212 protein-coding genes, 1 tRNA gene and 1 pseudogene (2 of these 214 running past the window's edge) are annotated in these 224,777 nt (G+C 65.8%); 74 read left to right on the top strand and 140 right to left on the bottom strand.

Annotated elements, in window-relative coordinates:
• The 4 genes in view from RZE79_RS06230 to RZE79_RS06215 are tightly spaced (at most 20 nt apart) and all read left to right on the top strand, a layout consistent with a single transcriptional unit that may run on beyond the window.
• Positions 1-765: the 3' portion of a trypsin-like peptidase domain-containing protein gene (locus tag RZE79_RS06230; protein WP_319359458.1), read on the top strand. 240 nt of this gene lie to the left of the window's left edge; 765 of the gene's 1,005 nt are visible here — the last part of the coding sequence; its start codon lies off the left edge, out of view; the stop codon is at positions 763-765.
• A gap of 20 nt (positions 766-785) precedes the next feature.
• The gene (locus tag RZE79_RS06225; protein ID WP_319359457.1) at positions 786-1,811 is read left to right on the top strand and encodes a MoxR family ATPase; all 1,026 of its coding nucleotides are present in this window, start codon (positions 786-788) and stop codon (positions 1,809-1,811) included.
• Positions 1,792-2,787 (top strand): DUF58 domain-containing protein, encoded by a 996-nt coding sequence (locus RZE79_RS06220; protein ID WP_153280343.1) that lies wholly within the window; start codon positions 1,792-1,794, stop codon positions 2,785-2,787. Before RZE79_RS06225 ends, RZE79_RS06220 begins: the two co-directional genes overlap by 20 nt.
• Positions 2,784-3,821 (top strand): VWA domain-containing protein, encoded by a 1,038-nt coding sequence (locus RZE79_RS06215; protein ID WP_153280344.1) that lies wholly within the window; start codon positions 2,784-2,786, stop codon positions 3,819-3,821. The genes RZE79_RS06220 and RZE79_RS06215 overlap by 4 nt, the downstream gene beginning before the upstream one ends.
• Here the strand turns inward: RZE79_RS06215 and RZE79_RS06210 are convergent.
• Positions 3,805-4,398, bottom strand: coding sequence for a TetR/AcrR family transcriptional regulator (locus RZE79_RS06210; protein ID WP_153280345.1), 594 nt, complete (start codon positions 4,396-4,398; stop codon positions 3,805-3,807). The genes RZE79_RS06215 and RZE79_RS06210 overlap by 17 nt on opposite strands.
• 153 nt (positions 4,399-4,551) lie before the next feature.
• Between RZE79_RS06210 and RZE79_RS06205 the strand changes: the two genes are divergently transcribed.
• Entirely contained in the window at positions 4,552-5,355 is an 804-nt protein-coding gene (locus RZE79_RS06205; protein WP_319359456.1) for an SDR family oxidoreductase, read from the top strand.
• Here RZE79_RS06205 and RZE79_RS06200 read toward each other — a convergent pair.
• A complete protein-coding gene (locus tag RZE79_RS06200; protein ID WP_319359455.1) occupies positions 5,337-5,987 on the bottom strand; it encodes a TetR/AcrR family transcriptional regulator in 651 nt (216 codons plus the stop codon). The two genes, RZE79_RS06205 and RZE79_RS06200, sit on opposite strands and share 19 nt — an antisense overlap.
• Positions 5,988-6,058: 71 nt before the next feature.
• Positions 6,059-6,661, bottom strand: coding sequence for a phenylacetic acid degradation protein PaaY (locus tag RZE79_RS06195; RefSeq protein WP_319359454.1), 603 nt, complete (start codon positions 6,659-6,661; stop codon positions 6,059-6,061).
• A gap of 149 nt (positions 6,662-6,810) precedes the next feature.
• Here RZE79_RS06195 and RZE79_RS06190 point away from each other — a divergent pair, with 149 nt between their 5' ends.
• The 15 genes from RZE79_RS06190 (at position 6,811) to RZE79_RS06120 (ending at position 21,788) form a co-directional block, all read left to right on the top strand.
• Positions 6,811-7,614 carry an enoyl-CoA hydratase-related protein gene (locus RZE79_RS06190; RefSeq protein WP_319359453.1) on the top strand — a complete coding sequence of 268 codons (804 nt, stop codon included), beginning with the start codon at positions 6,811-6,813 and terminating at the stop codon, positions 7,612-7,614.
• A gap of 1 nt (position 7,615) precedes the next feature.
• Positions 7,616-8,062: a hydroxyphenylacetyl-CoA thioesterase PaaI gene (gene paaI, locus RZE79_RS06185; protein ID WP_101493130.1), complete on the top strand. Its 447-nt coding sequence runs from the start codon at positions 7,616-7,618 to the stop codon at positions 8,060-8,062.
• A gap of 14 nt (positions 8,063-8,076) precedes the next feature.
• Positions 8,077-9,387: a phenylacetate--CoA ligase PaaK gene (paaK, locus tag RZE79_RS06180; RefSeq protein ID WP_319359452.1), complete on the top strand. Its 1,311-nt coding sequence runs from the start codon at positions 8,077-8,079 to the stop codon at positions 9,385-9,387.
• Positions 9,388-9,429: 42 nt separating this feature from the next.
• Complete coding sequence (gene paaA / locus RZE79_RS06175; RefSeq protein ID WP_139700072.1) at positions 9,430-10,440, top strand: 1,2-phenylacetyl-CoA epoxidase subunit PaaA; 1,011 nt, start codon at positions 9,430-9,432, stop codon at positions 10,438-10,440.
• Positions 10,437-10,733: a 1,2-phenylacetyl-CoA epoxidase subunit PaaB gene (gene paaB / locus RZE79_RS06170; protein ID WP_056578133.1), complete on the top strand. Its 297-nt coding sequence runs from the start codon at positions 10,437-10,439 to the stop codon at positions 10,731-10,733. Before paaA ends, paaB begins: the two co-directional genes overlap by 4 nt.
• A gap of 17 nt (positions 10,734-10,750) precedes the next feature.
• Complete coding sequence (gene paaC, locus RZE79_RS06165) at positions 10,751-11,530, top strand: 1,2-phenylacetyl-CoA epoxidase subunit PaaC (protein ID WP_101493128.1); 780 nt, start codon at positions 10,751-10,753, stop codon at positions 11,528-11,530.
• Positions 11,524-12,054 carry a 1,2-phenylacetyl-CoA epoxidase subunit PaaD gene (gene paaD / locus RZE79_RS06160; RefSeq protein ID WP_373696542.1) on the top strand — a complete coding sequence of 177 codons (531 nt, stop codon included), beginning with the start codon at positions 11,524-11,526 and terminating at the stop codon, positions 12,052-12,054. Before paaC ends, paaD begins: the two co-directional genes overlap by 7 nt.
• A gap of 12 nt (positions 12,055-12,066) precedes the next feature.
• Complete coding sequence (paaE, locus tag RZE79_RS06155) at positions 12,067-13,161, top strand: 1,2-phenylacetyl-CoA epoxidase subunit PaaE (protein ID WP_319359450.1); 1,095 nt, start codon at positions 12,067-12,069, stop codon at positions 13,159-13,161.
• A gap of 52 nt (positions 13,162-13,213) precedes the next feature.
• On the top strand, positions 13,214-14,359 hold the full coding sequence (locus tag RZE79_RS06150) for an ABC transporter substrate-binding protein (RefSeq protein ID WP_319359449.1): 1,146 nt from the start codon (positions 13,214-13,216) through the stop codon (positions 14,357-14,359).
• 227 nt (positions 14,360-14,586) lie between these two features.
• Positions 14,587-15,615: a branched-chain amino acid ABC transporter permease gene (locus RZE79_RS06145; protein ID WP_101493124.1), complete on the top strand. Its 1,029-nt coding sequence runs from the start codon at positions 14,587-14,589 to the stop codon at positions 15,613-15,615.
• Positions 15,612-17,510: a branched-chain amino acid ABC transporter ATP-binding protein/permease gene (locus RZE79_RS06140; RefSeq protein WP_319359448.1), complete on the top strand. Its 1,899-nt coding sequence runs from the start codon at positions 15,612-15,614 to the stop codon at positions 17,508-17,510. The genes RZE79_RS06145 and RZE79_RS06140 overlap by 4 nt, the downstream gene beginning before the upstream one ends.
• Positions 17,507-18,238 (top strand): ABC transporter ATP-binding protein, encoded by a 732-nt coding sequence (locus RZE79_RS06135; protein ID WP_319359447.1) that lies wholly within the window; start codon positions 17,507-17,509, stop codon positions 18,236-18,238. Before RZE79_RS06140 ends, RZE79_RS06135 begins: the two co-directional genes overlap by 4 nt.
• Positions 18,239-18,388: 150 nt before the next feature.
• A complete protein-coding gene (paaZ, locus tag RZE79_RS06130) occupies positions 18,389-20,440 on the top strand; it encodes a phenylacetic acid degradation bifunctional protein PaaZ (RefSeq protein ID WP_319359446.1) in 2,052 nt (683 codons plus the stop codon).
• Positions 20,440-21,198 carry a glucose 1-dehydrogenase gene (locus RZE79_RS06125; RefSeq protein WP_319359445.1) on the top strand — a complete coding sequence of 253 codons (759 nt, stop codon included), beginning with the start codon at positions 20,440-20,442 and terminating at the stop codon, positions 21,196-21,198. The genes paaZ and RZE79_RS06125 overlap by 1 nt, the downstream gene beginning before the upstream one ends.
• Positions 21,199-21,227: 29 nt before the next feature.
• Positions 21,228-21,788, top strand: coding sequence for an isoprenylcysteine carboxylmethyltransferase family protein (locus tag RZE79_RS06120; RefSeq protein ID WP_319359444.1), 561 nt, complete (start codon positions 21,228-21,230; stop codon positions 21,786-21,788).
• On the opposite strand, the gene RZE79_RS06115 is transcribed toward RZE79_RS06120, so the two are convergent.
• From RZE79_RS06115 to RZE79_RS06100, 4 genes are all read right to left on the bottom strand, one after another.
• The gene (locus RZE79_RS06115) at positions 21,769-22,386 is read right to left on the bottom strand and encodes a flavin reductase family protein (protein WP_319359443.1); all 618 of its coding nucleotides are present in this window, start codon (positions 22,384-22,386) and stop codon (positions 21,769-21,771) included. The genes RZE79_RS06120 and RZE79_RS06115 overlap by 20 nt on opposite strands.
• A gap of 107 nt (positions 22,387-22,493) precedes the next feature.
• Positions 22,494-22,970 carry a hypothetical protein gene (locus RZE79_RS06110; RefSeq protein WP_153280360.1) on the bottom strand — a complete coding sequence of 159 codons (477 nt, stop codon included), beginning with the start codon at positions 22,968-22,970 and terminating at the stop codon, positions 22,494-22,496.
• A gap of 47 nt (positions 22,971-23,017) precedes the next feature.
• Positions 23,018-23,743, bottom strand: coding sequence for a hypothetical protein (locus tag RZE79_RS06105; protein ID WP_319359442.1), 726 nt, complete (start codon positions 23,741-23,743; stop codon positions 23,018-23,020).
• A gap of 207 nt (positions 23,744-23,950) precedes the next feature.
• Positions 23,951-24,928 (bottom strand): LysR family transcriptional regulator, encoded by a 978-nt coding sequence (locus tag RZE79_RS06100; RefSeq protein WP_319359441.1) that lies wholly within the window; start codon positions 24,926-24,928, stop codon positions 23,951-23,953.
• Positions 24,929-25,034: 106 nt separating this feature from the next.
• Between RZE79_RS06100 and RZE79_RS06095 the strand changes: the two genes are divergently transcribed.
• Positions 25,035-25,955, top strand: coding sequence for a class I SAM-dependent methyltransferase (locus RZE79_RS06095; RefSeq protein ID WP_319359440.1), 921 nt, complete (start codon positions 25,035-25,037; stop codon positions 25,953-25,955).
• Here the strand turns inward: RZE79_RS06095 and RZE79_RS06090 are convergent.
• The 6 genes from RZE79_RS06090 to RZE79_RS06065 all read right to left on the bottom strand — a co-directional run bounded on the left by RZE79_RS06090 (position 25,927) and on the right by RZE79_RS06065 (position 30,900).
• Positions 25,927-26,109 (bottom strand): helix-turn-helix domain-containing protein, encoded by a 183-nt coding sequence (locus RZE79_RS06090; protein WP_153280364.1) that lies wholly within the window; start codon positions 26,107-26,109, stop codon positions 25,927-25,929. The two genes, RZE79_RS06095 and RZE79_RS06090, sit on opposite strands and share 29 nt — an antisense overlap.
• A 101-nt stretch (positions 26,110-26,210) precedes the next feature.
• Positions 26,211-26,576, bottom strand: a complete 366-nt coding sequence (locus RZE79_RS06085) for a DUF3325 domain-containing protein (RefSeq protein ID WP_319359439.1) — start codon at positions 26,574-26,576, stop codon at positions 26,211-26,213.
• 4 nt (positions 26,577-26,580) lie between these two features.
• Positions 26,581-28,260, bottom strand: coding sequence for a PepSY-associated TM helix domain-containing protein (locus RZE79_RS06080; RefSeq protein ID WP_319359438.1), 1,680 nt, complete (start codon positions 28,258-28,260; stop codon positions 26,581-26,583).
• Between the two features lie 25 nt (positions 28,261-28,285).
• The gene (locus RZE79_RS06075; protein WP_319359437.1) at positions 28,286-28,582 is read right to left on the bottom strand and encodes an iron uptake protein; all 297 of its coding nucleotides are present in this window, start codon (positions 28,580-28,582) and stop codon (positions 28,286-28,288) included.
• A gap of 109 nt (positions 28,583-28,691) precedes the next feature.
• Complete coding sequence (locus RZE79_RS06070) at positions 28,692-29,993, bottom strand: aminotransferase class V-fold PLP-dependent enzyme (protein ID WP_319359436.1); 1,302 nt, start codon at positions 29,991-29,993, stop codon at positions 28,692-28,694.
• 4 nt (positions 29,994-29,997) lie between these two features.
• Positions 29,998-30,900, bottom strand: a complete 903-nt coding sequence (locus tag RZE79_RS06065; RefSeq protein ID WP_319359435.1) for an amino acid ABC transporter substrate-binding protein — start codon at positions 30,898-30,900, stop codon at positions 29,998-30,000.
• Positions 30,901-31,029: 129 nt separating this feature from the next.
• Here RZE79_RS06065 and RZE79_RS06060 point away from each other — a divergent pair, with 129 nt between their 5' ends.
• Positions 31,030-31,950 (top strand): LysR family transcriptional regulator, encoded by a 921-nt coding sequence (locus tag RZE79_RS06060; protein ID WP_319359434.1) that lies wholly within the window; start codon positions 31,030-31,032, stop codon positions 31,948-31,950.
• Between the two features lie 27 nt (positions 31,951-31,977).
• On the opposite strand, the gene RZE79_RS06055 is transcribed toward RZE79_RS06060, so the two are convergent.
• From RZE79_RS06055 to RZE79_RS06015, 9 genes are all read right to left on the bottom strand, one after another.
• A complete protein-coding gene (locus RZE79_RS06055) occupies positions 31,978-33,447 on the bottom strand; it encodes a D-aminoacylase (RefSeq protein ID WP_319359433.1) in 1,470 nt (489 codons plus the stop codon).
• Entirely contained in the window at positions 33,444-34,361 is a 918-nt protein-coding gene (locus tag RZE79_RS06050; RefSeq protein ID WP_319359432.1) for a MurR/RpiR family transcriptional regulator, read from the bottom strand. The genes RZE79_RS06055 and RZE79_RS06050 overlap by 4 nt, the downstream gene beginning before the upstream one ends.
• Positions 34,362-34,373: 12 nt before the next feature.
• Complete coding sequence (locus tag RZE79_RS06045; RefSeq protein ID WP_319359431.1) at positions 34,374-35,681, bottom strand: amino acid deaminase; 1,308 nt, start codon at positions 35,679-35,681, stop codon at positions 34,374-34,376.
• A complete protein-coding gene (locus RZE79_RS06040; RefSeq protein ID WP_319359430.1) occupies positions 35,678-36,664 on the bottom strand; it encodes an ABC transporter ATP-binding protein in 987 nt (328 codons plus the stop codon). The genes RZE79_RS06045 and RZE79_RS06040 overlap by 4 nt, the downstream gene beginning before the upstream one ends.
• Positions 36,665-36,824: 160 nt before the next feature.
• Positions 36,825-37,862 carry an ABC transporter ATP-binding protein gene (locus RZE79_RS06035; RefSeq protein WP_319359429.1) on the bottom strand — a complete coding sequence of 346 codons (1,038 nt, stop codon included), beginning with the start codon at positions 37,860-37,862 and terminating at the stop codon, positions 36,825-36,827.
• Positions 37,862-38,701 (bottom strand): ABC transporter permease, encoded by an 840-nt coding sequence (locus RZE79_RS06030; protein ID WP_319359428.1) that lies wholly within the window; start codon positions 38,699-38,701, stop codon positions 37,862-37,864. Before RZE79_RS06030 ends, RZE79_RS06035 begins: the two co-directional genes overlap by 1 nt.
• Before the next feature lie 3 nt (positions 38,702-38,704).
• The gene (locus RZE79_RS06025) at positions 38,705-39,661 is read right to left on the bottom strand and encodes an ABC transporter permease (protein WP_319359427.1); all 957 of its coding nucleotides are present in this window, start codon (positions 39,659-39,661) and stop codon (positions 38,705-38,707) included.
• Positions 39,658-40,854, bottom strand: coding sequence for a lactonase family protein (locus tag RZE79_RS06020; RefSeq protein ID WP_319359426.1), 1,197 nt, complete (start codon positions 40,852-40,854; stop codon positions 39,658-39,660). The genes RZE79_RS06025 and RZE79_RS06020 overlap by 4 nt, the downstream gene beginning before the upstream one ends.
• Before the next feature lie 95 nt (positions 40,855-40,949).
• Complete coding sequence (locus tag RZE79_RS06015) at positions 40,950-42,527, bottom strand: ABC transporter substrate-binding protein (protein WP_319359425.1); 1,578 nt, start codon at positions 42,525-42,527, stop codon at positions 40,950-40,952.
• A 191-nt stretch (positions 42,528-42,718) separates the two neighbouring features.
• Here RZE79_RS06015 and RZE79_RS06010 point away from each other — a divergent pair, with 191 nt between their 5' ends.
• On the top strand, positions 42,719-43,108 hold the full coding sequence (locus tag RZE79_RS06010; RefSeq protein ID WP_056572483.1) for a RidA family protein: 390 nt from the start codon (positions 42,719-42,721) through the stop codon (positions 43,106-43,108).
• 18 nt (positions 43,109-43,126) lie between these two features.
• Here the strand turns inward: RZE79_RS06010 and RZE79_RS06005 are convergent, their stop codons facing one another.
• The 8 genes from RZE79_RS06005 to RZE79_RS05970 all read right to left on the bottom strand — a co-directional run bounded on the left by RZE79_RS06005 (position 43,127) and on the right by RZE79_RS05970 (position 60,545).
• Positions 43,127-43,747, bottom strand: a complete 621-nt coding sequence (locus RZE79_RS06005; protein WP_153280380.1) for an ATP-dependent Clp protease proteolytic subunit — start codon at positions 43,745-43,747, stop codon at positions 43,127-43,129.
• Between the two features lie 91 nt (positions 43,748-43,838).
• On the bottom strand, positions 43,839-44,471 hold the full coding sequence (locus RZE79_RS06000; protein ID WP_319359424.1) for a sigma-70 family RNA polymerase sigma factor: 633 nt from the start codon (positions 44,469-44,471) through the stop codon (positions 43,839-43,841).
• Between the two features lie 20 nt (positions 44,472-44,491).
• Positions 44,492-55,795, bottom strand: a complete 11,304-nt coding sequence (locus tag RZE79_RS05995; RefSeq protein ID WP_319359423.1) for a filamentous haemagglutinin family protein — start codon at positions 55,793-55,795, stop codon at positions 44,492-44,494.
• A 100-nt stretch (positions 55,796-55,895) separates the two neighbouring features.
• On the bottom strand, positions 55,896-56,915 hold the full coding sequence (locus tag RZE79_RS05990; RefSeq protein ID WP_319361106.1) for a FecR domain-containing protein: 1,020 nt from the start codon (positions 56,913-56,915) through the stop codon (positions 55,896-55,898).
• A gap of 99 nt (positions 56,916-57,014) precedes the next feature.
• Positions 57,015-57,533, bottom strand: coding sequence for a sigma-70 family RNA polymerase sigma factor (locus tag RZE79_RS05985; RefSeq protein ID WP_319359422.1), 519 nt, complete (start codon positions 57,531-57,533; stop codon positions 57,015-57,017).
• A gap of 7 nt (positions 57,534-57,540) precedes the next feature.
• Positions 57,541-58,299, bottom strand: coding sequence for an STN domain-containing protein (locus tag RZE79_RS05980; protein WP_319359421.1), 759 nt, complete (start codon positions 58,297-58,299; stop codon positions 57,541-57,543).
• Between the two features lie 235 nt (positions 58,300-58,534).
• Complete coding sequence (lolD, locus tag RZE79_RS05975; RefSeq protein WP_319359420.1) at positions 58,535-59,296, bottom strand: lipoprotein-releasing ABC transporter ATP-binding protein LolD; 762 nt, start codon at positions 59,294-59,296, stop codon at positions 58,535-58,537.
• Positions 59,289-60,545, bottom strand: coding sequence for a lipoprotein-releasing ABC transporter permease subunit (locus RZE79_RS05970; RefSeq protein WP_319359419.1), 1,257 nt, complete (start codon positions 60,543-60,545; stop codon positions 59,289-59,291). The genes lolD and RZE79_RS05970 overlap by 8 nt, the downstream gene beginning before the upstream one ends.
• A 123-nt stretch (positions 60,546-60,668) precedes the next feature.
• On the opposite strand from RZE79_RS05970, the gene RZE79_RS05965 reads away from it, so the two are divergent.
• The 4 genes from RZE79_RS05965 to RZE79_RS05950 all read left to right on the top strand — a co-directional run bounded on the left by RZE79_RS05965 (position 60,669) and on the right by RZE79_RS05950 (position 65,167).
• On the top strand, positions 60,669-61,637 hold the full coding sequence (locus RZE79_RS05965) for a hypothetical protein (protein ID WP_319359418.1): 969 nt from the start codon (positions 60,669-60,671) through the stop codon (positions 61,635-61,637).
• Positions 61,634-63,355 (top strand): single-stranded-DNA-specific exonuclease RecJ, encoded by a 1,722-nt coding sequence (recJ, locus tag RZE79_RS05960; protein ID WP_319359417.1) that lies wholly within the window; start codon positions 61,634-61,636, stop codon positions 63,353-63,355. The genes RZE79_RS05965 and recJ overlap by 4 nt, the downstream gene beginning before the upstream one ends.
• 49 nt (positions 63,356-63,404) lie before the next feature.
• Positions 63,405-63,998, top strand: coding sequence for a hypothetical protein (locus RZE79_RS05955; protein ID WP_153280390.1), 594 nt, complete (start codon positions 63,405-63,407; stop codon positions 63,996-63,998).
• A 143-nt stretch (positions 63,999-64,141) separates the two neighbouring features.
• Positions 64,142-65,167, top strand: coding sequence for an SDR family oxidoreductase (locus RZE79_RS05950; RefSeq protein ID WP_319359416.1), 1,026 nt, complete (start codon positions 64,142-64,144; stop codon positions 65,165-65,167).
• A 5-nt stretch (positions 65,168-65,172) separates the two neighbouring features.
• On the opposite strand, the gene RZE79_RS05945 is transcribed toward RZE79_RS05950, so the two are convergent.
• Both RZE79_RS05945 and RZE79_RS05940 read right to left on the bottom strand, forming a co-directional pair.
• Complete coding sequence (locus RZE79_RS05945) at positions 65,173-66,519, bottom strand: erythromycin esterase family protein (protein WP_319359415.1); 1,347 nt, start codon at positions 66,517-66,519, stop codon at positions 65,173-65,175.
• A gap of 23 nt (positions 66,520-66,542) precedes the next feature.
• On the bottom strand, positions 66,543-67,205 hold the full coding sequence (locus RZE79_RS05940) for a phosphoribosyltransferase (RefSeq protein ID WP_319359414.1): 663 nt from the start codon (positions 67,203-67,205) through the stop codon (positions 66,543-66,545).
• 248 nt (positions 67,206-67,453) lie between these two features.
• On the opposite strand from RZE79_RS05940, the gene RZE79_RS05935 reads away from it, so the two are divergent.
• Together RZE79_RS05935 and RZE79_RS05930 are read left to right on the top strand one after the other, a co-directional pair.
• Positions 67,454-67,945 (top strand): ferritin-like domain-containing protein, encoded by a 492-nt coding sequence (locus RZE79_RS05935; RefSeq protein ID WP_153280394.1) that lies wholly within the window; start codon positions 67,454-67,456, stop codon positions 67,943-67,945.
• 22 nt (positions 67,946-67,967) lie between these two features.
• Complete coding sequence (locus RZE79_RS05930; protein WP_153280395.1) at positions 67,968-68,243, top strand: hypothetical protein; 276 nt, start codon at positions 67,968-67,970, stop codon at positions 68,241-68,243.
• 78 nt (positions 68,244-68,321) lie between these two features.
• Here the strand turns inward: RZE79_RS05930 and RZE79_RS05925 are convergent, their stop codons facing one another.
• The 4 genes from RZE79_RS05925 to RZE79_RS05910 form a co-directional block, all read right to left on the bottom strand.
• Positions 68,322-68,828 carry a hypothetical protein gene (locus RZE79_RS05925; RefSeq protein ID WP_319359413.1) on the bottom strand — a complete coding sequence of 169 codons (507 nt, stop codon included), beginning with the start codon at positions 68,826-68,828 and terminating at the stop codon, positions 68,322-68,324.
• A gap of 42 nt (positions 68,829-68,870) precedes the next feature.
• Positions 68,871-70,028 carry a zinc-dependent alcohol dehydrogenase gene (locus RZE79_RS05920; RefSeq protein ID WP_319359412.1) on the bottom strand — a complete coding sequence of 386 codons (1,158 nt, stop codon included), beginning with the start codon at positions 70,026-70,028 and terminating at the stop codon, positions 68,871-68,873.
• Between the two features lie 261 nt (positions 70,029-70,289).
• Positions 70,290-70,511 (bottom strand): hypothetical protein, encoded by a 222-nt coding sequence (locus tag RZE79_RS05915; RefSeq protein ID WP_319359411.1) that lies wholly within the window; start codon positions 70,509-70,511, stop codon positions 70,290-70,292.
• Between the two features lie 129 nt (positions 70,512-70,640).
• The gene (locus RZE79_RS05910) at positions 70,641-72,251 is read right to left on the bottom strand and encodes an alpha-amylase family glycosyl hydrolase (RefSeq protein WP_319359410.1); all 1,611 of its coding nucleotides are present in this window, start codon (positions 72,249-72,251) and stop codon (positions 70,641-70,643) included.
• 59 nt (positions 72,252-72,310) lie between these two features.
• On the opposite strand from RZE79_RS05910, the gene RZE79_RS05905 reads away from it, so the two are divergent.
• Positions 72,311-73,975 (top strand): alpha-amylase family protein, encoded by a 1,665-nt coding sequence (locus RZE79_RS05905; RefSeq protein WP_319359409.1) that lies wholly within the window; start codon positions 72,311-72,313, stop codon positions 73,973-73,975.
• Positions 73,976-74,022: 47 nt separating this feature from the next.
• The gene (locus RZE79_RS05900) at positions 74,023-74,508 is read left to right on the top strand and encodes a DUF305 domain-containing protein (protein ID WP_319359408.1); all 486 of its coding nucleotides are present in this window, start codon (positions 74,023-74,025) and stop codon (positions 74,506-74,508) included.
• A 14-nt stretch (positions 74,509-74,522) separates the two neighbouring features.
• Here the strand turns inward: RZE79_RS05900 and RZE79_RS05895 are convergent, their stop codons facing one another.
• Positions 74,523-77,702: an AAA family ATPase gene (locus tag RZE79_RS05895; protein ID WP_319359407.1), complete on the bottom strand. Its 3,180-nt coding sequence runs from the start codon at positions 77,700-77,702 to the stop codon at positions 74,523-74,525.
• 143 nt (positions 77,703-77,845) lie between these two features.
• Here RZE79_RS05895 and RZE79_RS05890 point away from each other — a divergent pair, with 143 nt between their 5' ends.
• Together RZE79_RS05890 and RZE79_RS05885 are read left to right on the top strand one after the other, a co-directional pair.
• Positions 77,846-78,232, top strand: a complete 387-nt coding sequence (locus tag RZE79_RS05890) for a hypothetical protein (RefSeq protein WP_319359406.1) — start codon at positions 77,846-77,848, stop codon at positions 78,230-78,232.
• Positions 78,229-79,044 carry a class I SAM-dependent methyltransferase gene (locus RZE79_RS05885; protein WP_319359405.1) on the top strand — a complete coding sequence of 272 codons (816 nt, stop codon included), beginning with the start codon at positions 78,229-78,231 and terminating at the stop codon, positions 79,042-79,044. The genes RZE79_RS05890 and RZE79_RS05885 overlap by 4 nt, the downstream gene beginning before the upstream one ends.
• A 40-nt stretch (positions 79,045-79,084) precedes the next feature.
• Here the strand turns inward: RZE79_RS05885 and RZE79_RS05880 are convergent, their stop codons facing one another.
• The 5 genes from RZE79_RS05880 to RZE79_RS05860 form a co-directional block, all read right to left on the bottom strand.
• A complete protein-coding gene (locus tag RZE79_RS05880) occupies positions 79,085-79,633 on the bottom strand; it encodes a sigma-70 family RNA polymerase sigma factor (protein ID WP_319359404.1) in 549 nt (182 codons plus the stop codon).
• A 133-nt stretch (positions 79,634-79,766) separates the two neighbouring features.
• The gene (locus tag RZE79_RS05875; RefSeq protein WP_319359403.1) at positions 79,767-91,124 is read right to left on the bottom strand and encodes a filamentous haemagglutinin family protein; all 11,358 of its coding nucleotides are present in this window, start codon (positions 91,122-91,124) and stop codon (positions 79,767-79,769) included.
• 245 nt (positions 91,125-91,369) lie between these two features.
• Complete coding sequence (locus RZE79_RS05870; protein ID WP_319359402.1) at positions 91,370-92,395, bottom strand: FecR domain-containing protein; 1,026 nt, start codon at positions 92,393-92,395, stop codon at positions 91,370-91,372.
• 105 nt (positions 92,396-92,500) lie between these two features.
• Positions 92,501-93,022 carry an RNA polymerase sigma factor gene (locus tag RZE79_RS05865; protein WP_319359401.1) on the bottom strand — a complete coding sequence of 174 codons (522 nt, stop codon included), beginning with the start codon at positions 93,020-93,022 and terminating at the stop codon, positions 92,501-92,503.
• A gap of 2 nt (positions 93,023-93,024) precedes the next feature.
• Positions 93,025-93,627, bottom strand: a complete 603-nt coding sequence (locus RZE79_RS05860; protein WP_319359400.1) for an STN domain-containing protein — start codon at positions 93,625-93,627, stop codon at positions 93,025-93,027.
• A gap of 460 nt (positions 93,628-94,087) precedes the next feature.
• Between RZE79_RS05860 and RZE79_RS05855 the strand changes: the two are divergent.
• The 4 genes and pseudogenes from RZE79_RS05855 to RZE79_RS05840 form a co-directional block, all read left to right on the top strand.
• Positions 94,088-94,423: pseudogene (locus RZE79_RS05855) on the top strand (SDR family oxidoreductase); the annotation flags it as partial.
• A gap of 269 nt (positions 94,424-94,692) precedes the next feature.
• Complete coding sequence (locus tag RZE79_RS05850) at positions 94,693-95,535, top strand: hypothetical protein (protein ID WP_319359399.1); 843 nt, start codon at positions 94,693-94,695, stop codon at positions 95,533-95,535.
• A 378-nt stretch (positions 95,536-95,913) separates the two neighbouring features.
• The gene (locus tag RZE79_RS05845) at positions 95,914-96,258 is read left to right on the top strand and encodes a hypothetical protein (protein ID WP_319359398.1); all 345 of its coding nucleotides are present in this window, start codon (positions 95,914-95,916) and stop codon (positions 96,256-96,258) included.
• A 217-nt stretch (positions 96,259-96,475) separates the two neighbouring features.
• The gene (locus RZE79_RS05840; RefSeq protein WP_319359397.1) at positions 96,476-97,099 is read left to right on the top strand and encodes a hypothetical protein; all 624 of its coding nucleotides are present in this window, start codon (positions 96,476-96,478) and stop codon (positions 97,097-97,099) included.
• A gap of 48 nt (positions 97,100-97,147) precedes the next feature.
• On the opposite strand, the gene RZE79_RS05835 is transcribed toward RZE79_RS05840, so the two are convergent.
• Positions 97,148-98,314 (bottom strand): hypothetical protein, encoded by a 1,167-nt coding sequence (locus tag RZE79_RS05835; protein ID WP_319359396.1) that lies wholly within the window; start codon positions 98,312-98,314, stop codon positions 97,148-97,150.
• Positions 98,315-98,833: 519 nt separating this feature from the next.
• Between RZE79_RS05835 and RZE79_RS05830 the strand changes: the two genes are divergently transcribed.
• Positions 98,834-100,297, top strand: coding sequence for a DUF3987 domain-containing protein (locus RZE79_RS05830; RefSeq protein ID WP_319359395.1), 1,464 nt, complete (start codon positions 98,834-98,836; stop codon positions 100,295-100,297).
• 154 nt (positions 100,298-100,451) lie between these two features.
• On the opposite strand, the gene RZE79_RS05825 is transcribed toward RZE79_RS05830, so the two are convergent.
• From RZE79_RS05825 to RZE79_RS05815, 3 genes are all read right to left on the bottom strand, one after another.
• Positions 100,452-101,390 (bottom strand): hypothetical protein, encoded by a 939-nt coding sequence (locus tag RZE79_RS05825; RefSeq protein WP_319359394.1) that lies wholly within the window; start codon positions 101,388-101,390, stop codon positions 100,452-100,454.
• A 57-nt stretch (positions 101,391-101,447) separates the two neighbouring features.
• A complete protein-coding gene (locus tag RZE79_RS05820) occupies positions 101,448-101,855 on the bottom strand; it encodes a hypothetical protein (RefSeq protein ID WP_319359393.1) in 408 nt (135 codons plus the stop codon).
• A 69-nt stretch (positions 101,856-101,924) separates the two neighbouring features.
• Positions 101,925-102,299 carry a hypothetical protein gene (locus RZE79_RS05815; RefSeq protein WP_319359392.1) on the bottom strand — a complete coding sequence of 125 codons (375 nt, stop codon included), beginning with the start codon at positions 102,297-102,299 and terminating at the stop codon, positions 101,925-101,927.
• 216 nt (positions 102,300-102,515) lie between these two features.
• Between RZE79_RS05815 and RZE79_RS05810 the strand changes: the two genes are divergently transcribed.
• On the top strand, positions 102,516-102,905 hold the full coding sequence (locus tag RZE79_RS05810) for a helix-turn-helix transcriptional regulator (RefSeq protein WP_319359391.1): 390 nt from the start codon (positions 102,516-102,518) through the stop codon (positions 102,903-102,905).
• Here the strand turns inward: RZE79_RS05810 and RZE79_RS05805 are convergent.
• From RZE79_RS05805 to RZE79_RS05750, 12 genes are all read right to left on the bottom strand, one after another.
• Entirely contained in the window at positions 102,902-103,558 is a 657-nt protein-coding gene (locus RZE79_RS05805) for a hypothetical protein (protein ID WP_319359390.1), read from the bottom strand. The two genes, RZE79_RS05810 and RZE79_RS05805, sit on opposite strands and share 4 nt — an antisense overlap.
• Positions 103,559-103,812: 254 nt before the next feature.
• The gene (locus RZE79_RS05800; RefSeq protein ID WP_319359389.1) at positions 103,813-103,947 is read right to left on the bottom strand and encodes a hypothetical protein; all 135 of its coding nucleotides are present in this window, start codon (positions 103,945-103,947) and stop codon (positions 103,813-103,815) included.
• A gap of 147 nt (positions 103,948-104,094) precedes the next feature.
• Positions 104,095-104,319, bottom strand: coding sequence for a hypothetical protein (locus tag RZE79_RS05795; protein ID WP_319359388.1), 225 nt, complete (start codon positions 104,317-104,319; stop codon positions 104,095-104,097).
• On the bottom strand, positions 104,316-105,101 hold the full coding sequence (locus tag RZE79_RS05790) for a hypothetical protein (RefSeq protein ID WP_319359387.1): 786 nt from the start codon (positions 105,099-105,101) through the stop codon (positions 104,316-104,318). Before RZE79_RS05790 ends, RZE79_RS05795 begins: the two co-directional genes overlap by 4 nt.
• 230 nt (positions 105,102-105,331) lie before the next feature.
• Positions 105,332-105,592 (bottom strand): hypothetical protein, encoded by a 261-nt coding sequence (locus RZE79_RS05785; protein WP_319359386.1) that lies wholly within the window; start codon positions 105,590-105,592, stop codon positions 105,332-105,334.
• Positions 105,573-105,851: a hypothetical protein gene (locus RZE79_RS05780; RefSeq protein ID WP_319359385.1), complete on the bottom strand. Its 279-nt coding sequence runs from the start codon at positions 105,849-105,851 to the stop codon at positions 105,573-105,575. The genes RZE79_RS05785 and RZE79_RS05780 overlap by 20 nt, the downstream gene beginning before the upstream one ends.
• On the bottom strand, positions 105,848-106,159 hold the full coding sequence (locus RZE79_RS05775; RefSeq protein ID WP_319359384.1) for a hypothetical protein: 312 nt from the start codon (positions 106,157-106,159) through the stop codon (positions 105,848-105,850). Before RZE79_RS05775 ends, RZE79_RS05780 begins: the two co-directional genes overlap by 4 nt.
• On the bottom strand, positions 106,156-106,695 hold the full coding sequence (locus tag RZE79_RS05770; RefSeq protein WP_319359383.1) for a hypothetical protein: 540 nt from the start codon (positions 106,693-106,695) through the stop codon (positions 106,156-106,158). The genes RZE79_RS05775 and RZE79_RS05770 overlap by 4 nt, the downstream gene beginning before the upstream one ends.
• A 1-nt stretch (position 106,696) precedes the next feature.
• On the bottom strand, positions 106,697-107,404 hold the full coding sequence (locus tag RZE79_RS05765; protein ID WP_319359382.1) for a YqaJ viral recombinase family protein: 708 nt from the start codon (positions 107,402-107,404) through the stop codon (positions 106,697-106,699).
• A gap of 138 nt (positions 107,405-107,542) precedes the next feature.
• Positions 107,543-108,532: a DUF932 domain-containing protein gene (locus RZE79_RS05760; RefSeq protein ID WP_319359381.1), complete on the bottom strand. Its 990-nt coding sequence runs from the start codon at positions 108,530-108,532 to the stop codon at positions 107,543-107,545.
• Between the two features lie 148 nt (positions 108,533-108,680).
• A complete protein-coding gene (locus RZE79_RS05755) occupies positions 108,681-109,133 on the bottom strand; it encodes a hypothetical protein (RefSeq protein ID WP_319359380.1) in 453 nt (150 codons plus the stop codon).
• A gap of 439 nt (positions 109,134-109,572) precedes the next feature.
• The gene (locus tag RZE79_RS05750; protein WP_101490954.1) at positions 109,573-110,628 is read right to left on the bottom strand and encodes a LacI family DNA-binding transcriptional regulator; all 1,056 of its coding nucleotides are present in this window, start codon (positions 110,626-110,628) and stop codon (positions 109,573-109,575) included.
• 125 nt (positions 110,629-110,753) lie between these two features.
• Between RZE79_RS05750 and RZE79_RS05745 the strand changes: the two genes are divergently transcribed.
• The 5 genes from RZE79_RS05745 to RZE79_RS05725 are packed head-to-tail and all read left to right on the top strand — an operon-like array spanning position 110,754 to position 116,848.
• Positions 110,754-111,773 (top strand): TRAP transporter substrate-binding protein, encoded by a 1,020-nt coding sequence (locus tag RZE79_RS05745; RefSeq protein WP_319359379.1) that lies wholly within the window; start codon positions 110,754-110,756, stop codon positions 111,771-111,773.
• Between the two features lie 6 nt (positions 111,774-111,779).
• Positions 111,780-113,675 carry a TRAP transporter large permease subunit gene (locus RZE79_RS05740; protein WP_319359378.1) on the top strand — a complete coding sequence of 632 codons (1,896 nt, stop codon included), beginning with the start codon at positions 111,780-111,782 and terminating at the stop codon, positions 113,673-113,675.
• Between the two features lie 37 nt (positions 113,676-113,712).
• Positions 113,713-114,252 (top strand): VOC family protein, encoded by a 540-nt coding sequence (locus tag RZE79_RS05735; RefSeq protein WP_319359377.1) that lies wholly within the window; start codon positions 113,713-113,715, stop codon positions 114,250-114,252.
• 2 nt (positions 114,253-114,254) lie between these two features.
• Positions 114,255-115,523, top strand: a complete 1,269-nt coding sequence (locus RZE79_RS05730; RefSeq protein WP_319359376.1) for a ribulose-bisphosphate carboxylase large subunit family protein — start codon at positions 114,255-114,257, stop codon at positions 115,521-115,523.
• Positions 115,520-116,848: a four-carbon acid sugar kinase family protein gene (locus tag RZE79_RS05725; protein ID WP_319359375.1), complete on the top strand. Its 1,329-nt coding sequence runs from the start codon at positions 115,520-115,522 to the stop codon at positions 116,846-116,848. Before RZE79_RS05730 ends, RZE79_RS05725 begins: the two co-directional genes overlap by 4 nt.
• Positions 116,849-116,918: 70 nt before the next feature.
• On the opposite strand, the gene RZE79_RS05720 is transcribed toward RZE79_RS05725, so the two are convergent.
• The 7 genes from RZE79_RS05720 to RZE79_RS05690 form a co-directional block, all read right to left on the bottom strand.
• Positions 116,919-116,994, bottom strand: a tRNA-Thr gene (locus RZE79_RS05720).
• 56 nt (positions 116,995-117,050) lie between these two features.
• Entirely contained in the window at positions 117,051-117,629 is a 579-nt protein-coding gene (locus RZE79_RS05715; RefSeq protein WP_319359374.1) for a ClpXP protease specificity-enhancing factor, read from the bottom strand.
• 41 nt (positions 117,630-117,670) lie between these two features.
• Positions 117,671-118,282 (bottom strand): glutathione S-transferase N-terminal domain-containing protein, encoded by a 612-nt coding sequence (locus RZE79_RS05710; protein ID WP_056572661.1) that lies wholly within the window; start codon positions 118,280-118,282, stop codon positions 117,671-117,673.
• Positions 118,283-118,377: 95 nt separating this feature from the next.
• Positions 118,378-119,154, bottom strand: coding sequence for a cytochrome c1 (locus RZE79_RS05705; RefSeq protein WP_159278399.1), 777 nt, complete (start codon positions 119,152-119,154; stop codon positions 118,378-118,380).
• 36 nt (positions 119,155-119,190) lie between these two features.
• The gene (locus RZE79_RS05700; RefSeq protein WP_101490964.1) at positions 119,191-120,627 is read right to left on the bottom strand and encodes a cytochrome bc complex cytochrome b subunit; all 1,437 of its coding nucleotides are present in this window, start codon (positions 120,625-120,627) and stop codon (positions 119,191-119,193) included.
• A 14-nt stretch (positions 120,628-120,641) separates the two neighbouring features.
• Positions 120,642-121,259: a ubiquinol-cytochrome c reductase iron-sulfur subunit gene (gene petA / locus RZE79_RS05695; protein ID WP_153280416.1), complete on the bottom strand. Its 618-nt coding sequence runs from the start codon at positions 121,257-121,259 to the stop codon at positions 120,642-120,644.
• A 160-nt stretch (positions 121,260-121,419) separates the two neighbouring features.
• On the bottom strand, positions 121,420-122,181 hold the full coding sequence (locus RZE79_RS05690; RefSeq protein ID WP_319359373.1) for a response regulator transcription factor: 762 nt from the start codon (positions 122,179-122,181) through the stop codon (positions 121,420-121,422).
• 480 nt (positions 122,182-122,661) lie between these two features.
• Between RZE79_RS05690 and RZE79_RS05685 the strand changes: the two genes are divergently transcribed.
• The 3 genes from RZE79_RS05685 (at position 122,662) to RZE79_RS05675 (ending at position 126,775) form a co-directional block, all read left to right on the top strand.
• Entirely contained in the window at positions 122,662-122,970 is a 309-nt protein-coding gene (locus RZE79_RS05685; protein ID WP_319359372.1) for a hypothetical protein, read from the top strand.
• Positions 122,971-123,104: 134 nt separating this feature from the next.
• Positions 123,105-123,722 (top strand): YjbF family lipoprotein, encoded by a 618-nt coding sequence (locus RZE79_RS05680; RefSeq protein WP_319359371.1) that lies wholly within the window; start codon positions 123,105-123,107, stop codon positions 123,720-123,722.
• Positions 123,719-126,775, top strand: a complete 3,057-nt coding sequence (locus tag RZE79_RS05675; protein WP_319359370.1) for a YjbH domain-containing protein — start codon at positions 123,719-123,721, stop codon at positions 126,773-126,775. The genes RZE79_RS05680 and RZE79_RS05675 overlap by 4 nt, the downstream gene beginning before the upstream one ends.
• Before the next feature lie 103 nt (positions 126,776-126,878).
• Here RZE79_RS05675 and RZE79_RS05670 read toward each other — a convergent pair whose 3' ends face one another.
• Positions 126,879-128,882, bottom strand: coding sequence for a nucleoside-diphosphate sugar epimerase/dehydratase (locus RZE79_RS05670; RefSeq protein ID WP_319359369.1), 2,004 nt, complete (start codon positions 128,880-128,882; stop codon positions 126,879-126,881).
• Positions 128,883-129,332: 450 nt separating this feature from the next.
• On the opposite strand from RZE79_RS05670, the gene RZE79_RS05665 reads away from it, so the two are divergent.
• Complete coding sequence (locus RZE79_RS05665; protein ID WP_319359368.1) at positions 129,333-129,767, top strand: low molecular weight protein-tyrosine-phosphatase; 435 nt, start codon at positions 129,333-129,335, stop codon at positions 129,765-129,767.
• Positions 129,764-132,025, top strand: a complete 2,262-nt coding sequence (locus RZE79_RS05660; RefSeq protein WP_319359367.1) for a polysaccharide biosynthesis tyrosine autokinase — start codon at positions 129,764-129,766, stop codon at positions 132,023-132,025. Before RZE79_RS05665 ends, RZE79_RS05660 begins: the two co-directional genes overlap by 4 nt.
• A gap of 69 nt (positions 132,026-132,094) precedes the next feature.
• Here the strand turns inward: RZE79_RS05660 and RZE79_RS05655 are convergent, their stop codons facing one another.
• The 15 genes from RZE79_RS05655 to RZE79_RS05585 form a co-directional block, all read right to left on the bottom strand.
• Entirely contained in the window at positions 132,095-132,454 is a 360-nt protein-coding gene (locus RZE79_RS05655) for a VanZ family protein (RefSeq protein ID WP_319359366.1), read from the bottom strand.
• 41 nt (positions 132,455-132,495) lie between these two features.
• Positions 132,496-133,074 carry an acetyltransferase gene (locus tag RZE79_RS05650; RefSeq protein WP_319359365.1) on the bottom strand — a complete coding sequence of 193 codons (579 nt, stop codon included), beginning with the start codon at positions 133,072-133,074 and terminating at the stop codon, positions 132,496-132,498.
• A 14-nt stretch (positions 133,075-133,088) separates the two neighbouring features.
• The gene (locus RZE79_RS05645) at positions 133,089-133,649 is read right to left on the bottom strand and encodes a sugar transferase (RefSeq protein WP_319359364.1); all 561 of its coding nucleotides are present in this window, start codon (positions 133,647-133,649) and stop codon (positions 133,089-133,091) included.
• Entirely contained in the window at positions 133,633-134,583 is a 951-nt protein-coding gene (locus RZE79_RS05640; protein WP_319359363.1) for an SDR family oxidoreductase, read from the bottom strand. The genes RZE79_RS05645 and RZE79_RS05640 overlap by 17 nt, the downstream gene beginning before the upstream one ends.
• Positions 134,584-134,597: 14 nt before the next feature.
• Positions 134,598-135,839, bottom strand: coding sequence for a glycosyltransferase family 4 protein (locus tag RZE79_RS05635; protein WP_319359362.1), 1,242 nt, complete (start codon positions 135,837-135,839; stop codon positions 134,598-134,600).
• Positions 135,836-136,900, bottom strand: coding sequence for a non-hydrolyzing UDP-N-acetylglucosamine 2-epimerase (gene wecB, locus RZE79_RS05630; RefSeq protein WP_319359361.1), 1,065 nt, complete (start codon positions 136,898-136,900; stop codon positions 135,836-135,838). The genes RZE79_RS05635 and wecB overlap by 4 nt, the downstream gene beginning before the upstream one ends.
• A gap of 67 nt (positions 136,901-136,967) precedes the next feature.
• Positions 136,968-138,050 (bottom strand): glycosyltransferase, encoded by a 1,083-nt coding sequence (locus RZE79_RS05625; protein WP_319359360.1) that lies wholly within the window; start codon positions 138,048-138,050, stop codon positions 136,968-136,970.
• Between the two features lie 10 nt (positions 138,051-138,060).
• Entirely contained in the window at positions 138,061-139,197 is a 1,137-nt protein-coding gene (locus tag RZE79_RS05620; RefSeq protein WP_319359359.1) for an O-antigen ligase family protein, read from the bottom strand.
• 15 nt (positions 139,198-139,212) lie between these two features.
• A complete protein-coding gene (locus tag RZE79_RS05615) occupies positions 139,213-139,746 on the bottom strand; it encodes a DapH/DapD/GlmU-related protein (protein ID WP_319359358.1) in 534 nt (177 codons plus the stop codon).
• Positions 139,743-140,957 carry a hypothetical protein gene (locus tag RZE79_RS05610; RefSeq protein ID WP_319359357.1) on the bottom strand — a complete coding sequence of 405 codons (1,215 nt, stop codon included), beginning with the start codon at positions 140,955-140,957 and terminating at the stop codon, positions 139,743-139,745. Before RZE79_RS05610 ends, RZE79_RS05615 begins: the two co-directional genes overlap by 4 nt.
• Before the next feature lie 37 nt (positions 140,958-140,994).
• Positions 140,995-142,083 carry a DegT/DnrJ/EryC1/StrS family aminotransferase gene (locus RZE79_RS05605; protein WP_319359356.1) on the bottom strand — a complete coding sequence of 363 codons (1,089 nt, stop codon included), beginning with the start codon at positions 142,081-142,083 and terminating at the stop codon, positions 140,995-140,997.
• The gene (locus RZE79_RS05600; protein ID WP_319359355.1) at positions 142,080-142,670 is read right to left on the bottom strand and encodes an acyltransferase; all 591 of its coding nucleotides are present in this window, start codon (positions 142,668-142,670) and stop codon (positions 142,080-142,082) included. Before RZE79_RS05600 ends, RZE79_RS05605 begins: the two co-directional genes overlap by 4 nt.
• A 17-nt stretch (positions 142,671-142,687) precedes the next feature.
• Positions 142,688-143,635, bottom strand: a complete 948-nt coding sequence (locus RZE79_RS05595; protein ID WP_319359354.1) for a Gfo/Idh/MocA family oxidoreductase — start codon at positions 143,633-143,635, stop codon at positions 142,688-142,690.
• 24 nt (positions 143,636-143,659) lie between these two features.
• Positions 143,660-144,961 carry a Vi polysaccharide biosynthesis UDP-N-acetylglucosamine C-6 dehydrogenase TviB gene (gene tviB, locus RZE79_RS05590; protein ID WP_319359353.1) on the bottom strand — a complete coding sequence of 434 codons (1,302 nt, stop codon included), beginning with the start codon at positions 144,959-144,961 and terminating at the stop codon, positions 143,660-143,662.
• Positions 144,962-145,101: 140 nt separating this feature from the next.
• Positions 145,102-146,175, bottom strand: a complete 1,074-nt coding sequence (locus RZE79_RS05585) for a polysaccharide biosynthesis/export family protein (RefSeq protein WP_319361104.1) — start codon at positions 146,173-146,175, stop codon at positions 145,102-145,104.
• A gap of 758 nt (positions 146,176-146,933) precedes the next feature.
• Here RZE79_RS05585 and mscL point away from each other — a divergent pair.
• Positions 146,934-147,368 carry a large conductance mechanosensitive channel protein MscL gene (mscL, locus tag RZE79_RS05580; protein ID WP_319359352.1) on the top strand — a complete coding sequence of 145 codons (435 nt, stop codon included), beginning with the start codon at positions 146,934-146,936 and terminating at the stop codon, positions 147,366-147,368.
• A gap of 18 nt (positions 147,369-147,386) precedes the next feature.
• Here the strand turns inward: mscL and pdxA are convergent, their stop codons facing one another.
• From pdxA to RZE79_RS05565, 3 genes are read right to left on the bottom strand one after another with little or no spacing between them, the layout of a single operon-like run.
• Entirely contained in the window at positions 147,387-148,427 is a 1,041-nt protein-coding gene (gene pdxA / locus RZE79_RS05575; protein WP_319359351.1) for a 4-hydroxythreonine-4-phosphate dehydrogenase PdxA, read from the bottom strand.
• Entirely contained in the window at positions 148,424-149,197 is a 774-nt protein-coding gene (locus RZE79_RS05570; protein WP_319359350.1) for a Nif3-like dinuclear metal center hexameric protein, read from the bottom strand. Before RZE79_RS05570 ends, pdxA begins: the two co-directional genes overlap by 4 nt.
• On the bottom strand, positions 149,194-150,555 hold the full coding sequence (locus tag RZE79_RS05565; protein ID WP_319359349.1) for an MFS transporter: 1,362 nt from the start codon (positions 150,553-150,555) through the stop codon (positions 149,194-149,196). Before RZE79_RS05565 ends, RZE79_RS05570 begins: the two co-directional genes overlap by 4 nt.
• Positions 150,556-150,847: 292 nt before the next feature.
• Between RZE79_RS05565 and RZE79_RS05560 the strand changes: the two genes are divergently transcribed.
• Positions 150,848-152,008: a trypsin-like peptidase domain-containing protein gene (locus RZE79_RS05560; RefSeq protein WP_319359348.1), complete on the top strand. Its 1,161-nt coding sequence runs from the start codon at positions 150,848-150,850 to the stop codon at positions 152,006-152,008.
• A 116-nt stretch (positions 152,009-152,124) separates the two neighbouring features.
• Here RZE79_RS05560 and tatC read toward each other — a convergent pair whose 3' ends face one another.
• From tatC to RZE79_RS05515, 9 genes are all read right to left on the bottom strand, one after another.
• Positions 152,125-152,940: a twin-arginine translocase subunit TatC gene (tatC, locus tag RZE79_RS05555; protein WP_319359347.1), complete on the bottom strand. Its 816-nt coding sequence runs from the start codon at positions 152,938-152,940 to the stop codon at positions 152,125-152,127.
• Between the two features lie 73 nt (positions 152,941-153,013).
• Positions 153,014-153,475, bottom strand: coding sequence for a Sec-independent protein translocase protein TatB (tatB, locus tag RZE79_RS05550; protein ID WP_319359346.1), 462 nt, complete (start codon positions 153,473-153,475; stop codon positions 153,014-153,016).
• Between the two features lie 19 nt (positions 153,476-153,494).
• Positions 153,495-153,746 (bottom strand): Sec-independent protein translocase subunit TatA, encoded by a 252-nt coding sequence (gene tatA / locus RZE79_RS05545; RefSeq protein WP_319359345.1) that lies wholly within the window; start codon positions 153,744-153,746, stop codon positions 153,495-153,497.
• A gap of 65 nt (positions 153,747-153,811) precedes the next feature.
• On the bottom strand, positions 153,812-154,171 hold the full coding sequence (locus tag RZE79_RS05540; RefSeq protein ID WP_056572723.1) for a histidine triad nucleotide-binding protein: 360 nt from the start codon (positions 154,169-154,171) through the stop codon (positions 153,812-153,814).
• Positions 154,161-154,550: a hypothetical protein gene (locus RZE79_RS05535; RefSeq protein WP_319359344.1), complete on the bottom strand. Its 390-nt coding sequence runs from the start codon at positions 154,548-154,550 to the stop codon at positions 154,161-154,163. Before RZE79_RS05535 ends, RZE79_RS05540 begins: the two co-directional genes overlap by 11 nt.
• 25 nt (positions 154,551-154,575) lie before the next feature.
• Positions 154,576-154,968, bottom strand: a complete 393-nt coding sequence (locus tag RZE79_RS05530; protein ID WP_307584234.1) for a phosphoribosyl-ATP diphosphatase — start codon at positions 154,966-154,968, stop codon at positions 154,576-154,578.
• On the bottom strand, positions 154,965-155,363 hold the full coding sequence (gene hisI, locus RZE79_RS05525) for a phosphoribosyl-AMP cyclohydrolase (RefSeq protein ID WP_319361102.1): 399 nt from the start codon (positions 155,361-155,363) through the stop codon (positions 154,965-154,967). The genes RZE79_RS05530 and hisI overlap by 4 nt, the downstream gene beginning before the upstream one ends.
• A gap of 37 nt (positions 155,364-155,400) precedes the next feature.
• Positions 155,401-156,183, bottom strand: coding sequence for an imidazole glycerol phosphate synthase subunit HisF (hisF, locus tag RZE79_RS05520; RefSeq protein WP_319359343.1), 783 nt, complete (start codon positions 156,181-156,183; stop codon positions 155,401-155,403).
• A gap of 22 nt (positions 156,184-156,205) precedes the next feature.
• Positions 156,206-157,039 (bottom strand): D-hexose-6-phosphate mutarotase, encoded by an 834-nt coding sequence (locus RZE79_RS05515; RefSeq protein WP_319359342.1) that lies wholly within the window; start codon positions 157,037-157,039, stop codon positions 156,206-156,208.
• A gap of 133 nt (positions 157,040-157,172) precedes the next feature.
• On the opposite strand from RZE79_RS05515, the gene RZE79_RS05510 reads away from it, so the two are divergent.
• Both RZE79_RS05510 and RZE79_RS05505 read left to right on the top strand, forming a co-directional pair.
• Positions 157,173-158,480 (top strand): dicarboxylate/amino acid:cation symporter, encoded by a 1,308-nt coding sequence (locus tag RZE79_RS05510; protein ID WP_153280441.1) that lies wholly within the window; start codon positions 157,173-157,175, stop codon positions 158,478-158,480.
• 11 nt (positions 158,481-158,491) lie between these two features.
• A complete protein-coding gene (locus tag RZE79_RS05505; protein ID WP_319359341.1) occupies positions 158,492-159,394 on the top strand; it encodes an amino acid ABC transporter substrate-binding protein in 903 nt (300 codons plus the stop codon).
• Between the two features lie 38 nt (positions 159,395-159,432).
• On the opposite strand, the gene RZE79_RS05500 is transcribed toward RZE79_RS05505, so the two are convergent.
• Positions 159,433-160,371: a LysR family transcriptional regulator gene (locus tag RZE79_RS05500; protein ID WP_319359340.1), complete on the bottom strand. Its 939-nt coding sequence runs from the start codon at positions 160,369-160,371 to the stop codon at positions 159,433-159,435.
• A gap of 112 nt (positions 160,372-160,483) precedes the next feature.
• On the opposite strand from RZE79_RS05500, the gene RZE79_RS05495 reads away from it, so the two are divergent.
• Entirely contained in the window at positions 160,484-161,701 is a 1,218-nt protein-coding gene (locus RZE79_RS05495) for an MFS transporter (RefSeq protein ID WP_319359339.1), read from the top strand.
• A gap of 71 nt (positions 161,702-161,772) precedes the next feature.
• Here RZE79_RS05495 and hisA read toward each other — a convergent pair whose 3' ends face one another.
• The 32 genes from hisA to RZE79_RS05335 all read right to left on the bottom strand — a co-directional run bounded on the left by hisA (position 161,773) and on the right by RZE79_RS05335 (position 193,564).
• On the bottom strand, positions 161,773-162,516 hold the full coding sequence (hisA, locus tag RZE79_RS05490; protein ID WP_319359338.1) for a 1-(5-phosphoribosyl)-5-[(5-phosphoribosylamino)methylideneamino]imidazole-4-carboxamide isomerase: 744 nt from the start codon (positions 162,514-162,516) through the stop codon (positions 161,773-161,775).
• 63 nt (positions 162,517-162,579) lie between these two features.
• Positions 162,580-163,239: an imidazole glycerol phosphate synthase subunit HisH gene (gene hisH / locus RZE79_RS05485; RefSeq protein ID WP_319359337.1), complete on the bottom strand. Its 660-nt coding sequence runs from the start codon at positions 163,237-163,239 to the stop codon at positions 162,580-162,582.
• 19 nt (positions 163,240-163,258) lie between these two features.
• On the bottom strand, positions 163,259-163,876 hold the full coding sequence (hisB, locus tag RZE79_RS05480; RefSeq protein WP_056572744.1) for an imidazoleglycerol-phosphate dehydratase HisB: 618 nt from the start codon (positions 163,874-163,876) through the stop codon (positions 163,259-163,261).
• Positions 163,873-164,988, bottom strand: a complete 1,116-nt coding sequence (gene hisC, locus RZE79_RS05475; RefSeq protein ID WP_319359336.1) for a histidinol-phosphate transaminase — start codon at positions 164,986-164,988, stop codon at positions 163,873-163,875. Before hisC ends, hisB begins: the two co-directional genes overlap by 4 nt.
• Positions 164,985-165,356, bottom strand: coding sequence for a hypothetical protein (locus RZE79_RS05470; RefSeq protein WP_101491001.1), 372 nt, complete (start codon positions 165,354-165,356; stop codon positions 164,985-164,987). Before RZE79_RS05470 ends, hisC begins: the two co-directional genes overlap by 4 nt.
• An 11-nt stretch (positions 165,357-165,367) precedes the next feature.
• A complete protein-coding gene (locus RZE79_RS05465; RefSeq protein ID WP_319359335.1) occupies positions 165,368-166,195 on the bottom strand; it encodes a hypothetical protein in 828 nt (275 codons plus the stop codon).
• Positions 166,196-166,232: 37 nt separating this feature from the next.
• Entirely contained in the window at positions 166,233-167,555 is a 1,323-nt protein-coding gene (hisD, locus tag RZE79_RS05460; RefSeq protein WP_319359334.1) for a histidinol dehydrogenase, read from the bottom strand.
• 11 nt (positions 167,556-167,566) lie between these two features.
• Positions 167,567-168,208 (bottom strand): ATP phosphoribosyltransferase, encoded by a 642-nt coding sequence (gene hisG, locus RZE79_RS05455; RefSeq protein ID WP_099795302.1) that lies wholly within the window; start codon positions 168,206-168,208, stop codon positions 167,567-167,569.
• Entirely contained in the window at positions 168,205-169,494 is a 1,290-nt protein-coding gene (murA, locus tag RZE79_RS05450) for a UDP-N-acetylglucosamine 1-carboxyvinyltransferase (protein ID WP_319359333.1), read from the bottom strand. Before murA ends, hisG begins: the two co-directional genes overlap by 4 nt.
• Positions 169,495-169,536: 42 nt before the next feature.
• On the bottom strand, positions 169,537-169,779 hold the full coding sequence (locus RZE79_RS05445) for a BolA family protein (RefSeq protein ID WP_056572757.1): 243 nt from the start codon (positions 169,777-169,779) through the stop codon (positions 169,537-169,539).
• A 19-nt stretch (positions 169,780-169,798) separates the two neighbouring features.
• Positions 169,799-170,563 carry an ABC transporter permease gene (locus tag RZE79_RS05440; RefSeq protein WP_319359332.1) on the bottom strand — a complete coding sequence of 255 codons (765 nt, stop codon included), beginning with the start codon at positions 170,561-170,563 and terminating at the stop codon, positions 169,799-169,801.
• 82 nt (positions 170,564-170,645) lie between these two features.
• Entirely contained in the window at positions 170,646-171,593 is a 948-nt protein-coding gene (locus RZE79_RS05435; RefSeq protein ID WP_056572761.1) for an ABC transporter ATP-binding protein, read from the bottom strand.
• A 33-nt stretch (positions 171,594-171,626) separates the two neighbouring features.
• Entirely contained in the window at positions 171,627-171,902 is a 276-nt protein-coding gene (locus RZE79_RS05430; RefSeq protein WP_099795298.1) for a lipid asymmetry maintenance protein MlaB, read from the bottom strand.
• A 12-nt stretch (positions 171,903-171,914) separates the two neighbouring features.
• Complete coding sequence (locus RZE79_RS05425; protein ID WP_319359331.1) at positions 171,915-172,577, bottom strand: ABC transporter substrate-binding protein; 663 nt, start codon at positions 172,575-172,577, stop codon at positions 171,915-171,917.
• Positions 172,578-172,739: 162 nt separating this feature from the next.
• Positions 172,740-173,489 (bottom strand): VacJ family lipoprotein, encoded by a 750-nt coding sequence (locus tag RZE79_RS05420; RefSeq protein WP_319359330.1) that lies wholly within the window; start codon positions 173,487-173,489, stop codon positions 172,740-172,742.
• Entirely contained in the window at positions 173,486-173,974 is a 489-nt protein-coding gene (gene mlaD, locus RZE79_RS05415) for an outer membrane lipid asymmetry maintenance protein MlaD (protein ID WP_153280456.1), read from the bottom strand. The genes RZE79_RS05420 and mlaD overlap by 4 nt, the downstream gene beginning before the upstream one ends.
• Before the next feature lie 41 nt (positions 173,975-174,015).
• Positions 174,016-174,798, bottom strand: a complete 783-nt coding sequence (gene mlaE / locus RZE79_RS05410) for a lipid asymmetry maintenance ABC transporter permease subunit MlaE (RefSeq protein ID WP_101491009.1) — start codon at positions 174,796-174,798, stop codon at positions 174,016-174,018.
• Positions 174,795-175,658, bottom strand: coding sequence for an ABC transporter ATP-binding protein (locus RZE79_RS05405; RefSeq protein ID WP_319359329.1), 864 nt, complete (start codon positions 175,656-175,658; stop codon positions 174,795-174,797). The genes mlaE and RZE79_RS05405 overlap by 4 nt, the downstream gene beginning before the upstream one ends.
• A gap of 65 nt (positions 175,659-175,723) precedes the next feature.
• Positions 175,724-177,202: a glutamate synthase subunit beta gene (locus RZE79_RS05400; protein ID WP_319359328.1), complete on the bottom strand. Its 1,479-nt coding sequence runs from the start codon at positions 177,200-177,202 to the stop codon at positions 175,724-175,726.
• 35 nt (positions 177,203-177,237) lie between these two features.
• Entirely contained in the window at positions 177,238-181,983 is a 4,746-nt protein-coding gene (locus RZE79_RS05395; RefSeq protein WP_319359327.1) for a glutamate synthase-related protein, read from the bottom strand.
• Positions 181,984-182,161: 178 nt separating this feature from the next.
• Positions 182,162-182,863, bottom strand: coding sequence for a transposase (locus RZE79_RS05390; protein WP_319359326.1), 702 nt, complete (start codon positions 182,861-182,863; stop codon positions 182,162-182,164).
• 29 nt (positions 182,864-182,892) lie between these two features.
• Positions 182,893-183,774, bottom strand: coding sequence for an SAM-dependent methyltransferase (locus tag RZE79_RS05385; protein ID WP_319361100.1), 882 nt, complete (start codon positions 183,772-183,774; stop codon positions 182,893-182,895).
• A gap of 14 nt (positions 183,775-183,788) precedes the next feature.
• On the bottom strand, positions 183,789-184,364 hold the full coding sequence (locus RZE79_RS05380; protein WP_319359325.1) for a DUF1415 domain-containing protein: 576 nt from the start codon (positions 184,362-184,364) through the stop codon (positions 183,789-183,791).
• Positions 184,361-185,638: an MFS transporter gene (locus tag RZE79_RS05375; RefSeq protein ID WP_319359324.1), complete on the bottom strand. Its 1,278-nt coding sequence runs from the start codon at positions 185,636-185,638 to the stop codon at positions 184,361-184,363. Before RZE79_RS05375 ends, RZE79_RS05380 begins: the two co-directional genes overlap by 4 nt.
• Positions 185,635-186,771 carry a deoxyguanosinetriphosphate triphosphohydrolase gene (locus RZE79_RS05370; protein ID WP_319359323.1) on the bottom strand — a complete coding sequence of 379 codons (1,137 nt, stop codon included), beginning with the start codon at positions 186,769-186,771 and terminating at the stop codon, positions 185,635-185,637. Before RZE79_RS05370 ends, RZE79_RS05375 begins: the two co-directional genes overlap by 4 nt.
• Positions 186,768-187,892: a 3-dehydroquinate synthase gene (gene aroB, locus RZE79_RS05365; protein ID WP_319359322.1), complete on the bottom strand. Its 1,125-nt coding sequence runs from the start codon at positions 187,890-187,892 to the stop codon at positions 186,768-186,770. Before aroB ends, RZE79_RS05370 begins: the two co-directional genes overlap by 4 nt.
• Positions 187,893-187,925: 33 nt before the next feature.
• The gene (locus tag RZE79_RS05360; protein WP_319359321.1) at positions 187,926-188,474 is read right to left on the bottom strand and encodes a shikimate kinase; all 549 of its coding nucleotides are present in this window, start codon (positions 188,472-188,474) and stop codon (positions 187,926-187,928) included.
• Positions 188,475-188,497: 23 nt separating this feature from the next.
• Positions 188,498-190,645, bottom strand: coding sequence for a type IV pilus secretin PilQ (pilQ, locus tag RZE79_RS05355; protein ID WP_319359320.1), 2,148 nt, complete (start codon positions 190,643-190,645; stop codon positions 188,498-188,500).
• Positions 190,642-191,184, bottom strand: coding sequence for a pilus assembly protein PilP (locus tag RZE79_RS05350; protein ID WP_319359319.1), 543 nt, complete (start codon positions 191,182-191,184; stop codon positions 190,642-190,644). Before RZE79_RS05350 ends, pilQ begins: the two co-directional genes overlap by 4 nt.
• A complete protein-coding gene (locus RZE79_RS05345) occupies positions 191,181-191,861 on the bottom strand; it encodes a type 4a pilus biogenesis protein PilO (RefSeq protein ID WP_153280469.1) in 681 nt (226 codons plus the stop codon). Before RZE79_RS05345 ends, RZE79_RS05350 begins: the two co-directional genes overlap by 4 nt.
• Before the next feature lie 6 nt (positions 191,862-191,867).
• A complete protein-coding gene (locus tag RZE79_RS05340; RefSeq protein ID WP_153280470.1) occupies positions 191,868-192,488 on the bottom strand; it encodes a PilN domain-containing protein in 621 nt (206 codons plus the stop codon).
• Positions 192,485-193,564 carry a pilus assembly protein PilM gene (locus RZE79_RS05335; protein ID WP_153280471.1) on the bottom strand — a complete coding sequence of 360 codons (1,080 nt, stop codon included), beginning with the start codon at positions 193,562-193,564 and terminating at the stop codon, positions 192,485-192,487. Before RZE79_RS05335 ends, RZE79_RS05340 begins: the two co-directional genes overlap by 4 nt.
• A gap of 251 nt (positions 193,565-193,815) precedes the next feature.
• Between RZE79_RS05335 and RZE79_RS05330 the strand changes: the two genes are divergently transcribed.
• Positions 193,816-196,227 carry a penicillin-binding protein 1A gene (locus RZE79_RS05330; protein ID WP_319359318.1) on the top strand — a complete coding sequence of 804 codons (2,412 nt, stop codon included), beginning with the start codon at positions 193,816-193,818 and terminating at the stop codon, positions 196,225-196,227.
• Between the two features lie 24 nt (positions 196,228-196,251).
• Here the strand turns inward: RZE79_RS05330 and cyaY are convergent, their stop codons facing one another.
• The gene (cyaY, locus tag RZE79_RS05325) at positions 196,252-196,584 is read right to left on the bottom strand and encodes an iron donor protein CyaY (protein WP_319359317.1); all 333 of its coding nucleotides are present in this window, start codon (positions 196,582-196,584) and stop codon (positions 196,252-196,254) included.
• The gene (locus RZE79_RS05320; RefSeq protein WP_099795281.1) at positions 196,584-196,868 is read right to left on the bottom strand and encodes a helix-turn-helix domain-containing protein; all 285 of its coding nucleotides are present in this window, start codon (positions 196,866-196,868) and stop codon (positions 196,584-196,586) included. The genes cyaY and RZE79_RS05320 overlap by 1 nt, the downstream gene beginning before the upstream one ends.
• A gap of 84 nt (positions 196,869-196,952) precedes the next feature.
• On the opposite strand from RZE79_RS05320, the gene RZE79_RS05315 reads away from it, so the two are divergent.
• The 12 genes from RZE79_RS05315 (at position 196,953) to RZE79_RS05260 (ending at position 204,361) form a co-directional block, all read left to right on the top strand.
• Positions 196,953-197,306 (top strand): hypothetical protein, encoded by a 354-nt coding sequence (locus RZE79_RS05315; RefSeq protein ID WP_319359316.1) that lies wholly within the window; start codon positions 196,953-196,955, stop codon positions 197,304-197,306.
• Positions 197,303-197,554, top strand: a complete 252-nt coding sequence (locus RZE79_RS05310) for a hypothetical protein (RefSeq protein ID WP_099795279.1) — start codon at positions 197,303-197,305, stop codon at positions 197,552-197,554. Before RZE79_RS05315 ends, RZE79_RS05310 begins: the two co-directional genes overlap by 4 nt.
• The gene (locus tag RZE79_RS05305; protein WP_319359315.1) at positions 197,551-197,703 is read left to right on the top strand and encodes a hypothetical protein; all 153 of its coding nucleotides are present in this window, start codon (positions 197,551-197,553) and stop codon (positions 197,701-197,703) included. Before RZE79_RS05310 ends, RZE79_RS05305 begins: the two co-directional genes overlap by 4 nt.
• Positions 197,700-197,912, top strand: a complete 213-nt coding sequence (locus RZE79_RS05300; RefSeq protein ID WP_319359314.1) for a hypothetical protein — start codon at positions 197,700-197,702, stop codon at positions 197,910-197,912. The genes RZE79_RS05305 and RZE79_RS05300 overlap by 4 nt, the downstream gene beginning before the upstream one ends.
• A gap of 450 nt (positions 197,913-198,362) precedes the next feature.
• Positions 198,363-199,514 (top strand): replication initiation factor domain-containing protein, encoded by a 1,152-nt coding sequence (locus RZE79_RS05295; protein WP_319359313.1) that lies wholly within the window; start codon positions 198,363-198,365, stop codon positions 199,512-199,514.
• A 24-nt stretch (positions 199,515-199,538) separates the two neighbouring features.
• The gene (locus RZE79_RS05290) at positions 199,539-199,847 is read left to right on the top strand and encodes a hypothetical protein (protein ID WP_099795275.1); all 309 of its coding nucleotides are present in this window, start codon (positions 199,539-199,541) and stop codon (positions 199,845-199,847) included.
• Between the two features lie 53 nt (positions 199,848-199,900).
• Positions 199,901-200,101 (top strand): hypothetical protein, encoded by a 201-nt coding sequence (locus RZE79_RS05285; RefSeq protein WP_143606025.1) that lies wholly within the window; start codon positions 199,901-199,903, stop codon positions 200,099-200,101.
• A 506-nt stretch (positions 200,102-200,607) separates the two neighbouring features.
• The gene (locus RZE79_RS05280; protein ID WP_319359312.1) at positions 200,608-200,820 is read left to right on the top strand and encodes a hypothetical protein; all 213 of its coding nucleotides are present in this window, start codon (positions 200,608-200,610) and stop codon (positions 200,818-200,820) included.
• Between the two features lie 98 nt (positions 200,821-200,918).
• The gene (locus RZE79_RS05275; RefSeq protein WP_319359311.1) at positions 200,919-201,155 is read left to right on the top strand and encodes a hypothetical protein; all 237 of its coding nucleotides are present in this window, start codon (positions 200,919-200,921) and stop codon (positions 201,153-201,155) included.
• 107 nt (positions 201,156-201,262) lie between these two features.
• Complete coding sequence (locus RZE79_RS05270) at positions 201,263-202,645, top strand: hypothetical protein (protein WP_319359310.1); 1,383 nt, start codon at positions 201,263-201,265, stop codon at positions 202,643-202,645.
• 1 nt (position 202,646) lies between these two features.
• Positions 202,647-202,982, top strand: a complete 336-nt coding sequence (locus RZE79_RS05265) for a DUF2523 family protein (protein ID WP_319359309.1) — start codon at positions 202,647-202,649, stop codon at positions 202,980-202,982.
• Positions 202,979-204,361 carry a zonular occludens toxin domain-containing protein gene (locus RZE79_RS05260; RefSeq protein ID WP_319359308.1) on the top strand — a complete coding sequence of 461 codons (1,383 nt, stop codon included), beginning with the start codon at positions 202,979-202,981 and terminating at the stop codon, positions 204,359-204,361. Before RZE79_RS05265 ends, RZE79_RS05260 begins: the two co-directional genes overlap by 4 nt.
• Positions 204,362-204,423: 62 nt before the next feature.
• Here the strand turns inward: RZE79_RS05260 and RZE79_RS05255 are convergent, their stop codons facing one another.
• A complete protein-coding gene (locus tag RZE79_RS05255) occupies positions 204,424-204,660 on the bottom strand; it encodes a hypothetical protein (protein ID WP_319359307.1) in 237 nt (78 codons plus the stop codon).
• Between the two features lie 66 nt (positions 204,661-204,726).
• On the opposite strand from RZE79_RS05255, the gene RZE79_RS05250 reads away from it, so the two are divergent.
• From RZE79_RS05250 to lysA, 3 genes are all read left to right on the top strand, one after another.
• A complete protein-coding gene (locus RZE79_RS05250) occupies positions 204,727-205,302 on the top strand; it encodes a recombinase family protein (protein WP_319359306.1) in 576 nt (191 codons plus the stop codon).
• Positions 205,303-205,384: 82 nt separating this feature from the next.
• Positions 205,385-205,639, top strand: a complete 255-nt coding sequence (locus RZE79_RS05245; protein WP_319359305.1) for a lipoprotein — start codon at positions 205,385-205,387, stop codon at positions 205,637-205,639.
• Positions 205,636-206,913, top strand: coding sequence for a diaminopimelate decarboxylase (gene lysA / locus RZE79_RS05240; protein WP_319359304.1), 1,278 nt, complete (start codon positions 205,636-205,638; stop codon positions 206,911-206,913). The genes RZE79_RS05245 and lysA overlap by 4 nt, the downstream gene beginning before the upstream one ends.
• Positions 206,914-206,920: 7 nt before the next feature.
• Here lysA and RZE79_RS05235 read toward each other — a convergent pair whose 3' ends face one another.
• The 5 genes from RZE79_RS05235 to RZE79_RS05215 form a co-directional block, all read right to left on the bottom strand.
• The gene (locus RZE79_RS05235; protein ID WP_319361099.1) at positions 206,921-207,574 is read right to left on the bottom strand and encodes a protein-methionine-sulfoxide reductase heme-binding subunit MsrQ; all 654 of its coding nucleotides are present in this window, start codon (positions 207,572-207,574) and stop codon (positions 206,921-206,923) included.
• Positions 207,575-207,605: 31 nt separating this feature from the next.
• Positions 207,606-208,619 carry a protein-methionine-sulfoxide reductase catalytic subunit MsrP gene (gene msrP, locus RZE79_RS05230; protein WP_319359303.1) on the bottom strand — a complete coding sequence of 338 codons (1,014 nt, stop codon included), beginning with the start codon at positions 208,617-208,619 and terminating at the stop codon, positions 207,606-207,608.
• Between the two features lie 116 nt (positions 208,620-208,735).
• Positions 208,736-210,052 carry a c-type cytochrome biogenesis protein CcsB gene (gene ccsB, locus RZE79_RS05225; protein WP_319359302.1) on the bottom strand — a complete coding sequence of 439 codons (1,317 nt, stop codon included), beginning with the start codon at positions 210,050-210,052 and terminating at the stop codon, positions 208,736-208,738.
• Positions 210,049-212,238 (bottom strand): cytochrome c biogenesis protein ResB, encoded by a 2,190-nt coding sequence (locus tag RZE79_RS05220; protein WP_319359301.1) that lies wholly within the window; start codon positions 212,236-212,238, stop codon positions 210,049-210,051. The genes ccsB and RZE79_RS05220 overlap by 4 nt, the downstream gene beginning before the upstream one ends.
• Positions 212,239-212,358: 120 nt before the next feature.
• The gene (locus RZE79_RS05215; RefSeq protein ID WP_153280476.1) at positions 212,359-213,030 is read right to left on the bottom strand and encodes a cytochrome c; all 672 of its coding nucleotides are present in this window, start codon (positions 213,028-213,030) and stop codon (positions 212,359-212,361) included.
• A gap of 70 nt (positions 213,031-213,100) precedes the next feature.
• Between RZE79_RS05215 and yihA the strand changes: the two genes are divergently transcribed.
• On the top strand, positions 213,101-213,856 hold the full coding sequence (gene yihA, locus RZE79_RS05210) for a ribosome biogenesis GTP-binding protein YihA/YsxC (protein ID WP_319359300.1): 756 nt from the start codon (positions 213,101-213,103) through the stop codon (positions 213,854-213,856).
• Positions 213,857-213,946: 90 nt separating this feature from the next.
• On the top strand, positions 213,947-214,861 hold the full coding sequence (locus tag RZE79_RS05205) for an alpha/beta hydrolase (protein ID WP_319359299.1): 915 nt from the start codon (positions 213,947-213,949) through the stop codon (positions 214,859-214,861).
• Here the strand turns inward: RZE79_RS05205 and RZE79_RS05200 are convergent.
• The gene (locus RZE79_RS05200; RefSeq protein WP_319359298.1) at positions 214,855-215,739 is read right to left on the bottom strand and encodes a lipid A biosynthesis acyltransferase; all 885 of its coding nucleotides are present in this window, start codon (positions 215,737-215,739) and stop codon (positions 214,855-214,857) included. The two genes, RZE79_RS05205 and RZE79_RS05200, sit on opposite strands and share 7 nt — an antisense overlap.
• Positions 215,736-216,632 carry a lysophospholipid acyltransferase family protein gene (locus tag RZE79_RS05195; protein WP_319359297.1) on the bottom strand — a complete coding sequence of 299 codons (897 nt, stop codon included), beginning with the start codon at positions 216,630-216,632 and terminating at the stop codon, positions 215,736-215,738. The genes RZE79_RS05200 and RZE79_RS05195 overlap by 4 nt, the downstream gene beginning before the upstream one ends.
• A gap of 233 nt (positions 216,633-216,865) precedes the next feature.
• On the opposite strand from RZE79_RS05195, the gene metK reads away from it, so the two are divergent.
• On the top strand, positions 216,866-218,050 hold the full coding sequence (gene metK, locus RZE79_RS05190; protein ID WP_153280481.1) for a methionine adenosyltransferase: 1,185 nt from the start codon (positions 216,866-216,868) through the stop codon (positions 218,048-218,050).
• A gap of 75 nt (positions 218,051-218,125) precedes the next feature.
• On the opposite strand, the gene RZE79_RS05185 is transcribed toward metK, so the two are convergent.
• The 4 genes from RZE79_RS05185 to RZE79_RS05170 are packed head-to-tail and all read right to left on the bottom strand — an operon-like array spanning position 218,126 to position 223,836.
• Entirely contained in the window at positions 218,126-220,252 is a 2,127-nt protein-coding gene (locus RZE79_RS05185; protein WP_319359296.1) for a TonB-dependent receptor, read from the bottom strand.
• 37 nt (positions 220,253-220,289) lie between these two features.
• Positions 220,290-220,502 carry a hypothetical protein gene (locus RZE79_RS05180; RefSeq protein ID WP_319359295.1) on the bottom strand — a complete coding sequence of 71 codons (213 nt, stop codon included), beginning with the start codon at positions 220,500-220,502 and terminating at the stop codon, positions 220,290-220,292.
• Positions 220,499-221,701, bottom strand: a complete 1,203-nt coding sequence (locus RZE79_RS05175) for a PepSY domain-containing protein (RefSeq protein WP_319359294.1) — start codon at positions 221,699-221,701, stop codon at positions 220,499-220,501. The genes RZE79_RS05180 and RZE79_RS05175 overlap by 4 nt, the downstream gene beginning before the upstream one ends.
• 32 nt (positions 221,702-221,733) lie before the next feature.
• Positions 221,734-223,836, bottom strand: coding sequence for a TonB-dependent siderophore receptor (locus RZE79_RS05170; RefSeq protein WP_319359293.1), 2,103 nt, complete (start codon positions 223,834-223,836; stop codon positions 221,734-221,736).
• A gap of 172 nt (positions 223,837-224,008) precedes the next feature.
• On the opposite strand from RZE79_RS05170, the gene RZE79_RS05165 reads away from it, so the two are divergent.
• Positions 224,009-224,777, top strand: partial view of a phospholipase D family protein gene (locus RZE79_RS05165; RefSeq protein ID WP_319359292.1) — the 5' end (the start) only. The gene runs 824 nt beyond the window's last position; only the first 769 of its 1,593 coding nucleotides appear in the window; the start codon lies at positions 224,009-224,011; the stop codon falls past the right edge of the window.

Below are 224,777 nucleotides of genomic sequence, written 5' to 3'. Positions count from 1 at the left end.
CTCACGCAAAAAGACATCGACGCCGCCGTGCTGCGCACGCTGCAGACCAACACCCTCCCCTCGCCCGCCGCCAAGGCCGCCGACATCGTGCGGCCCTCCGTGGTGCGCGTGGTCGGCTACGGCCCCGAAAAGGCCACGCCCGAAGCCAAGACCCAGAAGCGCGGCCGCAACATGGCCAAGGGCAAGCCGCCCGAGGCGCCGCTCGACGGTGCCGCGCCCGGCGAAGTCGAGCGCGGCGTGGGCACGGGCGTGGTGATCGTCGACAAGGGCGTGATCCTCACCAACCTGCACGTGGTCGCCGGCGCCGAGAAGATCAAGGTCACCTTCGCCGACGGCCTCGAAGCCACCGCCGTCATCACCGGCGTTCAGCCCGAGAACGACCTCGCGGTGCTGCAGGCGCAGAAGATTCCCGACGACCTGATTCCCGCCGTGATGCGTTCCACCGCCGACCTGCGCTCCGGCGACCAGGTGGCCGCCGTGGGCTTTCCGTTCGGCATCGGGCCTTCGGTGTCGGCCGGCGTGGTGTCGGGCCTGAAGCGCTCCTTCCGTTCGCCCGAGGGCAAGCAGGAGCTGGGCAACCTGATCCAGTTCGACGCCGCCGCCAACCCCGGCAACTCGGGCGGGCCGCTCATCAACATGGACGGCGAGGTGCTCGGCATCGTCACCGCCATCCTCAACCCGACGCAGCAGCGCACCTTCATCGGCATCGGCTTCGCGGTGCCGATCGAGAACGCCGCCTCCGCGGCCGGTTCGCCGCCTTTCTGATTTCTTCGAAAGCCCTTCGCATGAGCACAGAAAACCCGAGCTCCGCCACATTCACCACGGCCCCCGCCACCGCCGAGCTGATGGAGCAGATCCTCTACGAGGTGAAGCGCGTGGTCGTGGGGCAGGACCGCTTTCTCGAGCGCGTGATGGTCGCGATGCTCGCCGGCGGCCACCTGCTGGTCGAGGGCGTGCCGGGGCTAGCCAAGACGCTCACCATCAAGACGCTGGCCGACACCGTGCGCGGCCAGTTCAAGCGCATCCAGTTCACGCCCGACCTCGTGCCGGCCGACCTCGTGGGCACGCGCATCTACAACCAGAAGACGGGCGAGTTCAGCACCTCGCTGGGCCCGGTGTTCGCGAACCTGCTGCTGGCCGACGAAATCAACCGCGCGCCGGCCAAGGTGCAGAGCGCGCTGCTCGAAGTGATGCAGGAGCGCCAGGTCACCATCGCCGGCGAGACGCACAAGGTGCCGCGCCCCTTCCTCGTGATGGCCACGCAGAACCCCATCGAAACCGAGGGCACCTACCCGCTGCCCGAGGCGCAGGTCGACCGCTTCATGATGAAGGTGATGGTTGACTACCCGAGCGACGAGGAAGAGTTCGTGATCGTGCAGCGCGTGATCGGCCCGCCCGTCTCGGCCACGCCGGTCGCCACCACCGAGCAGCTGGCCGAGCTGCAGGCCGAGGCGCGGCGCGTGTACATCGACCCCTCGCTGATCCAGTACGCCGTGAAGCTGGTGTCGGCCACGCGCACGCCCGAAAAACATGGCCTGAAAGACCTGCGCCGCTTCATCACCTTCGGCGCCAGCCCCCGCGCGAGCATCAGCCTGACCGAAGGCGCGCGCGCCCTGGCGCTGCTGCGCGGCCGCAGCTACGCGCTGCCCGAAGACATGAGCGCGCTGGTGCCCGACGTGCTGCGCCACCGCGTGACGCTGTCCTACGAAGGCCTGTCCGAAGGGCTCACGCCCGACGGGCTGATCGAGAAGATCATGAAGGCCGTCCCCGCTCCCCCTAAGCCCCTCGAACATGAAAAGCTGGTGGCGTAAGGCCCCCGAGGCCGCGAACGACGAACGGCTTGCACTCGAAGCCGGGGGGGCCGAACGCGCACTGCGCCGGCTCGAATGGACCGTGATCCGCCGCCTTGACGGCCTGCTGCAGGGCGACTACCGCACGCTGATGCGCGGCAGCGGCCTCGACCTGGCCGACCTGCGCGAGTACCAGCACCACGACGACGTGCGCCACATCGACTGGAACGTCACCGCCCGGCTGCAGACGCCGCACGTGCGCGTGTTCACCGAAGACCGCGAGATGTCCGCCTGGTTCGTGCTCGACCTGAGCCGCTCGGTTGATTTCGGCTCGGGCCTGAAGGCCAAGCGCGAAATTTCGGCCGGCTTTGTCGGCGTGCTCGCGCGCTTGCTCACGCGGCATGGCAACCGGGTCGGCGCGCTGGTCTACGGCCGCGACCTCGAGGCCGTGATTCCGCCGCGCACCGGCCGCCGCCATGTGCTGCACCTGCTGCACGCGATGGAAAAACGCGCGAACCAGGCCGAGGCCGCGCCCACGCAAAAAGGCATGACGCGCCTGTCGGACCTGCTGACCTCCGCCGCCTCGCTCATGCCGCGCCGCTCCACGGTGTTCGTGGTGTCCGACTTTCTCAGCGAGCCCGGCTGGGAGCGCCCGCTGGGCCAGCTGGTGCAGCGGCATGAAGTGATTGCCGTGCGCCTGTTCGATCCGCTCGAACTCGAGCTGCCCGACCTCGGCCTGGTGCCGCTGCGCGATGCCGAAACCGGCGAGCAGCTGTGGGTCGACACCCATGACGCGGGGTTCCGCAAGCGCTTTGCGCGGCTGGCCGCCGAGCGCGAAACCACGCTGCGCGAGACGCTGGCCCGGGCCGGCGTCGACGCCCTCGAACTCTCGACCAGCGACGACCTGGTCGAAGCCATCGTGCGATTCGCGGACCTGCGCAAGCGCCGGGTCCGCGGGGTTGCGGCGGGTGGCGGGAAGGCGATGGTGGCGGCATGACATTCCTCTGGCCTCAATTCCTCTGGCTGCTGGCGGCGTTGCCGCTGCTGGTGCTGCTGTATGTCTGGCTGATCCGCCGCAAGAAGAAGATGGCGGTGCGCTACGCGAGCCTGTCGATCGTGCGCGAGGCCATGGGTCCGGGCCAGAGCCTGCGGCGCCACATTCCGCCGCTGCTGTTCCTCGTGGCGATGGCCGCGATGCTCGTGGCGGCCGCCCGGCCGATGGCCGTGGTGGTGCTGCCATCGAACCAGCAGACCATCATCCTGGCGATGGACGTGTCGGGCAGCATGCGCGCGGCCGACGTGCTGCCCAACCGGCTGGTGGCGGCGCAGGAGGCGGCCAAGAGCTTCATCAAGGACCTGCCGCGCCACGTGAAGGTGGGCATCGTCGCCTTCGCGGGCAGCGCGCAGGTGGCGCAGCTGCCCACCACCAACCACGACGACCTCGTGACGGCCATCGACAGCTTCCAGCTGCAGCGCGCCACGGCCACCGGCAACGCCATCGTGGTGTCGCTGGCCACCCTGTTCCCCGACGCGGGCATCGACATCTCGCAGTTCAGTGCGCCGAGCCGCCAGCGCGGCATCGCGATCGACCAGAACGAGAAGCAGCTCAAGGAGTTCACGCCCGTGGCGCCCGGCTCGTTCACGTCGGCCGCCGTCATCATGCTGACCGACGGCCAGCGCACCACCGGTGTCGATCCGCTCGATGCCGCCAAGGCCGCGGCCGACCGGGGCGTGCGCATCTACACGGTGGGCGTGGGCACGGTCGACGGCGAAACCATCGGCTTCGAAGGCTGGTCGATGCGCGTGCGGCTCGACGAAGACACGCTCAAGGCCATCGCCAACAAGACCAGCGCCGAGTACTTCTACGCCGGCACCGCGAGCGACCTGAAGAAGGTCTACGAAACGCTGAGCTCCAAGCTCACTGTCGAGAAGAAGGAGACCGAGGTGTCGGCGCTGTTTGCGCTGGCCGCCGCGGTGCTCACGCTGCTGTCGGCGGGGCTGTCGCTGCTCTGGTTCAACCGGATTCTCTAGCGCGCGGAGCGCGAGGTTTTGGCGCGGCCTCAAGGCCGGCCAGCACCTCGCGCAGGATTTCTTCCGACAGGGCCTCGTCATCCACCGCGCGGGCCATCACCACGCCGCCGTACATCGATGCCAGCGTGCGGATCGCATCGCCCCGTGCGTTCTTTTTCGAACGCCACGGAAAGCGGCGCGTGAAGCGGTCGATGACCAACCGCAGGTACGCCGTCAACGACGCATTCACGCCTTCGCCGTTGCCCGCCTGGCCGGCGAACGCCGCCATCAGGCAGCCCTCGGCACGCGCGTCGCGGTGCTCGTGGCTCAGGTAGCGCTGCACGTAGGCGCGCATGCCCTCGGGCGTTTCGCCGGCCGTGTCGAGGTCGGCGAGCGCGGACCCCGCGGAGTGCGTGATGCACTCGGCCATCAGCGCCTCTTTCGAGTCGAAGTGGTTGTAGAAGGGCCCGTGCGTGAGGCCCGTGGCTTTCATGATCTCGCTCACGCTCACGCCGAAGCCGCGCTCCTTGAACAGGCGCGACGCTTCCTCGAGGATCTTCTGGTGCTTTTCGGCGGTTTCTGCTGCGGGGTATCGCATCTGACCTCTTTCTGTTCCGGGGTAATCCGATCCCCCGTTTGACGCTATTCATGATAGTCGTCATGCTTCGACACCTCAAACATGATGGTCATCATGTTTGAAGCGACAACGGCTTTTCCGGCCTGCCCCTTATCTTTTTTGAACGGATTCGAAATGAGCGATCAAGCAACTCCCGGCACCGCCGTCGTCACCGGCGCTTCGGCCGGCCTCGGCAAGATCTATGCGGACCGCCTGGCCCGCCGCGGCCACGACCTGCTGCTGGTGGCACGCCGCGCCGAACTGCTGGAAGAAGTCGCCGCCGACCTGCGCGCCAGCTACGGCGTGAAGGTGCAGACGCTGGCCGCCGATCTGGCGGCCCCCGACGACCTCGAACGCGTGGCCCAGGCCGTGGCTGCCGACCCGTCGATCACGCTGCTGGTCAACAACGCCGGCCTTTCCACGCTCGCGCCCGTTGCGCAGACCACGGCCGCGCAGCTGCAGAGCATGCTGGACGTGAACATCAACGCGCTCGCACACCTGAGCCGCGCCGCACTCACCGCTTTCAAGTCGCGCGACCGCGGCACGCTGGTGAACATCGGCTCGGTGCTGGGCTTCCACACGCTGCCGATCAGCAGCATCTACAGCGGCACCAAAGCCTTCGTGGTCGCCTTCACGCGTGGGCTGCAGGACGAAGTGGCGGGCACGGGCGTGAAGGTGCAGCTGGTGCTGCCGGCGGCCACGGCCACCGACATCTGGGAGCTGTCGGGCGTGCCGGTGTCGGCACTGGCCGAAGGCACGGTCATGGCCGCCGAAGACTGCGTGGATGCCGCGCTGGCCGGGCTCGATCTGGGAGAGGCGATCACCCTGCCCTCGGTGAACGAGGCGAAGCTGCTCTCGGCGTTCACCGACGCGGGCGCCGCGCTGTTCGGCGCGTCGCAGACCGGCCAGCCGGCAACGCGCTACCTGGCAACGGCCTGATCGGCCGCGGCGACGGGAGTTGTTGCCGCGGTGTCCGGCAGCTTCACCGCCCCCACCCCGCCCAAAAACAGGTCGGCCACGATCGGCGCGATGGCCGCGTGGTCGAGCCGGCCGCCGGGCTTCATCCAGGTGAACATCCAGTTGATCATGCCGAACAGCAGCATGGTCAGCGGCTTGGCGAGTTCGTCGCTCGGCGCGCCGGGGCGCAGCGCCGACACGGCGCGCGCAAAGCCCGCGACCACGGCGCGCTCCTGGTCGAGCACGCGCTCGCGGTCTTCGGCTTCGAGAAAGCGCACGTCGTCGGTGAGCACGCGGTGCGCGTCCTGCGCGCCGGCGTACTCCTCGACGATGCGGTAGATGAAGCGGCGCAGCCGCTCTTCATCGGTATGCGGGTTGGCCTCTTCCTCGGCCACCAGCGCCGCCAGCTTCGAGACGTGCGTCTCGGCGATGCTGATGAGCAGGCTGCTCTTGTCCTTGTAGTAGTGATAGAGCGTGGCCTTCGAGAGATTGCAGGCCTCGGCGACCTGGTTCATCGAGGTCGCGGGGTAGCCACGGCGGGCGAACAGCTGGGCGGCCTGCGCAAGGATCAGTTCGCGCTGGTCGTCGTAAGTGGCGGATCTTCCACGCGGCATCGGGTCTTCTTCCTGGGTTGTCTGTCGGTTGCTGACATGCAGCAGGCTCGATCTTGCATGAAGCCGCAGGGCTACCCGCGGCGGGTGGCGATCAACGATTTCACGTCGGTGACGGGCAGGCGCGGCCGGTCTTTTTCGACCTCGGCGAGCGGCGCCACCTCGTGCAGGCTGGCCAGGCTGCGCACCGTCAGCGCCTGGTAGGTGTGCGTGCCTTCGAGCTTCCAGGCGATCTCTTCGTCGCTGAGCTCGCGCCGCACCTTGGCCGGAATGCCCGCCGCGAGCGAGCGCGCGGGCACCTTCATGCCGGCGGGCACGAAGGCGCAGGCCGCAACGATGGCCTGCTCGCCCACCTCGGCCTCGTCCATCACCACCGCGTTCATGCCGACCAGCGCGTCGCGCCGCACGATGCAGCTGTGCAGGATCGCGCCGTGGCCGATGTGGCCGTTGACCTCCACCACCGTGTCGTTGTCGGGAAAGCCGTGGATGCAGCAGTGGTCCTGCACGTTGGAGCCCTCCTGCAACACGATGCGGCCGAAGTCGCCGCGCAGGCTGGCGCAGGGACCCACATAACAGTGCGGTCCGACGATCACGTCGCCGATCAGCACGGCCGTGGGATGCACGTAGGCGCTCGGGTCGACGACGGGGATCACGCCGTCGATGGAATAGCTGGGCATTCGGTCTCCTTGTTTTTTGCGAGTCTCAGGGTTTGCCCTGAAGGCACCCCGCTTGTGCCGGAATCGAGGTCGATCCTAAAATCAACCGAACGGTCGGTCAATAGTGTTTGCCTGCCGATCCGGCCCCACAAAGGATGAAAGAGACACGCATGACTGAGCCTTTGGTACTCATCCGCGACAGCGGCGCCGTCCGCACGCTGAGCCTGAACCGCCCCGCGGCACTCAACAGCTTCACGACCGGGTTGCACGCCGAACTGCTGGCCGCGCTCGAAGCCGCTGCCGCCGACAGCAGCGTGCGCTGCGTGGTGCTCACCGGCGCCGGCCGCGCCTTCTGCGCCGGGCAGGACCTGGCCGACCCGTCGGTCGCGCCCGACCCCACGCCGGGCGCCGCGCCCAAGGACCTGGGCCACGTCATCTCCACCTACTACGGCCCGCTGGTCGCGCGCCTGCGCTCGATGCCGGTGCCGGTGGTGGCCGCCGTCAACGGCGTGGCGGCCGGCGCGGGCGCCAACCTCGCGCTGTGCTGCGACCTCGTCGTGGCCGGCCGCTCGGCCAGCTTCATCCAGGCCTTCACCAAGATCGGCCTCGTGCCCGACACCGGCGGCACCTGGCTGCTGCCGCGCCTCGTGGGCCCGGCGCGCGCGCTGGGCATCGCGATGCTCGGCGACAAGCTGCCCGCCGAAGAAGCCGCACGCATCGGCCTGATCTGGCAGTGCGTGGACGACGCAGCCCTGGCCGACACCGCCGCCGCGCTGGCCTCGCGCCTGGCCGGCATGCCGACGCGTGCGCTGGTCGCCACCCGCGAGGCGATGGCCGCCGCGCAGAACCTCGACCTCGGCGCGGCACTTGCCGAAGAAGCGCGCATCCAACGTGAGATGGGCAACGCCGACGACTACCGCGAAGGTGTCGAGGCTTTCCGCGCCAAGCGCGCCCCGGTGTTCAAGGACCGCTGAGATGACCGACGCTTCCTCCCGCACCCCGCAACAGACCGCCGAGTTCGTGCGCGACGGCATGTTCGCGAACGACAACGCCAGCAAGGGCCTGGGCATGCGCATCGTCGAGGTCGGCCCCGGCCAGGCCACGCTCGAAATGCGCGTGCGCCCCGACATGCTCAACGGCCACGCCATCTGCCACGGCGGCTTCATGGCCACGCTGGCCGATTCCACCTTCGCCTTCGCGTGCAACTCGTACAACGAGCTGACCGTGGCCTCGGGCTTCGCCATCGACTTCCTTGCGCCGGCGCGCGAGGGCGACGTGCTCACCGCGCGCTGCTTCGAAGTGTCGAAGGCCGGCCGCACCGGCGTGTACGACACCGAAATCACCAACCAGCGCGGCGAGCGCATCGCGATGTTCCGCGGCCGCTCGTACACCGCCAAGGGCCGCCCGGCAGTCCCGGCTTGAGGAGACAAGACACCATGACCGTGAAACGCCCCGCCCCCGGTGACCTCGACCCGATCGAAACCGCCAGCCGCGACGAAATCGCCGCGCTGCAACTCACGCGCCTGCGCGCCACGCTGCGCAACGCCTATGACAAAGTGCCGCACTACCGCAAAGCCTTCGATGCGAAGGGCGTGCATCCCGACGACCTGAAGTCGCTGGCCGACCTGTCGAAGTTCCCGTTCACGGTGAAGACCGACCTGCGCGACAACTACCCCTTCGGCATGTTCGCCGTGCCGCGCACGCAGGTGGCGCGCATCCACGCGTCGTCGGGCACCACCGGCAAGCCGACCGTGGTGGGCTACACCAAGAACGACATCGACACCTGGGCCGACCTCGTGGCGCGCTCGATCCGCGCAGCAGGCGGACGGCCGGGCGACATGATCCACGTCGCCTACGGCTACGGCCTCTTCACCGGCGGCCTCGGTGCGCACTACGGCGCCGAGCGCGCGGGCTGCACCGTCATCCCGATGTCGGGCGGCCAGACCGAGAAGCAGGTGCAGCTGATCCAGGACTTCAAGCCCGACATCATCATGGTCACGCCCAGCTACATGCAGGTGATCATCGAGCAGTTCGAGCGCCAGGGCCTCGATGCCAAAGACAGCTCGCTCAAGATCGGCATCTTCGGCGCCGAGCCGTGGACCGAGGCCATGCGCCGCGACATCGAGACCAAGGCCGGCATCGACGCAGTCGACATCTACGGCCTCTCCGAAGTGATGGGCCCGGGCGTCGCGAGCGAATGCGTCGAGAGCAAGGACGGACCGGTCATCTGGGAAGACCACTTCTACCCCGAGATCATCGACCCCGAAACGGGCGAGCTGAAGGCCGACGGCGAAGAAGGCGAACTCGTCTTCACCTCGCTGAGCAAAGAGGCCATGCCCATCGTGCGCTACCGCACGCGCGACCTCACGCGCCTGCTGCCGCCCACCTCGCGCGCGTTCCGCCGCATGGGCAAGATCGTCGGGCGCAGCGACGACATGATGATCATCCGCGGCGTGAACGTCTTCCCCACGCAGGTGGAAGAGATCGTGCTCGCGCACAGCGCGCTCACCGGCCTGTACCAGGTGCGCGTGAGCCGCGAAGGCCTGCTCGACCAGGTCGAGGTGCACTGCGAACTCACGCCGCACGAAGCCGCCGCGGCCGACCGCACCGCCATCTCCGACTGGGTGCAGCACCGCGTGAAAACGCTCATCGGCATCTCCACCCGCGTGGTCGTGCACGGCCCCGACGAAATGGAACGCACGCAGACCGGCAAGGCCCGCCGCGTGATCGACACGCGCCCGCGCTGAGCCGCCCGCGCGCCCCCCACACCGCACCGAAAGGACACGCACATGTACACCCAGGCCATGGACACGATGGGCAAGGACGCAGGCGACGGCAAGCAGAAGGCCGTGCGCTCCGCCGACGAGCTGCGTCTCGAGGAACGCTTCGACGCCCGCATCGACGCCGGCGACTTCATCGAGGCGAAAGACTGGATGCCCGAGCACTACCGCAAGACGCTGGTGCGCCAGATCAGCCAGCACGCGCACTCCGAAATCGTCGGCATGCTGCCCGAAGGCAACTGGATCAGCCGCGCGCCCACGCTCAAGCGCAAGGCCATCCTGCTGGCCAAGGTGCAGGACGAAGGCGGTCACGGCCTGTACCTGTACGCCGCAGCAGAAACGCTGGGCACCTCGCGCGACCAGATGTTCGACGCGCTGCACACGGGCAAGGCCAAGTACAGCTCGATCTTCAACTACCCCACGCTCAGCTGGGCCGACATGGGCACCATCGGCTGGCTGGTCGACGGCGCGGCGATCATGAACCAGGTGCCGATCTGCCGCTGCTCGTACGCCCCGTATGCGCGCGCCATGATCCGCATTTGCCGCGAAGAGAGCTTTCACCAGCGCCAGGGCTACGAAGCACTGCTGACGATGATGAAGCAGGGCACCGAGGCGCAGAAGGCGATGGTGCAGGACGCGGTCAACCGCTGGTGGTGGCCCTCGATCATGATGTTCGGCCCGCCCGACGACCAGTCGCCCAACTCGGCGCAGTCGATGCGCTGGGGCATCAAGCGCTTCAGCAACGACGAGCTGCGCCAGAAGTTCATCGACGCCACCGTCGAGCAGGCCGCGATCCTCGGCGTGACCCTGCCCGACCCCGACCTCAAGTGGAACGAAGAGCGCCAGTCGCACGACTTCGGCGTCATCGACTGGAGCGAATTCTGGCGCGTGATCGCCGGCGACGGCCCCTGCAACCGCGAACGCCTGCAGGCCCGCGTCGATGCATGGGACGACGGCGCCTGGGTGCGCGAAGCCGCCCTCGCCCACGCCAACAAACAACCTTTGAAGGAAGCAGCATGAGCACCGAAGTGAAGCAAGAGTGGCCCCTGTGGGAAGTGTTCGTGCGCAGCAAGGCCGGCCTGGACCACAAGCACTGCGGCAGCCTGCACGCGGTCGATCCGAAGATGGCGATCCAGATGGCGCGCGACGTCTACACGCGCCGCCAGGAAGGCAGCAGCATCTGGGTGGTGCGCTCCGACCAGATCGTGGCCAGCGACCCGGGCGACAAGGACATGTTCTTCGACCCGGCCGAGGACAAGGTCTACCGCCATCCCACCTTCTACGCACTGCCCAAGTCCGTGGACCACATGTGAGCCCAGGACGGCACGCCATGCAAGCCTCGATCGAACTGAACCGCACGCCCGCCGTGCACTACCTGCTGCGCATCGGAGACACCTGCCTCGTGCTCGCGCAGCGTCTGGGCGAATGGTGCGGCCACGCACCGGTGCTCGAAGAAGACATCGCGATGGCCAACATCGCGCTCGACCTCGTCGGCCAGGCCCGCGCGGTGCTCACGCACGCCGGCAAGCTCGAAGGCGCTGACCGCGCGCACGACGAAGACCAGCTCGCCTACCTGCGCGACGAGCGCGACTACTTCAACCTCACGCTGGTCGAGCTGCCGCGCGGCGACTTCGCCTTTGCCGTGCTGCGCAACACCATGGTCGCCACGCTGCTCAAGCTGCTGTGGCAACGCCTCGCCGCATCGAGCGACGCCGAGGTGGCCGCCATCGCCGGCAAGGCGCTGAAGGAAGCGCGCTACCACCAGCAGCACTCGGCCGACTGGGTCGTGCGCCTGGGCGACGGCACCGACGAATCGCGCCGCCGCACCGAGAAGGCGCTCAAGCAGCTGTGGCTCTACGTGCCCGAGCTGTTCGAAAGCGACGACGTCGACGCGCAAGCCAGCGCCAGCGGCCTCGGCCCCGCATGGAGCGAACTGCGCGAGCCCTGGCTTGCCGACATGCAGCAGGTGCTCGACGCCGCCGGCCTCGCCATGCCCAAGGAAGCCGCCTTCCGCAGCACCGGCAAGCACGGCGTGCACAGTGAGCACATGGGCTACATCCTGGCCGAGATGCAGCACCTGCAGCGCAGCTTCCCTGGAGGCGTGTGGTGACGAACGCGCTGGCGTCGCGCATTGATGCGGCATGGGCCGTGCTGCACACCGTGCCTGATCCCGAAGTGCCGGCCGTGTCGGTCTGCGACCTGGGCATCGTGCGCGAGGTGATCGAACACGACGACGGCCTCGAGGTTGTGCTCACGCCGACCTACTCCGGCTGCCCCGCCACCGAAGCCATCGAGCACGACGTGCTGGCCGCCATCGAACAGGCCGGCCTGGGCCGCGCGCGCGCCACCTTGCGCCGCGCACCCGCCTGGACCAGCGACTGGATCAGCGACGAAGGCCGCGACAAGCTCAAGGCCTACGGCATCGCGCCGCCCGCGCACCTCACGCCCGAGCAGGCCTCCACCACCGCCGTGCCGATCAGGCTCTTCGGCCGCATGGCCGGTGAGCGCATCGCCTGCCCCCGCTGCGCGAGCGAGCGCACCGAGCGGCTCTCGGCCTTCGGCTCCACGGCGTGCAAGGCGCTGTACCGCTGCATGGCCTGCCGCGAACCCTTCGAACACTTCAAGCCTATTTGAGGCACGCCCACGATGAGCACCCTCTTCCACCCCCTGCGCGTGAAGGCCATCGAGCCCGACACGCACGAGGCCGTCATCGTCTCGTTCGAGGTGCCGGCCGACCTGCAGCAAGTCTTCGGCTTCACGCAGGGCCAGTACCTCACGCTGCGCCATGACATCGACGGCCAGGACCTGCGCCGCTCCTACTCGATCTGCGCCGGCATCGACGACGGCGAGCTGCGCGTCGGCGTGCGCAAGGTGCGCGGCGGCGTGTTCTCCAACTGGATCAACGCGCACCTGCAACCCGGCGACAGCCTGCAGGTGATGGCGCCGCAAGGCCGCTTCTTCGTGCCCATCGAACCCGAGGCCGCGCGGCATCACGTGGGCATTGCGGGCGGCAGCGGCATCACGCCGATCCTGTCGATCATGAAGACCGTGCTGGCGCGCGAGCCGAAGAGCCGCTTCACGCTGATCTACGGCAACCGCCAGCTGCAGTCCACGATGTTCAAGGAAGAGATCGAGGACCTGAAGAACCGCTACATGACGCGCCTCGTGCTGCAGCATGTGTTCTCCGACGAGCACACCGATTCGCCGCTGGGCTTCGGCGTGATGAACCGCGAGAAGATCGGCGAGTTCCTGACCTCGGTGGTGCCCGCCGCGCAGATCGACCAGGTGTACGTGTGCGGCCCGTTCCAGATGAACGACGAGGCCGAGGCCGCCTTGCTCGCCGCGGGCGTGCCCGAAGACCGCATCCACATCGAGCGCTTCGGCGTCGCGCTGCCCTCGGCCACGTCGGCCGCCCAGGTCGGCGCGGTGGTGCACGAGGCGCAGCCGGGCGATGCCAAGCAGGCGCGCGTGACCATCGTGCGCGACGGCCTGCAGCGCGAGATCACCTACACCGAGGGCCAGCCCAGCATCCTCGATGCGGCGTCGGCGGCCGGGCTCGAAGTGCCGTTCTCGTGCACCTCGGGCGTGTGCGGCACCTGCCGCGCGAAGTGCGTGGACGGGGAAGTCCGCATGGAAAGAAACTTTGCGCTCGACAAGAATGAAGTGGCCGCGGGATTCGTGCTGACCTGCCAGGCCCACCCCCTGACCGAGCGCGTCACGCTGTCTTTCGACGAGCGCTGAACGCCCGCTTTTCCCTCGGCCTTTCCCATTTCAACCCGGAGACAAACCAACCATGACCTTCTTCAAGCCCCTGCTGATCGCCGCCCTGTGCGCCACGGCCCTCTCGGCCTGGGCCGACGTCAACGTCGGCGTGACCATCTCGGCCACCGGGCCGGCGGCGTCGCTCGGCATCCCCGAGAAGAACACCATCTCGCTGATGCCCAAGACCATCGGCGGGCAGAAGATCAACTACATCGTGCTGGACGATGCCTCCGACACCACGGCCGCTGTGAACAACACGCGCAAGCTGATCGCCGAGAACAAGGTCGACGTGATCCTGGGCTCGACCACCACGCCGGCGTCGCTCGCGATGATCGACGTGGCCAGCGAAGCGCAGACGCCGATGATCTCGGTGGCCGCCTCGGCCCGCATCATCGAGCCGATGGACGCCAAGAAGAAGTGGGTTTTCAAGACGCCGCAGAACGACATCATGATGTCGCTGGCCATCGCCGAGCACATGGCCGCCAACGGCGTGAAGACGGTCGGCTTCATCGGCTTCTCCGACGCGTACGGCGAAGGCTGGTCGCAGGAGTTCGCCAAGGCCGCCGAGCTGAAGAAGATCAAGATCGTGGCCAACGAGCGCTATGCGCGCTCCGACACCTCGGTCACCGGCCAGGCGCTGAAGCTCATGTCGGCCAAGCCCGACGCGGTGCTGGTCGCCGGCTCCGGCACGCCGGCCGCGCTGCCGCAGAAGACGCTCAAGGAGCGCGGCTACACCGGCAAGATGTACCAGACGCACGGCGTGGCCAATGCCGACTTCCTGCGCGTGGGCGGCAAGGACGTGGACGGCACCTTCCTGCCGGCCGGCCCGGTGCTTGTGGCCGACCAGCTGCCCGCCAGCAACCCGGTGAAGAAGTCTGCGCTCGCCTACGTCGCCGCGTATGAAGCCGCCTACGGCAAGGGCACGGTCTCGACCTTCGGCGCGCACGCCTGGGACGCGGGCCTGTTGATGAGTTCGGCCGTGCCGGTCGCGCTGAAGAAGGCTCAGCCGGGCACGCCCGAGTTCCGCGCCGCGCTGCGCGATGCGCTCGAGCAGACCAAGGACGTGTCGGGCGCGCATGGCGTGTTCAACATGACCGAGAAGGACCACCTGGGCCTGGACCAGCGCGCGCGTGTGATGGTGAAGATCGAAAACGGCGCCTGGAAATACCAGCCCTGAGCGTTCTCTGACTTGCTCCCTCCCCCGCTGGGGGAGGGCGGGGGTGGGGGCACGACGACTTTGAATGCCGCGCAGCCTTGAACGCAGTGGCTGCCCCCATCCCAACCTTCCCCCAGAGGGGGAAGGAGCAATACAGACGCAGACAGACAGACGGACAGCAGCGCGCGACCGACAGCGCTAGCAACAGACACTGACTCGACACACGGGCCCCGCCCGAAGGTTTTCATATGGACTTGCAGATTGCCCTGTTGCTCGGGCAGGACGGCATCGTGAACGGCGCGGTCTACGGACTGATGGCGCTCGCGCTGGTGCTGGTGTTTTCGGTCACGCGCGTGATCTTCATTCCGCAGGGCGAGTTCGTTGCCTTCGGTGCGCTCTCGATGGCCGCGCTGCAGGGCGGGCGCACGCCGGCCACGCTGTGGCTGCTGGTGGCGCTGGGCGCCATGGCGCTCGTCGTGGAGGTGTGGCGCTGGAAGCGCGGCGCGACGATCGACTGGCGCTCGGCCTTCACGTGGTGTGTCGCCTTCCCGGCCGTCGCCGCGGTGCTGGTGCTGGGCGTCAAGCCCACCTCGATGACCCTGCAGGCGGTCACCACGCTGGTGCTGATCGCGCCGCTGGGCCCGCTGCTCTATCGCCTGGCGTACCGTCCGCTGGCCGACGCCACGGTGCTGATGCTGCTGATCGTCTCGGTCGCGCTGCATGGCGTGCTGGTCGGCCTGGGCCTGTTCTTCTTCGGTGCCGAAGGTTCGCGCACCACGCCGTTCTCCGACGTGCGCTTCGACATCGGCGGCATCCCCGTGAGCGGCCAGTCGATCGTGGTGGTCGGCGTCACGCTGCTGCTGGTGATTGCGATGTTCTGGTTCTTCGGCCGCTCCATGGTCGGCAAGGCGCTGCGCGCCACTGCCATCAACCGCGTGGGCGCACGGCTCTCGGGCATTCCCACCGAGCTGTCGGGCGACCTGAGCTTTGCGCTCGCGGCGCTCATCGGCGCGGTGTCGGGCCTGCTGATCGCACCGATCACCACGGTCTACTACGACACCGGTTTTCTCATCGGCCTGAAGGGCTTCGTGGCCGCCATCGTCGGCGGGCTCGCGAGCTACCCGCTGGCGCTCGCGGGCGCGCTGCTGGTCGGCCTGCTGGAAGCTTTCTCTTCGTTCTGGGCCAGCGCCTACAAGGAGGTGCTGGTGTTCACGTTGATCATTCCGGTGCTGTGGTGGCGTTCGCTGCGCAGCCACCACGTGGAGGACGAGGAATGAGCGCGTCGCCCACCACCTCTTCCACCACGGCCCACGCGGGCCGTCCGCTGGTCACGCCGCGCACGCTCACGCTGGCGTGCATCGTCGCGCTCGCGCTGGCCTGGGGCTGGCTGCCCGACTTCACGGTCGCGGTGCTCAGCAACATCGGCCTGTACGCGCTGGTGGCCGCCGGGCTGGTCATGCTGACCGGCGTCGGCGGCATGACCTCCTTCGGCCAGGCCGCGTTCGTCGGCATGGGCGCCTATGCCACCGCGTGGATCTGCACCTCGCCCACCGCCGCGGGCTGGCTCGGCGGCCTCGCGGGCTCGGCGCTGGTGCCGTGGCTCGGCCTGCTGCTCGGGCTGGTGCTGACCTTCGCGCTGGCCTGGGCGCTCGGCGCGGTCACGCTCAAGCTGTCGGGCCACTACCTGCCGCTGTGCACCATCGCCTGGGGCCTGAGCCTGTACTTCCTGCTCGGCAACATGGAGTTCCTGGGCGGCCAGACCGGCATCACGGGCGTGCCGCCGCTGGTGGTCGCGGGCATCTCGCTGGCCTCGCCGCGCGCACTCGGCGTGGTGATCTGGGCCGTGCTGCTGCTGGCGCTGTGGGCGCTGCACAACCTGCTCGACTCGCGCGAAGGCCGCGCCATCCGCGCGCTCAAGGGCGGCCGGCTCATGGCCGAGTCGATGGGCGTCGACACGGCGCGCCACCGCATCAAGCTGTTCGTGCTGGCCGCACTGCTGGCGGCCGTGTCGGGCTGGCTCTACGCGCACATGCAGCGCTTCGTGAACCCCACGCCCTTCAACCTCAACATCGGCATCGAGATGCTGTTCATGGCGGTGGTCGGCGGCGCGGGCCACCTGTGGGGCGCGGTGCTCGGCGCCACGCTGATCACGCTGCTGAAAGAGAAGCTGCAGGACGTCCTGCCTGCGCTGCTGGGCACCAGCGGCAACTTCGAGGTGGTGGTGTTCGGCCTGCTGATGCTGTTCGTGCTGCAGCGCTTTGCCGACGGCCTGTGGCCCACGCTGGCGCGGCTGGTGAGCCGCTGGGTGCGGCCGGTGGCCAAGGCCCCCGCAGCCGGTTCGGCGACGGCCCCGGCGGCGCAGCTCGCACAGCGCGTGCTGCCGGCGGCAGGCACGATGCTGCTGCAGGCCGACGCGGTCAGCAAGCGCTTCGGCGGCCTCATTGCCAACAACGACATCTCGATGACGCTGAAGGCCGGCGAGATCCATGCGCTGATCGGCCCGAACGGCGCGGGCAAGAGCACCTTCTTCAACATGATCTCGGGCGTGGACGACCCCAGCTCGGGCCAGGTGCGGCTCGAAGGCGACGCCATGTCGGGCCGACCCTCACGTGCTTTCGCGGCACGCGGCCTGGGCCGCACCTTCCAGCACGTGCGCCTGCTGGGCCAGCGCAGCGTGGTCGAGAACGTGGCGCTCGGTGCGCACCTGCGCGCCAGGCGCGGCTGGCTCGCGGCGATGCTGCGGCTGGACCGCGCCGAAGAAGCCGCGCTGATGGCCGAAGCCCGCAAGCAGATCGAGCGCTGCGGCCTCGGCGCGCACGCCGACACGCCGGCCGCGTCGCTCTCGCTGGGGCAGCAGCGCGTGGTCGAGATCGCCCGCGCGCTCGCCGGCCAGCCCTCGGTGCTGCTGCTCGACGAACCCGCCGCCGGCCTGCGCCATCTTGAAAAGCGCGCGCTCTCCGAGCTGCTGGGCCAGCTGCGCGCCGAAGGCCTGGGCATCCTCGTGGTGGAGCACGACATGGAGTTCGTGATGAACCTCGCCGACCGCATCACCGTGCTCGAGTTCGGCACCGTGATCGCCACCGGCACGCCGGCCGAAGTGCAGGCCAACCCGCGCGTGCTCGAGGCCTACCTGGGCGGCGCCGACGACGAATTGCTGGAGGACGCCCGATGAGCCATCCCATTCTCCAATTGGAAGACTTCTGCGTCGCCTACCGCTCGGTGGAGGCGGTGCACAGCGTGCGCCTGCACGTGAACGAAGGCGAGATCGTCACCGTGATCGGCCCCAACGGCGCCGGCAAGACCACGCTGCTGTGCGCGGCCATGGGCCTGCTGGTGTCGAGCGGCAAGCTGTCGCTCGACGGCGAGCGCATCGCGCGCCCCGGCGTCGAGACCATGGTGGCGCGCGGCGTGGCGCTGGTGCCCGAGCGGCGCGAGCTGTTCGGCGAAATGTCGGTCGAAGACAACCTGCTGCTCGGCGGCTTCTACCAGTGGCGCAAGGGCAAGCGCGACCAACGCGCGCGCATGGACGAGATCTTCGAGATCTTTCCGCGCCTGAAGGAACGCCGTCCGCAGATGGCCTCCACGCTCTCGGGCGGCGAGCGCCAGATGCTGGCCATCGGCCGCGCACTCATGGCGCGCCCGCGCCTGCTGATGCTCGACGAACCCTCCCTCGGCCTGGCCCCGCTGGTCGTGCGCGAGGTGCTGCGCGTGGTGTCGCAGCTGCGCAAGCACGGCGTCTCGGTGCTGCTGGTGGAACAGAACGCCCGCGCCGCGCTGCAGGTGGCCGACCGCGCCTACGTGCTCGAGATGGGCGCGGTGGCGCTCGAAGGCAATGCCGGCGATCTGCTGCACGACCAAAGAATCATCGATACCTACCTGGGCATCGGGAACAAGAAATGACCCTGTTTTTCTCCCTCCCCTTCCGGGGGAGGGTCGGGGTGGGGGCAAGCGGCGATCGATAGGGCACCGCGCCGAACCCGCGCCGCTTGCCCCCATCCCAGCCTTCCCCCGGAAGGGGAAGGAGCAACACAACAGCCAAAGGACATCACCATGACCACCCTTCAAAGCTACATCGCCGGCCGCTGGATCGGCCAGGAAGCCGCGCAATCGCTGCGCAGCGCCGTCAACGGCCAGGCCGTGGCGAGCACGCACGCCGAGGCCATCGACTTCGCCGAGGCGCTGGCGCATGCGCGCCGCGTCGGCATCCCCGCGCTCATGAAGCTCGACTTCCAGCAGCGCGCCGAGCGACTGAAGGCGCTGGCCAAGTACCTGGCCGCGAACAAGGAAGCGCTGTATGCCGTGTCGGCCCACACCGGCGCCACGCGCGCCGACGGCTGGATCGACATCGAGGGCGGCGCCGGCACGCTGAGCGCCTACGCCAGCATCGGCACCAACGAGCTGCCCTCGGGCAACCTCGTGCACGAAGGCCCGGCCTTCCCGCTCGGCAAGAAGGGCGGCTTCGCGGGCACGCACATCCTGGTGCCGCGCGGCGGCGTGGCGGTGCACATCAACGCCTTCAACTTCCCGGTGTGGGGCCTGCTCGAGAAGTTCGCGCCCAGCTTCCTCGCGGGCATGCCCTGCATCGGCAAGCCGGCCACGGCCACCAGCTACCTCACCGAGGCGCTGATGAAGCTCATCGTGCAGTCGGGCATCCTGCCCGAGGGCAGCCTGCAGCTGGTGATCGGCAGCACGGGCGACCTGCTCGACCGCCTCGAAGGCCCCGACGTCGTCACCTTCACCGGCTCGGCCGACACCGCCGCCAAGCTGCGCGTGAACGCGAACCTGGTGCGCCAGTCGATTCCCTTCAATGCCGAGGCCGACTCGCTCAACTGCGCGATCCTCGCGCCCGACGTGACGCCCGACGACGAGGAGTTCGACCTCTTCGTGAAAGAGGTGGCGCGCGAGATGACCACCAAAGCCGGCCAGAAGTGCACGGCCATCCGCCGCGCGATCGTGCCGCGCCAGCACCTCGATGCGGTGGCCGAGAAGCTGCGTGCCCGCCTGGCCAAGACCGTCATCGGCGACCCGTCGCGCGAAGACGTGCGCATGGGCGCCCTCGCCTCGCGCGACCAGCAGGCCGACGTGGCCGAGCGCGTCGCCACGCTACTGCAGGGCGCGGAGTTGGTGTACGGCGCACGCGACGGTTTCTCGCCCGTGGGCGACGGCGTGAGCGAAGGCGCGTTCTTCGCGCCCACGCTGCTCCTGAGCCGCAAGCCACTCGAACACGATGCCGCGCACGACATCGAGGCCTTCGGCCCCGTCAGCACGCTCATGCCCTACGACGGCATCGACGAAGCACTGGCGCTGGCCGCACGCGGCAAGGGCAGCCTCGTGGGCACGCTCGTCACGCGCGACCCGGCCATCGCCGCAAAGGCCATTCCGGTGGCTGCCGCCTGGCACGGCCGCCTGCTGGTGCTCGACCGCGAGGCCGCCGCCGAATCGACCGGCCACGGCTCGCCGCTGCCAGTGCTCAAGCACGGCGGCCCGGGCCGCGCGGGCGGCGGCGAAGAGCTCGGCGGCCTGCGGGCCGTGAAGCACTACCTGCAGCGCGCCGCGCTGCAGGGCTCGCCCACCATGCTCGCGGCCGTCACCGGCGAGCACGTGCGCGGCGCCGCGCTGCGCGAGAGCGAAGTGCATCCCTTCCGCCGCTACTTCGAGGAACTGCGCATCGGCGACTCGCTGCTCACGCACCGCCGCACCGTGGGCGAAGCCGACATCGTCGCCTTCGGCGGCATCTCGGGTGACTACTTCTACATGCACTTCGACGAAGAAGCCGCCAAGGCCTCGCCCTTCGGCAAGCGCATCGCGCACGGCTACTTCGTGCTGTCGGCGGCCGCGGGCCTGTTCGTCTCGCCCTCGCCCGGTCCGGTGCTGGCCAACTACGGGCTGGACACGCTGCGCTTCGTCAAGCCCGTGGGCATCGGCGACACCATCCAGGCGCGCCTGACCTGCAAGCGCAAGATCGACCGCAACAAGAAGGACGCGAGCGGCCAGGGCCAGGGCGTGGTGGCCTGGGACGTGGAGGTGACCAACCAGCTCGGCGAACTGGTCGCGAGCTACGATATCCTGACCCTCGTCTCCAAGAAAGCAGAAACCACCTGATGTTCGATCTCACAGGAAAAGTCGCGCTCGTCACCGGCGGCAACGGCGGCATCGGCCTCGGCATGGCGCAGGGCCTCGCCAAGGCCGGCGCCCGCGTCATCGTGGCGGCGCGCAATGCGCAGAAGTCGGCCGCCGCGGTCGACTCGCTGAAGGCATTGGGCAGCGACAGCTTCGCGCTCGCGCTCGACGTGACCGACGAAGCCTCGGTGCAGAAGGCCTTCGATGAGGTCGTCGCGCGCTGCGGCCGGCTCGACATCCTCATCAACAACGCCGGCACCACGGTGCGAAAGCCCGTCGACCAGCTCGCGCTGGCCGAGTGGCACCAGGTGATGGACACCAACCTCACCAGCGCCTTCCTGTGCAGCCGCGCCGCGCACCCGCACCTGAAGGCTGCCGGCGGCGGCAAGATCATCAACATCGGCTCGATGATGTCGATCTTCGGCGCACCCTACGCCCCGGCCTACGCCGCGAGCAAGGCCGGCATCGTGCAGCTCACCAAGTCGACCGCGCTCTCGTGGGCGGCCGACCAGATCCAGGTCAACGCCATCCTTCCGGGCTGGTTCGAGACCGAGCTGACCGACGGTGCGCGCAACCAGATTCCGGGCCTGTACGAACGCGTGAAGACGCGCGCCGCCGCCGGCCGCTGGGGCCAACCCTCGGACATCGCGGGCACCGCCGTGTTCCTGGCGAGCGCCGCATCGGACTACGTGACCGGCACCGCCATCCCCGTCGACGGCGGGTTTTCGATCTCCGGCTGAGCCACGCGGGCCGTGTAAATTCGGCCGCCATGCTCCTCTGGTTTCAGCTCTTTCTTTTTGTCGCCGGCACGGCCGCGCTGCTGTACGTGTCGCGCGGCCCGCTCAGCCAGCCCGGTTCCCACGGCTTCTTCCGCTTCTTCGCGTGGGAATGCATGCTGGTGCTGATCGTGCTGAACCTGCCCGTGTGGCATGTCGATCCGTTCTCGGCCACGCAACTGATCTCGTGCGTGCTGCTGGCGCTGTCGATCTGGCTGCCCATCCACGCGGTGCGGATGCTCAAGGCACACGGCAAGCCGAGCGAGGCGCGCAGCGACGACCCGGCGCTGTACGGTTTTGAAAAGACCTCGGCGCTGGTGACCACCGGCGCCTTCCGCTACATCCGCCACCCGATGTACACGGCGCTGATGCTGCTGGCCTGGGGCGCCTTTCTCAAGCAGTTCACCTGGCTCACGCTGGCGCTGGTGCTGGCGGCCACGCTGTTCCTGTTCCTCACGGCGCTGCGCGACGAAAAAGAATGCCTCGCGCATTTCGGCGACGCCTACCGCGACTACATGCGCGGCACGCGGCGCTTCATTCCTTTCGTGGTGTGACCGGCGACAGCGCCTTCGCATCGACGGCCTCGCCATCGACGATGAAGTGCCCGCCCGCCACGTGGTGCAGCGTGCGCAAATCGTCATGCCCCTCGAAATGCCAGCGACCTTCGGAGAACACGCGCGCATCGGCCTGCGCCGCGATCACTTCGCCCAGGAACAGGTCGTAGCGTTGCTGGATCGGCGGCTCGGGCAGCAGCCGGCATTCGAGCCAGGCCGCGCAGCCTTCGAGCAGTGGTGCGCCGGTGGCGTCGCCCGCGAAGGTCGAGAGGCCGTAGGCGGCGAACTTGTCGCTGCCGTCGCGCTCGGTGATCTCGAGGCCCGAGCTGTTGCCCAGTGCATCGGTCAGGTCGAGCTGCGCGCGCGTGGGCACCTGCAGCGCGAAGGTGCCCGCGCCTTCGAGCAGCACGCGCGTCCAGGTGCTCTTGTCGAGCACGACCGCCACCTTGGGCGGATCGAAATCCAGCGGCATTGCCCAGGCCGCGGCCATGATGTTGCGACGCCCGTCGTGCGCGGCGCTCACGAGCACGGTGGGCCCGTGGTTCAGAAGTCGGTAGGCCTTGTTCAGCGGAACCGGCCGGCGGTGAGAAGCGTTCATGCGCGTGGGACTCGCGCAGGCGAGCCCGGAAAAGGGAGGCCCGCCAGCCTACCAGCAGGCGCCGCGCCCTGCCCTGCCGAGGGGCTCAGGCACGAGCCGGCAGCCCGTCAGGCCGCATAGGCGTCGCACAGCGCGAGGTACTCGTCGCCCGAAATCTCCAGCGCGGTCGCGCGGCGCAGCACGCGGGCCTTCGGCTTGGGCAGATCGGTCTTGATCTGGATCTGCTTGCCGATGGGAATGCCCATGTAGTCCTGGTTGACCCAGGTGTTCTCGACGATGTTGCCCCACGGCAGCAGCAGGCCGTTCTCGAAGGTCAGGCCCTGGCGACCGATGACGAAGGCGGGCGTGGCGATGTTGGCCAGCGTGCGAATGCACTTCACGGCCAGCCATGCGGCCAGCAGGCCGAAGCCCGCCGCGATGAGGATGCCGATGTTCTTGTCCTGCGCGCGGATGCACAGCACGGCCAGCACGACCGTCACCACCACCCAGAGCGTGGCGCCGGCGATCAGCCGCGTGCGCGAGTAGAAGACGGGGCGGTCCTGGCGGGTTTTTTCCTGTTGGCTGGCGGAGCTGTAGATTTCCATTTGTGAGTCCCTGTACTTTGGAGATGAAGAAAAATTTGGGAGAAGGCTCAGGCCGACGGCAGGCGCTGCATGAGACAGCCCATCAGCACCGGCTCGTTGTCGATCTTCGAGCGATCGATCTTCCGGGTCTTGCCGTTGGCCACGATCACCAGGTGCTCGTCGACATCCATCGCTTCAGCGTCCGACTGCGTGCGGATGGTGTCGATGCTCGACCACGCGATGAGCTGGCCCTTGTGCACCAGCCCTTCCGCATTCAGCGCCAGTGCGCCAAAGGGCACCGTGTCGCCCGCATGCAGGCGCCGCTCGACGTCGTGCCGCAGCACTTCGCCCACGGCCTCTTCGAGTTCAGCGACGAGCGCGTGCGCGTCGTCCCACAGGTCGAGCCGCAGCCGCAGCGTCTGGCCGTCGCGGGTCGTGAGCAGCAGGTGGTTGCGGTTGTGGCGATGGCGCAGCCGCGTCACGTCGGCGAAGGCGACGGTCTGCGTGCCAATCTGCAGGCCCTGCGCGTTCAGCGTCAGTTCCTGCGGCGTGCGCAGCCACGCGAAGAAGTCGCTGCCCTTCCAGCAGATCAGGTAGATCGCGGCCGGAACCGCCAGCACGAGCACGAAGAACGCGCCCTTATAGCGAACGAAGTCCGGCGTGATGAGGTACGGAAGGATGTAGATCTTTGCCGGCACCAGCACCATGGCGCAGAACACATAGATCGCGGCCAGGCCGGCCAGCACACAGTAGAACGCGTAGCGCGGAAAGATGCGGTCGTGACGAAGGGGCATGTGAAGCAAGCACCCAATGCGTCGACAACGGGCGTGGTGGCGTGAAGCTGAATTGCGCGCACGAAGATACCAGCGCGAAGCCTCACTCTCGAGGCGCGACAGGCGTTCACGCATCTTTTTTTTGAGCAAGCAACGCGTGACGCGAAGCCGGTTAACCGAGAAGATTTAAGTTTGATGCGTGCTTCGGCACAACCGCTGCTTAAGCATTCATGGCAACTCGGCAAGCAGCGCGCGGTGTGCGGCCAGCGCGCGCCCGCGCATCGGGGCCTGCGCGTCGCGCCCCGTGAGCGGACCGAAGCGCACATCTTTCGACACGGCGTCCACCGCATCGCGAAGACAGCGGTGCGCCGGGTCCACCTCGTCGCGCGGATGCCAGGCCTGCAGCACCTGCTCAGGCGGCACGGCCACCGGCAGCTTGAACATCGCCAGGCCGAGGCTCGCGGCCACGGTGCGCGCCAGCGGCTCGGGCACGCAGGCCACCAGCGACGAGCGCGCGGCCGCCATCAGCGCGCCATAGGCGCTGGGCACGGTCAATGCGATCTGCCGCGCACAACCTTGTGCCGCGAGCAGGCTGTCGAGGGGCTCGACCGACCTGGCGCGCCGCGTGACCGCCACATGCTGCTGGGCCGCCAGGCGCTTGGGCGTGACGCGCGCCTTGAGCAGTTCGTGCCCCGCCCCGACCACGCCGACGATGCGCTGCTCGTACAGCAGCGCGGTCTGAGTCTCCGGCCCTCGGTCGGGCAGCGTGCCCACGTCGAGGTCGATACGCCCTTCGCGCAAGGCCAGCGCATCGCTGTCGCTTTCGGGCACGAAGCGCAGGCGGGCCAGCGGCATGTCGCGCCGCAACGCAGCCAGCAAGGTGGCGCCGTAGACGATGCCCATGCCTTCGGGTGCGCGCACCGTGAACTCGCGCGTCACACGCGCCAGCGGCACGCCGCCGTCGGGCTGCATCAGCAGGCGCGCGTCGGCGATCAGGCGGCGCACTGGATCGCGCAACGCCACCGCCCGCGGCGTCGGCACCAGCTTGCGGCCGGCCCGCACGAGGATCGGATCGCCCAGCGCCTCGCGGATGCGCGCGAGCGTGTGGCTCATGGCCGGCGCGCTCAGATGCATGCGCTCGGCCGCCGCGCTCACGCTGCCGGTGCTCAGCAGAGCGTCGAGTGCGGCCAGCAGGTTCAAGTCCATGGAATTCATTTGGTGCAGGTCATTGCTTTGAATAATGCACTGTACAGACGCGTCGCGCGGGCAGAAACTTCGCGCCCTTGCCCCCTCGCACCATCGGAGCCCGTCCTTGAATCCTTCTTCGCAAGCCAGCCGCACCGCCCTCGCCACCGCGCTCATGCGGTCCATCCATTCGCGCAGCGCACCCGCGCCGCTGCTGGACGACACCTGGGGCGAGCGCCTCGTGCCGGACGCCGTGCGCACCGCCTTCCGTGAACGCGCGCTGGTGCGGCGTGATGCATCCGCGACGGGCACACTTGAGACAGCACTCGACGACGCGATGCGCGCCAACGCCGCCTACCCCGATGTGATCTTGCGCTCGCGCTACACGGAAGACGCGCTGCAGGATGCGGTCGCACGCGGCATCACGCAGTACGTGCTGATCGGCGCGGGCTTCGACAGCTTCGTGTGCCGCGTCCCCGACTGGGCGCAGGGCCTGGACATCTACGAGGTCGACCACCCGGCCACGCAGCCGCTGAAGCGGCAGCGCCTCGCGGCCTGCGGCGTGCCACCTTCCGCATCGGTGCATTTCGTCGAAGCGGACCTGTCGGCCGAAAGCCTCGGCGCGGCGCTCGCGCGCTCGCCGTTCAACACCACGCAACCGGCCTTCTTCTCATGGCTCGGCGTGACCGTGTACCTGACGCGCGAGGCCAACCTTGCCGCGCTGCGCGACATCGCCACGTGCGCGGCGCACGGGAGCGAACTCGTCTTCACCTACATCGACGAGGCCGCGCTGCACGCCGGCCCCGAAGCATTCCAGAAGCTGCGCAGCGACGTGGCCGCGGTCGGCGAGGAGTTCCTGTCGGGCTTCGATCCGAAGACGCTGGGGCCGCTGCTGCGCGGCACCGGGCTCGAGTTGCTCGAAGACATCGACGGCCACGCGGCACTGGCGCGCTACGACCCGGCCGGACGCAACGGCCTGCAGCCGGCCGGTGCGGCGCACATTGCGCACGCGCGCGTGCTCAGCGCGGCACCATCGCCTGCCGCCTGAACTCGCTCGGGCTGCCGCCCGTGTGCGCGCGGAACACGCGACTGAAGTGCGAGAGGTTGCTGAAGCCCGCGCCCAGCACGATGTCGGTGATCGAGCGCGCGGCGTTCGCGGGGTCGATGAGGTCGCGGATGCGGGCTGCCAGCCGCTGGTGCACGGCGGCGTCAAGTCATCGGGCTACGGGCGCTTCGGCGGCCGGGCCGGTGTCGAGGCATTCACCGAGCTGCGCTGGATCACGGTGCAGACGACGCCGCGGCACTACCCGTTCTGATCAATCGCGTCGGGCTGCGACGGCCGGCCGGATTGTCCCGGTGCGGTCGTCGCGGGTATCCACATCACCAGCGGACGGAGCCAGCGCGGGCGCCAGCTGAGCGTGAACGTCACCACCAGCGCCGCGCCGGCGAGCGTCATGAACCAGACCAGCGAGGCCATCGAGACATGGTCCGCGGCAAGGCACAGCACGAGCGATGCGAACAGGCACACGGCCCCGAGGGTGCGCAGGAGCCGGACCATGCGCGGGGAGCACTGCGGATCGGTGCGCACCTGCTCCCAGTGCACATCCATCGACAGCGCGAGAAGGCCGGCGGCGGCAACGCTTGCGACCATGGCGATGAACAGGAGCATGGCGTCAGGCACGGGCGGCCGAGGTGGGGGTGTCGGGCGCGAAGCGCGCGGATGCGGCCGTCGCCGCATCGGCACGGCGCTTGAGCATGCGTGCGGCCACCACGGCCAGCGCCGCGCTCGCGAGCATGGAAAGATCGACGCCCGCCACCGGCCAGTAGCCGCTGCCGACGGTGCGCAGCAGATGGTCACCCGTGGTGACCCAGTTGAGCAGCACCGCGGCCACGGCCATCACGGCCACGGCCCAGCATTGCTCGGCCCAGGCGGGCGGCAGGCGCCCTTCGGCGGTGGGCGCGGTGCGCCAGATGCCGTGCGCGAAGGCCAGCAGCCAGGCGCCCAGGAAGATGCCCTTCTCCCAGCTGCCGCGCAGCGGCAGGTCGTCGGGCAGCAGGCGGTTGCCGATGAGCATGGCGAAGGTCGCGACCAGCAGGCCGGTCACCGTGGCGACCGCGCAGGCGTCGACCCAGCGCGCGCCGCTCACGCCCTGCTTGGCGTGCTGGCGCTTGCGCTTTTCCACGAAGAAGATGAAGCCGGTGGCAATGCAGATGCAGCCCGCGAGCCCGCCGAGCACATACAGCCAGCGCAGGAGCCAGTGCTCGAAATGCTGCAGGTGCAGGCCGGTCAGGAAGTCCACGATGCCGGCGACGACCGTCGGCGGCGGGTCTTCGCGGATCACCTCGCCCGTGGCCCCCTTGAAATGGATGCCTTCGCCGGTGAGGGTGACGCGGTCGCTGCCCGCGCGGTACACGCTGACATAGGCATTGGCATCGTTCACATGGCGCACCACGAGCAGGCCCACCTCGCCCGCCACGTCGCGCGCGGCCCAGCGCCGCTTGGCCTCGGCCACCATTGCGTCCACCGACGCCAGCGTGCCGGGAACACCCGCGCGGTCGTGCGGAAGGCCGGTCTTCTGGGCGTCCAGCTTCTCGTGCAGTTCGTGCAGCGGCTCCAGCTGCGTGTGCGTGACCGGAAAGTAGACGCCCGCGAACACCACCAGGCCCGACAGCGCGAAGATGAAGTGGAACGGCAACGCCACCACGCCCGTCAGGTTGTGCAGGTCGAGCGCGCTGCGCTGCGTGTGCTTGGCCGGGCGGAAGGTGAAGAGCTCGCGGAAGATCTTGCGGTGCATCACCACGCCGCTCACCAGCGCGGCCAGCATCACGAGCGCCGCGAGGCCGACGATCCAGGTGCCCAGGTTCAGCCAGTCGAGGTGCAGGCTGTAGTGCAGCGGATAGAAGAACTGGCTGCCGATCTTGAGCCGGTCGTCCGGCAACGCCTTGCCCACGCGCGGGTCGATGGTCCGGTTGCCGAACACGCCGTCTTCCGGGTCCTTGGCATTGGGCAGCGTGTAGCTCGTGAACAGGCTCAGCACCGGATCGCGGTGCGTGGTGTAGGCGGCCCACTGCTTCGGACTGAAGGTCTCGGCCATCGGCCCGTTCACCCGGCTGCGCGCCTGCTCGATGCTTTCGGCGGTGGGCTTGATGTCCTGGAAGATGGGCAGCAGCATGCGGTCGAACGACGGCATCGGTTGCGGCTCGAAGCGCGTTTCGGGAATCGCCCAGCGGTCGATCTCGCGGTCGAACACCGACAGCGAGCCGAAGAAGAAGACGACCATCAGAACGAAACCGAGCGTCAGGCCGAACCAGGTGTGCAGCCAGGCCATGGAGAGCCGGAAGTTCTGATTCACGGGAAGACTCCTGGAGAGATAAAGGTCAGAGCAGCGCCCACTGCACCAGCGAGGCGGCCCCCGTCATCGCGAGCCCTCCTCCCAGCAGCACGGACCACACGCGCGCCAGGCTGCCGGCCGCAAAGGCCCACAGGAACGCGGCGAGGAACACGAGAAAGGCCAGCATGCTGCTGAGCGACTCGGCATCGTGGAAAGGCATGCCGGCGCTGAACAGCAGGCCGACGCCCAGGGCGATGAAACCCCAGCAGAAAACGTAGCTGCCCAGCACGCCGGCAGCGATGCGGGAGATGACGTGGACAGCGGACGCAGCGCTACGGGCCATGGCTTGGACGGGGATCGCAGGGATGGATCAAATGAGAACGGCTCGCATTATCATCGATACCCCGGCGCCCCGTTCGATCAACCCTACGGTGCGGACTTGATCCCGCGCGTCACAAGGCCGTCGCGATCTCCTGCGTGACCTTGAGGAAGCGCTCCATCTCGCCCAGCGTGTGGCAGTGCAGCGGCGACACGCGCACGGTGCCTTCGAGCCCGAAAGACTCGAGCATCCGCTTCGAGTAGATGCTGCTGGCCACGCGCTCGTACACCGTCACGCCGCGCTTGCCGTACTCGACCACCGCCTGCGTGCAATCGAGGCCGTCGAAGCCGATGCCCAGGATCAGGTCGCGCTGCGTGAGGTCTTCGTGGTCAAGGAACACCTGCACGCCGTCGAGTGCGCGCAGGCCCGGCGTCTGCGCGGTGCCGTCGAGCAGCGTCGCCAGCAGCGCGCGCTCGTGCAGCTCGATGCGCTCGATGCCCGCCACGAAGCGCGCGCGGCGGTCGGTGGCGTCGGTCGCATCGTTGAAATGGCCGCCGAGCCAGCCCACGTAGTCGACGATCTCGGTGAGCACCGCGAACTGCCACGGCGCCGAGCTGCCCAGCTCCCAGTGGCCGGGCTTCTTGCCGGCCAGCTTGTGGTGCGGCAACGCGGCCGCACGCTCCGACATCCACGCGAAGCCCGAGCCGCGGCAGCCGAAGAACTTGTAGGGCGCGAGGTTGATGCCGTCCACCGGCGTCTGCTGCAGGTCGATGACGCCGTGCGGCGCATGCTGCACGGCATCGACGAGGATGTACAGATCGGGCTTGATCTCGCGCGCATGCCGCACGATGGCCGCCATGTCGAGCTTGGCGCCCGAGATGTTCGACGCATGGATCACGTTGAGCACGCACGTGTGCTCGTCGATCAGCCCGACGATGGCGTCCACGTCGACACCGCCGGTGACGGGGTTGCTCCTGGCCACGCGCAGCTCGCGCCCGAGGCGTTCGGCATACAGGCGCATGGCGTCGAAGGCCGAGGGGTGCTCGAGCGCGGTCGTGACCATGTTCGTGCCCGGCACGTTCTCGGCCACCGCACGCACCATGTCGAACATGGCGCCCGAGGCGGTGAGCGACGGGTACACGCTGCCGCCGGTGGCGTTGAGGATGGTGCGCAGGTCGTCGGCGCCGCGCGCCTGCATCGCCTGCAGCTCGACGGCCGTTTCGTGGATGCGCTCGGCGTTGTCGGGAATGGCGTCGACCTGCGCGAAGCGCTCGACCGCCGCCTTCAGCCGGAACGAGCCGCCGGCGTTGTCGAAGTACAGGCGCTCGCGGCCGTGGTGGTCGCGCTCGATGCCCAGGAAGCGCTCGCGCACCTGGCGCATCAACGCTTCGGAAAAGAGCTCGCCCCGGGGCAGGTCGGCACGTGTGGCTGCCATGGTGTCAGACGCCCTTGTTGTTGGGGTTCTTGTAGATCTCGCGCACCGCGTCCGTCATCGGGAAGTTGAGGTTGGCGTTGCGCGGCGGGATCGGCGAGAGGAACCACTTGCTGTACAGCTGTTCGATGGCGCCCGACTTCATGAGCCCGTTGACGGCCTCGTCGACCAGCGCCTTGAACTCGGGGTCGTCCTTGCGCAGCATGATGCCGTAGGGCTCCTGGCGCAGCGACTCCTTGAGGATCTTGTAGTCGCCCGGATTCGGTGCGCTGGCGATCATGCCGGCCAGCTGCACGTCGTCGAGCACGTAGGCATCGGCGCGGCCCGTGGACAGCAGCAGGAAGCCGTCGGACGTGTCCTTGCCCGCGATCTCGTTCACCTCGATGGTGCCGCTCTTGCGTGCGCCGCGCAGCAGCTGGATCGAGGTGCTGCCCGAGACGGTGGCCACGTTCTTGCCGTTGAGGTCGGGCAGCGCGTTGATGCCCGAGCTCTTCTTCACGGCCGCGGTGATGTTCGTGACGAAGTGGCTGGGCGCGAAGTCGACCTGCGCCTGGCGCTGCGTGGTGTTGGTGGTGGTCGCGCAGTCGAGGTCCACGGTACCGTTCTGCAGCAGCGGGATGCGGTTGGTCGAGTTGAGCATGGTGTAGCGCACCTCGATCTTCGGCAGGCCCAGCTTGGCTTTCACGGCGTCGACGATCTTCAGGCAGATGTCGTTGGTGAAGCCGATGGGTGCGCTGTCGGCGCTGAGCTTGTACGAGAACGGAATCTGGCTGTCGCGCGCGCCGATCTGGATCGTGCCGCTCTCCTTGATCTTGCGCAGCGTGCCGGCGTCCTGGGCGCTGGCGGCGCCGCACGCGAAGACAAGGGCGAGTGCCATTGCGAGAGGTGCGAGAGGCAGTTTGAAGTCCATGGTGTGTTCCTTGGGTTGCGATGGCGGGGGCCTGGCGCGCATCTTGTGCGCCTCGATGAATTTCTAAAAGCGATTTTTTGTGATCGAATCGCATGAAGAAAAGCGTTCTTTCAGGAGCCGCCCGCCGTGATGACCTTCAAGCAACTCGAAGCCCTGTACTGGATCGCCCGGCTGGGCGGCTTCGCGCAGGCGGCCAACCAGCTGCACACCTCGCAATCGGCCATCTCCAAGCGCGTGCACGAGCTGGAGCAGCTGTTCGACACCGAGCTGTTCGACCGCAGCCAGCGCACTGCGCGGCTCACCGACAAGGGCGAAGAGATGTTCGTGCTCGCCAGGAAGCTGCTCGACCAGCGCGACGCCGCGGTCGAGCAGTTCGGCAAGCCCGGCGTGGTGGAGCGGCGCATCCGCATCGGCGTGACCGAGCTCACCGCGATGACGTGGCTGCCGCGTCTCGTCGGGCTGATCCAGCAGCACTACCCCAAGGTGATCCTGGAGCCCGACGTGGACGACAGCCTGCAGCTGCGCGACAAGCTGCTGGCCGACGAGCTCGACGTGGTCATCGTGCCCCACACCTTTGCCGACGCGCGCATGCAGAGCAAGGTCATCGGGCGCGTGAAGAGCGCGTGGATGTGCAAGCCCGGCGTGGTGCCATCCACCGGCACCGTGCGCCTGCACGACCTTGCGCGCCACCGCATGCTGGTGCAGGGCAACAACTCCGGCACCGGCCGCGCCTACGACGCGTGGATGAAGGACCAGGGCGTGCAACCCGCCCACGCGATCGTGGTGAGCAACCTCGTCGCGCTCACGGGGCTCACCGTGTCGGGGCTGGGCGTGAGCTACCTGCCGCGCGAATGCCTCGCGCCGCTGGTCGACGCCGGCATGCTCGAGGTGATCGAGGTGACGCCAGCGTTGCCCGTGGTGCGCTACGTGGCCATGCACAAGGGCGAGCACCGCAGCGCGCTCACGTCGTCGATCGTGATGCTCGCGCAAGCGTGCTGCGACTTCACGCGCATGTTCCAGGCGCAGGCGGAAGACGAACAGGCTTCGTAGGGTGCGCTGGAGGCCTCTTCCCCGTCGCTAGCGTCCGCGCGTGAGCATCCGCCCCGCGCGCGCCAGTACTTTCGCTTCGCCCTCGCCGCCGCGGTAGGCCAGCACGCCATTCACGAACACGCGTTCGACACCGACGCTCACGCCGTGCGGCTTGTCGTAGGTGGCGGTGTCGGTGATGGTCTCGGGATCGAACACCACCACGTCGGCCATCGCGCCGACACGCAGCAGGCCGCGGTCTGCGATGCGCAGGTTGCGCGCCGTCATGCCCGTCATCTTGTGCACCGCCTGCTCCAACGTGAAGAGCTTGCGCTGGCGCCAATAGCGCGCGAACACGCGGGGGAACGCACCCCACAGCCGCGGATGCGGATGGCGGTCGTGCGGCAGGCCGTCGCTGCCGATCATGGTGAGCGGGTGCGCAATGACGCGCTCCACGTCTTCTTCCTGCATCTGGAAATAGCAGGCGCCGCCGGGCTTCAGGCGCAGACAGGCCTCCTGCTCGGTGGTGCCCCATTCGCGCGCGATGTCGGAGAGGAGGCGGCCCGTCATCTCGGGGTGCGGGTCGGACCAGGTCAGCAGCACGTCGATGACGCCGTCGACGAGGTCTTCGCGCAGCACGGTGGAGCCGGCCACGTAGGGGTAGACGTCCATCGCGATCTGCTGGCGCTGCGACAACGCCTCGATCAGCGGCAGCGTTTCCTTGGTGCGGCCCCAGTTCGCGGGGCCGGCGCACTTGTGGTGCGAGATGACCAGCGGCACGCCCGCGCTGAAGGCCGTGTCGCCAGCCTCGTGCAGCGCCTCGATGATCTGCTGCATCTCGCTGCGCAGGTGCGTGGCGTAGACGCCGCCGTGGCGCGCGACGACGCGTGCGAGCGCGGTGACTTCCTCGGCCGGTGCGGCAAAGGCTTCTTCGTAGAACAGGCCCGATGACATGCCGTGCGCGCCCGCAGCCATGCAGTCGTCGAGCAGCGATTCCATGCGCGCGAGTTCGTCGGCGTTCGCGAGCCGGTCGAGCGCCTGCATCGCCGCGAAGCGCAGCGTGGTGTGGCCGACCAGCGCAGCCACGTTGAGCGTGGGCTGCACCGCATCGACCGCAGCGCGGTACTCGGCCATGGTCGCGTGCTTGAACGAATCGGCCCCCAGCAGCGTGAGCGGCGGCTTCGACTGCGGCGTGCGGTACGGCGCGAGCGAGATGCCGCAATTGCCCGTGACCACGGTCGTGATGCCCTGCGACACCTTGGGCAGGCACAGCGGGTCGCGCAGCACGATGGCGTCGTCGTGCGTGTGCGCGTCGATGAAGCCGGGGGCGATCACCTTGCCGCGGCAGTCGACCACATCGACGTCTGCAATGCTCAGCCCCTCGGGCAGCCGCGCGCGCAGGCCTTCGCCGAGCGCGAGGATGCGATCGCCCTGGAGCAGCACGTCGCCGGGCCACGAAGGGCCGCCCGATCCGTCGACCACGAGGCCGGCTTCGAGCAGCACGGCAGGGGTGTCGCTCATGGTTCGCCGCCTCCCTTTTTCGCGTTGATGCCGCCGCCGTCCCAGCTTTGCAGCGGGTGCGTGGTGGCATCGATGCCGTGGCGCTGGAAGGCCTCGCGCGCGCGCTGCAGGCGCTGCACGGCAGGCTCGCCGCGGCGCTGCGCGACCAGCACGGTGAGGATCTCGATGACGGTGAGGTGCGTGAGGTAGGCGTCGATGCCCACGTGCATCACGGCGTCGTCGGGCACCGACAGCCCGATGAGAAAGTCGGCCTTGGCCGCGAGCGCGGTGCCCGGCCGCGTGATCGCGACCACCTGGGCGCCCTGCCCGCGCGCGATGTCGACGGCGTCGAGCAGCGAGGGCATGCCGCCCACGTGCGAGATGGCGATGACCACGCCGCCCGGGCGCTGCGCTGCACCGGCCACCTGCTGCAGGTGGTAGTCGGCCCAGGCATTGGCCGAGAGGCCGAGGCGGAACAGCCGCGCCTGCAGGTCGTTCGCCATGAACCACGAGGTGGCGCCCGCGCCGTACAGGTCGACGTGCGGTGCGGCCGCGATGGCGCGCACGGCGCCATCGAGCACCTGCATGTCGAGCTGGCCGCGCACGCCCGAGACCGAAGCCGCGGCGCTGCGTGCGATCTTGCTGACCACTTCGTCGGCGGCGTCTTCGATGTTGACGCGGCGGTGCAGCGGCGAACCGCCGAGCGCCAGCTCCTGCGCGAGCGCGAGCTTGAACTCGCGCAGCCCGGCAAAGCCGAGGTCGCGGCAGGTGCGCATGATGGTGGGCACCGAGCTGCGCGAGCGCTCGGCCAGCTGCTCGAAGCTTTCTTCGAGCGCGCGGTCGGGGTCTTCGAGGATCAGGTCGAGAATCGCGCGCCGCGTGGCCGGCGCGTCGCCACGCGCCTCGGCGATTCTCTTGAGCAAGGAGGGCGTCATCGGTGCGTTTTTTTAGAAGTGCATGGCGACGGCGTCGCTCACGCGGTAGTCGTTCTCGACCACGGGCATCCAGTGCCATTTGTCGAAGGTGGTGCAAGGGTGCGAAATGCCCAGGCCCACGCGGTCGCCGACCTTGGGGGCATCGGCTTCCTCGCTTTCGTCCCAGCGCAGGTAGGCGTGCTGGTCGTTCAATGCGGTGATCTTCCAGCCGGCGGGAACGCCCTGCGGCTGCAACGCGCCGCGCGCCGCACGCGCAATCGGCACGGGCAGCGAGAGGTCGAAGGAGATGTCGCGCTTGCCGACGGACAGGATCGCCAAGCCCGGCTCGGGCCGCGACTGCACGTTGGCCCAGACTTCCATCGCCGGCGTCAGGCCCTCGCCGCACTCGCAGCCCAGGCGCTCGTCGACCACGCTCACCATGCGCTTGTAGAAGCCATGGTCGTGCGTGACGTAGCAGCCCGAACGCAAGAGGCCGCGCACCGGGGAGCCCAGTGCAGGCTTCAGGCGGCCGGCCACGAGATCGAAGATGGCCGAACCGCCGGCGGACACCAGCACTTCGTCGGTCTCGAACAGCTTGTGCGTGTCGCAGTGACGCGCGACGGCTTCGACGCGGTCCATCAGCGTGGTGGCGTAGGCCGTGTCGGGCTCGCTCTCGCCCGTGGCGCCCTGCCCTTCGTACGTCTCGATGCCGACGAGCTTGGCCGCGTCGCTCGCGCGCACCCGCGTGGCGAGCGCAATGGCTTCGTCGTGGGTGCGGCAGCCGGTGCGTGCACCTTGCACACCGATCTCGAGCATCACTTCAAAAGGCACGCTCGCAGGGTTGCGCTTGGCCCAGTCTTCGATCAGCGCCAGCTGCGCGATCGAATCGACAAGGAACACGACGCGCAGATCGGCATGGTCGGCCAGCAGCAGCTGGATGCCCGCCAGGTCTTCGTCGCTCACCACCTGGTTGGCGATCAGCGTGCGGCGCGCACCGGCCGCCACGCCGACGGCCAGTTGCGTGACAGTGGCGAAGGTCAACCCCCAGGCGCCGGCGTCGAGCTGGCGCTGGAACAGCTGCGGCGACATGGTGGTCTTGCCGTGCGGCGCGAGGTCGATGCCCCACTCGCGCACGCGAGATTGCATCCATTGGAGGTTGTGCTCGAGCGCCTCGCGCTTGAGCACGGCCAGCGGCAGCGGCAGATCGCCCGCGAGGACGTTCCAGCCGGCCGCGCCGACTTCGCTGCGCAGGCGCGGGGGCTGGGTGCGCGGATAGCCCTTGAAGTTGCTGCCCAGCAGCGGGTCGATGAAGTCTTGGGTAGCAGAAACGGTATCGGTCATGGTCGTGCAACGGCGATGTGGGAGAGCAGTTCTTTGCGGATGCAGGCGCTGTAGTGTCCTGGGGAAATCTCATCCAGGCTGGGCACCGTCTGCGCACACGCCTCTATGGCGTGCGGGCAGCGCGTGCGGAACACGCAGCCCGAGGGCGGCGAGATCGGGCTGGGGATGTCGCCCTTCAATGCGATGCGTTCGGTCGCCATCTCGGGGTCGGGCTTCGGGCTCGCAGCCAGCAGCGCCTGTGTGTAGGGATGCGAGGGGCGCGCGAACAGCTCGTCGGTGGTGGCCACTTCCATCACCTTGCCCAGGTACAGCACCACCACGCGGTCGCACAGGTACTCGACCACGTCGAGGTCGTGCGAGATGAAGAGCATGGTCAGGCCCAGGCGCTCGCGCAGGTCGGCCAGCAGGTTGATGACCTGCGACTGGATCGACACGTCCAGCGCCGACAGCGGCTCGTCGGCCACGATGAACTCGGGCTCCACGGCCAGCGCGCGCGCCACGCCGATGCGCTGGCGCTGGCCGCCGGAGAACTCGTGCGGAAAGCGGCTCGCATGCTCGGGGCGCAGGCCCACCGTTTCGAGCAGCTCGGCGATGCGCTTGTCACGCGCCGCCGCGCCCTTGTGCAGGCCGTGCGTGGACAGCGCCTCACCGAGGATCGCGCTGATGCGCATCTTCGGGTTCAGGCTGGCGTACGGGTCCTGGAAGATGATCTGCAGCTTGCTGCGCAGCTTGCGCATGCGCTCGCCCGAGAGGCCGCCGATGTCGTCGCCGCGGTACAGCACCTGGCCCTCGGTGCGTTCGACCAGGCGCAGCACGGTGCGCCCGATGGTGCTCTTGCCCGAGCCCGATTCGCCGACCAGGCCGAGGGTCTCGCCGGGGTGGATGGCGAAGGACACGTCGTCGACTGCACGCACGGGGCGGTCGCTGCTGCCGAAGTATTTTTTAAGTCCGCGGACTTCGATGAGGGGGACGGCGGTGGTCATCATCGTGGGCTTCTTGTATTAGCTCCCTCCCCTTCCGGGGGAGGGTTGGGGTGGGGGCACGACGGCACGGGATGAAGCACTGCGCCGAACGAACGCCGCTTGCCCCCATCCCAGCCTTCCCCCGGAAGGGGAAGGAGCAACACGCCAGGCAGTGCGCTCGTCATGCGACCCTCGCAAGCTGGACATCCGGCTGCACGCGCACACAGCGCGCCTGTCGGTCCTGCCGGATATCGATCAGCGGCGGCATCGCACTGCGGCATTCAGGCAGCGCCTGGTCGCAGCGCGGCTCGAAGGCGCAGCCGGGCGGCGGCGCGAGCGGACTCGACACCTGCCCGCGAATAGCGAACAGCCGCTTGGGCTTCGGTTGCCCAGGCACCCGCGCCTTGCCCGGCAGGCAGGCCAGCAGACCCTGCGTGTACGGATGCTCGGGCTGCGCGAACAACGGCCGCACCGGTGCACGCTCGACCACGCGCCCCGAGTACAGCACCACCACATCGTCGGCATGGTGCGCCACCACGCCCAGGTTGTGCGTGATGACCAGGATGCTCATGCCCGTCTCGGCCTGCAGCCGGCGCATCAGCTCCAGGATCTGCGCCTGGATGGTCACGTCCAGCGCCGTGGTGGGCTCGTCGGCGATCAGCAGCGTCGGGTCGCAGGCCATCGCGAGCGCGATCATCACGCGCTGGCGCATGCCGCCCGACAGCTGGTGCGGGTACTCGTGGATGCGTTGGGCCGCGGCGGGGATCTCGACCAGCTCCAGCATGCGCAGCGCATGGGCCAGCGCCGCCTTGCGGTCGAGCCCCTTGTGCAGGCGCACGCTCTCGGCGATCTGCTCGCCGATGGTGAATACCGGGTTCAGGCTGGTCATGGGCTCCTGGAAGATCATCGACAGCTGGTTGCCGCGCAGCGAGCGCATCTCGCGTCCGCCGATCTGCAGCAGGTCGAGCGTCTTGCCTTCGCGGGTGACGAACGAGGCGCTGCCGCTGACCTGTGCGTTGGCGGTCTTGGGCAACAGGCGCATCAGCGTGAGGCTGGTGACCGACTTGCCCGAGCCCGATTCGCCCACCAGTGCAGTGGTCTTGCCGGGTTGAATCGAGAAACTCACGTCGGCCACCGAGCGGATCAGTCCGTCTTCGGTGGGGAAGCTGGTGCTCAGGTTCGTGACCGTGAGGCGTGGGGTGGTGTTCGCGGTGTTCATCACGAGGTCTTCTTGAGCTTCGGATCGAGCAGGTCGCGCACACCGTCACCTAGCAACTGCAGCGACAGCGCCGTGAAGATGATCGCCAGCCCCGGGAACAGCACGACCCAGAAAGCCTGGTGCGCGTACTGCTGGCTGCCCGCGACCATGGTGCCCCAGGTGGGGATCTCGGGCGGCACGCCCACGCCCAGGAAAGACAAACCCGCCTCAGCCAGGATGGCATAGGCAAAGATGAACGACACCTGCACCAAGATCGGCGACATCAGGTTCGGCAGGATGTGACGCCACAGGATGCGCGAGGTGCGAACACCCAGGGCGCGCACGGCTTCGACGAACAGCAGTTCGCGCACGACCAAGGTCGAGGCCCGCACCACGCGTGCGACACGCGGCGTATAGACCAGCACCAGCGCGAGCACGGTGTTCATCAGCGAAGGCCCGAGGATCGCCACCAGCGCGATGGCCAGCAGGATGTCGGGAAAAGACATCATGGCGTCGACCACGCGCATCAGGGGTGCGTCGAGGCGGCGGAAGAAACCGGCCATCAAACCCAGCACGGTGCCGGCGATGACCGAGCCCAGGGCGGTGAGCGCAGCGATGGCCAGTGAGTAACGGGCACCGTGCACGATGCGCGCGTACATGTCGCGGCCCAGTTCGTCGGTGCCGAGCAGGTGTTCGGCACTGGGCGCCTTCAGGCGTTGCAGCACGGCCGTGTCGTTGGGGTCGGCTGAAGCAAACAGCGGCGCACCCACAGCGAGCACGGCGATCACCAGCAGCACCAGGGCGGAGACCATCACGATGCGGCGGTGCATCAGCTGGCGGAGCATTCTTGGCATCTGCACGACTCAGACCTTCACGCGAGGATCGACCACCGCGTACAGCAGATCGATCGAGAAATTGATGAGCACATAGATCGCGGCGATCACGAGCAGCGCGCCTTGAATGACGGGGTAGTCGCGCCGCAGCACGGCGTTGACCACGAGGTTGCCGACACCCGGCAGGCCGAAGACGGTCTCGGTGATGACGGCGCCGCCGATCATGAGTGCGACCGTCAGTCCGATCACGGTGACGATGGGCACCAATGCGTTGCGCAGCGCGTGCTTGAGCACCACGGTGCTCTCGCTCAGGCCCTTGGAGCGGGCGGTGCGCACGTAGTCTTCACCGAGCACGTCGAGCATCGAAGCGCGCGTGAAGCGGATGATGAGTGCGGAGTTCAAGAGGCCCAGCACGCTGGCCGGCAGCACCAGCGCATGCAGCCGCTCGGCAAAGGGCGCATCGGGCGCACCGTAGCCCGAGACCGGAAACCACCCGAAGGACACCGCGAAGATCTGGATCAGCACGATGCCCATCCAGAAGCTGGGGATGCTGGCGCCCAGCATCGCGATGCCGGTGAAGAACTGGTCGACCACACGGCCACGGAACACGGCCGAGACGATGCCGCAGGGCACGCCGATGAGGGCCGCGATGGCCACGGCCAGCAAGGCCAGCAAGGTGGTGGGCTCGGCGCGCTCCCACAGCGCCTGCGTGACCGGGCGCTGCAGGAAGATCGAGGTGCCCAGGTTGCCCTGCAGCACTTCGCGCAGCCAGTAGCCGAACTGCACGGGCAGGGGTTTATCGAGCCCGTAGTCCTTCTGCACACGGGCGATGTCGGCGGCGGTGGCCTGGTCGCCCAGCAGCACGGAGATGGGGTCGCCCGAGGCCGCGCGGGTGAGCACGAAGACGAGCACGGCGACCAAGGCCAGCACGATGAGCATGCCCCCCGCGCGCGAGGCGATGTAGCGAAGCGATCCGCTCCTGGTCATGACGAGAACTCGATGGCGGCGGCGCTGCCGACGGCCACGTACTGGCCGGTGAACTGCACGTCGCCGTTCTTCTTCACGCGGAAGATGGCCACGTTGTCGCCCTGCTTGTTGTGGCACACATAAAGAAAGCGCCCGCTCGGCTCGAGCGTGCAGCTGCGCGGGTAGTTGCCGCGCGTCCACTCTTCGCGCACGAGCGTGGGCGCGCCGGTGCGCGCATCGACCTTGAAGATCGAGATCGAATCGTGCAGCCGGTTGAGCGACACGAAGTGCGTGCCGCCCGGAAGCATGCGGATGCCCGAGGCGTAGCTGGTGCCCTTGAAGCCGGCGGGCAGTGCCGAGGTTTCGCTCACGAGCGTGAGCACGCCGGTGGCGCCGTCGTAGCGCAGGAAGGCGATGGTCGAGGCCTCTTCGTTGACGAGGTAGACCCATTGGCCGTTTGGGTGGAAGGCGAAATGGCGCGCGCCCGAGCTTTCGGACACGGCCACCGTGCTCGGCTGGCTCAGCACGCCGGTGGCGCGGTCGAAGCGGTACGAGATGACGCGGTCGAGCCCCAGATCGGCCACGAGCACGAAGTTGCCGGCCGGGTCGGCCTGCACCATGTGCGCGTGCGGGCCGTCGTGGTCGCTGGTGGCAAAGCCCTCATGCACGCGCGCGATGAGCGGCACGACGTCGGCGCCGGGCTTGCAGGGCGTAGAAGCACCGCAGGCGGCGACATCCTTGTAGACGACGGCGGCGTGGTCGGTGTCGAACGTGCCGTCGGCGCGCAGCGCGATCACGCTGACATCGCCGCTGGCGTAGTTGGCGGTGAACACGAAACGGCCGTCGGGGTGCACGCTCAGGTGCGCCGGGTCCTTGCCGCCGCAGGGCATCTCGGCCACGAACGACAACGCGCCGTTCGCGCCAATGCGAAAGGCCGAGACCGAGCCGGCCTCGAACTCGTTGGCCGCATAGAGCATCGGCAGGCTCGGGTGGCGTGCGAGCGAAGCGGGGTTGCGCAGCTTGGCATCGCTGCCTGCGCTGGCCACAGCGGGCGGTGCGCCCGGAATCGGCTTGAGCGCGCCGGTCGCGCCGTCCACCAGAAACTGGTGCACGCCGAGCCCGCGCCCGCCGCGCCACGGCTTGCCGCCGTCGCTGTAGGTGCCGACATAGGCGTACACGGAACCCGAGGTGGCGGCTTGAGCGGTGGAGGCCATGGATGAATTGAGTCCGAGGGCGCCGAGGCCGGAGGCCACTGCGCTGACTTGCAGGAGTTGACGACGCGACGGCATGGCGGTGCTTGCTTGCGCCCTTACTTGATCTTCGCGTTCCAGAAGAACGGCCAGGTCGCCGGCTGGTAGTTGTCCAACGCCGGGCTCTTGGCCGAGAGGCCGTTGAACTTGCCGACGTTGATGTACGGCACCTCGTCGTACACCACCTGCTGCACCTTGCCCCACAGCGCGCCGCGCTTGGCCGGGTCGCTCTCGGTGTTGAACGCGCTGAGCGTGGCCTTCTTGGCGGGCGAATCCCACCAGCCGGGTGCACCGTCGCCCAGTTGCGGCGGCGAGAGCATCGGCTCGGGGAACTGGCCCGAATGGGTCACGTAGATGTCCCACAGCTTCGGGTCGTTGCGGCGCTGCACGAGCGTGGCCCAGTCGACGACGTTGAGATCGACCTTGAAGCCGGCGCGCTTGAGCTGCTCGGCCATCAAGAGCGACATGTTGTAGTGGAAGTCGTACTGGCGGCTGGTGAGCACGCGGATCGGCTCGCCCTTGTAGCCGGCCTTGCTCGCGGCATCCTTCGCCTTGGTGGCATTGCGCTGGTTGTACTGGTCGGCACCGGCCGTCGAGTAGAACGGCGAGCCCTTCGGGAAGTGATTGGCCTCGGCCACGAAGAAGCGCGTATCGCCGAAGCCGGCCGCGAGCATCTCGCCCTGGCCCAGCGCGGTCTGCACGGCCTGGCGCATCGGCTGGCTCGCTGCCACGCCTTCCTTGGTGTTGAGCACGAGGTACGGGAAGCCGAACGACGGCGTCATGATCGGCTGCGTCTTGCCGCCGGCCTTCTCCAGGCGCGGCAGGGCTTCCACCGGCAGCAGGTCGGCAAAGTCGTACTGGCCGGCCAGTGCACCTTCCACGCGCGTGCTGGCGTTGGGCACGGGCACGAAGCGCAGCTCTTCGATGGCCGCTTCGCGCTTGCCGCCGTAGCCGCTCGCGGGTTCCTTGCGTGCGGCGTACTTGTCGAAGCGCGAGAGCAGCACGAACTGGTCGGGGCGGCGTTCCTTGAACTTGTAGGGGCCGGTGCCGACGAAGTCTTTCAGCGGCGAAGCGATCGAGTCCTTGGCCATGATGGCCGCCATGCCGCTGGGCAGCGCGAGCTGCGACAGCAGCGGCGCGTACGGCGCCTTCAACACGATCTCCACGCCCAACGGGCCCTTGGCCTTGAGGCTTTCGATTTCCTTGCCCACGGCCTTGCCGCGCGGCGACTGGTCCATCCAGCGCTGCAGGCTGGCCACCACGTCGTCGGCCGTGAGCTCGCGGCCGTTGTGCAGCGCCACGCCCTTGCGCAGCGTGATCGCGTAGGTCTTGCCGTCGGCCGAGATCTTGGGCATGGTCTCGGCCAGCATCGGCACCACGTTCCACTTGGCGTCGAAGGTGTAGAGCGTCTCGTACACGTGCTGCATGATGGTTCCGACCAGGTCGGCCGTGGAGGCCATCGGGTCGAGCGTCTGCGGCTCGGCCACCATCGCCAGCGTGGCGAAGTTGCGCGGGCCCTGCGCGTGGGCGCTCGGATGCGGCAGTGCGGTGCACAGCATCGCGAGCAGGGAAGCGCCCAGCAGGCTGCGCTTGGACAGGCGGGGCAGGCGCTGGACAACAGGACCGGCGTGGGACATGGAGAACTCCTTCGTGGGTCGGACTGATTCATGAAAGAAATTTTCTTTCTAGGCCCAACTCTGAAGCAGACTTCATGCCAAATCATCCGTGTTAACCCTTGTTGAGGGGTTATTCTGAAAAAGTCTTTCAGATCAGACGGATACTGCGGCCCTCACCCGTCCTCACTCAACCCATCTTCACAGGAGTTTCCATGCCCCTCGAATACCTCGGCGCCCCGCCCCTCGCTTCCGACCGCCAGGCACGCCCCTTCTCTCCCGCCGTGCGCGCGGGCGACTTCGTCTACGTGTCGGGCCAGGTGCCCGCCAATGCGCAGGGCGAGATCGTGGCGGGCGGCATCGAGGTGCAGACGCGCCAGGTGATGGAGAACCTGAAGACCGTGCTCGCGCTGGCCGGCGCCACGCTCGACGACGTGTGCAAGAGCACCGTCTGGCTGCACGACGCGCGCGACTTTGGTGCCTTCAACCGCGTCTACATGAGCTACTTCGGTGAGAACAAGCCGGCGCGCTCGACCACCGAGGCGCGCCTCATGGTCGATGCGAAGGTCGAGATCGACGTCGTCGCGTACAAGCCCAAGGCCTGATCAGGCCAATCAGGCCCTTCAAGCGTTACGCAGTTCGGTCTTGCGCTGCACGATGCGCGAGACCAGCCCGTACTCGACGGCCTCCGTGGCCGACAGCCAGCGGTCGCGCTCGATGTCGGCCAGCACCACCTCCAGGGGCTTGCCCGTTTCGCGCGCGATCTCGTGCGCGATGCGCTGGCGGGCCTTGAGGATTTCCTGCGCCTGAATGGCGATGTCGGTCGCCTGCCCGCCCGCGCCGCCGCTGGGCTGGTGGATCAGAAAGCGCGTGTTCGGCAGGCACACGCGGCGCTCGCGCGGCGCCGCCAGAAACAGGTGCGTGGCCGCACTGCCGACCCAGCCGGTGCCGATCATGTGCACCGGCGCGCTGATGAAGCGCACGACGTCATGAATGGCGTCGCCCGACTCCAGGTGCCCGCCGGGCGAGCTCACGAGGATGTCGATGGGCTTGTCGCTGCTGTCGGCATCGAGCGCGATGAGCCGGCGCGTGACATCGGCCGCCACGCTGTCGGTGATGCTGCCGAAGATCAGCAGCGTGCGCGACTTGAACGCTTTCTCCTCGAGGTAGGAATTGCGCGGCTCGGCCGTGGCCGCGGGCGGCGTGTCGTCGTCGGTTTCCAGCGTTGAAAACATGGGCTGCATGAAGAAAGCTCCTGTGGTTGATCGGTCCTGGCGAACCAGCCCACAGTTTCGTGACATTGCGCGTGCCGTGGCAAGCGACACCGCTTGCCGCTCAGGCCGCCATCCGGGGCGACGCCACGGCCCGTCGGGGTGTACCGACGCCGGCCAGCACCGCGCGCCCCGTCATCGCGCCGCAATGGTCCAGCGCCTGGCGCAGGACGGTGTCCACGTTGCGCAGCGACAGGCCGTAGTGCGAGGCCACCTCCTGGCGCGTCTTCTCCTCGATGCGCAAGGCCTCGAGCACGGCCCGGTGACGCCGCGGCAGGCCCTGCATCGCGCGATCGACCGAGCCGACTTCGGCGCGCACTTCGGCCATGTCCTCGGGCCCGGGCGCGTGGTCGATGGCCGCCTCGACGGCGGTGTGCGGGTCGTCCACATAGCGCCATGCCCCCTCGCTGCGCAACCGGTCCATGGCCAGGTTGCAGGCCACGCGATAGACGTAGGCGCTGGGGTTCTCCACGGGCGCACACACCCGCAGATGGCCCAGCCGCAGCCAGGCGTCGTGCAGGCATTCGCTGGCCATCTCGGCGCACCCGAGATGGCGGGTCAGCTTGCGCCGCAGCCCTTCGTAGTTGGCGCAGAGAAAAACCTGCAGCGCCAGGCGACGCTGCGCTTCGTCTCGCAGTTCGCCGGCCGCGTCGCCGCGCGCCGGCGCTGGCTGTTCGCAAAGGACAGTGGGTGCCATGACATGCCGCCCCTGTCCGCCTAGCGGTCCTGCTGCAGGCGACGACGCTCGTCGCTGCTCAGGCCGGCCCAGTGCTTCGGGTCGATCTTGCGGCCCATGCCCACCACCTGCACGGGGTTCTGCGGGTCGTAGTCGACCTGCGCCCCCGATTGCAGCCCCGACCGCGGCGGCGGCGCGTCGCGCCCTTCTTGTGCGGGCTCGTTGCCGAAGCCGAGCACGCGCACCGTGAAGACCGACGCCAGCGCCTGCCGCGCGGCCGTGCGCTCGCGCTGCACCGCGTCCTGCGCCGCGGCCGTCGCCTGCGCAGCGGCGGCGCTCGCGTTGGTGAGCGCGCCGATGTTCACTGCGGCGATCACCGGCAGGCCCTTGGTCTCGCCCTTGACCTGGATGTTGTCCGCATTGAGCACCTGCAGCGCTGCAATGTTCAGGTTGCCCGCCACGCGCAAGCCCGCATCGCCGGCGTTCACGGTGCCGCGCGGCGCCACCAGGTCGACGTCGCCGTCGCCCACGGTGCCGATGCCGCTGCCGCTCATGTCCGACTTTTCGCGGATCACCGTCATACCGTCCAGATCGGTGACCACCTCGGGTGCCGACGGCACGCGCAGCGTCTTGGAGCCGCGGCCCGCATCGATGTCGCCATCGGTGGCCCAGATGATCTGGTCGCTGCCCTGCTGGGTGACCTCGGGCACGAAGGACAGGATGCGCGACTGGTTCACCGTGACGTCGTCCTTCGCGAAGATGCCGATGTGCCCCGAGGCCAGCGTCACCAGGCCGTAGCCCGCCGGCACCGTGGCCCCCAGCGCCGCCACCTGCAGACCCCCGCCGGGCGTGAGCACGTCGATGTCGCCGCCGGCCATCGTGCGCAGCATGAGCTTGTTGGCCGCCACGTCGCCCTTCCAGCCGTCGCCCGGGAACAGCGTCTTGATGGCCGCGTAGCCGCGGTTGTAGCCGCCGTTGCGCGGCAGCCCGCCGGTGCCCGGTTCGTTCTGGTCGCGCCCCGCTTCGCGCAGTTCGATGAGGTAGATCTGCCGCAGGAACTGCTGCTGCGCGAGCGCAGGCAGCTGCTGGAAGCGCGCCCACGCGTCCAGCGGCGCCAGCGTCTCGCCGGTCATGTCCTTCATGTACGACACCAGGCCCCGGCGCACGGTTTTTTCCTGTCCGCCCGGGCGGGTCTCGACCCGATCGGTCAGGTAGGCCGGGAGCACGCTGCCGTCGGCGCCGGCGCTTTGAAGGTACGAAGGCATGGAGGCCACCCTCGACGGGTCGAGGTAGGCGCTGGCGAACGCGCCGTAGCCCACCGCGCCGTTCATGCCCGCCATCACCGTGACCGAGGCACCCTGCTCGGGCAGGCCCTTGATCTGCGTCCCGTCCATGGGACGGTTGTTCAGGTCATATTGCTGGTTGCCCAGGGTCTGGACCTTCAGGTTGTCGGCATAGACGTCACGCCCGGCGGACAGCACCAGGGTGCCGGGCCCTTGTATCGCAATGCTGCCCGTGTCCTCGATAACGTTCATGGTCGCGGCACGCACGTTCGCCATCGCCAGGATGTCGTTGCCGGCTTCCAGCAAGGTCACGTCGCTGGCCCGCACATTTCGCGCATTGACACGCATGCCGCGGATATCCGTTCCGGCCCGCACCCAGGTCTGCTCATTGGCCGTCAGGTCGAGCCCCAGGATGGAACCCTGTCCGGCATAAAGGCGGCTCGGTTCAAAGTCGCTTGCCAAGGGCAACACATCCGGATTGTTGACCGAGGTAGCGATGACATGGGACCCCATCTGGTTGGCAAGCAACCTTTCCATCGCCTCAGAACCCGTGGCTCCAGCGCTGGGCAAGAACGCGGAAGGCAACATGCCGGGTGTGGCACGGGGCATGGCCAGCTGAGCTTCCAGGTCTCCGCGACTGCCCAACTGAAAAAGAGCTTCGCGATTCTGTGTCGCAAAGCGTATGTCACCTTGCGCAATGAATTGCACATCGTTCGTCGCGGCTGGCATGACCCACAAAGGCCCTTGTATTTCAAGGCTGCCGTTCATGGCAAAAGCAGCTGTGTGCGCCGGGAAACGGTTGCCACCCGCGCCGATCAGGTTGTTCTGGCCCGTGTCGCCGAAGCGCAGGGACAGGTCGTGGAATATGAATTCGGGCTGGTTGACAAACGTGATATTTCCGCCGGTGGACACCAGCTTGAGTGCCGTGCGATCCGTGTAGCCGCTCATGTAAGCGCCGTAATCCAGTTTTGGCAAGGCACCTGCACCGCTCCCGTCGTCACCATAGCGGACAAGGAGAGGGTCCACCACCGTCTGCACGCGCAAGTCGCCCGCCGTGCGCACCTTCAGGGTGGCATCGCCCAAAGCCAATACCGGTGCCACAGAAAAGGTGTAGGTACGGCTGTCAACGGCCCCTTCGTTCCATATGACCGATACCGTGTTGCCGACCGCTGTTTCACCGGCCTTGATATCGCCTGCGCCTCGCGCCACGTAGTACTGCCCGCCGCGTATCGCGCCGCCGGCCTCGACCGTCAGGGTGCCGCCGTTGCGCACTTCCATCGCCATCGCTTCGGTGGCCGAGCGGCCGCCGCGCATGCGCATGGTCGTGGGCAACACCACCACCAGGTTGCCCAGATCGCCGCCGGCGTTGACCGTCACGTTGCCGCCGCCCAGCGCGCCCACACCCTGCTTGAAGGCACCGTAGTTGACCCACCAGCTCGATTGCTCGGGCGGCAGCGTCAGAGGGCCCCAGGTGCCGTCCGGCCGCGTACCGTACTCACCGCTCTCGTATTCACCGAAGTAGCCCTGCGAGTTGAGGGCACCCTGCCGGTTCAACCACTCCGTGAATCGCTGGCCGGCCGGCTGCGCCACGACGCTGCCCTGCGCACTGATGTCCAGGTTGCCGCCGTCAGTGCCGTAGATCGCGGCCGCGTTGGCCGTCGTGAAGTCGCTCCAGACCGTCATGTCCTTGCGTCCAGCCGTGTAGATCACCGACTCCTTGTGCGCCAGCGTCAGGTCTCTGCCCGCACGCACCTCGAGGTCGCCGGTGCCGGTACGAATCAACTTGCCTGCACCGTTGTCGATGGCGGTGTCTGGATCCGTGTCGGCGGTGCCGACGGTGATGCTGCCGCCACCGGCTGCTTGTGCTGCCAGCGGCCTGACCGCCAGCGTGTGGGCCGACTCCAGGTCGGCGCCTGCAACCAGGCGCAGGTTCCACGAAGCGCCTTCCTGCAGCTTGCCTGCGCGGTCGGCGGTGTCAAAGCCGTCACTCAGGTGACCATTGACGACCAGGTTGCCACCAGCCCTGAGCGTGAGCGTGCCTTCCCTTGCGTTGGCAAAGTCGCTGCGCAGGTTCCAGTCGCTGTTCATGGCCAGGTCGCCGGCGCTTTCGATCGTGATGCCGGGCATGACGGCCAGGCTGGTGCCCAGGCGTGCGGCCACAGCGGGCGCCGCTGCGCTGAACTGGTTGGCATCGGCAATTGCAGCGGCTTTGACGGAGTCGACCGTGCTGCTGTTGTAGGTGGCAACACCCTCGAGCACCGCCGAGCGCGCACCGGCGATGCTGACGTTGACGGCGGTGGCGTGGAGGTCGTTGTGAGCCGCATTTTGCTGCGCACGCAGCCTGACCTTGCCGCCTTCGTTGCCGGCCACGTTGATGGCGCCGCCCTGCAGGTCCAGTTGCCCGCCTGCCGCTTCAAGGGTGACGCGGCCGCTGCCCAGCTCGCCGGTGGCGCCGGCCAGCAACTGCGCGCCGGCATTCATCGTCACCCCATTGCCGCCGGTGATGCGGATGGCGCCGCCGTAAGCGGCCCTTGCATCGACGGTGCCGGCAATCGTGACCCTGCCCTGGTCGGTGGTCAGGCCGAAGTCTTCCACCGTGGTGGTGCCGTCCAGTGTGATGTCGCCCTGGCGGACACGGAACTGCCGTGAGCGGTTGAAGCCCGCAGCGTTCAGACGCTGGCTGAAGCCGGCGAAGTCGGCCAGTGCGGCAATGTCGAGCGAGAAGGCACCGGCTTTGCCGCCCGCGCCGGCTTGTGCATTGATCGTGCCGTCCAGCACGACGGTGCCGCCGTTGGCGGCCGCGACATTCAAGGCGCCGGCGTTGCCGCCGTCCTTGTGCGCAGCAAGATTCAGCGTGCTGCCGCTATCGAGCCGTACGTCGCCGCCCACGGCCGAGAGCTTGATGCTTCCCGCATCGGCATACGCGGCCACGTCGAAGAACTGTTTGGCAAAGCCGCCGACATCGATCTGCGCGCCATCGCCCAAGGTCAGGCTGCCGGCAGTCGCCGTCATGTCGACGCTGCCGCCAAGCGCCACAGCGCGGCCGCCGAACACAATGCTGGCGCCGGACAGGCTCAGGCGTGAACCGAGGCTGTCCTGCAGATCTTGTGGGGCTGAATCACCCCCTGCTGTTGCCAGGACTTGCAATGCACCGGTGGTGGTGATGCTTTGTGCGGCACCGCCGCGGCCCGTGAGCAGCGGGGTGTTGAAGGTCAGCGCGATGGCGCCGGTGTCGATGCCGCCTTTGCCAGTACCGACGATCCGATCACGGCCACCCAAGGCAATGCGATGGAAGCCGGCGAAGTTCTTCTGGCCCGCCCCCAGGACCAGGGTGGTGGCGTCCAGCGTGAGGCTGCCGGTACCGTTGCCTGTTGCGGCCAGGTTGGCGCCGCTGTTCTCCAGTGCAATCGTGTCGCCCTTGATGACGATGTCGCCGCCATGACCGGTGAAGGCTGCGCCGTCGAAGGTCAACGAAGCCAGGCCCGCCGCACCGAGGTCGACGGGTTGGTGGAAGTCAAAGCTCGAGTAGCTGCGCAGGGTCAGGTGTTTTGAATTGGCCAACTGGGCCAGACCAGCGCTGTCCAGCACCATGCCGCTGCCACCGCCGAAGCCAATGCGGCCGGCGGCCACCGAGAGGTCAACGCCCGAGATCTGCGCCGATGCTGCAAGCTCCGTGGTGCGCGTGGCGTCGATCAGCAGGGAGTCGCCACCGTTAAGGACTGCACCGGCACCGAGGGTGACCACACCGCCTTGCGTGGTGTCCACGTTCTGGCGCACAACCTTGATCGCCTCGCCATTGGCCACGCGAATCAACGCACCCCAGTCTTTGGCCGGCGTCACCAGAACATCGTCGGCGGTGTCGGGTGTGCCTTTGCTGTCGTAGACCGCAGCCTGCTGCGGCTTCATGATCAGGTTGCCGCTGCTGCTGGCGCCCGTGCCCTTGGCGCTGACGAGGCTGCCGGCGTCCACGGCGACCTTGTCGGTGGCGGCCAGGATGATCTCCGGGGCGAACAATTCGGAGCCGCTGCCGTTTCTCACGACGATGTCGGTGGCCGTCACGTCGAGTTGCGTGCCCAACAGGTCTCCCTTGCGCGTGCCGCCCACCAGCAGGCTGCCGGCACCAAAGTTCGAGAGGCTGGCGGCATCGATCGTGAGGTAGCCGTCTGCCTGCAGCGTGCCTGCGTCCCGGCCGGCACCGACGATGGCGATCTTCTTGCCGGCGATGTCGACCAGGCCGCCGCGCCCGCCCTTGTCGGCCTGCGACAGCAGCGTGCCGTCCAGCGTCAGGCGCGTGGTGGCGTCGAACACGACAGCGCCGCCGTCGCGCGACAGGCGCGGGGTCACCACGTCCTGCCCTGTCAGGCGGTATTGCGTGAGCTTGAAGGCGTCCGATGAGAAGAAGTCGTTGGCGAAGGCTTCGTTGTATTCGCTGTATTTGCGCAGGGTGCTGCCGGACATGACGCGCCAGACAGAGGCGTGCGCCTCTTCGCTGTGGCCGTAGGCGTTGCTGTTCCTGCCTTGCATGATGATGCTGCCGTCGCGCGTGGCGAAGCCGGGCGCGGCCTCGCCCGCCCAGGCTTTGCCGGTGGCCTGCACGGCAAAGGCGCCGGGCAGCAGGGCGTAGCGCGCCGGCAGCAAGGTGTACCAGCCGGCCGCCAGGCCGGGGCCACCGGCCAGCCAGATTCGGCTGCCAGCCTCCACACCGCTGACGGGCGCAGTGGCCTGCTGGCCCGGCAGGACGGCATACATGCCGGGCCGCGTCAGCACATCGTTCGAGCCGCCCGGGCCGGGAACAAATTCCCAGGCGTACAGGTCACCGCCGCCGGCGATGTCGATGACCGCGCCTTTGGCGAGGTCGACATTCGGCGACTTCATCGTGATCCGCTTCTCGGGCGGCGACGTCAACGAACCGCTCGAGGGATTGGCGCCATCGCCCGCCTTCGTCGGGTCGTTCCAGTGCTCGTTGTTCGACAGCGTCCCGTAGGGCACCGTCAGGCCCGCACCCGAGACCGATGTGATGCTGCCAGCGCCCAGCGTCAAACGATCACCGGCCACCAGTTCGATCTGCCCGAACGGGGCCCGCAGCACGCCGTTCTGTTCGATCACCGGCGCCTCCAACCGCAGCGTCCCTCCTGCCGACAAAGGCAGCACGGAAGAATTTCCGGAACGCCCCACGGTGATGGATTCACCGGACAGGATTTTTGCGTTCACGGCGACGGACGGATAAACCAGGCCGGCGGTGATGGCCAATGCACCGTCCACATCCAGTGTTGCCGTGGCGGCATCCGCAGCCATGCCTGGATCCACTGCGGCGTTCTTCGCGCTGAAGCGCAGTTCCGACGCATTCAACGACGTTTTCGCAAAGCTGCGAATGCTCGCGGGCCCGAAGGTGGACCCCGGTCCATTGACGCCGCCCACGACATCGATCACGTCCGCGTTCACGGTCAAACTTCCCGTGCGATGGGCCGTGGCAGCCGGCGCAATGAGGGAAGCCGTTTGCTTGAGCCCGATATAGGCCGCCGCCAGGCTTGCGTGTCCGGATTCCCCGACGGCATGGCGCAGCGTGCCGTCGACCGTGATGCTCCGGTTCGCGGAAAGCCGCACATCACCCAGCTCGATCGACCCTCCCTGGGAGGCCAGAGCGAGATTGGCAAAACCACCTTCGGCAAAAGATGTGGGACGCGCCACCAGCAATGAACTCGACGGGGTCAGGGCACGCAGGTCGATGGAGAGTTCGTTCTTGAACAAATCCACGACTTCGTCGCTCATTCCAAGCGCAGCGTAGTCAATTCCGGGCCCACCCTGCCCTGCGCCGGAAGACGCCGTGTTGGAGACGACCAACGAATTCCTGGAGGCCGAGCCCAGATGGTCAAGCACCGCCTGGGTGATGACCATGGGTGCTTTTTCGCCGGGGCCGTATCCCAGCAGCAGCGCGAAATCGACGCCGACGACGCTTTCCGGCGTACAGAAGGACGAATCGATCTGGCAAAAGGACTGCAGAAGCTGGTCGGCCAGGTTGGTGCTCGCACCGGCGGCCACTTGCTGAATCGACACGGAGCCGCCTTGCGCGCCCTTCCCCCCGGCCTTCCCGACCAGCGTGGAAGCAATCAGTCCTTCGCCACGAATGTTGATTGCACCGCCGTCACTGGCCAGCCCCCGCTTTTTGTAGCTGATCCGCCCGAATGCACCACCTGCCTGCGCCTGTTCAATCTCCCCGCTCGCGCCCGACACATCGATCAGCGAACCCGCCGCCAGCTGCACATCCGCGGCATGAATATCGACGACACCACCCGACAACACCTTGCCTTGAAGGTGCCCGGTCTTGTCCAGGTCGATCGCAGGGAGGCCGCGTGCCAGCAACTGCGCCTCCGGCTCCAGCCTGACGGTCTTGCCGCTCAGGTCGATCCGTCCCGCAGGCGCTTCCAGGCGGCCCCGTACCGTCAGCGCACCGACGCCACCCGCAGCCAGTGTCAACTTGCCGCCGGTATCGGTCACGATGGATGCACCCGACCCGACATGGATGTCGCCGGCTTCCGTGCCCAGGGTCAGTCCGCCCGGCCTGCGTTCGAGACGCTCCTGCGGGCTCAGCACGGCAATCGGCGCGACCGCGGCAAGGCGCGTGCCGGTCGCCACGTCCTGGTAGGCAAAAGAAGAAGAATTCAAATCGATACCGACCGCCTGCTGCGTCACGGTCGCACCGTCAGGCACCACGATGCCGCCGTTGCCGCGGACCGCGACCGACACGGTGCCAAAACCGCGGTCGCCAAACAGGTTGGCGGGCAAGAGCACGACCGCGGGATCGGTGCTTGCACCCCCCACTTGCACGGATGAAGGCGTTTCAAGGAACAGGCTGCCGGCTGAACCCGCCGCATACGCACGCAGGTTCAATGACCCCAGATCCATGTCCGGCGTGACGCCCGTCAAGCGGAGGGAGCCGGCGTTGCCAACACGCAATGCAGGCAGGCCCTTCTTGCCGATATCGATGCGGCCGCCACCGGAAACATCCAACACGGCGTTCTTGTCGGCAAGGATTTTTCCGGCATTGAGGGTGATGGTGCCGCCATCCATGGCCCAAGGCCCGGAGGACCTGCCGTCACGCCAGGCATTGATCCATTGGCCGGAAACATCCAGGCTGCCCTGCGCGCCCATCTCCAGTTGTCCGTAGAGCGAATCAAGGGAGATGGAACCGCCTGCCGACCGGACCCTGCCGTTGACACGGATGGTGCCGGTCGAATTTTCGCCACCGGTGACAACCAACGAGGTGGCGGGCGAGAACTCGAGTTTGGCGCCCGTGGCCAGCTCGACGTCGCCGTTGATGATGAAGAAATTGACCTGGCCCATGCCCGAACTGCCCAGCATGTCGTCGGACAGAAAAGTCAATTTCTTTGACCTTGGCGTGGCGGGGTCCAGGGGAACGTAGAAGTCCTTGCCCAGCGCGGTACCGGCGTTGAATGCACTGCCCAGGCGTTGGGGATCATGGCTGACGATGAGGGTGCCTGGCGACCAGGCTTTGTCCTCCACCCTGCCGCCACCCAGCACCAACTGCCCCCCTTTGTTGCTGGCCGGTTTATTTTGTTGACGATCACCCGTGATGACACCGCCCCACATGTCGCCTTCGAGCACCATGGCGTCACCGGCGAATATCTGGACCGCGCCCGCCTTGCGGCCTTCGGTGTACCCGGCTTCCTTGAAGTCGCCGCCGATCAACGCGCTGCGCCAGGTCGTGTTCACGCCCCAACGCGCATGCGTTTGCGCGAACCGGCCGGCAAGCCCCGTGTATTCCATGTCGGGCATGGCGCTGCTCATCGTGTAGATGCCGCCATTGGCGCCCGCGAGTTTTGTGGCGGTGTTCATGCCGTCCGAATAGCGCACCGAACCGCCGGAGATGTCGAGCAGCGAGCCGGCACGCGTGATGACGGCGCCGCCGGCGCGCAGCATGATGCTGCCGGCGTCGGCCGACAGCTCCCGCAGGTCGGTCTTGCCCACGCCGATCCAGCCGGTCACATCCGCCAGTGGGGTGCCTACCCACTCGCCTGGCATGTAGACCATCTGGCCGTTGCCGTCCGTCCTCTGGACCCACTTCACGCCCGCCATCGGTCCGTTGCCGAACACGCCGTTTTCCCGGCGGTCGACGATCACTTTCTGGCCGCGCAACCAGGAGTTCAGCAGCAGCGGTGAATCGCGCAACTCGTTGATGCGCAACTCCGCCTCGACGAAGTTGCGCGACATCGGCACCCGCATGTCGCGCAGACCCGCCACGCTGAGGAAGGCATCGCTGTCGAGGTAGATCCGGCTGTCGTCTCCCGCACTCTGCAGCACGCCCCCGAACAACGGGTTGGCCGCCGTTTCGATGTTGATCTTGCCTGCGGGCGCCAGCACGCCGGCTTTCGACTGGATGTCGATCAGCTTGCCGTACATGCCGATCCAGCCCGGCTGGTAGCGGGTGCCCAGCGCGGACGCTTCGATCTCGCTGGTGTCGGTGGCGTCCGGCATGATTTGCGTCACGCTGCCGCTGCCCAGCGTCAAGGTGCCTGCCGACCAGTTGTAGAACCGGTCGATGTCGCTGGCATATTCGCGTGTCCCCAAACCCCAGGCACGCAACTGGATGGAACCATTGCGGTTGTTCAACGCGGTGGTGGACAGCAACACGCCGTTCTGGCGAACGTCCTGCGCCTGCAGGGTGATGTTGCCCCGGTCGGACTGCACGAGGCCGTTGTTGACCACTTCGTAACCCACCGCCTTCGCGCGCGCGGCCATTTCCGGCATCACGACATCGCGCACGCCGTTGGCGTAGGGATAGGGGACCTGCGACAAACCAAGCGCGGCATTCAAAAACGAACTATTCAATGCCCAGCCCGGCACTGCCGACACGGCAACGTCCAGCCCGCGCACCGGATTCGGGTCCTGCGCCGAGGGGGTTTTGAGGTAGACGTTTTCGCCGGCCGCCAGGATGACCTGGCCGTCCGGTGCAAAGAGGCGCCCGGCATTGCTCACCTTGGGCGCGAAGAGCATGATCTTGCCGCCGCTGCTCACACTCAGCCCTGCGCCTGCCGCGACCGTGACGGCACCGGGCGGCAAGCCGGGGTCAAACCGATCGACCTCACCGAGACGGTCCGGCACCGCACCGTGGCCCGGAACATAGCCGCCGTCCTGGCTGTAAACCCAAGGCTTGTGCGCGCTGAATTCCCCGAATTGCGGAATAGGGTACTCAGCGCTCTGGTGCTCCATCAGCTGCGCGTTGTTGATGCCCAGCTTGAATTGCTGGTCGGTCAGGCGCAGCGAGCTGGCGACCAGGCTGCGCGTGTTCACCTGGCTCGATCCATTGAAGACGATGCCGTTGCGGTTGATCAGGTACACCGACCCGTCAGCCTGGATCTGCCCGGCGATCTGGCTGGGCCTGCCGCTCGGGTCGTTGATGCGGTTCAGCGCGATCCAGCTGTTGGTGCCGTCCTTCACGTTGCGACCCTTCGACTGGTCGAACTTCACCGTGGTGTTCTTGCCCACGTTGAAGCTCTCCCAGTTCAGGATCGCCTTCTCGTCGGTCTGCTCGATACCCACCACCGTGCGCCCGCCCGCGGCCGTCTGCACCGGCGCCTTGGCGTTGAGCCAGCCGGCCGTCAGGCTGTGGGTGTCGACCTTCAGGCCGCCGTCGGCCAGGCCGTCGGGCACGTCCGAGGTGCCAGCCAGCGCGGCATTGCGCGCCGCCTCCTGCGCGGCCTGCTGTGCGGCGATGCCGCGGGCGGCCAGGTTCAGGTTGTCGATGGAGCGCTGCAGCTGGGCGTTGTCACGCTGTTGCACGGCCAGCGGGTTGGTCAGCATCGACGCCGGCATGCCGTTGGGCAGGCGGCCCGTCGCCGAGGCGGTGTTCTGCATGGCGCTCTTGTTGGCGAACCAGGCGCCGCTGAAGGCCTGCTGGGCCTGGGCGTCGAGCACCAGGGCACCGTTGGCCGCCAGCGTCATGGCAATGGCGCGCGCGATCGGCGCCATGCGAAAGCGCCGCGCCTGCCGCCGGGTGCGCGCCTTCGTTGCATGGATCGGTGTGATTGGCCCGCGTGTGCTCATGAGTCGTGTCCGCCGGAAAGTTGAGTCGATGCACTACGACGAACGGCCGCCCCACGACCCCGCAACTTATTTTTCAGGCCGCGCACCACGGCCGTCCGATTCAGCTGAGAACGGTCAACCCGCCCGGCAATGAACGGGCGTCCAGGTCGAAGGCATGCTGCAGTTGCGCCAGCGCCAGGTCGAGCGATGCGATGTAGAAGCTGCCGGTGACCAGGCGGCTGCGCGCGGCCGTGTTCATCAGCACGACGCGGCCGCGCCGGTAGCGGTTGATCTCGTCGAGTACGTCGGACAACCTCGCCTGCGTGAACACCAGCTCGCCCTTGCGCCAGGCCGAGAGATTCGCGGCGCCGACCAGCGCCACGCTGCTCACCGACGTGCCGTCGTACACCGTCTGCTGGCGCGCGCGCAGCTCACGCGCGCCCGCGGGGTGCTCCACGCGCACCGCGCCTTCGATGCAGGTCACGCACACCTTGGCGTCCAGGTAGCGGACCTCGAAACGCCCCGACTCGGCCAGGCTGCGGCCCGCGCCGGCCACGACGCCGAAGGGCCGCGCGCCGCTGCCGGACGACAGATCGAACGCGGCCTCGCCCTCGAGCAGGTCGACGCCGGTCGTCCGGCCGTCCACCGTGCGGCGCCGGATGCGGGTCTGCGTGTTCAGCGTGACCTGCACCCGATCGGTCAGGCCCACCTCCAACTGCTCGCCGGTGGCGGTGCGGTAGTCGCTCCCCCACCCCGACGGCGCAGGCCACAAGCCCGCGGACGGATGGAACACCGCCACGCCCGCGACGCCGGCCATGGCCGCCGCGCCCGCTGCCGCACCGAGGAAGCCGCGGCGCGCGAGCACCGGCCGGGTGCGGTGACGCGCATGAAACGCCGCCGCCTCGGCATTGCTGCGGAGCACGGCGGCAGAGGCCGGGCCGAGCACGGCCCATTGCGCCTTCGCCTCCCTGAAGACCGACGCGTGCACCGGGCTGCGCGCCAGCCAGTGCTTGAAGCGCTGGGCGTCCTGCGGCTTGACGGCACCCGAATGAAACAGGCGCAGCCACTCCCAGGCCTCGTGCCGCGTCGTGTCGGCCGCGAGGGCGGGATCGTCGGCGGATGCCATCAGGGGGTCGTGCATCACGGCCGCGGCCCTTCTTCGGGGCCTCGGCCTGCTGCGAGCGCCAGGGGGATTCGAGTCTTCACTCCGTACGACGAACGGGCCGCGCCGATCCCGCAACTAATTTTTGTCATGGGCCATCCGGGCACTCAGGTAGTCGTGCGCATGCTTGAGTTCGTACTCGACGGTGCGCAGGGAAATGTCCAGGCGCTTCGCCACCTCGGGCTGCGTCAGCCCCTCCATGTGCACGAGCACGACGACCTCGCGCCGCCGCGCCGGCATGCGGTCCAGCAGCTTGACCACGGCGTCCAGCTGCGAACGCGCCTCGGCAATCCGCGCCGGTCCCGGCGCCGTGTCGGCCAGCTCCATCAGCGCGTCGATCTCGTCGAACGGCAGGTTGCGGCTCTGGCGACGCTGGATGTCCAGCGCAATGTTGAAGGCCATGCGCGCCAGATAGCCGCCGGGCCGCTGGATCGGCCCCGCGTCGCTTGCGCCCTGGTCGTTCACGCGCAGCCAGGTGTCGTGCAGCGCGTCCTCGGCCAGGTCGGCATTGCGCAACGCGCGGCCCAGTTGGCGCTTGAGGGCGTCGTAGTGCCTGGACAGGTAGTCCATGAGCACGGGGCGGACGTCTTCGGCCATGGACGGGTCAGGACGGCGCGCGGCCGGCCGCCTCGCGGCAGCGCGTTCCGCCGCGCGCATCGGTGGGCAGGATGAGCAGCGTCAGGGGCTGCGGCAGGTCTGGCGGCGGCGCATGCGCGAGGCGCACGCCGCGCAGAACCTCCAGCATCTCGGCGTCGCGGGCCGCGTCGCCGGTCAGGCCGAGCAGGCGCGGCCGGCGAAGCTGGCCCCCCTCGTCCACCTCGAAGCGCAGCAAGGACCGGTACGTTCCCGGCCGCGTGCGCGCGTTGCCGCACAACGCTTCCCAGACCCGCGCCTGCAGCAGGCTGGGATAGCCCGCGAGGCTTCCAAGGCTGGCCGCGCGCGGCGCCTCCGCCCGGGCCTGCGCCGGCCTCAGCGCGAGCGTGACGCCCGAGCCCGTGCGGACTTTCTCGGCCACCAGGCCCGTGCCCTCCAGCAACACTTCGAGCGCAACGTCGGGGGCGTAGCGCCCGCGCACCGCGGAGGACGTCAGCTCGGCCAGGATCTCGCTGCGAAAGAGTGCAGGCTGCCGCGTGACGGCGGCATAGCGCTTGAGCGCATCGGCCAAGGGAAGCGAGGGAATGTCGAACGCCAGTGCGGCGTCATCCGTGCCGGGCACGGCACCGGCGGGGGCCTCGCCCTCACGCAGCGGCGATGCAAGCCCGTCGCTGGCCCAGGCCGTGCCGGCCAGCCAGGACAGCGCGAGCGCGCAGAGTGCGACGCTGCGGCCTGCCGAGCCCGCGAACCCAGGGTGCACCTCGCTCACCCCCGAGGCGCAACGATGCCGCGCGCATCGTCACTCGCGCCGTGAGGATGCGAAAGCCATGGCAGGGGAAAGAGTCGAGTCGGCAAGGAACGCACGCCAGTCGGGAAACTTGCATGCTGTCACCGGTGTGTGACGGTCTCGTTGCAACGTCAGACTTTCGTACGACTTGGCGCGGGGCGCGCATCCCGTGCGCCGCGGGAAGCCCGGGGCCTCCCCTGGAGCGGCTGACTGCCCCTCAGCCCGCCAGCCGCCCCGCCACCAGCTGCAGCACACGGTCGCAGCGCTTGGCCAGGTCCTGGTCGTGCGTGACCATCACGAAGGCCGTGCCGTGCCGGTGCGCAAGGTCGAGCATCAGCGCGAACACGGCGTCGGCGGTGCTGCGGTCGAGGTTGCCGGTGGGCTCGTCGGCCAGCACGCAAGCGGGCTTCGTGACCAGCGCGCGCGCAATCGCCACGCGCTGGCGCTCGCCACCCGACAGCTCGGCCGGCCGGTGGTGCAGGCGCTCGCCGAGCCCAACGCTCGCGAGGATCTTTGCGGCGGCTTGCGACGCTTCTCCGGCCTCGACGCGGCGGATCTTCAGCGGCATCGCGACGTTGTCGAGCGCGCTGAATTCGGGCAGCAGGTGATGGAACTGGTAGACGAAGCCCAGGTGATGGTTGCGCAAGCGGCCCTGCTCGGCGGCATCGGCATGCGCGATGTCCTTGCCGAGCAGTTCGACCTTGCCCGCGGTGGGCGCGTCGAGCCCGCCCATCAGGTGCAGCAGCGTGCTCTTGCCGGAGCCCGAGGCACCGACGATGGCCAGCGTTTCGCCGGCGTGCACGTCGAGGTCGACACCGTGCAGCACGGTGAGGTCGATGCGGCCTTCGTGGAAGCGCTTGGTGAGGCCGCGGGCCTTCAGGACGACACCATTGGCGCCGGGCCGCCCCAAGCCAATGGCGGCCCCCTCGGGGGGCAGCGAGGACACGTCAGTGCCGAGCGTGGGGGCCTGTTTATTCATAGCGCAGGGCCTCGGCAGGATTGACGCGGCTGGCGCGCCAGCTCGGATACAGCGTGGCCAGGAAGGCCAGGATGAGGGAAATGATCGCGATCGGCATGATGTCGCTCTGCTGCGGGTCGCTCGGCATCTTGCTGATCAGGTAGATGTCCTTGGGCAGGAAGCTGGCGTGGAAGAGCTGCTCCAGGAAGGGCACGATCACGTCGATGTTGTAGGCGATGCCCAGCCCCAGCAGCAGGCCGCCCACGGTGCCGATCACGCCCACCATGGCGCCCTGCACCACGAAGATGGCCATGATGCTGCGCGGCGAGCTGCCCAGCGTGCGCAGGATGGCGATGTCGGCACGCTTGTCGGTCACGGTCATCACCAGCGTGGAGACGAGGTTGAAGGCCGCCACCGCGACGATCAGCGTGAGGATGATGAACATCATGCGTTTCTCGACCTGCACGGCCGCGAACCAGGTCTTGTTCTGGCGCGTCCAGTCGCGGATGAGGAACTGCCCCGGCAGCGTGGCGGCGAGCTGGTCGGCCACGTCGCGCGCCTCGTGCAGGTCTTTCAGCTTGAGGCGGATGCCGGTCGGGCCTTCGAGGCGGAACACCTTGGCCGCATCTTTCTCGTGCACCATCGCCAGCGCCGAGTCGTACTCGTAGTGGCCCGAGTCGAACACGCCGACCACGGTGAACTGCTTCAGGCGCGGCACCACGCCGGCCGGCGTGACCTGTCCGCCCGGTGCCACCAGCGTGACCTGGTCGCCGGGCTGCACGAACATCGAGCGCGCCAGCTCGACGCCCAGCACGATGCCGAACTCGCCGGGCACCAGCTTGTCGAAGGTGCCGCCCTTGGCGATGCTGCCGGTGTCGGTGACCTCGGGCTCGAGCGCGGGGTCGATGCCGCGCACGATCGCGCCCTTCATGTCTTCGCCGCGCGCAATCAGCGCCTGCGTGTTGATGAAAGGCGCGGCGCCGATCACCGCGGGGTTCTTGCGGGCGTCGGCCATGATGGCGTCGATGTCCTGCAAGGCCTGGCCGTCGCGCGAGAAGATCTCGATGTGCGACACCACGCTGAGCATGCGGTCGCGCACTTCCTTCTGGAAGCCGTTCATCACGCTGAGCACGATGATCAGCGCCGCCACGCCCAGGGCGATGCCGAGCATCGACACGCCGGAGATGAAAGAAATGAAGCCGTTGCGGCGCGTGGCACGGCCTGCGCGCGTGTAGCGCCAGCCGAGCTGCAGTTCATAAGGGAATCGCATCAGAAGCCCCGCCCCGTGGCCTCAAGGGGCATGGGCGCACCCGCAGGGGGCGGCAAATACGCGGGGTGAGGAGCGAGGGGGTAGGTCATACGGTGGAATTGTGGCATCCCGGACAATAGGGAAATGGCCGAACCTCTCCCACGTCATCTGTTGATTCCCTTTGCCGGCCGCGGTTCCCCGGCTTGCCGTGCGGCGCTCGCGACCCTGCGGCTGCCGAACCTCGAAACCCTGCTGCTCCGCCTGACGCTCGCCGACACCGACACGCAGGACGACAGCACCCGCTCCCCGCCGCACGAACGCGCGCTGGCCCGCGCGCTCGGCCTGCCCGCCGCCCCCGATGGCTGCATTCCCTGGGCCGCGCTCGAAGCCCGCAAGACCGGCCTGGCCGCGCCCGGCGACCGCGAGGCCTGGGGCCTGGTGACGCTGTGCAACTGGCAGGTCGGCATCGACGACGTGGCGCTGGGCGATCCGTCCGCCATCGAAATCGACGCCGACGAATCCGCGGCCCTGCTGGCCGTCGCCCAGCCCTTCTTCGAGGAAGACGGCATCGCGCTGCACCCCTCCGACACACCGGGCCGCTGGCTCGCGCGCGCGCCCATCTTCGACGAGCTGGCCACCGCCTCCATCGACCGCGCCGTGGGCTATCCGATTTCGCAGTGGTCGCCATTGGGCGACGCGTCGCGGCCGCTGCGCCGGCTGCAGAACGAGATGCAGATGCTGCTGTACACGCAGCGTGTGAACGACGAGCGCACCGCGCGCGGCGTGCCGCCCATCAACTCCTTCTGGCTCAGCGGCACCGGCGCGCTGACGCAGGACGTCGCGCCCACCGGCCCCGCGCCCGAAGTCAGCGACGCCCTGCGCGTGGCCGCCCTGCGCGACGACGGCGCCGGCTGGGCCGTCGCGTGGCAGGCGCTGGACGCCGGCGCCATCGCCAGCCTGCTGAGCGACTACACCCGCGGCGCCGACGTGGCGCTCACGCTGTGCGGCGACCGCGCCGCGCAACGCTACACCGTGCAGCAGCGCGGCCTGGCCCGCTGGGCCAAGAGTCTGTTCGATCGCACACGCGCCGCCAGCGTGCTGGAGGCCCTGTGAAAATCATCGCCCGAGACATTCCCCCGCGCACCGTCTGGGCGCTGGAACAGGCCGGCGTGCACCCGCTGCTGGCGCGCCTTTTTGCGGCACGCGGCGTGCGCGGCAAGGACGAGCTCGACGACGGGCTCGCGCGCCTGCTGCTGCCCGACACGCTGCGCGGCACGCGCGAAGCCGCCGTGCTGCTGGCCGACGCCATCGCGCAGGACAAACGCCTGTGCATCGTGGCCGACTACGACTGCGACGGCGCCACCGCCTGCGCGGTCGGCGTGCGCGGCCTGCGCCTGCTGGGCGGCAAGCACGTGAGCTACCTCGTGCCCGACCGCGTGGTCGACGGCTACGGCCTGACCCCGCCCATCGCCGAGCGCGTGGCCAACGCCGGTGCCGACATGCTGATCACCGTCGACAACGGCATCGCCAGCGTCGAAGGCGTGGCCGCCGCCAAGGCGCGCGGCCTGCAGGTGCTGGTGACCGACCACCACCTGCCCGGCCCCGAGCTGCCCCTGGCCGACGTGATGGTCAACCCCAACCAGCCCGGCTGCGATTTCGAAAGCAAGAGCATCGCCGGCGTCGGCGTGATGTTCTACGTGCTGCTCGCGCTGCGCTCCGAGTTGCGCACGCGCGGCGTGTTCAACATCGCCAGCCAACCGAAGCTCGATGCGCTGCTGCCGCTGGTCGCGCTGGGCACCGTGGCCGACGTGGTGAAGCTCGACGCCAACAACCGCCGCCTCGTGGCCCAAGGCCTGCGCCGCATCCGCGCGGGCGCGATGCCCGCCGGCGTGGCGGCGCTGTTCAAGGCCGCGGGCCGCACCGCCTCGGCTGCGACGACTTTCGACTTCGGCTTTGCACTCGGTCCGCGCATCAACGCAGCCGGCCGGCTGGCCGACATGACGCTGGGCATCGAATGCCTGCTGACCGACGACGCCGGCCGCGCCGACGAACTCGCGCGCATGCTCGACGGCATCAACCGCGAGCGGCGCGACATCGAAGGCGGCATGCGCGACCAGGCGCTGCTGCTGGCCGAGTCGCTGTTTGCGGCCGACGGCGAAGGCGTCGACGCACCGCCGCCGGCCATCAGCGTGTTCGGTGCGGACTTCCACGAAGGCGTGGTGGGCATCGTGGCCTCGCGCATCAAGGACCGCTTCCATCGACCGACCTTCGTGTTCGCAGCGAGCGCAGCGCCGGGCAAGGAGCAGGAGCTCAAGGGCTCGGGCCGATCGATTCCGGGCTTTCACCTGCGCGACGCGCTCGACCTCGTGGCCAAGCGCCACCCGGGCGTGCTGCTGCGCTTCGGCGGCCACGCGATGGCCGCGGGCTGCACCGTGGCACGCGAGCACTTTCCCGTCTTCGAGCGCGCGCTGGCGCAGGTCGCCGGCGAATGGCTGGCCGAAGCCGCGCTCACGCGGCAGATCGAAACCGACGGGCCGATCTCGCGCGAGTACATGCGCATCGACCTCGTCGACACGCTGCACAAGGAGGTGTGGGGCCAAGGCTTCGCGCCGCCCACCTTCAGCGAAGAGGTCGAGGTGGTGTCGCAGCGGCTGGTGGGCGAAAAGCACCTGGCGCTCAAGCTCAAGCACCAGGGCCAGCCGATCGACGCCATCTGGTTCAGCCACACCGAGCCGCTGCCGCCGCGCGTGAAGCTGGCCTTCCGGCTCGATGCCGACGAGTGGCAGGGCGTGCGCCGGCTGCGCTTCCTGGTCGAAGGCGCCGAGGTGTGACGCAAGCGGCCTAGACTTGGGTTCCATCCTTCGATTGGGGCACGCTCGCATGCAGCAAGAAGCCATCTCGGCCCACGACATCTTTCCGCACATCCGCGTCGTGATGGGCATGGTCATCGGCCTGGGCGTCACCCGGTTGCTGTCGGGCGTGGCGCGCATCGTGCAGCACCCGACGCAGTACCGGCTCTATGCCGTGCACCTGGCCTGGGTCGCTTCGGTGCTGCTGGCGCTGGTGCATTTCTGGTGGTGGGAGTTCGGCCTGTACCAGATCGACAGCTGGACCTTCGGCACCTACGCCTTCATCATCAGCTACGCGATTCTTCTGTTCCTGCTGTGCGCGCTGCTCTTTCCCGACAGCATGCAGGACTACGCGAGCTACCGCGACTACTTCTACGCCCGCCGCGCGTGGTTCTTCGGCTTGCTGGCCGCCACTTATCTGCTCGACGTGGTCGACACGATGATCAAGGGCGAGGCGCACTTCGCCCGCTTTGCGACGGAGTACCTCATCCGCACGCCGATCCTCGTGGGTCTGTGCATTGCGGCGGCCCGGTCGGCCAACCCGCGCTTTCACACGGCCTTCGTCGTGGGCACGCTGGCGTACCAGCTGTCGTGGATCTTTCGGCTCTTCGACACCTTGAACTGATCGGCCGGGGCCGTGCGCGGCCTCGGACGCCACGCGCGTGCGGTCGGGACGCTTTCCTACGCAGGTGGCGGCGCAGCGTTCTACGGTGGCTTTTCGAACGCAACGTCGAACCAACGTCGAACGCCAGACCGCAGGAGCCGTCCATGAAATCCACCGCCGCCACCGCCACTGCCGCCGCGAAGAAAACCGGCAAGACCGCCGCCGTCACCGCGCGGCATCGCGCCGTTCAACGCAGCCAGGACGCCAAGGACCGCGCGAAGCAACCCGAGGCCGAAAGCAAGAAGAAAGCCCCGGTGCAGGCAGGCCACCGGCCGCTGCCTGCCAACCCCATGCCGGCGCAGCACCTGACCAAGCCGGGCCTGGAGGCCGAGATGGCGCTGCGCCCGCGCTTCGAGGCGCCCGACTACGTCGGCAGCGGCAAGCTCGAGGGCATGAGCGCGCTGGTCACGGGCGGCGATTCAGGCATCGGCCGCGCGGTGGCCGTGCTCTACGCACGCGAAGGCGCCGACGTGGCCATCGTGCATCTCGACGACGAACAGGAGGACGCCGAAGAAACGCGGCGCCACGTCGAGGCCGAGGGCGCGCGCTGCCTCACGATCAGCGGCGATGTGCGCGACCCGGCCTTCTGCCGACAGGCGGTCGACGCCACCATCGCGGCCTTCGGCAAGCTCGACATCCTCGTCAACAACGCGGCGTTCCAGCTGCATGCGGCATCGATCGAGGACATCAGCGACGAGCGCCTCGACCTCACGCTGCGCACCAACATCGCCGGTTATTTCCTCATGGCGCGCGCCGCCGTGCCGCACCTGGGACGCGGCAGTTCGATCATCAATACCGGGTCGGTGACGGGCCTCGAAGGCAGCGCGCAGCTGCTGGACTATTCGGCCACCAAGGGCGCCATCCACGCCTTCACCAAGTCGCTCGCCAGCAACCTGCTCGAACGCGGCATCCGCGTGAATGCCGTGGCGCCGGGCCCGGTGTGGACGCCGCTGAATCCGGCGGACCGGTCCGCCGAGGAAGTGAAGGACTTCGGCGAGCAGACCGACATGAAGCGGCCGGCCCAGCCCGAGGAGCTGTCGCCCGCGTACGTGTTCCTCGCGGCACCGAGCTGTGCGAGCTACATCACCGGCGTGGTGCTGCCTGTCACCGGCAGCGTGGGCGCGGTGTAGCGCCGCTACATGCCGAAGGGGTAGGTCTCGGGCGCTTCGGCGTCCGTCCATCCGGCTTCGCGCTCGAGCGGTTCCACCGCGCGGGACTGGTCGAAATGAAGCACCGCATCGAATTGCGCCGGCAGCTCGGCAAAGAAGTAATGGCTCTGGCGTTCGGTGTCGGGGCGGTAGATGACGCCGATCGCGCGTTCCAGCCGCGATTCGCGCAGCACCGCCACGTGGCCGCCTGCGCCGCGCATCGGCAGCATGAACCGGTCGATGCCGGTCGCATGCAAGAGACCCTCGTAGCTGTCGGCGCGCGACGGCACGACCTGTTTGCGCTCGGCGGCCGCGCCCCAGTCGGACGCCGCCGTCACGGTGCCGGCGTGCGTGGTGAAGCCGATCAGCACCGCATCGCGGCCATGGCGTTCGCGCATCAGCTGGCCCACATTGAGTTCGCCGCGTCGCCCGCCCATCTCGGTGGCGCGCGCATCGCCCAGATGGGAGTTGTGGGCCCACACCACGATCCTCGGGCGCTCGCCGCCCCGCCCGAGGTGGCGCTCGAGTTCGTCCAGGGTCTCCACCATGTGCCGGTCGCGCAGGTTCCATGACGACACGTCGCGCAGGTACATCGAGCGGTAGTACGCCTCGGCGTTCTTGACGAGGCGGGCGTTCTGCTCGGCGTTGAACGCGTCGTCCGTGTCGACGGCGCTGCCGCCGCTCGCAGCGGCAATGGCATGGTGGCGCATCTCCGTCAGCATGCGGATCACCTCCTGCTCGCAGGACGGCGAAGAACCGAGGCCGGTCATGAGCCCGTAGACCTGGCTGTCGTCGCCGAACCGGTCGAAGCAGGCATAGCGCTCGCGCGCGCGCCGCGCGGCTTCGGCATCTGTACGGTCGAAGTACCCCAGCACGGCTTCCATCGAAGCCATGAGGCTGTAGAGATCGAGGCCATAGAACCCCGTTCTCTGGTGCGGCGGCCTGGCATCGTTGAAGGCGCGCTGCCATTCGACGAAATCGACCACGTCGGTGTTGCGCCACATCCAGGTCGGGAAGCGCTTGAAGCCGGCCAGCGCGTCGCGCGCCGATGCATCGTTGCCCGTGCCGCGCACAAACCGATTCACCCGGTAGGCATCGGGCCAGTCGCCTTCGATCGCCACCGCGTGAAAGCCTTTTTCCGCGATCAGGCGCCGGGTGATCGCCGCCCGCTCGCGATAGAACTCGTGCGTGCCATGGGACGCCTCGCCGAGCAGCACGAAGTGCGCGTCGCCGATCAGTTCGAGCAGCGCGTCGTGGTCGCGCGCGGTGCCGTCCAGCCGGTGCGCGGCCGAGCGCAGCGTGTCGAGTTGCCTTGTGGTGGGAGTCGATGTCATTCCAAGGCCCGTCCTCTGGTGCGTCAGTTCGAGGATGCGGTCTCGCGCGCGCTTCGCTTCAGCAGCGCGACGACCTCCTCGTCGCTGGTCTGGGAAAAGTCCTGGTACCCGAGGCCGACGGCGCGAAACGGCGCCGGCGTGACGCACAGCACGTCGTCGGCCTCGCTGCGAAGCAACTCGCAGGCCTCGGCCGAGGCCACGGGAACCGCGACCACGATGCGTGCAGGCTGCAGCGCGCGAAGCGCCCGGACGGCCACACGCATGGTCGATCCGGTGGCCAGCCCGTCGTCGACGAGCACCGCCGTGCGGCCGCGCACGTCCGGTGGCGGCCGACCGTCGCGATACAGCCGCTCGCGCCGTTCCAGTTCGATGCCTTCGGCACGCGCCACCTCCTCGACAGCCGCCGAAGAGATGCCGAGTTCGCGCACGACGGCGTCGTTCAGCACACGCGTGCCGCCGCTGGCGATGGCGCCCATGGCGTACTCCGCATGGCCGGGGATGCCGAGCTTGCGCACGACCATCACGTCGAGTGGCGCGTCGAATGCACGCGCCACTTCGAAGCCCACCGGCACACCACCGCGCGGCAGCGCCAACACGACCACGTCGCGTCCGGCGCAGGCCTGGAACAGCCTCCTGCCGAGTTCTTGTCCGGCCTCTGTGCGGTCACGGAATACGTCGGGTGCCATGTCGATGTCCTGGCGCGGTCGGGTCGCTGCGCGCATGAAAGACATCGTATTTTTCTGCCGTCGCAGCGGTGTAGGGCGATCCTCACATCGACGTAGGTGAAGCGACAGCTTGCAGGTGCGATGCCGCGCGCGAGCCCCATGCCGGCGCACTGGCATGCCGCGTCGCCGCAGGCCTACATGAAGGCACCGCCGCCGCAGGCAATTTGCAGGCTTTCCAACCCACTTTTATTTTTACGAAGGAGCGACCCATGCCAGTGAAGTCCGCGATGGACCTTTTCGTTCACGAGATTTCGGACACCCACAACGCCGAGAAGCAGATGACGCGATCGCTGCCCAAGCTCGCGCGCGCAGCCACGGACCCCGAGCTTTCGCAGGCGTTCGAAGACCACCTGGTCGAAACCCGCACGCAGGTCGAGCGCCTCGAGCAGGTCGCCGAGGCCTGCGGCTTCAAGATCAAGCGCGTCAAGTGCGACGGCATGGAAGGCCTGGTGGAAGAAACCATGTCGCTGGTCGACCTGATCGGCAAGGGCCCGGTGCTCGACGCCGCGCTCATCGGCGCCGCGCAGAAGGCCGAGCACTACGAGATCGCGGGCTACACCTCGCTGTGCCTCATGGCCCAGAAGCTGGGCTTTGCCGACGCTGTTCCGCTGCTCAAGGCCAGCCTCGCGGAGGAGCAGGCGACCGACCAGCGGCTGGGCCTGCTCGCCGAGGCCGCGCAGATCGAAGAAGCGGCCGCCTGAGGCGCGGCGATGCGGGGGCGACGTGGACGACCGCTACGAAGGCGACGGGTACGAGTTCAGCATCCGGCTGCTCGACCACCGCCGCCTGTTCGTGCACGTGACCCGCGCGGCACTGGAGTTCCTGGCCGGTGATGAACCGGCCGACCAGCTCTCGACGCTCACGGCCTGCATGGGCCTGCTGCGCGAGCGCGCCCTGCTCGTGCATGCGAGCACGGGCGCCGAGCGCGTGGTGCTCGGGCCGGCCGACGTGGCGGGGCCCGCGGATCTGGGCACGCAGAGGACGCCGCTGCTGCACTGAGCGCGGCGGAACTCCGCCACCGAGGGTCGGCTCGGGGGCGACGGGCATGCCGAGCCCTTGGTGCTGACGCTTTGCCCTTCAGCGCCGCCGCTTCAGCGCGACGGCGATCAGCGCCAGCGCCGCAATGCCGATCGCCGCCTTGCGCGCCGCGCCCATCGGGTTGTGCCTGAGTTCGGCACGGCCGCCCATCTCGGCATAGAGGTTGGGCACATGGCCGCGCGAGAGGTCGTCGATGAGGCCTTCGCCCACATTCACCCGGTCGGCCAGCAGCAGCAGCATCCAGTGGCGCAGGTCGTTCTCGGAATGCCTGAAGGCCTGGCGCCGCAGCCAGCCGCTCAGCCCCTTGGGCGGCAGCGTGGTGCCGTAGACCGGCGTGATGCGCGGGCGTTCGGAGGACACCAGCACGTCGGCATGCGAATGCTGCTGTTCGGGCGGCGGCACCGCATGCGGCAGGCGCGGCGGCGTGCGCTCCATCGGATACGCCGGCCGGTGGGCGTGGTCGAGGTCGGCGCCCCAGCCGACGATGTGCGCATGGCGCTCGGCCTGGTTGCGCGGCGGGTTCTGTTGTGCGTCTGTGATGATCATGCGGATCGCTCCAAGGGGAATGGCATTCCGGCAGACCGGCCGTCAGGCGGCCAGCGCCGAAGGCGGCACGAGCACCGTCTTGATGCAGTTGTCCAGCTTGCTGGAGAACAGGTGGTACGCATCGGCCACGTCGCGCAGGTCGATGCGGTGCGTGATGACGTCGCTCGGCCGGATGCGCCCCGCCTGGATGTGTTCGATGAGCCGCGGCAGGTGCCGCTTCACGCTTGCCTGGTTCATGCGCAGCGTGAGGCCCTTGTTGATCGCGTTGCCGATCGGCACCGCATTGAAGGTCGGTCCGTACACGCCCACGATCGACACGCGTCCGCCCTTGCGGACCGCGTTGATGCACCAGTGCAGCACGATCGCCGCGCCGCCCTGCAGCTTGAGCTTCACGCCCAGCAGCGTGTGCGCAAAGCTGCCTGCGGCTTCGCAGCCCACGCAGTCGATGCACACGTCGGCGCCGAGGCCGTCGGTCATCTTCTTGATGTGGACCGCCATGTCGCCGACCTGCTTGAAGTCGACCACCTCGCACTGCGCGTAGCGGCGCACGAAGTCGAGCCGGTACTCGACGTGGTCGACCACGATCACGCGGCCCGCGCCCAGCAGCCACGCCGACTTGGCGGCAAAGATGCCGATCGGGCCGGCGCCGAAGATCACGACGGTGTCGCCTTCTTCGATGTCACCCATCTCCGCGGCCTGGTAGCCGGTGGGCAGCGCATCGGTGAGCAGCACCGCGTCGTCCACGTCCAGGTCGGGCGGGATCACGGTGGGGCCGATGTCGGCCATCGGCACGCGCACGTACTCGGCCTGCCCGCCGTCGTAGCCGCCCGTGGTGTGCGAGTAGCCGTAGATGCCGCCCACCGCGGTGGCCGAGGGGTTGGTGTCGTGGCAGTTGCTGTAGAGCTCCTTCTGGCAGAAGTAGCAGTTGCCGCAGAAGATATTGAAAGGCACCAGCACATGCTGGCCCGGCTTCAGGTGCTGCACCGCCGGGCCGACGGCCTCGACCACGCCGGTGAACTCGTGCCCGAAGGTCGTGCCCACGCGCGTGTCGGGCACGAGCCCGTGGTACAGGTGCAGGTCGGAGCCGCAGATGCACGAACGCGTGACGCGCACGATCGCGTCGCCCGGGTGTTCGATCTCCGGCTCGGCCTTGTGCGCAGCGCGCACGCGGTAAGGGCCGCGGTAGTTCATGGCCAGCATGGTGGGAAGCTCCTTTGGCGGTTGCGGTTGTTGCAGGAAGACAGGCACTCACGCGGCAGGAATTGCCACGCGAGGCCGCGCACTCAAGGGTCCGGCAAGCCGGATGCCTGCGCACCGGGGCGGTCCGAAGAGGCCGTTCACCACGCCGGCACGCCAGCGCGCATCCATGGCGGTCCGGCGCAACGGCCCGCCGCCGGGGAGTGCGGTAGCAATTGCCGCAGGTCTCACCGGTGTCCTTGCGCGCCCGCGCTGCGCTTCACTTCAATTCGACGGGCGCGTCGGCGAGCCATCGCGCGCGTCGCCGGATTCGCCGCCCCGGACGGAACGATCGGCAGGCGCGCCGCGGGCCTTCTGTCCATCGGCGGCACGGCGCGTCACCGGGGCTTCGTCGGCCCCCTCGTCCTCCGGCACCACATCGCGCCGGGCGTTCGGGTTGGACACCAGGACGGGCCTGTTCTGCGGTGGCTTCACATAGTCGACCATGGATCGTGCTCCTTTCGTTCCGGCGAAGGATCCCCGTGCGGGCAGCGAGGCCGATGTAGGAGCGGGCCGCTGAAGTGTGCCGCCCGATGGCGACGGGCCGCGCCGCTGACGTGCCCCCGTCGCCGTAACTCAGCGCGCCACGATCACGCCCTCGAGTGGCTGCAGCACCAGGGGGCCAGGCACCACGCCGGTCCGGTCCGCATGGGTCGAAGCCAGCACGACCGCCTCCGCCGGCAGCAGGTCGGCGGCCACCGGCGTCGGCGTGGTGGAAAAATTCAGCAGCACGATCAGCCGCCTTTCTCCCGACGTCCTCGCATAGGCCAGCACGTCGGCGCCGGCGTCGAGTTGCTCATGGCTCCCTTCATGCAGCGCGGGCTCGCGGCGGCGCAGTGCGATGAGCTTCCTGTAGAGCTGCAGCATCGAGGCCGGGTCCGCCAGTTGCGATTCGACGTTGCGCATGCCCCAGTCGCCGCCCAGCCGCAGCCATGGCGTGCCATCGGTAAAGCCCGCCATGTGGGTCCGGCTCCACTGCATGGGCGTGCGCTGCGGATCGCGCCCCAGGCCCTTGCCCGGCTCGTTCTTCTCGAACGGGTCCTGCACTTCGTCGGGCGGAATGGGAACGTCGGTCAGGCCGATCTCGTCGCCGTAGTAGAGCGTGGGCGTGCCGCGCAACGTCAGAAGCAGCATCGCCGCGAGCCGCGCCCGCTCCTGCCCGACGCGGCTCGCGATGCGCGGCTTGTCGTGGTTGCCGAGCACCCAGTTGGGCGCCGCGCCGTGCGGCAAAGCCGCTTCGTAGTTGCGCACGATGCGGTCGATCTCGACCGCGTGCCATGGCGCGGCGATGAGCTGAAAATTGAACGGCAGCTGAACCCCCTGCAACAGGCCGTCGGCGGTGCGGCCGTAGTAGGCCATGAGCCGCTCGAGCGGAAGGTAGAGCTCGCCGATCAGCACCCGCGCCGAAGCCTCGTTGCTGAACGCGTCGACGGCGCGGCGCATCTCGAACACGATGTCCTGCATCTCGGGGCGGTCCGTGGTGTAGAGCGCCAGCAGCCGGTGCGAGGGGTCCTGTCCCGGTTGGAATGACGGGTTGGGCGGGTTGTCGCGAAACTGGTCGTCCTTGATGAGGTGGTAGAGCACGTCGACGCGGAATCCGTCCACCCCGCGCCGCAGCCAGAAACGCAGCACCTCGTACATGGCCTCGCGCACCTCGGGGTTGCGCCAGTTCAGGTCGGGCTGCGCTTTCAGGAAAGAGTGGCAGTAGTACTGCCCGCTGGCTTCATCGAAGGTCCACGCAGGGCCTCCGAAATTGCTGATCCAGTTGTTGGGAGGGCCGCCGTCGGGCGCGGGATCTCGCCACAGATACCAGTCGCGCTTGGCGCTCGTGCGCGACGCGCGGCTTTGCATGAACCACGGATGCTGGTCCGAGGTGTGGTTGGGCACGAAGTCCAGCACCAGCTTCAGGCCGCGCGCCTTGCACTCCTGCGCCAGCACATCGAAGTCCTCGAGCGTGCCGAAGCGCGGATCGATGTTGCAGTAGTCGGATATGTCGTACCCGAAGTCGGCCATCGGTGAGGGGTAGATCGGCGATATCCAGAGGGCATCCACGCCGAGGTCGATCAGATAATCAAGCCGCTTGCGGATGCCGCGCAGGTCGCCGATGCCATCTCCGTCGCTGTCCTGGAACGAACGCGGATAGATCTGATAGACGATTCCGTTCTTCCACCAGGCATCGGCCGACATCGCGTTTTCCTTTCGTGTTTGCGTGTTGCGAGGTCTCGATCTTCAGGAGGTTCCCCGCGATGATCAACGATCTTTGGTACAAGAACGCCGTGGTCTATTGCCTCTCCGTGGGAACCTTCATGGACTCCAACGGCGACGGCTGCGGCGACTTCGAAGGACTGACACGGCGGCTGGAATACCTGCACGGCCTGGGCGTCACCACCGTGTGGCTGATGCCCTTCCATCCCTCGCCGGGGCGCGACGACGGCTACGATGTTTCCGACTATTACAACGTCGATCCGCGCTTCGGCACGCTCGGCGATTTCGTCGAGTTCACGCACTCGGCTTCGCGCCTGGGCATGCGCGTGCTGATGGACCTCGTGGTCAACCACACCTCGGTGCAACACCCCTGGTTCCAGCAGGCGCGCAAGGACCGAAAGTCAAACTATCACAACTGGTACGTGTGGTCCGACAAGAAGCCCGCCCGCTACACCGACGGTGTGGTTTTCCCCGGCGTCCAGAAATCGACCTGGACTTTCGACAAGATCGCAAGGCGCTGGTACTTCCACCGCTTCTACGATTTCCAGCCCGACCTGAACACGGCCAACCCCGATGTGCAGGCGGAGATCCTCAAGATCATGGGCTTCTGGACCCAGATGGGCGTGTCGGGCTTTCGCATGGACGCCGTGCCCTTCGTGATCGGCGCCAAGGGGCCGGGGGTGGTTCGACCCACGGAGAAATTCGACATGCTGCGCCAATTCCGCGAACTGCTCCAGTGGCGCCGGGGCGACGCGATCATCCTGGCCGAGGCCAACGTGCTGCCCAGGACCAACATGTCGTACTTCGGCGCCGAAGGCGAGCGGCTGCACATGATGTTCAATTTCCGGGTCAACCAGCACCTGTTCCATGCCATGGCCATTGCCGACGCGCGGCCCCTGGCGAAGGCGCTGGAGGCCACGCGGGAGCGCCCGCCCACCTCGCAATGGGCGATGTTCCTGCGCAACCACGACGAACTGGACCTGGGGCGACTGAGCCGCGCGCAGCGCGCGCGCGTGTTCGCCGCCTTCGGGCCCGACAAGGACATGCAGCTGTACGACCGCGGCATCCGCCGCAGGCTGGCGCCGATGCTCGGCGGCAACCGGCGCCGCCTCGAACTGGCCTACAGCCTGATGCTCACGCTGCCCGGCACGCCGGTGATCCGCTATGGCGACGAGATCGGCATGGGCGACGACCTGAGCCTGCCAGAGCGCAACTGCACGCGCACCCCGATGCAGTGGTCCACCGAGAGGCAGGGCGGATTCACCGTGTCGTCGAAACCCATCCTGCCCGTCATCTCCGGCGGGGCGTACGGCTTCGAGCACGTGAACGAGGCGGCCCAGCGGCGTGACCCCGAGTCGCTTCTCAACTGGATGGAACGCGTCTTCCGGATGCGAAAGGAAGTGCCGGAGATCGGATGGGGCGATTTCGAAGTGATTCCGCACGACGAACACGCGGTGCTCATCGTGCGCTACGAGTGGCGAGGCAACGGCGCCCTCTTCGTGCACAACCTCGGCGAGACCCCGCTGGAAATCAAGATCGCCGCCAAGGCGCTCGGCAAGCACGGCGGGCAACTGATCAACCTGCTCTCGGACGCGCACAGCCGCGCCGACCACCAGGGCAGGCACTGCATGCTTCTGGAGCCCTACGGCTACCGATGGTTTCGGGTCGGCCGGCTCGACTACCTTCTCAAGCGCGACGAGATGTGAAAGCAGCGCCTGTTCATCATCAACAACCCCGCACCAAGGAGAGCCAGATGAAAGATAGCGAACACGCCTCGGCGCACACAGGCAGCCACAACTACCTCCTGTTTGCAGTGAACATGCTGCTCAGCTTCATTGCCATGTACGTCCTCATGTTTTCCATGATCGACGGCTGGGGCGACTTCCGGAACAACCTCAACATGTTCTACATGGCACTCAGCATGGTCGCGCCCATGGGCATCTTCATGCTCGCCACGATGCGGGGGATGTACCGCAACAAGGCGATCAACGGTGCGCTCTATGCCGGGCTCGCGATGCTGTTTGTCGCCGCCCTTGCCGGGACGCGGCAGCAGAGCCTCATCGGCGACGGGCAGTTCATCGCGTCGATGGTGCCGCATCACTCGGGCGCGATTCTCATGTGCCGCGAGGCCCAGCTGAAGGATGCCGAACTGGTCGCGCTGTGCAAGCGGATATCCAGCTCCCAGCGTAGCGAGATCGAGCAGATGAATGCAATCCGGAAAAGGCTGTCTGCGGGTTAGCGCCGGGGGGTTACCTAGCCGGCCAGTTCCTGGCAGCGCGCGGCGTCCGGCGCGTGGCCGCAGATTCGGAACTCCTGTGCCGCTGCGGAGAAGCCTTCGCGCGCGGCAGCGCCACGGCCCGCCGCCAGTTCGATGTGGGCCCGCGCCTCGTGCAGCGACGCGTACCAGGCGGGCAGCTTCATCACCACGTGGGCCAGGTACTCGGACTGCTGCTGGTGGCGGGCCGCCAGGTCCAGCTCGCGCGCCCTGGCGGCCGCGATGGTGGCCGGGATGGCGAAGGTGATGCGGCAGCCGGGGCAGCTTTCTAGCGGGCCGCGCACGTTGGCCTCGGCTTCTTCCAGCACGCCCAGTGCGGCGTCGGGCTGCGTGGCCATCGCGATGCGGGTGCCGTAGATGCGGTCCAGCAGGTGAAAGCCGACATCGGACTGCCGCGCGACGTCGAGCGCTTCGTCGAGCAGGCCGCGCGCCCGGTCCATCTGCCCGCGGTAGATCGCCAGTTCGGAGCGGCGCTGCAGCGACAGCGCTTCGCCCGTCGCACCGCCGATCGCGCGGTGCATGCGCCCGCCGGCCACGAGGTCTTGCTCGGCGGCGTCGAGCTGGCCGCTGAGCAGCCAGGCCTCGCCGCGCAGCGTGACGGCGAATGCATGCCCGCGCGCCGCGCCCAGCCGCTGCGCTTCGGTCGCCAGCGCATCGGCGAATGAGATGACCTCGGCATACGGCCGCGAGCCGTACAGGAAGCGCTGCGTGATGCACAGGTGGCCGTCGAACACGCGCACCGCCAGCTGCGGCAGGTGGCTCGTCTCCTTGAGGTCGGCCCAGATGCTGCCGTGCAGGTCGCCGCGCGCGTGCGCCGCTGCGGCTTGCGACCAGGAGGCGATCACGAGCGTGCCTTCGTCGCCGGTCTCCAAGGCAATCCGGCGCACCTCGGCCGACCGGCGCGTGCCTTCGGCGGGGTCGCCGAAGCCCAGGGCCGCCGCGCCGCTGTACGCCAGCGCTTCGGCCAGGCGCCCCGCCACGGTGGTGGGATGCACGTCCTGCAGGTACTTCAGCGCACCGGGCGGATCGCTCATCTTCACTTGCGCCAGGGCGCGCTTGGCGCGCAATTCGTGCGACAGCGCCTCCGGCGCGACAGCGGCGGCGGCGTCGTAAGCAGCCAGGGTGCCGGGCCGGCCCAGCGCGTCCAGGGCTTCGGCACGCAGCGCCAGTGCGTCCGGCTGCGTCGCCCGGTGCGCGAGCAGCGGCTCGACGTGGCGCAGCACGTCTTCGCAGGCGCCGAGGCGAAAGGCCTGGCGCGCGGCCGCCAACGCGCAGGGGATCGCCCGATCGGCATCGCCTGCGGCGAGCCAGTGGTGGCCCACCAGGCCCGGTGCCGCACCGCCTTGCTCAAGCCGAGCCGCCACGTCGCGATGCAACAGCACACGCCGGTGCGGCGGGATGCCTTCGGCGAGCGCTTCCCGCACGAGGGCGTGGCGAAAGCGGTAGCGGCCATCGGCCACCACCAGCACGCCTGCGGCCAACGCCTGGTCGAGCCGCGCCAACGCGTCGTGGCCCTCGTCGGTGGCCAGCGCCACGGCGGTGGGCACGTCGAAATCGTCGGCCGACAGCGCCAACCGGCGCAAGGCCTCCGTCGTGCCGGGCTCAAGGTCGCACAGGCGTTCAGCCAGGGCCGACGACACGTTGCGGGGCATCGCCCCCGTGGCGCCGTCTGATGTGGCGGCAGCGCGCGTGAGCTCGACCACGGCGAACGGCAGGCCTTCGGCACGACGCGCGATGGCGGTGGCGGTCTCGCCCGTCATCGGTGGGTCGGCCGAGCGGGCCGCGAGCAGCGCCGCCTCTTCCTCGGACAGCGGCCCCAGTTCAAGGGCCTCCAGCTGGCCGGCGCGCAGCAGGCGTGCGGTGTTGCGGTCCAGCAGGGGTGGCAGTGCGTGCCGGCACGCGAGCAGCACGAACACCGGCGGGCCGCTCGCGACCAGTTGCGTCAGCGTCTCGGCGCTCGCGTCGTCCGCTGCGTGCGCGTCGTCGACGATGAGCAGCACGGGCTTTTGCGAGGCGGTGGCCAGCAGCAGCCGGCGCACGGCGCCCACCATCTGGTGGCGCCCGAGCGGCAGGGCCAGCGGTTGCACGTCGCCCGAAGCGGTCATCTGCGCCAGCACGGCCTGGGCGTGCGCTCCGATGGCCTGTGCGGCATCGGGCAGTTCGCCGAGCAAGGGCTCCACCAGGTCGGCCGCGATGCCGTAGGGCCGGCTCCAGTCGCTGGCCTGCAACGAGCGCACCTGCCAACCCAGGCCCCGCGCTTCTTCGGCGACGCGGCGGCAGAAAGCGGTCTTGCCCATGCCCGCCGGGGCGCGCACCACCGCGCCACCCGGACGGCCCGCGAGGCTGGCACGCAACCACCCCAGCACACGCACGAGCTCCATGGCTCGGCCGACGAAACGCGGCGCGGCACTTTCCAGGCCCGCGACGCAGTCGCGGTACAGCGCCTCGGCCGAGGCGCCGGGGCGCATGCCCAAGGTCTGCTGCAGATGGTCGCGCAGGTGGCCGTACCAGCGCAGCGCCGACGAGCGCCGCCCGGCCGCCAGCTCCTCGCGCATCAACTGGACATGGGCCGCCTCGTCGGTGGGGTCTTCGCGCACCAGCCGTTCCAGGTCGCCGGTCTGGCGCAACAGCCGCAGGAACTTGTCGCGCAAGCGCTGGCGCGGCGCCTCGGTCCAGGCTTCGTAGCGTGCGTCGGGCAGGAGGTCGCCGCTGTAGAGCTGCGCGGCCGCCTTGCAGGCCTGCGGATCGCCGCTGCCCAGGGCCTCGTCGGCGGCGCGCTCGAACCGGCCGACGTCGCACGCCACCGCATGGTCGGGCAGCAGGAACACCCGGCCGCCTCGCAACACGAGCGCGTCGGGCCGGCCGATGAACTGGCGCGCGTGGTGCGCGGCCTTGCGCAGGTTGGCGCTGCCCGCGTCGGGGTCCAGGTGCGGCCAGAGCGCTTCCACCACCTGCTCGTTCGCCAGGCTGCGGTCGGGCTGCAGCGACAGCAGTTGCAGCAACTCGGCGGCTCGCCGGGTCAGCGGCACCGGGGGGACCAGTGGCACCGGCGGCGTCTGGGAGGGTACCCCGACCGAGGCCGGCCCCACGCTCAGGCGAAACGGGCCCAGCAGCCGGATCGACACGGCATCGGACGACGGAGTCGTTGAGGGCGACATCGCGATTCCTTTCCACCGGCACAAGGCCGGGAACGTTTCAGGAACGCCAAGCGTGGAGCATCAGTATGCCGTCTATCGAACCTGGCGGGTGCAACGAATAGACGCACCACCCCCGCGCCCGCGAACCTCTCGAGGAGCACCTCATGCACATGGCAAAAGACGAAGTCGACGTGAAGATGGAGATTCCCGGTGCCGTGATCCGGCAGCGCTTGAATTTCGGCGACGCGACCGGCTACAGCAAGATCAGCGGCGAGTACTTCACGCTGTCGGCGGGCGTCGACACGACACCGCTCTTCCAGGGCCTGAACCACAACTCGTGCCATTGCCCGCACTGGGGATTCGTGCTCAAGGGCCAGATCACCACCACCGACGATGCCGGGGGACAGGAAACGGTCAAGACCAACGACCTGTTCTATTGGCCGCCCGGCCACAACGTCAAGGTCGACGCCGACGCGGAGATCGTGATGTTCAGCCCGCAACACGAGCACACGCACGTGATCAACCACATGATCGAGAAGGTGACGTCATGAACCCGAACAAGGCCCTCTGGGAAAAAGGCGACTTCACCCGCATCGCCGAGAGCATGCGCGAGAGCGGTGAAGACGTCGTGCGCCACGCGCACATCACGCCCGGCATGAAGGTGCTGGACCTCGGCTGCGGCGACGGCAACACCGCCCTGCCGGCCGCCAAGCTCGGTGCGCAGGTGCTGGGCATCGACATCGCCGCCAACCTGGTCGCCGCGGGCAACCGGCGGGCGGCACAGGCCGGGCTGTCGGCCAGCTGCCGGTTCGAGGAAGGCGACGCCTGCGAGCTGCAGCTCGAGAACGCGTCCTTCGATCTGGTCATCAGCATGTTCGGCGCCATGTTCGCGCCCAAGCCCTTCGACGTGGCACGGGAGATGGTGCGCGTCACGCGGCCGGGCGGGCGCATCCTCATGGGCAACTGGATCCCCAACGACCCCACGCTGGTGGCGCAGATTTTGAAGATCAGCTCGTCGTACGCGCCCCCGCCGCCCGAAGGTTTCGTGAGCCCGATGGGCTGGGGTTCGACCCCGAACATCGTCGAGCGCTTCGGTGCGGCGGGCGTTGCCGCCGAGGCCATCCGCTGCGAACGCGACAGCTACATCTTCGACTTCAAAGGCACAGCGGAGGAATTCGTCGACACGTTCCGGCAGTTCTATGGCCCGACCATGAACGCTTTCGACGCAGCCGAAAAGGCCGGGCGCACCGACGAACTGCGCACGGAACTGGTCACGCTGTTCCAGAGCCAGAACCAGAGCCAGTACCCCAACACCTGCCTGATCGCCGCGACGTTCCTGCGGGTGACGGTGGAGGTGAGCTGATCGGCGTCGGCACAGCTGACGCGCCGTCCCCGAAGGCCCGTCAGCGCAGCGACTGCGCGCAATGCGCCAACGCCTGGCGCAAGGTGGTGTCCACACGCCGCAGCGAAAGCCCGTGGCGGGCGGCCACCTCGTCGCGCGTCAGCTCATGAATGCGCAAGCCCATGAAGATCGCCTGGTGACGATGGGGCAAGCCGCGCATGGCGCGCTCCACGGCCAGCAAGCCGGAGCGGGCTTCGGCAATGGGCTCGGGGCCGGGCGAGGGGTCCGCGAAGCTTTCCAGTTCAACGGCCGCATCGCCGCTGTACTGCCAGGGCCGGTCGGCGCGCAGGCGGTCCACCGCCACGTTGCAGGCCACCCGAAACACATAGGCCTCGGGGCTGTCCACCGCATCGGGAACAGCGCCGTCGCCCAGCCGCAGCCAGGCGTCGTGCAGGCAGTCGCTGGCCTGGTCGGCGCAGCCCAGGCGGTGCAGCAGGCGCCGGTGCAGGCGCTGGTAGTTGGCCACCAGGCAGTCGCGCAGCAGCGCGACGCCCTGGCCGGCATCGCCTTCTTCGGAAGACGCCAGGCAAAGTTGAATGCTCATGTCCATGACGGATGTGCCTTCGTGACTGCATCTGCAAAAAAATGGCCGGACCTGCGCAATGGCCGACGCACGCCCCACCCTCCCCCCACGTGCAAACACGCGAGGGGAAGCTGCACCTTGTGGTGCCCGGGTGGCGGGTCTAGTCGGGCTGCTGCAAGCGGCGGCGCTCGGCTTCGGTCAGCCGCGCCAGCTGTTCCGGCTTGAGGCTTTGCCCGTGACCGATGACCTGCACGCGGTGGTTCGGGTCGTGGCTGGCCACGCCCGGCGGCCGCGCATCCGGTGCACCGGACGGCGACAGCGCGCCGCCGCGCTCGGCCGCATCGTTGCCGAAGCCGAGCACCCGCACGGTGAAGACCGAGGGCAGCGCCTGGCGGCTGGCGGCGCGGTCGCGCTGCACCGCGTCCTGCGCGGCCATGGCCGCCTGCGAGGCTGCGGCGCTGGCATTGGTGAGCGCGCCCACGTTCACCGCAGCCACCACCGGAATGCCCTTCGACTCGCCCTTGACCTGGATGTTGTCGGCGTTGAGCACCTGCAACGCCGCGATGTTCAGGTTGCCTGCCACGCGCACACCCGCATCGCCGGCGTTGACCACGCCCCCCGGCGCCACCAGGTCGACGTCGCCATCGCCCACGGTGCCGATGCCGCTGCCGCTCATGTCGGACTTCTCGCGCACGATGGTGTTGCCGTCCAGGTCGGTCACCACTTCGGGCGCCGAGGGCACACGCACGGTCTTGGAGCCGCGGCCGGCGTCGATGTCGCCCTTGCTCGACCAGATGATCTGGTCGCTGCCGCGCGAGGTGGCTTCGGGCACGAACGACAGGATGCGCGAGCGGTTCACGGTCACGTCGTTTCTGGCGAACACGTTGATATGGCCCGAGCCCAGCGTCACCAGCCCGTGGCCGTCGGGCACCTTGGTGCCCAGCGCCGCCACCTGCAGGCCGCCGCCCGGCGTCAGCACGTTGATGTCGCCGCCGGCCATGGTGCGCAGCATCATCAGGTTGGCCGCGACGTTGCCCTTCCACTGGTCGCCCGGGAACAGGGTCTCGATGGCGGTGTAGCCGCGGTTGTAGCCGCCGTTGCGCGGCAGGTCGTCCACGCCGGGTTCGTTCTGGTCGCGGCCGGCATCGCGCAGTTCCAGCATGTAGATCTGGCGCAGGAACTGCTGCTTCGCCAGCTGCGGCAGTGCCTGGAAGCGCTGCCACGCGGCCATGGGCGCCAGCGCTTCGCCGGTCATGTCCTTCATGTACGACACCAGGCCGCGGCGTGTCACCTTTTCTTGGCCGGCCCGCATCTCGGTGCCGTCGACCAGGTACAGCGGCAGCGTGCTGCCGTCAGCGCCGCGCGTCTTCAGGTGGTCGGGCATGGCCGCGACCTTCGACGGGTCGAGGTAGGCACCCGCGAAGGCCTCGTAGGCCGGCGCGTGGTTCATGCCGGCCATCACGGTGATGGTGGCCCCCTGCTCGGACAGCCCGTTGACCTGGGTCTTCGGGATCGCGCGGTTGTCGGCGGCGTCGTACTGCTGGTTGCCCAGCGTCATGACCCGCAAGTCGTTGGCATAGACATCGCGTCCCGCCGACAGCACCAGCGAGCCGGCGCCCTGCAGCTTGATGCTGCCGGAGCCGTAGTGGGCCGAGCTCAACCCGCGGCGCACCAGCGCCGCCGCGATGATGTCATTGCCTGCTTCCAGCAGCGTCGTGTCGTCGGAGTGCACGTTGCGCGCATTCATCTGGATGCCGCGGATGTCGGTGCCGGCGCGCAGCCAGGTCTGCTCGTTGGCAACGATGTTGGCGCCCAGGATCGAACCCTGCGCGGCATAGACGCGGCTCGGCGCACGATCGTCGATCAACGTCGGCACGTCGGGATTGCCCACGTCGGTGAAGTACGGGGCCCCGAGGTACGTACCCGGCGACAGCGGGTTGCGCAGCACTGTGTCCATGTTGACGATCTGGTGGGCGTAGCCGCCCGCACCCGCTGGCAGGAAGGGCGACGGCACCATCGGCAACGTGGCGTACGACATGACGATTTCCGCGTCGTTCTCGTGGCCCGCCCAGGTCTTCAGCAATGCGGCGTCCTGGCTGTTGAAGCGCACGTCGCGCTGCGCCATCAACTGCATGTCGTTGGTCGCCGCGGGCATGACGTACATCGCCCCCTGGATCTGCAGGCTGCCGTTCATGGCCGTCGCATGCAGGCGTGCCGGGTAGCGATTGCCACCGTAGCCGACGAGGCCGTTTTCGGCCGTGGTCTGAGGGCGCAACACCACGTCGCGGAAGATGAAGTCGGCCTGGTTGACCAGCGTGATGTCGCCACCGGTCGAGACCAGGCTCAGGCCGCTGCGCTGCGAATAGCCCGTCATGTAGGCGCCATGGTCGAGCAGCCGTCCGTCGGGCGTCATGCCGTTGCCATAGCGCACGAGCAACGGATCGACCACCGCTTGCAGGCGCAGGTCGCCGGCGGTGCGCAGGCTCAGCGTGGCGTCGCCCAGCGCCAGCACCGGCGCCACGGCGAAGGCCTTCGAGACGCCCACGTTCTGCGCGTCCGTCTTCGTCACGGTCACCGCGTGGCCCGTGGCGGTTTCGCCGGCCCGGATCTCGCCCGTGCCGCGCCCGATGTAGTACTGGCCGCCGCGGATCGCACCGCCGGCCTCGACCGTCATCGCGCCGCCGTTGCGCACCTCCATGTTCATGGCCTCGCCGACGCTGCGCCCGCCGCGCATGCGCATGTTGCTGGTCAGCGCCACCACCAGGTTGCCGAGGTCGCCGCCGGCGCTCACGTTCACGTTGCCGCCGCCGAAGGCGGCCACGCCCTGCCTGAACTCGCCGTGGTTGACCCACCAGCTCGCCTGCTCGATCGGGCGGATGTTCGGTGCGCAAACGCCGTTGCTGCAGTTCGTCGCGCCGTCGTGGTACGGGCCGAACACGCGGTCGGCGTTGACGTTGCCCTGCCGGTTGAGCCACTCGGTGAAGCGCTGTCCCGAGGGCTGGGCCTCGATGCCGCCCTGCGCCACGATGTCCAGGTTGCCGCCCGCCACGCCGTAGGCGGCGTTGGCGGGCGCGCTGCTGAAGTCGCTCCAGGTGGTGGTGTCCTTGCGGCCCGCGGTGTAGATCACCGAATCCTTGTGCGCCAGCTTCAGGTCGCGCCCCGCGCGCACTTCGAGGTCGCCGGTGCCGGTGCGCACCAGCTTGCCCGCGCCGTTGTCGACTGCCGCATCGGGGTCGGTGTCGGCGCTGCCGATGCGGACCGTGCCGCTGCCCGCCGCCTGCCCGGCCAGCGGCTTGAGCGCCAGTGCATGGGCCGAGCCCATGTCGCCGCCGGCAACCAACCGCAGGTTCCATGACGCGGCCTCCTGCAGCGTGCCGGTGCGGTCGGCCGCATTGAAGCCATCGCTCAGGTGGCCGTCGATCAGCAGGTTGCCGGCCGCGCGCAGCGTGAGGCTGCCTTCGCGGGCGTTGGCGAAATCGGTGAACAGGTTCCAGTCGCTGCCCATCGCCAGGTCGCCGGTGCTGCTGATCTCAATGCCGGGCATCACGCGCAGGCCCGAGCCCAGGCCCAGCCGGTCGGCGATGGCGCCGCCGCGGTTGGCGAAAGTGCTCGCATCGGCAATCGCCGTGCTTTTGATGGCATCGACCGAGGTCTGGTTTTCGTACACGGCCACGCCTTCGAGCACGGCCGAGCGCGCACCGACGATGCCGGTCTTCACGGCCACTGCGGCCAGGTCGTCGTGGGTCGCGTTCTGGCGCGCGCGCAGGCGCACCTTGCCGCCGTCGGCGCCGGCCACATCGATGGTGCCGCCGCGCAGGTCGAGCGAACCGCCCGTCGCCTCGAGCGTGACACGGCCGCTGCCCAGCGTGCCGGTGGCGCCGGCCAGCAACTGTGCGCCGTCCTGCATCGACACGCCGTTGCCGCCGGTGACGCGGATCGCGCCGCCGAAGGCCGCGCGTGCGTCGATGCGGCCCGTGATGTTCACCCTGCCGTGGTCCGCAGTGAGACCGAAGTCTTCCACCGTGGTGGCACCGTCGAGCGTCACGTCGCCCTGGCGGATGCGGAACTGGCGCGAGCGGTAGAAGCCCGCGTCGTTCAACCGCTGGTTGAAACCCGCGAAGTCGCCGAGCGTGGCGATGTCCAGCGAGAAGGCGCCGGCCTTGCCGCCGTTGCCCGCCTGCGCCGCGACACGGCCGTCGAGCACCACGGTGCCGCCGTTCGATGCCGCCAGCGCCAGCGTGCCGGCGTTGCCGCCGTCCGCGTGCGCGGCAAGGTGGAGCGCGCTGCCCGCGTCCAGCCGCACATCGCCGCCCACGGCCGACAGGTTGATGCGGCCCGCATCGGCATACGCGGTCACGTCGAAGAAATTCTTGGCGAAACCGCCCACGTCGATCTGAGCGCCGTTGGCCAGCACCACGCTGCCGGCCGAGGCCGTCATGTCCACGGCGCCGCCCAGTGCCACGGCGCGGCTGCCGAACAACACGCTGCCGCCGCCCAGGCTCAGGCGCGTGCCCAGGCTGTCCTGCAGGCCCTGGTCCGCCGCGCCGTCGCCTTGAGCGCCCAGCACCTGCAGCGCGCCGCGCGTGACGATCGATTGCGCCGCGCCGCCGCGGCCGGTCAGCAACGGCGTGGTCAGCGTCAGCGCCGAGTCGCCGGCGTCGATTCCGCCGTTGCCCTCGCCGAGGGTGCGGTTGCGCCCGTGCAGCGAGATCGCACCGAAGCCCGACAGGGTCTTCTGCCCCATCCCCAGCACCAGCGTGCCGGCATCCAGCGTCAGGCCGCCCGTGCCCATGCCCATTCCGGTACCGCCCGCAGCGGTGGCCGTGCCGCCGCTGTTCATCAAGGCGATGGTGTCACCGCGCAGCACGACGTCACCGGCGCCCGCGCCGGCGAGCCGCGCGCCGTCGAGCGTCAGCGAGGCCAGGCCCGCGGCGCCGAGGTCGAGCGACTTGTAGAAGTCGAAGCTCGAATAGCTGCGCAGCGTGAGGCGCTGCGAGTTCGCCAGCTGTGCCAGCGCGCCGTCGTCGAGCACCATGCCTTCGCTGCCGCCGCCGAAGCCGATGCGGCCCGAGGCCACCGACAGGTCGGTGCCGGCAATGCGCGCCGAGCTGGCCAGTTCGGTGTTGCGCGTGGCGTCCAGCAGCAGCGCCGCGCCGCCGTTCACTTCGGCGCCGGCGCCGATGCGGACCAGGCCGCCGGTGGTGGTGTCGACGTTCTGGCGCAGCACCTTCGCCACGTTGCCGTTGGCCACGCGCACCAGCGCGCCCCAGTCGCGTGCCGGTGTCGTCAGCACGTCGTCGTCGGTGGCGGGGGTACCTTTGGTGTCGTACACCTCGCGCTGCTGCGGCGCCACGATCAGGTCGCCCACGGTGCTGGCGCCGGTGCCGCGCGCGCTCACCACGCTGCCCGCGTCGACGGCCACCTGCCCGCTCGCGGCCAGGATGATCTCGGGGCCGTACAGCGCCGAGCCCGCGTCGTTGCGCACCACGATGTCGCTGGCCGTCACGTTCAGCCCCACGCCCAGCGGATCGCCCTTGCGCGTGCCGCCGACCAGCAGGCTGCCGGCGCCGAAGTTCGACAACCCGGCCGAGTCGATCACCAGGTAGCCGTCAGCGCGCAGCGTGCCGGCGTCCTGCCCGGCGCCGACGATGGCGATCTTCTTGCCCGCGATGTCGAGCAGCCCGCCGCGCCCGCCCGTGTCGGGCTGCGAGCGCAGCGTGCCGTCCAGCAGCAGGCGCTCGGTGGCGTCGAACACCACCGCGCCGCCGTCGCGCGCCAGCCGCGGCGTGACCACGCGCTGGCCCGTCAGGCGGTACTGCGTGAGCTTGAAAGCTTCCGACGCGAAGAAGTCGTTGGAAAAGGCCTCGTTGTATTCGCTGTAGCGGCGCAGCGTGTCGCCCGACATCACGCGCCACGCGGAGGCGGTGGCCTGCTGCGTGCCGCCGTAGGCGTTGCCGGTCTTGCCCTGCATGACGATGCCGCCGTCGGGTGCCTTGAAGCCGGTCTTTGCCGGGCCGGCCCACGCGGTGCCGGTGGACTGCACCGCCATCGCGCCGGGCAGCAGCGCATAGCGCGCGGGCAGCAGGTCGTACCAGCCGGCGGCAAGGCCCGGGCCGCCGGACAGCCAGATGCGTTGGCCGGCCTCGATGGCGCTGGCCGGCGCCGTGCCGGTGCGCCCCGGCAGGATGGCGTAGGTGCCGGGCATCGACAGCACGTCGTGCGAGCCGCCGGGGCCGGGCACGAATTCCCAGGCGTACATGTCGCCGCCGCCCGAGATGTCGACCACCGCGCCCTTGGCCAGCGCCACGTCGGGCGCCTTCATGGTGATGCGCTTTTCGGGCGGAGCGACCAGCGCGCTGTCGGAAGGACTGCCGTCGTCGCGCCGGCGCGACGGATCGAGCCAGTGCTCGTTGTTGGACAACGTGCCGTAGGGCACGGTCAGGCCGCTGCCGCTCACCGAGGTGATGCTGTCGCTGCCCAGCGTCAGGCTCTTGCCGGCGTTGAGTTCGATCTGTCCGAGCGGCGCGCGCAGCACGCCGTTCTGTGCGATCACCGGAGCCTCCAGGCGCAGCGTGCCGCCGGCCGACAGTGCGGGCGGGCCCGCATCGCCCAGCCGCTCGATGGCGATCGACTCACCGGCGCGCACCACCGCCGTCATCGCGGTGGACGGGTAGACCTGGCCGGCCTTCATGACCAGCTGGCCGTCGACATCGAAGTTGACCTGCAGCGATGTGGCGGGCGTGAACGTCGCGGGCAGCGGGCCGCCGAGCCGGATGTCGTCGGCCTGCAGCACGGTGCGGCCGAAGCCGGCGATGCGCATGCCGGCCGTGCCTTCGGGTGCGGCCCTGCCGATGTCGATCAGCGCGGCAGACAAGGTGAGTTGCCCGCCGAGCGCCGCGGGGTCGGTCCACCCGGTCGATGCAAAAGGCGACAGCGCATCGAGCGAAATGTGCGCCGCCGACAGCTGCGCGCTGCCGAGTCCGCCGCCGTTGCCCAGCCTGGGCGTGGCAAGCGACAGGCTGCGGCCGGCCTTCACGTGCACGCCGTCGGCCAGCGAGATGCCCTTGGACGCATTCAGCGACACGGCATCGAAGCCGCCTTGCGAAATGGACCCGGCCAGGACGCGCGAGGTCGATTGCGTCTTCACGTCGGGCACCAGCACGTGCGTGGTCAGCGCCGCGCTCGTGTAGAAATGGCGCGCCAGCAGGTCGAGCACGATCGGGCTGATGGTGAGGTTGGCCTCCCAGGGCCGGACCACGCCCGAGACCCCGGGTGCATCGAGGTCGTTGACGATCTCCATGCCGCCGCCCACCACGCCCGGCAGGCTGGAGATGGCCGAGCGCATCTGCGTCGTGAACTTCAGGGGCGTCTTGCTGTACTCGTCGAACAGGTCGAGGTCGGGCACCTGGCTGAAGAGCTTGCTCATGACCCTGTTGGTGACCGGGTCGCGCCAGTACAGCGTGGTGGGCACCGTCACGCCGCCCGGCTTGGCGGGCGGGCCTTCGCTCGAATCGACGATGGTGAGCGAGCCGCCCGATGCGCCCGCGCCGCCGCTGCGGCCCTGCAGGTCGGCGGCCACGCGCATCGTGCCGCGGCTGCCGCCCTTGAGCAAAATCGCGCCGCCGTCGCTGGACAGCGCCACGTTTTCCCAGCCCACCGGACCCAGCCGCGGACCCGCGATGGGGATCTGGATTTCGCCGGAAGCGCCGGACACATCGATGCGCGCGCCGGGCTGCAGTTGGAGCGCATCGCCGCCCAGCAGCGAGACCTCTCCGCCGGCCAGCACCTGGCCTTTCAGCGTGCCGCGCGAATCGGCATGAATCACCGGCACGCCGCGCGCCAGCAATTGCGCGCCCGCTTCGAGCGTGAGGTCGGCCGCGCCCAGTTCGATGCGCCCGGCCGGCGCCTCCAGCGTGCCCTTGATGCTCATCTTGCCGGCGGGGCCTCCCGCGGACATGATCAGCCTGCCTCCGGTGTCGGCACGCACGACCGCACCGGCGCCCACTTCGATGGGGCCTTCGACCGTGCCGAGTTCGAGCGACGCGGGCTTGCGCGCCAGCCGCTCTTCCGGCCGCAGCACGCCGACCGGCGCGACCTGTGCCAGCGTGGTACCGCTGGCGACATCGCGGTAGGGGAACGTCGCCAGGTCGATGCTCGCTGCGGGGCGCATCACGCTGGCGCCTTCGGCGATCGCGATGCCCGACTTGTCGCCCACGTTCACAGCCACCGCGCCGAAGCCGCGCTCGCTGTAAAGCGCCTCGGGCAGCACCACGGTCTTTGCATCGGGTGCCGTGCCGCCGATCTGCACCGGTGACAAGGTGCCGAGTTCGAAGCGCGCGGCCGAGCCGGCCGCGTAACCGCGGATGTCGAGCGCCGCCATGTCGGCCTGCGGCGTCACGCCGCCCAGCGCGACGGTGCCGCCGTTGCCCACGCGCAGCTTCGGCAGGCCCTGCTTGCCGGCATCGACCCGTCCGCCACCGGACACGTCGAGCACCACGCCGGGATCGATCGCGAGCTTGGCCGCGCTCAGCGCCAGCCTGCCGCCGTCCAAGACCCACTGCGCGGGCGCCGAGCCGTCGCGCCAGGCATTGATCCACTGGCCCCGCACATCGAGCGCGCTGGCCGCGCCGAATGCGAGCGCCCCGTTGACCGAGTCCAGCGCGATCTGGCCACCGGGTGCGCGGATGGTGCCGTCGACCTGGAGATTGACGGTCGCGGCCTCGCCACCGCTCGCCTGGAAGGTGCTGCCAGGCGCCAGGTTCAGCACCGCGCCGGATTCGAGGATGAAGTCGCCCGAGACGTTGAACAGCAGGCGCCCCATGCCCGAGCGGTTGAGCACTTCGTCGGACAGGTAAGTCAGCTTGCCGGGCTCCTGGACGCCCGAATCGGGCACCGGCGGTACGCGGAAATCGTCGCCCAGCGCCGACTGGGCATTGAAGCCCGCGGCCAGGCGGCGCGGGTCGCGACTCACGACCAGTTGACCGACCCACCAGGGCCGGTCGTCCTTGGTGCCGTTGCCCAGTTGCAGTTCGCCGCCCAGGTTCTTCGTGGGCTGCATCTGCTGGCGTTCGCCGACCACGCTGCCGCCCCAGTAGTCGCCCTCGAGCACCATCGCGTCACCCGCGAAGATCTGGATCGCGCCGGCCTTGCGGCCTTCGGTGTAGCCGGCTTCGGGCATGTCGGCGCCGATCAGCGGATTGCGCCACGTGGTCTTCACGCCCCAGCGCGCGTGGTTCTGCAGGTACTGGCCGGCTATGCCCACGTAGTCCATGTCGGGCATGGCCTGCTGCATGCCGTAGACACGGCCGTCGGCGCCCATCAGCTTGGTGCTGGTGTTGCGGCCGTCGGCATAGCGCACCGAGCCGCCCGCCACGTCGAGCAGCGAACCGGCCCGCGTGATGACGGCGCCGCCCGCGCGCAGCGTGATCTTTCCGGCCTCGGCCGACAGCTCCTGCAGGTCGGTCTTGCCGACGCCGATCCAGCCCGTCATGTCGCCCAGCGGCGTGCCGACCCACGCGCCCGGGATGTAGGTCTTGCCGTCGCTGCCCAGCACCCATTCCACGCCGCTCATGGGGCCGCCCGCAAACACGCCGTTGGCACGCCGGTCGACCACCACCTTCTTGCCGCGCACCCACGAGTCCGCGAGCAGCGGCGAGTCGCGCAGTTCGTTGATGCGCAGATCGGCCTCGATGAAGTTGCGCGACATCGGCAGCAGGATGTCCTGCACGCCCGCCACGCTCAGGAAGGCCTCGCTGTCCAGGTAGATGCGGCTTCCGTCGCGCAGGTTGCCCTTGTAGTAGGGCAACTGCGTGAAGATGGGGTTGGCCGCCGTCTCCATGTGGATGGTTCCCGAAGGCACGATCACGCCCGCACGCGGCTGGGCGTCGATGAGGTTGCCGAACATCTCGATGCGTCCCGGCTTGTAGCGCGTGACGAGCGCGCTGGCCTCGATCTCCGACCTGTCGCTGGCATCGGGCAGCACCTGCGTCACGCTGTTCGGCCCCAGGGTGAGCGTGCCGGCCGACCAGTTCATCAGGTCGTCCATGTCACCCGTGTAGGCCCGCGCGCCCTGTCCCCAGGCACGCATCACGATCGAGCCGTTGCGGTTGTTCAGTGCCGTGGTCGCCGTCAGCACACCGCTCTGGCGCACGTCGCGGCCCTGCAGCGTGATGTTGCCCCGGTCGGACTGCACGATGCCGGTGTTGGCCACTTCGTAGCCGACCTGCGCGGCGCGCGCGGCCATCTCGGGCAGCACCACGTCGCGCACCCCCGCCATGTAGGCGGCGTCGGCGTACGCCGGTGTCAGCGCATGGGCGCTGAGCACCTGCCCGAAATTGAAGGCCCAGCCCGGCGCGGCCGATGCCGCCACGTCCAGCCCGCGCACGCCGTTCGGGTCGTTGCCGATCGGTGTCTTCAGGTAGACGTTCTCGCCCGCCGCCATGATGACCTGCCCGTCGGGCGCCGACAGGTGGCCCGCGTTGCGCACCTTGGGCCCGAACAGCATGAGCTTGCCGCCCGCGTCAACCGCCAGCCGCGCGCCCGCATCGACCCGCACTTCGCCGGGCGGCGCACCCGGACTGAAGCGGTCCACGCCGCCCATCCGGTCGGGCCGTGTGCCGTTGCCGGGCTTGAATCCGGCGTCGGCAAAGATCTCCGGCTTGAACGGACTGAAGTCGCCGAACTGCGGAATGCTCGCGTCGTTGCCCTGGTAGGAATGGCTCTGGCCGTTGTTGATGCCGAGCTTGAACTGCGTGTCCGACAGGCTCAGGCTCGACGCCACCAGCGTGCGCGTGTTCACCTGGCTGTTGCCGGTGAAGACGATGCCGTTGCGGTTGACGAGATACACCGACCCGTCGGCCTTGATCTGCCCCGCGATCTGACTGGGTTTGCCGCTCGGGTCGTTGATGCGGTTCAGCGCGATCCAGGTGTTGGTGCCGTCGGGCTTGGCGCCGGCGCGCTGGTCGAACTGCACGACGGTGTTGCGACCGACGTTGAAGGTTTCCCAGTTCAGGATCGCCTTCTCCGCCGTCTGTTCGATCTTCACCTGGGTCTTGCCACCGGCCGCGCTCTGCACCGGTGCATTGGCGTTGGCCCAGCCGGCGGTGAGGCTGCTCGCATCGACCTTCAGGCCGCCCTCGGTCAGCCCGTCGGGCACCGAGCCGTCGTTCTGCGCCGTCTGCCGTGCCGCGGCTTGCGCGGCCTGTTGCGCCGCGATGGTCTGCGCGGCCAGGTTCAGGTTGTTGATGGAGCGCTGCCACTGCGGGTTGTCGGCCTTCTGCCGCGCCACCGGATTGGTGAGGCTCGACGCGGGCTGGCCGTTGGGCAGGTAGCCCGTGAGCGCGGCCGTGCTCTGCGCCGAGCCCTTGGCGTTGAACCATGCACCACTGAAGGCGCGCTGCGCCTGCGCGTGGCCGGCCATGCCGCTGGCCACCAGCATCAGCGCCATGGCGCGCGCAATGGGCGCCAGCTTGAAATTCCCCTGTCGTCGATCCCCGTTCCCGCGCATGCCCGTGTTCATGTGAAGTTCCCGCCAATGATTGGTTCGATGTTCTGGAAGGGCTTCACATCAAAGGGCCGCAGTGCAAGACAAGAAAAGCAATGCGGCGCGACGAAAAACCCGTTACTGCCAAGACACCGGACGCCGCCGGATTCCGCCAACATTTTTTGACCGCCGCGCACGGGGCGGTGCGTGGTTTCGCGAGAGTCACGCGGCAGTCATTCGGTCGTCACGCGAATGCCACGCGAAAGCAGAAGTCGCGGCCTTCAGCTCAGGATCAGCAACCCGCCGGGCAACGCGCGCGCGCGCAGGTCGAACGAGTGCTGGATCTGCAGCAGCGCCTCGTCGAGCACGGCGATGGAGAAGCGCCCGCTGACGGCGCTGTCGCGCCGCGCATCGGCCATCAGCATCACGCGGCCGGGCCGGTAACGGTTGATTTCATCGAGCACCTGCGCAAGCGGCGTCTGCCTGAACACCAGCTCGCCCTTGCGCCAGGCCGACAGGTCCGCCGGTTCGACGGCCTGCACGCCACCGAGCGACGTGGCGTCGTACACCGTCTGCTGCCGCGCCTGCAACAGCTTGTGCCCCGCGGCATGCGCCACCTGCACCGAGCCTTCGATGCAGGTCACGCACACCTTGCTGCCCTGCAGGTGACGCACCTGGAAGCGGGAGGCGCCTTGCGCGCCGCTGCGGCCCGCGCCCGCGGTCACGGCGAAGGACGGGCTAGCCCCCCCCTGCATCGCTCGCAGGTCGATGGCGACTTCGCCCGCGAGCAGGTCGATGCCCGTGGTTTCTCCATGGACCGACGTTTCGCGGCGCACGCTGGTCTGCGTGTTCAGCGTCACGCGGACATGATTGGCGAAACCGAGCGTTCGCTGCTCGCCCGTGGCGGTGCGCTCGTCTGCGCCCCATGCGCCCGGCGCGGGCCAGAGGCCGAGCGGCGGATAGGCCACCACCGCCACGCCGGCGACCGCGGCCGCGCTCATGGCCGCGCCCAGGAATGCGCGGCGGCCGGGCTGCCCGGCGCGCGGGGTGCCCAGCGCGAGTTGGCGGTAGCGCGCCGCCGCCTTCGGATCGGCGCGCAGGCCCTGGTCGATGGCCAGCTTCATCGCATGCCACTGATGCTTCGCCTCGTCGAAGGCCGCCTGGTGCGCGGCGCTGGTGTGCTGCCAGCGCTTGAAGGCCTGCATGTCCATCTGCGTCACCTCGGCCAGCGCCAGCCGGCCCAGCCAGATGCGCGCCTCTTCCCGCAGCGCGTCGGGCACGGCATGGCCGCGTTCGTCGGCAGGCATCGGAGGCGTTGGGGGCATAGAGGACATGGTGTTCACGAGGTCGCGCCGCACCGGGATGCGGAACTCCTCCTGTTCAAGACAACTGGCACGGCGCAAATCCTCCAACTATTTTTTTGGATCCATCTGACGGCCCATGTGGGCCGCGCAGAAATCGTGCGCCCGCTTCAGCTCGTGCTCGACCGTGTGCAGCGAAACGCCCAGCCGCTCGGCCACGTCCTTCTGCGGCAGGCCCTGCCAGCGCACCAGCACAAGGATGTCGCGGCGGCGCTTCGGCATGCGCGCGATCACCTTGTAGAGCGCCGTCATTTCCGAGCGCGCCTCGGCGATCTCGGCCGGTCCCGGCGCGGTGTCGGCCACATCCAGCAGCGCATCGACCTCGCTGCGAGGCACGATGCGGCTCTGGCTGCGCAGGTTGTTCACGGCAATGTTGACGGCCATGCGCAGCAGGAACGCACGCGGGTGCTGCACCGGCCCCTGGTCTTCCAGCCGACGCAACCGCAGCCAGGTGTCTTGCAGGGCATCGCCCGCCAGATCGTCACTGCCCAGCAGACGCGTCAGGCGGCGCTTCAGCTCGCCGTAGCGCTGCGACAGGAAGTCGAGCAGAACCAGTCGGACTTCTTCGGACACGGCTATGGCCTTGCCGCGTCTTCGCAGGACGGCCCGCCCGCCTGCGCCGGCAGGATCAGCATGGCCAGCGGCTGCTTCATGTCGGGCGGCGGCCGGTCGATACGCACGCGCTCCAGCGTGGCCACCAGCACGGCATCGCGACGCGTGTTGCCGGTGCTGCCGAGCAACTGCGCGCGGTGCACACGGCCCGCCGCATCGACACGAAAGCGCAGCAGCGAGCGGTAATCGCCCTGCGCCGTGCGCGGATCGGCGCACAGCGCGTCCCACACGCGGGCCTGCACCAGGCCGTCGTAGCGCTCCAGCCGCGCGCGGACACCGGCCGCCGCCTCGGCCTGCGCGCCGAGCGGCTTCAGCACGAAGGCGTTGACGCGGCCTGCGCTCACTTCTTCCATCGCAAGACCGGTGCCCTCGAGCAGGCGCTGCAAGGCATCGCGCGGCGTGAGGCGGCCCTGCACCGGCGACGCCGAGCGACCGGCCACCAGCGTGCTGCTGAACAGCGCCGCGCGGCCCGACACGTCGGCGAAGCGATTCAGTGCGGACGCAAGCGGCTGGGCCGGCGAGTCGAAGTCGAACTGCGGTTCGACGGCGTCGGAATGAAGCGTCACGCGCGGCTCGTCGGGAGGCGGTGGGCTGCCGGGGTCATCGGCTGCAAGGGAGACATGAGCGGGAAAGATCGACATCCATGCAGCCATGCAACACAGCCCCCATCGCGCGGGGCGGCGACAGGTCAACACGCCACACGCGCGAAACGACCCCATGGCCGGTCGTCGCACCCTGTCGCATTCCCGCGCACGCCATCACGCCCGCAGCCAAGCTGCGGGAAATGGTGTGAAAGGGGAAACGCGTCGAGCCGGCAAAGACTTGCACCTTTAGGTAACAGCGCATGGTCGCATCGGCCGGTGACGCTTTTGTTACGCCGATCGCATCTATAGACAATCAGCGCGACCCGGAGTTATTGCGAACAGGTCGATCTGTGGACAGTCTGTTGATTTCCTTGCGGACGTGACCCCGCATTCCGCTGATGCCTGACCGGCGGATATCCCAGTGCAGTGCGCACGCCTGTACACCAGGTCAGTGACGGGCCTCGAAGGCAGCGCAGAGTTGATGGACTACTCGGCCACCAAGGGCACCATCCACGCGTTCACCAAGTCGCTCGCCAGCAACCTGCTGGCAGGCGGCATCCGCGTGAACGCCGCGGCGCCAGGCCCGGTGTGGACGCCGCTGAATCCGGCGGACCGTCCCGCGGGAGAAGTGAAGGACTTCGGCAAGCACACCGACATGAAGCGACCGGCCCAGCGCGAGGAGCTGCCGCCCGCCTACGTGTTCCTTGCGGCTCCGAACTGCGCGAGCTCCATCACGGGGATCGTGCTGCCGGTCACGGGCAGTGTGGGGGCGGTGTAAAGGGCGCAACCGATTGATGGGCTCACCCGTCCGAGAGTTGTTTTTCCACATTGAGTGGGGCCTATCAAGTCCCGCGCCGAATGCCGTTCGTCGGTTGACCGCTTCCTAGGGGAACTTACCGTCGGACTAAAGCTACTCAAAGCGGGTGTCTCTTGTTCATCCATGTTGAGCTCCTACCAATGTCGCCTTCTTCGCCACCGTCTACTCCCGCAACCTCTCCATCTCTCGAGTACCCGCATCCGCTGAGCTATGACAAATTCTTGTTCCGCTTGGCCAGCACCATCTGCCCCGATCCGACTTCGCGGCCCGGCTTCAATGGCGTAGTGGGAAAGTGCATACATCACGACGGGATCTATGGGGTACGTCAGGACATGTCCGAAGCGGAAGTGGTGCAGCTTCGCGGTGTCCTCGAGCAACCCGCACACGCTCTTCCCACGGTTCACTCTGAGATGACCGACGCCGAGATCGCCGAATTTCTCGTGACATACCGTGCGATCCCCGCGGATGAGCGGCCAGTGTGGGAACCCCAGATCTATTCACAGGCAAATCGCCTGCAAAACCGGGACGAACGCGTTGCGGTGTGGCTACGACATGGCGAACTCCTTCGCGATCAGATTGGCAAAGGCCGTGTGCGAATCTTCGATAGCGACCGAATCCCGATGGATGCTCTTCGAGCCGCGACCCCTACCTTCCTCGTACGAGACGACGTTCGGGCGCATCTGGCGCGCATGGACCTGCGTTTGGAGGAGGTCATGGAAGACCCATTCGACAACGAGCCAGAAAGTGAAGATGCTCCGACAACCGAAGCTGCAGACGACCAGCCGCAAAGCGAAAAGGCTCCGGCAAGCTTAGCTGCTAACGACGAGGCACAACGTGAGCCAGGTCCTAGCCGCAGCCGGAGACGATGGACCCCGGCGATGAACGAGGAGTTTGACGTGATTGCCCGCAATCACAGCGATGAAGTGGTTGCGGAGCGCTTCGCCATGACGATTGAATACGTAAGAAAGCACAAGCGCAGGCTTGATGAGAAAAGAATTCTTGCCGCAAAGAAAGAAGAAGAGGATCGCGTCAGCGCGCACGATTGGATGGCAAAAACGGTGACGCACGACTGAGGCCGAGTCCCGAACAGTCCCGAAAAATCGAGGAAGCGTTGAGCCAGTTTGTCTGGATTTGTCTGGAGCAGCGGAGCTAAACCCCTGCCATCAAAGGAATTTTTTTCCCCTTTGTCTAGACAACATCTAGGCCGTTTCCTCGATGCATCATCCGCTTCATGTTCAACAACGGCTTCGGCCGGCAAGCGATGGACAGCACTGAAGAACAGGTGCAGGTCGTCGCCATGAAAGCGTCTCATGCCTCAACTTATCTCACATTCGGTCCTCCGTCCCGCGGAGGAACCGCATCCTCAAGCGGTCACGCTCGGCTTTTCGAGCAAACGGGAACAGTCGCCCTGTCGCACGACGACCCAAGGTCCCGCCGATGATTGCGTTGCCATGGCACAGCCAGGTGCCACCGCGCCTCATTGCGTCGACCAGCTGAAAGAGGCGATCGGAATCTTGCCGACGCAGCCTGAAGAGGGCCTCCATGCCCGCCAATTAAAAGCTGGCATTCGCATCCTAGACCTGTGCCAACTCGAGCAACGCGTCGGGTTGAAGCACTCCAACATCTGTGCACGGCTTTCGCCCGGCAACAAGCAATTCAACCCAAAGTTCCCCCTGCCGATCTCGCTGGCGGCCGAGTCTGGGCCGACCTGTCGCCGCCCAGCAGCCGTTGTCTGGATCGAATCTGAAGTAGATGCCTACTTAGAGCAATTGGGTTCGGAACGCTTTTCCAAGTAAGCATTGCGGAGTGCACCAGTGGCAGCCGGCCTCTCGGGGAGCGACGGTTGTCAGTTGACTCGCATCCGAAACTGCACCGTAGTTTTCCGATACCCGCCACCCAATTTCATTTTGCTTTTCACAAATTCAAGTTCGTGCCCACTTCTACCAGTCCAGCGCGTCTCTCATACGGCGTGCACTTGGAGCGAGAAGGCGCGATGCCACAGCTAGCTTTTCCATGAACTTCAACATCGACATCTTCTTCCGGATCAACGCCTGCCGCCGCGAAATCGCATCGCGCTGGGATCCTCTGGAAACCGGCGTCCCCTTTCCGTTTTTCGTTGACCACGTTCGCAGCCAGAACCCGATGCCGAACGACTGCCACACCTATGTCCCAACTTTCATCCTGCCTGCGACGAAGGCGTCCTGGGATCGCTACGTAAGAGCAGCCAAATGCGACCAGATCGCCGCACTAGAAACGGGACTTGCGTACTGCATCGCGGCCAAGGCATTGGTGCCGAAGTCGACGGCCGACCTACTCGCGAATGCTCATGCCCAATGCCGCCTGTTCGACATCCTGCTCGCCGCCGAAGCAGCGGCCACGCAGAAGCGCAAAGACGACCGGGTGAAGGGTGGGAAGGCGCGACAGGAGCGTCTGCGCCCCGCCAAGGAATATGCCTTCCGCTTGTTCCGTTCAATGCGCCCCGAGGAGGGCTGGAAGAACGCTGGCGAGGCCGCCCGCGCGATCTACCCGCACGTGAAAGACTTCGTCATCCGCAATCGGCTGGCCTTGCTCCCCGCCGAGAGCCTGATCCGCACGATCCGCGGCTGGCTGCGCGCAGCCTTCTACGCGGTTGTCTAGCATCTACTCTCTAGAACGACATGCCCCGCTTCGGCGGGGCTTTTTTGTCTACGCGATCGGACGACAGCGCGATGCGATGACCCCCCATCCATACACCGCCAGATCAACCTCAAGTCCACTATCCGCGTTGAGCTGCTTGCGCGGCCGACCCATCGAATTCTCTTTCTCCTCCATCTCCGCTTTCGAAGGCATTTGCCCCTTGAAAAAAGTCTTCTTCATCCCCTGGAACTTGATCCAGAAATCTGACTTTGTCAGATACGACACAACCCTTGACATCAGGATCTCGCGCTTGGCTGCGTCATAGTGCCAAATCATCCCGACCCCGTTCTCCCGATACCACGCAGCGTTGCAGTTGTAGTACCGCCCTCTTCCCTCGGTAATCTTGTTCTTCCAATGCTCGCCGAACAGGTAGCCCAGGGCAGCCCCGCCAAATTGCTGGTGACCATCGATGAAGATCAACACATGAAAGTGAAGCCCTGTCATCAGACCGTACTCAAGGGTCGCCATCCATCCGGTCAGCGGATACTTCTCTCGTACGTACCGTATGAATCGATCTAGTTCCTCCTTCGCTTGCTCTACGTCGACCGTGCTAACGATGCCCCGGCGCTCCGCGGTTTCGCAGCCACACGCCAAGTCAATGCGGATGGCTAGGTTCTTTGATGCACGATACTTGAAAATTGCATCGATGTAGTCTTCAGCAGATTTCTGATTCTTCTGACATTGCCGTCGTCGGGCATCCAACTCCTTCTTGAAAGCTTCTGCTCGCCCTTCTCGTCGAAGGCTCTCGACGAGATTCGTCAGCTTCGCGTACAGCCGCCTGGCTTCTTCCCCCTTCGCAGACTTCAGATCGAGATCCGCGTATATGAGACTTGGATCCGAGCGAACGGCACTTCTCAGCAGTTCGATGTAAGGGTTGATCGCGTTGCCTGGGAAGTACTCCTCAAACTCTCGCAGTCGCTTTGAAACTGCATTGATCAGCCTACGCCCCTCGTAGTGAATGTGAATCGGCTCCGGCCCTTGAAGCTTGCTCCTCAGAGTAAATAGATTTCGACTGGAATTAACAATCGTCCGAACGAAGTTGGCGATCGTTTTGATATTCTTCGAAATTCGATGTTCGTCGTTCTTTCCCTCTCGCCGAATTGGGTCATCTCCGATGAAGTACCTAGGAGATGGCTCGATGGCCATCAGTTTGTCGAGGTGCTCTTCCGAGCGCATAGATTTCCTCTCGCTATGTACTTTTCTTTCTTTCGTGAGTGTCTTGGTCGCTCCTCTCTAAGTAGCAGATGGACTTTTCTATTTAGTGAGTTGAAATGGATAACATACATTCCTAAACTTCGCATTCGCGTAAATCGATCTATCTCGGGAAAACTTATAAACCTGTGCTGAGACTCCTTGGGATTTTTCCCGACAACGCTTCGTCGAGATAGGACCACCACTTGCTGTGATGTGGCACCAGTCTAGATGTGATTTCTCGATTCGCAAGGACGTGTGCTAGAGCCCATGGAATCGAACTGAGTAGATGTCGTCGAGAGAAGATTTTTACGCGATGAAAACACCGTCAAATCGACCGTCGAGATAGTTCCCTGTCGTCGAATTTCGAATCGCACCGACGCGATTTCTGCGATGTTCCGAACATCTTCTCCCTTCGCCTCCTTCAGCTGAGCTCACGTACTTCTCTTTGGTTCGCGTGATCTATTAAATAGGGATCGCCGACTAACTTGAAGGATGACTCCCTTGACCTATCAGAACTACCTCAAAACTTCTTCCTTGAACGCACCGCCCGGCGTTCCGAATCCGTTGGACTATCCCATCGATGCGCTAGGGCCGGTACTGGCTCCGGCAGTTCGCCAGCATCAGGCGAATACCGGTGTCGCGGTCGAAATGATTGCTAGCTATGCACGCTCTGTCGGTCACGTCTGCGTGCAAGACAGCTACGACATTCAGCGCCCCCGCTGCGCGCCATCACCGGTGTCTGCGTTTGACTTGATCAGTGCGGATTCCAGTCAAGGCAAGGACACTGCCTCCCGACCCTTTGTCGGCTTTACTCGCAAGCACGAGGAGAAGCTGAACAACGAACACGTGCAATCCCGCTTGGACTGCTTGGCGGAAGAGGCCGCTTGGAAGGCGGAAGAGCGCGTGCTTCGCAAACGTTTCGAGCAAGCAGCGAGCGAGGGCGAAGACATGAGTGACTTGAAAAGCGATCACAAGAACCTGATGGCTCGCCGTCCTGCGAAAGTGGCGATTCGGAAAGTGGTCCTTGACAATGTCACACCGGGGGCACTTGAGAATCTCATCGGCGAGGGATCGAAGTCGGTGTATATCGTCTCGACCGAAGCAGGCGGACTGCTGAGCGGTCGATTGGGCCGTGCGACCGACCTTCTGAACAGTGCTTGGGACTCGACCCCAATCATGAAGGACCGAGTCGACAAGGAGCGCATCATCGTCGCCGACTATCGTGTGTCTAGTCACTTCGCGCTGCAGGGCCCGGTCCTTAACAATATCTTCGCTACCAGAGGCCACTTGGCCCACGGTAGCGGGTTGACCGCGCGCATGCTTCTGACGATTCCTCATTCGACCTTGGGCGAGCGTTTTTTGCGGGCCGATCAGATTGCCTCCTATCACGACATCGACTGCATGGGCGAATATGTGGCTAGGGCTTTTAAGGAAGGCGAGCAACGTCGCCAAGCCGGCCTCCCCCGCAAGGTGATCACGTTCTCGGAGCAGTCTGCGCGGCACTTCGACGAAATCTACAATCACATCCAGGCTCACTTAGGCAAAGGCATGATCCTGAACGATGTCGCTGGCCACGCCGGTAAGACGGCAGAGAGCATAGTCCGCATCGCCGGCATGCTCTACGGCATCGAGGGTCATGAGGGCCCCCTTAGCTACGAGGTCTTGGAGCGCGCCCGTCAAGTTGGATATTGGCATCTCAACCAGTTTGTCTTGAAATTCGGTTCCGGGCAGCCAGGTGACCAACGTGTCATCGACGCCCACGTAGTTGCCGATGCCTTGCGCTCGATCGCGGCTCGGGGTCTGGGCTTCCTGGCGCGAGGAGAGGTCAAGAAGTGGTGTGCAAAACCTTTGCCCGCATCTCGATTCGATCAAGCTCTGCAGTTGTTGATCGATCAAGGCTATGTGTGGCTGCAGAAACAAGGCCGCGCGATACTTGTCGGAGCGAACTGGCATCTGCTGCGTTAGCCAAGGGCTAAGGACGACTGGCGATTGATGCTTTCACCGAACGATCCGAGTTCGCTGTCGATATGCCAAGTTGCGGCACAAGGACGGCCTTGACGCCTGAACAAAAAAATGGAAAGGCAAGGGAGCCCTCCCATCGGGAGGACTCCATGCTGGCTTACTCGGAAGTCGCTGACCGATCTTTGAGCCTGTACCCGCTGGTGGATGTGTCTGTGACGTACGGAAACGCCTCTGAGTACAGTTCAGCGACGGGCATCGTGCGCACTTCGCGCAGGTAGCTCACCACCAGATCCGTCACGCCCCGGCCGACCTGCAGGTAGTGCCAGATCGTCGACTCGCGCTCTTGCCCGAGCACCGTGAGAGTGCTCTTGATCATCTGTGCGGGAAGATTCTCGCGATACAAGAACGCCACCTTGAACGACACCGACTGCTCGGCGTCGTATTGCGCGGTGATCTTCTTTTTCACGACCTCGGTGGTCTTCTCGATCGCTTCTGCGTAGCGGTCCGTCCATGCCGAGAAGCCGTCAACGCGCGCTTGCAGAGCCGTGACCTGTTCGCGTTCTCGAGCTTCAATTTGCTCGATATCAGCAAGCATCCGCTCTCGCGTGCCTGGCCAGCTCATGCGAAATTGGTTGCTCTGATCCTGGCCGTGCTCGAGCGCAGCATAGCTTTCATCGCCCCGAGCAATCTGGCTGCGCAGTTCGTTGAGTCGCGCTTTGGCACTCTCAACTTCGTAACCCGTGCGATGCAGAGCCCCACGGGCCGTTGTGAGGTTGCCTTCGTGCCAACCCATCTGGTTCTTCGCGGCAGTGTCGAGATCGGCCATGGCCTGCTGGTGCGACTTCTCGAATGCAGCCTTGATCGCATCGTTGAGCTTGACGCCGCAGGTATAGGTCACGATCGTCCGGTTGTTCACGACTTCGCTGGTCCAGTCGCCACTGCATTCCTTGGCCTTGCCCAGGATCTCACCGTAGCTGAATTCTTGGCCTGCAGGGACGCTGTCTTGCACGGCGCCAATCTTGGCATCACCGCAAGCGGCCAACACGGAAACGGCCAAGGTCAGGCCTAGAGTCTTGAAGATGTCGATGAATTTCATGGGTGTTCACCCTGGAAAGGGTTGAGGGATAGAACGAAATAAGTGGAGGCACTTCGCTCAGCACTTGTGCTTGCGATTAGCCGGGCGTCGGGGATCCGTGCCCAGCACGGCCCCCTCCTTGGTCACACACACGCCGTCGGCGCAGGCATATCCCGGTGCTTTCAACACTGCGCGGTCGGCGTCACCGATCTCGCAGCGCAGTTCGTCGAAGTCGAATTCCCTGTAGGCCTTCACGCGCTCGGTGGTCGTGTAGTACACGCCGCTGCCGCCTGCTTGGACCTGGATCGGATAGACCGGGTACTTGAGGTCGCGGGACCAGCCCTGAATCTGAATCTCCATGGCCGATCGGTCGATCTGGTGCCTCACGGCATCGGGGTTGATGAGCGGATCGCCTTTGGCAAGCGCCAACGGTGTCAAGACGATCGCGGTGAGCACCGCGAAGGCGGTGCCGAGCATGGTTTTCATGAGAGGCCTTGAAAGAAGATGGAGTTGAAGCGAGGCCGCCCGAGTGCAGCCGCGCCGGTCGGAGGCCATTCAATTGAGCTTGGTGTCGGCGGGCTTGGGCGCAATCAGCTGCGGGATATTCCAGTCGGGCGGGAAGGTATCGACCGGCATCCAACCGTTCTTCACATAGGAGCGCGCCGAGATCCTGTTTCCGAAATGCCCCACCAGTCCGCAGGCGATGAGGATCGCCCAGGTCTGCGCCACCCAGTCTTCGGCGGGGTCGAGCACCAGCAAGATGGCGAGACCCACGACGAAGAAAGTCGCGTACAGGAAGACCGCGCACAGCAGTGCCAGCGGCCATTGACCACGCATCAGGAATGCGATCGGTCCGAAGAAGAAGAGCTGCCACGAGAAGCCGTGCTTGACGAAGCGAGTTTGGTTATTTTTGTGGAAGTGGATGTTCATGGTTGGGTTCTGAATAACAGGGCACGCTGCGCCCAGAGACGTCGTACGCGACGCTGACTTGTTCCAGCGGCCGGACAAACCCGGCTGCCACTCGAAACGCGGACTCAGTTCTCGAGAATCCTATAAAGACGTGTTTGAATCTCCTTTTTGATCAAGACGAACCCCACGGGGCAGGGCCGTGCCCATATCCCGCGCGTCGCTCGATGACTTCATTGATTGCATCCGAATGTTAAAGGGTTTCAAACACCGTGGTTTCAAACACCTCGTTTTTCGAGCATCGAGGGCATGCCTCGTGCCGCTCCTCTTTCTCTTCGCCTGGTGTTTGCCCGCAATATCCGCCTGATGCGCATTCACGCGGGCATGTCGCAGGAGCGCATGGCCGCCGAGGCCGGATTGGACCGGGCCTTCGTTGGCACGCTGGAACGCGGCCAGCGCAACATCTCCATCGACAACATCGAGCTGATTTCCAAAGCCATCGGCGCACCTGCCCATGAGCTGATGGACCCGGACTTGCCGCAGCAGCGCGATCTTGATGTGACATTGACCCGAGCGCCCCGCACCGCACGCCCTTATCCAGTGAAGAAGCGAAGTAATCGTCGCAGCTAGACACCGGCAGACGTCTCGCGCCGCAAGACGACCAGGCTACGCAGCCGAACGGCGCAGGCTTCTCCCGTGAGGTGACGGCAGTTCAGCATGAACCCCGGGCTCGCGCGTACTGACCTGCCCGCCTCGGCTTGCAGCTCGATGCGCACGTTGTGAGCGCAGGCCCAGGGTTCACTTGCGCTGGCGTCCAGCAACAACAACGCCCGGGGCTCGCCGGTGCCGCGCTCCCACTCCACCCCGATCACTGTCGCCCATCGGTTGGCGGCGGCGGATTCGAAGTGCACCAGGCATGCTCGACCCGTGCGCAGCGCCTCCAATGCGGTCGTCCCGACGTGGCCCGCTTGGCCGGAATCTGAGGCGTGCAATTCGACGACGATGGGCAAGCCAGCAGCATCGATACAGCGCAGAACGCTGTCGTCGCCAGTTCCCTGCAATGCCTTTCGAGCCAGGCGCTGGGCCTCTCGCATTTGCTGACGAGACAACTGCCCCAGTACCGCGAGGCACTGGATCACGCTGGCAAGCGCACAAGTTTCGGCCGATGCCGATTTGCAGATGGGCAGGTTCTCGTACACGAGACCCTTTGCATCCTGTGCGAGGTACTGAACTTCGGTGTCGAAGCGGATGCCCCTTACAAACAGGTGTTCGAGATGGGCCATGTGGTTGTCTTTCTCTGGAAGGCGCCATCCGCGATGACGACCTTGCCAACGGCGATGCGCTCGAAAGCGTTCGGCGTCAAGGCCTGTTCTTTGTGCATGAGCAATCCTTGATGTGATTGAAATCTTGTCCAGCCCGCCCTTTCAATCCGCTGGGGCGAGCCGGTGAAACCCCTGCGGAAACGGGGCGTGGCCATCGAGCCGGCCGACTCGATGGCGATGTGGTGATCTGCTGGCCAGGTGTTCGCCGGTTTCCTTCAAAGGCCCCCAAAAGAGTCCCGGCGCCAGTAGCTGCAGAAACTCCATCCCAGCCCAAGGCCCAAGAGGATTCCGGTCGCGAGCACGAACGCGAAGGCCGTCAGGTAGTCAATCGGCCCGTAGCAGATGTTCATGGCGATGTCCTTATCTCTTTCTTTCTGGTTGGTGAGGTGAATCTCCAGCTCCACAAGGACCAAACCCCGGTCCCTTGAGAGGGCGCCGGGGTCTGTGTCGTCGAGGTGGAAGAAGGAGATAGGGAGAGCGGCGTTCTGATGCCGCATTCAAAGTAGAGGGACACGGACAGGTTCTTCATCTGGAAACTGGAGTTGTCGCAACCTGGCCTCCTCTTCGGTGGCGCGCCAAGCCGCTTCCTGCTGGAACGGATCGGTTTGCTTGCGCTGCAGCATCACGCGGTCCACCCGCTGCAAGAACGCTTCGTCGAGCGGGAACATCTCCTTCTGGCCGGCCGCGCCCTGCGCGGGTATCGCGTCAGGTGTGCTTCTCATGAGGGCCTTCCCTTGAAGAAGATCTCCTGCACGCGCTGGGCGCCTGCGCCGTGGGCCGGGAAGCCCACGATGGCGGCGCGATCGCGTTGCTGACAGATCCCGCAGTTCAGGCAATCGGAGTTGCCGGTGCTGGCAGGACAGACGATCACCAGGCGCCCGGCTGGCGTACGGATGGACTTGGTGAGCCCCTGGGGCAGGACGACCACCACCGGCGCGATGCCCAGATCCGCATACGCGTCGGCCTGGACCAAGGTCTCGGCACTGAGGTTGACCGTGAAGCCCAGCCAGTTCGCATGGCGGATCGCCGCCTGGTTTTGGGGTGTGGGCGGATAGTGGGTGTAGGTGAATCCGCGACGCCCCCGGTTCGCCATAGCCAGCCGCGTGAGCTTCTCGGCATCAATGACGCCGGGCGCTTCGGGCGTCAGATCACCCGCCTGGTTGTGACGCCACAGGGCATGGCGCCGCAAGGTGGTGATCTCCTGAAGCAATTCATCAAAGCTGTGGCCTCGCCGCCCCTCGGACACGCTGCGCCAATGAATGGCCAGGGGTCCGCTTTCGGCATAGCAGCCATTGCCTTTGAAACTGCAACTCGGTGGGCACGAGTTCGCACTCGTCGTGGTCACCGGAATCGGGCCGGTCTTGCGGTTGCGGCTGACGCGCACCAGGTGATAGGTGCAGGTGTCCTGCTTGCTGGAAGCCGCAGGAGAGTGATTCAGCCGTTCCCGGGACGGCGGTGTTGATTGCGGGCGAGCGTGTGCCTCCGCCATGATCGGAATAAACAAAGTTGATCCTCTATGTTGTGAGCGCAGCCGTTGACGGCGACGCCATGAAGTGCCGGCCCTAAGGGGCGATAAAGGGCGAGCCAGACCCACGCGCGCACCTCCACCACGCTCCAGGCCAGAGAGGCCGGGGCATGGTGGGTGCGTGCGTAGGGGATGAAGGCGGACCGGGAGGTCCGATGCACAGGCAGGGCGCCTGTACGCAGTTGCAGCGAGTCCGCTAACGCCGAGGGTCAGCGTCTTTGCGTGGGCGAAGTGGCAGGCGGGATCGGGTCGTTGCGACCCAGCCTTCCGGCCAGCTTGTCTCGCACCTCCACAGCGCAGCCGTGCCAGGCGTGGCCGCTGACCATGGGGGTGTCCAGTGCTTGTGGATCCGTTTCAGCGACGCGCCTGGCGTACTGCTCCAGCGCCTGCATCACGAATGCCTGGATGAGCGCCCCGTGGGCGCTGAACTCCATCAGCTCGGTGACGAACTCAACGTTGGTCGGCGGCATGCTGGCTCCCTTCGTTCACCTCGCACACCTCGCATGTCGACTGAAGGATTTCGAAGCCCGCATCGGCAATGAGGCCCGGATCCAGCAGCATGACCAGGTCATCCGAGATGCCCGAGCGCATCGACGCCCACGCCTCATCGTCCAGGCCATCCTCGCGTGCACGCACCCTGGCAGCACCGGCGAGCGCCTCCTCATCGAAGACGGCAAGCTCGATGCTGAACACCACCACCGTGCGGGGCATGGACGGTGCGCTGTTCATGCGCCCTCCCCGGTGTCGATGGGCGAGATCTCCGCGCCGAACGCCAGTGCCGCGTTGTCGGGGCTGGGCGGCCCGTTCTGGAGAGTCCACCAATCAGGCGGGCTGTACGGCACCGTCATCACCCCCAGGTAGCCGCCCTGCGAGGCGTAGCCCACCACCTTGGCGCGGCCGATGCCGTTGATGCGGATGAGCACGTCGTCGCCAATCGAGGGAATATCGAAGTCGGCCGACCACTTGAACATGTCCTGCGCGAAGGGGTCGCGGGTATAGGGCGGCACCGTGATGTGCTGCCGGAATCTGGTTTTCATGGATGTTTCTCTTGTGGATGTTTGTCTTGGGACGGCAGCACCGTTGCCTTGCCGAGCTGTCGGGATTTCAGGCGGCAGATCAGGCCGTCGCTTTCTCGCGCGACGTCCCAGCCACGGCGGCCGAGACTTCGGCGCAGCACGTACGTCGATTCGCCGTAGGAGACGCGCAGGCCCGGGCGGATGGCCGCTCGTTTGGCGGTGCGGTTCGCATGGAACTCGCGCACCTTCTCGCGCCAGGGGCCTGCGTAGGGTCCAGTCGGAGGACTGGCACGATCCAGGAAGGCCAGCGGGCAGTCGAAGTAGTACGGCCCGCAGCTTTCGTCCATGCTCTTGACGGCTGCCTCGCCCTTCCTGCAATCGATGAGGGTCAGGCCGATCCAGATCCGCCCGGCGTGCTCGCCCGAGCGGTTCTGCGCCAGGAACCACAGCCGGTTGCCGATCGCGCGATGAGCGAGCACCGCAGCAAAAGCTGCGACGCTGTGCAGTTCGTCATGAACAGCCTGGTCCTTGCTGGCCCGGTAGACGATGCTTCCCATCTCAGACCGCCTCCCGATCACCTGCCAGTGGCGCGCAGTCGGTTTGCACGCAGTGCCAGAACTCGCGCTCGGCATCGATGAGCCGGGAGATCTCGAGTTCGTCGCGTTCGACCCGGTGGATCCGCAGGTCCTGGCCGCAGATCAGGGCCACGACATCGAGGGCCTGGGCGTTTGCCACGGCCAGCCTGTGCAGCATCTGGATCCGCACGCAGTCGGGAAGGCCTGCGCCCCAGAGCTCAGCTTCACCCATGCCGACGCATCGGCACTCCAGCAGCTGAACATCGGGGGCGCCGACGATTTCGCGGCCGGGATGGGCCAGCATCCAGGGGTGTTGCGGGTGCCGCAACAAGGCACGAGTGCGCAGCACCTGCCGCCCCGTGCGCAGCGCGTAGTGCGCCGCCACGATGGGCTCGAGCAGCCGGCTCCAATAGGCGGCGGTATCTGCGGACTGGACAAGACAAGGGGCGACGGGCTGCAGCAGGTCGTGGCGCTCGGTCTTCTCCATCCACAGCCGCACGGGGGACTTGAAGGGATCGCGGCCTATGGCTGCGGCAGCGTCAAGACTGCCAATCCCGGCTTCGCCCGCGCTCGGCCAGCGCTCGGATATCGGAGCCTGCGAACACGTGGATGGGACCAGGCGCAACGCAGGGGCGCGCGAGCGCACACGAGTGCTCGGGGAACGCTGTGTGTTCCGGGGAGTTGAATTCATGGATATCTTTCTGAAGGTTGAAACCGCCCATCCAGCAAAAAGCCCCGCCCTCTCAATGGAGAGGCGGGGCTTTGGTGGAGGAGCTGAGTGGGAGTGGTGAGAGGGAGTGAGAAGGAGGAGGTCGAAGATCCAATAGCGTCAAGCGGCGAACTCCAGCGCATGCGCCAACGCTCGTTGCTTGAGGACAGCGCCTTGGCCGAACCAGGCGCTGTCCAGCCGGTACTCGCGGTTGCGTGCTCGGCGCTCGTGGTCGACGAATTCGGTCATCGCACTGAGCAGGCCCCAAGTCGTGCCGCGCGCAGCGGCAAGCTCGGCGCCGCGGCCCTTGCCCTCGTACAACTCGAGGACCTTCCGTGCCGCCCAAGCGCGCGGCATGGTCTGGATGCCGGCCTGAGCTGTGGCGAGCCCATTCGACTCGACCGACCCATAGAGCACATGCTGGATGTAGGCTTCGACCTCCTGGCCCTTGACCTTGCGCTCGGACAGGACCTTCATGCGGTACATGAAGTCGTCCCACTGGCCGATGGCAATGCCCAGTTGCCTTTTGACAGCATTGGCATCGAAGCAGGTGTTATGGGGCACGCGAATCACGCTGCTCGTGTTGTCCAGTGCGATGGCCAGGGTGTTGTTGCACACGACCCGCACGGTCGTCGGGGTGACAGTGGTGGCGAGTGAGCCGTCGCAGGAGGTCGCGAACAACAAGTACCCGTTGACGGTGTCGCTGCCCTTGAGCACGGCTTGCTTGCCGGTACGTGCCAGCGCCCAGACCTTGCGCCCACCCTTGAGGACCCCTGCCGTTTCCATTTCGTAGCCGCCGACCTCGGTGAGGTCACGGTAGAACTCCAGGATTTCGCGGGGCTGCACGACCTGGTAACGGCTGCTGACGACCGACAGCGGTGCGCGCGAGTCGCTGCGGTAGAGCACCTTCTGCTCGCAGAAGGATTCCAGGGCCTGCAGGGAATCGCCTTCAGCTTGGGTCATGAAGCGCACTGGGGTTTCCTGGATGGTCCAGTCCATGCCGGCTTGCTGGGCCCAGACCTCAAGGGGTTGCTTGGGTTGAAGGCGATTCCCCAGGCGATGCCAGGGGGTGTCGCCGACGTAAGCCATCTGTTCGATTTGGTGTGCCATGAAAGATCTTTCTTAAAGTTGTGCGCACAGGCGAGCGCTGGCCGAGGCGCTGCGACAGCCTCGGCCAGGAGATTTGTGGGGAAGGGGGAAAGGAAACGACGAGCCGACTGGCTCAAAGGTGAGAAGCGTGAAAAATGGCGGCTGCGCGTCAGGCGAAATCAGGGTCGTCAGGATCGATTTCGTGCGGATTCGGCTCCGAGTCGGGATTCATCGGCCGAAAAGGTGACGGTGCAGCGGGTTCAGCCGAGGACCATGGCGGCTCACTGGCTCCTCGCTGCCCACCGAAGGTATGACCGCATGCGGTACATCGGCAGTTGTTCAGAACCCGGTCATCGACGACACGCCCGAAGATGGCGCCAACCTCCGTGCCGAGAGCACCACCGCCCAAAGCGCCGAGGACAACACCGATGGCGGTGCCCAGGCTGCCGCCGACCGGTCCGGCAGCCATGCCGATGGTGAAGCCGGTGCGAGCTCCGCGCAGCGCACCAGCGATGCCGCCGGCTGCACCGGCCAGACCGCCGAGCGTGCCACCGGTTCGCTGGGCGACGTCACGGGTTTCGATGCGGTTGGAGCCGCAGTTGGGACATTGAAAGTAGGACAAGCTGAAGAAGCTCCTTTGCAGGCGGGTGAATGGAAAAGAAGGAGCACCCAGACGGCAAAAAGCCCGGCGGACCGTGAGGTCGTGCGGGCTTTTTGCTGGTTTGGCTGGTTAGGTTCTGAGAGAGGGGCGAGTTCGGTCGAGGATTTGATGAGGGAATCGGCTCCATCGCACGTACTCGGCCGGCTGGACAGGCCAGATGATCACTTCTTGTTAGTGCTCACCTAAGTCATATGGGTCTGAAAAAATCTGGATTCAGACTCGTCCGCTCGAAATCAAGAATGATCACTACCACCCAGCGCTAAAACCTGGGCATTTCCCCTGTAACGCGCTTTGCAGGCACCGCCAAGCACTCCTCGTCGCAGGCAGACCCGCTCCAGCGCAACCAGAGAATTGCCCCAACTACCAAGAGAAGCGGCCTGGCCGCAGCCAGGTGCCGTATTTACGGAAGGTTCTCGCGAAAGATCACCTGGCTGCGCGTCGTCTCCACGCCGCTCAACGCCTCACGCTTGTCGCGCAGGTTGGTGAAGATGCGCACGCAGCTCATCAGCGTGGTGTGCGGGCTCTGCGTGATCACCGCGTCCATGCTGCCGTCGATCAGTAGCGCGCGCGTGTCGGGCGTGAGGCCGTGGCCGATGAAGACGACCTTCTGCTCGCGCCCCGCTTCCTTCAGCGCGCGCGCCACGCCGTCTGACGCGCCACCGATGTTGTAGATGCCGCCCATGTCGGGGTGCTGCTCCAGCAGCGCGCGCGTCTGGCGGTAGTTCTTGGCCGCGTCGTCCTGGCCTTCGCGCAGGCCCACGACCTCGAGCTTCGGGAACATCTCGTCGATGACGTGCAAAAAGCCGGCTTCGCGCTCCTCGTGCGCCTTGTAGCTCAGGCTGCCCGCGATGAGCGCGACCTTCGCGGCGCGCGCGCCGATGAAGCGGCCGATGAGGTAGCCCGCGGTGCGACCGGCCGCGCGGTTGTCGAGCCCCACGAACGCGGCGCGCTCGGAGTTCGACAGGTCCGAGATCAGCGTGACCACCGGCAGCCCGCGCGCGGCGAGCGCGGCCACCGCCTCGCGCACCGCCGGATGCTCGAGCGCCATCATCGCGATGCCGTCGCAACGCTGGCCGTGCTTGCGCAATGCGTCCGCCAGCTCATGCGGATTGAAGCTCTCGATGAACACCGTACGGCACTGCACGTTGAATGGCGCCCAGTGCTCCTGCGAGTAACCCACCATGTCGCCCAGCATGCGAATGAAGCGGTTAGTGCCCGCGGGCAGTAGGAACACGAGCCGCAGCGGCGGCGGTGTCAGCGCCGCATAGAGCTCGGGGCCCGGCAGGTAGTCGAGCTCGCCCGCGGCCTTGAGCACGCGCTGCACCGTGGCGTCACGCACGCCGGGCCGGCGGTTGAGCACGCGATCGACCGTGGCGGTCGACACCTGCGCCGCGCGCGCGATGTCGACCACGCGCGCGCGGCGTGCATCGGAAGGAGGTGAAGGGTTATCCCGCATACATCAAAAACCATCAGGATCGAGTTTGACCCGGATGATGCATGCTTTTATCTTCGCTGTGGCCCGAATCCACCGATGCATCAGATTGCATCAAGCGCATTCCGAAGATCCTGGAGACAAAAGACATGACCTCGCTGACTCGCCGCAGTGCCTTGCGCACGCTTTCCGCCCTCCCCGCCGCCGGCATCGTGTCGGCCGTGCCGCGCATCGCGCGCGCTGCGGAGTTCTCGTACAAGTACGGCAACAACCTGCCGCTGAGCCATCCGCTGAACGTGCGCGCGCAGGAAGCCGCGAACCGCATCGCCAAGGAAACCAAGGGCCGGGTCGAGATCAAGATCTTTCCGAACAACCAGCTCGGTGGCGACACCGACATGCTTGCGCAGGTGCGCTCGGGCGGCATCGAGTTCTTCACGCCGTCGGCACTCGTCATCGCCACGCTCGTGCCGGTGGCCGCCATCAACGCGGTGGGCTTTGCATTCAACGACTACAGCCAGGTGTGGGCCGCAATGGACGGCAAGGTCGGCGCGCATGTGCGCGGTGCCATCGCCAAGTCGCGCCTCTATGCGTTCGAGAAGATGTGGGACAACGGCTTTCGCCAGACCACCAGCAGCAAGGCGGCCGTCGCGAATGCGAAGGAGATGGACGGCCTGAAGATCCGCGTGCCGGTGAGCCCGCTGTCGATCTCGATGTTCAAGGGCCTGGGCGCCGCGCCCGCGAGTCTGCAGTTCAGCGAGGTGTACTCCGCGCTGCAGACCAAGATCGTCGATGCGCAAGAAAATCCGCTGCCGATCATCCAGGTCGCCAAGCTGTTTGAGGTGCAGAAGTTCTGCTCGCTCACGAATCACATCTGGGACGGCTACTGGTTCATTGCCAACGGCCGCGCGTGGGACGCCTTGCCCGCCGACCTGAAGACCATCGTCGCGCGCGCCATCAACGACGCCGGCATGCAGCAGCGCGAAGACATCAAGAAGCTCAACGACTCCGTCGTCGGCGACCTGCAGGCCAAGGGCCTCACCATCAACCGCCCGACGGCCGACAGCTTCCGCGCCAAGCTGCGCGAATCGGGCTTCTACGGCGAGTGGAAGGGCCGCTTCGGTCCCGAGGCCTGGGCGCTGCTCGAAGGCACCGTCGGCAAGCTGGCTTGAGCGGTCATGGTGCATGAATCGACTTTCGAGGCCGCGCCGTTCACCGGTGCCAGGCCCTCGGCCAATGCGCTGAGCGGCATCGCCGGACGCGCCGACCGCGTGATAGGCGGCGCCGTCGAGGCCATGGCCGCACTGCTGGTGCTGGCGGAGATCTGCGTGCTGTTCGCGGGCGTGGTGTCGCGCTACGTGTTCCATGCGCCGCTGGTGTGGTCGGACGAGCTCGCGTCGATCCTCTTCCTCTGGCTCTCGATGCTGGGCGCCGTGGTCGCGCTGCGCCGCGGCGAGCACATGCGCATGACGGCGCTGCTGCAGAAGGTGACGCCTTCGACGCGCGCGATGCTCGATGCCTTCGCCATCGCCGCGTCGATCGCGTTCCTCGTGCTCATCGTCTGGCCGTCGATCGACTACGCCCACGAAGAGTCGTTCATCGTCACGCCCGCGCTGGAGATCAGCAACGCTTGGCGCGCCGCGGCCATTCCGACGGGCATCGGCATCATGCTGGTGATGGCGGTGCTGCGCCTCGTGCGCGTGTGCACCGGTCGGCAGATCGCCGTCGCAGTGCTCGGCATGGCCGCGCTGGTCGGCATCTTCTGGCTCGCCGCGCCGCTGTTCGCGACGCTCGGCAAGTTCAACCTCGTGATCTTCTTCGTGGTCGTGGTCGCCGCCACCGTGCTCTCGGGCGTGCCCATCGCGTTCTCGTTCGCTCTCGCCACCTTCGGCTACCTCGCGCTCACCACGCGCACGCCGCTGCTGGTGATGGTGGGGCGGCTCGATGAAGGCATGTCGCACCTGATCCTGCTCGCGGTGCCGCTCTTCATTTTCCTGGGCGCACTGATCGAGATGACGGGCATGGCGCGCGCCATGATCCAGTTTCTCGCGAGCCTGCTGGGCCATGTGCGCGGCGGACTCTCGTATGTGCTGATCGGCGCGATGTACCTGGTGTCGGGCATCTCGGGCTCCAAGATCGCCGACATGGCGGCCATTGCGCCCGTGCTGTTCCCCGAGATGGTCAAGCGCGGCGCCAAGCCCGGCGACCTGGTGGCGTTGCTCTCGGCCACCGGCGCGCAGACCGAGACCATTCCGCCGTCGATCGTGCTCATCACCATCGGCTCCGTCACGGGCATCTCGATTGCGGCGCTGTTCACAGGCGGCCTGCTGCCAGCCGTGGTCCTGGGCATAGCGCTGTGCGTGGTCGTGTGGTGGCGCTACCGCCGCGAAGACCTGAGCGGCGTGCAGCGCTACAGCAAGCGCGAAATCGGCAAGCTGCTGATGGTCGCGCTGCCCGCGGTGCTGCTGCCCTTCGTGATCCGCGCGGCCGTGGTCGAAGGCGTGGCCACGGCCACCGAGGTGTCGACCATCGGCATCGTGTATTCGGCGCTGGTCGGCCTCTTCGTGTACCGGCAGTTCGACTGGAAGCGTCTGAAGCCGATGCTGATCGACACCGCCTCGCTCTCGGGCGCGATCATCTTCATCGTCGGCTGCGCCACGGCCATGGCGTGGGGCCTCACGCAGTCGGGCTTCTCGCAGGACCTGGCCCGCATCATGGGCGCGCTGCCGGGCGGCGCGTACGGCTTCCTCGCCGTGTCGATCGTCGCGTTCATCGTGCTGGGCAGCGTGCTCGAAGGCATTCCGGCCATCGTGCTGTTCGGCCCGCTGCTCTTTCCCATCGCCAAGGCCGCGGGCGTGCACGAGGTGCACTACGCGATGGTCGTGATTTTCTCGATGGGCATCGGCCTGTTCGCGCCGCCGTTCGGCGTCGGCTACTACGGCGCGTGCGCCGTGAGCAAGGTCAACCCCGACGAGGGCATCCGCCACATCTGGGGCTACATCGCCGCGATGCTGGTGGGCCTCATCGTCGTGGCCGCCTTCCCGTGGTTCTCGACCGGCTTCCTCAAGTTCTGATCACAACAACACACTCACATCACCGGAGCCAATTGCAATGAGTCGATTCCTCGGCGAGATCCGCCAGCTGGGCTATGTCGTGCACGACATCGAAGCCGCCATGGACTACTGGAGCACCACGCTGGGCGTGGGCCCGTGGTTCTACAACCCCAAGGTGCCGATCAAGAACTACCGCTACAACGGCGAGGCGCACGAGCCGCACAACTCAGTGGCGCTCGCGAACTCGGGCTACGTGCAGGTCGAGCTCATCCAGACACGCAATGACGTGCCCTCGATGTACCGCAACTTCTTGCAGGCCGGTCGCACCGGACTGCAGCACGTCGCCTACTGGACCGCCGACTACGACGCCGACCTCGCGCGCCTCACCGCCCAAGGCTTCAAGCCGGTGATGAGCGGCGAGGTGGGCGAGCGCGGCCGCTTCATCTACTTCGATACCGAGTACCACCCGGGCACGGTGATCGAGCTGTCGGAAGTGGCAGGGCCGAAGGGCAAGATGTTCGACCTGATCCGCAGCGCCTCCGAAGGCTGGGACGGCAGCGAGCCCGTGCGGCCCTTCCCCGACCTGAGCAAGCTGTGACGATGGTTGCCGAACGCATCCGCGCGCGCTACCTGATCGAGACGCCGGTGGACCCGGCGGCCGTCGCCGAGGTGATGGCCGGCGAGCAGTCGTGCGGCACTTTCACGCGGGTCGAGGGCGAGACCGATGCGCTGCGCGAACGTGCGCGTGCGACGGTCGAGGCGATCACCGAGCTGGAACCCGTTGCATCACCGAGCCTGCCGAATGCACTGCTGGAGCGCAAAGGCACGCGGGGGCCGTGGCGGCGTGCGCATGTCGATATCTCGTTTCCCGTCGCGAACATCGGCGCCAACTTGCCGACGCTTGCGGCGACGGTGTCGGGCAATCTGTATGACCTCGGCGAAGTGACGGGGCTGCGGCTCGAATCGTTGCATGTGCCGTCGGCCTATCGCGCGCAGTTCGAGATGCCGCGCGTCGGCATCGCGGGCACGCGGCGCGCCACGGGTGTAGCGAGCGGCGCGCTGGTCGGCACGATCATCAAGCCGAACGTGGGGCTCTCCGCCGCGGAGACTGCTGCACTCGTTGAACGGCTCTGCGCCGCGGGCGTCGATTTCATCAAGGACGACGAGGTCTGCGCCGACCCCGCGCATGCGCCGCTCGCCGAACGCGTACCCGCCGTGATGGCGGTCGTGCGCGCACACCAGGAGCGCACCGGCAAGCACGTGATGGTGGCCTTCAACATCACCGACGAAACCGATGCGATGAAGCGCCACGCCGACCTCGTCGAGCGCGAAGGCGGCTCCTGCGTGATGGCCAGCCTCAACTGGTGCGGGCACTCGGGCATCCAGACGCTGCGGCGCCACACGGGCCTGGCGCTGCATGGCCACCGGAATGGTTATGGCGTGCTGTCGCGGCACCCGCTGCTGGGCATCTCGTTCCAGGCCTACCAGACGCTCTGGCGCCTCGCGGGCGTGGACCACATGCACGTACACGGCCTGCAGGGCAAGTTCTCGCAGCCCGACAGCGAAGTCATCGAGTCGGCGCGCGACTGCTTCACGCCGCTCACCGACGCGGCGGACGACCGCGTGATGCCCGCCTTTTCGTCGGGCCAGTGGGCGGGCACCGTGCCCGCCACCTGGGCCGCCATCGGCAGCGACGACCTGCTCTTCATGGCGGGCGGCGGCATCCTCGCGCATCCCGACGGCGCCGAGGCCGGCGTGACGAGCATCCGCCAGGCGTGGTCAGCGGCACGCGAAGGCACGACGTTGCAGGACGCTGCAAGGCACGCGCCCGAACTCTCGCGCGCCCTCGCCTTCTTCGGCAAGCCATGATGCAGGCCCCGGCCGTCGTCTACTACGGCGACGATTTCACCGGCGCGACCGACACGCTCGGCACCGCAGCACGCGCGGGCTTGCGCGCCTTGCTGTTCCTCAAGACGCCTGACGCCGCGCGGCTCGAGCGCGTGGGCCCGCTCGACGTGCTGGGCATCGCGGGTGCGGCACGCGCGATGACGCCGGAAGCGATGCGGGTCGAACTGGCCCCCGTCGCCGCGCTGTTCCGATCACTCGGCGCGCGCGTGCTGCACTACAAGACCTGCTCGACCTTCGACAGCGCACCGCACATCGGCTCGATCGGCGCTGCGGTGCGCGCCTTGCGCAGTGCGGTCGAAGCGCCTTGGACTGCGATCGTCGGCGGGCAACCCAACCTGGGTCGGCATTGCCTGTTCGGCAACCTGTTCGCCGCAGCGGGCGCGGGCGGCGAGGTGTTCCGCATCGACCGCCATCCGACGATGAGCCAGCACCCGGTGACGCCGATGCACGAGGCGGACTTGCGGCGGCATCTGGCCGGACAAGGTCTGGCCGACGTGCATTCCATTCCGTTCACGGCTGCGTCAAAGGGCAGCGATGCGCTCGAGGCTGCGCTGCAACGCGCGCTTCAGCCGCCCTCACCCGCTACGTCGCCCGACGCCGTGCTGTTCGACGTGGCCGATGCCGCGCAGCTCGCGGTCATCGGACAGGTGCTGTGGGCGCGGGCACGGCACCACACCTTGCTCGCGGTGGGCCCCAGCAGCGTGGTCGACGCGCTGGCGCCAGCGCTGGACTCACGCAACGGCACTGAGCTCGCGCAGCGTGTCGTGACGCCCGCGTCGGGCCCGGTGCTTGTGCTTGCGGGAAGCCTGTCGCCCGTCACGGCGCGGCAGGTCGCGGCGGCACGGTCCTTCGAGACCGTGTGGCTCGATGCGTCAGCGATGGCTCAGCGGAACGCCGCCACGCTGGAACGTCATGCACGAGACATCGCGAACGGGCTCGCCAACGGCCGCAACGTGCTGGCCTGCACCCGTCCGCTCGATCCGTTGCCGCTGACGCCCAGCATCGATGCCCAGGCCCTCGCGCGCGCCGGTGGCGAACTCCTGGCCCGCGTGCTGGCCCAGGTGCCGCTGCAACGCGTGGGCATTGCCGGCGGGGATACCTCGAGCCATGCGGTGCAGGCGCTCGACGCCTGGGGGCTTTCGTACGTGGCAGACATCGGCGCCGGCACCTCGTTGTGTCGCGTGCACAGCGACGACGCAGCGCTCGACGGCCTGGAGATCATGCTGAAGGGCGGGCAGATGGGCTCGGACGACGTGTTCGAGCGGCTGGTGCACAGCTCGCTCTAGACTGACGTCGAATTCCCTCTTGGGACAAAGAAAAAGCCCGGCAACGCAGGACGTTGTCGGGCTTTTTGTCTGGTGCCGCTTGTCGGAATCGAACTGACGACCTTCCGCTTACAAGGCGGGTGCTCTACCAATTGAGCTAAAGCGGCTGAAAAATAGTGGTGGCGAAGATTCTAAGCGGCCGGCCTCGAGGCCGACCGCGTCGTCACTTGACGCGCTTGAGCGACGGCCTGGCGCCGCCACCGGCCGGTGGACGCGGCGGCTCGTCGGTCGGGTCGGCAGGCTCTGAGCCCGCATCGACCGCCTCGTCGTCGTCCTCGCCCGTCACCAGATGGAACACCTTGCTGGCGTCGCCTTCGGTGCCGCGCGAGGCATCGCGCAGCGGCATGCGCGGCGCGCTGTTCGGCGATGAAGTGGCCCTGGCAGCGTCATTGCCACCATCGTCCAACGTGGCGGCCGGCACCGGTGCCGGAAATGCCATGCCCTGACCGTTTTCACGGGCGTAGATCGCGATCACGCGGCCGACCGGCACGCTGATTTCGCGCGCCGTGCCTGCGAAGCGGGCCTTGAACTCGATGAAGTCGTTGCCCAGCTTAAGCGAGCTGGTCGCGTCGAAGCTGATGTTCAGCACGATCTCGCCGTTCTTCACGTACTCGCGCGGCACCTGGACGGTGTCGTCGACCAGCACCGCGACATAGGGCGTGAACCCGTTGTCGGTGCACCACTCGTACAGCGCCCGGATGAGGTACGGGCGGGTGGAAGAGGACTCGAGCGCGTTGATCATGAAGGACGGCGAATGACGAGGAAAGCAAGCACGCAGCTTACTTACTTGCGCATGACCTTTTCAGACGGGGTCAGCGCTTCGATGTAGGCCGGGCGCGAGAAGATGCGCTCGGCGTACTTCAGCAGCGGTGCCGCGTTCTTGCTGAGGTCGATGCCGTAGTAGTCGAGACGCCACAGCAGCGGCGCGATGGCCACGTCGAGCATCGAGAAGTTGTCGCCCAGCATGTACTTGTTCTTGAGGAACACGGGTGCGAGCTGCGTGAGGCGGTCGCGGATGTGCGAGCGTGCCTTTTCGATGGCCTTGTCGTTGCCCTTGGTGGTGCGGTTCTCGAGCGTGGCCACATGCACGAACAGTTCCTTCTCGAAGTTGAGCAGGAACAGGCGCACGCGGGCGCGGTCGACCGGGTCGCCAGGCATCAGCTGCGGATGCGGAAAGCGCTCGTCGATGTACTCGTTGATGATGTTCGACTCGTACAGGATCAGGTCGCGCTCGACCAGAATCGGCACCTGGCCGTACGGATTCATCACGCTGATGTCTTCGGGCTTGTTGTAGAGATCGACGTCGCGGATCTCGAAATCCATGCCCTTTTCGAACAACACGAAGCGGCAACGGTGGGAGAAGGGGCAGGTCGTTCCTGAATACAAGACCATCATGGCGAGAGACTCCTAAAAATCAAAAAGAGTGGGTCGCCTGGGCAACCCACTCTGTGGGACCGGACGCACGAGGTGCCCGATCGGCGTGAACGGAATTACTTGACGTCTTTCCAGTACGAGGCGTTCAGTCGCCATACGAAAACCACCGACATGGCCAGGAACAGCAGCACCCAGACGCCGATGCGCACACGGGTGTTCTGCGCAGGCTCGGCCATCCACTGCAGGTAGCCGACGAGGTCGCCCACTGCGCTGTCGAACTGCACCGGGGTCAGCGTGCCCGGGGTCACTTGCTCCCACTTGCCCGAGAACACGTCGGTTGCATGGCCATGCTGCTCGACCTTGGTGTAGATCGGCAGGCGCTCGCCCTGCAGTTCCCACAGCGGGTTCGGCATGGCGACGCTCGGGAACAGCAGGTTGTTCCAGCCGGTAGCCTTGGTGTCGTCGCGGTAGAAGCTGCGCAGGAAGGTGTACAGGTAGTCGGGGCCCGTGCCGCCGTGGCCGGCGCGCGAACGTGCGACCAGCGTCAGGTCGGGCGGCGTGGTGCCGAACCATTCCTTGGCCTGGCGCGCGTCGATGTTGGCCTTCATGGTCTCGCCGACCTTGTCGGTCGTGAACAGAAGGTTGTCCTTGATCTGCTGCTCGCTGATGCCGATGTCCTGCAGGCGGTTGTAGCGCATGAAGGCGGCCGAGTGGCAGTTGAGGCAGTAGTTGACGAACAGCTTGGCGCCGTTCTGCAGTGCCGCCACGTCGGTGGTCTTGTTGGGCGACTTGTCCCACGCCAGACCGCCGGATTCGGCGGATGCGGCCGCGGAGAAGGTCAGGCCCAGAGCCAGACCCATGACAGCGAGCCAGCCGGAAATTCTTTTCTTCATCGTGTTTCTCTCAAGCTCTCTTGCATTTCTCGCGCATCAATGGGCGGCGAAGACCACGCGCTCGGGCACGGTCTTGAATTCACCCTTGCTGCTCCACCACGGCATCAGCAGGAAGAAGCCGAAGTAGAAGAGCGTGCCGATCTGCGAGATGGTCTGGGCGATGTCCAGGGCGAACGAGCCGATGACCAGGTTGCCCCAGACACCAGGTGCCTGGATGCCCAGGTAGCCCAGGATCAGGAACAGGAACACGAACACGCCGTAGACATACTTGTGCCAGCTCGGACGGTAGCGGATCGACTTGACTTCGCTGTGGTCGAGCCACGGCAGGAAGAACAGGATGATGACCGAGCCACCCATGATGACCACGCCCCAGAACTTGGCGTCGAAGGTCTTGAGCAGGAAGATCGCGACGGCAGCCACGACCACGGCGGCAATCTTGAGGCCCATGCCCGACTTGCCCTTGACGAAGTTCCAGATGGCGGCCGCCGCGATGATCAGTGCGAACACGTTGACCATGTCGTCGGTGGTGGCGCGCAGCATCGAATAGAACGGCGTGAAGTACCAGACCGGGGCGATGTGGTTCGGCGTCTTCAGCGAATCAGCCGGGATGAAGTTGTTGTACTCCAGGAAGTACCCACCGGCTTCAGGCGCGAAGAAGATCACGGCCGAGAAGATCGTGAGGAACACCACCACGCCGAAGATGTCGTGCACCGTGTAGTACGGGTGCGACGGGATGCCGTCGACCGGATGGCCGTCAGGACCGCGATTGGCCTTGATCTCGATGCCGTCGGGGTTGTTGGAACCCACTTCGTGCAGCGCGATCAGGTGGGCCACCACGAGGCCGAGCAGCACCAGCGGCACAGCGATGACGTGGAAGCTGAAGAAGCGGTTCAGCGTGGCATCGCTCACGACGTAGTCGCCGCGGATCAGCAGGGCCAGGTCAGGACCGATGAACGGGATGGCAGCGAACAGGTTCACGATGACCTGGGCACCCCAGTAAGACATCTGGCCCCACGGCAGCAGGTAGCCCATGAAAGCTTCGGCCATCAGGCACAGGAAGATCGCGCAACCGAACACCCAGATCAGCTCGCGCGGCTTGCGGTAGCTGCCGTACATGAGGCCGCGGAACATGTGCAGGTACACCACGATGAAGAACGCCGAGGCGCCCGTCGAGTGGATGTAGCGGATGAGCCAGCCCCACGGCACGTCGCGCATGATGTACTCGACCGATGCGAACGCCTGGTTCGCGTCGGGCTTGTAGTGCATCACGAGGAAGATGCCGGTCACGATCTGGATCACGAGGACCAGCATCGCGAGCGAGCCGAAGATGTACCAGAAGTTGAAATTCTTCGGTGCGTAGTACTTGCCCCACTGGTCGTTCCAGAGCTTGGTCAGCGGGAAGCGGTTGTCGACCCAGTTGAGCAGCTTCTCGCCTGCGGGGGCGTTGGGGGAAACTTCGTGAAATTCAGCCATGTTCGTGGTCTCCCTCAGGCCTTCTTGCTGTCGTCGCCGATGAGCAAGCGCGTGTCGGACAGGTACATGTGCGGAGGCACAGGAAGGTTGTCAGGAGCGGGCTTGTTCTTGAAGACGCGACCGGCGAGGTCGAACGTGGAACCGTGGCAAGGGCAGAGAAAGCCGCCCTCCCAGTCGTTCGGCAGCGAAGGTTGCGGACCGGCCTGCAGGCGGTCGACCGGCGAGCAGCCGAGGTGAGTACAGATGCCGACCACGACCAGCACATCGGGCTTGATCGAACGGTGGCCGTTCTGTGCGTACTTGGGCGTGAATTCGTCGGGGTGACGCTTGGAGAGCGGATCGGCGAGCTGGCCATCGAGCTTGGCGAGTTCGGCGACCTGGTCAGGGGTGCGCTTGAGAATCCAGACCGGCTTGCCGCGCCATTCGACGGTGATTTTTTCGCCGACCTTGAGGGCCGAGATGTCCACTTCGACCGCGGCGCCCGCGGCTTTTGCCTTTTCGGACGGCTGGAATGTGCTCACAAATGGGATTGCGGTGGCCACGCCGCCCGCTACGCCGGCACAGCTGGATGCGATCAACCACGTCCGCTTGCTTGTGTCGATCCGGGGCGAGCCGGAGGTCATGTCACTCATGGGGATCCTCTAAGTCTTCTTCGCTGGAGCAGGGGCTGACCTTTGCCACAGCAAGGTCAACCCGAGATTGTAGCGGGGCGCAAAAGGGTTTTTCAATGATTGCCGCGCGCCCGCAAGGCGCCGCAGCGCGTGCGCGACAGCGGGCCGCGACTCGCAGCGCTCAGCTCAGCAGCCCGTATTGGGTCGCTTGCCGCACGGCCTGGGTCCGCGACTTGACCGCCAGCTTGCGGTAGATCCGCTTGGCGTGGAACTCGACCGTGTTGATCGAAAGGCAGATCGCTTCGGCAATCTGCCGGTTGCTCCAGCCTTGCGCGATCAGCCGCAGCACATTGAGCTCCCGAGGTGACAGCAGCCCGGGAGCAGGCATCGGGGGCGAGACCGTGTCGCCGTCGCGCAGCGCGGACTCGACACCCTCCGGTTTCGCCGACGCCGCAATCAAGCCGAGGACGCGGCGCGCGACACGCGCATCGATCGGCGAACCGCCACGCTCGATCGAGCGCAGCAAGAAAGAGAGTTCTGCATCGTCGGTGCTCGTCAGCAGATAGCCGGAGGCCCCGGACGAGATCGCAGCCTCAACCAACTGGCCGTCGTCGCTCTTCGACATGGCGATGGCGTCGATCTGCGGGTAGGCGCGGCGCAGGTGCGACAGAAGTGCGACGCCACCGTCATCAGTCAGGTGCATGTCGACCAGCACCAGGTCGTAGGGCAACGCGGCCAGCAGATGGATCGCTTCCGCCTGCGTGGAGGCAACCACGACGCGACGACCCGGGGCCAGGTCGCACAGGAGGCGCCGCATGCGGTCGGCCAGGATCAGGTCGCTTTCGACGATCAGCGCACCGAAGAAGGCACGGCCCGAGGCGGCCAATCGCTCGATGGGTGCCGGCGCCGAATGCGCGCTGCTGACGGACTGGTGATTCATCATGAGCAGGCGCCTCCACGCGCGCCCTCTGTCGCGTCCGCGCACACCCGCACACCTCCCGCCACCCCGCCCTCAGACAATCGAATCACGCATATCCCCTTGTTGTGCCCCGCGGCATACCTTGAATGTCAACTTTCGTTTCGGGACATTGCAGGAACGATGCCTGAGGCCTACCAAGCAACTCGCCGCAACAGCGCTCGGGTCAGCACATTGATTTCATTGAAGAAATTCCGTGGCGACGACCGAGGCCCTCCTGCCCAAGGTACCCGCAGATCGCCGTCGTTACGGCCGCTTCGGACGGAACGTTACGTAGCATTGAGATACACATGCACCCGTCACATTCACCAGCAAGAATCGGGGCAATATTCAGTTACCGGGATACCGTGGCAAACGCCTCTTGCTCGAAGCCGAATTAGTTGCGGCACACTTCTGATGCTGCTAACCTCGACCCAAGAGCATAAAAAACCCTTTGAGAGGATCACTGTGAAGATGAACAAACTGGTTGCTACCGTCGCCCTTGCCACCCTGGCAATCTCGTCGGCTTTCGCCCAAACGCAGGTTACCCCTGCGACCCCAAGCAACAACACTCGCGCATTTGCACCCGGCCCCGCTGGCGCTCCGAGCGCAACCGCTGCTGGCCTTGGCGGCCTGACCCCCGTTCAATGGGGCGCTGTTGCAGGCACCGGCGCACTGATGGTTGCCCTTGGCAGCAGCAACAACGGCAACGGCGGCGGCGGCTTCTTCGTCCCTGGCACCGGCACCACCGGCACGGGCACTACCGGCACGCGTTAATGCTGGCTGCCCTCCTGAAAGGAGGGCATTCGCTGAAAAGTCCGCGCGTTGCTTCCGCCACGCGACTCTTAGAACGTTGCCTTTTGGCAACGTTTTGCTTGGGCGTTGGCGGTTGCTCCTCCGGAACCTCAGCCATGCTGGATTCGGCTCGCCTGCTCTATCGCGGTGAGTCTGCAGCAGCCCAGCTCGATTTCAATCCCAGCTATCGATACCTGAGAACCAGCGTCAATGGGCGCATCGTTTTCATGGTGCTCGGCTACATCGACCAACGCGCCGAAGGGCCCGTCGAGGTTTGGTACAGCGGCTCGGGTGAGGTGGTCCGCCTCCTGAATGGCCAGTTGGTCGGAACGACTGGCTTGTCAATCGACTGGCGCGACGTTCGACTCTCCAATCCGCCTGCTTGGCAAGCTCATGCTGCCAGCCCAGCACAGACCTACGTTCGAGAGCGCGACCTAATGCCCGGCTATCGCTTCGGCATCCGCGACGACATCGCGCGCACATCGATCGCTCCTCCTGCCGACAGCGCCCTTGCCGGCGCGTCCGCCAACTCCTTGCGTTGGTACGAAGAACGCAGTGTGTCCCGCCCTGCGGCGGCCTCCGTTCCTCCCGCACGCTTCGGCGTTTCGTTTGCTTCTGGCGCCCCCCAGGTCGTGTATTCGGAGCAATGTATTTCCCGCGACCTCTGCATGAGTTTCGAACAGTGGACACCCCCCGCACCAGCAGCCGCCACCGCGGCGCGCGCTGGTACATGAGCCCCCTCTTCCTGCAAGCCATCAGCCCCCCGCATTGGCCCCGTCGGACGGCCCTTGCCTGCGCGCTGATGGCGAGTCTTGGTGCACTGGCGGAGCCGTCGCAAAACACAACAACCGTCGAGCCTGCAAATGATGCCGAAGTGCGGCCTGGCGAACGACTGAGCACCTGGCTGCTGCGCCAACCGGAGGACACGGCGGCACCCGGGCTTGCATGGCGCGTGCCGCAAGAGCGGCTGGCCCAGCAGTTCCTGAAAAACACTTTGCTCGTGCGCCTCGAGGCGGCCAGCAGGCGCGCACCGCGCTCCGAGCAACTCGATCGACTGAAGCTCATCACGTGGCTGCAGAACCTCCCGATCACCGGTCGCGTCGCGCTGGGCATCGTGGACCCTCGCTGGCTGCAAGCGCACCCGGATCAAGATCCCGTGCTGTCGACCGGACAGCAGCTTGTTGCGTCACCCTCGCAACTGAAAACCATCGCGGTCGTACGGCCCGATGGCGAACTCTGCCATGTGGCACACGAAGCCGGCCGGACCGCCTGGGATTACGTCATCGCCTGTGCGCCCAATTCCACCCACGATTGGGCATGGGTGGCACAGCCCGACGGCCGGACGTCGCGCGTGGGCATCGCCCCGTGGAACGGCCACCCTTCTGACGAACCGGCTCCCGGCGCGTGGATCTGGGCAGCGCCGCGCGGCATGACCGAACTGGTCGACGCATCGGAAGGCATCATCAAGTTCCTTGCGACGCAAGGCCCGTCGCCCCAGGCAGCAACGCTGCGCGCAACCACTGCGGCGCTTGCGCCCGCCAAACCAGTCATCGCGACCAGTCACCCCGCTCTGCCGCCAGTGCCACCGGAAAGCATCATCTCCGTGCGCTCCGACACTTCGGCCCCGCAGTACAAAGCGCCGCGCGCAAGCAGCAACGACTGGGGCGAAACAGGTCTTCTCCAGACGCCCACGGCACGCATGGGCGAGGCCGGTGATTTCCGCACATCGATCAGCCACGTATCACCCTATACGCGACTGAACGTGATGTTCCAGCCACTGGACTGGCTGGAGGCCGGCTTTCGCTACACCTCCATCAGCAACCGCGCGTACGTCGCCAGCACCACAGGCCAAAGCAACAAGGACAAGAGCATCGACGTGAAGTTGCGGCTGCTGCGCGAATCCGCCTATGTGCCTCAGGTTGCGCTAGGCTTTCGCGACCTTGGCGGTACCGGCCTCTTTTCGGCCGAGTACCTGGTCGCCAACAAGCGTTACGGCGACCTCGACTTCAGCCTCGGCATCGGCTGGGGATATCTGGGCAACAGCGGAAACATCCGCAACCCCTTGCTAGCTTTGAGCAATCGTTTCAGAACGCGCACGGTGAGCTCCGCAACGGGCGGTGAAGCCAACTTCAACGCGTTCTTCCGAGGTCCAGCCTCCTTGTTCGGCGGCGTCGAATGGCGCACGCCCTGGGATCCGCTGACCGTCAAGCTCGAGTACGAGGGCAACAACTACAAGAACGAGCCCCAGCAGAACAACCAGGCTCAGCGCTCACCTTTCAACATCGGCCTGGAATATCGCTACTCGCCCGGCGTCGCCTTCACGGCCGGCCTGGAGCGCGGCAACAAAGTGATGGTGGGGCTGACCCTGTCCACCAACATGGCGAAGATGCGAGCCAGCAAGCCCGCAGACCCGCCTCCGCCCCGCTTCACGCCAGAGGCTCCGGCCAATCCACCCGGCTGGGCCTCCACCGCCGCGGAGATCCAGGCACGCACCGAATGGACTGTGCAACGCATCGCACCGCAAGGCGACAGCGCGCACGTGTGGATCACCGAAAGTCACACGGTGTACCGCGAGGCCCGTGTGCAGCAGGTCATTGCCGTCATGCATCGCGATGCTCCGGCGTCGATCAAGCAGTTCGTCCTTCATTACAACGAGCGTGGATTGGCACTCCACACGCAGGTTGTCGATCGCAGCGAGTGGGTGACGGCGCACTACCAGGCGCAGACGCCCGCAGAACTGCGCGCCACGGACCAGCGTGACTACGCCCCGCCGCGCGGCCGGACCGAAGATGGGCTCTATGTGCCGGCGTCGCCGCAGCGCACTCCCACCGACCCAACAGCCACCGCCGCCGCATCGCCCAGCGAGACGCCGGCCATGGCTCCTTGGGAGCGGCGCACAGAAAGACTCACCTTCGGCCTGACCCCGAGCTTCTCGCAGATCCTCGGCGGCCCCGATGCCTTCCTGCTCTACCAACTCGGCGTTTCGGCCACTGCGGAATACCGTTTCACACCAAGCACCTGGGTCAACGCCGCGCTGAACTGGCGCCTGGTCGACAACTTCGACAAGTTCACCTACACGGCGCCCAGCAACCTCCCCCGCGTGCGAACCTACCAGCGCGAGTACGCGACGACCAAGCGGCTGACGATGCCAGTGTTTCAGCTGACCCACGTGGGCCGGCTGAACGAAGACCAGTACTACAGCGTCTACGGCGGCGCGCTCGAGTCGATGTTTGCCGGCGTCGGCGCCGAGTGGCTCTACCGCCCGTGGCGCAGCAAGTTCGCCTTTGGCATCGACGTCAACCATGTGCGTCAGCGAGACTTCGCTCAGGATTTGGGTCTGCGCGATTACAAGGTCAACACCGGCCACGCCACGCTCTATTGGGACACCGGTTGGAACGGCGTGCAGGCCAGAATCAGCGCTGGTCAATATCTTGCAGGCGACCGTGGCGTCACGCTCGACATCAGCCGTCGCTTCGACAACGGCGTGACGATCGGCGCCTGGGCGACCAAGACCAACGTCTCTGCGGCACAGTTCGGCGAAGGCAGTTTCGACAAGGGCATCTACGTCTCCATCCCCTTCGACGCACTGCTGCCGCGCTCGAGCAAGTTCACTGCGAACTTTGCCTGGGCGCCATTGATACGCGACGGCGGCGCCAAGCTGGGGCGGATCAATCCGCTGTTCGAGATGACCTCGATACGGGACCCGAAGGCCTTCAGCTTCTCACCGCCCGACGACAAGACACCCAAGGCCGGGGACAACATCCTCGACTTCAAGCGAGCGCAATAGGCGACGCTTGCTGAAAACAAAAGAGCCCCGATCCGGGGCCCTTGATTTCAGCACTATCCCCGATGGATCGGGGGGGGGGAAAGAACGAAGCGGTTCTCTCGAATCAGATTGCAACGGCAATTGGATTTGGCGCGGATGGCTGATCGGCCTCGCCCACTTGTGCAGCGCCGGCAGCCGCTGCAAGCGGCAGAGCCCGATCACGCACGCGGTGACGCTCCATGTGCACCCAATCCACCACTTCCGCGTGGGGCCGATAGCCAGGCAGCATCTGCGTCAGCGTCCGCTTCAGCATCGGCACATCGCTGCTTTCGAGTGCCGCATTCAGCGTCTCGAACTGGCGCCAAAGTTCATTCCAAGGCAGGCAGGGATCGTGCGCCTTCATGACACGAGGATGCGCCGTAGGCATCGCGCTGTCACCAATCAGGAGCTCTTCGTAGAGCTTCTCTCCAGGTCGTAACCCAGTCACCTGCAACTCAATATCGCCGTCCGGCGAATGCTCGTCGCGAACTGTGCGCCCCGAAAGCTCTACCAGCCGGCGAGCGAGGTCAATGATCCTCACGGGCTCGCCCATGTCGAGCACGAAGACATCGCCACCCTGAGCCATTGCGCCCGCCTGAATCACCAACTGAGCAGCTTCAGGGATGGTCATGAAATAGCGCGTGATGTCCGCATGCGTGAGCGTGATCGGGCCGCCCGCCTCGATCTGCTTGCGGAACAACGGCACCACAGAACCGCTTGAGCCCAGCACATTGCCGAAGCGGACCATCGAGAAACAAGTGTCCGAGCTCTGCTGCGCCAGCCCCTGCAGCGCCATTTCTGCGACACGCTTACTCGCCCCCATGATGTTCGTCGGCCGCACGGCCTTGTCGGTGCTGATCAGGACAAAGTTGGGAACCTTGCACTCCATGGCGATCCGCGCCGTTGTGAGCGTACCTATCGCGTTGTTTCGCACACCCTCTGCCGGGTTGTGCTCGACGAGCGGCACATGCTTGTATGCCGCCGCGTGATAGACCGTGTCAGGACGCCAGGCGCGCATCACTTCGCGCAGCCGCGCCGCATCGCATACCGAAGCGAGCAACGGGATGACACGCACGGTCGGTGCCAGCTGCTCCAACTCCTGATGGATGCCATAGAGCGCGTACTCGCTCAATTCCACGAGCAATAGCGTTGAAGGCGACAGCTGAACAATCTGCCGGCACAACTCACTGCCGATGGAGCCACCAGCACCAGTGACCAGCACCACTTGACCACGGACGTGCTTGTGGAGCAGATCTGCCACCGGCTCGACCGGATCACGCCCCAGCAAGTCCTCGATGTCGACTTCGACCAGATCATTGACCTGGACCTTGCCGTTGGCCAGATCGAGCAACCCCGGGAGCATCCGTACATGCAGATGCAATGGCAACAACTGGTTCAAAATTTCAACGCGGCGCCCGCGACTGGCCGAGGGCATCGCCAAGAGCACGTCGGTGATGCCCCAAGTGGCGGCGTTGTCGCTCAGCCACTCCGAGGACTGAATGCGCAGACCGTTGATCGTGTTGCCTTGGAGATGCGAGTCATCGTCAACGAAAGCGCGGACGACCATGTCCCGGCTTTGGGCCAACGCAGCGGCCAACTGCAAACCCGCGCTACCGGCACCGTAGATCACAACCTGAGGCAATTGCTTACGCTGCAAAGCACTCATGTAGAGACCACCCAGCCAATAGCGCGCAAACATGCGCGAGCCGGCGATGGCCAAGAACAGGAGCAACGGCACCAGCAAACCGACCGTGCGCGGCACTCCTCGCACGCCGACCACCGAGAAGATCAACGCATAGCCGAGGCCGAACAACACGCACGCGCGCACGATGGCCATGACTGCAGCCGTGCCGGCATATCGAAAGATGGCTCGGTAGAGCCCAAACACCACAAAGAGAGGGAGCGCAAGGGCTACAGCGACCGCGACGGCTGACCACTGAACGCCACGCGGCGTCATCCACTGCTCGAAACGAAAGCTGAATGCCAACCAGACACACAGGACGCAGAGCATTGCATCCACCCCGAGAGCCAGCATGCGCTTAATAGGGCGCGGCAAAGCAAGCAAGGGCGTAGCCAGACGATTGATCACACTGAAAACTCCTGCGACGCTTGGGGCGCGCCGCGCTGCAACAATTGTCCGTGAAGGGTACCCACCCCTCCCCCCCAATTCAGGGTATTCGCGACACTCATAATGTCATTTTTTGTATCTTTTGCATCGACATGACTTTGGTCATAGACGCGCTGATAGCGCTACGGGGTCAGCTGTCCGTTGGCAGCCATGACCGATTCGAGCCTAGAACGCCTGAAGCTTGAACACATCCGCGAGGCTGTGGCCGCCAATGCCCTGACTACAATGCCACGGGCGTGCCCAACCATCCTTCGGCCCTCTACCCTAGTTAGATGGTGCGATCCAAAACGAAGAACAAATGGTGAGGACATTTCTGAATGACATGCGATTCATGCCGGACATGAAGCACGCGGCACGCAATACGTTGAGTCTGACAACAGAGGCACAAGCCTTCGCAGGGAGCCAAGTCTCATGAAATCTGTTCTGGTGGTATGCATTGGCAACATTTGCCGTAGCCCGATGGGGGAAGCATTGATTGCTGCAGCGTTGCCGCAGATTCAAGTCACGTCAGCGGGAACTGGAGCCTTGGTGGGACACCAAGCGGATCCGATCGCACGCAAACTCATGGCCGAACGCGGCATCGACATCGAGGCCCACCGGGCGCGCCAACTTACAGCGCAAATGTGCCAGCAGGCTGACCTCATTCTTGCGATGGACGAAGCCCAGCGCATTCACATCGGGCAGCGGCATCCATTGACCCGGGGCAAGTTGTTTCGCTTGGGCGAAGTTGCGCGCCTTGACATTCCCGATCCTTACCGCATGGGCCGCCCGGCCTTCGAGCACGCCCTGCAACTTATCGCCGACGGCGCCCAAGCTTGGGCTGAACGCATCCGCAAACTCTCATGACTTCTTCTGCTTCCACTTCGGCTCCTTCCGCCGCACTCGCGCGCGACGATGACAACGATGCAATTCACCTCTCCGAGTACTTCGATATCTTGCTCGACCGAAAGTGGCTGGTGGCAGGCGTTACCGCCGTCGCCCTCGCCATCGGTACGGCCTATGCGCTCCTGGCTACGCCGATCTATCAATCCAATCTTTTGATTCAGGTCGAAGACTCCGCTCCAGACGCCAAGAACTTTCTTGGTGACACCGCGAATCTCTTCGATGTAAAGACACCGGCCACGGGCGAAATCCAGATCATTCGTTCGCGAATGGTCATCGGAGGCGCCATCGAAGCAAAGCAGCTGTACATCGATGCGCAGCCCCGCTATTTGCCATTTGTCGGCGAATGGCTCGCCAGGCGCGCCAAGGAACTGTCGAGCCCAGGCTTTCTTGGCATGGGGGGCTATGTTTCCGGCACCGAAGCAGTCAACATTGCCAAGTTCGACGTGCCTTCCACGTTCGAAGACCAGAAGCCCTTCACGATCACCACGCTGGCCGGCGATCAATACACACTGACCCATCCCGATCTCGCCGAACCATTGACCGGCACTGTCGGCAAGGTGCTCAATCAGCAGATTCCCGAAGGAGCAATCACGTTGGTGGTATCGCGGCTCGACGGCAAGCCCGGCGCTGAATTTCTGGTCTCGCGTGCATCGTTGCTCAGCACGATCGAAGATCTGCAGAAGCGCCTCCAACTGGGAGAGCAGGGCAAACAGTCAAACGTGATCAGTGTTTCGCTTGAAGATAGCGACCGCGATCGCCTCCGTAGCACACTCAATGAGATCGGAGCACAGTACGTTCGCCAGAATGTGGAGCGCAAAGCTGCCGAAGCGGAAAAAACCATTGAGTTTCTTGATAAACAATTGCCCGAGTTCAAGCAGCAGCTCGAAGACTCGGAAGACGCGTACGCACGCTTTCGCAACCAGAACGGCACCGTCGCTTTCGATGAAGAGGCCAAGGCTGCTCTGACCATGTCAGTACAGCTGCAGACCAAGCTGCTGGAATCCCAACAACTGCGACGCGAACTGCTTTCGCGTTTCACGGAGAGCAATCCCAAGGTCCGAATGATCGACGGCCAGATCGCGGCCATTCGCCATGAGATTGAGGGCCTCGAGACCCGTGTCAGTGCCATGCCGGCTGTTCAACGTGACGCCTTGCGGCTCGAGCGCGATGTGCGCGTCAATGGTGAGCTCTACAAGTCGCTGCTCAATAGTTCACTGCAACTGCGCCTTGTAAAGGAGGGCAAGATCGGCAACGTACGACTGCTCGATACCGCTGTCGAACCGAAGAAGGCCGTCAAACCGCAGAAATCACTGGTTGTCGCGCTTTCTCTAGTGCTTGGGTTGCTGGCGGGTGTGGCATTTGCCATTGTCCGAAGCAAGCTTTCGAGCGGCATCCAGAACCCTCAAGAAATCGAGGAGCGTCTCGGCCTCAACGTCTATTCCGTTGTGCCACTGGCGCTCGAGCAGGAAACGCTTCTGGAGCATATTGCAGGCGGCGCGAAGGGTGTGCAATTGCTGGCCGTGACGTCCCCCGAGAGCCTTGCCATCGAGAGCCTGCGTAATCTACGTGTTTCCCTGCAACTGACTTTGATGGAGACCGGAAACAACCGTGTGCTGATCACGGGCGCTACGCCTGGCGTGGGCAAGAGCTTCGTCTCCGGCAATTTCGCCGTCATCATGGCGCAAGCCGGTAAGCGTGTTCTGTTGATCGATGCCGACCTACGTAAAGGTCATCTTCAAAAAGCCTTCGGGTTGCCACGTAAGGGCGGCTTGGCGGACGTGCTGTCAGGCGAGATGACGCCCGAGCAAGCGATTCATGCTCAAGTCGTCCCGAACCTGGACGTCCTGACCACGGGCGCCTACCCGTTCAATCCCGCCAACATGATGCTGTCGTCAGCGCTTGGCGAGTTGCTGGACGCTTTCTCGGAACGCTACGACCTGGTGGTGATCGACAGCCCGCCGGTGCTGGTGGCCGCCGATGCCGCTGCAGTCGCTGCGCATGCAGGTGCTGTGCTGCTGGTCGCTCGCGACAACCTGACCCAGTTGGGTGAATTGAGCGAGAGCGTCAAGCGCCTTGCGCATGCTGGCCAGCAAGTCAACGGCGTGGTCTTCAATGGCATGGACCTCTCGCGCAGGCACTATGGCAGCTATGGCTACAAGTACGGTGGCTACCGCTACACCGAATACAAGTACAAAGAAGCTGGGGTGGCCTCGGAATAACTAGCATGACGCTGCAAAGGAGCCGCTCTCCATCGAGCCTCTTCAGCGGGCCTCTGCAACGCACGAAAGTCAGCGACCGATTTGTCGCTGAGCCAGCCACCACGTCAGCCGCGCGAGCATTTCCCCAACAATCAGGCCTAGGCCATCTGCCCAGAGGTCGCTCCATTCAGCGTATCGATCAGGTGTGAAAGACTGCAATATCTCGATGAGTGCGCCGTAGGCCAGCAAGCTAGGCAGCAGCAGCCAAAAGCGCCTCGGCCACGCCTTGTGTGCCAGGAAGGCCAATGTTGCAAAGGCCAGGACATGATTGCTCTTGTCCCAGCCGGTGCTAGGCATGGGGGTCGAGGGAGGCGCGAGCGACAGCGCAAGAATCGCACAAACACAGGCCCAGAAAGCCCAAGCCGATAGCAAAGCGATCTTCGACTTCACCTGCTTACGCTCTCTCGGGCTCGGGCAGTACAGCGACCACCTCAGGCATCAACCACTTCGCCCGCTCGCAGCACGCCCCCAGCAGGAACCTTGACACCATAAGCGAGCGCTGAGCCCACAGGCATCCACGCCGAACGCCCGAGCACACTGCCCCCCGCCATGCCCGCATTGACACCGAGATGGCCGAATGACTCCACCACGCAGTCATGATCGACAACGGCGCCACAGTTGACGATCACGCCCTCACCAAGCTCAGCTCCTGTTCCTACGATAGCGCCGGCCATGATTGCACTGCCCTTCCCGATGGTGGCTGTGGGCGACACGATGGCTGTCGGATGAACCACCATCGCCAGCGGCAATCCCTGTGCCTTTACTTGCTGATGCAAGGCCTCACGCAATGCGTTATTGCCGATCGCCACAATCACCGTATCGATTCGGCCACGGCAGTCGGCCAGCGTTGCCGTTGTGCCCCAGACCGGGCAACCCCATAAATGATGCTGCTGCGGCTCGGCCGCGTCATCCAGAAATGCCGTCAATGCATAGTCCTGCCCGAGCAATGCGGCCTCCGCAACGGAACGGCCGTGGCCGCCCGCCCCAATGATCAGCAAGCGCTTTTTCAACTGCTCTCCCATATTCAGTGCGTCACGCCTTCGCGCCTCAGCACCTTGACGAAGGTAAGCCACAGGATGCGGATATCAAACCAGAACGAGCGACGCTGAAGATATTCGACGTCAAGCTGCACCTTTGCCGGAATGGGCAACTCATCGCGCCCGTTTACTTGTGCCCAGCCCGTGAGACCGGGCACCAGTACATGGACCCCATGCTGCGTCCGCAGGTCGATCAAATCCTGCTGATTGAAGAGCGCCGGGCGAGGCCCAACAAAACTCATATCGCCCACCAAAATGCTCCAGAGTTGGGGCAATTCGTCGAGGCTACTCTTGCGCAAAAAAGCCCCTATGGGCGTTAAATGCGCCAGCGGGTCCGAGAGCAGATGTGTTGCTAGGGCGGGTGTGCCAACGCGCATGCTGCGAAACTTTGGCATTTTGAATATTTTATTATTCCTGCCGACCCTCTCCGACCAGTAGATCATTGGCCCATGAGAAGTGAATCGCACAGCCAATCCTAAAATTATAAAAATAAACAAAAAAAACAAAATAAAAAACAGCGCCCCAAGAAAATCAAACGCGCGCTTCATCATTCAATCCTTCGGCCATTTGCCTAAAACTCTCATCCAAAGAATATGGCGGCATCCACTCCAAAATTTCACAAGTATTATCGATGTTGACTTGCAAGTTGCCGCAAATCTTTTGAATTACCCCCTTCTTTCCAGCCATGGCGCCGGCTAGCTCCAGCCACTTCACAGGCACAGGAAGAAGTCGGGCTGGATGACCGAGCGCATCTCCCAGCCTCCGAAGCAATTGCGTTGTGGAAATATCCTCCCGATCGCCGGCCAAAAATGTTTGATTCGCCGCAGCCGGGTGCTCGATGCACCGTCGAATAAGACTTACCAAATTTCCAATAGAAACAAGCGTTCGTTGGTTGTATACAGCCCCAAATGGCAAAGGCACATTCTTTCTTAAAGCCGAGAGCAGTCGACGGAAATTACCTGGGGCCTGTGCCCCGTAGACCAGCGGCGGCCGAATTACAACAATTTCCATCATGTTTTTTTTGCCGAACTCAAAAAGCTGTTTTTCGGCCTCCCACTTCGAAATGGCATACGCCTCCAAAGGGGAGACCATATCATCAAATCTAAATGGCTCACGACTCGTATTCCCATGAACACCAATTGAACTAATAAATAAAAATCGCCGAACTCCCGCCTGTTCGGCTTGCCTTGCCAGTCGCATGGTGCCTTCAACGTTCACTTGTCGAAATTCCTCAAGCGGCTCTTTTGCCTTATCGCGCACCACGTGTGCTCGCGCCGCCAAATGCACAACAGCGTTTACGTTTTCTAGCACTGGCGCCCAGTCTGTGTCTGCATCGATAGACCCCATTACGGAGTAATGGTCAAGGTTATTTTTGTTCTCGGCATCGCGCCCCGCTCCAATAACTTCATAGCCATTGCTTAACAGTTCGCTCGCCACATTTCTACCAATAAAACCATTCACTCCAGTAATCAAGCATCTCATAATCCTAATTACTCCTAATTAATTAGATCGAGATAGGCGCGCGCCAGACTCGCGTAATCATGATGGGCTAACACATAAGAGCGTCCCTTCCTACCCATTTCCTTTCGTTGCAGCCGAGAAAGAGAAAATATCTTATGCATCGCATTCGCCACATCGTCAGCGCTGCCGGGTTCAGCCGAAAATCCACAACCCGCCTCTGCAACTGGGTCATTCCCTGCTTTAACGGCAAAAATCACGGGCAACTCGGCCAACATATAATCAAACAATTTATTTGGACTAATTCCAAATCTAAAAATAGCCTCTGGGCGGAGAGAAATATATCCCGCGTCGACCACCTGCATCAATCGCATTACAGATTTCTTTGGGATCTGGTCGAACATTTCAACTTCTTGGGATAGGTCGCAATCCCGAATCTTCTGCTTCAGTTCAGCCGCTTGCTCGCCACGCCCAACGATAATTGATTTTATTCCGCAAATTCCCCGACGTTTTAGAATATTAATTGCCTCTATCAGAGACTCAAGATGATTCGGACGCCCCAATGCACCGGCATATAAAAATACGACATCTCCGTTCAAGGACCATTCTTTTGCTAGGGCGATGCATTCATGATCGACATCTGAGTGGATAGCCTCTTCGGCCTCAATGCCATTAGGAATATAGCTCCATCTATCTACGGAAATTCCGCGACCGGCCATATGAGAAAAGGTATTAGGCAGCAAAGAGACGACGTGGTCGGCTTTTTTGTATGCGAAGCGCTCGATCCACCCTGTCAAGATAATCAATGGATGGAACCGCGAAACTCCAGCCAACTCCACCAAGCTAAGAGGCCATAGATCTCGAACCTCGAAGATTGAGCTTGCCCTATATTTTTTCGCGACAAAATGAGTAGCCAAAAATATATACGGATGAGGACTTGATGCAACCAGCACGTCCGGCTTTCCATATTTCTCAATATAGTCGGCAGAATTCCTAAAAAAATTCCAAGAAAACCTCAGCATGTTCCACAAGCGCCCAAATCCGTTACCCGAATAGCTAGGGCACTTAACGAAGCAGTAAGGCACTTTTCCAACTAGGAGCTCCCCCTCAGCCTGGGGCGCGTCGAGAAGGTGGTGATACGAACTCGAAAAGACTGTCGCCTCGTGTCCGCTTTGAATCCAATTTTTGGCTAGGAAATAGGGCCGACTATAGCGACCGATCCCTGGCCCTCCGGCATACGGGTGCACATACCAGATGACCCTATTCTTTGTGGAAATCATCGCTCCAAAAGCTCCACGATCTGCTGAGAAGCTGTACCTCCTCCATATAGATCTTGTTCGTCCCGAACTGGCCGGCCAAGATTTTCTTTGGCAACCGAGACAATAATCTCAACGTCGGCAGGAACCAGTCTATTTGCACCTATCTCGATCAATTCCACCCATTCAGTCTGATCTCTTATAGTTAGGCAATATTTACCGAAAAAGAATGCTTCTTTTTGGAGCCCTCCGCTATCAGTCAAGACCAGACTGCAACGCTGCAACAAATTAATCATTTCCAGATAACCGAGTGGATCAATTGTTGTCGCCTCCAGAGAAAGGCCTAATTTTGTGATGGCAGCCCGAGTTCTAGGATGCAAGGGAATTACTACTGGAGCGGTTTTTCGATGCAGTTCGTTTAAGGCCAAGACGATTTCGGTCAGCCGCAAAGCATCGTCGGTATTTTCCGCACGATGAATAGTCGCCAAGATGAACTGCTTACCATCTGAAAGATTGGCATCGACGTTCTTAGCGATTTTTGAAAAAAACAGTGCTGAATCTTGCATAACGTCCCCGACCTTGTGGATCTGAGCTCGTTTATTTAAAAACCCTTCACTCTCTAGGTTTTGCACCGCAGCATCTGTTGGGCAAAAAAGAAGATCACTCAGTTGATCGGTCAGAATTCTATTGATTTCTTCTGGCATCAACATGTTAAAACTACGGAGTCCAGCTTCCACATGGGCAACAGGTGTGTGCAACTTCGCGGCAGCGAGCGCTCCAGCCAATGTGGAGTTTGTGTCACCATATACCAAAACGCGATCGGGCTTTTCGGCCAAGATAATGCGCTCAATCTCTATCAACATGCGCCCGGTCATGGCTCCGTGGGAGCCGCCGCCAGTACTCAACTGGTGATTCGGCCGAGGAATCTTTAGTTGATCAAAAAATATTTCAGACATATTTTGATCAAAATGCTGGCCTGTATGCACAATCACTTCACTCAATACTTTACTTTCCGAAATCGCTTTAGAAACCACGCTAGCCTTGATAAATTGCGGGCGAGCGCCGATCACAGTCAATATTTTCATTAGTCTAAATCAGTAGAGTTTGAGGATTTTTTTGGAATTAATTTAGCCAGCAAGGAAAACCAAAAAATTATCTTGCTTTTTTCTCAATTTCGATCGTCTGAGCGTAGGCGTCCAGCATGATGTCAACTGATTTTTCCCAACTATAGGAAGCAAGAACATGCTCCCGCCCTGCTTGCCCCATTTTTAGCCGAAGGGCATCATCATTTATGAGTTTGAGGATCGCCTCAGCCGCCGCAACTGGGTCATCTTTTTCAACAATCAAGCCTGTGACGTTGTTAATCGTGACCTCCGCGGGCCCTTCAGCGTCCGATACAACTACAGCCTTCCCACACGCACTTGCTTCCAAAATGGCAACACCGAAACTCTCACTTCGGCTAAGTGCGACGTAAATGTCAAGTTCCCGCAGTTTTTTTTCAACTTGATCATGATCCACGGAACCGTTAAATTTCACAAATTCCTGAATTCCCAGATCTTCGACTTGGTCTTGAAGAGCGGTAAGGTCTGGCCCGGCACCGGTTATTTCCAATCGAACAGGAATTCGCCCTTTCAGCTCCTTCAAAACAATGTCAAAACAACTTATTAAAGTGTCTATCCCATATTTCTTGGTAAGCGATTTGACGGTCCCAATTACAATTTCAAAGTTCTTTGAGGAATTGGGCAATTCTGGAGCGAACTTCTCCACATCAATTCCAAACGGCGTAACAAAAACAGCTTCATGCTCAAAGGTCTCGGCGGCTTTCTGTTTCATACAAAAGCTCGTAGAACCAATAGCCGTAGATGATTTCAGATTTCCGCGCAACAACGCCTTGTGCAATTTGGATTTACTTGGGAATTCGTATACATCACTTCCCCAAACCGATAACAGCAGGGGCTTGTAATTTGAGAGTCGGGCCAAAAGTCCATAGCTGGTTGCGTAATGCGCATTCAATATATCAGGCTTCAATTTTCGAAGTAAGTACCGAAGCCTAAATACATTCCAAAAAATGCCGAATGCGCCAATCTTCAATTCGTGAAACGCAATACTCTTGTCCAGCGTGGGCGAAACCCTTCCCTTACCAATCAGGTGAAGTTGATGGCCCCTCTGTGCTAGAGCATTCACCCATCGAACGATATGAATGCTCGATGCACTTCCTAAAATCACGATTTTCATCGGGGTAAAATTATTTTTTTTGGAGGAGCTGTGCATCAGAAGAGTTCAAGAGAGTCAACAAGAAAATAAAAAGCCCAGATCCAAAATGATTTTGTATCATGACAACTTCGAACATTTCCAATGTGATCCCACCTACAAGAATTGCGGCGCTCACTCCTCGATCAGGTCGCTGACGCATAGCCTTCAGTAACAAAAAAAATGCCGACAAGTAGAACAGCAATCCAATTGCACCAAATTGATAAAAGACTTGCATAAATCCGTTATGAGCTGACAGACCCTCATTAGCGGCTTCCTGGATATTTGCCGGACTGCTTCCCAATCCAAAACCCACGTAATCGTTCGACACAACCTCGAAGAATATATTTTTCCAGATCACGTCTCTACTAGAAAAAGTTGTTTTCTCTCCGGTTGTTGGCAAGATCTCTCGGAAAGACTCGAACACGTCTAGGTTGATCCCGACTAGGATCACCAAAGGAATGGAAATCAGTGCCATTGAGAGAAATGTCTTCACTCCTCTGGCCTTAATATATCTATTTATTGAAAACCAAAGCACTGCTGCGCCAGCTGCGAGCAAAGAGGCTCGACTTCCCGAAAAGATGATCAATAGCAAGGGAAATGCAACGGCGGCTCCGGCTCGAAAAACTCCGCCTCGCCCCGCGCTGCTATACAAGGTCAGAATCAATGCACCCCAGCAAAAGCCGAAGATTCCATACAAATTCGCATTAGCTCCAAGCACAAAAAATCCACCGATCAAATCGACTAACGCAAATATCGAAAGGAACATGCACCCAAGTCGCGTTAGCCGGGCGTATTTTTTTGTGTATGGCAAAACCGGAACGACACGAACAGCAATCACGACCAAGCCAATTTGAACCACTTGATTAATGGCTTGAAGTTGAAGCGTTGTAGTACTAAAAATCCCTACGACCAACAGCGCAATAAGCGAGTACTGTATTCCCTTAGTTGGACTAGCTCTCAATGGGCGCAAGAAGGCAATAAAAAGGGCGAGTCCAGTTAGCGACAACGCCAAAATTCCCAGCCATCGAATCCATATCTCGCCTGATAGAAATGGTAGGAGCGGTAGTAATACTAGAAGAAAATCGCCTAAGCGAGTACCCGAGGATCGCGATTTGACCGGTGTAGTCATCGAAACTTTTTTAATCTAATCCAACGAACGTATTTTGCGCGCGGGTACTCCGCCCCAAAGTTCTTTAGAGGGTACGTCACATATGACTATCGCTCCAGCAGCAACAACAGCTTTGTTTCCAATTTCCACCCCTTGCAAAATGACACTCTTCGCGCCAATCCAAACACCATCCCCGATTACAGATGGTTCAGCTTTCTTTTGTGTTGTATCTGGAGACTCCCCGGCAGCTAATGCCTCAAAAGGGGAGGTTGTCCAGTTATCTAGGCGATGCTCACTGGGTCCTATGATGACATCCGGACCAATTGAACAATACCGACCGATGCGAGCGCATTGAATTAACCCAGAACTTAGGTATGTCCCGCTCCCTATCTCAACATTTCTTCCAATCAATGCGCTGCCGATGGCCTTGACTCCACAAATTCTCGCATGCGGACTTACTTTACTCGACCAGTCAATGCGAACACCTTTTAAGGAGGCACGCATCCAACCCATCCGATAGTAAGCCCATACCGAAAGTGCTCGAAGCAAATTAAATAAAACAAATTTCATTTAGCATCTTTAGCAAATCGAAAAACTCTCCATTCCGAGATCAACGCCGCTATCATTTCGGCACCAAGCCAACACACGGCGGCAGCAAAAGCCCCAAAGTTCTCTTTCAAGATTCGGCGGAAAATCTCAAGAAAAACAAAAAACACAACGATTCGCATCACTGCCATCAAAGAATTGAATCTGAAGTCGCCGATAGCCGAAAGGCGAAGATTATTTATCCTTAATATAAAGGATGGAATCGAAACAAATATCGCAACCTTTAACACTGCGCTCGCGGCCGCAAACTCTTTACCTAGAAGCCCATCGATGAAATGAGGAATAAAAAAAATCAACCCTCCCGCAAAAATCAAAAGTCCTCCTGCGGCGGATAAGATCAACTTTCGTCCGGTTCGAAGCGCATTTGCCTTATCCCCCTTGCTCCACCGATTCAGCAGAACGGGGGAAATCGCCTGCAATGGAAAAACCAACGCATTCATCAAAGTTAAGGAAATTGAAAAATAACTAACTTCGGAAATCCCAGAATATTCGCTTAACCATTTCAGACATATAAAAGTCTGCAGAACTGTTGCGAGCGCCTGGATAAAAACGTCTGCGCCATTAGAAATTAAGTCAAAAATGCGCCGCGCGCCTCCCGAAAAAATCCGGATTTTCGCCCAAGGAAATATCCAAGACCCAACGAGTAAAACGAAAATCCCACTGAGGCCGTAAAGATGCGGCATCTTGTATGCTAAATCTACGCCAATCATCAATCCGGCAAACACCGAAAGCACAAGACCTATTGTCGGCAGAATCGTAATCAGGTGAAATCTCAGACCATCATTGATGGTCAGCAGAATGCCCCGCCAGATATTTATTAGCACCCAGCTCGCTGCGCCAAACGCAAGAAAAGCAGCTGCCAACGGCGTCGGCGTCAGAGCATCACTTATAAAGAATGACGAAATTGCAAAAAATGGCAAGAGAATTGCAGAATACCTTACTGCGATTTCATACAGCCACTTTCGAGAAGCTTCGTTTCTGTTAATCGCAATGACGCAACTCTGGGGAAATCCGAAGCAACCCACAACGACAAGAACATCGAACCAAGACTTAGCGGCAGCAAAAGCCCCTTGGCTACTGGGCCCCCAAATTCTGGCTATTCCGATGTTTAACGCCAATAGAAGAAGGGGCGCCAGTGATTGAAGGGCAACTGCTTGGATTAAGCGGACTTTCAAGAACCACCTATACCGAACGTTTTGCCCCGTAGGAATTTCATTGGGGTTGGCCCAATAGTGACGAAATCAACTTCTGATCCGCCTCCTTAAGATAAGGATGCATGGGCAAGCTCAGAACTCCTGTTGCCACGGCGTCTCCCACAGGCAACTTAGTCTGCTCATTTGCCACCGCAGGCTGATGATTTAGAGGAATTGGATAATGAACAACTGTTGGCACTCCCCCTTGTTTCATTCTCGCCTGCAACGCCTCTCGACCGCTTACACGAACGGTGTATTGAGCCCATGCACTTTGGTTATGTGACTCGACGTATGGAATGGCTGCAATGCCGCCCTCTCCCAGTAGGCGATCGTATTCTGCAGCTACGCGCTGCCGGCTAGCGATTTCGTCGTCGAAGATTTTTAGCTTCGTTAGCAGTACCGCAGCCTGCAACGTATCCAATCTACTATTCACTCCCACGCGAATGTGGTGATAGCGCCGATCCTGTCCATGCCGAGCAATCTGCCGCATCACTTTTGCCAATTCGTCATCGTTGGTGAAGATCGCCCCACCGTCCCCATAGCACCCCAGCGGCTTGCTCGGAAAAAAGCTCGCGCACGCAATGGTGCTGAGATTGCAGCTCTTACGCCCCTTGTAGGTAGCGCCAAAACTCTGCGCTGCATCTTCAATCACCGGAATTCTGTGTTTTTCAGCAATCGCATTGATCGCGTCGAAGTCCGCACACTGCCCATACAGGCTCACTGGAACAATGGCCTTGGTCCGCGGCGTGATCGCAGCCTCCAGCAGCGCTGGGTCCAAGTTGTAGGTGCGCGGGTCGATGTCCACGTATACCGGCTTGGCTCCCAGCAGCGCCACAGTCTCGGCGGTGGCGATGTACGTAAAGCCCGGCGTAATGACCTCATCGCCCGGCCCAATACCAAGTGCCATTTGCGCGATCTGCAAAGCATCCGTGCCGTTGGCCACGGTGATGCAGTGCCTGGCGCCGGTATAGGCCGCCAGCTTCTCTTCCAGCTCGGCCACTTCAGGCCCGAGGATGTATTGACCATGCGCCAGCACACGCTGAATCGCGGCGTCGATCTGGTCCTTGATGCGGGCTTGCTGGGTCTTGAGGTCGATGAATTCGATCATGGCGTCTTGGCATCCAACTTGGTCACGGCATTGCCGTCGAGTACGTAGCGCGCACCGGTGTGTGCGCAAATGGCTTCTGCTGTGCCTTTCAGCGGCAACGCGAGTTGCTCCCCGAATTCGCTCATCCAGCCGATCTGCCTGGCGGGCACGCCGACCATGAGCGCATAGGCCGGCACGTTCTTGTTGATCACGGCACCCGCGCCGACAAAGGCGTATTCGCCCACGGTGTTGCCGCAGACGATGGTGCAGTTGGCACCCAGCGTCGCGCCACGCTTCACGAGGGTTCGACGGTATTCGTCCTTGCGCGTGACCGCCGAGCGCGGGTTGTAGACATTGGTGAAGACCATGCTCGGCCCGCAGAACACGTCGTCTTCCAGGGTCACCGCGTCATAGACGCTGACGTTGTTCTGGATCTTGACGTTGTGGCCGATGGTCACGTCGTTGCCGACGTAGACGTTCTGCCCTAGCGAGCAGCCCTCGCCGATGGACGCCTGTGCGCTGACGTGCACCCAGTGCCAGATGCGGGTGCCGTCGCCGATGCGGGCGCCCTCGTCGACGATCGCGGTGGGGTGGGCTTTGTATGCCATGCCGAGTTCGCGGTCCGTCAGGCGAGATGTCGAACGAACGGATGCACTTCGCCCTGCTCGCCTCGGACGGGCGTCGCGCTGCGAATCACGTTCACGGTCTCGATGCAGTGGCGCGCATCCTCGAGGCCATAGCCGCGGCCGGCCAGGATTTCCTTGTAGCTCACCGTGTGCAGGTCGGTGAAGCCTTCCGAAAACTCAAGCTTCTCGCCGCTAATGTCGATGTTACGGAAGGTCGTCTTCTTGCCCTTCACGTCGGCCGGCAGATCGTCGGCGTCGATGGACAGGAACCAACGCACGCGCGCGCGTTCGTATTCGAGATAGCCCGCCGCCTTGGCCGTACCGCTGTAATGCACCACGTTGCGCTGCAGCTTTCCGAAGATGAAATGCAGCATGTCGTAGAAGTGCACGCCGATGTTGGTCGCCACACCGAACGACTTGCGGTTGTCGCCCTTCCAGCTTTCCATGTACCACTTGCCGCGCGAGGTGATGTAGGTCAGCTCGACGTCGAACTTGGTGTCCGCTGGCGCCGAGGCTACTTTGTCGCGCAGCTTCAGGATGGCTTCGTGATGGCGCAGCTGCAGGATGTTAAAGACGCGCTTGCCGGTTTCCTTTTCAACGCGTTGCAGTTCGTCGACAAGTTCCGGCGTGGGCACCAGGGGCTTCTCGCAGATCACGTCGCAACCCAGGCGCAGGCCAGCGGCAATGTGCGGATGGTGCAAGTAGTTGGGGCTGCAGATCGCCACGTAGTCCAGCGCGGTCGCGGGATTGCGCTTGAGCTGTTGCGCGTGCTCGTAGAACCGTTCGAACTCGGTGAAGAACTCGCTCTGCGGCGAGATGCTGTCGATGATGCCGACCGAATCGTTGATGTCGTAGGCCACCGCGAGATGGTTGTCCGTGTCCTTGATGGCACGCATGTGGCGTGGAGCGATGTAACCGGCAGCGCCGATGAGGGCAAAGTTTTTCATGTCGAGAAAGAAACGGGAATTGGCTTACAGACGGAACACGGAGAAGCCGCTGTCGCGGGCATCCTGTGCGTTGAACAGGCTCTTGACGTCGACCAGCACGGGCTGCTCGCCTCGGCACAAGGCACGCAGCTCGGACATCGTCGCGCCGCGGTACTCGTTGTGGCCCACGGCGACGACAAGCGCATCGACCCGGTGGTCCGCATCGACCTGGCCGAGTTGAAGGCCGTACTCGCGGGCCACCTCTTCGGGGTCCGCCCACGGGTCCACAATTTCTACGGAGGCACCCCATGCCTCGAACTCGCGCACCATGTCCACAATCTTGCTATTGCGGATGTCAGGGCAGTTCTCCTTGAAGGTGATGCCCAGCACGCCGACGCGGCAGCGCGGCACGTCCATGCCGTTCTTCAGCATCAACTTGATGGTGTTGCGGGCCACGTAGCGCGCCATGTTGTCGTTGATGCGTCGGCCGGCCAATATCACCTGCGGGTGGTAGCCGACCTGCTCCGCCTTGTGCGTGAGGTAGTACGGGTCCACACCGATGCAATGCCCACCCACAAGGCCTGGACGGAAGGGCAGGAAGTTCCATTTGCTGCCCGCCGCCTCGAGCACGTCGAGGGTGTCAATGCCCAGGCGCTCGAAAATGACGGACAGCTCATTGACCAGTGCGATGTTCAGGTCGCGCTGCGTGTTCTCGATCACTTTGGCGGCCTCGGCCACCTTGATGCTGGCGGCCTTGTGTGTGCCGGCAGTGATGATCTCGTTGTAGAGCGCATCCACCACATCGGCCACCTCGGGCGTGCTGCCACTCGTGATCTTCTTGATCTTGGTGAGCGTGTTGACCTTGTCGCCAGGGTTGATCCGCTCCGGGCTGTAGCCGCAGAAGAAATCGACATTGAATTTCTTGCCGCTGAATTTCTCCAGCACGGGCACGCACACTTCTTCTGTCGCGCCGGGATAGACGGTGGACTCGAAAATAACGATCGCCCCCTTCGGCATGACCTTGCCGACGGTTTCGCTGGCCTTGACCAGCGGCGTCAGATCGGGACGGTTCGCATCGTCGATCGGCGTAGGCACGGTCACGACAAAGACAGCGCATTCGCGCAAGTCATCGGCATGCGAGGTGAATGCCAGCTGCGTTGCCGCCTTCAACTCTTCGCTGGTGGTTTCGAGCGTGTGATCGTGTCCACCCTGCAGCTCTGCGATGCGTTTTGCGTTGATGTCGAAGCCGACCACCCGACGCTTCTTGCCAAATTCCACGGCGAGGGGAAGGCCCACGTAGCCGAGGCCGATGATCGCGATAGGTTGAGTTGATTGAATGACTTGCATGTTGAAAGCACTGGAGACGAAAAATTGGCGACAGACTCAGTCAAGAGCCATGCCGCCACACCGCATTCGCGGCTGCTGACTTCAAAAGTAGGCAGACCCGTAACACGAACCTAGAGAACTCGGTCTGGGTCCAGACTTGGCTAGCGATGCCTGACGTAAACCTCGCTGGCGTTGTTGACCACCTGTGCAGACGGAAGGATCAAGCTGACCACGCGGTTCCACTTGACCAGCGGCACCGGGTCGACATACACGACGTCATGCGACTGCAACCGGAACTGGCTTGCCAGCGCCAACGTCGCCGGATTTTTCGCGTTCAGATGGAAGATGGCCGGTGCGCCGGTCGCGCCTTGGCGAATCACGTAGATCTGGCCGGCGTTGGAGGTGGTCGTCATCGGACCACCCGCCTCGCCCAAGGCCTCACTCAAGCTCAAACGGCCGTTGCTGCGCATGGACAGGGCAACAGGCGCCATGATCTCGCCCATGACGAAGACCTTGGAGTCTTCCCGGTGTGCCACGCGAACGGTGTCACCGTTCTTCAGGGGGATGTTGTTCCCGTCGTAGCCTGCCTCGCGCAGGCGCGTCATGTTGATCGGGACCGACCGGCCATCGCGAATGAGAGTGACGGCCGACTGATTGGCATTGGCCGTCATGCCGCCTGCACGGTTGATGGCCTCGTTCAGCGTCATGGGCACGTCGGTGAAGATCTGCGAACCCGGGGTGCGAACTTCGCCTTCTACATAGGCGCGACGGCTTCGGAAGGACTGGATTCTCACCGTCACCTGCGGATCGCGAACGTGTGGCCGCAGCAGTTTGCCGATCAGGTCGGAAGCATCGCCTTCACTCAAGCCAGCCACGCGCACGCGGCCGATATAAGGAAAGGCAATCTCACCGTCAGCATCGACGATGAAGCCTGGCGCAACCTGCACCCCGGTCGGGTCGGCGGATTGCGAGATCACGGCACCAGCATTGGGAAGAAGCTCTGGGTGGTCATACACGATCACGCCCACAACGTCGCCCGACCCGATGGTGTAGCGCGCGCCCTTGCCAAACAGCGCCTGCACATCAGGTGGCACGCCCTTGGGCGACACCTCCGCCAACGTACGCACCAGCGCCAGCGAGATCGGGGTGATTTCACCTTCGGGCGCTTCGTCGGGAAGGTAGCGGAACTGGGACGGCAACTCGCCGCCTGCTTCGTAAGGCTCCACCGAACCCATGCCGGGCACCACGGCACAGCCCTGGAGCAATACCGCGCCGGCAAGCGCTACCCACGCAAGGGCTTTCGCATCTCTTCTCAATTCAGGTCCCTTGAAAGTCAGTCAGTCAGTCGTATCAACAACAACGAAGCGGCGAAAGAACAATTCCCGGAGGCATGCGAGGCTCGCACATCCGTTCTGTTGTATCGCGCTTCTTTTTCAAACACTTGTGATCACCACCACTACGCGGCACCATTTATGTAAAAATTTGAACAGCTATAGTCGCGCTGAAACTCGCACATTCAGGCAACAAAAGTGCAGAATTCATCGCGGAGTCACGCAAGAACCTGGCGCATCCGAGGCGAATGCGCTTGGACAGACAGAAGTCTTGAAGGTCGATTTCGCGCTGTCGCTCCCCACTGCTCCCCTCTCATCGTACCAGCGCGGTGCGCTGTCAATGGGGCTGTGCCTGCGTTCCAGGATGCTTCCGAACGGACTGTCCGGCGCCCTCCAGCCTTCTTTCCGAGCGTAAAACGCGAAGCTTGCGTCTGGTTCTACCCATCCCTCGAAATTGGAAACAAGACGTTCCAAAGCGGAGCCGGCGACCGTCAGCTACGGAGACTGGGTACCACCCCGCACGCTTCAAACCAGAACCACCCGCAGGTCATCCTTCAGTTGCCGTCCAGCATCACCTGCGGCGCCACCCGCCTTGGCGCCCTGCTTCCGCAGGCATACTGGCACCCCTTTCAACAGCAGGTCTTCAGCACCCTTTCTGAATCATGAGCATCCTCAGCGAATTCAAGGAGTTTGCCGTCAAGGGCAACGTCATCGACCTCGCCGTCGGCGTGATCATCGGGGCGGCGTTCGGCAAGATCGTCGACTCGCTCGTGGCCGACATCATCATGCCGCTCGTGGGCCTGGTGTTCGGGAAGCTCGACTTCTCGAACCTCTACGTGACCTTGGGCACGGTGCCGCCGGGCGTGACGAACACGCTGGCGGAGCTGAAGAAAGCCGGCGTGCCTGTGCTGGCGTACGGCAACTTCATCACGATCGCTGTCAATTTCGTGATCCTCGCCTTCATCATCTTCATCATGGTCAAGCAGATCAACAAGCTGCGCAAAACCGAAGAAGCCGCGCCCGCAGCACCGGCCGCCACGCCTGAAGACATCATGCTGCTGCGCGAAATCCGCGACAGCCTGAAGCAGCGCCCCTGAGCCTTTCTGGCCGCGCGCTCAGGCGCCGGCCAGCGTTCGCGCCATGCGCAGCGCCTCGACGAGGCTCGACGCATCGGCCACGCCCTGGCCCGCGATGTCGAACGCGGTGCCGTGATCGGGGCTGGTGCGCACCAGCGGCAGCCCGAGCGTCACGTTCACGCCCTTCTCCACGCCGAGGTACTTGACCGGGATCAGGCCCTGGTCGTGGTACATCGCGATCACCACATCGAACTCGCCGCTGGACGGCACGCCGGCCTTGGCGCGCGCGCGCATGAAGACGGTGTCGGGCGCGTGCGGGCCGTGGGCGTCGATGCCCTCCGCGCGCGCAGCCTCGATGGCTGGCGCGATGACGGTGCGCTCTTCCGAACCGAACAGGCCGCCCTCGCCCGCATGCGGGTTGAGCCCAGCGACGCCGATGCGCGGCGGCCGGCCCAGCGCATGGGTCAGCGCGCGATGCGTGATGCGCAGCGTGTCGAGCACGCCGTCGAAGCGCACGGCCTCGATGGCGTCGCGCAGCGACATGTGGATGCTCACGAGCACGGTGCGCAGCTCGTCGTTGGCCAGCATCATGCGCACGGGCACGTCAGCCACGGTGCGGCCCAGGTGGGCGGCGGCCTCGGCCTGCAGCAGCTCGGTGTGGCCGGGATACGGAAAGCCGGCCGCCGCCAGCGCTTCCTTGTGCAGCGGCGCGGTGACGAGGGCCGATATCTCGCCGCGCAACGCGGCGCGCGCGGCCCACACGACGCAGTCGCCGGCCGCGCGACCGGCTTCGGCGCTGATGCGCCCTTGTTCGATGCCCTGTGGCGGCGCAATCACCTGCAGCACAGGGATACAACCCGGCGGCACGGTGGCCGCTTCGGCGACGCTGGAAATCTCCACGACAGGCCACGCCAGCCGCCCCGGCGCCGCGAGCGCCTGCGAGGCTTTTCGCAGCGTCCCGACATCGCCGGCCACGAACGCACCGCGCACAGCGTCGGGCGCGTCACGGAAGGCCTTGGCAATGATCTCGGGGCCGATGCCGGCCGGGTCGCCGAGCGTGATCGCGGTCGGCGCCTTCATGCGGGGTTGTCGATGTCGATGAATTCGTGCTTCAGCCCGAGCTGCGCCGCCACATGGGCGGCTACGGCCTGCGCGCCGTAGCGCTCGGTGGCGTGGTGGCCGCAGGCCAGGAAGGCCACGCCCAGCTCGCGGGCGTAGTGCGCCTGCGGCTCGGAAATCTCGCCGGTGATGAAGGCGTCGGCGCCGGCCGCAATGGCGGCCTCGAAGTAGCCTTGGGCGCCGCCCGTGCACCACGCGATGTTCTTGATCGGGCGGTGGGCCGTGTCGACCAGCGTGACGGGCCGTTTCAGCACCTTCTCGACATGGGTCGCCAGGGCCTTTGCGCTGGCGAAGTTCTCACCGTTCTCGCGCGCGCCCAGGAAGCCCAGTTCCTGCTCGCCGAAGCGGCCAGCCGATCCCGGATGCGCCACGAGCCCCAGCTGCAGGCCGAGCTGCGCGTTGTTGCCCAGCTCGGGGTGCGCGTCGAGCGGCAGGTGGTAGGCGAAGAGGTTGACGTCGTCGCCCAGCAGCAGGCCCAGGCGCTGCTTCATCCAGCCGGTGACGCAGCCGTCCTGGCCGCGCCAGAACAGGCCGTGGTGAACGAAGATGGCATCGGCCTCGGCGTGGATCGCGGCCTCGATCAGCGCGCGGCTGGCAGTCACGCCCGAGACGATCTTGCGGACCACGGCGCGCCCCTCGACCTGCAGGCCATTGGGTCCATAGTCCTTGAAGCGCCCGGGGGCCAGCAGCAGGTCGAATGCGAGAAGCAGTTCGTGGCGTGTGGTGCTCATCGCGACATTGTCGCGCTCCCTGCGGCCGGCGCACCATCGCGCACCGGGTGGCCGCGCGCGGCCAGGGGCCACAGGGCCAGCAGAAAGCCCAGCGCCGCCAGCGCGGCGACGTAATGCGCCGGCGCCATCGGATCGTGCTGCAGCCAGAGCGTGAGGATCACCGGCGTCAGCCCGCCGAAGACGGCATAGGACATGTTGTAGGCAAACGAAAGCCCCGTGAACCGCACCGGCGCCGGAAACGCCCGCACGCCCGCGATCGGCACGGTGGCGATGGTGCCCACGAACAGGCCGACCAGCCCGTAGTGCCAGAACAGCGTGGCCGGCGTGCCGGGCAGCCCCGTATAGAACAGGTAGGCGGTGCCAAAGAGGCCACCCCAGCCGACCAGCATGACGGCGCGCGTGCCGATGCGGTCGCTGGCCCAGCCGACGATCACGCAGCCGATGGTCAGGGTCAGCGTGGCGAGCGCGTTGGCTTCGAGCGCCAGCGCGGCCGGAATGTGGTGCACCTTCTGCAGGTAGGTGGGCGTGTACAGCACCACCACCACGATGGCCGCCGACAGCACCCAGGTCTGCAGTCCCACGTACACGCTGGCGAGGCGATGCTCGCGCAGCACGGTACGCAGCGGCAGCTCGCGGGCGACGGTCTTGCGGCCGGCCAGCTCCTTGAAGACCGGCGTCTCGTGCAGAAAGCGCCGCAGGTAGACCGAGAACAGCCCGAACACGCCGCCCAGGATGAAGGGAATGCGCCAGGCGAAGTCGTGCACCTGCTCGGGCCCGTAGTAGCGGTTGATGGCCACAGCGACCAGCGAGCCCAGCAGGATGCCGCCGGTGATACCCGAGGTCAGCGTGCCGATGCCGAAGCCGTAACGCTTGGCCGGCACGTGTTCGCCGACGAACACCCAGGCGCCAGGCATTTCGCCGCCGATGGCCGCGCCCTGCAGCACGCGCATCGCCAGCAGCAGCAGGGGCGCCGCGACGCCGATGCTCGCGTAGGTGGGCAGGAGGCCGATCACCAGTGTGGGCGCCGCCATCAGGAAGATCGACAGCGTGAACATGCGCTTGCGCCCCAGCAGGTCGCCGAAGTGCGCAATGACGATGCCGCCCACGGGCCGTGCGAGATAGCCCGCGGCGAAGATGCCGAAGGTCTGCAGCTGGCGCAGCCAGTCAGGCATGTCGGCGGGGAAGAACAGCGCGCCCAGCACGGTCGCGAAGAAGACGTAGATGACGAAGTCGTAGAACTCGAGCGTGCCGCCCAGTGCGGACAGGGCCAGGGTCTTGTAGTCGCGCGCATCGAGCGTGCGCGCCGGAGCAGGCGTGGCGGCGTTCGCGCCGTCCGTGTAGGTAGCTTCTGAGGTCATGGCAGGAAGGGCATCGTGGCCGCTCGCCTGCCTTGGAACCGGATAGGGGCAGAGCGTGGCGCGCCGACGAAAGAATCGCCTGGCCGCGTCCGCCGGGTGGGCAGCGCGGGAGGCCTGAAAGGGTGATCCGGGTCGGATCGACTGCCGATACTAAGGGTTACCACTTATTCACGTCCCCGGTGTTGCCCAATCTCGACCCTGCCGCGCGGTCTATGGCGCCGGCGGGTTGAGGGACAATTGCAACCGGCGCCGTCTTTCGGCGCTTTTCCAACGCTCCTTCCATCAAGCTTTCATGAAACGCACCTGGCTGCTCTTTGCCCAAGCCGTGACCGTCCTGCTGGCGGCCTATTTCGTCGTCGCGACGCTCAAGCCTGAATGGATCAACAAGCGCTCGACCTCGCTGGGTGGCGTGGTGTCGATCGTCGAGGCGCCCAGCGGCGCGCCGGCCACACCCGCGCCGGGCAGCCTGAGCGCGGCGGCCAAGAAGGCCTCGCCGGCGGTCGTGAGCATCAACACCAGCAAGGCCGCGCAGCGCCACCCGCGCAGCAACGACCCGTGGTTCCGCTTCTTCTTCGGCGACCAGGCCGACCAGCCCCAGGTGGGCCTGGGCAGCGGCGTGATCGTGAGCACCGACGGCTACATCCTCACCAATAACCACGTGGTCGAGGGCGCCGACGAAATCGAAGTGACGCTGAACGACAGCCGCCATGCGCGCGGCAAGGTGATCGGCACCGACCCCGACACCGACCTGGCCGTGCTGAAGATCGAGCTCGACAAGCTGCCCGTGATCGTGCTGGGCAACTCCGACGAACTGCTGGTGGGCGACCAGGTGCTGGCCATCGGCAACCCCTTCGGCGTCGGCCAGACCGTGACGAGCGGGATCGTCTCGGCGCTGGGCCGCAACCAGCTGGGCATCAACCAGTTCGAGAACTTCATCCAGACCGACGCGGCCATCAACCCCGGCAACTCGGGCGGCGCACTGATCGACGTCGACGGCAACCTGCAGGGCATCAACACCGCCATCTACTCCCGCTCGGGCGGCAGCATGGGCATCGGCTTCGCCATTCCGGTGTCGATGGCCAAGATCGTGCTCGAGGGCATCGTGAAGGAAGGCCAGGTGCGCCGCGGCTGGATCGGCGTCGAGCCGAGCGACCTGTCGCCCGAACTGGCCGAGACCTTCGGCGTGAAGGCCGACGCGGGCGTGATCATCACCGGCGTCCTGCAGAACGGCCCCGCCGCCAAGGCCGGCATCCGCCCGGGCGACGTGATCACCTCGGTGGGCGAAAAGAAGACCGACAACGTGCAGGCCCTGCTGACCGCCGTGGCGGGACTCAAGCCGGGCGACACCTCTCGCTTCGCGCTGCAGCGCGGCACCGACAAGATGGAACTGGACGTGACGCCGGGGCTGCGACCGAAGAGCCCGATCCGGCAGCAGTTGCCCAACAACGAATAGCGAGAAACGCGGAAAGCGGCTCCGGCCGCAGACCCCACACCAAAACAAAAGCGGCCCTCAGGCCGCTTTTGTTTTGGTGGCACGCCGCTGCGAAAGCGAGGCCGATCGATTCGGGATCAGGAACTGCCGGAAGACTCCGACCCCGCACCCTCTTCTTCACCCTCGCGCGCCTTGCCCTTCCCTGCGAAATAGCGCGCTCCGATGATGCCCACCTCGTACAGCAGGCACATCGGCACCGCGAGCGCGAGCTGCGAGACCACGTCGGGCGGCGTGAGCACCGCGGCCACCACGAAGGCGATCACGATGAAGTAGCCGCGGAACGAGCGCAGCTTTTCGATGGTGACCATCTCGAAGCGCACCAGCAGCATCACCACGATCGGCACCTGGAAGGCCACGCCGAAGGCGATGTACAGCGACAGGATGGCCTCGACGTACGACGAGATGTCGGGCGTGGCCGCCACCGCGTCGGGCGTGAACTTCTGGATGAAGCCGAACATCTTGTCCAGCACGAACAGCTGCACGAAGGCGATGCCGCCGTAGGCCAGCATGCTGCCGAAGAAGATCAGCGGCAGCGCAAAGCGCTTCTCGTGGCTGTACAGGCCCGGCGCAACGAACATCCAGGCCTGGTACATGAGCCAGGGCAATGCCAGCAGCACGGCCGCCATCATCAGCACCTTGAGCGGCACGAAGAAGGGCGAGAACACGCCGATGGCGATCAGCTTGGCGTCCGGCGGCATGTGCGCGCGGATCGGCATGGCGATGATGTCCATGAGCCCGCTCGGGCCGGGCCAGATCGCCAGCAGAATGCCCGCGACCACGAGGCCGTAGACGCAGTACAGCAGCCGGTCCCGTAGCTCGACCAGGTGCTGCACGAACGGCTGCTCGGTGCCCGCCAGCTCGTCTTCTTTGTTCTTGTTGTCGGAATCGGCCATGGGGAGAGGAGAAAGCGTGGGAGACACAGGCGCACGGGGCGCCCGGGAACGCCGCGGGGCGTGCGTGTGGGCGTCAGTTGATCTTGTGCGGGCGGAAGCGGGCGACCCGCGCCGCGCCCGACAGCGCCTTGGTCCGCACGCCGTTGCGCGCCTTGTACCAATTCGGCGTGGCGCCCTGTTTCAAGCGCCAGTTCTTGCGGGGGTGCCTGTATTCGGGCACCGCCTGTTCGGGCTCGGCCAGTGCCGACAAGGTGTCGCCGGACACGCCGGCAAACTGCTTCTCGAACTCGCTGGCGCCGGTGTGGATGCTGTGCTCCACGTCGCGCGCCGCGTCCTCGACCGTGGTCTTCATCTTGCGGAGCTCGTCGAGCTCCATCGAACGGTTGACTTCGGCCTTGACGTCGTTCACGTAGCGCTGTGCCTTGCCGAGCAGGGCGCCCACCGTGCGTGCAACGCGCGGCAGCTTTTCCGGCCCGATCACGATCAATGCCACGACGCCGATGAGCGCCAGCTTCTCAATGCCGAGGTCGATCACGGATGTGTGCCTGCGGTGCTCAGGACTTCTGGCGCGCTTCGACGTCGATCGTCGACTTGTCGCTGTTGGCCGGCTGGCCGGTCACTTGCTGCGTGGGGGCCGGTGCAGCGGAGGCGTCGGTGGTGGAAGCCGAGCCGTCTTTCATGCCGTCCTTGAAGCCCTTGACGGCGCCACCGAGATCCGAACCCATGTTCCGCAGCTTCTTGGTGCCGAAGATCATGACCACGACGAGCAGCACGATCAGCCAGTGCCAGATGGAAAAAGAACCCATGGAGAACTCCTAAGAATGTGTCCGATTTTAGTCGGGGGGAATGTGACAGTTTGGCTTAACCCTGATCAGCCGCGAAGCCAGGGGCGAGGGCCGCCCATGACGTGCACATGGAGATGGTGAACCTCCTGCCCGCCTTCGGCGCCGGTGTTCACGACGACGCGGTAGCCGCCCTCCGGATAGGGCCTGCAGCCCTGCTCCAGCGCCAACTGGGGAGCCAGCGTCATGATCTTGCCCATGAGCGCCGAATCCTCGGGCGTGAGCTGCGCCATCGAGGCGATGTGTTTCTTCGGCACCAGCATGAAATGCACCGGCGCCCAGGGCGAGATGTCGTGAAAGCCGAACAGGTCGTCGTCTTCGTAGACCTTGCGCGAGGGGATCTTGCCTTCGATGATTTTGCAGAAGACGCAGTTCGGATCAGATGACATCTTGGGGTTCCATGGGACGGCTGTCGTTCATGCGGATCATGCCTTTCACGATCCGGTAGAGGAACCACAGCGAAATCAGGCTCCAGGCGATCCAGCCCGGCACGAACAGCAGCAGCCAGAGCCACGAGGTGACGATGTACAGCAGGCCGGCCCACAGCACCGAGCGGATGCGCCAGCTGAAGTGCGAGGCCTGCCAGGTGCCGGCCGCGTCGTCGCGCTTCACGAAGTCGATCAGCAAGGCGATGAGCAGCAGCAGCACGGAGGCCTGCGCGCCCGGCACGACCGCGCCGATGGCCACGATCAGGTGCAGCACGTAGCTGACCCAGCCCCAGGTCTTGAGGGAGCTGTCGGGTTCCACGTTCACGATGTCATTGGCCATGGTCGATGCCCTTTCAATCGATCATTCAGTCGTTGGAAGCTTCGCGGGCCTGCACCTTGCGCAGGGCTTTTTCCTCGATGCCGCTGGTGCCCTCGCGGCGCTCGAGCTCCGCGACGACGTCGGCTGGCGAGAAACCGTAGTGGGCCAGCGCCACCATGGTGTGGAACCACAGGTCGGCCACTTCGTTCACTATTTTCGAGCGGTCGCCGCCGTGGTCGGCGTCCTTGGCCGCCATCACGACCTCGGTGGCTTCCTCGCCGATCTTCTTGAGGAAGGCGTCGGGGCCCTTGTGCAGCAGCCGGGCGACGTAGCTCTTCTCGGGGTCGCCGCCGTTCGCGGGCAGGCGGCTCTCGAGCACCGCGGCCAGGCGGGCGAGTGCGTCGGAGGTGTTGTGGGCGTCGTTCACTGTGGCGGTCATTTGTAGATCGACTCCGGGTCTTTCAAGACCGGTTCGACCACGGTCCACTGGCCCTTCTCGTACTTGCTGAAGAAGCAGCTGTGGCGGCCGGTGTGGCAGGCAATGCCGGGCTCGTGGCCAAGCTGCGTCACCTTGAGCAGCACCACGTCGTTGTCGCAGTCGAGGCGGATCTCGTGCACGGTCTGCACGTGGCCCGACTCCTCGCCCTTGAACCACAGCTTGTTGCGCGAGCGGCTGAAATACACCGCGCGGCCCAGCTCGGCGGTCTTTTCGAGCGCCTCGCGGTTCATCCACGCAAACATGAGCACGTCGTTCGTGCCTTGTTCCTGGGCGATCACGGGCACCAACCCGTTCGCGTCCCACTTCACTTCGTCAAGCCAATTCATGAGCCGGATTGTCGGTGATCAGTAAGTAGTGACTTACCACGAAGGTTTATTGAATTCGCACGGGAATCCCGCGCTCGGCCATGCGCGCCTTGGCCTCGCCCACGGTGTGCTCGCCGTAGTGGAAGATGCTCGCGGCCAGCACCGCGTCGGCGCCGCCCTTCTGGATGCCGTCGGCCAGGTCGTCGAGGTTGCCGACGCCACCCGAGGCGATCACCGGCACGTTGACCGCGTCGCTCACGGCGCGCGTCAGGGCAAGGTCGAAGCCGCTCTTGGTGCCGTCGCGGTCCATGCTCGTGAGCAGGATCTCGCCCGCGCCGCGGCGCGCCATCTCGGTCGCCCACTGCACGACGTCCAGGCCGGTGTTCTTTCGCCCGCCGTGGCTGTAGACGTCCCAGCCCGCGCCGCGCGTGGCGGCGTCTTCGGGGCTGCGGCGCTTGGCGTCGATGGCGACCACGATGCACTGCGAGCCGTACTTCTGGGCCGCATCGCTGATCACCTGCGGGTCGGCGATGGCGGCCGAGTTGAAGCTGGTCTTGTCGGCGCCCGCGTTGAGCAGCCGGCGCACGTCGGCCACGGTGCGCACGCCGCCGCCCACGGTCAGCGGAATGAACACCTGCGAGGCCACCGCTTCGATGATCGGCAGGATGAGGTCGCGGCCGTCGCTGGTGGCCGTGATGTCCAAAAAGGTCAGTTCGTCGGCGCCCTGCGCGTTGTAGCGCGCCGCGATCTCGACCGGGTCGCCGGCATCGCGCAGCTCAAGGAAGTTGACGCCCTTGACGACGCGGCCGCCGGTGACGTCGAGGCAGGGAATGATGCGTTTGGCAAGCATGGGAAGTTGAACCGGAAGGAAATCAGAGAACGCGGAGCTGTTGCCAGCCCTGCCATCGGGCGCCGGGGGCCAGCACCACGGGTTCGTCGATGCGGGCCGCTTCGACGCAGAGCATGTGGCGGAAGCCCTCTGCGGGCATGTCCGCGAGTGTCGCACCGAGCGCGGCGCCGGGGTTCCAGACCACGGTTTCGGTGCAGCTGGCGCTCTGGGTAATTTCGAGCGTGCCGCCGGGCTGCACCAGCCGCAGCGGCTGCGCCGGGGCGGTGTAGACGCTGTCGAACTCGGCATCGAACTGCAGCGCGGCGGCGGCTTCGGTCTGGCGCATATCGCGCACGGCGTCCCAGCGCGGCGCGCCCTGCAGGCCTTCGAGGCGCACGGCGGCGATGTCGTCCACGCGCAGGTAGGTGTGCAGCGCGGCCGAGAACGGCCAGGGCGCGTCGCCGGTGTTGGTCAGGGTGAGCGCGGTGCGCAACTGGCCGGCCGCGAGCGTGGCGTCGAGGCGCGCTTCGAAGGCATGCGGCCAGAGCCGGCGGGTGGCGTCGTTGTCGCGCAGCACGAGCCGCAGCGTGTCCGCCGCGCCCGATTCCTCGCGAATCCAAGGCAGATTGCGCATGAAGCCATGCTTGGGGAGCATGCCGCGCTGGTTGAACTGGGGGCAGCACAGGGGAATGCCGCCGCGGATGGCTGTTTGGCCGTCAAAAACGGCTTTCGGACTCAGATACAGTCGCTCCCCACCGCGGGCCGGGGCCCAGGAAAGCACCTGGGCGCCATGCAGCGCGACCGTCAGGGTGCTGCCATCGGCCGCCTCGGCGTGCAACGCCGGCTGGCCTCGAAACTCGATCGAGCGGATGTCCATGTGAGGAATTGTAGGCAGCCGCCGCATCCTGACAGCGGGCCATTGCGTGCCTGCGCCTTTCTTGGATACCCTGTGCCGGGTCGGTCCCGTGCACTCGAAAAGAACCACTCTCACACGACTCAAGGGGATACGCATGAAGAAAAAGCTGCCGATGGCCGCCTGGATCCTGATGGCCATGGTGCTCGGCATCATCGTTGGCTACATGATCTTCACGAGCTTTCCTGACAAGAAGGCCGCCAAGGAGGTCGCCGACTACGTCTCCATCATCTCCGACGTCTTCCTGCGCCTCATCAAGATGCTGATCGGCCCGCTGGTGTTCTCCACGCTGGTGGTGGGCATCGCGCACATGGGCGACGCCAAGTCGGTCGGCCGCGTGTTCGGCAAGGCGATCGGCTGGTTCCTCACCGCCTCGCTGATCTCGCTGGTGATCGGCCTGGTCATGGCCAACGTGCTCAAGCCCGGCGAGAACCTGGGCCTGCCGCTGCCCGACATCGGCGCCTCGGCCAACCTGGCGACCAACAAGTTCACCTTCAAGGACTTCGTGAGTCACACGGTGCCCAAGTCGTTCGCGGAGGCGATGGCCAACAACGAGATCCTGCAGATCGTGGTGTTCTCGATGTTCTTCGGCGTGGCGCTGGCCTCGCTCGGCGACAAGGCCAAGACGCTGGTGGCCGCCATCGAGGAGCTGTCGCACGCGATGCTCAAGATCACGGGCTACGTCATGAAGCTCGCGCCGCTGGCGGTGCTGGCCGCCATGGCCGCCACCGTGGCGGTGAACGGACTGGGCATCCTCATCAAGTTCGCCGTGTTCATGCGCGACTTCTACCTGGGCCTGTTCGTGCTGTGGGGCGTGCTCATCATGGCCGGCCTGCTGTTCCTCGGGCCGCGCGTGTTCAAGCTGCTGGTGCTCATCAAGGAAGCCTTCCTGCTCTCGTTCGCCACCGCAAGCTCCGAGGCCGCGTACCCGAAGATCCTGCAGGCGCTCGACCGTTTCGGCGTGAAGCGCAAGATCTCCAGCTTCGTGATGCCGATGGGCTACTCGTTCAACCTCGACGGCTCGATGATGTACTGCACTTTCGCCGTGCTGTTCATCGCGCAGGCCTACGACATCCACATGCCGATCAGCACGCAGATCACGATGCTGCTGATCCTGATGCTCACGTCCAAGGGCATGGCCGGCGTGCCGCGCGCGTCGCTGGTGGTGATTGCCGCCACGCTGAACCACTTCGACATTCCCGAGGCCGGCCTGCTGCTGATTTTGGGCGTCGACACCTTCCTGGACATGGGCCGCTCGGCCACCAACGCGGTGGGCAATTCCATCGCCACGGCCGTGGTGGCGAAGTGGGAGGGCGAGCTGCTGTCCGAGAGCGACGCCGAGGTCAACGCCAAGGCGCTCGACGAGGAAGCCGCGGCCACCCTCGCCCACCCGGCGCACGCGTGAGGCACGCGGCCATGCAACGCCCTGCCCGCCTGCTCGCCGCCTGGCTCCTGTCGCTGCTGGCAGTCGCAGCGCAGGGCCAGGAGCAGGCGCCCACCGTGCTCAGCGGCACGCTGGCGAAGGTGCGCGAGAGCGGCACCATCGCCATCGGTTACCGCGAGGCCTCGGTGCCTTTCTCGTACCTCAATGCGCGCAAGGAGCCGATCGGCTATTCCATCGAGCTGTGCCGCGCACTGGTCACCGCCATCGAGGACACGGTCAACAAGAGCCTCACGATCCAGTGGGTGCCCGTGACGTCCGACTCGCGCATCGACGCGGTCGTGAGCGGCCAGGTCGACCTCGAGTGCGGCTCCACCACCAGCAACCTCGAGCGCCAGAAGCGCGTGGCTTTCTCGCCGACGATGTTCGTCTCGGGCACCAAGGTGCTGGTGAAGAAGGGCGCGCCGATCCGGTCGTTCCGCGATTTGGCCGGCAAGAAGGTGGCCGTGACGGCCGGCACCACCAACGAGAAGACGCTGCGCGACCTGTCGCAGAAGTTCAAGCTCAACATCGACCTGAAGGTGGCGCGCGACCATGCTGAGTCGTTCGCGCTCGTGAAGGACGGCCAGGCCGACGCCTTCGCCACCGACGACGTGCTGCTCTACGGCCTGATCGCCCGCGACGCCGCCAAGGCGCAGTACGAGGTGGTGGGCGACTTTCTCTCCTATGACCCCTACGCCGTCATGTACCGCAAGGGCGACGCGCAGCTCAACAAGGTGGTGATCGACACCTTCCAGGTGCTGGCGGAAGACGGCGAGATCCACCGGCAGTACAAGCGCTGGTTCATGCGCAAGCTGCCCTCGGGCGAAAGCCTGAACCTGCCGATGAGCGCGCAGCTGGAAACGATCATCCAGACGATGGCGGTGAAGGCCGAGTAGGTCGACCGCTACCGCAGGGCCGCCAGCGCTCAACTCGTTCAGGCCGCTCCCGCCTCCCAGGCCCGGCCCATCGGGTCGGCCAATGCAAGCCGCATCGTCTCGATGAAACGGCGCAGGCGCGCGGGCTGGAAGCGCGCATGCGGATAGACCAGGTACACGGGCAGCGGCGCCACCTGCCATTGCGGCACGAGCTGCACCAGCCGTCCCGAATCGATGTCGGCCTTCAGCAGCCAGGTCGAACCGAGGCAGGCGCCCAGGCCCAGGCGGGCCGCGCTTTGCAGCGCATAGAGGCTGTCGGTGCTCATGCGCGGGCAGATCGGCACGTGCGCGGTTTCGCCGCTCGGCCGGTGCGTGAGCAGCACCTCGTTGCGATAGAAGGTGCGCAGCGCGAGCCACGGCAGCTCGGCGAGTTCGGCCGCGTGCGTGGGCGGCGTGCGGCCTTCGAGCACCGACGGCGCGGCCACCACGAGGCGCGGCACCTCCGAGAGCTTGACCGCCACGGCCATGGGGTCGGTCACCTCGCCCACCTGGATCGCGCAGTCGACGCCTTCGGCGATGAAATCGGGCCGCCGGTCGTGCAGCAGCCATTCGACCGACACGCGCGGGTAGGCGCGCAGGTAGCCGGCCAGCGGACCGACCAGCAGCGCCTGGCCCAGCGCATGCGGCGCCACCACGCGCAGCGTGCCCTCGGGCTCGTCGCCCACGCCGCGCAGGTCGGCCTCGAAGGCGTGCCAGTCGGCAATCAGCTCCTTGGCGCGCTCGTAGCAGCGCTCGCCGTCCTCGGTGAGCTTCATGGCGTGCGTGGAGCGGCGCAGCAGCCGCACGCCCAGCGAGCGCTCCAGCGCCTGCAAGCGGCGGCTCACGGTGGGCTGGGTCGCGCCCATCTGCAGCGCGGCCGCCGACAGGCTTCCGGCCTCGACGATGTGGACAAAGGTCTGCATCAGTTCGATGCGATCGACGGCGGGTGAAACGGGCATGGCTTTGCTTTATGCATTCAGCGTATAGACATTGTGCGGCCGCCGAGACTACCAAGCCAAGCTCTCAAAGGGCACATTTCATCCTTTGCTTCGATATTCAAGGGTTAACGCCATGTCTTCCATTCAAAGTGCGCATGCATCGGTCGCAGCGCAGGGCCCCGATCTGCCGGCCTCGCTGGTGCTGCTGCTGGCCACCGGCGCGGGGCTGTCGGTGGCGTCGCTCTACTACGTGCAGCCGATGCTCGGCGTGCTGGGCGCCGACATCGGCGCGTCCACCCGCGCCGTGGGCTTCATTCCCACGCTCACGCTGCTGGGCTATGCGCTGGGCATCCTGCTGCTAGCGCCGCTGGGCGACCGCTTCGACCGGCGCCGCATCGTGCTGATCAAGGCGGCGGCGTTGTGCGCCGCGCTGCTGGTGGCCGGCGCCGCGCCGTCGATCGGCGTGCTGCTCGCGGCCAGCCTGGCGATCGGGCTGGCGGCCACCATGGCGCAGGACATCGTGCCCGCCGCCGCCACGCTGGCGCCCGACGCCACGCGCGGCAAGACGGTCGGCACGGTGATGACGGGGCTGCTGCTGGGCATCCTGCTGTCGCGCGTGGTGAGCGGCTTCGTGGCCGAGCACTTCGGCTGGCGCGCGATGTTCATCGCGGCGGCGGCCAGCATCGCACTCATCGGCGCCGCCGCTTGGCGCGGGCTGCCGCGCTTCCGGCCGACCACGCACCTGGCCTACGCCGCGCTGCTCGGTTCGCTGGGCACCCTGTGGTCGCGCCACGGCACGCTGCGCCGCGCGGCGCTGGCCCAGGGGCTGCTGGCGGTGGGGTTCAGCGCGTTCTGGTCGACGCTCGCGGTGATGCTGCACGGCGCGCCCTTCCACCTGGGCAGCGCGGCGGCCGGCGCCTTTGGCTTGGCCGGCGCAGCGGGCGCGCTGGCAGCACCGCTGGCCGGGAGGCTCGCCGACCGGCGCGGACCGGAGCTGGTGACGCGCCTGGGCGCCGGACTTGCAGTGGTGTCATTCGCAGCCATGGGACTGGCGTCGCTGATGGCACCGCATGCACAGCTCTGGCTGCTGGCGCTGGCCGCAATCGGCTTCGATCTGGGCATGCAGGCGACGCTGATCGCGCACCAAACCATCGTCTACGGCATTGAGCCCGGTGCGCGCAGCCGACTGAATGCGGTGCTGTTCACCAGCATGTTCATCGGCATGGCGGCGGGGTCAGCGCTGGGTGCGCTGGCGCTTTCCGAATGGGGCTGGGCTGGCGTGACTGCGCTGGCGACCGCTACGGCTGCCGCCGCGCTGGCGGTTCGCCTCTGGCCGCGCAAGGCGGCGTAGTCTCAAGAATCGAAGGCAATTCACCCCTCGCCAGTCCGGTGCATCCGGGCTGGCGCAGAGGCAGAAAGGCGTCAGGCGCCGGCCAACACGTCCGCGCGCGCCTGGGCGGCGGCGAAGTCGAGGTCGCCCGAGTAGATGGCGCGGCCGCAGATCACGCCCTCGACGCCCTCGGATTCGACCGCGCAGAGCTGGTCGATGTCGGCCATGTTCGACAGGCCGCCCGAAGCGATCACCGGAATGGTCAGCGCCTGCGCGAGCTTGACGGTGGCGTCGATGTTGATGCCCGAGAGCATGCCGTCGCGGCCGATGTCGGTGTAGATGATCGATTCGACGCCGTAGTCCTCGAACTTCTTGCCCAGGTCGGCCACCTCATGGCCTGTGAGCTTGCTCCAGCCGTCGGTGGCGACCTTGCCGTCCTTGGCATCGAGCCCCACGATGATGTGGCCGCCAAAGGCCACGCAGGCGTCCTTCAGAAAGCCGGGGTTCTTGACCGCGGCGGTGCCGATGATCACGTAGCGCAGGCCGTCGTCGATGTAGCGCTCGATGGTGTCCAGGTCGCGGATGCCGCCGCCGAGCTGCACGGGGATGTCGTCGCCGACTTCCTTCAGGATCGCCTTGATGGCCGCGTGGTTCTGCGGCTTGCCGGCAAAGGCGCCATTCAGGTCGACCAGATGCAGCCGGCGCGCGCCGGCCTCGACCCACTTGCGGGCCATGGCGGCGGGGTCTTCGCTGAAGACCGTGGATTGGTCCATGTCGCCCTGCTTGAGGCGAACACAGTGGCCGTCTTTGAGATCAATGGCGGGAATGAGGAGCATGGAAGTGGCGCGAGTGTGCGAAAGCCGGGCTGTGGAGGGTTCGGCCCGGTCGGGAAAAAAGGTTCAGGGATTCCAGTGGAGGAAGTTGCGATACAGCTGCAGCCCATGGTCCGCACTCTTCTCCGGGTGGAACTGGGTGGCAAAAATGTTATCGCGTGCGATGGCTGCGGTAAAGCATGCCCCGTAGTCCGCCTCGCCCACGCTGTGCCGGGCATCGGCCGGGCGCGCGTAGAAGCTGTGCACGAAATAGAAGTAGCTCTGGTCGGGAATGCCCGCCCACACCGCGTGCGGCTGGGCCTGGTGCACCTGGTTCCAGCCCATCTGCGGCACCTTGAAGCGGCTGCCGTCGGGCTGCAGGCGACCGGCCAGGTCGAACTTGATGACCTCGCCGGGAATGAGCCCCAGGCCGTCGGTCGGGCCTTCGTCGCTGCGCGACAGCAGCATCTGCATGCCCACGCACACGCCGAAGAGCGGCTTGTTGGCGGCGGCTTCGAGCACCGACTCCTGCAGGCCCGAATCGCGCAGCTCGCGCATGCAGTCGGGCATGGCGCCCTGCCCCGGCAGCACCACGCGGGTGGCCTTGCGGACCACGTCGGGGTCGGAAGTGACGAACACCTCCACGCCCACCTGGTCGGCCGCATGGCGCACGGCCTGCGACACGGAGTGCAGGTTGCCCATGCCGTAGTCGACAACGGCGACGGAATTGGCTGCTACAGATTTCATAGCTGTTCGCGAACGGAGGTCAGAGCGAGCCTTTGGTCGAGGGAATGACGCCGACGGAGCGCGGATCGAGCTCCAGCGCGCCGCGCATGGCACGGGCAAAGGCCTTGAACACGGTCTCGCACTGGTGGTGCGCGTTCACGCCCTTCAGGTTGTCGATGTGCAGCGTGACGAAGGCGTGGTTCACGAAGCCCTGAAAGAACTCGTAGGTGAGCTGGCTGTCGAAGGTGCCGATCATCCCGCTGGTGAAGGGCACGTGCATCACGAGGCCCGGGCGGCCCGAGAAGTCGATGACGACACGGCTCAGCGCTTCGTCCAGCGGCACGTAGGCATGGCCGTAGCGGCGAATGCCCTTCTTGTCGCCGATGGCCTGGGCCACGGCCTGGCCGAGCGTGATGCCCACGTCTTCCACCGTGTGGTGGCCGTCGATGTGCAGGTCGCCCTCGCAGTCGATGTCCAGGTCGATCAGCCCGTGGCGGGCGATCTGGTCGAGCATGTGGTCGAAAAAGCCGATGCCCGTGGAGAGCTTGGCCTTGCCGGTGCCGTCGAGGTTGACGCTGACCGTGATCTTCGTCTCGGCGGTGTTGCGGGAGACCGTCGCGATGCGATCGGTGCTGCCCGGGGTCGTGGGGGTGGTCATAGTGAGGCTTCGAGCGCCGCCAGCATCTGCGCGTTCTCGTCGGCCGTTCCGACGGTGAGGCGCAGGCAGTTGGCGAGCAGTTCATGCATTTTAGAAACGTTCTTCACCAGCACCCCGCGGGCCTTCATGCCCTCGAAGGTACGGGTGGCATCGGGCACGCGCAGCAGGATCATGTTGGCGTCGCTGGGCCAGGTCTTCACGCCCGGCAACCGGGCGAGCGCGGCCATCAGCTGGTCACGCGCTTCGCGGATCTGGCGCGCCTGGGCCTCGAACACCGCGGCGTGCTCCAGCGCGAACAGCGCGGCTTCGCAGTTGAGCACGCTGATGTTGTAGGGCGGGCGCACCTTGTCGATCTCGGCGACCAGCGCGGCGGGGCCCATGAGGTAGCCCAGGCGGATGCCGGCCAGGCCGAACTTGCTCAGGGTGCGCATCAGCAGCACGTGGCGATGCTGAGCCAGCCGGTCGATGTAGCTGCGGGCGGCAAAGGGCTGGTAGGCCTCGTCGATCACCACCAGGCCGCCCTGCGCGCCCTGGGCCAGCACGATCTTCTCGATGACGGCGTCGTCCCAGAGGTTGGCGGTCGGGTTGTTCGGGTAGGCGAGGTAGACGATGGCCGGCTTCTCGCGCGCGATGGCGGCCAGCATGGTGGCCTCGTCGAGTTCGAAATCGGCCGTGAGCGGCACGCCGACGAAGCGCAGGCCCTGCAACTGGGCGCTCATGGCGTACATGACGAAGCCGGGCACGGGCGCGAGCACGGCGGCGCCGGGCTGGTCGCAGGCGATGCCGAGCAGCGAGATGAGTTCGTCCGAGCCGTTGCCCAGCATCAGCCCGAAGCCTTCGGGCAGGCCCGCGTGGGCGGCCAGCGCGCGCTGCAGGTCGGCGCCGCGGTCGCCGGGGTAGCGGTTGAGCGCCAGCGCGCCCAGCCGCGCGCCCAGTTCGGTCTGCAGCGCGGGCGGCAGGCCGTAGGGGTTCTCCATCGCGTCGAGCTTGAGGAAGCCGCGCGCGTCCTGCACCGCATAGGCGTGCATGGCGCGCACGTCGGCGCGGATGCGGTCGAGCGGCAGGCGGGTGTCCGAAGCGGAGGTGGAAGCGGAAGAGTCGGAAACGGTCATCGGGTGCAGCGGTAGCTGTTGCGGAGGGCGCCGGCCATGACCAGTTGCACGGGCATGTCGGCTTCATAGCTGTCGGCGTGGCGGCTCAGCTCGGTCTGGTAGAGCGAGCGGGCCATCGCGGGTTCGAGGCGGCGGCCCTCGACGCAGAACGGCGGCAGCTGGCCGTTGCGCTGCGACGATTCGACGCCTTCGCGCAGGCCTTCGAGCACGCCGACGAGGTAGTAGCTGGCGTAGGCCTTGCCGTCTTTTTCACCGGCTTCGAGCGTGCGCAGTTCGCGGATGCTCATGGCCTGCGCACCCGCGCCGGCCGCCAGTGCGAGCAGCAGCGCCGACAGGCGCGGCAACAGCAGGACGGCGGCGCGTTGCATGGCCTCGCTGCTTACTTGCGGTAGCGCGGCGCCGGGGCGTACGCGCCGTCGGCCGGGAAGGCGCTGGGCTGTGACGGCGAGGCATCGCGGCGCGTGCGGCGCGGCACATTCGGCTCTTCGAGCTCGAACAGCGCGGCGCCGATCACGCCGATGTTGCGCACGTCGCCAGCCTCGGTGTTCGCGGCGTAGGCGCGGCCCGGCGTGGCGAAGCGGAAGGCGGCTACTTCGCTCTGGCTCTTGCGGAAGCCCTCGATGTTCAGGGTCTGCTGCGGGCGCAGCACGTAGCCGCCGTTGCGCAGGCTGCCGGGCTTGCCGTTGAGCACGTCCAGGCCGTCGACCGTGGCGATCACCTCGTAGCTGCGGTCGCTGAGGTTGCGAAAGCGCAGCGTGTAGCGCGCACCTTCGACGCCGGCGAGGCGGAACATGTCATTGCCGCTGCGGCGTGCTCGCTGCAGCGGCAGCGGGCGGTCGTTCTCGTCGAGCACCGACCATTCGATGTCGCCCTGGGCCAGCTGCAGGTTGAGACGGCGCTCGGGGTTGCTGCCCGCATCGCGGCGCACACTGGCGGCGTCGTTGTAGCCGAGCGAGGCCACGTCGTCGGGCTGGTCGGACAGGCGCTTGGCAGCGACCGTGCGGGTCTTGGACTCGATGCCTTCGCCCCATTGCGTGCCGAGCTGCGCCGGTGCGGGTGCGGCCTTTGCCGCACTGGGCGTGGCGGTCATCGCAGCCGTTTCGGCGCGGTTCTGCGGCATCTGGGTGCAGGCGGCCAGCAAGGCGGCACCTGCGACGAGGCCGGTGGCGAACCGGAAAAATCGCGAACGATAGAGGCGTTGAATCATCTGGCGTGCTCCTCCCTGAAGCGGGGTTGTCTGAGCCTCAGATCTTACGCAGGCGCATGCGCGCGGCTTCGGCGTGCGCCTGCAGGCCCTCGCCCTCGGCCAGCGTGACGGCGATCGGGCCCAGCACCTGGGCGCCCGCTTCGCTCACCTCGATGAGGCTGGAGCGCTTCTGGAAGTCATACACGCCCAGCGGGCTCGAGAAGCGCGCGGTGCCGCTGGTCGGCAGCACGTGGTTCGGGCCGGCGCAGTAGTCGCCAAGGCTCTCGCTGGTAAAGGCGCCCAGGAAGATCGCACCGGCGTGGCGCAGCAACGGCTCCCAGCGGCCCGGTTCGCTGCTGCTCACTTCCAGGTGTTCGGGGGCGATGCGGTTGCTGATCTCGCAGGCCTCTTCCATGCTCTTCGTGTGGATCAGCGCGCCGCGGCCGTTGAGCGAGGCGGCGATGATCTCGGCGCGCGGCATGGTCGGCAGCAGGCGGTCGATCTCGGCCTGCACACGGTCGATGTAGGCGGCGTCGGGGCACAGCAGGATGCTCTGGGCCAGCTCGTCGTGCTCGGCCTGGCTGAACAGGTCCATGGCCACCCAGTCGGGCGGCGTGGAGCCGTCGGCCAGCACCAGGATTTCGCTCGGGCCCGCGATCATGTCGATGCCTACGGTGCCGAACACGCGGCGCTTGGCGGCCGCCACGTAGGCGTTGCCGGGGCCGGTGATCTTGTCGACAGCAGGCACGGTGGCGGTGCCGTAGGCCAGCGCGGCCACGGCCTGCGCACCGCCGATGGTGAAAGCGCGGGTGACGCCTGCCACGTAGGCGGCGGCCAGCACGAGCTGGTTCTTCTCGCCGTTCGGCGTGGGCACGACCATGATGATCTCGCCCACACCCGCGACGTGCGCGGGAATGGCGTTCATCAGCACGCTCGACGGGTACGCGGCCTTGCCGCCCGGCACGTAGATGCCCACACGGTCGAGCGGCGTGACCTTCTGGCCGAGCAGGGTGCCGTCGGCGTCGCGGTAGCTCCAGCTTTCGCCCGACGCCTTCTTCTGTGCCTCGTGGTAGCTGCGCACGCGGCGCGCGGCGGCTTCGAGCGCGTCGCGCTGCACGGCGGGCAGCGCTTCGAAGGCGGCCTTCAGCTCGGCCTGCGTCAGCTCCAGCGCGGGCAGCGTCTTCGCGTCGAGCTTGTCGAAGCGGTTCGTGTACTCGAGCACCGCGTCGTCGCCGCGCTTGCGCACATCGGCGAGGATGTCGGCCACCACCTTCTCGATGGCCGCGTCGTCGTCCGCGGACCAATGCAGCCGCGCCTTGAATTCAGCGTCGAAGCTGGCTGAGTTCGTGGACAGTCGGGCGGGGGCTGCTTGCAGAGTCATGTGCGTGAGGTTCAGGCGGAGGGAATGGCTGACGCGAAGGCGTCGATGATGCGGCGGATGGGTTCGCGCTTGAGCTTGAGCGCGGCCTGGTTGACGACCAGCCGGGCGCTGATGTCCATGATGCGCTCCACCTCGACGAGGTGGTTGGCCTTGAGCGTGTTGCCGGTCGAGACCAGGTCGACGATGGCGTCGGCCAGGCCCGTGAGCGGCGCCAGCTCCATGCTGCCGTAGAGCTTGATCAGGTCGACGTGCACGCCCTTGCTGGCGAAGAAGTCGCGCGACAGGCCCACGTACTTGGTCGCCACGCGCAGGCGCGAGCCCTGCTTCACGGCCGAGGCGTAGTCGTAGTCGGCGCGCACGGCCACGCTGAGGCGGCAGGCCGCAATGCGCAGGTCCAGCGGCTGGTACATGCCCTGGTTGCCGTTTTCGAGCAGCACGTCGAGGCCGGTCACGCCCAGGTCGGCGCCGCCGTACTGCACGTAAGTCGGCACGTCGGAGGCGCGCACCAGCACCACGCGCACGTCGGGGCGGGTGGTTTCAAGGATGAGCTTGCGCGACTTCTCGGGGTCTTCGGTGACCTCGATGCCGGCAGCGGCCAGCAGGGGCATCGTCTCTTCGAAGATGCGGCCTTTGGAAAGAGCCAAAGTGATCATGCGGCGGCTCCCGTCAAGCGTTCAATGTCGGCACCAAGGCCGCGCAGTTTCGATTCCATGCGGTCATAGCCCCGATCGAGGTGATAGATGCGGTCGACCAGCGTCTCGCCGTCGGCCACGAGGCCGGCGATGACAAGGCTGGCGGAGGCGCGCAGATCGGTGGCCATCACGGTGGCGCCCGAGAGCTGTTGCACGCCCTCGACCATCGCGACCTTGCCTTCGACGTGGATGCGCGCGCCCAGCCGCACCATCTCGTTCACGTGCATGAAGCGGTTCTCGAAGATGGTCTCGGTGACCATCGAGGCGCCGCGCGCGATCACGTTCAGGGCCATGAACTGGGCCTGCATGTCGGTCGGGAAGCCGGGGTATTCGGTGGTGCTGAAGCTCTGCGCCTTCAGGTGGTCGTAGGCCGGGCCCTGCGAGCCGATGCGGATGCCATCGGGTTCGGTCACGACGGTGCAGCCGGCGTCGCGCAGCTTGTCGATCACGGCGTCGAGGTGGTCGCCGCGCGCGTGGCGCAGGAAGGCCTCGCCGCCCGTGGCCGCCACGGCGCACAGGAAGGTGCCGGCCTCGATGCGGTCGGCCACCACGGCGTGCTCGCAGCCGTGCAGCTTCTCGACGCCCTGGATGCGGATGTGGCTGGTGCCGTGGCCTTCGATCTTCGCGCCCATGCGGATCAGCATTTCGGCCAGGTCGATGATCTCGGGCTCTTGCGCGGCGTTCTCGAGCAGCGTCTCGCCCTCGGCCAGCGCCGCGGCCATGAGGAAGTTCTCGGTGCCGGTGACGGTGACCATGTCGGTCAGGATGCGTGCGCCCTTCAGCCGCGTGCGGCCCTCGGGCAGGCGCGCGACCATGTAGCCGTGCTCGACCAGGATCTCGGCGCCCATCGCCTGCAGGCCCTTGATGTGCTGGTCGACCGGCCGCGAGCCGATGGCGCAGCCACCCGGCAGCGACACCTTGGCGTGGCCGAAGCGCGCCAGCAGCGGGCCCAGCGCCAGCACCGAGGCGCGCATGGTCTTCACGAGTTCGTAGGGAGCCTCGGGATTGCCGAGTGCGCCGGCGTTCAGGCGCACGGTGCCGTTGTCGTCGGCCTCGGCCGTCACGCCCATGTTGCGCACCAGCTTGAGCATGGTCGACACGTCCTGCAGGCGCGGCACGTTGTGCAGCACCACGGGCTGGTCGGTCAGCAGCGCCGCGCACAGCTCGGGCAGCGCGGCGTTCTTGGCGCCGGAAATGAGCACTTCGCCGCGAAGCTCACGCCCGCCGCGAATCAGAAGTTTGTCCATCAAGGATCCAGCGAAATCAGGAGGCCCGCAGGGGCCGGAAAGTCATTTGTCCACTGCCGCCCATTCGGCCGGCGTGTAGGTCTTCATCGAGAGCGCATGCACCTCGTCGGTGTGCATTTTCGCACCGAGGGTGGCGTAGACCCGCTGGTGGCGCTGGATGGCGCGCTTGCCCTCGAACTCGGCCGAGACGATGGTCGCGTACCAATGTCGGCCGTCGCCCTCGAGCGTGATGTGCTCGCACGGCAGATGGGCAGCGATGATGGTCTGGAGTTCGTCAGCGGTCATGGGGTCTTGGAAGTCGCGGTCAGCCGCGGATTTTGTAGCCGATGCGCAGGAGGTGAACGGCAATCGCGCTCACCACCAGCCAGGCGGAACCGACGATGCCAAAGCTCAGCCAGGGCGAGGCATCGCTCACCCCGAAGAAGCCGTAGCGGAAGCCGTCGATCATGTAGAAGAAGGGGTTCAAATGGCTCACGCTCTGCCAGAACGGGGGCAGCGAACCGATCGAATAGAACACGCCCGACAGGAAGGTCATGGGCATGATCAGGAAGTTCTGGAACACTGCCATCTGGTCGAACTTTTCGGCCCAGAGCCCGGCGATCAGGCCCAGCGTGCCCAGCATGGCCGCGCCCAGCAACGCGAAGACCACGATCCAGACCGGCGCCACGAAACTCGGCACGGCGAAGAAGATGGTCACGGCGAACACGCCCACGCCCACCACCAGCCCGCGGATCACCGACGAGCCCACGTAGGCCAAGAACCAGCCCCAGTGCGACAGCGGCGTGAGCAGCACGAACACGAGGTTGCCCATGATCTTGCTCTGGATGATCGAGGACGAGCTGTTCGCGAACGCGTTCTGCAACACGCTCATCATCACGAGGCCGGGGATCAGGAAGGCGGTGTAGCCCACGGTGCCGTAGACCGTCACGCGGCCTTCGAGCACATGGCCGAACACCATGAGGTACAGCAGCGCGGTGAGCACCGGCGCACCGACAGTCTGGAAGCCGACCTTCCAGAAGCGCAGCGTTTCCTTGTACAGAAGCGCGCGCCACCCAGTGACGGCCATCATGAGACCCCCTTGCACGGCACTGCGTGTCCGTGCTTCCCCCCGAGGGGGAGCTTCGCTTGCTTGGGGCGGCCCGGCGCGGCGCTCATCGCGACACCTCCAGCGGCGTCTGCTCGCCCGCCATCAGGTCGATGAACACGTCTTCCAGGTCGGCCTTGCGCATTTCCACGTCTTCCACCGCGACGCCGGCTTCGCGGATCGCGGCCAGCAGTTGTTCGACTTCATGCGCGTTCTGCGCCGGCAGCTGCACGATCCGCCCGGTGATGCGCGCGTGCTGGGCGATGGCCCAGGGCAGCATCGCGTCGGTCTTGAAGCGCAGCACGTTGCTCGCGGCCGACTTCAGCAGCTCGCTCGTGCGGTCCAGCGCGATCACCTTGCCGAGCTTGAGCATCGCGATGCGGCTGCACAGCGCCTCGGCCTCTTCGAGGTAATGGGTGGTGAGCAGCACGGTGCTGCCCTGCTTGTTGAGCCGGGCCACGAACTGCCAGAGCGTCTGGCGCAGCTCGACGTCGACGCCGGCCGTGGGCTCGTCGAGCACGATGACGGGCGGCTTGTGCACCAGCGCCTGCGCCACCAGCACGCGGCGCTTCATGCCGCCCGAGAGCTGGCGCATGTTGGCGGTGGCCTTGTCGGCCAGGCCCAGGCTCTGCAGCAGCTCGTCGATCCAGGCTTCGTTGTTCTTGATGCCGAAGTAGCCCGACTGGATGCGCAGCGACTCGCGCACGTTGAAGAAGGGGTCGAACACCAGCTCCTGCGGCACGATGCCGAGCTGGCGCCGGGCTTCGGCGTAGTCGCGCTGCACGTCGAAGCCGTGCACGCTGATCGCGCCCGCCGTGGGCCGCGACAGGCCCGCGAGCATGCTGATGAGGGTGGTCTTGCCCGCGCCGTTGGGGCCGAGCAGGCCGAAGAACTCGCCCGGCTCGATCTGGAAGGAAACCTCGTCGACCGCACGCAGCCCTTGCTTGCCTTGGGCGCGTTGCTGACGGGAGGGAGGGTAGGTCTTGGAGACCGACTGGAATGAGATCGCGGGCATGGGAGCCCGCGATTTTACGGGGCCGTTACTTTTTCAGGGCGCGGCCGGCAAAAGGCCTGCAATGCCGTACAGGGCGGCCAGTTCGCGCAGGCGGGGAGAAAGGCCCTTGACGGAAAAGCTGCGGCCCAGCGCGCTCGATTCGCGCCGGCACTCGAGCAGCACCGCCAGTGCGGAGGAATCGAACTGCGCCAATGGCGTGGCATCGACCACGGTGGAGGTCGAGTCGGTCTGGCCCTTGAGCCCCTGCTGCAGCATGCGCATGCAGGCCGGAGCCTCGTCGTGGGTGAGCCGGGAGGGAAGGACCAGCATGGCGTGCGCCTGTCAGCCCTTGCCGTTGCCCTTGTTGCGCGCGGCCAGCGCGGCAATCAGGCCATCGATGCCGTTCTTGTTGATTTCCTGCGCGAACTGGGTGCGGTAGGTATCGACCAGCCAGACGCCCAGCACATTCAGGTTGTAGACCTTCCAGCCGGCGCCCTGCCCCGGCGTCTTTTCGAGCCGGTAGTCGAGCTGCACCGGATCGCCGCGGCCCTTGACCTCGGTGCGCACGAGCACGTCGGTGTCGGTGGGCGCGCCGCGGAATGGGCGGATGGTGACGGTCTGGTCGCTCACCTGGTCGAGCGCGCCGGCGTAGGTGCGCACCAGCAGGGTCTTGAATTCGTCCTGCAGGCGCTTTTGCTGCTCGGGCGTGGCCTGGCGCCAGGCCGGGCCGACGGCCGAGGCGGTCATGCGCTGGAAGTTGACGTTGGGCATGATCTTGCTGTCGACCAGCAGCATGATCTTGTTGATGTCACCGGCCTTGATCGACGAATCGGCCTTGATGGTCTCGAGCACGTCGGTCGACAGGCGCTTGACGAGCGCGTCGGGAGCCTCGTCTGCCGCGAATGCTGGCTGGTGCACGAAGGCGGCGGCGGCGCCGAACAGCAGCACGCCGGCCAATGCCAGGCGGCCCATGTCGCGTCGTTGCAGCAAGATCTTGTTGTTCATGGTGAGTCCCTCAGGTTAATTGTCTTCCCTGCACGGTGCAGCCAATGGCCCCGTGCTGAGACAGGAACGGTTTCGACAGGCCTCAGGCCGACCGGGTTCCTGAAGCGGAGGTGAAGCCTTGCAACCGGATGCAAGCAGGCTTCCCCCTCCGCCGCGCCGCCATCACTTGCCGGCGTTGTCGTCGTCCGGCGGATTGCCGTCGTAGACCTGGTTGCGGCGGCGCTGCAGGAACGCATCGCGCGTGAACGAATACTTGTCGAGCGCGGCTTCGCCGAGCAGGCGGGTCGCGCCCAGGTAACGCGAACGGGTGTCCACGACACGCAGGCCCGACAGCGAATTGCGCCAGGCGATGTCGTGGATGTGGCCCTGCGCGTCACCGTACATGTCGACCGGCCGGGCGATCGTGTCGCGCAGCGTGGAAGGGCCGAGCAGCGGCAGCACCACGTACGGACCGGCGCCCACGCCCCAGTAGCCCAGCGTCTGGCCGAAGTCTTCCTCGTGGCGCGGCAGGCGCGCCTCGGAGGCGACGTCGAGCAGGCCGCCCAGGCCGAAGAAGGTGTTGACGTTCAAGCGCATGAACGTCTCGGCGCTGTTCTGCAGCTTGAGCTGGGCCACGTTGTTGGCCAGGCTCCAGACGTCGCCGAGGTTGCTGAAGAAGTTGGTCACGCCCTGGCGCACCAGCGAAGGCACCACGTTCTGATACGCAGTGGCCACGGGCTCCAGCACGGCTTCGTCGACGGTGTCGTTGAAGCGCGTCATGCCGCGGTTGTACGGCTCGAAGGGGTCGGTCGGGCTCGCGCCGGATCCGGTGGCGCATCCGGCCACGAATGCGAAGCCCAGGGTTGCAGCGGCCCAACGGGCGGAATTAGCTACACTTTTGATAGCAGTCGACGAAAAAAGTCGTGTGGTCATTTCTTATTGGCTGTTCCCGGCCCCGTACTCCCGTCGGCGGCCTTGCTGTACAGGAACTGGCTGATCAGGTTCTCCAGCACCACGGCCGATTGGGTCGCAGTGATGGTGTCGCCGGCTTGCAGGTTCTTTTCCTCGGCGCCCGCCTCGATGCCGATGTACTGCTCGCCGAGCAGGCCACTGGTCAGGATCTTGAGCGAGCTGTCCTTGGGAAAACTGTAACGGTTTTGCAGCGCCAGCGTCACATCGGCCTGAAAGGCCTTGTCGTTGAACGCGATGGATTCCACACGACCGACCACAACGCCAGCGCTCTTGACCGCCGTCTGGGGCTTGAGCCCGCCGATGTTGTCGAAGCGCGCGGTGACCGTGTAGGTCTTCTGGAAGTTCAGGCTCAGCAGATTGGCCGACTGCAGTGCCAGGAACAGCAAGGCGGCGCCGCCGATCAGCACGAACAGGCCGACCCAGATGTCGTTGGTGGAACGTTGCATGGTTTGCACTCTCTGTCTAGAACGATGGGGCCGGGGCCCCTTTAGATACTGAACATCATGGCGGTGAGCAAGAAATCGAGCCCCAAGACCGCCAGCGACGCCATGACCACGGTCCGCGTGGTCGCGCGCGACACGCCTTCGGGCGTCGGTTGGGCCTCGAAGCCCTGCAGCAGCGCGATGAAGGTCACGGTGAAACCGAACACGATGCTCTTGATGACGCCGTTGCCAACGTCACGCCAGACATCGACACCGCCTTGCATCTGGCCCCAGAACGCGCCCGGGTCGACGCCCAGCATGATCACGCCCACGACGTAGCCGCCCATGATGCCGACCGCGCTGAACACGGCCGCCAGCAGCGGCATGGTGATGACGCCGGCCCAGAAGCGCGGCGCCAGGATGCGCTGCACCGGGTCGACCGCCATCATCTCCATGGCGCTCAACTGCTCGTTGGCCTTCATGAGGCCGATCTCGGCCGTCAGCGACGTGCCGGCCCGGCCGGTGAACAGCAGGGCCGCCACCACGGGACCGAGTTCGCGCACGAGACTCAGCGCGACCAGCAGGCCGAGCGCTTCGGACGAGCCGTAGCGCTGCAGCGCGTAGTACATCTGCAGCCCGAGCACGAAGCCCACGAACAGCCCCGACACGCCGATGATCGCGAGCGAGTAGTTGCCGAGGAAATGGATCTGGTCACGCACCAACCCGAAGCGACGCATGATCTGCGCGCCCGGGCCGAGCAGCCGCAGGAAGAGCTTGGCGCCGTGACCCATGCCAGCCAATTGGCTGCGCACGGCAAAGCCGACGTCGGCGGGCTTCCACCAACTCATGAGCGCCCCCCTTCCCTGTTCCCGAAATCGTCTTCGATGCTGACGCCCGGGTAGTGGAAGCGCACCGGCCCGTCGGGCAGTGCGTTGACGAACTGGTGCACCAGCGGATCGGCGCTTTCACGCACCTCTTCAGGCCGCCCCTGCGCGGCGATGCCGCCGTTGGCCAGGACGATCACGTGGTCGGCGATGCGGAAGGTTTCTTCGAGGTCGTGCGACACGATGATGCTGGTGAGGCCGAGCGCATCGTTGAGCTGGCGGATCAACCGCGCGGCCGTACCAAGCGAGATCGGATCGAGGCCCGCAAAGGGCTCGTCGTACATGACGAGGTCGGGGTCGAGTGCGATCGCACGGGCCAGCGCCACGCGCCGCGCCATGCCGCCTGAGATCTCGCTGGGCATCAGGTCGCGCGCACCGCGCAGGCCGACGGCATCGAGCTTCATGAGCACGATGTCGCGCACCAGTGCTTCCGACAGCTGCGTGTGCTCGCGCAGCGGGAAGGCCACGTTGTCGAACACGCTGATGTCGGTGAACAGCGCGCCGAACTGGAACAGCATGCCCATGCGGCGCCGCGCCGCATACAGCGTGGCGGCATTGAAGCGGCCGACGTCTTTGCCATCGAACAGCACTTCGCCGCGCTGTGCGCGTTGCTGGCCGCCGATCAGGCGCAGCACGGTGGTCTTGCCGCCACCCGACGCCCCCATCAGTGCCGTCACCTTGCCTCGCGGCACGGAAAACGACACGCCGTCGAGGATCGCGCGCGCGCCGTAGCCGAACGAGACATCGCGGAATTCGACGAAGGAGGAAGACGGTGGTGTGGCTGGGTCCATCACAATAAAAAAGCCGGGCGCCCTGAGAGGCATCCCGGCATGCGGTTTCCGCGGATGATAACGGGGCCGCGAACGGCACCGCTTCACTGAAACAAAAATCAGCGCGGTAAGTCGCTGAATCCCATCAAAAATTCGTCGACCGAGCGCGCAGCCTGCCGGCCTTCGCGAATTGCCCACACCACCAGTGACTGTCCGCGACGAATGTCACCTGCAGCAAATACCTTGGGCACATTTGTAGCGTAGCCGCCAATGAAGTCGACCGTGGCGCGCGCGTTGCCACGGGCGTCCTTCTCGACACCGAAGGCGTCGAGCACGGTGGCCACGGGGCTGATGAAGCCCATGGCGAGCAGCACGAGGTCGGCCTTGAGGATCTGCTCGCTGCCGGGCACTTCCTGCATCTTGCCGTTCTTCCATTCGACGCGCACGGTCTTCAGGCCAGTGACCTTGCCCTTTTCGCCGATGAACTCCTTGGTCGAGATGGCGAACTCGCGCTCGCAACCTTCTTCATGGCTGGAGCTGGTGCGCAGCTTGATCGGCCAGTAGGGCCAGGTCAGCGGACGGTTCTCTTCTTCGGGCGGCTGCGGCATCAGTTCGAACTGCGTGACGCTCACGGCGCCATGGCGGTTGCTGGTGCCCACGCAGTCGGAGCCGGTGTCGCCACCGCCGATCACGATCACATGCTTGCCTTCGGCGCGCAGCTGGCCCTTGACCTTGTCGCCCGCGTTGACGCGGTTCTGCTGCGGCAGGAACTCCATCGCGAAATGGATGCCGTCGAGGTCGCGGCCCGGCACGGGCAGGTCGCGCGATTGCTCGGCGCCACCGGTGAGCACCACGGCGTCGAAGTCTTTCTGCAGCTGCTCGGGCGTGATGGTTTCCTTGGCGAGGTTGGTCACCTTGGAGCCCTTGCCCAGCGGGTCTTTCGCGGCACCGACCATGACGCCGGTGCGGAAGGTCACGCCTTCGGCCTTCATCTGCTCGACGCGGCGATCGATGTGCGACTTCTCCATCTTGAAGTCAGGGATGCCGTAGCGCAGCAGGCCGCCGACACGGTCGTTCTTCTCGAACAACGTGACGTCGTGGCCTGCGCGCGCGAGCTGCTGCGCGGCGGCCATGCCGGCCGGGCCGGAGCCCACCACGGCGACCTTCTTGCCGGTCTTGTGCTTGGCAACGCGCGGTGCAACCCAGCCCTCGTCCCAGGCGCGGTCGATGATCGCGTGTTCCAGCGACTTGATGCCGACCGCGTCGTCGTTCACGTTGAGCACGCAGGCGGCTTCGCAAGGTGCGGGGCAGATGCGGCCGGTGAACTCGGGGAAGTTGTTGGTCGAGTCGAGCACCGCGAAGGCGTTTTGCCAGTCGTCGCGGTACACGAGGTCGTTGAAGTCCGGAATGATGTTGTTGACCGGGCAGCCGCTGTTGCAGAACGGCGTGCCGCAGTCCATGCAGCGTGCGCCCTGCACCTTGGCCTGGTCGGTGTTCAGGCCGACGACGAATTCCTTGTAGTGCTTGACGCGCTCTTCGACGGGCTTGTAGCCCTCTTCGACACGCTCATGCTCCATGAAGCCGGTGATTTTTCCCATCGTGCTGTCCTCTGTTCTTCGTATCTATGGCGCGCTCAGACGGCGGCCGTGGCGGGCGCAGCCAGTGCGTGCGGCTCGAGGCCCACGTGGGCGTTGTTGCCGCTGCTGGCCAGCTCGACCTGGCGGTCGTGCAGTTCGGCCAGGGCGCGCTTGTACTCGTTCGGGAACACCTTGACGAACTTGGTGCGCGACTCGGCCCAGGTGTCGAGCAGCTCGCGCGCGCGCTTGCTGCCGGTCCAGCGGTGGTGCTCTTCGAGCAGCTTCTTCAGCTGCGCTTCGTCGGTCTCGCCGCCGTGCCAGATCTTGCGATGCACGCTGGCGGTCTGCTCGGCCGAGGTCAGCACCTTGTCGAGCGACACCATCGAGAGGTTGCAGCGCGTGGCGAACTGGCCGTCCTCGTCGTAGACGAAGGCGACGCCGCCGCTCATGCCGGCCGCGAAATTGCGGCCCGTCTTGCCGAGCACGGCCACCGTGCCGCCGGTCATGTATTCGCAGCCGTGGTCGCCGGTGCCTTCGATGACCGCCGTGGCGCCCGACAGGCGCACCGCGAAGCGTTCGCCGGCCACGCCACACAGGTAGGCCTCGCCGGTGGTCGCGCCGTACAGCGCGGTGTTGCCGACGATGGTGTTGCGTGCCGCTTCACCGCGGAAGTCCAGGCTGGGGCGCACCACCACGCGGCCGCCAGAGAGGCCCTTGCCGGTGTAGTCGTTGGCGTCGCCGATCAGGTACAGCGTGATGCCGCGTGCCAGGAACGCGCCGAACGACTGGCCGCCCGTGCCTTCGAGCTGGATGCGGATCGAATCGTCGGGCAGGCCCTGCGGATGCACCTTGGTCAGCGCGCCGGAGAGCATCGCGCCCACCGAGCGGTTGACGTTGCGCGCCACCTCGATGAACTGCACCTTCTCGCCCTTGTCGATGGCGGGACGCGACTTCTCGATGAGCTTCACGTCGAGCGCGCGCTCGAGGCCGTGGTCCTGGTTTTCGACATGGAAGCGCGGCACGTCGGCCGGCACGATCGGCAGCGCGAACAGGCGGCTGAAATCGAGGCCCGAGGCCTTCCAGTGCTCGATGCCCTTGCGCATGTCGAGCAGGTCGGCGCGGCCGATCAGGTCGTCGAACTTGCGAATGCCCAGCTGGGCCATGATCTGGCGCACTTCTTCGGCAACGAAGAAGAAGTAGTTGACGACGTGCTCGGGCTTGCCCGAGAACTTCTTGCGCAGCAGCGGGTCTTGCGTGGCCACGCCCACCGGGCAGGTGTTCAGGTGGCACTTGCGCATCATGATGCAGCCCTCGACCACCAGCGGTGCGGTGGCGAAGCCGAACTCGTCAGCGCCCAGCAACGCGCCGATGGCGACGTCGCGGCCGGTCTTCATCTGGCCGTCGGCCTGCACGCGGATGCGGCTGCGCAGGCGGTTGAGCACCAGCGTCTGCTGCGTTTCGGCCAGGCCGATTTCCCACGGGCTGCCCGCGTGCTTGATCGACGACCAGGGCGAGGCGCCCGTGCCGCCGTCATGGCCGGCGATCACGACGTGGTCGCTCTTGCACTTGGCCACGCCTGCAGCGATGGTGCCGACGCCGATTTCGCTCACCAGCTTCACGCTGATGCTGGCGTGCGGCGCGGTGTTCTTCAGGTCGTGGATGAGCTGCGCCAAGTCTTCGATCGAGTAGATGTCGTGGTGCGGCGGCGGCGAGATGAGGCCCACGCCCGGCACGGCATAACGCTGCTTGCCGATGTACTCGGTGACCTTGCCGCCGGGCAGCTGACCGCCCTCGCCCGGCTTGGCACCCTGCGCCATCTTGATCTGGATCTGGTCGGCCGAGTGCAGGTACTCGGCGGTGACGCCGAAGCGGCCCGACGCCACCTGCTTGATGCGCGAACGCAGCGAGTCGCCGTCCTGCAGCGGCAGGTCGACCTCGACGTTGGCCGCGCCGATCACGCTCTTGAGCGTGTCGCCTTGCTTGATCGGGATGCCCTTCAGTTCGTTGCGGTAGCGCGCGGGGTCTTCACCGCCTTCGCCCGTGTTGCTCTTGCCGCCGATGCGGTTCATGGCAATGGCAAGCGTGGCGTGCGCCTCGGTGCTGATCGAGCCCAGCGACATCGCGCCGGTGGCGAAGCGCTTGACGATCTCGGCGGCCGCTTCGACCTCGTCCACCGGAATGGCCTTGGCCGGATCGATCTTGAACTCGAACAGACCGCGCAGCGTGAGGTGGCGGCGGTTCTGGTCGTTGATGAGCTGCGCGTATTCCTTGTACGTGTTCCAGTTGTTGGAACGCGTGCTGTGCTGCAGCTTGGCGATGGCGTCGGGCGTCCACATGTGCTCTTCGCCGCGCGTGCGCCAGGCGTATTCGCCGCCGGCGTCGAGCATGTTGGCGAGCACCGGGTCGTCACCGAAGGCGGCCTTGTGCATGCGGATGGCTTCTTCGGCGATCTCGAAGACGCCGATGCCCTCCACGCGGCTGGCGGTGCCGGTGAAGTACTTGTTGACGGTCTCGGTGTTCAAGCCGATGGCTTCGAACAGCTGGGCGCCGCAGTAGCTCATGTAGGTGCTGACACCCATCTTCGACATGATCTTCGACAGGCCCTTGCCGATGGCCTTGACGTAGTTGTAGACCGCCTTCTCGGCGCTCAGGTCGCCCGGCAGGTCGGCGTGCATGGCCGCCAGAGTTTCCATCGCGAGGTAGGGGTGCACGGCTTCGGCGCCGTAGCCGGCGAGCACGCCGAAGTGATGCACTTCGCGCGCCGAGCCGGTCTCGACGACGAGGCCAGCCGTGGTACGCAGGCCTTCGCGAACGAGGTACTGGTGCACGGCCGAGAGGGCCAGCACGGCGGGGATCGCCACCTGCGTCGGGCTCACGCCACGGTCGCTCACGATGAGGATGTTGTGGCCGCCCTTGATGGCGTCGACCGCTTCGGCGCACAGCGAGGCCAGCTTGGCTTCGACGCCCTCATCGCCCCAGCCCAGCGGGTAGGTGATGTCCAGCACGTAGCTCTTGAACTTGCCCTGCGTGTAGGTGCCGATGTCGCGCAGCTTCGCCATGTCGGCGAAGTCGAGGATGGGCTGGCTCACTTCGAGCCGCATCGGCGGGTTGACCTGGTTGATGTCGAGCAGGTTCGGCTTGGGGCCGATGAAGGACACCAGCGACATCACGATCGCTTCGCGGATCGGGTCGATCGGCGGGTTCGTGACCTGCGCGAACAGCTGCTTGAAGTAGTTGTACAGCGGCTTGTTCTTGCTGGAGAGCACGGCCAGCGGGCTGTCGTTGCCCATGGAGCCGATGCCTTCTTCGCCGGCTTGCGCCATCGGGCTCATCAGGAACTTGATGTCTTCCTGGGTGTAGCCGAAGGCCTGCTGGCGGTCGAGCAGCGCCACCTGGCTCACAGGAATCGCGGCCGGTTCGGCCTTGACGCTGTCGAGCTTGATGCGCAGGTTTTCGATCCACTGCTTGTAGGGCTTGCTGTTGGCGAGGGTCGACTTGACCTCCTCGTCGTCGATCATGCGGCCCTGCTCCAGGTCGATCAGGAACATCTTGCCGGGCTGCAGGCGCCACTTGCGCACGATCTTCTGCTCGGGCACGGGCAGCACGCCCGACTCCGAAGCCATGATGACCAGGTCGTCGTCGGTCACGCAGTAGCGCGAGGGGCGCAGGCCGTTGCGGTCGAGCGTGGCGCCGATCTGGCGGCCGTCGGTGAACACGATGGAAGCCGGGCCGTCCCACGGCTCGAGCATGGCGGCGTGGTATTCGTAGAACGCGCGGCGACGCGTGTCCATGGTGGCGTGCTGTTCCCAGGGCTCGGGAATCATCATCATCACCGCCTGGCTGATGGGGTAGCCGGCCATCGTCAACAGCTCGAGGCAGTTGTCGAAGGTGGCGGTGTCGGACTGACCGGCGAAGCTGATCGGGTACAGCTTCTGCAGGTCGGCGCCGAGCACGGGCGACGACATCACGCCTTCGCGTGCCTTCATCCAGTTGTAGTTGCCCTTGACCGTGTTGATTTCGCCGTTGTGCGCAACGTAGCGGTACGGGTGGGCCAGCGGCCACTCGGGGAAGGTGTTGGTCGAAAAGCGCTGGTGCACCAGACCCAGGGCCGAGACGCAACGCTTGTCTTGCAGGTCGAGGTAGTAGGTACCCACCTGGTCAGCCAGCAGCAGGCCCTTGTAGACCACGGTGCGGCTGGACATGCTCGGAACGTAGTACTCCTTGCTGTGCTTGAGCTTCAGGCGCTGGATGTTCGCGCTGGCGGTCTTGCGGATCACGTACAGCTTGCGCTCCAGCGCGTCCTGCACGATCACGTCGTTGCCGCGGCCGATGAAGATCTGGCGCAGCAGCGGTTCTTTTTCGCGCACGGTGGGCGACATCGGCATGTCGCGGTTGACCGGCACATCGCGCCAGCCCAGCATCACCTGGCCTTCGGCCTTGATGGCGCGCTCCATCTCTTGTTCGCAGGCTTCGCGCGAGGCGTGTTCCTTCGGCAGGAAGATCATGCCGACGCCGTATTCGCCGGGCGGGGGCAGCGTGACGCCCTGCTTGGCCATTTCTTCGCGATACAGCAGGTCGGGCAGCTGGATCAGGATGCCCGCACCGTCGCCCATCAGCTTGTCGGCGCCGACGGCGCCGCGGTGGTCGAGGTTCTCGAGGATCTTCAGACCCTGCAACACGATGGCGTGGCTTTTCTCGCCCTTGATGTGGGCCACGAAGCCGACGCCGCAGGCATCGTGCTCATCGGCACCGGAATACAGACCGTGTTTTTGGAGGTGTTGAATCTCGGCAGCCGTCGTCATGGCGCGCTCCTTCAGTTTTCGCAGGGAAAGGGAGCATATTGCGATGCACAAAGAATGCCAAACACTTTAATGGGGGTCAGATTCCTATTAAATCTTGAGTTTTCTTGTCAGAATTAAATTAGGGACACATAGAAAATGAAAGCGCGAAGTGCCACAGGCATGCGGCTCTCGGCCGTTTTCAGTCTTGATCTTTGGGGGATGCAGGCGGCCGGCCGGCCTTGACCTTGATCACACGGCGCTCGGTGGACTTCTGCAACGTGTCCAAAAAGTCACTATCTCCGGCCGCCCAGCCGCGCAAGGTAGCGTCGGTCAGGGCCTGCTGATCGGCCGCACGAACCCCGCCACGCACCAATTCGGCATACGCCGCCTCCCGCGCGAAGGGCGTGTTGCCGAGCTCCCAGTACAGCGGATGCGGGGTCAGCAGCCGGTCTTGCCGCTGGCCGGCGTAGTGGCCGTGGCTGGACCAGGGGAAGTCGCGCGCCTCCGCGACCATCCCGGCGCGCACCGGGTTCAGATCGATGTACGCCATGCAGGTCAGCAGGTAGCGCTCGGTCTGGATCAGGGTCGATCTGTAGCGCCCTTCCCACAACGTGCCGCTGCGGCCGTGGCGGTCGTTGAAGTAGCGCACGTAGCTGCGCCCGACCGACTGCATGAACTGCGGCAGGCCCGTGGTGCTGTCCGGCGTGGCCAGCAGGTGGAAGTGGTTGTCCATCAGCACGTAGGCGTGCAGCGCGATGCCGAAGCGCACGGCGTTCTCGGCCAGCAGTCCGAGCAGCTTCTCGTGGTCGGCACGGTCGACAAAGATCGGCTGGCGGTTGTTGCCGCGTTGGATCACGTGGTGCGGCATGCCGGCCAGCGTGAGACGGGGGAGACGGGCCATGGGGGCGATGGACGACGCCGTCCGAATCCTCAGTCGGCGAGGCGGAAGCGCGTGTCGCCCAGCGTGTCGAGCCCGAACTGCGCCAGCAGCTCGCGCAGCCGCGTCGCCGCGCTCGCCTTGCGCTGGCCGGTATAGCGCGCCAGGATCAACTCGTTCTTCATGCTGTGCTCCCAGCCGACGAGCTCGGTGACGGTGACGCTGTAGCCGTTGGCTTCCAGGTACAGGCAGCGCAGCACGTTGGTGAGCTGGCTGCCGATCTCGCGCGTGTGCAGCGGATGGCGCCAGAGTTCGGCCAACGGCGTGCGCGACAGGGCCAGCGCCTTGGTCTCGCGCAGGCAGGCCGCCACTTCGGCCTGGCAGCAGGGCACGAGCACCATGCAGCGCGCCTTCTTGGCGAGGCCGAAGGCGATGGCGTCGTCGGTGGCGGTGTCGCAGGCGTGCAGTGCGGTGACCACGTCGATCTGCGCCGGCAGTTCGCTCGCCTGCGCCGACTCGGCCACGGTGAGGTTCAGGAACGACATGCGCCCGAAGCCCAGCTGCTGCGCCAGCGCGCGGGAGCGCTCGACCAGCTCGCTGCGCGTCTCGATGCCGTAGACATGACCGCCCTGCCGTGCGCGGAAGAACAGGTCGTAGATGATGAAACCGAGGTACGACTTGCCCGCCCCGTGATCGGCCAGCGTGGCCTCGGCGCCCTCGCCCGGCAGCTCGCGCAGCAGCTGCTCGATGAACTGGAACAGGTGGTAGACCTGCTTGAGCTTGCGCCGCGAATCCTGGTTGAGCCGGCCTTCGCGCGTGAGGATGTGCAGCTCCTTGAGCAGCTCGACGGACTGGCCCGGCCGCAGGACTTCGGCCAGTTCGGCCTCGGCCTTCGCGGCCTTGTTGGTGGGGTGGGCTTTCGCGGGACGGGTCATGGTGTTCTTGGTGTTCATGGCGTGGCGCTTCCCGGGCCCACATCGAGCGCGGCCCAGCCGGCCGGGCCCAGAGCTTCGAGCGTCTCGATGTTGCGCTCGAAGATGGCCTCGGCCTCCGGAAAGGCTTCGACCGCGCGGTCCATGCTGTCTTCGCGCAGCAGGTGCAGCGTGGGATATGGCGCGCGGTTGGTGGCGTTGCTGATGTCGTCGGGCTCGGTGCCGCCGAACTGGAAGTGCGGATGGAAACTGGCGAGTTGCAGCACACCGTCGAAGCCCGCGCGAGAAAGCTTGCGCTCGGCGCGCTCCGTGAAATCGTTGAAGTCGAGAAAGTCCGCCAGCGCGTGGGGGACGATCAGCAAGGTGGTGTCGCGCACCTCGGCGTCGAGCGCCACGAGTGCGCGGGCTTCGGCCAGCAGCGCATCGATCAGGCGGCCTTCGTGGGTGTCGAGGTAGGTGACGTAATGGATCTGGCCCTTCACATGCACCGCCTTGGCGAAGGGGCACAGGTTGAGCCCGATCACGGCGCGTTCGAGCCAGCGACGGGTGTCGGCTTCGGCTTGTGCGGCGTCGACGATGGCAGGGTCGCTCATGGCGTGGCCTCCGCTGCGTGCCGAATGCGCCCGAGGCGCGTTGCGACCGCTATGCCGGCAAGCGAGCAAGCCAGCGTCGCGGTCCAGGTCCAATGCCAACCCCCGACGCGGTGCGCCAGCCAGGCCACCGCGGGCGGCGCCAGGAACTGGCCAAGCGACGACGCCTGCTGCATCAGGCCGACCGTGGTCGACACGGTGCTCGGCCCCGGTGCCAGCCGCACGCCCAGCAGGAACAGCGTCGCCGGGATCATGCCGCCGCCGAGCGAAAAGGCGCAGATCGCGGCATAGCGCAGCGCGGGTGGCAGGCCCAGCGCCTCGGCGCCCTGCCCCACCTGCGCGAAGGCGGCGACACCGCCCAGCGCCATCGTCAGGAAGCCCCATTGCAGCAGCCGCTCGGGCGCCACGCCGCGCTGCAGCCAACGGCCGCCCATGAGGTTGCCGACGATGTTCATCGCCGCGGCCAACGCGGTCAGCACCGCGCTCCAGGCGGCCGGCACCTTCGCGTCGGCGTAGATGGCGGGAAGAAAACCGATGACGGCCATCCACTGGGACGAGTAGACGGCGAAGGTCAGCGCGATCAGCCACGGCGCGCGCGCACCGACCGTCTCGCGCAGCCGCGAGGCCCAGCCGGACGACGCGGGCAGCAGGCTGGCGCCGACGACACGGGCCCGGTCGCGCGGCACCGCCAGCCACACCCAGAGCGCCGCACCGGCCGACACCAGCGACAGCGTCCACCACCAGTCGGCCCATCCGCCCCAGGCGATGAGAGCCGGCCCGATGAGCAGAGCCAGTGCCACGCCAAGCGGCATGTAGGCGCCCCACAGGCCCAGCGCGGCTTTGTCGGCGCCCGCGGGCGTCAGTGCGCGGATGAGTCCCGGGCCGGGCATCACCGCCATCAGGAAGCCGATGCCTTCCGCCGCACGCAGCACGAACAGCCACAGCACGGCATGCGACTCGCCCAGCAGGCCGGCGCCGACGGCACCGCCCAGCAGGCTGGCCGTCGTCAGCACCGCCAGCCCGATGAGCATGCTGCGGCGCAGGCCGATGGAGTCGGCCGCAAGCCCGGCCAGCAGGCCCAGCGTCATGCTCGCGACCTGGACCAGCGACAGCAGGAAGCCCGCCTCGACCAAGTCAATGCCGAGCGACGCCTGCAGCGCCGGCACAGCGGGCGGCAGCTTGCCCAGGTGCAGCGCGGCGCTGACGCCGCCCAGCACGACGGCGAAGGCGGCGGCGGGCACGTGTGCCGACGCGCTCGAGCGCACGGCCGCTGTCATGCGATGCCCCGGCGGCCGGTCAGCCGCTCGTGCTCGCGCATGGCGAAGCGGTCGGTCATGCCGGCGATGTAGTCGGCCACGGCACGGTACCGGTCGCGGCGCTCGGCGTACGACGCGGGCATCTCGGTGCCGCGCGCCAGGTAGGCGTCGAACAGCTCGCGCACGACCTCGCTCGCCTGGTCGGTGGTCTGCGTGACCTGCGGGTGGCGATAAAGATTGCGAAACAGGAACTGCTTGAGCGCCTCCGACTGCGCCTGCATGGCGCCGCTGAAGGCCACCAGCGGCGGCGCCTGGCGCACGGCGTCGGCATCGACCGGCCCCAGCGCTTCAATGGCCGCGCGCGTCGTGTCGATCACGTCGTAGACCTGCGCGCTGAGCATGCGGCGGATGGTTTCATAGAGCACGCGCCGGCCCTGGCCCGGCAGTTGCGGATGCTCGGCCAGCGCCTCTCGGCGGTAGCGTTCGAACAGTTCCACGTCGGCCAGTTGCTCGACGCTGATGAGACCCGAGCGCACGCCGTCGTCGATGTCGTGTGCGTTGTAGGCGATGGCGTCGGCGAGGTTGCATAGCTGCGCCTCCAGCCCCGGCTGCGTGCGGTCGAGAAAGCGGCGCGCCACGCCCTGCGGCTCGGCAGCCTCGATGCGTTCGGCGTTGGCGCGCGAGCAGTGCTTGAGGATGCCTTCGCGCGTTTCGAAGCTGAGGTTCAGGCCGTCGTACTGCGGATAGCGGTGCTCCAGCGCGTCGACCACGCGCAGGCTTTGCAGGTTGTGCTCAAAGCCGCCGTGTTCGGCCATGCAGGCATTGAGCGCGTCCTGCCCGGCGTGGCCGAAGGGCGTGTGGCCAAGGTCGTGAGCCAGCGCGATGGCCTCGACCAGGTCTTCGTTGAGTCGCAGCGCGCGTGCGATGGAACGGCCCAGCTGCGCTACTTCCAGCGAATGCGTGAGCCGCGTGCGGAACAGGTCGCCCTCGTGGTTCAGGAAGACCTGGGTCTTGTAGACCAGCCGGCGGAAGGCCGTGGAATGAACGATGCGGTCGCGATCGCGCTGGAAGGCATCGCGCGTGGGCGCGGGCGGTTCCGCGTGGCGCCGTCCGCGCGAGCGCGCGGGGTGGCAGGCGTACGCCGCAAGGCTCATGCCGCGCAGCACTGCGCGAGCACGTCGCGCACCATCGCGTCGGGCGCGCTGCGCACGACGGCGGAGCCGGGTCGGTCGATCACCACGAAGCGGATCTCGCCGGCTTCCGACTTCTTGTCGACACGCATCAGCTCGAGGTAGCGCTCGGCGCCCAGCGCCGGCCCCACGGTGGGCAGTCCGGCACGCTCGATCAGGCGCGTGAGCCGCGCAACGAAGGCCGCATCGACGCCGCCGAGCCGCTGCGACAACTGCGCGGCCATGACCATGCCGCAGCCGACGGCCTCGCCGTGCAGCCACTCGCCGTAGCCCAGGCCCGACTCGATGGCATGGCCGAAGGTGTGGCCGAAATTAAGGATGGCGCGCAGGCCGGTCTCGCGCTCGTCCTGGCCGACCACCAGCGCCTTGATCTCGCAGCTGCGCTTGACGGCATACGCCAGCGCGGCCGGCTCGCGCGCCACCAGCGCTTCGATGTTCGACTCGATCCAGTCGAAGAAGGCCATGTCGTAGATCGGGCCGTACTTGATGACTTCGGCCAGGCCGGCGCTCAGTTCGCGCGGGGGCAGCGTCTGCAGCGTGTCCAGGTCGCACACCACGAGCTGCGGCTGGTAGAACGCGCCGATCATGTTCTTGCCCAGCGGGTGGTTGATGGCCGTCTTGCCGCCCACCGATGAATCGACCTGCGCCAGCAGCGTGGTCGGCACCTGCACGAAGGGCACGCCGCGCATGTAGCTGGCGGCGGCGAAGCCGGTCATGTCGCCCACCACCCCGCCGCCGAGCGCAAACAGCACCGTCTTGCGGTCGCTGCCGTGGCCCAGGAGGGCGTCGAAGATCAGGTTGAGCGTCTCGAGGTTCTTGTGCACCTCGCCATCGGGCAGTTCGAGCAGGTGAACCGTGCGGAAACGGCCGGCCAGCACGGTGCGCAGCGCCTGGGCGTAGAGCGGCGCCACCGTGGTGTTGCTGACGATCAATGCACTCGCGGCCACCGGAACGACGTCGAAGTTGGTGGCGTCGTGCAGCAGCCCTGCACCGATGAGGATCGGGTAGCTGCGCTCGCCGAGTTGGATCTCGACGCGTTCGGGCTGTGGTGATGCGGAAAGTGCGGGCGAAACGAACAGGGACATGGCCGCGAGTTTAGGCGCTCGGGCCTGCCGGGGTCAGTCGGAGGGCTCTTCCGGATGGGCGCCGGGCTCGACCACGCCGGCCAGCTCGAGCTGCATCACGATGAGGTTGACGAGCACCGCGATCGACGGGCGGCCGGTGTCGACCACGTCATGGGCCGTTTCTCGGTAGAACGGGTCGCGCGCATCGTGCAGCTCGCGCAGCCGGCCCAGTGGGTCGGCCACCTGCAACAACGGGCGCTTGACGTCATGGCGCAGGCGCCGGAACAGGTCTTCGGGCGAAGAGCGCAGGTAAATGACGTGGAAATGATCGTGCAGCTGCTGGCGATTGGCCTCGCGCAGCACGGCGCCACCGCCGGTCGCCAGCACACCGTGCGGGCTCGCGGCCAAATCGGCAATGACCGCCTGCTCGATGTCGCGGAAGGCGATTTCGCCCTCGCGATCAAAAAAATCACGGATCGTGCAGCCGATGCGCTGCTCGATCACGTGATCTGTGTCGATGAACGGAGTGTTCAGCCGAGCGCCCAAGCGCCGGCCCACTGCGGACTTTCCGGCGCCGGGCAACCCGACAAGTGCGACCGCCACGCGGTGGCTGCTACGCCCGCGCGTCAGCGCGCGGCGTTGCGGTCGGTAATCATCTTCGGGGTGATAAAGACGAGCATTTCAGTCTTGTTGGCAACGCGTTCGCGCTTGCGGAACAATGCCCCCATGTAGGGGATTTCACCCAGCACCGGCACGCGCGATTCGTCATTGGTTTCGGTGAGTTCGAAGATACCACCGATGACGACCGTGCCGCCGTTCTCGACCAGCACCTCGGTCTGCACGTGCTTGGTGTTGATGGCCGGGCCCGCCGAGGTGTTCACGCCGCGGGCGTCCTTGCTCACGTCCAGCGTCAGGATGATGTTGCCCTCGGGCGTGATCTGCGGCGTGACCTCGAGCTTCAGCACCGCCTTGCGGAACGAGATCGAAGTGGCACCGCTGGACGTGGCCTGCTGGTAGGGAATTTCTTCGCCCTGCTCGATCAGCGCCTTGGTCTGGTCGGCCGTGATGACGCGGGGGCTGGACACCAGCTTGCCCTTGCCGTCGGCCTCGAGCGCCGAGATTTCGAGGTTCAGCATGCGCGACAAGCTCGAATTGAACAGCGAGATCGCGAAGGTACCGGCCGCATTGCCGGTGCCGCCGGCATCGCCTGCGGGCAGGTTGATGAAGTTGGAGTTGGTCCAGGTGGCTGCTGCGGCGCCGACGCCACCGGTGGTGGTGGCAGGCATGACGCCGAAGGTGCCGTATGCCGGATTACCGTTGGCCGACGCGACGCGTTCGCGGGAGATACCGCCGCCCATCCGCACGCCGAGCGACTTGCCGAAGGTGTCGGAGGCTTCCACGATGCGCGCTTCGATCAGCACCTGCCGAACCGGGATGTCGAGCTTCTGGATCAGGTCGGCCACTTGCGCCAGGCGCGAGGGAATGTCCGACACGAACAGCTGGTTGGTGCGCGACTCCGCGATCACGCTGCCACGAGGGCTCAGGATGCGCGAAGTCGTCCCGCCGCCGCCGCCACCGCCGCCACCCGCCGATGCACCGGTACCCGTCAGGCCCTGCGCAATGGCAATCGCCTTCGTGTAGTTCAGCTGGAACGATTGCGTGCGCAGCGGCTCCAGGTTCTCGATCGCCGCCTTGGCTTCGAATTCGAGCTTTTCCTTGGCGTTGATCTCATCCTTGGGCGCGATCCACAGCACGCTGCCGTTCTTGCGCATGCCCAGGTTCTTCGCCTGCATGATGATGTCCAGCGCCTGGTCCCAGGGCACGTCCTTCAGTCGCAGCGTCAGTGCGCCGCTGACCGAGTCGGAGGTCACGATATTGAAGTTCGTGAAGTCGGCAATCACCTGCAGCAGCGAACGGATCTCGATGTTCTGGAAGTTCAGCGACAGCTTCTCGCCGTTGTAGCCCACACCCTGCGTGAGCTTGCTCGGGTCGACCTTGCGGGCGCGGACTTCCACCACGAACTGGTTCTCGCTCTGGTAGGCGCTGTGCTCCCAGTCGCCCTTGGCATCGATCGTCATGCGCACGCGGTCACCCGATTGCTGCGACGTGATGAGTTGCACGGGCGTACCGAAGTCGGCCACGTCCAGGCGGCGGCGCAGGCCTTCGGGCAGCGTCGACTTGGTGAATTCCACGACGAGGCTCTTGCCTTGCTGCTTCACGTCGACGCCGACCTGGTTGTTCGGCAAGTCGACGAGCACACGACCGGTGCTATCGGCACCCAGACGGAAATCGACGTCGCGCAGCGGCAGGGTGTCACGGTTGCGGTTCTCGGCGAAAGTGGTCGCAGCGGAAGCCACCAGCGCTGTTCCAGCCACCGGCTCAAGCACCACCAGCAGCGATTTGCCCTGGATTTCGGCTTTGTAAGCAGTCGCCTGCTTCAGGTTCAGCACGACCCGGCTGCGATCACCGGCCTGCACCACGTTGACCGAGCGCAGGTTGCCCTGGTTCACCTCGATGGCCGAACGCCCGATGGCGTTGGTCACGCCCGGGAAGTCCAGCGCGATGCGCGCCGGCGTCTGCACGGAGAACCCGGCAGGCACCGCAGTGAGCGGCTGGGCCAGGTCGATGCGGATCACTTCCGCGCCCGACTGGGTCGAGCTCGTCACCGATTCGATCGCGTTTTGCGCATGGGCGACGGCCAGGGCACCGAAAGCCAGCAGACCCAGCCCGGCGGCGCGCAGCCACTGTGCCATCGTTGATTTTTTTTGGTTCATTTCGCACTCTCTTGCAACTGCAGCGTGGCTACGCGTTCGATCCATTCGCCCGCAGCGTCCTGCACGATCTCGCGCAGGGCGACTTCGGTTTCGTTGATACGGGTGATGCGCCCGTAGTTGAGCCCCAGGTATTCGCCGACGCGCACCTTGTAGAGCAGCTTGTCCACGCGCACGAGCGCCACCGGCTGGCCGTTGCGGTTCATGCTGCCGACCATCGCCATCGTGTCGAGCGGGAACGCCTCGAGCGCTTCCTTGCGGCGCGCCAGCTCGGGCGCGATCAGCTCCGACGTGCTCGGCTGGTTGGACTCCCGGCGCAGCGCCTGGGTCAGCTTGAGCATGTTGAAAGGCTCGAAGGACGACGCCTCGGTGTAGGCCTGCGGCGTGAACTTCTTGGGCTCGGAAATCGGCGGCACCGACGGCTTGACCTGGGCGCGCTCTTCGACCATCCAGCGCTGCAGGTCTTCCTGGTCGGAATCGCCGCAGGCGCTCAGGCCCAGCGTGGCCAGCACCAGCCACAGAACTTTGGCGACCGGCTTCATTTCTTCGCCTTCGGCGCCGTAGCGCGTTTCTGGGCGGCCCGCTCGTCTTCATCGAGATAGCGGTAGGTGCGCGCGGTGGCGTCCATCGTCAGCACGTCCTTGTCCTTCTGCGGTGTGACGGTCACGTTGTTGAGCGTCACGATGCGCGACAGGCTGGCCACGTCGGCCGCGAACGCGCCCATGTCGTGGTACCGGCCCGTGACGCGCACGGCGATCGGCAGCTCGGCGTAGTAGTCCTTGACCGAGACCTGGCCCGGACGGAACAGCTCGAACTGCAGGCTGCGGCCGAGGCCGGCCTGGTTGATGTCCGAGAGCAATGCGTCCATTTCCGCCTTGCTGGGCAGTTGCTTCTCGAGAAGGATCACGTACTGCTGCACCTGCTCGCGCTGCTTTTTCAACAGGTCGAGGTTGGCGGCCTGCGCCACCTTCTTCTTGTAGTCGGCCCGGAGCGTCACTTCCTTGGCGCGCTCTGCCTCAAGCTCGTCGTTGGAGTTCGTGAGCCAGACAAACCACAGGCCCGCCAGCGCCAGCGCGGACACAGCCAGGCACAGCGCGTAGCGCGGCACGGCCGGCCACATCGAAGGGTCGTTCGGATTCAGTCCGCGGAACTGGTCGCCGAAGTTCCGCAGTGCGGTGGCGACGTCGACTTTGGGGAGGGATCGGTTGCTGATGGCCATGATCGGTTACCCCTTCGCCTGTGCCTTGGCGGCCAGGGCCTTTTCGGCCTCGGCCTTCTGGGCATCCGTGGGCCGCTTGAGGCCGATGCGCATCGTAAAGTTGGCCACACGGCGCTGGTCGCGCTGGCTCAGGTTCACGTTGGCCGAGGTGATTTCGACCAGCTCTGGCTTCACCAGCCAGGGGCTGTTGTTGCCGAGGTTGCGCAGCAGCTCCGACACACGTTCGTTCGATTGCGCCATGCCTTGCAGCGTGACGGTCTGGTTCTCCTGCTTCATGCTGGTCAGATAGACGCCATCGGGCAGTTGCCGGACAAGTTCGTTGAGCAGGTGCACCGGCAGGTTGCGGTCGCCTTGCAGGTCTTCCACGGCCAGTTGGCGCGCGCGCAAGGCAGCGATTTCGTCCTGCAGCGTCGAGATTTCCTTGATCTCGACTTCGAGCTTCTTGATCTCGGCCTGAAGGAAGCCGTTCTTCGACTGCTGAGCCGCAATCTGGGCTTCGAACCAGAGATAGCCAAGGCCGGCGATCAGGACGCCGAGCAACGCGGCGCCGCCCAGAGTGCCGTAGAAAGCCTCGCGACGGCGCTTGCGCGCGGCTTCGCGGTGCGGGAGCAGATTGATCAGGATCACTGCAGAAACCTCCGCATGGCCAGGCCGCAGGAGGTCAGATAGGAAGGCGCTTCGCGGCGGACCTTCTTCTCGCGGATGCTGGGGCCGAAGTCCATGCCGTCGAACGGATTCACGAGCGAGCACGCGAAGGAGGTCTGGCGGGTGACGGCATTGGTCAGCCCCGGCAGCGACGACGAGCCGCCGGCCAGCAGCACGTAGTCCACGCGGTTGTGCGGCGTGCTCGTGAAGAAGAACTGCAGTGCGCGCGCGATTTCCTGCGCGATGCTTTCGACGAAAGGCTTGAGCACGCCCGAGCCGTAGTCGTCGGGCAGGTCGCCGCTGCGCTTCTTGGCTTCGGCTTCCTCGGCGGAAAAACCGTACTGGCGCACGATGAGCTGGGTGAGCTGCGCGCCGCCGAAAGCCTGGTCGCGGTCGTACAGCACTTCCTGGTTGCGCAGCACCTGCATGCTGGTCGTGAAGGCGCCCACTTCGAACAACGCCACGATGGCGTCCACGCCCTTGCCGGGGAGCTGCTCGATCAGGCGCGCCGTCGCCAGTCGGGAGGCATACGACTCGACATCGAGAATCACCGCCTTGAGGCCCGCGGCTTCCGCCAAGCCTTCGCGGTCCTGCACCTTCTCTTTGCGGGAAGCGGCAATCAGCACCTCTACGTCGCCGACGGACGTCGTGCTCGGCCCCGTCACGCAGAAGTCGAGGCTGACTTCATCGAGCGAAAACGGGATGTACTGGTTAGCTTCGGACTCGACCTGGATCTCGAGCTCCTGCTCGCTCATGCCGCCCGGAAGAATGATCTTCTTGGTGATGACCGCCGAGGGCGGCAGCGCCAGCGCCACGTTGCGGGTCTTGGTGCCGCTCTTGCGCACGACACGGCGCACGGCTTCGGCGACTTCGTCGAATTTTTCGACGTTGCCGTCGGTGATCCAGCCGCGTTCGAGCGGCTCGATGGCGCAGCGCTCCAGAACCAGCTTGCCGCTGGCCTCGCGGCCGAGCTCCACCAGCTTCACGCTGGACGAACTGACGTCCAGTCCCAGCAGGGGGGCGTTCTGACGACGAAACAATGATCCAAGAGCAGCCAAGTTAGGTCCCTCTCCCCCTGTTATTTGTAACCAATGGAAAAATATGCGTTCGGTTGCATGCTAGCAGCAGGCACACCGCCCACCAAGCGTGCAGAAAGCCCGGAATCGACAACCGTTGTCAAAACGTGACGTCAAAGCCGCATTCTGTAACTTTCTGCTTAGCCCCGGGCGAGGGAATGCGCGAGGTAACAAAGATCCCGGGGCGCCGAGGGAGCGGCTTTTTATAATGTCCGGTGACTCTCCGGGCCCCCATGCAAGAAACTTCCAGCCCCAAGGGGCGCGCCAAGACCCCTCCACCCGAACGCCCCTTCTGGCTGAAATGGCTGTTGCGTTTCGTGTTGTGGGGCGCAGGCATCGCTGCGGCGGGCCTGCTTTCCATCCTGTGCGTGGTGGCCGTGGCCCTGGCAGTGGCCTATCCCAACCTGCCGGACATCTCGGAACTCTCCGATTACCGCCCCAAGCTGCCGCTGCGCGTGTTTTCCGCCGAAGGCACGCAGATCGGCGAATTCGGGGAAGAACGACGCAACCTCACCCCCATCGCCGCGATTCCCAAGGTCGTGAAGGACGCGGTCCTGGCCGCCGAAGACGCCCGCTTCTATGACCACGGCGGGGTCGACTACAAGGGCCTGGTCCGCGCCGGCATCGCCAACCTCAACCGCGTGAAGAGCCAGGGCGCGTCGACCATCACCATGCAGGTGGCGCGCAACGTCTACCTGAGCTCCGAGAAGACGCTGACCCGCAAGATCTACGAAGTGCTGCTGACCTTCAAGCTGGAGCACATGCTCAGCAAGGACCAGATCTTCGAGATCTACCTGAACCAGATTTACCTGGGCAACCGCGCCTACGGTTTCGCGGCCGCTTCCGAGGCCTATTTCGGCAAACCGCTGTCGGAGATGACGATCGCCCAGGCCGCCATGCTCGCCGGCCTGCCGAAGGCGCCCGGCGCGAACAACCCCGTCAACAACCCGCAGCGCGCGCGTGGACGCCAGTTCTACGTGATCGACCGCATGCAGGAAGCCGGCTTCATCACCGCCGAACAGGCGGCCGAGGCCAAGAAGGAGCAGCTGCACCTGCGCGATGCCGCCGACCCGAACCGCCTGCACGCCGAGTACGTCGCCGAAACCGTGCGTCAGCTGATGTACGCCCAGTACGGCGACAGCACCTACACGCGCGGCCTCAAGGTCTACACCTCGCTGGTCGCGGCCGACCAGGCGGCTGCCTACAAGGCCCTGCGCAAGGGCATCATGGATTACGAGCGCCGCCAGGTGTACCGCGGCCCCGAGAAGTTCATCGACCTGCCGAACGACCCCAAGGAGCTCGACGAAGCCGTGGACGACGTGCTCAACGACCACCCCGACAACGGCGACGTGATGGCGGCCGTGGTGCTCAAGGCCACGCCCAAGGAAATCCAGGCCATCCGCGCCAACGGCGACGCCGTGCAGATCACGGGCGACGGCCTCAAGCCCGCGCAGTCCGGCCTGTCCGACAAGGCACCGCCCAACATCAAGATCCGCCGCGGCGCCGTGATCCGCGTCGCCAAGACGCCCAAGAACACCTGGGAAATCACCCAACTGCCCGAGGTCGAGGGCGCGTTCGTCGCCATGGACCCGCGCGACGGCGCCATCAAGGCGCTGGTCGGCGGCTTCGACTTCGGCAAGAACAAGTTCAACCACGTCACGCAGGCCTGGCGCCAGCCGGGCTCGAGCTTCAAGCCGTTCATCTATTCGGCGGCGCTCGAAAAGGGCTTCACCCCCGCCACCGTCATCAACGACGGCCCGCTGTTCTTCGACGCCGGCACCACCGGCGGCCAGCCCTGGGAGCCCAAGAACTACGGCGGCGGCTTCGACGGTCCGATGTCAATGCGCACCGCGCTGATGAAGTCGCGCAACCTCGTGTCGATCCGCATCCTGCAGTCCATCGGCACGCGCTACGCGCAAGACTGGATCACCAACTTCGGCTTCGACAAGGACAAGCACCCCGCCTACCTCCCGATGGCGCTCGGCGCCGGCGCCGTCACGCCGATGCAGATGGCGGTGGGCTACTCGGTGTTCGCCAATGGCGGCTACCGCGTGAATCCGTACCTCGTGACCCGCGTCACCGACCACAAGGACCGCGTGCTGGTCGACGTCCAGCCGCCGCTGCTCAATGAAGCCTCGCGCGCCATTCCGCAGCGCAACGCCTTCATCATGGACACGCTGCTGCAGTCGATCACGCGCGCCGGCACGGCCGCGAAGGCGCAGGCGATGCTCAAGCGCCCCGACCTGTACGGCAAGACCGGCACCACCAACGACTCGCTCGACGCCTGGTTCGCGGGCTTCCAGCCCACCATGACGGCGATCTCGTGGATCGGCTACGACACGCCGCGCAACCTGGGCGACCGCGAAACCGGCGGCGGCCTGAGCCTGCCGATCTGGATCAACTACATGGAAACCGCCCTCAAGGGCGTGCCCGTGACCGACCTGTCGACCACGCCGCCCTCGGGCATCGTGAGCGTCGGCGGCGAGTGGTATTACGACGACTACGCACCGGGCCGCGGCGTGTCGAGCCTGGGCGTGGAATCCTCTGCGCCGGTGGCACCGGCGGAAGCCCTGAGCGGCCCCGCGATCAGCGCACCTGCACCGCCCGAGGAGCGCAACCGCATCCTCGACCTGTTCAGGAACTGATCAAGAAAGACAGGGAGCGGCGGCTCAGGCCGCCGCGAACACCAGCGGCAGCCCCGCCTGCAGCGTCGCCTCGCGCGAGAGGTTGCCGAAAAACTCTTCGCCGGTCTTGGTGTCCACCCACACCCGGCCGTCGTGCCGGTAGTGGTAGCCGCCGGAGCGTGCCGCCAGCCAGATTTCGTGCAGCGGCTTCTGCAGGTTCACGATCAGCTGGCTGCCGTTCTGGAACGACATCGTGATCATCCCGCCGACCCGCTGGTTGTCGATGTCGGCGTCGGTCGCGTCGTTGATGCGGTCGCAGGCCTGCTCGATGGCGGCAAGCGCCGCCTCGGCGCGGTCCATGTACTCGGTGTCGGTCATTACAGTTTTTGAATCCGGGCAAGCGCTTTCGTAAGCGCCGCCTTTGCTCGCTGTCCTTTTGGTGTGTCCAGGTCGATCCCTGCGATTACGCCTTCTAGCGCCTCGGCTGCCGGGTCCTTCCCGGCGATATCGGCCAGTGCTGCGCGGTCCGTTGGGCTGCATGCCCGCTTCCCACTCTTCCACGCACTGATCGTTGGCTGCTGCATGCCCAGCACCTGAGCGAGTTTGTATTCGCTTCCAGCTATCGATGCTGCCTGCTCGATAAGAATATTCAATTGGCTCATAGATAGCACCTTTGCTAATATCCTCCTACGTTAGCAACTTTGCTAAGCGTTAGCAGGTCTAGTAATTCTGCCACCGGAGCCGCCATGCACCAAATCTCTTTTTCCGCCTTCGCGAAACAGCACGCTGAGCGCGATGCTGATTTCCTCGATTGCGCGCCCTCGGCCGTCCAAACCGAGGAGGTCAAGGCCATGGCGGCTCCGGCCTCGTCGGGGTCGAGGGCGTGCTCCCTTCGTGATCGCCGAATTGAGGCTGTATCGAGTGCTGCGGTGCGGCGTTGGGGTGCTGCCGGGTTTGTCGGTTCGTGCGATCGCTGGGCGGTCGTTGCTCATTGCGATGAGGGGCCGAGGGTCTACAAGTTCGCGGGACGGCCCAAGCCGGCGATGGTGATCGAGGGGCATCTCGTTGAGACCTTGGTTCGTTTGCAGGTGGCAGCATGAGCATCGTCCGCGCTGCTGTTGGTCGTCCAGCCATTCACGTGGATAACGCCGCCAAGGTCCGCGCGCATCGTGCCGCGAAGGGCCGTATCGAGTTCACAGACGATCCCAAGATCAAGCAGACCATTGCTGGTATTGCCAGCGAACTCGGCTGCTCTGAGGCCGATGTGCTGCGGTCTATTACTCGTTTCGCGCTGACGAATCGCAACTGGAAGCAGGTCGGCCTCTACGGCTCCAAGGGGCTGCAATGAGCGCGAACGACAGCCACCACGAAACGCCTTTCGACCGTTGGGCGTATCGGGCTCTGTGCGGCATCGGGATTGCGCTCGCGGCTGGCATTGCCTCGGGGATCGTCTACGGCTACTGGAACTGGCTGCTGAGCGCGCCGTGTGTGCGATGACAGCCGCTGAAAAGCTCGAATTGAAGCGCCGCGCACGTGCGGCGATCATCGCGCCGATTCCGCCCGCCATTCGCGACGGCTCGGCCAATGTCTCGGTTCAGTACCGCGACGATGCTGCCGTCTGCGCGGCCTTCGTTCGTCGCGGGGTGCGGCCCGACCGCGCCATGGTCGCGTGCTTGCGCCTGGAAGGCCAGCAGGGTCGCCTATGACCTCGATCACGGCCTATGAGGCGGTGCAGCGCGCGCTACGCGACTGGCCCCTCGCCTCGCCCCCTTCTTTGCTAAGCGGCTGCTCCGTGGCGTGCAGCCGCGGCCTGCCTATCGCTGCGGCTCGAAGAGACGTAGCCCGTCAGCAGCGTGTGATACCCCTGAAGCGCGAGGGATCGTTGGTCGCGCAAGCGATTGAGACGCCGTACTCGGTGGCTCAGCCCGAAGGGCAAGAGCCCGGTCCGCAGGACGCGCCCTCTCTCGATGGCGCATGCCTCCTGCAATGCCTCTATCTGGCCGACCGCTGCGACCGTCGCTGCGAGGGCTGTTCTGTGGCCGCGCAAGCCAGCGGCGGAGGGGCCCCGTCGCACGGGGATGCCGCCGCGGCGTCGGGCGGCCTTCATACCCCCCCGAGTAACACGGGGGTAAACAACGAAGTTGATGAGGTGGGCAATGGCGGTTGACGAAAAGCTGGTTCTCGAAGGCAATCGCGTGAAGGTGTTGACCCAAGGTCGGCAAGTCGCCGCTGTTGCCCAGTCTGGAGTGATCGTTGATTACTTCCGCTTCACGTTCAAGCGCGCCAATGTGCCGCATACCCGCAAGGTTCCCGGTGACACCGACGACCAGAATCTGGCTCACTGGTTCGCGCACGTCTTCGCCCAGCTGCTCGGCTTTGTCGTCGGCGTAGATCGTCCGGGTCGTGACTACTACGAGTTCACGACGACCATAGACAACGCTTTCGGGCATGAAGTGGCGAGCGTATCAGCGGGCGGCGAATCGCAGCGCGGCACGATCTGCGTGACTGTGAAGGGCGAGGGTTGCACCTACGCTCTGCCGGGCTGGGAGAAGCGTGTTCACGAGTACTTCGGCGAGTTTGCGCCGACGATCACCCGCATCGACTTGGCGAAAGATTTTTTCGAGGGTGAGGTCGATATCAGCGAGCTGGTCGGGCTCTACAAGGCTCACGGCTTCAGCTACCGCAATCGCAGGCCTAAGCACAACTGCCATGGCGCATGGATCGGCATCGATGATGGCGATGCTGATGACTTCACCAGCGTGAAGCTGGACCGAATCGACTTTCGCAAGATCGCGGCTGTGACGCTTTTCAAGCCCGGCGACTCGCGCACGTTTCAAGTCGGCTTGCGTGAAAGCGGCAAGCTCTTTCGCGGCTACGAAAAGGGCCATGCCTTCGGCGACTTGTCCTCGAAGTGGCTGCGCGGAGAAGTCGAGCTGCGCAACGTCAACCGCGTCATTCCGTGGGATGCGGTCATCGAGCCCGCGCAGTTCTACGCGGGGGCCTACGAGGCCACTAACTGGCTGTGCAATCACCACATTGCCGTTCGTGTGCCCACGGCCACCAAGGTTGCTGAGGCAAGTGCTGAGCGCTGCATTGCATGGGTGCGCCGTGTTGTCGCGCCGACCCTCGTGCAGATCACGAAGGTGATGCCCGATGAGGGCTGGCTTGTCGGCTTGGTCCTCGAAGAACAGAACCGCCGCGTGCCGCGTTCGCTGCGCGGCCTCAATCACCACACCATGCAGCACGGAATCGCCGAGGCGCTGCGCAAGTACACAAATCCCGAGGTTCCGGCCCTCGCGGTTCTTTGATTCAGCCGGTTAAAGGAAATCACCATGAAGTTCAATCAAGTCATCCACGTTGTCGGCATGAAGTCCAGCAAGGGCACGCTGGAGAACGGCAACGGCTACGACTCCACCAAGGTTTACGCCTTGGTCGATCTCGATGCGTCCAAGGGCACTGCGAAGGGCATGGCCAGCTCGGAATTCAACCTGGGTACCAGCGATGAATTCTCGAAGTACAAGCACTTGCCGTTTCCGTTCGAGGCTGAGGCCGAAATGGAAATCGTCACGAACGGCAAGCTGACGAAGACCGTCATGCACGCCCTCAAGCCTGTGGCCCGTGCGGCCAACAAAGCGGCCTGACGCACCAAGGGTATTCGGAAGCGCAATCCGCATTTCGTTTCCGGTACACGGCCATGCAAGTCGCACCACGTTACTACGTTCAGGGCACAGAGGATCACTCGTTCCTGCGTGCCGATGGCGAAGGCGGTGTGGATTACACGCCGCTCATCACCAACGCTACGCCCTTCACCAGTGCCGATGCAGCAGCTGATGCTGTGCAGGACCACTGCGGCGGTGAAGCGGTTGTTTTCCGTTGCTACCAGCTGGAGTCGTGATGTTCACTGCTGAGCACCTCATGGCCGCGATGTTGTTCGGGCTTCTGCTCGGTCTGCTGATGTGTGGCTTGATCTGGGCCGCGAGCGAGCGGGCTGAGTGTCGCTTGCTGGTCGAGAGGGCGCGTCGTCGCCAGCATGCTCGTGTGCCGACCATGCGGTGGGTTGAGTCGTGATCCGCTATTTCTTCCGTCGAGTCGTAGGCGCGTTTGCATCGCGGCTCGTCGGCCTTTTGTTCAAGCTCTTTAAGTGATTTCAGTGGATAGCCCTCCAACGTCGTGAGACGCCGAGGGTCTTCCGGTGCAATCCCGAATGTTTCGGAACACCTCGTAGGAGGTCGCTATGCATGACGATGACCACGGTCTTGACGTCTACATGGAGTGCCCCGGTTGCGATGCGGATATCCGCTATGAGGACTGGGAAAGTATCGATGGGCTCGATGGTGCTGCGCAGTGCCCCGAGTGCGCGTATGTCGCTCGCCTGGACGAGTTGTTCGGTTAGGAGGAGTGATGCGCTACCTCGTTTGCACTGTTGATGCGACGCCATGCCCAGCGGAAAGCGTGCAGGCCGTGACGTTTGCTGAGACGGTGGACCTTTCATCGATGGGGGTGACTCCTGAGATGTTTTTGAAGGTCTACGCGATGGGGTTTGGTGGGGTGATGACGGCATTCATGCTGGGCTACGTGCTCGGCGTGGTGCTTGGACTGATACGGAAAGCGTGAGTGGTTTTAGCCGGTAGCCGGCCAGCGTTGTGAAACGTCGTCGGCCTCCGGGTGCAACCCCGAATCTCTCGGGACACCGCTTTCAAAGGAAATTTCTCATGACCAAGATCAAGACCGTTCTGTCCAATGGCTACGCTCGCGCCGGTGCCATCGTCGGTGGTGCGCTGCTGGCTTCGCCCGCGTTCGCGCAAACCAGCCCGTGGGACGCCTTCTTCGATGCAGTGGACTTCTCGGGCGTGTCGGCGAAGGTGATCGCAGGCGGCCTGCTCATCGTAGGCATCGCGGTGGCCTACAAGGGTCCGGACCTCGCCAAGCGTCTCGTTCGCAAGGCCTAAGGGGTCGCCATGCTTAGCGGTGCTTTGGTGTTGGTGTTCTGGGCTTCAGTGCTGGGCCTTGGCACCGCTAGCGGCATTGCGTTCGTCCTCGGTGTGAGGTCGGCGCAATGAAATTCATTCGTTTGTTTTTTCTTGCAATGCTGTGCGCGTCGTCTGCGTCCGCCTACGCGGGGCGTGGCATCGATCGCGCTACAGGGCAAGCGCTGTGGAACGCGGCGGTCAATGGCCGCACGACCACTATTGGTACTGGCGCAGGTTCTATGAAAGTTATTAGCCCTGCTGGCACGAACACAAGCGGGGCGGCAGGGGCCACAAATGTTAGCGGTGGCGGGACGGTTCCTGTGGCCGGCAAGCAGGTTCCTGTGGGCTTTACAGGGCAGGTCGCGAAAGAAGCCATCGTCGGTGGCGTTATCGGGTGTGCCACGGGCGGTCTTGTTGGGTGCGCACTGGGCGTTGGTACTCCTCTCGCGATCGCATACATGAGCCTTTCGGGTGCTCGTGTTAACCCTTCAACCGGTGCTCTAGAGCTGACGGACCCCACTGCATGCACCATTGGCCCTTGCTATTACTGGACGGTGCAGGGTATCCCCGACACTTCGCGAACTTTCAGGCATCCGTTTGACGCCTGCCAGTTTGCAGCAACGAATATCAACGCTGTGTGGGGATGGAACGTTACGAATCCACGTCCGGACGGCAGCAACAATTCGTTCTGCATTGCACAGCGTGGTAGTGACCCCAACGCGCAGATTGCTACCCTCAATAAGGGAAGTACACGTCCTCCGGATTCCGCTACTTGGTACCCGGCCACTCCACAAGAGGTGCGCGATGCACTGTATAAAAACGATCCTGCTCCGGGCATCGTCGATGAGCTTTCAAAGTACGGAAACATCACTTGGCCGCTTGGCAATGTGAAGGTGACGGGCCCTAGCGAAGTGAAGGGGCCTAAAAGCACCTCGATCACTCAGTCGGGAAACAAGACCGACACGACTGTCAGTCAAGATTCAACGCCGTTGAGTTATAGCGGTCCCACCGTCACGGCTGGGAACACTACGCGCACCTCCACCACGACCAGCACCACGACGAATCCTGACGGCAGCACGTCAACGTCGACCAGCACTAGGACGGAGACAACGGAGCCCGGTACTGAGGGTGAGCCTCAGAAAGAAGAGGAGCCAGCTCCGACTGATACTCCGCTGCCAGCTGTTCCGACTCTCTATGTCCGGAAGTATCCGGACGGGTTGGTCGGTATCTGGAACGATAAGAAAGCGCAGCTCAATCAGTCGCAGCTTTTCAGTTTGCCCAGTCAGCTGCTGCCTACTGGTGTGGGTGGCGGAAGTTGCCCGACGTGGACCATTCCGCTCGATATGGCGGGTTTTCACGACTGGGGCATGGCTGACCTTTCCGTGCCCTGCTGGGTGTATGACGTGGTCAAGGCCATTGTGCTTATTGGCGCGGCGATCCTTGCGCGTGCATTGATCTTCGGAGGTTGATATGGCTGCTGCCTTCACGATGCTCTTTGCGAAGCTCGCGGCCATCGTCGAGTGGATTGGCAAGCTCGCCGTTGCAGTCTTCACTGCGGCGTGGGATTTCATTCGAGACGCCGCCTGCTGGCCGTTTGAGCAGGTCATGGAAATTGTTGTGAGCGCTGTGCAGGCTGTAGACCTCACGCCCGTTACTTCATCGCTGCAGAGCTGGGGCACGTTGCCGGGTGAGATCCTCAACATGCTGGGCCTCCTCGGTGTTGGGCAGGCTGCGGCAATCATCGTTGCATCGATCGGCATACGTCTGGTTCTTCAGCTCATCCCGTTCACAAGGCTCGGATCATGATCAATGGCCTGGAAGGCATCCCCGGATCGGGGAAGAGTTTTGAGGCGTCGGTGTATCAGGTGCTGGATGCGCTCAAGCGCGGTCGCAAGGTCATCACGAATTTGCCCTTGGTGCTTGAGGCTTATGCGGCTATCGATTCGAGCTATGGCGATCTGTTGGAGCTGCGCTATACACCTGCTCCTGTTCGTGGCACGTGGGATGCTGAGCGGGTTGACCCTGCGACGGGTCAGGGTCAAGCGTTCGAGTTGTTCGCAGATGGCCGCGTAGAGAAAGCGCCTGAAGGCACGAGGCTCTTCGGCCACGTGTGGGACTACTGGTCTGATTGGAAGCATCCTAAGACAGGGCAAGGGCCGCTCTTCGTGATCGATGAGGCTCATGTGGCCATGCCGCGCATTGGCACGTCAAAGGAGGTGGTCGAGTACTACAAGCTGCATCGGCACTTCAACGCCGATATCCTGCTTTGCACTCAGAGATTCAGGGCGATGTGCCAGGACATTGCCGAGATCATGGCGATGGTGATCAAGGTCCGTAAGGCCGATATCTTGGGTCGTCCGGACAGCTATATCCGGAAGGTGTATTCAGGGTATCGCGGTGCGATAGTTCAGACCTCGGAGCGCAAGTACCAGCCTGAGTTTTTCTGCCTCTACAAGTCGCACACTCAAGGCGGCTCGGCACTTGAGGCCGGCGTATCTGACGTTAAGCCTTTTCTCACAAAGTGGCGCCGCATGTCGTGGGCGCTGTACGTCGTCATTGCAGTAGTCACGGTGTGGGCGTGGTGGCCTGCACGGGACATGGATAAGAGGGCCAAACTGCATGATGGGCGGTCTGTTGCCGACATTGCTGTTCCGAAGGGCACGCCTTTTTTGCCATGTGTCGATGGTGCCGTTTGGAAAAACGATGAGTGCGTCAAGGCTCCTGTAGATGGGCCCAAGGCTGCGATCGACTCGGTCAAGCCTGCGATGGACGTCCACTCGGATGCTGGCGGTGTTGAGCCGTTGAAGGGTAAGAGTCTCCACCTCACTGGCCGCATGCATATGCGGGGCAAGACGATCTATACCTTGGCGATCAGTGAAGGTGGTCGGCGCTTCCTCGATACGACCAGTGAGGAGCTTGAGCGCGCTGGGTACAAGCTGGAAGCACTCGGCGCCTGCATGGGTAGGCTGAGCTATGGGTCCAAGGTGTACCCGGTCAGTTGTGACGCGCCGCAGCTTGCGGTGGGCACTGAGCGTGCGCCAGTGGTGGTCGCTGTGCCCGGTGTTCAGCCTGGGCAGGTTGTTGCTTCGGGCGTCTCGCCTGTGGGTGCTCAGGTCACGTCTATCGAGGGTGGTGGATTTCGCGATCCGCTGCGCGGTGGGGGTTCTGTCAATGGGGCCCGCTGAGGCGATTTAGGCCGCCGATGCGGTATCGGTATGCGTCGGAGAAATGCTCGATTCGTTTCCGGTTACTGGATCAGGCGATAGGCGAGCAGCAGTAGGACGGCAATGCAGAGCCAGGCAAGCAGCTGAAGGGACCAATGCCAATCAGCGCCCCACAGCTTCGGAGGGTTGGCGTTGTCCAGTAGATCTACGGGGATTCGCGGTCCGCTGCGCTTCTTGGGCTTCGACCGCTCGGCGCGCTCTTCTTCCATGCGGCGGCGCTGCATCTCATCGCGGTACCAGTCCCTGTCTTGCATTCCCATGGGGTCTCTCCTTTCCTGTAGTCTACAAGTGCTTACAAAGGTTGCAAAAGGGCGGGAGGGCTGCTGGTGCTGATTGGATACGCGCGGGTATCTACTGCGGATCAAAACACGTCGATTCAATATGAGGCATTTTTGAGGGCAGGCGTGAGCTACGTTGTTGAGGAAAAGCGGTCTGCAGTGAAGAAGCGTCCTGTGCTCGAGGATGTGCTTCGCAGGATTGGCCCGGGCGATACGTTGGTGGTCTACAAGATGGATCGCTTGGCTCGGTCGCTCGTGCACCTGCTGAGCGTTTTTGCGCACCTTGAGGCTCGCTCTGCGGGCTTTCGGTCGCTGACTGAGCCAATCGAGACTGAGACGCCTGTGGGGCGTCTTTTCATGCAGATGCTGGGGTCGTTCGCTGAATTCGAGCGGGCGCTGATTCGTGATCGGTGCTTGGCTGGTCAGATAGCTGCGCGGGCTCGGGGACAGGTGTGGGGCAGGCCTCGGGTCCTGGGCGTTGAGGATGAGGCCGGGGTGGTCGAGATGTACCGCTCTGGGTTCTATACCGTGCCGCAGATCGCGCAGATGCTGGGCGTTGGGCTGGGTGCGGTGCGCGGGCCGTTGTGTAGGGCCGGCTTGCTGTCAGGGCGATATTTGCGCTGAAGGCGGTTATCGGAAGGCGGTCAACAAATTGCGTTGCAGGGATAGTCCTCTGCGGTGCAGTGTCGAAAAGTACAATTTCAGCATGTTGAATGTTCGCCAAATTCTAGTGAGCGCTCGCGCCCGCACCGCGCTCATGGTCTGCCTTGCCGCCGGCGCGGCCGGCCTTGCGGCGTGCGGACAGCGCGGCGCGCTCTACCTGCCGACCGATCCGGCGGCCGCTCAGCGCGCCACCTTGCCCCAATTGCTCACCCCCGGCGGCTCCTCCAAAGCCTCCGACAACGAAGCGGCACCCAAGCCCGCCGCAGCGAGCAGCGCCCCCACCTCTCCCCAGAAATGACGACGAACACCCCCCTGCCCGGTCACCCTCACATTGCCGCCCGCGACGGTGCCCTGCACGTCGAAGGCGTCGCGCTCGACGCGCTGGCGCGCGCGCACGGCACGCCGCTGTTCGTCTATTCGAAGCAGTGGATGCTCGACGCCCTGGCCGCCTACCAGCGCGGCTTCGAGGGCCGCGAGGCGCTGATCTGCTACGCGATGAAGGCCAATTCCTCGCTCGGCGTGCTGCGCGTGTTCGCCGAGGCCGGCTGCGGTTTCGACATCGTCTCGGGCGGCGAGCTGTCGCGCGTGCTGGCCGTGGGCGCCGATCCGAAGAAGATCATCTTCTCGGGCGTCGGCAAGACGCGCGCCGAGATGCGCCAGGCCCTGGCGGCCGGCATCGCCTGCTTCAACGTCGAGAGCGAGGCCGAGCTCGACGTGCTCAACGAGGTCGCACTGGCCGAGAACGCGCGCGCACCGATCAGCATCCGCATCAATCCGAACGTCGATCCGAAGACGCACCCGTACATTTCCACGGGCCTCAAGGGCAACAAGTTCGGCATCGCGCACGACCGCGCGGTGCAGGCCTACCAGCACGCCGCCCGCCTGCCGGGCCTCGAGGTGGTCGGCATCGACTGCCACATCGGCTCGCAGATCACCGAAGCCTCGCCCTACCTGGACGCCTGCGATCGCGTGCTCGACCTGGTGGAAGCCATCGAGGCGGCCGGCGTGCCGATCCATCACCTGGACTTCGGCGGCGGCCTGGGCATCGACTACAACGGCGAAGTGCCGCCCAAGGCCGATGCGCTGTGGCAGCAGCTGCTCGCCAAGCTCGACGCGCGCGGCTTCGGCCAGCGCAAACTGGTCATCGAACCCGGCCGATCGCTGGTCGGCAATGCCGGCGTGTGCGTGACCGAGGTGCTCTACACGAAGCCCGGCGAAGACAAGAACTTCTGCATCGTCGACGCGGCCATGAACGACCTGCCGCGCCCCGCGATGTACCAGGCCTTCCAGAAGATCGTGCCGCTGCGCGAACGCGCCGGCGACGCGCCGACCTACGACGTGGTGGGCCCGGTCTGCGAAAGCGGCGACTGGATCGGCCGCGACCGCGCGCTCAACGTGGTGGCCGGCGATCTGCTGGCCGTGCTGTCGGCGGGTGCGTACTGCATGAGCATGGCCAGCAACTACAACACGCGCGGCCGTGCCGCCGAGGTTCTGGTGAGCGGCGCCACAGCGAAGCTGATCCGCCGTCGCGAGACGATGGAAGACCAGCTGCGCGCCGAAATCGACGGTTGATCCGGCCTCAGCCGGTGCGCACCGGCTTCTCGCTGCTGCGCGCGGCCACTGCAGGTTTGGCCTGGCGCTTGCGCGCGAAATTCCAGACACGCCACGCCAGCAGCACCCCGATGATCGCGGCGTAGACGAACACTTCGGCGAAGTTGTTCTTGCCCGCGCGCATCCAGAAGAAGTGCAGCAGCCCAAGCCCCGCGATCACGTAGACCAGCTTGTGCAGCAGCTGCCAGCGCTTGGCGCCCATCGCCTTGATCGCGCGGTTGAATGACGTGGCCGCCAGCGGCGTCAGCAGCAAGAAGGCCGAGAACCCCACCAGGATGAACGGCCGCTTGGCGATGTCCTTGGCGATCTCGCCCCATTCGAAACCCTGGTCGAACCCGCTGTAGCACAGCAGGTGCAGCACCACGTAGAAGTACGCGAACAGGCCCAGCATGCGGCGAAAGCGCGCGAGCGCGTTGAGCTTCGCGATCACGCGCAGTGGCGTCACGGCCAGCACAATGCAGAGGAAGCGCAAGGTCCAATCGCCGGTCGCGCGGATCAGGTACTCCTGAGGATTGGGTCCCAATTGTTCGACGACCACGCCGTAGGCCAGCCACGCGAACGGCAGCAGGCACAGCAGGAAGACAACCGGCTTGGTCGCCGGGTGCATGAGCAGCTTGTTCAGCATGGCGCGAGGACCGAACGGACAGGCCCGCTCAGAAGTTCTTCTTCAGGTCCATGCCGGCATACAGCTGGCCGACCTGCGCCTCGTAGCCGTTGAACATCTCGGTCTTGCGCCGCTTCGCGAACAGGCCGCCGCCATCGCCGATGCGGCGCTCGGTCGCCTGGCTCCAGCGCGGATGGTCGACGGCCGGGTTCACGTTCGAATAGAAGCCGTACTCCTGCGCCGCGGCCTTGTTCCAGGCCGTGCTCGGTTCCTTCTCGACAAAGCGGATCTTGACGATCGACTTGGCCGACTTGAAACCGTACTTCCACGGCACCACGAGGCGCACCGGCGCGCCGTTCTGGTTGGGCAGCACCTCACCGTACATGCCGAAGGCCAGCAGCGTGAGCGGGTGCATCGCCTCGTCCATGCGCAGGCCTTCGGTGTAGGGCCAGTCGAGCACGCGCGAGCCGACGAAAGGCATGGTCTTGGGGTCGGCCAGCGTCACGAACTCGACGAACTTGGCGTTGCCCTGCGGCTCGACCTTCTTGATGAGCTCGGCCAGCGAATAGCCGACCCACGGGATCACCATCGACCAGCCCTCGACGCAGCGCAGGCGGTAGATGCGTTCTTCCTGCGCACTGAGCTTGAGCAGGTCTTCGATGCCGTACTTGCCCGGCTTCTTGACCAGCCCCTCGACCTCCACGGTCCAGGGCCGCGTCTTCAGGGTGCCGGCGTTCTTCACCGGATCGCCCTTGTCGACGCCGAACTCGTAGAAGTTGTTGTAGCTGCTCGCGTCCTTGTAGTCGGTGAGCTTTTCCATGGTCTGCGCGCCCGGCACGGACGACTTGGCGCCCGGCAGCAGCGCCAGCTTGTGCGGGCCGGTGGCCTGGGCGAAGGCCTCGCGACCGGCGAAGGTGGCAAGCGCCGCGCCCGCGGCGCCGCCGGCCATCAGCTTGAGCAGGTCGCGCCGGCCTTCGTAGGCCGCACGCGGCGTGATCTCGCTCGACAGCGGGTGGACAAAACCGGCGCCGTTGCTGCGGCGTGGACGGGAAGGAAGCGACATGACAGGCCTTTCGCGTGAATCGGGTGGCTCAGGGTAGTTCGTGACATGCCCTGCTTCGGTTACGCGCCATGGCGGCGCGCGGTTTCAATTCTTCGCGAAAGGCGCAAAACCTGCGCTCAGAGCGTGCCGTAACTGTGCAGGCCGCTCAGGAACATGTTCACGCCGAGGAACGCGAAGGTGGTCACGGCCAGGCCGGCCAGCGCCCACCAGGCCGCCACTGTGCCGCGCAGGCCCTTCACGAGACGCATGTGCAGCCAGGCCGCGTAGTTGAGCCAGACGATCAGCGCCCAGGTTTCCTTCGGGTCCCAGCTCCAGTAGCCGCCCCAGGCGTCGGCCGCCCACAGGGCGCCGAGCACGGTCGCGATGGTGAAGAAGGCAAAGCCGACGGTGATCGACTTGTACATGACGTCGTCGAGCACCTCGTTGGCCGGCAGGCGTGCCGCGATGCGCTTGCGCCCCAGCAGGATGCCCGCGGCGATCAACGCCGAGATGCCCGCGTAGATCACCCAGTAGCTGCCGCCGGCTTCCTGCACGCGCTGGCGGAACGCCACGGGCACGAAGCACAGCGCCACGCCCAGCAGCCAGATCGGCGTGAGCTTGTACCAGCGGGTCTCGGTCGCCTGTTCCTTGATGAGGTAGGCGAATGCGACCATGGCCGCGAGCGCGAAGGTGCCGTAGCCGATGAAGTTGGCGGGCACGTGCAGCTTCATCCACCAGCTCTGCAGCGCGGGCACCAGCGGCTGGATCTCATGCGCCTCGCGCACGATCGTGTACCAGAGCAGAAAGCCGACCGCGGCGCTGACCACCAGCATCACGAAGGCGCCGAGCGCGCGCGTGTTGTAGCGCTCTTCAAAGTAGAGATAGAACGCGGCCGTCAGCCAGCAGAACAGCACGAACACTTCGTACAGGTTGCTCACCGGGATGTGGCCGATGTCCGGGCCGAGTTGGTGGCTTTCGTACCAGCGCACCATGGTGCCGATCAGCGCCATGGTCACGGCCGCCCAGGCCAGGCGGGAGCCGATCAGGTCGAAGGTGTCGGCCTGCTTGCCGGCGACAAAACCGATCCAGTAGAACAGCGTGCTCATGAAGAACAGCACGCTCATCCACAGGATGGCCGACTGGCTCGACAGGAAGTACTTGAGCCAGAACACCGAGTCGGCGCGCGCCAGGTCGCCCTGGTAGGAACTGATGGCCAGCAGCGAGGCCGCGGCCACCACCAGCGTCAGCACCCGCAGCGGACGCCAGAACCAGCAGATGCCGATGACCGAGACCAGGGCCGCCACGAGGATCGGCTTTTCGTAGCTGTCCATCGAGCCGGCGTGGCGCATGAAGGCGAACGCGCCGCCGGCCAGCACCAGCGCTGCGAACACCCAGTCGAACAGGTTGCGGCGCGAGAGCCAGCTTTCGTGGAGCGTGAGGGTCGTGGTGTTCATGGTGACGCCGGTTCTTCTTTCTTCAGGGCGAGCAGCCTGTGCTTCAGATGCTCGAATTCGCGATCGCTGTCCAGGGTCTTGCGGTTGACCGAGAACGCCATCGTGGCGACGGTTTCGCTGGTGTCGCGACCGCCGTTGTCTCCAGAGGCGCCGCCGCCGGGTGTCAGCCACACCCACAAACGGCGCTCGCGCACGTACAGCATGGCAAAAATACCGACGATCAGCAACAGACACCCCAGATAGACGATGTTCTTGCCAGGGGCGCGCGCCACCTGGAACACGCTGGCCTGCACCTGGGTGAAGTCGGTCATCATCATCGCGACCGGCGCCGGATAGAAGTGCGCATCGCTCAGGGCCAGCACGGCCTGCGTCAGGTAGCCCTGCGATTTCTCGTCGTTGGGCAGCGCGGCCAGGCCGGCGCCTTCGCGGCTCAAATTAAGCACCTCGAACAGCACGTCGTTGAGGATGCGCACCAGCACCGTGCCGGCGCGCTCGCGCTCAGCCTCGGGCACGTTGGCTTCCATGAATTCGGCAATCGCCTGCCAGCCGCCCTGCGACGCCGCGTCGGCCTTGGCGCGCTCGGCGCCCGAGAACAACGCCAGCGCTCGGGCGGCCGACACGCGCAGCTGCTCGGCCATTTCGGGGCGCTTGGGGTCGGTCGCCTTGGCGATGTAGCGCTCGATGGCGCGCTCGCGCGTGGCGGGGTCGCCCAGCGCGGTGCGCATGCGCACGAAGCCGTCCATCGAGCCCTGCTCGTCGGAGGGCACGCGCAGGTAGCGGAACGGCTCCTCGGGCTTCTCGCGCATGCCCAGCAGGAACACCGGCTGGCCGTCGCCGGCATCGACCGGCACCATGTAGTTCTGGTATTCCCGCGCCTGGCCCGACGCGTCGCGCAGCTTGTAGCCGATGCTCGGGCCGATGTTGCGCAGCACCTTGGGCTTGTTGGTCTTGTTGGCGGCGCCCAGACGCGACTCGAGGCCGCGGCGCAGGTCGACCTTGCGCACGTCGGCGCCGCTGCCCATGGCGCCGCCGTCGGCGAAGTTCTCGACGTTGATCACGCGCAGCGCGGCGTACTCGAGCGTGAGCTTGTCCTTGCCGTTGGTGATCTCGGTGCTCGGGCCGCCGATGATGCCTTCGACCTCGAAGGGCTTGGCCGCGGCCGCCATCGGCACCGCCTTGAGCTTCACCGTGGAGCCGCCGTCGTCGAAGCTCGACTGGTAGATCTCCACGCCCTTGTAGCTCGCCGGGTGGTTCACCTCGATGCGCGCCGGCACCTGCTCGCCGCTCTCGCGGTCGTGCAGCACCACCTCGCTGGCGAACAGCTTGGGCATGCCGGTCGAGTAGTAGTCGACGATGAACTTCTTCAGCTCGATGGTGAACGGCAGCTCCTGCAGCAGCACGCCGTCGGCCTGGTTCAGGATGGCCACGTTGCCCCGCCCGCCCTCGGGCACGAGGATGTTGCCGCGGAAGGTCGGGTTGGCGGCCGACAGGCGGTGCTCGGGTGCCACGTCGGCGATCATGCCGCCGCCCGTGAACACGCTCTTGCCGTTGAACCAGGTCTGGGCGCGCACGACGAGGTCGCCGTCGAGCAGGCCGCCGATGCACACCAGCACGATGGCGCTGTGGGCCGCGATGTAGCCCAGCTTGTGGGCGCCGCCGGCACGCGCCGCGACCATCCAGCCCGCGGCGGCCTTGCCGTCGGCGCTGGCGTTGCGCTGCTGCAGCTTGACCTTCCAGCCGCCGCTGACCAGCAGCTGGCCGATGCGGTTGGCCGCCATGTCGGGCGTTTCCGCCAGGCGGTTCTCGGCGCGCTGGCCGAAGGCCTTGAGGCTCTGCGCGCGGATGTCTTCCTTGAAGGTGCGCAGGTCGATCAGGATGCGCGGCGTGTTGCGCGCCACGCACAGCGACGTGCTGATCACCAGGAACAGCAGGATCAGCATGAACCACCAGGCGCTGTAGACCGAATCGAGCCGGGCTGCGCGGAACAGCTCGGCCCAGAAGGGGCCGAACTGGTTGATGTAGTTGTTGATCGGTTCGTGCTGCTTGAGCACGGTGCCGATGATCGAGGCGATGCAGATGACCGTCAGCAGCGCGATCGCGAAGCGCATCGACGACAGCAGTTCCACCGCGGCGCGAAGCAGCTGCGGGCCGCGATGCACGCGAAGGCCATGGGTGGAAACGGTCATCGGGAGGGAACCAGGAAAGGGGAAAAAACAAAAGGGCGGGCCATCCTGCTGGATCGGCCCGCCCTTTGTTTGGGATTTTTATCGGCGGTTAGTTCACGCCGGACGGCGCGACAGCGGAAATCAGCGCAAGCCGGCGATGTAGTCGGCGACAGCCTTGATTTCGCGGTCGTTGAGCTTGGCGGCCACACCGTTCATGGGCGAGCTGTTCAGGCGGACGTTGTCGCGAAAGGCCACGAGCTGGGTCACGGTGTAGTCGGCGTGCTGGCCGCCCAGGCGCGGGTACTGGGCCGGGAGGCCGGCACCGTTCGGGCTGTGGCAGCCGGCGCAGGCGGGGATCTGGCGATCGCCGATGCCGCCGCGGTAGATTTTTTCGCCGAGGGCGACCGTGTCCTTCTCTTTCGAGAAGCCCGGCTTGATCTTCTTGGAGCCGACGAACCAGGCGATGTTGCGCATGTCTTCTTCAGACAGCGCCGACGCCAGCGGCTTCATGATGGCGCTCTTGCGCTTGCCGGACTTGAAGTCCTGCAGCTGCTTGAGGATGTATTCGGGGTGTTGTTGCGCCAGCTTGGGGTTGGCTGCGATGGCCGAGTTGCCGTCGGCGTTGTGGCACGAAGCACAGCTCTGGCTGTTAGCCGGCGTCGCATTGAACAGCGTGTCGCCCTTGGCGGGATCGGGCTTGGCCGGCTTGGCGGCTGCCGCTGCGGGGGCAGCGGCAGGCTCATCGGCTGCAAAACTCGCGCTGGCTGTGACGCCCATGAGGGCTGCAAGCAGAATATTGGCAAACAACTTCATATCGGGGGCTTAGATTTATGGCGCAAAACCCCGCGATTCTACAATGGCGCCCCGTTCCGAAAGCCCATTGATGACCTCCCCGCGCGCCAAGTCCGCCGCTTATCCTCCCCGCGCGGCCCCTGCCGTGGACCCGCAGGTCGCTGAACGCGAGCGCGTGGCCCTGGGTTGGCTGCACACCGCCCACTTCCTGACCAGCGCTCCGCAGCTGGAACACCTGCCTCCGGTCGACCTGCCCGAGATCGCTTTTGTCGGCCGTTCCAACGCCGGCAAATCGACCGCCATCAACACGCTGACGCAGCAGACCCGCCTGGCTTTTGCCTCGAAGACGCCCGGCCGCACGCAGCACATCAACCTGTTCGGCATCGGCAAGCAGAAGGTCGACGACGCCGTGCTGGCCGACCTGCCCGGCTACGGCTACGCGGCCGTGCCGAAGGAAGCCAAGCTGCGCTGGCAGCGCGTGATGGGCAACTACCTCATGACGCGCGAAAGCCTGCGCGGGGTTGTCCTGATGTGCGATCCGCGCCACGGTCTGACCGAGCTCGACGAGATCCTGCTCGACGTGATCCGTCCGCGCGTGCAGCAAGGCCTCAAGTTCCTGATCCTGCTGACCAAGTCCGACAAGCTCACGCGCAGCGAAGCCGCCAAGGTGCTGTCGATTACGCGACTGAACGCCGGCGGCGGCGAGGTCAAACTGTTCTCGGCCCTGAAGAAGCAAGGGGTCGGCGAGGCGGCCGAGCTGCTGTGGCGCTGGGTGCATCCCGACGACGCTGCCGCAGTACCGGCGTCACCGGCGGCCTCCGAGCCGCCGGCCGAAGACGACGCCTGATGCACTAGAGGAACCGGCTGCATCGAGCGCCTCGCCTGCGAAGTTCACTATCAAAACAATAGCGACAGTCAACCCTAGGAGACACGAAGCATGATCGAGACCTTCCAACGCAGCCTGCCCAACGGCACCACCCTGAGCTGCCGCGCCGCCGGCAAGCCGGGCCAGCCGCTGATGGTGTTCCTGCACGGCTTTCCCGAGGCTGCGTTCATCTGGGACGAGCTGCTCGCCTACTTCTCGGACCCGGCCCACGGCGGCTACCGCTGCGTGGCGCCCAACCTGCGCGGCTTCGAGAAGTCCAGCGCTCCCACGGAAGTGGCCGACTACAAGGCCCACCTGCTGATCCAGGACATCCAGCAGCTCGTCGCCACCGAGAGCGCCGACGGCACGATGGCCGTGCTGGTCGCCCACGACTGGGGCGGCGCCTTCGCCTGGGGCTACGCCAACGCATTCCCCCAGCAGGTCGGCAAGCTCGTCATCATCAATTCGCCGCACCCGGGCACGTTCACGCGCGAGCTGCGCAACAACCCGGCGCAGCAGCAGGCCAGTGCGTACATGCACTTCCTGGCGCGCCCCGATGCCGAAGCCCTGCTCGCGGCCGACGATTTCAAGCGCATGTGGCCCTTCTTCCTGCTGATGAAGGCCGGCCCGGACGGCTTCGGCTGGCTCACCGAAGAAGTGAAGCAGCAGTACCGCGAAGTCTGGAGCGCGGGCCTGACCGGCGCCTGCAACCTGTACCGCGTGACGCCGATGAAGCCACCGCTGCCAGGCCAGACCGTCGACAGCATTCCGGTGCTGCCGCGCGAACGCCTCACGGTGACCATGCCGACCTTCGTGTTCTGGGCGCTCGACGACGCGGCGCTGCTGCCGGGCCTGCTCGACGGGCTGGAAGCGTACGTGCCGAAGCTCGAGGTCAAGAAGGTGCCGAACGCCACCCACTGGATCGTGCACGAGCAGCCGCAGCTGGTCGCGCGCGAGATCGAGGGCTTCCTGGCCCGCAATCAGTAAATGGGCGGCTCGCCCTCTGGGCGGGTCTTGAAGCGGCGGTGCACCCAGTAGTACTGGGACGGCATCGTGTCGATGTAGCCCTGCAGGCGCTCGTTCATGAGCGCCGTGTCGGCCTCGACGTCGTCGGTCGGGAAGTTCTGCCACGCCGACAGCACCTGGATCTCGTAGCCGCCGGGCGTGAGCTTCGCCACCACCGGCACCACCTTGGCCTTGCCCAGCCGCGCGAAGCGCGACAGCGAGGGCACGGTGGCCGCCTGCACGCCGTAGAACGGCACGAAGATGGTCTGGTCGCGCCCGAAATCCATGTCGGGCAGCAGGTACAGCAGGCCGCCCTTGCGCAGCCCCGAGAGGATGGGCTTGATGCCATCGACCCGGTTGAGCGCCGCCACATCGCCGAAGCGCGTGCGGCCTTCGCGAATCCACGCATCGACCATCGGATCGCGCTGGGTCGTGTAGATCGTGGCCGAGGGGCGCGCCGTGTGCATGGTGAGCGCGGTGGCCGCGGCATCGAGCCCGTAGAAGTGCGGCGCGAACAGGATCATTGGCGCGTCGCCTTCGGCGATCTCGCGGATTTCCGAGGCAGAACCGACGATCTTCAGCCGACTCTTCACCACCTGTTCGGGCGCATGCCAGAGCCAGCTGCGGTCCAGCCACGACTGCGCGACGAAGACGAAGGTCTCGCGCGCGATGGCGCGGCGCTCGGCCTCCGATTTCTCGGGAAAGCACAGCGCCAGGTTGCGGTCGACCACGCGCCGCCGCGGCACGGCGATGGTGTGCAGCACCCGGCCGAGCACCTTGCTGAAGCCGCGCACCAGCGGCAGCGGCATCGGTGCCAACACCCGCATGAAGCCGATACCGAGTCGGGAGCTGAGGCTCATGGCGCAGCCCCTCCGGCCGCGGCTGCCACGGCGGGTTCGCCGCGCGGCTCCTTGTAGCGCGCGTAGTCCCAGACGTACTGGCCGGGCAGGCTGTGGATCAGGCGGCCGATGCCGTCGTTCATCGCGGCAGCAGCGTCTTCGATCGAAGCCTTGGCGTCGGTGAGCGCGGTGCCGACGATCGGCTCGAAGCGGATCACGTAACCCGCGCCGCGCGGCAGGCGCTCGCACACGCTGAGGAAGCAGGCGGCGCCGGTCTGTTGGGCCAAACGGGGAAGCAGGGTCATGGTGTACGCGGGACGGCCGAGGAAAGGCGCCCACACGCCCTGCCCCATTGGTGGCACCTGGTCGGGCAGGATGCCGGTGTAGCCGCCGCTGCGCAGCGTGCGGATCAGGCCGCGCACGCCGGTGTTGTTGGTCGGCAGGGTCTGCAGGCCGGGCCGGTCGCGCGAGCCCGCGGCGATCAGGTCGGCCATCCACTTTTTGCGCGCCGGACGGAACAGCGCGGTGATCGGCCCGAAGTCCGCGAGAAAGCGCTCGCCGATGGCCTGGCCGCACATCTCCCAGCTGCCCAGGTGCGGCGCCACGAGGATCACGCCCTTCTTGGCGCGCATCGCGGCCTCGAAGGCCTCGACGCCGTCCCAGCGCACCACGCGCGTCAGCACGCTCTCGCCGTGCGGGCGCAGCCACAGCCAGGGCAGTTCGGAGGCCATGTGGCCGGCGGCGGCGATGGCGGGACGGTACTGCGCGGGCGAGAAGCCGGCGCTCTCGGCGTTGGCCTTGAAGCGGCGGCGGTAGTCCGGCGCGCACCACCAGACCAGCCATCCCAGCAAGGCGCCGAACCGATGCATCAACGGCATCGGCACGCGGGCAAGCAGGCGGAACAGGGTGATCATTGAACGGGGAGGGGGAGAGAGTCAGGGAGCGTCAAAAGGCGGACGCGCGCGCATGGTATTGCGCGGCTCGAATAGAATGCAAATTGTCGCCGAGTTACGGAACAACTTGCAGGGCGACACCCACAAGCGCGCATGCGATTGTGTCCCGTCGATTCCTCGACATCTGCTAAAGCGTTCGCCAGGGCTCCGCAGAGTTGGCAACGCGCCAATTGCAACTTCAAGGAGTGACCACAGTGGCGAACGACTTTCTCTTTACCTCCGAATCGGTCTCCGAAGGCCATCCCGACAAGGTCGCGGACCAGATCTCGGACGCGATCCTCGATGCGATCTTCGAGCAAGACCCCCGCAGCCGCGTCGCCGCCGAAACGCTGACCAACACCGGCCTCGTGGTGCTCGCCGGCGAGATCACGACCAACGCGCACGTCGACTACATCCAGGTCGCGCGCGACACCATCAAGCGCATCGGCTACGACAACACCGAGTACGGCATCGACTACAAGGGTTGCGCCGTGATGGTCTGCTACGACAAGCAGTCCAACGACATCGCCCAGGGCGTGGACCACGCCTCCGACGACCACCTGAACACCGGCGCCGGCGACCAGGGCCTGATGTTCGGCTACGCCTGCGACGAGACGCCCGAGCTGATGCCCGCGCCGATCTACTACGCGCACCGCCTCGTGGAGCGCCAGGCCCAGCTGCGCAAGGACGGGCGCCTGCCCTTCCTGCGCCCTGATGCCAAGAGCCAGGTCACGATGCGCTACGTGGACGGCAAGCCGCACAGCATCGACACCGTGGTGCTCTCCACCCAACACAGCCCCGACCAGAGCGAAACGCCGACCAAGATGAAGGCCTCGTTCAACGAAGCCATCATCGAAGAGATCATCAAGCCCGTGCTGCCCAAGGAATGGCTGCAGAACACGCGCTACCTGATCAACCCGACCGGCCGCTTCGTCATCGGCGGCCCGCAGGGCGACTGCGGCCTCACCGGCCGCAAGATCATCGTCGACACCTACGGCGGCGCCTGCCCGCACGGCGGCGGCGCGTTCTCGGGTAAGGACCCGTCGAAGGTCGACCGCTCGGCCGCCTACGCCGCGCGCTACGTGGCCAAGAACATCGTGGCCGCCGGCCTGGCGCGCCAGTGCCAGATCCAGGTCGCGTACGCCATCGGCGTGGCCCAGCCGATGAACATCACGGTCTACACCGAAGGCACCGGCGTGATCTCGGACGAGAAGATCGCCGAACTCGTGCGCGAGCATTTCGACCTGCGCCCGAAGGGCATCATCCAGATGCTCGACCTGCTGCGCCCGATCTACCAGAAGACCGCCGCCTACGGCCACTTCGGCCGTGAAGAGCCCGAGTTCACCTGGGAAGCCACGACGCAAGCCGCCGCACTGCGCGCTGCGGCCGGCCTCAAGTAAGCACATAGCGAACGCCTGACGCCAAAAGGCCCGCCGTCCCCTCGGGGCGGCGGGCCTTTTCTTTTCATGGCGCATTCAGAAGCGGTACGCGCCGCTCAGGCCCAGCGTCCAGTTGCGGCCCGGCGCGGGTTCGTAGAAGCGCGCATTGCCTTCGTTGACGATGACCGAACCCATGTAGCGCCGGTCGAACAGGTTGTCGACGCGCGCGAAGGCGTTGAAGTCCCAGCGCTCCCACTTCTTCAGGTAGCCGGCGTACAGCGCCGCCACGGCGTAGCCGTGCGCGCTCGCGGTGTTCAGGTCGTTGGCCTGGATGCGGCTCAGCGCGCGCATCTCGATACCGGCGCGCCAGCCCTCGGGCGGCACCCAGCCGAGCGAGGCGAACAGCGACTGCCGCGCGATGCCCGGGATGCGGGTGCCCGCGTTCACGGCGTTGCTGCCCGCGCAAGGCGACGGCGAACAGAACGTATCGCGGTACGTCGCGTCGAGCCAGGTGTAGGCCACCTGCGTGCGCCAGTGGTTGGCCGTTTCATGCTGCCACCCCAGCTCGAAGCCGTTGCGCCGCGTGCGCCCGGCGTTCTGGAACGTGGCGCGGCCGCCGCTGTTGGTGGCGGTGACGATCTCGTCGCGCGTGCGCGTATGGAACAGCGCCGCCGTCAGAAGGCCGCCGCCCAGCCGCGCCTTCGCGCCCACCTCGAGGCTGTCGTTCACCGAAGGCCGCAACCCGAAGTTGAGCCCGCTGGCGCCACCCGGGCGGTACGACAGCTCGTTGAGCGTCGGCGTCTCGAAGCCCCGGCCGACCGAGCTGTACACAGCGAGATCGGGCGTGGCCTGGTAGCGCAGCGAGGCCACGGGCAAGGTTTTGCTGTAGCCCGCGCTGCCGCTGTCGTCGCGGTTCGCGCCACCGATGTACAGATCGTGCGAATCGAAGTGCACGCGGCTGCGGCGCACGCCGGCCTCGAGCGTCCAGCGCTCGGCAAAACGCCAGGCCGCCTGCGCATAGGGATCGAGATTCCAGACCTCGTTGCGCTCGTTGCGGCGCAGCCGCCCTTGCACGCCCAGCACAGGCATCGCGACGGAGCCTTGGTAGTTCTGATAGCCGAGGCGACGCTCGCGCAGGCTGTCGTAGCCCAGGCCCGCCACGAGGTCCAACGGCCGGTCGGCCAGCTGCAGCGCAGCGGTCCAGCGCAGGTCGACGCCGCCGTACTGGCGCGTGAGGTCGATCACGCCGCCCGCATGCAGCGGGCTTTGCTGAGCCGACGGCGGGATCGACTGGAACTGCACGGTCTTGCGCTCGCCGCCATAGACCATGAACTGCAGCGCCTGCTCGGCGTTGAGCCGCCGCTCGTAGCGCAGGCCGACCTGCGTCTGCTCGACCGTCTTGCGCGTGTCGTACTGCAGCGCGAGCGGTGCCTTGCGCGGCGCCTGCGCGACCTGTTCGGCCGTCAGGCCCAGCGGGTCTTGCGCCTCGATGCGCACGCTGTTGAACACGAGCGTGAGCTTGTCGCCGTTGTCGAGCGCGACGCCCAGCTTGCCGTTCGCGATGTTGCGCCGCGCGGCGCTCTGCTCGCGCCAGCCGTCGGTGCGAAAGTGGCTCGCGCCGAGCAGGTAGTCGACCGCGCCTTGCGAACCACTGAGCTGCAGCGACTGGCGCCAGCTGCCGAAGCTGCCGCCCGCCAGCGAATAGGACAAGCGCGGCGCGCCCTCCCCCGACGCCGTGAAGGCCTGCACCACGCCGCCCGACGAATTGCCGTACAGCGCCGAGAACGGCCCGCGCAGCACTTCGACGCGGTCGACCGAGCCGATGTCGATGTTCGAGGTCTGCCCCTGCCCATCGGGCAAGGTGGCCGGAATGCCGTCGACATACAGGCGCACGCCGCGCACGCCGAAGGTCGAGCGCGCGCCGAAGCCGCGCACCGACAGCTGCAGGTCCTGCGCGTAGTTCATGCGGTTCTGCACCTGCAGGCCGGGCACCGCGCCCAGGCTTTCGGACAGGTTGACCTGCATCCGGCTGTCGCGCATTTCGTCGCCCTCGACGCGATCGACCGAGCCGGGCACGAGAAACGGAGACAGCGTGCCGCGCGGCGTGGAGACGGTGACGTCGCGCAGCGTGCCGGCCGGCACCGCGGCGGGTTGCTGGCCGTGCACGGCCAGCGGAGCGCCCAGGATCAGCAGGCGAAGCGGGTAAGAGAGTGCGGCATTCATCGGCACCGATTCTGCGTCGGTGCCCTGCCCCTTTGGCCTAGCGCGAACCCGTGCGCGGCGACCGGCGCCAGCCGTACCAGGCGCACACGAGCACCGGAATACTCAGGCCGACCCAGGCCACCATGTCGCCCACGCCGCCGTCGCTGAACAGCGCGGTGATGAGGCCGATGGTGGTCAGCACGCCGAGCACGATCGGCCAGCCCCACATGCGCCAGAAGGACTGGTGCGGTGCCTTGTGGTGCGTCGTCATGCCTGCACCTTCATGGCCGGTGCCGGATCAGGCTGCGGGCCTGAGGCCGAAGGTGGCGCGCGCTCCGTGGCGGGGGCCGCGGTCGTGTTCGCCCGGGCCGGCACGGTCTTGCCGCGCTTGAGCCACAGGTACAGCCCGCTGCCCAGCACGATGATGGTCGCGATGTCGAGCAGCGCCCACAGGATCTGCATCGGCATGCCGCCGTAGTCACCGAAGTGCAGCGGTTGCGACACCAGCAGCGCCGTGAGGTACCAGGGCAGCTTCGGTGCCGCCGTGATCTCGGTGGTCTTCGCATCGACCAGCACCGGCTGCAGCAGCTTCGAGGTGAAGGGCTCCTTGCCGCGCAGGAAGAAGGTCGTGTGGTGCGGGCTGGAGAACGCGGTGCCCGGGAAGGCGATGAACGACAGCCGGTTGCCCGGCGCGTGCTGCATCGCCGCGTCGTACGAGCGCTGCACCGAGCCGCGCTCGCCCACGGCGACCACGGGCTCGTTCTTGTAGGGAGCCAGCAGCGTGGTGAGCTGGTCGTACTGCCAGTACTTGATCACCAGGTCGGCCCAGGTGTTGATCATGCCGGTGGCACCCACCACAAAGAGCCACACCAGGGTGACGACGCCCAGCAGGTTGTGCAGGTCGAGCCACTTCAGGCGGGGCCGCTTCTCGCGGCGCACCGTGCCGAAGTCGAGCTTGCGCATGAACGGCGAATACAGCACCACGCCCGAGACGATCGCGACCAACAGCAGGAAGCCCATGAAGCCCAGGAACAGCTTGCCCGGCAGGCCCGCGAACAGGTCGACGTGCAGCTTGAACATCACGTACATGAAGCCTTCATCGAACTTCGGCTGCGCAAGGATGACGCCAGTGCGCGCATCGACCGCGACCGACTTGAAGTCGTCCGTGGGCGCGGGCGTCGGCGTGAGCGTGACGAACCACAGGCCGTCGTCGTCTTCGGGATGCGAGACGAACTGCACCACGCGATCGGGGTGCTGCGCGCGCGCCACTTCAAGCACGCGGTCCAGGCTCACGCGCGGCGTGTTCGCCGGCATCTTCGGCGCCTCGACCTCGGTGCCCAGCAGGTGGCCGATCTCGTGGTGGAAGATCAGCGGCAGGCCGGTGATGCACAGCAGCAGCATGAACACCGTGCAAACGAGGCTGCTCCACTTGTGGACCCAGGCCCAGGTCTTGATCTTTCGGCTGTCCATGTCGTCGTCGTGCGTCGTTGGGTGGAAAAAGGCTAGAAGCGGTAGGTGGCGCTTGCCACGATGTTGCGTCGCGCACCGTACCAGCAGTCACCGCGCGAGAGGCAGGTGCTGAAATACACCTTGTCCGTCACGTTGTTGATGTTGAGCGCATAGCGCCAGTTGGCCGTATCGTAAGCAAACACCAAGTCGGCCAGCGCCACGCCCGGAATGCGCGGACCGGTGCCGAACTGGGTGTCGCGGAACGAGCTCATCACGCGCACGCCGGCGCCCGCCGAGAACCCGCTCATGCCGGCCACCGAGAACTTGTACTTGGCCCAGAAGCTGGCCTGGTGCTTGGGCAGGCCTTCGATCTGCGCGTCGGCATCGGTGTAGTTGTAGTGGGCGACGAGGTCGAGGTTGGCGCCCACCGAGCCCTTGGCTTCCAGCTCGACGCCCTTGGTCTTGGTCAGGCCGCGCTGCGAGAACACCTTCGGCTGTTCTTCGACGATCTGGTTCTTCTCGCGCAGGTCGTACACGGCGGCGCTGAAGGCCAGGGCACGGTCCTTGGGCTCGTACTTCACGCCCGCTTCCCACTGCTCACCGCGCAGCGGCGAGAAGATGCGGCCGTCGCGCGGCGACTGCGGCGTGAACGACTCGCTGTAGCTCAGGTACGGCGACCAGCCCGACGGATGGGCGTACATCACGCCCAGGCGCTTGGTGGTGGCGCTGCTCTTTTGCTCGTCGCTGCCGACGGCGCTGGACACGGCGCGGTCATGGCGCAGGCCGGCCACGAAGATCCAGTTGTCGAGCTTGATCTGGTCCTGCAGGTACAGGCCGGTCTGGCGCTGTCGCGTGCGCGGACGCGCCACGCGCTCGGGCTCGTCGAGGTGGCCGTACACCGGCGCATAGATGTCGATGGTGTCGGCGGTGGTGCCGCCCCACACGTTCTCGCGCTGGCGCGCGTAGTCCGCACCGATCAACAACGTGTGCTTGAGCGCGCCGGTCTGGAAGTGGCCTTCGACGTGGTTGTCGAGTGTCTGCGTGCGGTTGCGCGTGAGCTGGCTGTCGTAGTAGCGGGCCAGCACGCGCTTGAAGATCGGGTCGGTCGACCAGCTGTCGAAGCCGCTGAACGCGCCGCCGTAGTGGTAGCGGTTGTCGTTTTCGTTCTTCGCGTAGCGGAAGTTCTGGCGCACGGTCCAGCTGTCGTTGAACTTGTGCTCGAACTGCCAGCCGAAGGTCTGGCGCTCGCTGTTGTAGTAGTCGCCGGGCTCGCCGATGAAGCGGCTGGCCGGCACGCGGCCGAACGGGGCCGGCAGCAAGGTGCCTTCCCACGGCAGGAACTGCGAGCTGCTGCCGCTCTTGTCCTTTTGCCACAGGCCCTGCAGCGTCAGCGAGGTCGCCGCGTTGGGCCGCCAGGTGAGCGACGGCGCGATCACGCTGCGGTCGTCGGGCACGTAATCGACCTGCGAATCCGACTTGCGCTGCAGCGCGATCAACCGGTACGACAGCGAGCCGTCGGCGTTCAGCGGACCGGTGAGGTCGGCCTGCACCTGCTTGCGGCCAAAGCTGCCGAACTGCACGCCCACCTCGCGCTGGGCCTCCTGCAGCGGTCGCTTGCTGACCATGTTGACCACGCCCGCCGCGGTGCCCGCGCCGAACAGCATGCCCGAGGGGCCGCGCAGCACTTCGAGGCGCTCCAGCGTGTAGGGCTCGGTGCGCGTGGTGCTGGTGTAGTAGCCGTAGGCTTGGCGCAGACCATCGAGGTAGATGTCGGGGTAGGCGCCGCGCACGCGGATCGAATCGGTCCGCGAATCGACACCGTAGGCATCGGAGCGCACGCCCGCCGCGTAGTTGAGCGCTTCCTGCAGATTGGTCGCGCCCTGGTCGACCATCTGGTCGCGCGTGATCACGGTGACGGACTGCGGCGTTTCCGACAGCGGCGTGTCGGTCTTGGTGGCGGTGACGGCGTTCTTCGCGCGGTAGCCGATCACGGGCGTGGTGGCGGTTTCGACCTCGGCATTCGCATCGACGCGCACTTCAGGAAGCGACCCCGCGCCGCTCGTTTGCGTTTGCGCCAGAACGTGCTGCTGCGCGTAGATCGCCAGACAGCCCACCAGCACCGAAGCGGCCTTGCGCCGCGCCAAGATTCTTGCCATTTTTACCGCTCGCTGAACACTATTGATAACAATTCGCATTCTATTGTCAAGAAAGTCGCGGTCCACGGGTTTTCCAGCAGCCGGGCGCGAGGTGTTGCAAAAGTGCCGCGATCGGCCGCGCCAGCCGGGCTACGATGCCGCCCGCACGCCGGTGCGTGCGCTGACAGGCCCCATGCTCAAGCTCCTTGCCTCGTTGTTTCCCGCGCTGCGCGGCCCGGCGCTGGTCCTGGTCGTGCTGGTGCTCACCGGCTGCGCGGGCCTGCCGCCACGCCAGCCCGATGCGCCGCCGGAGGTGGCGATTCCCGCCTCGTCCGCCACCCTGCTCGGCCGCGCCGCCGCCAGCCTCGATTCGCCGCCCGACGGCCTCTCGAGCATGCGACCGCTCATCGAGGCCTCGTTCGCGCTCGACGCGCGGCTGGAGCTCATCCGCCGCGCCCAGTCGTCGCTCGACGTGCAGACCTACCAGCTCGGCAACGACAAGACCGGCCGGCTGCTGCTGCGCGAACTGCGCGACGCCGCCCGGCGCGGCGTGCGCGTGCGCCTGCTGCTCGACGACTTCTACACCGCGGGCATGGACCGCCTGCTGCTCGGGCTGGCCGCCGAGCCCAACGCGCAGGTGCGGCTGTTCAATCCCTTCGTGAACGCGCGCGACAGCTCGTCGATGCGCTGGCTGGAGTTCTTCGGCGATTTCCGGCGGCTCAACCACCGCATGCACAACAAGCTGTTCATCGCCGACGGCGCCATGGCCATCGCCGGCGGGCGCAACCTCGCGGACGAGTACTTCCTGCGCAGCGAGAGCGCCAACTTCATCGACTTCGAGCTGCTGCTGGCCGGCCCGGTGGTGCCGCAGTCGGCCGGGATCTTCGACACCTACTGGAACAGCGACGTGGTCTACCCGCTGCAGCGCATGGCCGGCACGACGCTCACGCCCGACGAGCTGA

This window comes from Variovorax sp. EBFNA2, assembly GCF_033802765.1.
Lineage (GTDB): Bacteria > Pseudomonadota > Gammaproteobacteria > Burkholderiales > Burkholderiaceae_C > Variovorax > Variovorax paradoxus_H.
This window is presented reverse-complemented; position numbering and strand designations above follow the sequence as displayed.

Bases quoted from the DNA above. Each gene is read 5' to 3' on its own strand.
- RZE79_RS06225 (WP_319359457.1), top strand. From the start codon at position 786: ATGAGCACAGAAAACCCGAGCTCCGCCACATTCACCACGGCCCCCGCC.
- RZE79_RS06220 (WP_153280343.1), top strand. From the start codon at position 1,792: ATGAAAAGCTGGTGGCGTAAGGCCCCCGAGGCCGCGAACGACGAACGG.
- RZE79_RS06215 (WP_153280344.1), top strand. From the start codon at position 2,784: ATGACATTCCTCTGGCCTCAATTCCTCTGGCTGCTGGCGGCGTTGCCG.
- RZE79_RS06210 (WP_153280345.1), bottom strand. From the start codon at position 4,398: ATGCGATACCCCGCAGCAGAAACCGCCGAAAAGCACCAGAAGATCCTC.
- RZE79_RS06205 (WP_319359456.1), top strand. From the start codon at position 4,552: ATGAGCGATCAAGCAACTCCCGGCACCGCCGTCGTCACCGGCGCTTCG.
- RZE79_RS06200 (WP_319359455.1), bottom strand. From the start codon at position 5,987: ATGCCGCGTGGAAGATCCGCCACTTACGACGACCAGCGCGAACTGATC.
- RZE79_RS06195 (WP_319359454.1), bottom strand. From the start codon at position 6,661: ATGCCCAGCTATTCCATCGACGGCGTGATCCCCGTCGTCGACCCGAGC.
- RZE79_RS06190 (WP_319359453.1), top strand. From the start codon at position 6,811: ATGACTGAGCCTTTGGTACTCATCCGCGACAGCGGCGCCGTCCGCACG.
- paaI (WP_101493130.1), top strand. From the start codon at position 7,616: ATGACCGACGCTTCCTCCCGCACCCCGCAACAGACCGCCGAGTTCGTG.
- paaK (WP_319359452.1), top strand. From the start codon at position 8,077: ATGACCGTGAAACGCCCCGCCCCCGGTGACCTCGACCCGATCGAAACC.
- paaA (WP_139700072.1), top strand. From the start codon at position 9,430: ATGTACACCCAGGCCATGGACACGATGGGCAAGGACGCAGGCGACGGC.
- paaB (WP_056578133.1), top strand. From the start codon at position 10,437: ATGAGCACCGAAGTGAAGCAAGAGTGGCCCCTGTGGGAAGTGTTCGTG.
- paaC (WP_101493128.1), top strand. From the start codon at position 10,751: ATGCAAGCCTCGATCGAACTGAACCGCACGCCCGCCGTGCACTACCTG.
- paaE (WP_319359450.1), top strand. From the start codon at position 12,067: ATGAGCACCCTCTTCCACCCCCTGCGCGTGAAGGCCATCGAGCCCGAC.
- RZE79_RS06150 (WP_319359449.1), top strand. From the start codon at position 13,214: ATGACCTTCTTCAAGCCCCTGCTGATCGCCGCCCTGTGCGCCACGGCC.
- RZE79_RS06145 (WP_101493124.1), top strand. From the start codon at position 14,587: ATGGACTTGCAGATTGCCCTGTTGCTCGGGCAGGACGGCATCGTGAAC.
- RZE79_RS06140 (WP_319359448.1), top strand. From the start codon at position 15,612: ATGAGCGCGTCGCCCACCACCTCTTCCACCACGGCCCACGCGGGCCGT.
- RZE79_RS06135 (WP_319359447.1), top strand. From the start codon at position 17,507: ATGAGCCATCCCATTCTCCAATTGGAAGACTTCTGCGTCGCCTACCGC.
- paaZ (WP_319359446.1), top strand. From the start codon at position 18,389: ATGACCACCCTTCAAAGCTACATCGCCGGCCGCTGGATCGGCCAGGAA.
- RZE79_RS06125 (WP_319359445.1), top strand. From the start codon at position 20,440: ATGTTCGATCTCACAGGAAAAGTCGCGCTCGTCACCGGCGGCAACGGC.
- RZE79_RS06120 (WP_319359444.1), top strand. From the start codon at position 21,228: ATGCTCCTCTGGTTTCAGCTCTTTCTTTTTGTCGCCGGCACGGCCGCG.
- RZE79_RS06115 (WP_319359443.1), bottom strand. From the start codon at position 22,386: ATGAACGCTTCTCACCGCCGGCCGGTTCCGCTGAACAAGGCCTACCGA.
- RZE79_RS06110 (WP_153280360.1), bottom strand. From the start codon at position 22,970: ATGGAAATCTACAGCTCCGCCAGCCAACAGGAAAAAACCCGCCAGGAC.
- RZE79_RS06105 (WP_319359442.1), bottom strand. From the start codon at position 23,743: ATGCCCCTTCGTCACGACCGCATCTTTCCGCGCTACGCGTTCTACTGT.
- RZE79_RS06100 (WP_319359441.1), bottom strand. From the start codon at position 24,928: ATGGACTTGAACCTGCTGGCCGCACTCGACGCTCTGCTGAGCACCGGC.
- RZE79_RS06085 (WP_319359439.1), bottom strand. From the start codon at position 26,576: ATGCTCCTGTTCATCGCCATGGTCGCAAGCGTTGCCGCCGCCGGCCTT.
- RZE79_RS06075 (WP_319359437.1), bottom strand. From the start codon at position 28,582: ATGGCCCGTAGCGCTGCGTCCGCTGTCCACGTCATCTCCCGCATCGCT.
- RZE79_RS06070 (WP_319359436.1), bottom strand. From the start codon at position 29,993: ATGGCAGCCACACGTGCCGACCTGCCCCGGGGCGAGCTCTTTTCCGAA.
- RZE79_RS06065 (WP_319359435.1), bottom strand. From the start codon at position 30,900: ATGGACTTCAAACTGCCTCTCGCACCTCTCGCAATGGCACTCGCCCTT.
- RZE79_RS06060 (WP_319359434.1), top strand. From the start codon at position 31,030: ATGACCTTCAAGCAACTCGAAGCCCTGTACTGGATCGCCCGGCTGGGC.
- RZE79_RS06055 (WP_319359433.1), bottom strand. From the start codon at position 33,447: ATGAGCGACACCCCTGCCGTGCTGCTCGAAGCCGGCCTCGTGGTCGAC.
- RZE79_RS06050 (WP_319359432.1), bottom strand. From the start codon at position 34,361: ATGACGCCCTCCTTGCTCAAGAGAATCGCCGAGGCGCGTGGCGACGCG.
- RZE79_RS06045 (WP_319359431.1), bottom strand. From the start codon at position 35,681: ATGACCGATACCGTTTCTGCTACCCAAGACTTCATCGACCCGCTGCTG.
- RZE79_RS06040 (WP_319359430.1), bottom strand. From the start codon at position 36,664: ATGACCACCGCCGTCCCCCTCATCGAAGTCCGCGGACTTAAAAAATAC.
- RZE79_RS06035 (WP_319359429.1), bottom strand. From the start codon at position 37,862: ATGAACACCGCGAACACCACCCCACGCCTCACGGTCACGAACCTGAGC.
- RZE79_RS06025 (WP_319359427.1), bottom strand. From the start codon at position 39,661: ATGACCAGGAGCGGATCGCTTCGCTACATCGCCTCGCGCGCGGGGGGC.
- RZE79_RS06020 (WP_319359426.1), bottom strand. From the start codon at position 40,854: ATGGCCTCCACCGCTCAAGCCGCCACCTCGGGTTCCGTGTACGCCTAT.
- RZE79_RS06015 (WP_319359425.1), bottom strand. From the start codon at position 42,527: ATGTCCCACGCCGGTCCTGTTGTCCAGCGCCTGCCCCGCCTGTCCAAG.
- RZE79_RS06010 (WP_056572483.1), top strand. From the start codon at position 42,719: ATGCCCCTCGAATACCTCGGCGCCCCGCCCCTCGCTTCCGACCGCCAG.
- RZE79_RS06005 (WP_153280380.1), bottom strand. From the start codon at position 43,747: ATGCAGCCCATGTTTTCAACGCTGGAAACCGACGACGACACGCCGCCC.
- RZE79_RS06000 (WP_319359424.1), bottom strand. From the start codon at position 44,471: ATGGCACCCACTGTCCTTTGCGAACAGCCAGCGCCGGCGCGCGGCGAC.
- RZE79_RS05995 (WP_319359423.1), bottom strand. From the start codon at position 55,795: ATGAGCACACGCGGGCCAATCACACCGATCCATGCAACGAAGGCGCGC.
- RZE79_RS05990 (WP_319361106.1), bottom strand. From the start codon at position 56,915: ATGCACGACCCCCTGATGGCATCCGCCGACGATCCCGCCCTCGCGGCC.
- RZE79_RS05985 (WP_319359422.1), bottom strand. From the start codon at position 57,533: ATGGCCGAAGACGTCCGCCCCGTGCTCATGGACTACCTGTCCAGGCAC.
- lolD (WP_319359420.1), bottom strand. From the start codon at position 59,296: ATGAATAAACAGGCCCCCACGCTCGGCACTGACGTGTCCTCGCTGCCC.
- RZE79_RS05970 (WP_319359419.1), bottom strand. From the start codon at position 60,545: ATGCGATTCCCTTATGAACTGCAGCTCGGCTGGCGCTACACGCGCGCA.
- RZE79_RS05965 (WP_319359418.1), top strand. From the start codon at position 60,669: ATGGCCGAACCTCTCCCACGTCATCTGTTGATTCCCTTTGCCGGCCGC.
- RZE79_RS05955 (WP_153280390.1), top strand. From the start codon at position 63,405: ATGCAGCAAGAAGCCATCTCGGCCCACGACATCTTTCCGCACATCCGC.
- RZE79_RS05950 (WP_319359416.1), top strand. From the start codon at position 64,142: ATGAAATCCACCGCCGCCACCGCCACTGCCGCCGCGAAGAAAACCGGC.
- RZE79_RS05945 (WP_319359415.1), bottom strand. From the start codon at position 66,519: ATGACATCGACTCCCACCACAAGGCAACTCGACACGCTGCGCTCGGCC.
- RZE79_RS05940 (WP_319359414.1), bottom strand. From the start codon at position 67,205: ATGGCACCCGACGTATTCCGTGACCGCACAGAGGCCGGACAAGAACTC.
- RZE79_RS05935 (WP_153280394.1), top strand. From the start codon at position 67,454: ATGCCAGTGAAGTCCGCGATGGACCTTTTCGTTCACGAGATTTCGGAC.
- RZE79_RS05925 (WP_319359413.1), bottom strand. From the start codon at position 68,828: ATGATCATCACAGACGCACAACAGAACCCGCCGCGCAACCAGGCCGAG.
- RZE79_RS05920 (WP_319359412.1), bottom strand. From the start codon at position 70,028: ATGCTGGCCATGAACTACCGCGGCCCTTACCGCGTGCGCGCTGCGCAC.
- RZE79_RS05915 (WP_319359411.1), bottom strand. From the start codon at position 70,511: ATGGTCGACTATGTGAAGCCACCGCAGAACAGGCCCGTCCTGGTGTCC.
- RZE79_RS05910 (WP_319359410.1), bottom strand. From the start codon at position 72,251: ATGTCGGCCGATGCCTGGTGGAAGAACGGAATCGTCTATCAGATCTAT.
- RZE79_RS05905 (WP_319359409.1), top strand. From the start codon at position 72,311: ATGATCAACGATCTTTGGTACAAGAACGCCGTGGTCTATTGCCTCTCC.
- RZE79_RS05900 (WP_319359408.1), top strand. From the start codon at position 74,023: ATGAAAGATAGCGAACACGCCTCGGCGCACACAGGCAGCCACAACTAC.
- RZE79_RS05895 (WP_319359407.1), bottom strand. From the start codon at position 77,702: ATGTCGCCCTCAACGACTCCGTCGTCCGATGCCGTGTCGATCCGGCTG.
- RZE79_RS05890 (WP_319359406.1), top strand. From the start codon at position 77,846: ATGCACATGGCAAAAGACGAAGTCGACGTGAAGATGGAGATTCCCGGT.
- RZE79_RS05885 (WP_319359405.1), top strand. From the start codon at position 78,229: ATGAACCCGAACAAGGCCCTCTGGGAAAAAGGCGACTTCACCCGCATC.
- RZE79_RS05880 (WP_319359404.1), bottom strand. From the start codon at position 79,633: ATGGACATGAGCATTCAACTTTGCCTGGCGTCTTCCGAAGAAGGCGAT.
- RZE79_RS05875 (WP_319359403.1), bottom strand. From the start codon at position 91,124: ATGAACACGGGCATGCGCGGGAACGGGGATCGACGACAGGGGAATTTC.
- RZE79_RS05870 (WP_319359402.1), bottom strand. From the start codon at position 92,395: ATGCCTGCCGACGAACGCGGCCATGCCGTGCCCGACGCGCTGCGGGAA.
- RZE79_RS05845 (WP_319359398.1), top strand. From the start codon at position 95,914: ATGGCACAGCCAGGTGCCACCGCGCCTCATTGCGTCGACCAGCTGAAA.
- RZE79_RS05840 (WP_319359397.1), top strand. From the start codon at position 96,476: ATGAACTTCAACATCGACATCTTCTTCCGGATCAACGCCTGCCGCCGC.
- RZE79_RS05835 (WP_319359396.1), bottom strand. From the start codon at position 98,314: ATGCGCTCGGAAGAGCACCTCGACAAACTGATGGCCATCGAGCCATCT.
- RZE79_RS05825 (WP_319359394.1), bottom strand. From the start codon at position 101,390: ATGAAATTCATCGACATCTTCAAGACTCTAGGCCTGACCTTGGCCGTT.
- RZE79_RS05820 (WP_319359393.1), bottom strand. From the start codon at position 101,855: ATGAAAACCATGCTCGGCACCGCCTTCGCGGTGCTCACCGCGATCGTC.
- RZE79_RS05815 (WP_319359392.1), bottom strand. From the start codon at position 102,299: ATGAACATCCACTTCCACAAAAATAACCAAACTCGCTTCGTCAAGCAC.
- RZE79_RS05805 (WP_319359390.1), bottom strand. From the start codon at position 103,558: ATGGCCCATCTCGAACACCTGTTTGTAAGGGGCATCCGCTTCGACACC.
- RZE79_RS05800 (WP_319359389.1), bottom strand. From the start codon at position 103,947: ATGAACATCTGCTACGGGCCGATTGACTACCTGACGGCCTTCGCGTTC.
- RZE79_RS05795 (WP_319359388.1), bottom strand. From the start codon at position 104,319: ATGAGAAGCACACCTGACGCGATACCCGCGCAGGGCGCGGCCGGCCAG.
- RZE79_RS05785 (WP_319359386.1), bottom strand. From the start codon at position 105,592: ATGCCGCCGACCAACGTTGAGTTCGTCACCGAGCTGATGGAGTTCAGC.
- RZE79_RS05780 (WP_319359385.1), bottom strand. From the start codon at position 105,851: ATGAACAGCGCACCGTCCATGCCCCGCACGGTGGTGGTGTTCAGCATC.
- RZE79_RS05775 (WP_319359384.1), bottom strand. From the start codon at position 106,159: ATGAAAACCAGATTCCGGCAGCACATCACGGTGCCGCCCTATACCCGC.
- RZE79_RS05770 (WP_319359383.1), bottom strand. From the start codon at position 106,695: ATGGGAAGCATCGTCTACCGGGCCAGCAAGGACCAGGCTGTTCATGAC.
- RZE79_RS05765 (WP_319359382.1), bottom strand. From the start codon at position 107,404: ATGAATTCAACTCCCCGGAACACACAGCGTTCCCCGAGCACTCGTGTG.
- RZE79_RS05760 (WP_319359381.1), bottom strand. From the start codon at position 108,532: ATGGCACACCAAATCGAACAGATGGCTTACGTCGGCGACACCCCCTGG.
- RZE79_RS05750 (WP_101490954.1), bottom strand. From the start codon at position 110,628: ATGCGGGATAACCCTTCACCTCCTTCCGATGCACGCCGCGCGCGCGTG.
- RZE79_RS05745 (WP_319359379.1), top strand. From the start codon at position 110,754: ATGACCTCGCTGACTCGCCGCAGTGCCTTGCGCACGCTTTCCGCCCTC.
- RZE79_RS05740 (WP_319359378.1), top strand. From the start codon at position 111,780: ATGGTGCATGAATCGACTTTCGAGGCCGCGCCGTTCACCGGTGCCAGG.
- RZE79_RS05735 (WP_319359377.1), top strand. From the start codon at position 113,713: ATGAGTCGATTCCTCGGCGAGATCCGCCAGCTGGGCTATGTCGTGCAC.
- RZE79_RS05730 (WP_319359376.1), top strand. From the start codon at position 114,255: ATGGTTGCCGAACGCATCCGCGCGCGCTACCTGATCGAGACGCCGGTG.
- RZE79_RS05725 (WP_319359375.1), top strand. From the start codon at position 115,520: ATGATGCAGGCCCCGGCCGTCGTCTACTACGGCGACGATTTCACCGGC.
- RZE79_RS05715 (WP_319359374.1), bottom strand. From the start codon at position 117,629: ATGATCAACGCGCTCGAGTCCTCTTCCACCCGCCCGTACCTCATCCGG.
- RZE79_RS05710 (WP_056572661.1), bottom strand. From the start codon at position 118,282: ATGATGGTCTTGTATTCAGGAACGACCTGCCCCTTCTCCCACCGTTGC.
- RZE79_RS05705 (WP_159278399.1), bottom strand. From the start codon at position 119,154: ATGAAGAAAAGAATTTCCGGCTGGCTCGCTGTCATGGGTCTGGCTCTG.
- RZE79_RS05700 (WP_101490964.1), bottom strand. From the start codon at position 120,627: ATGGCTGAATTTCACGAAGTTTCCCCCAACGCCCCCGCAGGCGAGAAG.
- petA (WP_153280416.1), bottom strand. From the start codon at position 121,259: ATGAGTGACATGACCTCCGGCTCGCCCCGGATCGACACAAGCAAGCGG.
- RZE79_RS05690 (WP_319359373.1), bottom strand. From the start codon at position 122,181: ATGATGAATCACCAGTCCGTCAGCAGCGCGCATTCGGCGCCGGCACCC.
- RZE79_RS05680 (WP_319359371.1), top strand. From the start codon at position 123,105: ATGCTGGATTCGGCTCGCCTGCTCTATCGCGGTGAGTCTGCAGCAGCC.
- RZE79_RS05675 (WP_319359370.1), top strand. From the start codon at position 123,719: ATGAGCCCCCTCTTCCTGCAAGCCATCAGCCCCCCGCATTGGCCCCGT.
- RZE79_RS05665 (WP_319359368.1), top strand. From the start codon at position 129,333: ATGAAATCTGTTCTGGTGGTATGCATTGGCAACATTTGCCGTAGCCCG.
- RZE79_RS05660 (WP_319359367.1), top strand. From the start codon at position 129,764: ATGACTTCTTCTGCTTCCACTTCGGCTCCTTCCGCCGCACTCGCGCGC.
- RZE79_RS05645 (WP_319359364.1), bottom strand. From the start codon at position 133,649: ATGAAGCGCGCGTTTGATTTTCTTGGGGCGCTGTTTTTTATTTTGTTT.
- RZE79_RS05640 (WP_319359363.1), bottom strand. From the start codon at position 134,583: ATGAGATGCTTGATTACTGGAGTGAATGGTTTTATTGGTAGAAATGTG.
- RZE79_RS05635 (WP_319359362.1), bottom strand. From the start codon at position 135,839: ATGATTTCCACAAAGAATAGGGTCATCTGGTATGTGCACCCGTATGCC.
- wecB (WP_319359361.1), bottom strand. From the start codon at position 136,900: ATGAAAATATTGACTGTGATCGGCGCTCGCCCGCAATTTATCAAGGCT.
- RZE79_RS05625 (WP_319359360.1), bottom strand. From the start codon at position 138,050: ATGAAAATCGTGATTTTAGGAAGTGCATCGAGCATTCATATCGTTCGA.
- RZE79_RS05620 (WP_319359359.1), bottom strand. From the start codon at position 139,197: ATGACTACACCGGTCAAATCGCGATCCTCGGGTACTCGCTTAGGCGAT.
- RZE79_RS05615 (WP_319359358.1), bottom strand. From the start codon at position 139,746: ATGAAATTTGTTTTATTTAATTTGCTTCGAGCACTTTCGGTATGGGCT.
- RZE79_RS05605 (WP_319359356.1), bottom strand. From the start codon at position 142,083: ATGATCGAATTCATCGACCTCAAGACCCAGCAAGCCCGCATCAAGGAC.
- RZE79_RS05600 (WP_319359355.1), bottom strand. From the start codon at position 142,670: ATGGCATACAAAGCCCACCCCACCGCGATCGTCGACGAGGGCGCCCGC.
- RZE79_RS05595 (WP_319359354.1), bottom strand. From the start codon at position 143,635: ATGAAAAACTTTGCCCTCATCGGCGCTGCCGGTTACATCGCTCCACGC.
- tviB (WP_319359353.1), bottom strand. From the start codon at position 144,961: ATGCAAGTCATTCAATCAACTCAACCTATCGCGATCATCGGCCTCGGC.
- RZE79_RS05585 (WP_319361104.1), bottom strand. From the start codon at position 146,175: ATGGGTTCGGTGGAGCCTTACGAAGCAGGCGGCGAGTTGCCGTCCCAG.
- mscL (WP_319359352.1), top strand. From the start codon at position 146,934: ATGAGCATCCTCAGCGAATTCAAGGAGTTTGCCGTCAAGGGCAACGTC.
- pdxA (WP_319359351.1), bottom strand. From the start codon at position 148,427: ATGAAGGCGCCGACCGCGATCACGCTCGGCGACCCGGCCGGCATCGGC.
- RZE79_RS05570 (WP_319359350.1), bottom strand. From the start codon at position 149,197: ATGAGCACCACACGCCACGAACTGCTTCTCGCATTCGACCTGCTGCTG.
- RZE79_RS05565 (WP_319359349.1), bottom strand. From the start codon at position 150,555: ATGACCTCAGAAGCTACCTACACGGACGGCGCGAACGCCGCCACGCCT.
- RZE79_RS05560 (WP_319359348.1), top strand. From the start codon at position 150,848: ATGAAACGCACCTGGCTGCTCTTTGCCCAAGCCGTGACCGTCCTGCTG.
- tatC (WP_319359347.1), bottom strand. From the start codon at position 152,940: ATGGCCGATTCCGACAACAAGAACAAAGAAGACGAGCTGGCGGGCACC.
- tatA (WP_319359345.1), bottom strand. From the start codon at position 153,746: ATGGGTTCTTTTTCCATCTGGCACTGGCTGATCGTGCTGCTCGTCGTG.
- RZE79_RS05540 (WP_056572723.1), bottom strand. From the start codon at position 154,171: ATGTCATCTGATCCGAACTGCGTCTTCTGCAAAATCATCGAAGGCAAG.
- RZE79_RS05535 (WP_319359344.1), bottom strand. From the start codon at position 154,550: ATGGCCAATGACATCGTGAACGTGGAACCCGACAGCTCCCTCAAGACC.
- RZE79_RS05530 (WP_307584234.1), bottom strand. From the start codon at position 154,968: ATGACCGCCACAGTGAACGACGCCCACAACACCTCCGACGCACTCGCC.
- hisF (WP_319359343.1), bottom strand. From the start codon at position 156,183: ATGCTTGCCAAACGCATCATTCCCTGCCTCGACGTCACCGGCGGCCGC.
- RZE79_RS05515 (WP_319359342.1), bottom strand. From the start codon at position 157,039: ATGGACATCCGCTCGATCGAGTTTCGAGGCCAGCCGGCGTTGCACGCC.
- RZE79_RS05510 (WP_153280441.1), top strand. From the start codon at position 157,173: ATGAAGAAAAAGCTGCCGATGGCCGCCTGGATCCTGATGGCCATGGTG.
- RZE79_RS05505 (WP_319359341.1), top strand. From the start codon at position 158,492: ATGCAACGCCCTGCCCGCCTGCTCGCCGCCTGGCTCCTGTCGCTGCTG.
- RZE79_RS05500 (WP_319359340.1), bottom strand. From the start codon at position 160,371: ATGCCCGTTTCACCCGCCGTCGATCGCATCGAACTGATGCAGACCTTT.
- RZE79_RS05495 (WP_319359339.1), top strand. From the start codon at position 160,484: ATGTCTTCCATTCAAAGTGCGCATGCATCGGTCGCAGCGCAGGGCCCC.
- hisA (WP_319359338.1), bottom strand. From the start codon at position 162,516: ATGCTCCTCATTCCCGCCATTGATCTCAAAGACGGCCACTGTGTTCGC.
- hisH (WP_319359337.1), bottom strand. From the start codon at position 163,239: ATGAAATCTGTAGCAGCCAATTCCGTCGCCGTTGTCGACTACGGCATG.
- hisB (WP_056572744.1), bottom strand. From the start codon at position 163,876: ATGACCACCCCCACGACCCCGGGCAGCACCGATCGCATCGCGACGGTC.
- hisC (WP_319359336.1), bottom strand. From the start codon at position 164,988: ATGACCGTTTCCGACTCTTCCGCTTCCACCTCCGCTTCGGACACCCGC.
- RZE79_RS05470 (WP_101491001.1), bottom strand. From the start codon at position 165,356: ATGCAACGCGCCGCCGTCCTGCTGTTGCCGCGCCTGTCGGCGCTGCTG.
- RZE79_RS05465 (WP_319359335.1), bottom strand. From the start codon at position 166,195: ATGATTCAACGCCTCTATCGTTCGCGATTTTTCCGGTTCGCCACCGGC.
- hisD (WP_319359334.1), bottom strand. From the start codon at position 167,555: ATGACTCTGCAAGCAGCCCCCGCCCGACTGTCCACGAACTCAGCCAGC.
- hisG (WP_099795302.1), bottom strand. From the start codon at position 168,208: ATGATCACTTTGGCTCTTTCCAAAGGCCGCATCTTCGAAGAGACGATG.
- murA (WP_319359333.1), bottom strand. From the start codon at position 169,494: ATGGACAAACTTCTGATTCGCGGCGGGCGTGAGCTTCGCGGCGAAGTG.
- RZE79_RS05445 (WP_056572757.1), bottom strand. From the start codon at position 169,779: ATGACCGCTGACGAACTCCAGACCATCATCGCTGCCCATCTGCCGTGC.
- RZE79_RS05440 (WP_319359332.1), bottom strand. From the start codon at position 170,563: ATGATGGCCGTCACTGGGTGGCGCGCGCTTCTGTACAAGGAAACGCTG.
- RZE79_RS05435 (WP_056572761.1), bottom strand. From the start codon at position 171,593: ATGCCCGCGATCTCATTCCAGTCGGTCTCCAAGACCTACCCTCCCTCC.
- RZE79_RS05430 (WP_099795298.1), bottom strand. From the start codon at position 171,902: ATGCTGGTCCTTCCCTCCCGGCTCACCCACGACGAGGCTCCGGCCTGC.
- RZE79_RS05425 (WP_319359331.1), bottom strand. From the start codon at position 172,577: ATGAACAACAAGATCTTGCTGCAACGACGCGACATGGGCCGCCTGGCA.
- RZE79_RS05420 (WP_319359330.1), bottom strand. From the start codon at position 173,489: ATGACCACACGACTTTTTTCGTCGACTGCTATCAAAAGTGTAGCTAAT.
- mlaD (WP_153280456.1), bottom strand. From the start codon at position 173,974: ATGCAACGTTCCACCAACGACATCTGGGTCGGCCTGTTCGTGCTGATC.
- mlaE (WP_101491009.1), bottom strand. From the start codon at position 174,798: ATGAGTTGGTGGAAGCCCGCCGACGTCGGCTTTGCCGTGCGCAGCCAA.
- RZE79_RS05405 (WP_319359329.1), bottom strand. From the start codon at position 175,658: ATGCCTCTCAGGGCGCCCGGCTTTTTTATTGTGATGGACCCAGCCACA.
- RZE79_RS05400 (WP_319359328.1), bottom strand. From the start codon at position 177,202: ATGGGAAAAATCACCGGCTTCATGGAGCATGAGCGTGTCGAAGAGGGC.
- RZE79_RS05395 (WP_319359327.1), bottom strand. From the start codon at position 181,983: ATGACGACGGCTGCCGAGATTCAACACCTCCAAAAACACGGTCTGTAT.
- RZE79_RS05390 (WP_319359326.1), bottom strand. From the start codon at position 182,863: ATGGCCCGTCTCCCCCGTCTCACGCTGGCCGGCATGCCGCACCACGTG.
- RZE79_RS05385 (WP_319361100.1), bottom strand. From the start codon at position 183,774: ATGACCCGTCCCGCGAAAGCCCACCCCACCAACAAGGCCGCGAAGGCC.
- RZE79_RS05380 (WP_319359325.1), bottom strand. From the start codon at position 184,364: ATGAGCGACCCTGCCATCGTCGACGCCGCACAAGCCGAAGCCGACACC.
- RZE79_RS05375 (WP_319359324.1), bottom strand. From the start codon at position 185,638: ATGACAGCGGCCGTGCGCTCGAGCGCGTCGGCACACGTGCCCGCCGCC.
- RZE79_RS05370 (WP_319359323.1), bottom strand. From the start codon at position 186,771: ATGAGCCTTGCGGCGTACGCCTGCCACCCCGCGCGCTCGCGCGGACGG.
- aroB (WP_319359322.1), bottom strand. From the start codon at position 187,892: ATGTCCCTGTTCGTTTCGCCCGCACTTTCCGCATCACCACAGCCCGAA.
- pilQ (WP_319359320.1), bottom strand. From the start codon at position 190,645: ATGAACCAAAAAAAATCAACGATGGCACAGTGGCTGCGCGCCGCCGGG.
- RZE79_RS05350 (WP_319359319.1), bottom strand. From the start codon at position 191,184: ATGAAGCCGGTCGCCAAAGTTCTGTGGCTGGTGCTGGCCACGCTGGGC.
- RZE79_RS05345 (WP_153280469.1), bottom strand. From the start codon at position 191,861: ATGGCCATCAGCAACCGATCCCTCCCCAAAGTCGACGTCGCCACCGCA.
- RZE79_RS05330 (WP_319359318.1), top strand. From the start codon at position 193,816: ATGCAAGAAACTTCCAGCCCCAAGGGGCGCGCCAAGACCCCTCCACCC.
- cyaY (WP_319359317.1), bottom strand. From the start codon at position 196,584: ATGACCGACACCGAGTACATGGACCGCGCCGAGGCGGCGCTTGCCGCC.
- RZE79_RS05320 (WP_099795281.1), bottom strand. From the start codon at position 196,868: ATGAGCCAATTGAATATTCTTATCGAGCAGGCAGCATCGATAGCTGGA.
- RZE79_RS05315 (WP_319359316.1), top strand. From the start codon at position 196,953: ATGCACCAAATCTCTTTTTCCGCCTTCGCGAAACAGCACGCTGAGCGC.
- RZE79_RS05310 (WP_099795279.1), top strand. From the start codon at position 197,303: ATGAGCATCGTCCGCGCTGCTGTTGGTCGTCCAGCCATTCACGTGGAT.
- RZE79_RS05305 (WP_319359315.1), top strand. From the start codon at position 197,551: ATGAGCGCGAACGACAGCCACCACGAAACGCCTTTCGACCGTTGGGCG.
- RZE79_RS05300 (WP_319359314.1), top strand. From the start codon at position 197,700: ATGACAGCCGCTGAAAAGCTCGAATTGAAGCGCCGCGCACGTGCGGCG.
- RZE79_RS05295 (WP_319359313.1), top strand. From the start codon at position 198,363: ATGGCGGTTGACGAAAAGCTGGTTCTCGAAGGCAATCGCGTGAAGGTG.
- RZE79_RS05290 (WP_099795275.1), top strand. From the start codon at position 199,539: ATGAAGTTCAATCAAGTCATCCACGTTGTCGGCATGAAGTCCAGCAAG.
- RZE79_RS05285 (WP_143606025.1), top strand. From the start codon at position 199,901: ATGCAAGTCGCACCACGTTACTACGTTCAGGGCACAGAGGATCACTCG.
- RZE79_RS05280 (WP_319359312.1), top strand. From the start codon at position 200,608: ATGCGCTACCTCGTTTGCACTGTTGATGCGACGCCATGCCCAGCGGAA.
- RZE79_RS05275 (WP_319359311.1), top strand. From the start codon at position 200,919: ATGACCAAGATCAAGACCGTTCTGTCCAATGGCTACGCTCGCGCCGGT.
- RZE79_RS05270 (WP_319359310.1), top strand. From the start codon at position 201,263: ATGAAATTCATTCGTTTGTTTTTTCTTGCAATGCTGTGCGCGTCGTCT.
- RZE79_RS05265 (WP_319359309.1), top strand. From the start codon at position 202,647: ATGGCTGCTGCCTTCACGATGCTCTTTGCGAAGCTCGCGGCCATCGTC.
- RZE79_RS05260 (WP_319359308.1), top strand. From the start codon at position 202,979: ATGATCAATGGCCTGGAAGGCATCCCCGGATCGGGGAAGAGTTTTGAG.
- RZE79_RS05255 (WP_319359307.1), bottom strand. From the start codon at position 204,660: ATGGGAATGCAAGACAGGGACTGGTACCGCGATGAGATGCAGCGCCGC.
- RZE79_RS05245 (WP_319359305.1), top strand. From the start codon at position 205,385: ATGTTGAATGTTCGCCAAATTCTAGTGAGCGCTCGCGCCCGCACCGCG.
- lysA (WP_319359304.1), top strand. From the start codon at position 205,636: ATGACGACGAACACCCCCCTGCCCGGTCACCCTCACATTGCCGCCCGC.
- msrP (WP_319359303.1), bottom strand. From the start codon at position 208,619: ATGTCGCTTCCTTCCCGTCCACGCCGCAGCAACGGCGCCGGTTTTGTC.
- ccsB (WP_319359302.1), bottom strand. From the start codon at position 210,052: ATGAACACCACGACCCTCACGCTCCACGAAAGCTGGCTCTCGCGCCGC.
- RZE79_RS05220 (WP_319359301.1), bottom strand. From the start codon at position 212,238: ATGACCGTTTCCACCCATGGCCTTCGCGTGCATCGCGGCCCGCAGCTG.
- RZE79_RS05215 (WP_153280476.1), bottom strand. From the start codon at position 213,030: ATGAAGTTGTTTGCCAATATTCTGCTTGCAGCCCTCATGGGCGTCACA.
- yihA (WP_319359300.1), top strand. From the start codon at position 213,101: ATGACCTCCCCGCGCGCCAAGTCCGCCGCTTATCCTCCCCGCGCGGCC.
- RZE79_RS05205 (WP_319359299.1), top strand. From the start codon at position 213,947: ATGATCGAGACCTTCCAACGCAGCCTGCCCAACGGCACCACCCTGAGC.
- RZE79_RS05200 (WP_319359298.1), bottom strand. From the start codon at position 215,739: ATGAGCCTCAGCTCCCGACTCGGTATCGGCTTCATGCGGGTGTTGGCA.
- RZE79_RS05195 (WP_319359297.1), bottom strand. From the start codon at position 216,632: ATGATCACCCTGTTCCGCCTGCTTGCCCGCGTGCCGATGCCGTTGATG.
- RZE79_RS05185 (WP_319359296.1), bottom strand. From the start codon at position 220,252: ATGAATGCCGCACTCTCTTACCCGCTTCGCCTGCTGATCCTGGGCGCT.
- RZE79_RS05180 (WP_319359295.1), bottom strand. From the start codon at position 220,502: ATGACGACGCACCACAAGGCACCGCACCAGTCCTTCTGGCGCATGTGG.
- RZE79_RS05175 (WP_319359294.1), bottom strand. From the start codon at position 221,701: ATGGACAGCCGAAAGATCAAGACCTGGGCCTGGGTCCACAAGTGGAGC.
- RZE79_RS05170 (WP_319359293.1), bottom strand. From the start codon at position 223,836: ATGGCAAGAATCTTGGCGCGGCGCAAGGCCGCTTCGGTGCTGGTGGGC.